General features: G+C 41.4%; 185 protein-coding genes, 4 tRNA genes, 1 other RNA gene and 1 riboswitch (1 of these 191 cut by a window edge). Of the genes, 78 read left to right on the top strand and 112 right to left on the bottom strand.

The annotated features are described in order from the left end of the window. Positions 1-9: 9 nt before the first annotated feature. Positions 10-291 carry a hypothetical protein gene (locus VUI23_RS04105; RefSeq protein ID WP_216046961.1) on the bottom strand — a complete coding sequence of 94 codons (282 nt, stop codon included), beginning with the start codon at positions 289-291 and terminating at the stop codon, positions 10-12. A 358-nt stretch (positions 292-649) separates the two neighbouring features. Here VUI23_RS04105 and VUI23_RS04100 point away from each other — a divergent pair, with 358 nt between their 5' ends. Together VUI23_RS04100 and VUI23_RS04095 are read left to right on the top strand one after the other, a co-directional pair. After that, positions 650-2,113: a sensor domain-containing diguanylate cyclase gene (locus VUI23_RS04100; RefSeq protein ID WP_342806954.1), complete on the top strand. Its 1,464-nt coding sequence runs from the start codon at positions 650-652 to the stop codon at positions 2,111-2,113. 117 nt (positions 2,114-2,230) lie between these two features. After that, entirely contained in the window at positions 2,231-2,884 is a 654-nt protein-coding gene (locus tag VUI23_RS04095) for a hypothetical protein (RefSeq protein ID WP_342806952.1), read from the top strand. Here VUI23_RS04095 and mutT read toward each other — a convergent pair. From mutT to mraZ, 19 genes are all read right to left on the bottom strand, one after another. Next, a complete protein-coding gene (gene mutT, locus VUI23_RS04090) occupies positions 2,856-3,245 on the bottom strand; it encodes an 8-oxo-dGTP diphosphatase MutT (RefSeq protein WP_216046929.1) in 390 nt (129 codons plus the stop codon). The genes VUI23_RS04095 and mutT overlap by 29 nt on opposite strands. 56 nt (positions 3,246-3,301) lie before the next feature. Further along, complete coding sequence (gene secA, locus VUI23_RS04085) at positions 3,302-6,022, bottom strand: preprotein translocase subunit SecA (RefSeq protein WP_216046930.1); 2,721 nt, start codon at positions 6,020-6,022, stop codon at positions 3,302-3,304. A gap of 87 nt (positions 6,023-6,109) precedes the next feature. Further along, complete coding sequence (locus tag VUI23_RS04080; protein WP_342806950.1) at positions 6,110-7,012, bottom strand: M23 family metallopeptidase; 903 nt, start codon at positions 7,010-7,012, stop codon at positions 6,110-6,112. A gap of 286 nt (positions 7,013-7,298) precedes the next feature. Then, positions 7,299-8,213, bottom strand: a complete 915-nt coding sequence (gene lpxC, locus VUI23_RS04075) for a UDP-3-O-acyl-N-acetylglucosamine deacetylase (RefSeq protein WP_216046932.1) — start codon at positions 8,211-8,213, stop codon at positions 7,299-7,301. A 267-nt stretch (positions 8,214-8,480) separates the two neighbouring features. Further along, complete coding sequence (gene ftsZ, locus VUI23_RS04070; protein WP_216046933.1) at positions 8,481-9,647, bottom strand: cell division protein FtsZ; 1,167 nt, start codon at positions 9,645-9,647, stop codon at positions 8,481-8,483. Positions 9,648-9,731: 84 nt separating this feature from the next. Beyond that, positions 9,732-10,961: a cell division protein FtsA gene (ftsA, locus tag VUI23_RS04065; protein ID WP_216046934.1), complete on the bottom strand. Its 1,230-nt coding sequence runs from the start codon at positions 10,959-10,961 to the stop codon at positions 9,732-9,734. 21 nt (positions 10,962-10,982) lie between these two features. Next, positions 10,983-11,729, bottom strand: coding sequence for a cell division protein FtsQ/DivIB (locus VUI23_RS04060; RefSeq protein WP_303500508.1), 747 nt, complete (start codon positions 11,727-11,729; stop codon positions 10,983-10,985). Beyond that, positions 11,729-12,676, bottom strand: a complete 948-nt coding sequence (locus VUI23_RS04055) for a D-alanine--D-alanine ligase (protein WP_216046935.1) — start codon at positions 12,674-12,676, stop codon at positions 11,729-11,731. Before VUI23_RS04055 ends, VUI23_RS04060 begins: the two co-directional genes overlap by 1 nt. Then, the gene (murC, locus tag VUI23_RS04050) at positions 12,673-14,127 is read right to left on the bottom strand and encodes a UDP-N-acetylmuramate--L-alanine ligase (protein ID WP_342806948.1); all 1,455 of its coding nucleotides are present in this window, start codon (positions 14,125-14,127) and stop codon (positions 12,673-12,675) included. Before murC ends, VUI23_RS04055 begins: the two co-directional genes overlap by 4 nt. Next, a complete protein-coding gene (murG, locus tag VUI23_RS04045; RefSeq protein ID WP_342806946.1) occupies positions 14,124-15,212 on the bottom strand; it encodes an undecaprenyldiphospho-muramoylpentapeptide beta-N-acetylglucosaminyltransferase in 1,089 nt (362 codons plus the stop codon). Before murG ends, murC begins: the two co-directional genes overlap by 4 nt. Then, positions 15,209-16,483 carry a cell division protein FtsW gene (ftsW, locus tag VUI23_RS04040; RefSeq protein WP_216046938.1) on the bottom strand — a complete coding sequence of 425 codons (1,275 nt, stop codon included), beginning with the start codon at positions 16,481-16,483 and terminating at the stop codon, positions 15,209-15,211. The genes murG and ftsW overlap by 4 nt, the downstream gene beginning before the upstream one ends. 20 nt (positions 16,484-16,503) lie before the next feature. Then, positions 16,504-17,808: a UDP-N-acetylmuramoyl-L-alanine--D-glutamate ligase gene (gene murD, locus VUI23_RS04035; protein WP_342806944.1), complete on the bottom strand. Its 1,305-nt coding sequence runs from the start codon at positions 17,806-17,808 to the stop codon at positions 16,504-16,506. A gap of 9 nt (positions 17,809-17,817) precedes the next feature. Then, positions 17,818-18,900: a phospho-N-acetylmuramoyl-pentapeptide-transferase gene (mraY, locus tag VUI23_RS04030; protein ID WP_216046940.1), complete on the bottom strand. Its 1,083-nt coding sequence runs from the start codon at positions 18,898-18,900 to the stop codon at positions 17,818-17,820. Then, complete coding sequence (murF, locus tag VUI23_RS04025; protein ID WP_342806942.1) at positions 18,894-20,285, bottom strand: UDP-N-acetylmuramoyl-tripeptide--D-alanyl-D-alanine ligase; 1,392 nt, start codon at positions 20,283-20,285, stop codon at positions 18,894-18,896. Before murF ends, mraY begins: the two co-directional genes overlap by 7 nt. Next, positions 20,285-21,808: a UDP-N-acetylmuramoyl-L-alanyl-D-glutamate--2,6-diaminopimelate ligase gene (gene murE, locus VUI23_RS04020; RefSeq protein WP_342806940.1), complete on the bottom strand. Its 1,524-nt coding sequence runs from the start codon at positions 21,806-21,808 to the stop codon at positions 20,285-20,287. The genes murF and murE overlap by 1 nt, the downstream gene beginning before the upstream one ends. After that, positions 21,808-23,547, bottom strand: coding sequence for a penicillin-binding transpeptidase domain-containing protein (locus VUI23_RS04015; RefSeq protein ID WP_216046943.1), 1,740 nt, complete (start codon positions 23,545-23,547; stop codon positions 21,808-21,810). The genes murE and VUI23_RS04015 overlap by 1 nt, the downstream gene beginning before the upstream one ends. Then, on the bottom strand, positions 23,544-23,864 hold the full coding sequence (gene ftsL, locus VUI23_RS04010; RefSeq protein WP_216046944.1) for a cell division protein FtsL: 321 nt from the start codon (positions 23,862-23,864) through the stop codon (positions 23,544-23,546). The genes VUI23_RS04015 and ftsL overlap by 4 nt, the downstream gene beginning before the upstream one ends. Then, a complete protein-coding gene (rsmH, locus tag VUI23_RS04005) occupies positions 23,861-24,811 on the bottom strand; it encodes a 16S rRNA (cytosine(1402)-N(4))-methyltransferase RsmH (protein WP_216046945.1) in 951 nt (316 codons plus the stop codon). The genes ftsL and rsmH overlap by 4 nt, the downstream gene beginning before the upstream one ends. Next, positions 24,808-25,266, bottom strand: coding sequence for a division/cell wall cluster transcriptional repressor MraZ (gene mraZ, locus VUI23_RS04000; RefSeq protein WP_216046946.1), 459 nt, complete (start codon positions 25,264-25,266; stop codon positions 24,808-24,810). The genes rsmH and mraZ overlap by 4 nt, the downstream gene beginning before the upstream one ends. Before the next feature lie 488 nt (positions 25,267-25,754). Between mraZ and VUI23_RS03995 the strand changes: the two genes are divergently transcribed. Then, the gene (locus VUI23_RS03995; protein ID WP_342806938.1) at positions 25,755-26,822 is read left to right on the top strand and encodes an aldose epimerase family protein; all 1,068 of its coding nucleotides are present in this window, start codon (positions 25,755-25,757) and stop codon (positions 26,820-26,822) included. Between the two features lie 47 nt (positions 26,823-26,869). Here VUI23_RS03995 and VUI23_RS03990 read toward each other — a convergent pair whose 3' ends face one another. Next, complete coding sequence (locus tag VUI23_RS03990) at positions 26,870-27,649, bottom strand: SapC family protein (protein ID WP_342806936.1); 780 nt, start codon at positions 27,647-27,649, stop codon at positions 26,870-26,872. Positions 27,650-27,871: 222 nt separating this feature from the next. Beyond that, positions 27,872-29,485, bottom strand: a complete 1,614-nt coding sequence (locus VUI23_RS03985) for a glycerol-3-phosphate dehydrogenase/oxidase (RefSeq protein WP_342806934.1) — start codon at positions 29,483-29,485, stop codon at positions 27,872-27,874. Between the two features lie 507 nt (positions 29,486-29,992). On the opposite strand from VUI23_RS03985, the gene VUI23_RS03980 reads away from it, so the two are divergent. Beyond that, a complete protein-coding gene (locus VUI23_RS03980) occupies positions 29,993-31,189 on the top strand; it encodes a dipeptidase (protein ID WP_216046950.1) in 1,197 nt (398 codons plus the stop codon). On the opposite strand, the gene VUI23_RS03975 is transcribed toward VUI23_RS03980, so the two are convergent. From VUI23_RS03975 to VUI23_RS03885, 19 genes are all read right to left on the bottom strand, one after another. Then, positions 31,186-31,638, bottom strand: coding sequence for a hypothetical protein (locus VUI23_RS03975; protein ID WP_303500500.1), 453 nt, complete (start codon positions 31,636-31,638; stop codon positions 31,186-31,188). The two genes, VUI23_RS03980 and VUI23_RS03975, sit on opposite strands and share 4 nt — an antisense overlap. A 307-nt stretch (positions 31,639-31,945) precedes the next feature. After that, positions 31,946-32,575, bottom strand: a complete 630-nt coding sequence (locus tag VUI23_RS03970; protein WP_342806932.1) for a hypothetical protein — start codon at positions 32,573-32,575, stop codon at positions 31,946-31,948. Between the two features lie 287 nt (positions 32,576-32,862). Beyond that, the gene (locus tag VUI23_RS03965) at positions 32,863-33,324 is read right to left on the bottom strand and encodes a DUF4190 domain-containing protein (protein WP_342806930.1); all 462 of its coding nucleotides are present in this window, start codon (positions 33,322-33,324) and stop codon (positions 32,863-32,865) included. A 143-nt stretch (positions 33,325-33,467) separates the two neighbouring features. Then, positions 33,468-33,842: RNase P RNA component class A (rnpB, locus tag VUI23_RS03960), an RNA gene on the bottom strand. A gap of 329 nt (positions 33,843-34,171) precedes the next feature. Continuing rightward, positions 34,172-35,176 carry an AgmX/PglI C-terminal domain-containing protein gene (locus tag VUI23_RS03955; RefSeq protein ID WP_216047533.1) on the bottom strand — a complete coding sequence of 335 codons (1,005 nt, stop codon included), beginning with the start codon at positions 35,174-35,176 and terminating at the stop codon, positions 34,172-34,174. Next, on the bottom strand, positions 35,173-35,703 hold the full coding sequence (locus tag VUI23_RS03950) for a biopolymer transporter ExbD (protein WP_342806928.1): 531 nt from the start codon (positions 35,701-35,703) through the stop codon (positions 35,173-35,175). The genes VUI23_RS03955 and VUI23_RS03950 overlap by 4 nt, the downstream gene beginning before the upstream one ends. Positions 35,704-35,716: 13 nt before the next feature. Beyond that, positions 35,717-36,256 carry a biopolymer transporter ExbD gene (locus VUI23_RS03945; protein WP_216047535.1) on the bottom strand — a complete coding sequence of 180 codons (540 nt, stop codon included), beginning with the start codon at positions 36,254-36,256 and terminating at the stop codon, positions 35,717-35,719. 6 nt (positions 36,257-36,262) lie between these two features. Then, the gene (locus tag VUI23_RS03940) at positions 36,263-36,916 is read right to left on the bottom strand and encodes a MotA/TolQ/ExbB proton channel family protein (protein WP_216047536.1); all 654 of its coding nucleotides are present in this window, start codon (positions 36,914-36,916) and stop codon (positions 36,263-36,265) included. Positions 36,917-37,039: 123 nt separating this feature from the next. Beyond that, complete coding sequence (locus VUI23_RS03935; protein ID WP_342806926.1) at positions 37,040-37,384, bottom strand: hypothetical protein; 345 nt, start codon at positions 37,382-37,384, stop codon at positions 37,040-37,042. Then, entirely contained in the window at positions 37,381-38,196 is an 816-nt protein-coding gene (locus VUI23_RS03930; RefSeq protein WP_216047538.1) for a tetratricopeptide repeat protein, read from the bottom strand. The genes VUI23_RS03935 and VUI23_RS03930 overlap by 4 nt, the downstream gene beginning before the upstream one ends. Then, the gene (locus VUI23_RS03925; RefSeq protein ID WP_342806924.1) at positions 38,183-41,128 is read right to left on the bottom strand and encodes a tetratricopeptide repeat protein; all 2,946 of its coding nucleotides are present in this window, start codon (positions 41,126-41,128) and stop codon (positions 38,183-38,185) included. The genes VUI23_RS03930 and VUI23_RS03925 overlap by 14 nt, the downstream gene beginning before the upstream one ends. Continuing rightward, positions 41,125-43,044 (bottom strand): hypothetical protein, encoded by a 1,920-nt coding sequence (locus VUI23_RS03920; protein WP_342806922.1) that lies wholly within the window; start codon positions 43,042-43,044, stop codon positions 41,125-41,127. The genes VUI23_RS03925 and VUI23_RS03920 overlap by 4 nt, the downstream gene beginning before the upstream one ends. Before the next feature lie 51 nt (positions 43,045-43,095). Then, positions 43,096-43,632 (bottom strand): hypothetical protein, encoded by a 537-nt coding sequence (locus tag VUI23_RS03915; protein ID WP_342806920.1) that lies wholly within the window; start codon positions 43,630-43,632, stop codon positions 43,096-43,098. 8 nt (positions 43,633-43,640) lie between these two features. Continuing rightward, a complete protein-coding gene (locus VUI23_RS03910; RefSeq protein WP_342806918.1) occupies positions 43,641-44,783 on the bottom strand; it encodes a DUF3570 domain-containing protein in 1,143 nt (380 codons plus the stop codon). Positions 44,784-44,796: 13 nt separating this feature from the next. Next, positions 44,797-45,015, bottom strand: a complete 219-nt coding sequence (locus tag VUI23_RS03905) for a DUF4266 domain-containing protein (RefSeq protein WP_252728931.1) — start codon at positions 45,013-45,015, stop codon at positions 44,797-44,799. An 83-nt stretch (positions 45,016-45,098) separates the two neighbouring features. Next, complete coding sequence (locus VUI23_RS03900) at positions 45,099-45,611, bottom strand: TlpA disulfide reductase family protein (RefSeq protein WP_342806916.1); 513 nt, start codon at positions 45,609-45,611, stop codon at positions 45,099-45,101. 37 nt (positions 45,612-45,648) lie between these two features. Beyond that, positions 45,649-46,293 carry an outer membrane beta-barrel domain-containing protein gene (locus tag VUI23_RS03895; RefSeq protein WP_216047544.1) on the bottom strand — a complete coding sequence of 215 codons (645 nt, stop codon included), beginning with the start codon at positions 46,291-46,293 and terminating at the stop codon, positions 45,649-45,651. Further along, entirely contained in the window at positions 46,263-47,003 is a 741-nt protein-coding gene (locus VUI23_RS03890; RefSeq protein WP_252728916.1) for an SH3 domain-containing protein, read from the bottom strand. The genes VUI23_RS03895 and VUI23_RS03890 overlap by 31 nt, the downstream gene beginning before the upstream one ends. Positions 47,004-47,015: 12 nt before the next feature. Then, entirely contained in the window at positions 47,016-49,748 is a 2,733-nt protein-coding gene (locus tag VUI23_RS03885) for a hypothetical protein (protein WP_342806914.1), read from the bottom strand. Positions 49,749-50,651: 903 nt separating this feature from the next. Between VUI23_RS03885 and VUI23_RS03880 the strand changes: the two genes are divergently transcribed. Genes VUI23_RS03880 through VUI23_RS03870 form a run of 3 tightly spaced genes read left to right on the top strand, consistent with a single transcriptional unit; the run spans position 50,652 to position 55,896 of the window. Then, positions 50,652-51,803 carry a hypothetical protein gene (locus tag VUI23_RS03880; protein ID WP_342806912.1) on the top strand — a complete coding sequence of 384 codons (1,152 nt, stop codon included), beginning with the start codon at positions 50,652-50,654 and terminating at the stop codon, positions 51,801-51,803. Between the two features lie 2 nt (positions 51,804-51,805). Then, positions 51,806-54,274 carry a LamG domain-containing protein gene (locus tag VUI23_RS03875; RefSeq protein WP_342806910.1) on the top strand — a complete coding sequence of 823 codons (2,469 nt, stop codon included), beginning with the start codon at positions 51,806-51,808 and terminating at the stop codon, positions 54,272-54,274. A 23-nt stretch (positions 54,275-54,297) separates the two neighbouring features. After that, positions 54,298-55,896, top strand: a complete 1,599-nt coding sequence (locus VUI23_RS03870) for a hypothetical protein (protein WP_342806908.1) — start codon at positions 54,298-54,300, stop codon at positions 55,894-55,896. A gap of 260 nt (positions 55,897-56,156) precedes the next feature. On the opposite strand, the gene VUI23_RS03865 is transcribed toward VUI23_RS03870, so the two are convergent. From VUI23_RS03865 to phoB, 6 genes are all read right to left on the bottom strand, one after another. Beyond that, positions 56,157-58,808 carry a TonB-dependent receptor gene (locus VUI23_RS03865; protein ID WP_216047549.1) on the bottom strand — a complete coding sequence of 884 codons (2,652 nt, stop codon included), beginning with the start codon at positions 58,806-58,808 and terminating at the stop codon, positions 56,157-56,159. 153 nt (positions 58,809-58,961) lie between these two features. Next, on the bottom strand, positions 58,962-61,757 hold the full coding sequence (locus VUI23_RS03860; RefSeq protein WP_342806906.1) for a hypothetical protein: 2,796 nt from the start codon (positions 61,755-61,757) through the stop codon (positions 58,962-58,964). 271 nt (positions 61,758-62,028) lie between these two features. Continuing rightward, positions 62,029-62,865, bottom strand: a complete 837-nt coding sequence (locus VUI23_RS03855) for a 2OG-Fe(II) oxygenase (RefSeq protein ID WP_342806904.1) — start codon at positions 62,863-62,865, stop codon at positions 62,029-62,031. 36 nt (positions 62,866-62,901) lie between these two features. After that, positions 62,902-63,846: a phosphate ABC transporter substrate-binding protein gene (locus tag VUI23_RS03850; RefSeq protein ID WP_216047615.1), complete on the bottom strand. Its 945-nt coding sequence runs from the start codon at positions 63,844-63,846 to the stop codon at positions 62,902-62,904. A gap of 14 nt (positions 63,847-63,860) precedes the next feature. Further along, positions 63,861-65,192 (bottom strand): phosphate regulon sensor histidine kinase PhoR, encoded by a 1,332-nt coding sequence (gene phoR, locus VUI23_RS03845; protein WP_303500915.1) that lies wholly within the window; start codon positions 65,190-65,192, stop codon positions 63,861-63,863. 54 nt (positions 65,193-65,246) lie between these two features. Then, positions 65,247-65,936, bottom strand: a complete 690-nt coding sequence (gene phoB, locus VUI23_RS03840) for a phosphate regulon transcriptional regulator PhoB (protein ID WP_216047553.1) — start codon at positions 65,934-65,936, stop codon at positions 65,247-65,249. A gap of 298 nt (positions 65,937-66,234) precedes the next feature. Between phoB and VUI23_RS03835 the strand changes: the two genes are divergently transcribed. Both VUI23_RS03835 and rdgC read left to right on the top strand, forming a co-directional pair. Further along, positions 66,235-67,962, top strand: a complete 1,728-nt coding sequence (locus VUI23_RS03835; RefSeq protein WP_342806902.1) for a HAMP domain-containing sensor histidine kinase — start codon at positions 66,235-66,237, stop codon at positions 67,960-67,962. 203 nt (positions 67,963-68,165) lie between these two features. Beyond that, positions 68,166-69,065 carry a recombination-associated protein RdgC gene (gene rdgC, locus VUI23_RS03830; RefSeq protein WP_216047555.1) on the top strand — a complete coding sequence of 300 codons (900 nt, stop codon included), beginning with the start codon at positions 68,166-68,168 and terminating at the stop codon, positions 69,063-69,065. Positions 69,066-69,159: 94 nt separating this feature from the next. Here rdgC and VUI23_RS03825 read toward each other — a convergent pair whose 3' ends face one another. Beyond that, positions 69,160-69,993: an HDOD domain-containing protein gene (locus VUI23_RS03825; RefSeq protein ID WP_216047556.1), complete on the bottom strand. Its 834-nt coding sequence runs from the start codon at positions 69,991-69,993 to the stop codon at positions 69,160-69,162. 272 nt (positions 69,994-70,265) lie between these two features. Here VUI23_RS03825 and VUI23_RS03820 point away from each other — a divergent pair, with 272 nt between their 5' ends. Together VUI23_RS03820 and VUI23_RS03815 are read left to right on the top strand one after the other, a co-directional pair. After that, a complete protein-coding gene (locus VUI23_RS03820) occupies positions 70,266-71,951 on the top strand; it encodes a Zn-dependent hydrolase (protein ID WP_303500911.1) in 1,686 nt (561 codons plus the stop codon). A gap of 229 nt (positions 71,952-72,180) precedes the next feature. Beyond that, positions 72,181-74,067 (top strand): EAL domain-containing protein, encoded by a 1,887-nt coding sequence (locus VUI23_RS03815; RefSeq protein WP_342806900.1) that lies wholly within the window; start codon positions 72,181-72,183, stop codon positions 74,065-74,067. Here the strand turns inward: VUI23_RS03815 and VUI23_RS03810 are convergent. Genes VUI23_RS03810 through folB form a run of 4 tightly spaced genes read right to left on the bottom strand, consistent with a single transcriptional unit; the run spans position 74,064 to position 76,151 of the window. Further along, positions 74,064-74,435, bottom strand: coding sequence for a histidine triad nucleotide-binding protein (locus tag VUI23_RS03810; protein WP_216047558.1), 372 nt, complete (start codon positions 74,433-74,435; stop codon positions 74,064-74,066). The two genes, VUI23_RS03815 and VUI23_RS03810, sit on opposite strands and share 4 nt — an antisense overlap. 58 nt (positions 74,436-74,493) lie before the next feature. Beyond that, on the bottom strand, positions 74,494-75,294 hold the full coding sequence (locus VUI23_RS03805; protein ID WP_216047559.1) for an undecaprenyl-diphosphate phosphatase: 801 nt from the start codon (positions 75,292-75,294) through the stop codon (positions 74,494-74,496). After that, complete coding sequence (folK, locus tag VUI23_RS03800; RefSeq protein ID WP_216047560.1) at positions 75,291-75,794, bottom strand: 2-amino-4-hydroxy-6-hydroxymethyldihydropteridine diphosphokinase; 504 nt, start codon at positions 75,792-75,794, stop codon at positions 75,291-75,293. The genes VUI23_RS03805 and folK overlap by 4 nt, the downstream gene beginning before the upstream one ends. Positions 75,795-75,797: 3 nt before the next feature. Further along, positions 75,798-76,151: a dihydroneopterin aldolase gene (gene folB, locus VUI23_RS03795; RefSeq protein ID WP_216047561.1), complete on the bottom strand. Its 354-nt coding sequence runs from the start codon at positions 76,149-76,151 to the stop codon at positions 75,798-75,800. A gap of 124 nt (positions 76,152-76,275) precedes the next feature. Here folB and plsY point away from each other — a divergent pair, with 124 nt between their 5' ends. Beyond that, positions 76,276-76,896 (top strand): glycerol-3-phosphate 1-O-acyltransferase PlsY, encoded by a 621-nt coding sequence (gene plsY, locus VUI23_RS03790; RefSeq protein ID WP_216047562.1) that lies wholly within the window; start codon positions 76,276-76,278, stop codon positions 76,894-76,896. Between the two features lie 155 nt (positions 76,897-77,051). Here plsY and tsaD read toward each other — a convergent pair whose 3' ends face one another. Next, a complete protein-coding gene (gene tsaD, locus VUI23_RS03785) occupies positions 77,052-78,065 on the bottom strand; it encodes a tRNA (adenosine(37)-N6)-threonylcarbamoyltransferase complex transferase subunit TsaD (protein ID WP_342806898.1) in 1,014 nt (337 codons plus the stop codon). Between the two features lie 234 nt (positions 78,066-78,299). On the opposite strand from tsaD, the gene rpsU reads away from it, so the two are divergent. From rpsU to rpoD, 4 genes are all read left to right on the top strand, one after another. Then, positions 78,300-78,515, top strand: coding sequence for a 30S ribosomal protein S21 (gene rpsU / locus VUI23_RS03780; RefSeq protein ID WP_008845199.1), 216 nt, complete (start codon positions 78,300-78,302; stop codon positions 78,513-78,515). 105 nt (positions 78,516-78,620) lie between these two features. Continuing rightward, entirely contained in the window at positions 78,621-79,064 is a 444-nt protein-coding gene (locus VUI23_RS03775) for a GatB/YqeY domain-containing protein (protein WP_216047563.1), read from the top strand. 126 nt (positions 79,065-79,190) lie between these two features. Then, the gene (dnaG, locus tag VUI23_RS03770; RefSeq protein WP_342806896.1) at positions 79,191-80,975 is read left to right on the top strand and encodes a DNA primase; all 1,785 of its coding nucleotides are present in this window, start codon (positions 79,191-79,193) and stop codon (positions 80,973-80,975) included. A 287-nt stretch (positions 80,976-81,262) separates the two neighbouring features. Continuing rightward, on the top strand, positions 81,263-83,092 hold the full coding sequence (gene rpoD, locus VUI23_RS03765; RefSeq protein WP_342806894.1) for an RNA polymerase sigma factor RpoD: 1,830 nt from the start codon (positions 81,263-81,265) through the stop codon (positions 83,090-83,092). A gap of 927 nt (positions 83,093-84,019) precedes the next feature. Here rpoD and VUI23_RS03760 read toward each other — a convergent pair. The 4 genes from VUI23_RS03760 to VUI23_RS03745 form a co-directional block, all read right to left on the bottom strand. Continuing rightward, complete coding sequence (locus VUI23_RS03760; RefSeq protein ID WP_342806892.1) at positions 84,020-84,658, bottom strand: alpha/beta hydrolase; 639 nt, start codon at positions 84,656-84,658, stop codon at positions 84,020-84,022. Positions 84,659-84,660: 2 nt separating this feature from the next. Beyond that, positions 84,661-85,782: a hypothetical protein gene (locus tag VUI23_RS03755; RefSeq protein ID WP_342806890.1), complete on the bottom strand. Its 1,122-nt coding sequence runs from the start codon at positions 85,780-85,782 to the stop codon at positions 84,661-84,663. A gap of 70 nt (positions 85,783-85,852) precedes the next feature. Then, complete coding sequence (locus tag VUI23_RS03750; protein ID WP_216047568.1) at positions 85,853-88,963, bottom strand: efflux RND transporter permease subunit; 3,111 nt, start codon at positions 88,961-88,963, stop codon at positions 85,853-85,855. A gap of 10 nt (positions 88,964-88,973) precedes the next feature. Beyond that, positions 88,974-90,041 (bottom strand): efflux RND transporter periplasmic adaptor subunit, encoded by a 1,068-nt coding sequence (locus VUI23_RS03745; protein ID WP_216047569.1) that lies wholly within the window; start codon positions 90,039-90,041, stop codon positions 88,974-88,976. Between the two features lie 194 nt (positions 90,042-90,235). Between VUI23_RS03745 and VUI23_RS03740 the strand changes: the two genes are divergently transcribed. Further along, the gene (locus VUI23_RS03740; RefSeq protein ID WP_216047570.1) at positions 90,236-90,922 is read left to right on the top strand and encodes an NUDIX hydrolase; all 687 of its coding nucleotides are present in this window, start codon (positions 90,236-90,238) and stop codon (positions 90,920-90,922) included. A 101-nt stretch (positions 90,923-91,023) separates the two neighbouring features. Further along, the gene (locus VUI23_RS03735; protein ID WP_342806888.1) at positions 91,024-92,787 is read left to right on the top strand and encodes an acyl-CoA dehydrogenase family protein; all 1,764 of its coding nucleotides are present in this window, start codon (positions 91,024-91,026) and stop codon (positions 92,785-92,787) included. Between the two features lie 93 nt (positions 92,788-92,880). On the opposite strand, the gene VUI23_RS03730 is transcribed toward VUI23_RS03735, so the two are convergent. The 3 genes from VUI23_RS03730 to VUI23_RS03720 all read right to left on the bottom strand — a co-directional run bounded on the left by VUI23_RS03730 (position 92,881) and on the right by VUI23_RS03720 (position 100,307). Continuing rightward, entirely contained in the window at positions 92,881-97,227 is a 4,347-nt protein-coding gene (locus VUI23_RS03730; RefSeq protein ID WP_342806886.1) for an ExeM/NucH family extracellular endonuclease, read from the bottom strand. Positions 97,228-97,552: 325 nt separating this feature from the next. Continuing rightward, on the bottom strand, positions 97,553-98,080 hold the full coding sequence (locus tag VUI23_RS03725) for a DUF3016 domain-containing protein (RefSeq protein WP_216047573.1): 528 nt from the start codon (positions 98,078-98,080) through the stop codon (positions 97,553-97,555). Between the two features lie 229 nt (positions 98,081-98,309). After that, on the bottom strand, positions 98,310-100,307 hold the full coding sequence (locus tag VUI23_RS03720; protein ID WP_342806884.1) for a beta-propeller domain-containing protein: 1,998 nt from the start codon (positions 100,305-100,307) through the stop codon (positions 98,310-98,312). A 207-nt stretch (positions 100,308-100,514) separates the two neighbouring features. Between VUI23_RS03720 and VUI23_RS03715 the strand changes: the two genes are divergently transcribed. From VUI23_RS03715 to VUI23_RS03700, 4 genes are read left to right on the top strand one after another with little or no spacing between them, the layout of a single operon-like run. Then, positions 100,515-101,393, top strand: a complete 879-nt coding sequence (locus tag VUI23_RS03715; RefSeq protein ID WP_342806882.1) for a MipA/OmpV family protein — start codon at positions 100,515-100,517, stop codon at positions 101,391-101,393. 50 nt (positions 101,394-101,443) lie between these two features. Then, positions 101,444-101,794 (top strand): DUF3019 domain-containing protein, encoded by a 351-nt coding sequence (locus VUI23_RS03710; RefSeq protein WP_342806880.1) that lies wholly within the window; start codon positions 101,444-101,446, stop codon positions 101,792-101,794. Beyond that, positions 101,791-102,495 carry a response regulator gene (locus tag VUI23_RS03705; protein WP_342806878.1) on the top strand — a complete coding sequence of 235 codons (705 nt, stop codon included), beginning with the start codon at positions 101,791-101,793 and terminating at the stop codon, positions 102,493-102,495. Before VUI23_RS03710 ends, VUI23_RS03705 begins: the two co-directional genes overlap by 4 nt. Before the next feature lie 30 nt (positions 102,496-102,525). Then, the gene (locus VUI23_RS03700) at positions 102,526-103,767 is read left to right on the top strand and encodes an ATP-binding protein (RefSeq protein ID WP_342806876.1); all 1,242 of its coding nucleotides are present in this window, start codon (positions 102,526-102,528) and stop codon (positions 103,765-103,767) included. Positions 103,768-103,801: 34 nt separating this feature from the next. Here the strand turns inward: VUI23_RS03700 and VUI23_RS03695 are convergent, their stop codons facing one another. From VUI23_RS03695 to VUI23_RS03685, 3 genes are all read right to left on the bottom strand, one after another. Continuing rightward, the gene (locus tag VUI23_RS03695) at positions 103,802-104,173 is read right to left on the bottom strand and encodes a hypothetical protein (RefSeq protein ID WP_216047578.1); all 372 of its coding nucleotides are present in this window, start codon (positions 104,171-104,173) and stop codon (positions 103,802-103,804) included. A 197-nt stretch (positions 104,174-104,370) separates the two neighbouring features. Beyond that, on the bottom strand, positions 104,371-104,898 hold the full coding sequence (locus VUI23_RS03690; RefSeq protein WP_342806874.1) for a flavin reductase: 528 nt from the start codon (positions 104,896-104,898) through the stop codon (positions 104,371-104,373). Positions 104,899-104,949: 51 nt separating this feature from the next. Further along, positions 104,950-105,540, bottom strand: a complete 591-nt coding sequence (locus VUI23_RS03685) for a malonic semialdehyde reductase (protein WP_342806872.1) — start codon at positions 105,538-105,540, stop codon at positions 104,950-104,952. Positions 105,541-105,875: 335 nt separating this feature from the next. Here VUI23_RS03685 and rutR point away from each other — a divergent pair, with 335 nt between their 5' ends. From rutR to VUI23_RS03650, 7 genes are all read left to right on the top strand, one after another. Next, entirely contained in the window at positions 105,876-106,553 is a 678-nt protein-coding gene (gene rutR / locus VUI23_RS03680; RefSeq protein WP_216047580.1) for an HTH-type transcriptional regulator RutR, read from the top strand. Between the two features lie 146 nt (positions 106,554-106,699). Then, on the top strand, positions 106,700-108,130 hold the full coding sequence (gene ccoG, locus VUI23_RS03675; RefSeq protein ID WP_216047581.1) for a cytochrome c oxidase accessory protein CcoG: 1,431 nt from the start codon (positions 106,700-106,702) through the stop codon (positions 108,128-108,130). Next, on the top strand, positions 108,127-109,110 hold the full coding sequence (locus VUI23_RS03670; RefSeq protein WP_216047582.1) for a serine/threonine protein kinase: 984 nt from the start codon (positions 108,127-108,129) through the stop codon (positions 109,108-109,110). The genes ccoG and VUI23_RS03670 overlap by 4 nt, the downstream gene beginning before the upstream one ends. A gap of 41 nt (positions 109,111-109,151) precedes the next feature. Continuing rightward, positions 109,152-109,381, top strand: a riboswitch (cobalamin riboswitch). A gap of 69 nt (positions 109,382-109,450) precedes the next feature. Further along, positions 109,451-111,316: a TonB-dependent receptor gene (locus tag VUI23_RS03665; RefSeq protein ID WP_342806870.1), complete on the top strand. Its 1,866-nt coding sequence runs from the start codon at positions 109,451-109,453 to the stop codon at positions 111,314-111,316. Positions 111,317-111,463: 147 nt separating this feature from the next. Beyond that, entirely contained in the window at positions 111,464-112,117 is a 654-nt protein-coding gene (locus tag VUI23_RS03660; protein ID WP_342806868.1) for a thiol:disulfide interchange protein DsbA/DsbL, read from the top strand. A gap of 30 nt (positions 112,118-112,147) precedes the next feature. Next, entirely contained in the window at positions 112,148-112,768 is a 621-nt protein-coding gene (locus VUI23_RS03655) for a thiol:disulfide interchange protein DsbA/DsbL (RefSeq protein ID WP_342806866.1), read from the top strand. 269 nt (positions 112,769-113,037) lie between these two features. After that, entirely contained in the window at positions 113,038-114,213 is a 1,176-nt protein-coding gene (locus tag VUI23_RS03650; protein WP_342806734.1) for an IS4 family transposase, read from the top strand. A gap of 75 nt (positions 114,214-114,288) precedes the next feature. On the opposite strand, the gene VUI23_RS03645 is transcribed toward VUI23_RS03650, so the two are convergent. Both VUI23_RS03645 and VUI23_RS03640 read right to left on the bottom strand, forming a co-directional pair. After that, on the bottom strand, positions 114,289-115,854 hold the full coding sequence (locus tag VUI23_RS03645) for a SulP family inorganic anion transporter (RefSeq protein ID WP_216047586.1): 1,566 nt from the start codon (positions 115,852-115,854) through the stop codon (positions 114,289-114,291). Between the two features lie 146 nt (positions 115,855-116,000). Next, positions 116,001-116,621, bottom strand: coding sequence for an FKBP-type peptidyl-prolyl cis-trans isomerase (locus tag VUI23_RS03640; protein WP_216047587.1), 621 nt, complete (start codon positions 116,619-116,621; stop codon positions 116,001-116,003). Positions 116,622-116,874: 253 nt separating this feature from the next. Between VUI23_RS03640 and ppc the strand changes: the two genes are divergently transcribed. After that, positions 116,875-119,499 (top strand): phosphoenolpyruvate carboxylase, encoded by a 2,625-nt coding sequence (ppc, locus tag VUI23_RS03635; RefSeq protein ID WP_342806864.1) that lies wholly within the window; start codon positions 116,875-116,877, stop codon positions 119,497-119,499. Between the two features lie 85 nt (positions 119,500-119,584). Here the strand turns inward: ppc and mdh are convergent, their stop codons facing one another. Beyond that, positions 119,585-120,520 (bottom strand): malate dehydrogenase, encoded by a 936-nt coding sequence (gene mdh, locus VUI23_RS03630; RefSeq protein WP_216047589.1) that lies wholly within the window; start codon positions 120,518-120,520, stop codon positions 119,585-119,587. A gap of 305 nt (positions 120,521-120,825) precedes the next feature. Between mdh and argR the strand changes: the two genes are divergently transcribed. Next, a complete protein-coding gene (gene argR, locus VUI23_RS03625) occupies positions 120,826-121,290 on the top strand; it encodes a transcriptional regulator ArgR (RefSeq protein ID WP_216047590.1) in 465 nt (154 codons plus the stop codon). 103 nt (positions 121,291-121,393) lie between these two features. Further along, positions 121,394-122,785 (top strand): ATP-binding cassette domain-containing protein, encoded by a 1,392-nt coding sequence (locus VUI23_RS03620; RefSeq protein ID WP_342806862.1) that lies wholly within the window; start codon positions 121,394-121,396, stop codon positions 122,783-122,785. A gap of 28 nt (positions 122,786-122,813) precedes the next feature. Here the strand turns inward: VUI23_RS03620 and VUI23_RS03615 are convergent, their stop codons facing one another. Both VUI23_RS03615 and VUI23_RS03610 read right to left on the bottom strand, forming a co-directional pair. Then, on the bottom strand, positions 122,814-123,965 hold the full coding sequence (locus tag VUI23_RS03615; protein WP_342806860.1) for an endonuclease/exonuclease/phosphatase family protein: 1,152 nt from the start codon (positions 123,963-123,965) through the stop codon (positions 122,814-122,816). A 148-nt stretch (positions 123,966-124,113) separates the two neighbouring features. Continuing rightward, positions 124,114-127,134: a TonB-dependent receptor gene (locus VUI23_RS03610; protein ID WP_342806858.1), complete on the bottom strand. Its 3,021-nt coding sequence runs from the start codon at positions 127,132-127,134 to the stop codon at positions 124,114-124,116. Between the two features lie 414 nt (positions 127,135-127,548). Between VUI23_RS03610 and udk the strand changes: the two genes are divergently transcribed. From udk to VUI23_RS03595, 3 genes are all read left to right on the top strand, one after another. Next, positions 127,549-128,178 (top strand): uridine kinase, encoded by a 630-nt coding sequence (gene udk / locus VUI23_RS03605; RefSeq protein ID WP_342806856.1) that lies wholly within the window; start codon positions 127,549-127,551, stop codon positions 128,176-128,178. Positions 128,179-128,215: 37 nt separating this feature from the next. Beyond that, a complete protein-coding gene (locus VUI23_RS03600; RefSeq protein ID WP_342806854.1) occupies positions 128,216-129,424 on the top strand; it encodes a NupC/NupG family nucleoside CNT transporter in 1,209 nt (402 codons plus the stop codon). 74 nt (positions 129,425-129,498) lie between these two features. Further along, positions 129,499-130,338 (top strand): 2OG-Fe(II) oxygenase family protein, encoded by an 840-nt coding sequence (locus tag VUI23_RS03595; protein WP_342806852.1) that lies wholly within the window; start codon positions 129,499-129,501, stop codon positions 130,336-130,338. A gap of 83 nt (positions 130,339-130,421) precedes the next feature. On the opposite strand, the gene VUI23_RS03590 is transcribed toward VUI23_RS03595, so the two are convergent. Together VUI23_RS03590 and VUI23_RS03585 are read right to left on the bottom strand one after the other, a co-directional pair. Next, a complete protein-coding gene (locus VUI23_RS03590; RefSeq protein ID WP_342808240.1) occupies positions 130,422-131,372 on the bottom strand; it encodes a M28 family peptidase in 951 nt (316 codons plus the stop codon). Continuing rightward, positions 131,353-132,519: a tetratricopeptide repeat protein gene (locus VUI23_RS03585; RefSeq protein ID WP_342806850.1), complete on the bottom strand. Its 1,167-nt coding sequence runs from the start codon at positions 132,517-132,519 to the stop codon at positions 131,353-131,355. Before VUI23_RS03585 ends, VUI23_RS03590 begins: the two co-directional genes overlap by 20 nt. Before the next feature lie 284 nt (positions 132,520-132,803). On the opposite strand from VUI23_RS03585, the gene VUI23_RS03580 reads away from it, so the two are divergent. Both VUI23_RS03580 and VUI23_RS03575 read left to right on the top strand, forming a co-directional pair. After that, complete coding sequence (locus VUI23_RS03580) at positions 132,804-133,784, top strand: putative sulfate exporter family transporter (protein ID WP_303500889.1); 981 nt, start codon at positions 132,804-132,806, stop codon at positions 133,782-133,784. Positions 133,785-133,973: 189 nt separating this feature from the next. After that, the gene (locus VUI23_RS03575) at positions 133,974-135,200 is read left to right on the top strand and encodes a threonine/serine exporter family protein (protein ID WP_216047600.1); all 1,227 of its coding nucleotides are present in this window, start codon (positions 133,974-133,976) and stop codon (positions 135,198-135,200) included. Between the two features lie 759 nt (positions 135,201-135,959). Here VUI23_RS03575 and VUI23_RS03570 read toward each other — a convergent pair. The 4 genes from VUI23_RS03570 to VUI23_RS03555 all read right to left on the bottom strand — a co-directional run bounded on the left by VUI23_RS03570 (position 135,960) and on the right by VUI23_RS03555 (position 140,653). Then, positions 135,960-136,646: a 3'-5' exonuclease gene (locus tag VUI23_RS03570; protein ID WP_216047602.1), complete on the bottom strand. Its 687-nt coding sequence runs from the start codon at positions 136,644-136,646 to the stop codon at positions 135,960-135,962. 95 nt (positions 136,647-136,741) lie between these two features. Beyond that, complete coding sequence (locus VUI23_RS03565) at positions 136,742-138,571, bottom strand: putative nucleotidyltransferase substrate binding domain-containing protein (protein ID WP_303500888.1); 1,830 nt, start codon at positions 138,569-138,571, stop codon at positions 136,742-136,744. A gap of 98 nt (positions 138,572-138,669) precedes the next feature. Beyond that, the gene (locus tag VUI23_RS03560) at positions 138,670-140,376 is read right to left on the bottom strand and encodes a sodium:solute symporter family protein (RefSeq protein WP_342806848.1); all 1,707 of its coding nucleotides are present in this window, start codon (positions 140,374-140,376) and stop codon (positions 138,670-138,672) included. Between the two features lie 10 nt (positions 140,377-140,386). After that, positions 140,387-140,653 carry a DUF4212 domain-containing protein gene (locus VUI23_RS03555; RefSeq protein WP_216047605.1) on the bottom strand — a complete coding sequence of 89 codons (267 nt, stop codon included), beginning with the start codon at positions 140,651-140,653 and terminating at the stop codon, positions 140,387-140,389. A 235-nt stretch (positions 140,654-140,888) separates the two neighbouring features. Here VUI23_RS03555 and VUI23_RS03550 point away from each other — a divergent pair, with 235 nt between their 5' ends. Further along, a complete protein-coding gene (locus tag VUI23_RS03550; RefSeq protein WP_342806845.1) occupies positions 140,889-144,311 on the top strand; it encodes a PAS domain-containing hybrid sensor histidine kinase/response regulator in 3,423 nt (1,140 codons plus the stop codon). Here VUI23_RS03550 and VUI23_RS03545 read toward each other — a convergent pair. The 3 genes from VUI23_RS03545 to acs all read right to left on the bottom strand — a co-directional run bounded on the left by VUI23_RS03545 (position 144,286) and on the right by acs (position 147,838). Further along, on the bottom strand, positions 144,286-144,999 hold the full coding sequence (locus tag VUI23_RS03545) for a heparan-alpha-glucosaminide N-acetyltransferase (RefSeq protein WP_342806843.1): 714 nt from the start codon (positions 144,997-144,999) through the stop codon (positions 144,286-144,288). The two genes, VUI23_RS03550 and VUI23_RS03545, sit on opposite strands and share 26 nt — an antisense overlap. 121 nt (positions 145,000-145,120) lie before the next feature. After that, positions 145,121-145,780: a response regulator transcription factor gene (locus VUI23_RS03540; RefSeq protein ID WP_216047607.1), complete on the bottom strand. Its 660-nt coding sequence runs from the start codon at positions 145,778-145,780 to the stop codon at positions 145,121-145,123. Between the two features lie 117 nt (positions 145,781-145,897). Then, a complete protein-coding gene (gene acs / locus VUI23_RS03535) occupies positions 145,898-147,838 on the bottom strand; it encodes an acetate--CoA ligase (protein WP_216047608.1) in 1,941 nt (646 codons plus the stop codon). A 242-nt stretch (positions 147,839-148,080) separates the two neighbouring features. Between acs and VUI23_RS03530 the strand changes: the two genes are divergently transcribed. After that, positions 148,081-149,244 carry a DcaP family trimeric outer membrane transporter gene (locus tag VUI23_RS03530; RefSeq protein ID WP_216047609.1) on the top strand — a complete coding sequence of 388 codons (1,164 nt, stop codon included), beginning with the start codon at positions 148,081-148,083 and terminating at the stop codon, positions 149,242-149,244. Positions 149,245-149,344: 100 nt separating this feature from the next. On the opposite strand, the gene VUI23_RS03525 is transcribed toward VUI23_RS03530, so the two are convergent. Beyond that, positions 149,345-149,824 carry an acyl-CoA thioesterase gene (locus VUI23_RS03525; protein WP_342806841.1) on the bottom strand — a complete coding sequence of 160 codons (480 nt, stop codon included), beginning with the start codon at positions 149,822-149,824 and terminating at the stop codon, positions 149,345-149,347. Positions 149,825-150,080: 256 nt separating this feature from the next. Here VUI23_RS03525 and VUI23_RS03520 point away from each other — a divergent pair, with 256 nt between their 5' ends. Both VUI23_RS03520 and def read left to right on the top strand, forming a co-directional pair. Next, positions 150,081-150,695 (top strand): DUF1456 family protein, encoded by a 615-nt coding sequence (locus tag VUI23_RS03520; RefSeq protein ID WP_342806839.1) that lies wholly within the window; start codon positions 150,081-150,083, stop codon positions 150,693-150,695. Further along, positions 150,692-151,210 carry a peptide deformylase gene (gene def, locus VUI23_RS03515; RefSeq protein ID WP_216047612.1) on the top strand — a complete coding sequence of 173 codons (519 nt, stop codon included), beginning with the start codon at positions 150,692-150,694 and terminating at the stop codon, positions 151,208-151,210. The genes VUI23_RS03520 and def overlap by 4 nt, the downstream gene beginning before the upstream one ends. A gap of 406 nt (positions 151,211-151,616) precedes the next feature. Here def and tuf read toward each other — a convergent pair whose 3' ends face one another. The 16 genes from tuf to VUI23_RS03435 form a co-directional block, all read right to left on the bottom strand. Beyond that, positions 151,617-152,801, bottom strand: a complete 1,185-nt coding sequence (gene tuf, locus VUI23_RS03510) for an elongation factor Tu (RefSeq protein WP_342806738.1) — start codon at positions 152,799-152,801, stop codon at positions 151,617-151,619. A gap of 59 nt (positions 152,802-152,860) precedes the next feature. Next, a tRNA-Thr gene (locus VUI23_RS03505) sits at positions 152,861-152,936 on the bottom strand. Between the two features lie 8 nt (positions 152,937-152,944). After that, a tRNA-Gly gene (locus VUI23_RS03500) sits at positions 152,945-153,019 on the bottom strand. A 92-nt stretch (positions 153,020-153,111) separates the two neighbouring features. Continuing rightward, positions 153,112-153,196: transfer RNA gene (locus VUI23_RS03495), tRNA-Tyr, on the bottom strand. An 8-nt stretch (positions 153,197-153,204) separates the two neighbouring features. After that, a tRNA-Thr gene (locus VUI23_RS03490) sits at positions 153,205-153,280 on the bottom strand. A gap of 190 nt (positions 153,281-153,470) precedes the next feature. Next, positions 153,471-154,199, bottom strand: a complete 729-nt coding sequence (locus VUI23_RS03485) for a type III pantothenate kinase (RefSeq protein WP_342806837.1) — start codon at positions 154,197-154,199, stop codon at positions 153,471-153,473. Beyond that, a complete protein-coding gene (birA, locus tag VUI23_RS03480) occupies positions 154,183-155,151 on the bottom strand; it encodes a bifunctional biotin--[acetyl-CoA-carboxylase] ligase/biotin operon repressor BirA (protein WP_216046398.1) in 969 nt (322 codons plus the stop codon). The genes VUI23_RS03485 and birA overlap by 17 nt, the downstream gene beginning before the upstream one ends. Continuing rightward, positions 155,148-156,134: a UDP-N-acetylmuramate dehydrogenase gene (murB, locus tag VUI23_RS03475; protein WP_342806835.1), complete on the bottom strand. Its 987-nt coding sequence runs from the start codon at positions 156,132-156,134 to the stop codon at positions 155,148-155,150. The genes birA and murB overlap by 4 nt, the downstream gene beginning before the upstream one ends. A 169-nt stretch (positions 156,135-156,303) precedes the next feature. Beyond that, the gene (locus tag VUI23_RS03470) at positions 156,304-158,463 is read right to left on the bottom strand and encodes a S9 family peptidase (protein WP_342806833.1); all 2,160 of its coding nucleotides are present in this window, start codon (positions 158,461-158,463) and stop codon (positions 156,304-156,306) included. A 96-nt stretch (positions 158,464-158,559) separates the two neighbouring features. Then, positions 158,560-159,132 carry a DUF4136 domain-containing protein gene (locus VUI23_RS03465; protein ID WP_303502293.1) on the bottom strand — a complete coding sequence of 191 codons (573 nt, stop codon included), beginning with the start codon at positions 159,130-159,132 and terminating at the stop codon, positions 158,560-158,562. A gap of 193 nt (positions 159,133-159,325) precedes the next feature. Beyond that, positions 159,326-160,639, bottom strand: coding sequence for a tetratricopeptide repeat protein (locus VUI23_RS03460; protein WP_303502290.1), 1,314 nt, complete (start codon positions 160,637-160,639; stop codon positions 159,326-159,328). 13 nt (positions 160,640-160,652) lie between these two features. Continuing rightward, on the bottom strand, positions 160,653-161,261 hold the full coding sequence (locus VUI23_RS03455) for an energy transducer TonB (protein WP_216046393.1): 609 nt from the start codon (positions 161,259-161,261) through the stop codon (positions 160,653-160,655). Between the two features lie 6 nt (positions 161,262-161,267). Beyond that, positions 161,268-161,669: a biopolymer transporter ExbD gene (locus VUI23_RS03450; protein WP_008845615.1), complete on the bottom strand. Its 402-nt coding sequence runs from the start codon at positions 161,667-161,669 to the stop codon at positions 161,268-161,270. 30 nt (positions 161,670-161,699) lie between these two features. Beyond that, on the bottom strand, positions 161,700-162,221 hold the full coding sequence (locus VUI23_RS03445; RefSeq protein WP_216046392.1) for a MotA/TolQ/ExbB proton channel family protein: 522 nt from the start codon (positions 162,219-162,221) through the stop codon (positions 161,700-161,702). Between the two features lie 4 nt (positions 162,222-162,225). Further along, positions 162,226-163,602, bottom strand: a complete 1,377-nt coding sequence (locus VUI23_RS03440; RefSeq protein WP_216046391.1) for a MotA/TolQ/ExbB proton channel family protein — start codon at positions 163,600-163,602, stop codon at positions 162,226-162,228. 13 nt (positions 163,603-163,615) lie between these two features. After that, a complete protein-coding gene (locus tag VUI23_RS03435) occupies positions 163,616-164,383 on the bottom strand; it encodes a DUF3450 domain-containing protein (protein WP_216046390.1) in 768 nt (255 codons plus the stop codon). Between the two features lie 659 nt (positions 164,384-165,042). Between VUI23_RS03435 and VUI23_RS03430 the strand changes: the two genes are divergently transcribed. Then, the gene (locus tag VUI23_RS03430; protein WP_342806831.1) at positions 165,043-166,923 is read left to right on the top strand and encodes a GGDEF domain-containing protein; all 1,881 of its coding nucleotides are present in this window, start codon (positions 165,043-165,045) and stop codon (positions 166,921-166,923) included. 202 nt (positions 166,924-167,125) lie between these two features. Here VUI23_RS03430 and VUI23_RS03425 read toward each other — a convergent pair whose 3' ends face one another. Both VUI23_RS03425 and VUI23_RS03420 read right to left on the bottom strand, forming a co-directional pair. After that, a complete protein-coding gene (locus VUI23_RS03425) occupies positions 167,126-167,824 on the bottom strand; it encodes a CpcT/CpeT family chromophore lyase (protein WP_342806829.1) in 699 nt (232 codons plus the stop codon). A 724-nt stretch (positions 167,825-168,548) separates the two neighbouring features. Beyond that, complete coding sequence (locus tag VUI23_RS03420; protein ID WP_342806827.1) at positions 168,549-169,169, bottom strand: MarC family protein; 621 nt, start codon at positions 169,167-169,169, stop codon at positions 168,549-168,551. A gap of 363 nt (positions 169,170-169,532) precedes the next feature. Here VUI23_RS03420 and VUI23_RS03415 point away from each other — a divergent pair, with 363 nt between their 5' ends. Then, positions 169,533-171,029: a CotH kinase family protein gene (locus VUI23_RS03415; RefSeq protein WP_216046386.1), complete on the top strand. Its 1,497-nt coding sequence runs from the start codon at positions 169,533-169,535 to the stop codon at positions 171,027-171,029. Between the two features lie 142 nt (positions 171,030-171,171). Here VUI23_RS03415 and VUI23_RS03410 read toward each other — a convergent pair whose 3' ends face one another. After that, on the bottom strand, positions 171,172-172,074 hold the full coding sequence (locus tag VUI23_RS03410; protein ID WP_342806825.1) for a LysR family transcriptional regulator: 903 nt from the start codon (positions 172,072-172,074) through the stop codon (positions 171,172-171,174). A gap of 113 nt (positions 172,075-172,187) precedes the next feature. Here VUI23_RS03410 and VUI23_RS03405 point away from each other — a divergent pair, with 113 nt between their 5' ends. Next, positions 172,188-172,547 carry a cupin domain-containing protein gene (locus tag VUI23_RS03405; protein WP_216046384.1) on the top strand — a complete coding sequence of 120 codons (360 nt, stop codon included), beginning with the start codon at positions 172,188-172,190 and terminating at the stop codon, positions 172,545-172,547. Between the two features lie 441 nt (positions 172,548-172,988). Here VUI23_RS03405 and VUI23_RS03400 read toward each other — a convergent pair whose 3' ends face one another. Next, positions 172,989-173,969: a transposase gene (locus VUI23_RS03400; protein ID WP_342806823.1), complete on the bottom strand. Its 981-nt coding sequence runs from the start codon at positions 173,967-173,969 to the stop codon at positions 172,989-172,991. Positions 173,970-174,429: 460 nt separating this feature from the next. On the opposite strand from VUI23_RS03400, the gene VUI23_RS03395 reads away from it, so the two are divergent. The 5 genes from VUI23_RS03395 to VUI23_RS03375 all read left to right on the top strand — a co-directional run bounded on the left by VUI23_RS03395 (position 174,430) and on the right by VUI23_RS03375 (position 184,843). Continuing rightward, on the top strand, positions 174,430-177,465 hold the full coding sequence (locus VUI23_RS03395) for a TonB-dependent receptor (RefSeq protein WP_342806821.1): 3,036 nt from the start codon (positions 174,430-174,432) through the stop codon (positions 177,463-177,465). Positions 177,466-177,560: 95 nt separating this feature from the next. Further along, positions 177,561-181,343 (top strand): VCBS domain-containing protein, encoded by a 3,783-nt coding sequence (locus tag VUI23_RS03390; RefSeq protein WP_342806819.1) that lies wholly within the window; start codon positions 177,561-177,563, stop codon positions 181,341-181,343. A 593-nt stretch (positions 181,344-181,936) separates the two neighbouring features. Further along, positions 181,937-182,896, top strand: a complete 960-nt coding sequence (locus VUI23_RS03385) for a hypothetical protein (RefSeq protein WP_342806817.1) — start codon at positions 181,937-181,939, stop codon at positions 182,894-182,896. A 5-nt stretch (positions 182,897-182,901) separates the two neighbouring features. Beyond that, positions 182,902-183,546 (top strand): S1 family peptidase, encoded by a 645-nt coding sequence (locus tag VUI23_RS03380; protein WP_342808238.1) that lies wholly within the window; start codon positions 182,902-182,904, stop codon positions 183,544-183,546. Positions 183,547-184,273: 727 nt separating this feature from the next. Continuing rightward, positions 184,274-184,843 (top strand): PEP-CTERM sorting domain-containing protein, encoded by a 570-nt coding sequence (locus VUI23_RS03375; protein ID WP_342806815.1) that lies wholly within the window; start codon positions 184,274-184,276, stop codon positions 184,841-184,843. Positions 184,844-185,048: 205 nt separating this feature from the next. Here VUI23_RS03375 and VUI23_RS03370 read toward each other — a convergent pair whose 3' ends face one another. Both VUI23_RS03370 and zapE read right to left on the bottom strand, forming a co-directional pair. After that, positions 185,049-185,774 carry a YebC/PmpR family DNA-binding transcriptional regulator gene (locus tag VUI23_RS03370; protein WP_342806813.1) on the bottom strand — a complete coding sequence of 242 codons (726 nt, stop codon included), beginning with the start codon at positions 185,772-185,774 and terminating at the stop codon, positions 185,049-185,051. Positions 185,775-185,840: 66 nt separating this feature from the next. Beyond that, positions 185,841-186,947 carry a cell division protein ZapE gene (gene zapE / locus VUI23_RS03365; protein ID WP_342806811.1) on the bottom strand — a complete coding sequence of 369 codons (1,107 nt, stop codon included), beginning with the start codon at positions 186,945-186,947 and terminating at the stop codon, positions 185,841-185,843. 110 nt (positions 186,948-187,057) lie between these two features. On the opposite strand from zapE, the gene VUI23_RS03360 reads away from it, so the two are divergent. The 4 genes from VUI23_RS03360 to VUI23_RS03345 all read left to right on the top strand — a co-directional run bounded on the left by VUI23_RS03360 (position 187,058) and on the right by VUI23_RS03345 (position 190,853). Further along, complete coding sequence (locus VUI23_RS03360; RefSeq protein ID WP_342806809.1) at positions 187,058-187,492, top strand: DUF1043 family protein; 435 nt, start codon at positions 187,058-187,060, stop codon at positions 187,490-187,492. Between the two features lie 316 nt (positions 187,493-187,808). Then, positions 187,809-189,173, top strand: coding sequence for a DegQ family serine endoprotease (locus VUI23_RS03355; protein WP_216049736.1), 1,365 nt, complete (start codon positions 187,809-187,811; stop codon positions 189,171-189,173). 136 nt (positions 189,174-189,309) lie between these two features. Next, complete coding sequence (locus VUI23_RS03350; RefSeq protein WP_303501252.1) at positions 189,310-190,356, top strand: trypsin-like peptidase domain-containing protein; 1,047 nt, start codon at positions 189,310-189,312, stop codon at positions 190,354-190,356. 41 nt (positions 190,357-190,397) lie between these two features. After that, the gene (locus VUI23_RS03345; RefSeq protein WP_342806808.1) at positions 190,398-190,853 is read left to right on the top strand and encodes a hypothetical protein; all 456 of its coding nucleotides are present in this window, start codon (positions 190,398-190,400) and stop codon (positions 190,851-190,853) included. Between the two features lie 5 nt (positions 190,854-190,858). On the opposite strand, the gene murA is transcribed toward VUI23_RS03345, so the two are convergent. From murA to VUI23_RS03310, 7 genes are read right to left on the bottom strand one after another with little or no spacing between them, the layout of a single operon-like run. Next, positions 190,859-192,118, bottom strand: a complete 1,260-nt coding sequence (gene murA / locus VUI23_RS03340) for a UDP-N-acetylglucosamine 1-carboxyvinyltransferase (protein WP_342806806.1) — start codon at positions 192,116-192,118, stop codon at positions 190,859-190,861. An 11-nt stretch (positions 192,119-192,129) separates the two neighbouring features. After that, positions 192,130-192,387 (bottom strand): BolA family protein, encoded by a 258-nt coding sequence (locus tag VUI23_RS03335; RefSeq protein WP_216049733.1) that lies wholly within the window; start codon positions 192,385-192,387, stop codon positions 192,130-192,132. Positions 192,388-192,415: 28 nt separating this feature from the next. After that, the gene (locus VUI23_RS03330) at positions 192,416-192,739 is read right to left on the bottom strand and encodes an STAS domain-containing protein (RefSeq protein ID WP_342806804.1); all 324 of its coding nucleotides are present in this window, start codon (positions 192,737-192,739) and stop codon (positions 192,416-192,418) included. Continuing rightward, positions 192,740-193,387 carry an ABC transporter substrate-binding protein gene (locus VUI23_RS03325; protein WP_216049731.1) on the bottom strand — a complete coding sequence of 216 codons (648 nt, stop codon included), beginning with the start codon at positions 193,385-193,387 and terminating at the stop codon, positions 192,740-192,742. Positions 193,388-193,412: 25 nt separating this feature from the next. After that, positions 193,413-193,880: an outer membrane lipid asymmetry maintenance protein MlaD gene (mlaD, locus tag VUI23_RS03320; protein ID WP_216049730.1), complete on the bottom strand. Its 468-nt coding sequence runs from the start codon at positions 193,878-193,880 to the stop codon at positions 193,413-193,415. 10 nt (positions 193,881-193,890) lie between these two features. Further along, positions 193,891-194,667, bottom strand: a complete 777-nt coding sequence (gene mlaE, locus VUI23_RS03315) for a lipid asymmetry maintenance ABC transporter permease subunit MlaE (RefSeq protein ID WP_216049729.1) — start codon at positions 194,665-194,667, stop codon at positions 193,891-193,893. Further along, the gene (locus VUI23_RS03310; protein ID WP_216049728.1) at positions 194,667-195,464 is read right to left on the bottom strand and encodes an ATP-binding cassette domain-containing protein; all 798 of its coding nucleotides are present in this window, start codon (positions 195,462-195,464) and stop codon (positions 194,667-194,669) included. Before VUI23_RS03310 ends, mlaE begins: the two co-directional genes overlap by 1 nt. Positions 195,465-195,917: 453 nt before the next feature. On the opposite strand from VUI23_RS03310, the gene VUI23_RS03305 reads away from it, so the two are divergent. The 13 genes from VUI23_RS03305 (at position 195,918) to VUI23_RS03245 (ending at position 205,998) form a co-directional block, all read left to right on the top strand. After that, the gene (locus tag VUI23_RS03305; protein WP_216049727.1) at positions 195,918-196,874 is read left to right on the top strand and encodes a calcium/sodium antiporter; all 957 of its coding nucleotides are present in this window, start codon (positions 195,918-195,920) and stop codon (positions 196,872-196,874) included. Between the two features lie 16 nt (positions 196,875-196,890). Next, the gene (locus VUI23_RS03300; RefSeq protein ID WP_342806802.1) at positions 196,891-197,859 is read left to right on the top strand and encodes a KpsF/GutQ family sugar-phosphate isomerase; all 969 of its coding nucleotides are present in this window, start codon (positions 196,891-196,893) and stop codon (positions 197,857-197,859) included. After that, positions 197,859-198,413 carry a 3-deoxy-manno-octulosonate-8-phosphatase KdsC gene (gene kdsC / locus VUI23_RS03295; RefSeq protein WP_216049725.1) on the top strand — a complete coding sequence of 185 codons (555 nt, stop codon included), beginning with the start codon at positions 197,859-197,861 and terminating at the stop codon, positions 198,411-198,413. The genes VUI23_RS03300 and kdsC overlap by 1 nt, the downstream gene beginning before the upstream one ends. Continuing rightward, on the top strand, positions 198,410-198,970 hold the full coding sequence (lptC, locus tag VUI23_RS03290; RefSeq protein ID WP_342806800.1) for an LPS export ABC transporter periplasmic protein LptC: 561 nt from the start codon (positions 198,410-198,412) through the stop codon (positions 198,968-198,970). Before kdsC ends, lptC begins: the two co-directional genes overlap by 4 nt. Beyond that, on the top strand, positions 198,957-199,514 hold the full coding sequence (gene lptA, locus VUI23_RS03285) for a lipopolysaccharide transport periplasmic protein LptA (RefSeq protein ID WP_216049748.1): 558 nt from the start codon (positions 198,957-198,959) through the stop codon (positions 199,512-199,514). Before lptC ends, lptA begins: the two co-directional genes overlap by 14 nt. Further along, a complete protein-coding gene (gene lptB / locus VUI23_RS03280; RefSeq protein WP_216049723.1) occupies positions 199,514-200,239 on the top strand; it encodes an LPS export ABC transporter ATP-binding protein in 726 nt (241 codons plus the stop codon). The genes lptA and lptB overlap by 1 nt, the downstream gene beginning before the upstream one ends. A 61-nt stretch (positions 200,240-200,300) precedes the next feature. Continuing rightward, complete coding sequence (locus VUI23_RS03275; protein WP_216049722.1) at positions 200,301-201,779, top strand: RNA polymerase factor sigma-54; 1,479 nt, start codon at positions 200,301-200,303, stop codon at positions 201,777-201,779. Between the two features lie 27 nt (positions 201,780-201,806). Further along, positions 201,807-202,094, top strand: coding sequence for a ribosome hibernation promoting factor (gene hpf, locus VUI23_RS03270; RefSeq protein ID WP_216049721.1), 288 nt, complete (start codon positions 201,807-201,809; stop codon positions 202,092-202,094). Positions 202,095-202,112: 18 nt separating this feature from the next. After that, complete coding sequence (gene ptsN, locus VUI23_RS03265; protein ID WP_216049720.1) at positions 202,113-202,559, top strand: PTS IIA-like nitrogen regulatory protein PtsN; 447 nt, start codon at positions 202,113-202,115, stop codon at positions 202,557-202,559. Beyond that, the gene (rapZ, locus tag VUI23_RS03260) at positions 202,556-203,401 is read left to right on the top strand and encodes an RNase adapter RapZ (RefSeq protein WP_216049719.1); all 846 of its coding nucleotides are present in this window, start codon (positions 202,556-202,558) and stop codon (positions 203,399-203,401) included. Before ptsN ends, rapZ begins: the two co-directional genes overlap by 4 nt. After that, a complete protein-coding gene (locus VUI23_RS03255; RefSeq protein ID WP_216049718.1) occupies positions 203,398-203,673 on the top strand; it encodes an HPr family phosphocarrier protein in 276 nt (91 codons plus the stop codon). The genes rapZ and VUI23_RS03255 overlap by 4 nt, the downstream gene beginning before the upstream one ends. An 88-nt stretch (positions 203,674-203,761) precedes the next feature. After that, positions 203,762-205,120, top strand: a complete 1,359-nt coding sequence (gene mgtE, locus VUI23_RS03250) for a magnesium transporter (protein ID WP_303501237.1) — start codon at positions 203,762-203,764, stop codon at positions 205,118-205,120. A 59-nt stretch (positions 205,121-205,179) separates the two neighbouring features. Next, complete coding sequence (locus tag VUI23_RS03245; RefSeq protein WP_342806798.1) at positions 205,180-205,998, top strand: DMT family transporter; 819 nt, start codon at positions 205,180-205,182, stop codon at positions 205,996-205,998. Positions 205,999-206,131: 133 nt separating this feature from the next. Here VUI23_RS03245 and arcB read toward each other — a convergent pair whose 3' ends face one another. After that, entirely contained in the window at positions 206,132-208,477 is a 2,346-nt protein-coding gene (gene arcB, locus VUI23_RS03240) for an aerobic respiration two-component sensor histidine kinase ArcB (protein ID WP_216049716.1), read from the bottom strand. Positions 208,478-209,252: 775 nt separating this feature from the next. On the opposite strand from arcB, the gene gltB reads away from it, so the two are divergent. Beyond that, positions 209,253-213,719: a glutamate synthase large subunit gene (gene gltB, locus VUI23_RS03235; protein ID WP_342806797.1), complete on the top strand. Its 4,467-nt coding sequence runs from the start codon at positions 209,253-209,255 to the stop codon at positions 213,717-213,719. A gap of 15 nt (positions 213,720-213,734) precedes the next feature. Further along, positions 213,735-215,150: an FAD-dependent oxidoreductase gene (locus VUI23_RS03230; RefSeq protein WP_216049714.1), complete on the top strand. Its 1,416-nt coding sequence runs from the start codon at positions 213,735-213,737 to the stop codon at positions 215,148-215,150. 79 nt (positions 215,151-215,229) lie between these two features. On the opposite strand, the gene VUI23_RS03225 is transcribed toward VUI23_RS03230, so the two are convergent. The 3 genes from VUI23_RS03225 to VUI23_RS03215 all read right to left on the bottom strand — a co-directional run bounded on the left by VUI23_RS03225 (position 215,230) and on the right by VUI23_RS03215 (position 220,227). Beyond that, on the bottom strand, positions 215,230-218,871 hold the full coding sequence (locus VUI23_RS03225) for a VCBS repeat-containing protein (RefSeq protein ID WP_342806796.1): 3,642 nt from the start codon (positions 218,869-218,871) through the stop codon (positions 215,230-215,232). A gap of 136 nt (positions 218,872-219,007) precedes the next feature. Next, on the bottom strand, positions 219,008-219,643 hold the full coding sequence (locus tag VUI23_RS03220) for a DsbA family oxidoreductase (protein ID WP_216049746.1): 636 nt from the start codon (positions 219,641-219,643) through the stop codon (positions 219,008-219,010). Between the two features lie 47 nt (positions 219,644-219,690). After that, positions 219,691-220,227 carry a DUF2937 family protein gene (locus tag VUI23_RS03215; protein WP_342806794.1) on the bottom strand — a complete coding sequence of 179 codons (537 nt, stop codon included), beginning with the start codon at positions 220,225-220,227 and terminating at the stop codon, positions 219,691-219,693. Positions 220,228-220,333: 106 nt separating this feature from the next. Here VUI23_RS03215 and VUI23_RS03210 point away from each other — a divergent pair, with 106 nt between their 5' ends. The 8 genes from VUI23_RS03210 to VUI23_RS03175 all read left to right on the top strand — a co-directional run bounded on the left by VUI23_RS03210 (position 220,334) and on the right by VUI23_RS03175 (position 227,525). After that, the gene (locus VUI23_RS03210; protein WP_342806792.1) at positions 220,334-220,720 is read left to right on the top strand and encodes a hypothetical protein; all 387 of its coding nucleotides are present in this window, start codon (positions 220,334-220,336) and stop codon (positions 220,718-220,720) included. Between the two features lie 186 nt (positions 220,721-220,906). Continuing rightward, a complete protein-coding gene (locus tag VUI23_RS03205) occupies positions 220,907-221,500 on the top strand; it encodes a DUF2726 domain-containing protein (protein WP_216049710.1) in 594 nt (197 codons plus the stop codon). 171 nt (positions 221,501-221,671) lie between these two features. Then, positions 221,672-222,379, top strand: a complete 708-nt coding sequence (locus tag VUI23_RS03200) for a 5'-methylthioadenosine/adenosylhomocysteine nucleosidase (RefSeq protein ID WP_216049709.1) — start codon at positions 221,672-221,674, stop codon at positions 222,377-222,379. Positions 222,380-222,385: 6 nt separating this feature from the next. Continuing rightward, a complete protein-coding gene (locus VUI23_RS03195) occupies positions 222,386-223,345 on the top strand; it encodes a cobalamin biosynthesis protein (RefSeq protein ID WP_342806790.1) in 960 nt (319 codons plus the stop codon). 151 nt (positions 223,346-223,496) lie between these two features. Continuing rightward, positions 223,497-224,888 (top strand): adenosylhomocysteinase, encoded by a 1,392-nt coding sequence (gene ahcY, locus VUI23_RS03190; protein ID WP_342806788.1) that lies wholly within the window; start codon positions 223,497-223,499, stop codon positions 224,886-224,888. A 174-nt stretch (positions 224,889-225,062) separates the two neighbouring features. Then, positions 225,063-225,503, top strand: coding sequence for a hypothetical protein (locus VUI23_RS03185; protein ID WP_216049706.1), 441 nt, complete (start codon positions 225,063-225,065; stop codon positions 225,501-225,503). Further along, complete coding sequence (locus VUI23_RS03180; protein WP_216049705.1) at positions 225,496-226,065, top strand: GNAT family N-acetyltransferase; 570 nt, start codon at positions 225,496-225,498, stop codon at positions 226,063-226,065. Before VUI23_RS03185 ends, VUI23_RS03180 begins: the two co-directional genes overlap by 8 nt. Positions 226,066-226,193: 128 nt before the next feature. Next, positions 226,194-227,525 (top strand): FAD-binding oxidoreductase, encoded by a 1,332-nt coding sequence (locus tag VUI23_RS03175; protein ID WP_342806786.1) that lies wholly within the window; start codon positions 226,194-226,196, stop codon positions 227,523-227,525. Between the two features lie 157 nt (positions 227,526-227,682). On the opposite strand, the gene tyrS is transcribed toward VUI23_RS03175, so the two are convergent. Continuing rightward, positions 227,683-228,882: a tyrosine--tRNA ligase gene (gene tyrS / locus VUI23_RS03170; protein ID WP_216049703.1), complete on the bottom strand. Its 1,200-nt coding sequence runs from the start codon at positions 228,880-228,882 to the stop codon at positions 227,683-227,685. A 212-nt stretch (positions 228,883-229,094) separates the two neighbouring features. Here tyrS and VUI23_RS03165 point away from each other — a divergent pair, with 212 nt between their 5' ends. Both VUI23_RS03165 and VUI23_RS03160 read left to right on the top strand, forming a co-directional pair. Next, positions 229,095-230,390 (top strand): peptidoglycan DD-metalloendopeptidase family protein, encoded by a 1,296-nt coding sequence (locus VUI23_RS03165; protein ID WP_216049702.1) that lies wholly within the window; start codon positions 229,095-229,097, stop codon positions 230,388-230,390. A 13-nt stretch (positions 230,391-230,403) separates the two neighbouring features. After that, a protein-coding gene (locus VUI23_RS03160; protein WP_303501221.1) for an anhydro-N-acetylmuramic acid kinase crosses the window boundary here: on the top strand, positions 230,404-230,686 show its 5' end (the start). 830 nt of this gene lie beyond the right edge of the window; only the first 283 of its 1,113 coding nucleotides appear in the window; it begins with the start codon at positions 230,404-230,406; its stop codon lies off the right edge, out of view.

The following is a 230,686-nucleotide window of genomic DNA, read 5'->3' as shown; positions in this document are numbered from 1 at the left end:
CCAAAATTCCTAAGCTATTTTGATTCTAACCACTTTCATCGCTTCAAATTCTATTCCCGCAACAGTTTCAACTATTGGGTAATAAGTAAGATTCACCTGACAACCATTGAGGTTTTTGTACTGTTTCTTACGACGAAATTTAAAAGGCACGTCTTGTCCTTCAACCATCACTGTATTCATGATCCAGTCTTCATCTTTGCGTTGTACATGAGAAACTACTTTCATCATCTCGGAATGAATCAAGTTGTCATGTTTATCCAGTAATTTGGAAATGTTGGATTTGGCCATAATCTTCTTAGTCTAAATGTTTAAGGTAAATTAAGGTAACCAAAGCTAAGTAAATATACTTAAAGACGAAATATTACCTCTTTATTCATCTCTTCTATGGTTGCAGCTTCTGTATAATAACATTTACCGTGTAAAAATGGACAATAAAGCACAATCCTCCCTCCTAGTTACGGATTAAGCCCCTGAGTCTAAATTATATTGGCCGATAACAAGCCCCTGATTTAGCACGACCTTTAGCCTCTAAACGTAACCGCAAAGAGATTTCTTAGTATTTTTTCCGCCTAATTTTTATACTAAAGTTGAATGGTGTTTATTGGCTGGTTTGTTAAAGTCCTACGCTCAGTAAATATAGGTTTAAGTAATGGTCCAAAAATGGCGAAGATACTTCAAGAATAAAGTTATAGTTGCCATAGTTGCATTCATTTTTGCAGTGGCCCTAAGCGCAATTATTTCACTTTTGAAGTCAGTAGAAACACAAAGTCTATTGGAGCAAGAGAGCCTTACCCCTGCCTTCAATTTAGTCTCAGAAGAAATCGTAAAACCTTTGTTTATCGCTGAAACAATAGCGCGGGCATCAAGCCTGAAAACGTTGATGAATGACACAGTTATCGATCAAATCGCAATTGAACAGAAGCTCAAAGATTTATCGGAAGAATTCAAAATGGAGTTTTTTGTTGCCAACGAAAGCAACCGAACTCAATATAATTCCGATGGTCCATCATTGGCTTTGGATGAAAATAAAGTTGAATGGTATTTTCGCGCCAAAAAAACCAAGCATAAAATCGTCGGCATATTAGGCAATCGCCAAGATATACGCATTTATTATGATGTAAAAGTACATAATGACGAAGGTGAGTTTCTTGGGTTCATAGGGCTAAACAAAAAATTAACTACTTTCATCAATGCCTTCGACGATTTTAAAAGGCAATATGGTTACGATTTTGTTTTTGTTGATCACAATGACAACATTGTACTGTCTTCTGACACAAACTTGGTAGCTGACGGCAAGCGCATCTTGCAGCTAAATCAACTGCCTTGGTATGCCCCATTTATTTCTAAACGAAATAATATCAACCACTACAACAATTATCTTGTTGAAGTAGCAGGAGATGACTTGCTCATTGCAGAGGCAGATTTCGAGTCATTAAATTGGAAAATGTTTTTAATTAACCCTTTAAAAGTTCGGCAGATTGCTGCAACTGAAGACTTTATAATTCAAACCGTTTACATCATTATCGCAATCTTTACTGCAATTTTGATTATTTGGTTAATTGGCAAGTCGTTACAAGGTGAATTTGCAAAACGCCATCAAAGAGATCCATTAACTCAGCTTCCCAATAGGGCACATTTAGCTTGGCACTATGAAAAAGTAGCCAGAATGAATAAATCCATTGCTGTGATAATGGTGGATTTAGATCACTTTAAGGATATAAACGATACTTACGGTCATAGCGCTGGTGATAAGGCATTGTGCGAAGTCGCCACTTTACTTCAGTCTTTTCTAAGGGATATTGATATTGTCGCTAGATGGGGCGGAGAAGAGTTCGTTATTCTGCTCCCTGCAGCGGATATTACGATTGCTAATCACATCGCAGACAGGGCGCGAACAGTTATCGCCAAACATATCTTTGTTGCAGATAAAAAAGTGATTCAAATTACCGCTAGTTTTGGGATAAGCGCAGATACGGGTAAATCTAATTTGACACAACTTATCGACAGTGCAGATGCAGCTTTGTATGAGGCCAAAAATAGCGGGCGTAACAAAGTATGCTCGGTGAAACAGCCCGTACGTAGTAATCCACAAAAGACCTATGCCCACGGATAACCTTTGACTTAGGCTGCCTGCAGTTCACCTGATCACTTCATTTGAGTTGTATTAGTTGCCTAGGCCCTTTGCTATACTCCCTTGCAATTAAAACTGTTCATTTTTTAAGGCTGTAGAGTGGTTAAAACGATCTGGTGTAATGTGGTTTTGCTGTGTTGTTTGCAAATATTAGTGGGCTGCCAGCAAGAGCCAGCCAAAACGGATGCAATGTTGTACCGAGAAGCAACTGTTACGCAAGCACAAATCCCCCTCGATAAAGCCTTGTTGTTATTAACCCCTGAAGTCAGAAATGCCCCTATGGCAAATCTAGATACCTTAATTATTGCCAACCAAGGGTTGCGCGATGCTCGCCAGGTTTATGCAAAAAATAATATTACCCATTATCAAGATGAAAAATTAACTGAGCTCGAAGGGGTAATTCAAGCGTTGGAACCAAACCTGGTAGAAAGAGCCAAATCTCTACTCAATCAAGTGGTTGATCGCACATCTGAATTACGTAAACAGATTGAAGAAGCCAAAAACCAACCGTTCAGCGCCAGAGGGAATGACACGGCGCAATTAGTCGAATTCCTTGGCAAACAATATAACGAGGATGTGAAAGACTGTTGCTTGAATCAACTTTCGCAAATTGATCAGTTGCTCAAAAGCAAATCCAAGGAACACAGAGAATTAATCATTTTAATTCGCTCAATCAACCAAGAATTAGCAACTGTTATAAAACAAAAAGACTATGCAGATAAGCTTAAAAGTCGGATTCAAGCTTCGCTATAATGGCTTGATTCGCTGCCGGAAAGGTCAAGCTAGCAAGGCTATCGATAGCCACCCACTGAGTTAGTTGACCTTCTTTTCCGCAGGGCTCATTGCTAAATTGTTCAACTAATTGAATATGTAAACGAACTTGTTTATCTCCGTAATCATGTTCAATTAACATAAATTCAGACTGCGAAACAACATCGATACCAACCTCTTCATGTAACTCGCGCGCTGTGGCTTGGGCAACGGTTTCGTTTGCTTCAATCTTGCCGCCAGGAAACTCCCATAACCCTCCTTGATGCAAATCGTCAGCTCGCTTACTAATAAAGATTAGATTATCCCGTTTAATGACGCCAACCGCCACGTCTACAATTTTCATTCGTTAATTTCCACAAAAAAAGGGCAAAAATGCCCTTTTTATATATTCAAATAAGGTTAACTTAGTTTACCGTGACACTGCTTGTATTTTTTACCTGAACCACAAGGACAGGGATCATTACGGCCAACTTTAGCGCCTTCACGCACTGTTGTTGTAGGTCCAGCGTTAGCACTTTGCTCTGGCTCATTTGGCGATTCATGTTCGTAACTCTTTTGAACTTCATCGGCTTGCCTACGTTGCTCTTCAACTGCTTCAACATCAGATTCGGCTTTAACCCGTACCTTGCTAAGAATGTTGATCACTTCGACTTTAAGATTCTCTAGCATCTCAGAAAACAGTTGGAAAGATTCACGTTTGTATTCTTGTTTTGGATTTTTCTGAGCATAACCTCGTAAATGAATACCTTGGCGTAAATGATCCATCGCAGCCAAATGTTCTTTCCACGAACTATCCAGATTTTGCAACATGACTGCTTTTTCAAATTGACGCATAACATCTGCACCAACCGCCTCTTCTTTTTCTTTGTAGGCGTCATTTACACCGGCATGGATACGTTCACGTAGCTTTTCTTCGAATAATTTGTCGTCTTCATCTAGCCACTTCTGGATGGGTAATTCCAATAAGAAGTCACCTTGAATACGCTCTTCTAAACCGGCAACATCCCACATCTCTTCAAGAGATTGAGGCGGTATGTAGTCGTCAATAACACTATTGACTACATCTTCTCTGATTGCCTGAATGGTTTCACTGATTTCACCTTCATCTAACAACTCATTACGTTGTTCATAAATTACTTTACGTTGATCATTGGCTACATCATCATATTCTAAAAGCTGTTTACGCATATCGAAGTTGCGTCCTTCAACTTTACGTTGCGCATTTTCGATGGCACGCGTCACCCAAGGGTGTTCAATAGCTTCACCGTGTTCCATGCCTAAGCGTTTCATCATATTGCCCATTTTTTCAGAAGCAAAAATACGCATTAGTGCATCTTCTAAAGATAGATAGAAACGTGAAGAACCTGGGTCACCTTGACGACCAGAACGACCACGTAATTGATTATCAATACGTCTTGATTCGTGACGCTCAGTACCAATGATATGTAGTCCACCAGCTTCAATAACTTTCTTGTGATCTTCTTCCCACTGCGCTTTGATTTTGGCTACTTTTTCAGGTTTAGGGTCATGTATTTTTGCAACTTCAGATTGCCAGTTACCACCCAACACTATATCTGTACCACGACCAGCCATGTTAGTCGCTATTGTCACCGCACCAGGACGACCTGCCTGTGCGACAATATCGGCTTCACGCAAATGTTGTTTGGCGTTCAATACTTCATGGGGAATCTTAGCTTTTTTCAAGACTCGCGAAAGCAACTCTGAATTTTCAATGGAAACTGTACCCACCAAAGTTGGTTGACCGCGTTTAACACATTCTTTTATGTCTTCAACTATCGCTTCGTATTTCTCTTCGGCAGTTAGGTAAATTAAGTCTGCTTTATCGTCACGAAGCATAGGTTTGTTGGTTGGAATAACCACAGTTTCCAAACCATAAATATGGTTAAACTCAAATGCTTCAGTATCAGCTGTCCCCGTCATACCTGCCAGTTTTTCATAAAGTCGGAAGTAGTTCTGGAACGTTATTGAGGCAAGTGTTTGGTTTTCGTTTTGAATTTTCACACCTTCTTTAGCTTCAACAGCCTGATGCAAACCTTCTGACCAACGGCGTCCTTCCATAGTACGGCCGGTATGTTCATCAACAATGACTATCTCGTCGCCATTGACTATGTAGTCAACGTCTTTATTAAATAATTTATGGGCTCTCAAAGCAGCATTAACGTGATGCAGTAAAGAAATATTTGAAGCTGCGAATAATGATTCATCCTGCGGCAAGATACCGTTTTCTTTGAGTATTTCTTCAACGTGAATCTGACCACGTTCAGTTAAGTGAATTTGCTTACCTTTTTCATCGATGGTGAAATCACCTTCACCTTCACGGCCCGCTTCATCGCCTTCTTTATCTTCGTCAGCTTGCTGCACTAAATGTGGAATAATTAAGTTAATTTGGCGATATAACTCTGAACTGTCTTCCGCCTGACCAGATATAATAAGCGGTGTTCTGGCTTCATCAATCAGAATGGAATCAACTTCATCTATTACTGCAAAATACAGTTTCTTTTGCACTCGGTCATTGGGACTAAACGCCATATTGTCGCGAAGATAATCGAAACCAAATTCGTTGTTGGTACCGTAAGTAATATCCGCTGCGTAGGCTTCTTTTTTCTCAGCATGAGACATACCAGGAACATTACAACCCACTGTCAAACCGAGGAATTCAAATAATGGACGACTCCAATCAGCATCACGTTTAGCCAAGTAATCGTTTACGGTAATAACATGCACGCCCTTACCAGATAAACCATTCAAATAAGCAGGCAACGTAGAAGTAAGGGTTTTACCCTCACCGGTACGCATCTCAGCAATTTTACCTTCATGCAGCACTTGGCCACCGACCATTTGCACATCAAAATGACGCATCGAGAAAACCCGTTTACTGGCTTCTCTTACAACAGCAAAAGCTTCAACCATGATGTCATCTAGACTAACGCCATCTTGAATGCGTTGCTTAAACTCAACCGTTTTAGCTTTAAGCTGCTCATCGTCCAAGGCTTCGAACTCAGGCTCTAAGGCGTTAATTTCGACAACACGTTTGTTAAGTTTTTTTAGCAGGCGGTCATTACGACTACCGAAAATTTTTCTGAATATACTCGAAAACATCGATTTACAGCTTCCAATCTAATAGAGAGATAAAACAATCGGCTCCCAATGGAGCCGATTTTCAAATTTACGTGGTTAAATCACTTATCACTTTCGATAAACAAACGGCAACGGATCTTGCTGCTTGCCGTTTTTAATCACTTCGTAATGCACATGAACGCCTGTTGACCGTCCGGTACTTCCCATAAGGGCTATTTCTTGGCCTTTGGTGACCACATCCCCAATCTTAACACTTATGCCTTGATTGTGACCATAACGTGTGACAAGACCATTGCCATGATCAATCTCAACTAATTGACCATAACCATATCGCTCCCCCGCCCATGTTACTAGGCCAGCTCCAGTAGACACAACAGCGTCACCTTGTTTGCCAGCAAAATCGAGACCTTTATGCATTGTCGGCAAGCCACTAAATGGGTCTTTCCGCACACCATAGTATGAAGATAACCACCCTGAGGTGATTGGACGCCCTTCTAAATGAGTCTGATCGTCTATATGGTGATTCATCATGATGGATTCAAGGGCTGCAAGTTGTTGAGTTTTACTATCTAAGCTTTCAAGCATCGAATCAATGCGCTCCAGCAACTCATTACTGCCTTGAATAGTAATAACTGAATCGGTGATTGGACCACCAACACTACTCAACTCGTGGAAGCCAAACTCATCTTGATTTAAACCAGCTTGTTCTACCAACCTTGCCCCTAACGCATTGACACGTTGAATCTGGCTTTGCACGTCTGCCAAATTAAGCATAATGCCAGCTAATTGTTGTTCTGTTGCTGATTTTAGCTCTGATACGTCTCGTTTTTGCTCAATAAAGCCGCTTTTTGCATACTCTATACGAGCATGAGACTCATCAATCTTATGATTAGTGCGACTTGAAAGCATAACCAGCCCGCATACCAAAACAAAGCCGACAACCAATCGCCGCTTTCCTATGTGATAGGAAAACTCCGTTGATTTGCCTTTATAATGTAGTGTTAAACTCATGTAAGGTATTCTCGTGATTATTTAGCTGGAATGGATACTAAACCTGTTAGCCCTAGGTTAATAGCTCTAATAGGTATCTGGAAACAATCCAACCGATTACTTTTCATACAGTTTCATTGGCTTTTTGTTCGTTATTTTTCGCCAAGCTGCATTTCGTTTTTTTCTAACCCCAAACAATACCTTGTAGAACATTAGGTTATCAAGGTATTTATATGAAGTGTTTTGTTCTTTTAGCCAGATGCTAAACTAAAAAATGCCGCAGATGCGGCATTTTGATGTTCAATAGCTAATTTGCTAAAACTGCAGATGCAAAATGAATGGGGACTTCATCTTGATTTTCGTACGTTACATATTCCCAGCAAGTCTGGTCATTTAACATCGCATTGAGTAGCTTGTTATTTAGACCATGACCTGATTTGTATGCTTTCAACTCACCAACAATACTGTGAGCTCCCAGGTATAAATCGCCTACCGCATCAAGAATTTTATGTTTCAAAAACTCATCTTGATAACGTAAACCTTCAGGATTCAACACTCGGTATTCATCCAGAGCAACTGCATTTTCCATGCTGCCGCCCAAGGCCAAATTATTGGCATTCATGTATTCGAAGTCGCGCATAAAACCAAAAGTTCTGGCTCGACTTACCTGATCAACGTAAGAGGATGCATCAAAATCCATCACAATGTGTTGACGAGTTTGACTAATAACAGGGTGTTCAAAATCAATTTTGAAATCCACTCTGAAGCCATCGTAAGGATGAAACTCCGCCCACTTATCGCCGTCTTCAACACGTATGTGTTTAATAATACGAATGAACTTTTTGGGTGCATTTAGCTCTTCAATACCCGCTGATTGCAGCAAGAAAATGAACGGACTCGCGCTGCCGTCCATAATCGGAAGTTCATTACTGTCTACTTCAACAATAATGTTATCGATGCCTAAACCAGCCAGGGCTGAGGATAAATGCTCAACAGTATAGATTGATACCCCGTTTTCATTACTCAAACAGGTACACAGCACTGTGTCGCCTACAGCATTCGCTTTGGCAGGAATATCCACATGGGGCTCAAGATCTATGCGGCGAAATACAATACCAGTATTCGCCGGCGCAGGCCGGAGAGTCATGGAGACCTTTTCACCTTTGTGCAGACCTATCCCTGTTTCTTGCACAGCATGTTTGATTGTGCGTTGCTTTATCATCTAACTGTTGCCTATCCCAAAAACATTATATCAGCTAAAAACCGGCGCGTATTATACTGACCAACTGGTCTAATGTCAAAAATCTGTCATATTTGTTAAACCGCACTTTCACATCTAGTCAGTAATATTGTCAATTTCACATTCGACATCTATCACCTTATGACCAAGCACAGTATAACCCTTCGCGTTTTTAAGCTTTCAAAAATTCGTAATTATCTATCTAGCTATGACCACTAATTCGCCCAAAAATTCAAAATCGGCGAAAAATCAGTCTGCCTGCTTGCGTAAAAATGCAGGAATATCCAAATACTCATAATCAGTATTGGCTTCCGTTTTTTCTTCGGTTGCGACAGCTTTATTCATATCAGTGGCTGTATTACCAATTCGATCACCGCCATCAGGCTGTAATTTGAATTGTTTTGCTTCCGCTGATACCCGTGAGCCTTGACTGCTAACCAATGAGATATCTGGTTTACGTTCTGCACCAATGCCTGTAGCCACAACGGTTACTCGCAATTCATCACTCATATCCATATCAATAACGGTACCTACAACGACGGTTGCATTTTCAGAGGCAAAGGCTTTAACCGCATTACCAACTGTTTCAAACTCATCAATCGCAAAGTCAGGACCAGCAGTGATATTAACCAAAATACCGCGGGCACCAGATAGATCGATATCTTCCAACAATGGACAAGCAATAGCCGCTTCAGACGCTTCTTCTGCACGGTCTTCACCTTTAGCAGAGCCACTTCCCATCATCGCTGTACCCATTTCAGACATCACAGTTTTCACGTCTGCAAAGTCAACGTTTATCAAACCTGGACGCGTGATTAGCTCGGCAATACCCTGAACCGCACCACGTAACACATCATTGGCTTCGCTAAAAGCTTTAAGCAATGGCGTACCACGCCCCATTACTTTCAATAACTTTTCGTTAGGAATAGTAATTAATGAATCAACGTATTTTGATAACTCTTCAATACCTTGATCAGCGAATTCTGTACGTTTTTTACCTTCAAACGGAAACGGTTTGGTCACAACAGCAACTGTCAAAATGCCTAATTCTTTAGCCACTTTAGCCACTTCTGGTGCAGCACCTGTACCTGTTCCACCGCCCATTCCAGCGGTAATAAATACCATGTCAGCACCTTCAAGGGCTTGACGAATATTTTCACGGTCTTCCTCTGCAGCTTGGCGACCTATATTTGGGTTAGCACCAGCTCCTAGCCCCTTAGTGACACCTGAGCCGATTTGTAAAGTGAGGTTAGCAGATGAACTACGCAAAACTTGGGCGTCAGTGTTTACCGCAATAAACTCTACACCTTCAATACTTTGCGAAACCATGTGCTCAATTGCATTGCCACCGCCGCCGCCGACGCCGATAACCTTGATGACAGCTTCTTCGCTGTGACTATCCATTAATTCAAACATTATTTTTCTCCGATTTTTGCGCGATAAAACATGAGTCGTTAACACCCACGTTCAATTTTTTAAGATCCCGAGATATTTCCATCCTCAGAATTCCCCCTTAAACCAACTTTGAACACGATGCCATAATCCTTCACTGGAGCCGGCTTTTTGCGCAGATTTCGATTGCATGGATTCTTTGCCATATTGCAATAATCCCACTGCAGTTGCGAAACTCGCATCTTCAACGTATTCAGATAATCCTTTCATGCCAATGGGTTCTCCAACTCGAACTGGCATTTGAAACAATTCTTCAGCAAATTCAACGGCACCTTCCATTTTGGCCGAGCCGCCAGTTAACACTATTCCAGCGGCAATTTGCTCTTCCAACCCACTGGCTTTGATCTCTTCATGGATCAATTCAAACAATTCTTGATAACGAGGCTCAATCACCTCAGCCAAAGTGTGTCTAGACATCATTCTTGATGGACGCCCACCGACACTTGGCACTTGTATTTGTTCTTCCATACTCACCATGTCGCGCAGCGCGCAGGCATAGTTAATTTTTATCTCTTCAGCATGATTGATCGGGGTTCTAAATATCTTAGCGATATCACTGGTGATTTGATTTCCTGCCACCGGTATAACCGCGGTATGACGAATAGCACCATCGGTGTACACCACCATGTCTATGGTTCCACCACCGATATCAACAACACAAACACCCAATTCTTTTTCATCATCAGTTAAAACTGCGTAACTTGAGGCCAATGCTGAAAATATCATTTGATCTGCATTGAGTTCACAGCGCTCAACACATTTCACTAAATTCTTCGCCATATCATCAGCGCAAGTAATAATGTGTGCTCTGGCTTCCATTCGAACACCAGACATACCAATAGGGTTTTTTATCCCTTCTTGCACATCGATGGTGTACTCCTGAGGGAGCACATGTAACAAACGACGCTCTAATGCAATAGGCACTGAACGAGCCGCATGTACGACGTTGTCAACATCATCTTGGGTCACTTCCTGATTATTAATCGGTACCATGCCGCTTTCGTTTTGACACTTCACATGACGACCAGATATCGACATAAACACAGAAGATACGCGACAATCAGCCATCAACTCCATTTCGCCTACAGCTCGTTGCACAGACTGTACAAGCAAGTTCAAGTCGTTGACGCCACCTTTATCCATACCTTTGGCTGAATGAGTGCCAACACCGACAATGCTGATATCACCGTCGTCAAGAATCTCTCCGACCACAGCTTTCACTTTACTTGTGCCCATGTCTAAGCCAACGATTAGATTTCTTTCTGCCACCTTAGACATATTATTTGCTACCCACTTTAACTAACTCTCTTGTTCATTTGTTGATGCGCTTTTCCATCCCACGGCTAACCCCGTGTCGTAGCGCAAGTCAATGTAATCTACTTGTTTATCTTGCTTTTTAAGCAGTGGATAAACGTCGACAAAACGTTGCAATCTATCTACATATTCTGAGCGTCCGAGGTTAAGTCGAATGCCATTTTTTAGACGTAAGTTCCATGCAAAACGCTCACTTAGATATAATTCATCAATACTCAAACTGGCTGAGTTAAGTAAAGTTTGCATATCACGATAACCATCCAATGCTGTTTGCTCACTGCCACCGGGACCGAACAAAGCAGGCAACATTGCATCTGGTAACTGCGCATCAAACATTTCACCGTATTGATTCAATAGCGAATCGCGATTCCATCTTGCACTGGCGATCTCTTCCACTACATGAATATTCAAGCTATTCGGCCAACGCTTGCGAACGGATGCGCGATGAACCCAAGGTAAAGCTTCAATTTCCCGATGAAGTCGATCCACATCTACTTCGAAAAAACTTTCAGGATGTTTTGAACGAATGGTATTTTCGATCAGCTCATCTTTAATATTTACTCTTTTTCCACTAACAATAACCTGGTTTATTGGTGCTCTTTGCGCATCTTCCAACCAATTGTCTAACCACCAAATGGCATAAACTAGACTGAGCAAAACAACTGCCAAAAAGACCATGCCAGCTAATTGATAGCGGCGATTAGTCTGGCTATTGTCGGCTAATTGTTGCACTAGTGCTGATCCGCCGTTTGCAATATTGCCAACACTAATTGCTCAAAGGTCATTCCTGCCTGTTTCGCTGCCATTGGCACTAAACTTTTTTCAGTCATGCCTGGTACAGTATTGGCCTCCAATAAATAAAACTGTCCACTTTGGTCACGCATAAAATCAATCCGTCCCCAACCGATACCTGACACAGCATCGAAGGCTTGGAGAGCTAGCTCACCAAGCCTATTTTCATCTTCAATAGATAACCCACTAGGACAAAAATATTCTGTAGAATCAGAATGATACTTTGCGTCATAATCATAAAAAGTATGTGGGGTAGACATACGAATTGATGGCAAAGCTTTACCATTTAAAATAGTAACTGTGTATTCTGGACCATGAATGAAGCGCTCTAGCAAGACGCTATTATCGTATTTAAATGCGTCTTGAATGGCAGCGTCTAATTGTGCAGCATTCGTCACTTTGGTCATACCTATGCTGGAACCTTCCTGCGCAGGCTTAACCATGACTGTGTCCCCCAACTCTTGCATTATAACCCTGCAAGATCCTGCATCAAAGCTACTTTTCTCAGCAATCTGATAATTTGCGGTTGGTAAGCCCAATGTTTGCCAAATTTGTTTAGTTTTAATTTTGTCCATTGCTAGGGCAGAACCTAACACCCCACTGCCAGTGTAAGGCAATTGCAGAACTTGTAACGCCCCTTGCATGCTGCCATCTTCGCCGCCACGACCGTGCAGCATAATTAACACACGCTTAAATCCTTGTTCCACAAGCTCTGTTATCAGATGTTCAGCAGGATCAAATTTATGGGCATCGACGCCAGCACTTTGCAGCGCTTTAAGAACAGCATTTCCGGAACGCAAAGAAACTTCGCGTTCGGCAGAATGACCACCAAATAAGACGGCCACTTTACCAAACTGTTTTACATCAATGTTTAATCCAAGCGTCATTCGGCAAACCCTGTATTCATTCGTTCTTTGCTTAATTCAATCGACTGCAAATATTTGGCTATCTGGCCAATATTTCCAGCTCCTTGTGTCATCAAAACATCTTGATCTCTTAACGCTTCTGAAAGTAATTTGGGCAACTCATCTTTGTTCGCCACATAAATTGGCTCGATTTGCCCACGTTGTCTTATAGAGCGACATAAAGCCTTGCTATCAGCACCTTCAATCGCCGCTTCTCCAGCAGAATACACTTCGAGTAATAACAAACAGTCAACTTGTGATAGCACCCGCACGAAGTCTTCATATAAGTCACGAGTACGAGTAAATCGATGGGGCTGATAGGCCATCACTAATCGCTTATCTGGCCAGTTATTGCGAGCAACTGCAATGGTCGCAGCCACTTCCGTAGGATGATGACCATAATCATCAACCAAAATCACTTCACCTTCTCCGGTGTCGAAACAACCTAGTTGTTCGAAACGACGACCAATTCCTTCAAAAGCACCTAACGCATCGACAATAGCCTGATCTTCAACGCCTTCATCTGTGGCGACAGCAATGGCCGATAACGCATTTAAAATATTATGTTTGCCGGCAATATTTAAGGTCACCTGCAAATCCGAACGTCCTGAGCGCTGCGCGGTAAAACGACTTTGATTAAAGCCCATCTCAATATTGACCGCGCGCACATCAGCTTGCTCGTCTATACCGTAGGTCATTACTTTACGTCCCACACGTGGCAATAGTGCTTGAACTACAGGATCATCTATACACATTACCGCCAAACCATAGAAGGGTAAGTTGTGCAAAAAATCCAAATAGGTGTCTTGCATCCGCTGGAAATCACCGTCATAAGTTTCCATATGATCAGGTTCAATATTGGTCACTATGGATACCATTGGCTGCAGATGCACAAAAGACGCGTCGCTTTCATCCGCTTCAGCAATCAAATACCGGCTGCTACCTAATTTGGCATTTGTGCCAGCACTGTTTAATAGACCACCTATCACAAATGTAGGATCTAATTCGGCTTGAGCAAAGATTGTCGCCAGTAAACTGGTAGTTGTGGTCTTCCCATGGGTTCCCGCAACCGCAATGCCATGTCTAAAGCGCATTAGTTCCGCTAACATTTCAGCTCGACGAATAACAGGTACTCTTGCTTCTTTAGCAGCGATAATTTCCGGATTGGTATGATCAATCGCACTGGACACTACCACCACATTGGCATTTTTAATGTTTTCTTCACGGTGACCAATAAAGACCTTGGCACCTTTGCTTTGCAAACGCTGGGTCATACCATTATTTTGTTGGTCCGAACCTGAAATTGCGTAACCTTCATTTAACAAAACTTCGGCTATACCGCCCATACCCGCTCCGCCAATTCCGATAAAATGAATTTGTTTAATGCGACGCATTTCCGGTACGTGGTAGTTAGCTTTATCAGGCTTAATCATGACGCCACTCCTGCCAACGATTCACAGATGTCACTAACCGTTTTGGTGGCTAGAGGTTTAGCTAAAGATTTGGCTTTTTGGCCCATATTAATTCGACTTTGTGCGTCGTTAACAAGTTGTTGAATAATAACTTTCAAACCACCTTCTTCTAATTGAGGTTGAGGTAATAAAACGGCTGCATGATGATCCACTAATGCCCTTGCATTCATTGTTTGATGGTCATCCACAGCATGTGGAAGAGGAACAAATATAGCTGCCACGCCAACCATTGCGACTTCAGCAACGGTTAAAGCCCCTGCTCGACAGATGACCACATCTGCCCATGCATAGGCCTGAGCCATATCATCGATAAACTCCATGACTTGCCAATTCGTGCTGTCAGGCCATAACTTTTGATAGGTATCAGCAACTATCTGTTGCTGTCCTTTGCCCGTTTGATGACGTACTTGTGCGTTGGCAATACCAGATAAAGCGGGCGGAACATAGCTATTAAGGGCACTGGCGCCCAACGAACCACCAACAATAAGAATATTGCATTTATCATCACTGAGCTGCTTAGCAGGTAGGTCGGCAAAATCACTTCTCACCGGATTACCCACCCAGCTATATTTGTTTTCAGACTGCTTTCCAAATGCCTGATTAAAGCCGGTCAATACGCGGGCAGCGAACTTAGCCAATACTTTATTGGTTAAACCTGGCAACGCATTTTGTTCATGGACAACCAAAGGCACTCCACGAATCCACGCCGCAATACCGCCAGGGCCGCTAGCAAAACCACCCATGCCCAATACCACATCAGGTTTAACTTGTTTGATCACAGCTAAAGCTTGCCACACCGAATGAATCACTTGAAACGGAGCTTTTAACAAACGTACGATTCCATTACCGCGAACACCCGCCACATCAATAAAACTGATGTCGAAACCAGCTTTAGGAACAATATCAGCTTCCATACGAGCAGCTGTGCCTAACCAATGGATTTGCCAATTACGTTGTTGTAATTCTTTTGCCACCGCTATGCCTGGGAAAACATGTCCTCCCGTGCCGCCAGCCATAATCAAAATAGTTCTGCTCATGTCATTCATTCTGCCACGGCCTCACTATTTTTCTGGGCTGCTTCAGCAAGCATTTTTTTCACTTTAGACTTACCCTTACTGGCTTTTTTCTTTGTCCCCTTGCTCATGGCTTGAACACCATCAACCCGGATTTCAAAATCAATTCGAATTAAAATGGCTACCGCGACAGCCATTACAATTAAGCTTGAACCGCCGTAACTGACCAGTGGTAGAGTCAAACCTTTGGTAGGAAGTATGCCAGCACTAGCACCAACATTGACCGCCGTTTGAAAACTAAACCAAATGCCGATGGCATAGGCTAAATAACCTTCAAATGGACGTTCTGCAAGCAACGCTAAATTACCTAATTTTAGGGCTTTGAAGACCAAAACAAATAACAAGCCTAAAACACATGCGACGCCCAAAAAGCCGAACTCCTCGGCGAGTATCGCCACAATAAAATCGGTATGAGCTTCCGGCAAAAATTCGAGCTTTTGAAGACTATTTCCTAATCCTTGACCAAACCAGTCACCTCTTCCGTAAGCCATTAATGACTGGGTTAATTGATAACCAGCACCAAAGGGATCATCCCAAGGTTTCAAGAACGAACTCATTCGCTCCATTCGATAATCTGCGGTCAAAATCAAGGCCGTAATCGCTGATAATCCAGTGAATACCAAGCCGAAAAACTGCCAAAGTTTTGCACCCGCTAAAAACAATAATCCAAGAGTGGTGGCAAACATCACCACAACGGTGCCTAAATCCGGTTGCAATAGAATTAATAAAGCCAACACAAAAAACACCGCTAGCGGCTTAATAAAGCCTTTGAGATTTTCGGTTACTTCTTCGTATCTGCGCACCATGTAGCCAGCCAAATAACAGAAGAAGAATAACTTTGCTAACTCAGCCACTTGAATAGTGATGGGGCCTATCGCCAACCAGCGACGACTGCCGTTTACTGTGCGGCCAACAAAGAGCACCGAAATCAACAACACTACGGCTAATAAAAGAAGCCAAGGATTGCTTACTCGCCACCATTGCATTGGAATTTGCATCACAATACATGCTGCAACACAGGCCAAGCACAAATAGATACCGTGACGAATCGCAAAATGAAATGGATTATCAAATAGTCGCGCAGCCACCGGCATAGAAGCAGAGGTAACAATCACTAAACCAATCGCCATTAACGCGATACTGATCAAAATAAAGTTAACATCAAACACACTGCCACTGACTTGCTTTCCATCATGGCGTTGAGAAAACATGCTGCGCAATAGCGAATCACTTTGCGTGCTCATAGTGGTTGTCCTGCTTTGAGTCATTGAGCGACCTCCAAAACAGCTTGTTTGAAAACATCACCGCGATGTTGATAGTTGTCAAACATATCCAAACTTGCACAAGCTGGGGACAATAAAACGATATCCCCACTTTCTACGATACCGTTTGCAAAGGTAACCGCTTCCATCAAATCGGCCACTTCAATACTGCCCGGTTTTAACGACGCTATTTCCCTACCGTCTTTACCTAAGGTTATTAATAAATCTACATCATCTAGCAACATTGGTTGTAGCTGTGTGAAATCGGCTTTTTTACCATCGCCACCAGCAATCAATATAAGTTTACTCGCGCCTCTATTTTTAAGGCTTTGTAAAGCAGCAATAGTGGCCCCAATATTGGTGGCTTTTGAATCATTTATCCAACGTACATTATGCTGTTCGCTGACCACTTCAAATCTGTGTGCTAAACCAGTAAATAAGCTTACCGCTTTAGTTATTGCAGGCTGTTCAACACCAAGTGGAATAACACAGGCGATAGCGGCTTGAATATTTAAAATATTATGCAGCCCCTGCAAAGCGCACTGTTGTGCAGAAATAAACCCTTCACCATCGACTAAAATCATTTCCGTTGTCGCGTCCCAGCTAATTCCTACAGGAGAGAGGCTCAAGCCGAAACTGGTTTTGGTCACATAATTTTTTGGCCAAGTTTTAACATCATCACGGTTGGCGATAGTATATTCAGCGTTGCGATAAACACGCTGTTTGGCGTCGGTATAAGCCAAAAATGTTTGATGACGATCAATGTGATCTTCACTCACATTCAAAATGGTTGCGCAAACTGGGGTTAATGATTGCAATAATTCAAGCTGAAAACTGGACAATTCGAGTACTAAATAATCGGCATCAGTATTGAGTAAGTCCAACACCGGAGTGCCTATATTTCCGCCCATTTGCGCTTTCATACCCGCACAGTTAAGCATTTCATTAACCAAACAAGTTACTGTCGATTTTCCATTAGAACCGGTAATAGCAATGACTGGAGTAGTATTAAAGCGAGCGAATAATTCCACATCACCTATCACCTCCACGCCCGCTTTTTGCACGTTTTGGAAGACACTACCATTTGGATTAACCCCTGGACTCAATACGACCAAATCGGCATTGAGTAAGACCTCTTGACTGAAATCACCGCTGAGTGTTTTTACCCCAACTGGCATTTCAACAGGATTACGATCCATGCCGATTACGTTCGCCCCGTGCTCCTGTAAAAATTTCACGCAAGACTTGCCGGTCAGTCCTAAACCAACCACAACAACCTGCATGTTTTTTAAATCAGGGGTTTGCATAACGTCTATTTATCTCAACTTCAATGTGGCTAAACCGATTAGCACTAAAATCAATGAAATAATCCAAAACCTAACGATGACTCTTGGTTCTGGCCAACCTTTAAGTTCAAAATGATGATGTATAGGTGCCATTCTAAATATGCGTTTGCCACGTAATTTAAAGGACCCCACTTGCAATATCACCGACAAGGTTTCAACGACAAATACACCACCCATAATAATCAACACTATTTCTTGGCGAACAAGTACCGCCATAATTCCCAAAGTACCGCCTAACGCCAATGAGCCTACATCTCCCATAAACACCTGGGCTGGGTAGGTGTTAAACCATAAAAACCCTAAACCTGCGCCAACAATCGCGGTACAAACAATCACTAATTCACTGGTTTCTGGAATATAGGGAATATTTAAGTACGCTGAAAAGTTAATATTGCCGGTGGTATAAGCAAAAATAGCGAGCGCGCCTGCAACCAAAATAGTGGGTACTATTGCTAATCCATCTAGGCCGTCGGTAAGATTTACCGCATTACTGGTGCCTACCACAGTGAAATACACCACTACCATAAAAAACATACCAAGCTGCGGCATGACTTCTTTGAAAAAAGGCACTAGCAGAGCTGTCTCGGCAGGATCTTGACTATTTGCGTATAAGTAAACCGCTACCGCGATGGCAATAATTGACTGCCAAAAGTACTTCCATTTGGCAATCAGACCTTTGGGATCTTTACGCACTACTTTGCGGTAGTCATCGACAAATCCAATTAGCCCGTAACCGACGACAATCGACAATACAACCCAAACATAGCGGTTGCTCAAGTCTGCCCATAACAACGCACTCGTTAGAATTGCAGCTAAAATTAACAAACCACCCATAGTAGGTGTGCCGGATTTAGACAAATGGCTTTGCGGCCCATCATCACGCACCGTTTGACCGATTTGCATCGTTTGCAACCAGCGAATCATGCTTGGTCCAATTAATACGGCCATCAATAACGCGGTAAGTGTGCTAAGGATTGCGCGCAACGTAAGGTATGAGAATACGTTGAACCCAGAATCATATTGCTGCAACCACTCAGCCAACCAAATTAGCATGCAATTCGCTCCCTAACTCTTTCAAACTTTCCCACAGGAGATTCCTCCAATGCTTTAACGACTCTTTCCATTCGGGCACTTCTGGAGCCTTTTACTAAAATGGTAATATCTCGCTGCTCAGACGCTAAAGAAGCACTAATATGTTCAACTAACAAATTAATATCACTGAAATGTTTACCGCCAAATACATCACTTGCAGCCTGACTCAAAACCCCTAAGGTAACTAAATTATCGATGCCTTTTTGATTAGCATATTCGCCAACAAGTTCGTGGTAATAACGAGCTTTTTCACCTAATTCTCCCATGTCACCCAAGATCAAAATACGGTAACCGCTGAAACTACTAAGTAAATCAATTGCTGCATTTACCGATGCCACATTTGCGTTGTAGGTATCATCTAGAATTTTAACTTGGTTAGTTAATTGTTTGACTTGCAGTCGACCACTGACTTGCTGCATATTTTGCAAACCAAATTTAATATCTTCTAAATTGGCGCCAACATTCATGGCCAATCCAGCTGCCACTAGCGCATTGCCAACATTGTGAATTCCGGGTAATGCTAAGGTAAGATGAATCTTGCCTTTAGGTGTACACAACATAAATTGCGCGCAACCATCGATGCCCAAAGTGACATCCTGTGCATAAAAGTCGGTTTCTTGGCTTACTGAAAAACCTTGAATATGGCACTCTTTCAACTTACCAGTCCAAAAATCGCTAAATTGGCTATCTCGATTAATGATTGCTGTACCTTTACTACTCAACCCTCTAAAAATTTCACTTTTAGCACGGGCAACGCCCAGTAAACTACCAAAACCCTCTAGGTGAGCCGCAGCTGCATTGACGATTGTCGCCACGTCGGGCTTCACTAAATTAGTGGTATAGGCAATCTCACCTAAGTGATTAGCACCCATTTCGATTACTGCAAAATCGTGATTCTGTTGCAATCTTAATAATGTCAGAGGCACGCCAATATCGTTGTTGAAGTTTCCGTTGGTGGCCAATACGTTTCCGATCCGAGACAAAATTCCGGCAACCATTTCTTTCACGGTTGTTTTGCCGCTACTACCGGTAATTCCCACAGTTTTGGGTGCAACTTTTTGTTTTACCGCAGCGCTCAATGCGCCTAAAGCAAGTTTGCTGTCTTCGACTAAAATATAGGGTAAATGGGTGTCGATATTTTGTGACACGATAAACGCTGCCGCACCATTTTTGGCTGCTTCATCAATAAATTTGTGACCATCAAAATTAGGGCCGACCAAAGCAATGAAAACATCCCCTTGCACTAAACTTCTTGTGTCTGTGCTTACGCCAGACACATTTGCGTTATCTCCAACCAGCTGTCCGCTTGTTTGTTGTGCTATCCAATCAAGAGATACTTCAATCATTACATTTCCCCCACACACAGAGTGTTAACGTAGTTTCGTTCATCGTATGGCAGACTCTGTTGGCCGATGACTTGTTCTGTTTCATGTCCTTTGCCAGCAACCACAATCAGATCGCCTTTCTGACTCTGCGCTATAGCTAATTGAATCGCTTTTTTACGATCCGTTTCTACTTTGACTTTGCTTTGGTCCGTTATTCCGGCAAGTATATCGGCAACAATTGAGGAAGAAGGTTCAGAGCGACTATTGTCTGAGGTGATAATAATTTGATCACTATATTGCTCGGCTGCCGCTGCCATTAATGGGCGTTTACCTTTATCTCTGTCGCCACCACATCCAAACACACAAATAAGTTGCTTTTGACTATGTACTCTCGCTGATTTCAAGGCCTGCTCTAACGCATCTGGAGTATGTGCGAAGTCGACGATGAGATTGCCAGCCTTAGGGTGTTCAAATAACTCCATCCGTCCAGCGACGGGTTTTAATTTTTTACACAACTTCGCTAATTTTGGCAGCGATAAGCCTAAGACTAGAAGGCTAGCGATTGCGGCCAGTAAATTGGCTACATTGAACTTACCTAATAGACCACAATGGATGTCCGCATTTCCCCATGATGAATTCAATTGAAAAGACAATCCGCGTTGATCGTATTGAATATTACTGGCGAAACAATATTGCTGTGTATCGGCCACATTTTCGGCACTCAATTGGGTCGAAAACAACGTGATTTTTTGTTGTTTTGAAGCAGCACTAATCCAATTAGCGGTTTCTGGATCATCTGCATTTAACACCAGATTTTTCAGTTCTGGCTGATTAAGTAATTGGCGTTTTGCCTTGGCATATTCGTTCATGTCCCCGTGATAGTCCAAGTGGTCACGAGTCAAATTAGTAAACACCGCCACGTCCATTTTAAGCCCTTGAATGCGATCTTGAACTAATGCATGAGAGGACGCTTCTAAGGCAACTTGTTTGGCACCCAAACCCACATACTTAGCCAATAATTTTTGTACCTGGCAGGCATCTGGCGTGGTGTTAAGGGTTTTTTCTAATTGATAGTTGTCTACGCTGTACAATCCCGCGCCCAAAGTACCAATCGAAGCTGATACGTCGCCACATAAGAAACGCAATTGACTGATTAATTGTACAACCGAAGTTTTACCGTTTGTGCCCGTTACGCCAATCACATCTAAGTATTGAGCCGGTGAACCATAAAATGCGGCGGCTAGCAAAGATAGCTTTTGACCTAACTGATAAAACGAAATCAAAACACTTTGCTCGCGCATTTCAATTTCGCCATGAAGTTGCGGTTGCTCAACTTCTTGCAGTATCAGTTTTGCACCAAGGCTAATTGCCTGCGGGATAAAATCTCGTCCGTCTAATTGATGTCCCTTTATTGCCACAAAAACACTGTGAACCGCCACTTCACGACTGTCTAATACTAGCTCGCTGACTTGTACATCGGGTGCATCAATCTGAAATTTAGCGAGTACCGCTTTAATATTATTAATTGCCTGAAACTGCTGCATTATTGCTCTCCTCGTTTAGCGATTGAGGAGACGTTTTTGGCATCGGGCGGCACATTCAACAATTGCAATGTATTTGCCATAATAGTGCTAAAAACAGGGGCAGCAGTGTCGCCGCCATAATACAAATCACCTTTCGGCTCGTTAATTAGCACAACCACGGCCAGTTGTGGATCCGATACAGGCGCTACACCAGCAAAAATATTCACATATTGCTCACCGTATCCGCCTTTAATGGCTTTGCGGCTTGTGCCTGTTTTACCTGCAACGCGATATCCAGGTACTCGAGCCTTGCGACCAGAGCCGCCGTCTTCAAGTACACTCTCCATCATGATTAATACACGATGGGCATTCTCTTCACTAATGACTCTTTCTGTCATTTTCTGTTCATCTGACATGACAATACTTAGTGGCTGCTTAATGCCGCCGTTACCTAAGATGGAGTACATCCGGGCTAATTGCATAGTGGTAACAGATAATCCATAACCGAACGACAACGTAGACAATTCAAATTTTGACCATCTCCGCTGTTCGTTGAAAAGACCCCCCTGTTCACCAATTAAATTAGTTCCCGTTTCACTCATCAATCCCATGTTGTAATAAGTATCTAGCAGGAACTCTTTAGGCACCGATAAAGCCAGCTTGGATGTACCGATATTGCTGGATTTTTGAATGATTTGCTGCAACGTCAATTTGCCATAATTACGGGAATCACGAACAATACTTCCGCCAAGACGTCGCCAGCCTGGAGAGGTATCTATAATCGTCTCAGTATCAGCAGAACCAAACTCTAAGGCGCTCACTACAGCCAAAGGTTTAACTGAGGAACCTGGCTCAAAGGTATCGGTAATGGCTCTGTTTCGAATTTTTCGAGGGGATACACCTTGGCGATTATTTGGATTGAAAGATGGACTATTTACCATCGCTAATATTTCACCGGTGTTTACATCCGCAACCACCACAGAGCCAGATGTAGCACGATAAAAATGCACTGCTGATTTTAATTCACGATATGCAAGCGCTTGAATCCGTTGATCAATAGTAAGTTGGATATCTTGGGGATCTTTTCCTTCTTCTTGTTCAAGAATTTCAACTTGACGGCCTTTAGCATCGCGACGGATCGTTCTGGAGTCTGGGGTTGCCGAAAGGTATTCATCATATAACTTCTCAATCCCCTCAATTCCCTGATCATCCACATTGGTGAAACCGACCACATGAGCAGAAGCTTCGCCCGCTGGATAATAACGGCGAGATTCGTTGACAAGGTATACGCCGGGAATATTTAGCTTCTTCACAAACGTTGCCATTGCCGGAGACACTTGGCGTTGCAAATAAACAAATTTGCTATTTTCGTTGCTGGCTTTTTTAATCAACTTATCCACATCCTGACCCAACACCTCTGCAAGTGCTTGCCATCTGCGAGTGTCAGCTAGTGCGCCTTTTTCTGGATCTGTGACTGTAGGTGGATGTGCCCATACCGCTTTTGCAGGCACACTTACCGCTAATTGCTCACCGTTTCTGTCAGTGATCAAGCCACGATAAACTTCATTATTCCGTACTCGAAGCGTACGGTTATCGCCTTCTTCAATTAGTTGATCAGGATTAATTACCTGAATATAAGCGGCTCTGACAGTTAACACTGCAAACACGGCTAATATGGCACCAACAACCACTATGAAACGCCATTGCACCATACTTGGAGCAATGTTTTTCTTAGCTTGTTTAGTCCTAGCCTTCGTCATTTCAAGCGCACCACAATTTCATTTTCTGGACTTGGTCTGTGCATATTAAGTTGCTTTTTCATCGCCACTTCAATGCGGTTATGATCCGTTAGTGCACCCTGTTCTAAAATAAGATGACGCCACTGGATATCTAATTGATCTTGTTCTTGCATCAACTGCTCTAAAGCAATCGACATCTGCCGATTATGGTGCGCACTCATGATCACTGCGAACGCACTTATCAATACCATTAAAAACAACAAAACCCGTATCGGATGACGGGCTAGCTCGGTGAAGATTAAGTTGACCAAATTGAAGTTGGTCCTAGTCTCTGTCACAGCTTCTGAGCCACCCTTAACACCGAACTTCGCGACCTCGCATTCACTTTAATTTCATACTCGCTGGGCTTAGTCGCCTTGCCTATTAATTTCATTGCCCGTGTTGCATCTATTTGTGCCTGCGTAATTGCCATACGGGCTGGAACCTGCATGCCGCGACTTTGTTCGCGCATAAAGCGTTTTACCAATCGATCTTCTAACGAATGAAAACTGATCACTGCCAGTCGTCCTCCAGAAGAAAGGCACGCTAATGCACCTTTAAGCCCGTCCCGAACTTCATCTAATTCGCTATTAATATAAATACGAATTGCCTGAAAAGTACGGGTCGCAGGATGTTTATATTTATCTTTAACCGGCACCGCTTCATCGACTAACTTTGCTAATTGCAATGTTGTCGTTAACGGAAATTCATCACGGCTATTGACAATTGCATGAGCAATTCGTTTACCAAATTTTTCTTCACCAAACTCTTTGATAACCTGAGTAATGTCATCTTCTTCGGCTTTTGCCAGCCATTGAGCTGCACTAATACCTTTGCTGGTGTCCATGCGCATATCTAATGGACCTTCGCGCATAAAACTAAAACCTCGTTGCGCGTCATCTAACTGCGGCGAAGACACCCCAAGATCCATCAATATACCGTCGACTTTGCCCAATACCTGATGTTTGAGTGCCACCTCTTCGATATTCGAAAATGCCACATGTTCAATACAAAAACGGCTGTCATCGGCAAAACGTTTTGCCGCTTCAATCGCGTAAGGGTCACGGTCAAGTGCAATCAAGCGTCCATTGGCCGACAACTTCTGCAACACTTTTTCAGTGTGACCACCACGTCCAAAAGTGGCATCCATATAAATGCCATCGGGCTTGATATCCAACCCCTCAATGGATTCATCCAGCAACACTGAGCGGTGCAAAGTTTGTGACGATTGGTTTTCAGTAATCAAAGTGAGAAGTCCTGTAAACGCTCAGTCAATTCAAATTCGCCACCTTTTTCAGTTTCAATATCCTGATGAACCTGTTGCTGCCATATTTGCGCATCCCAAATTTCGAAGCGATTAAGTTGTCCTACTAGCATAATTTCTTTGCCCAAGTTGGCGTGTTGACGAAGTGGAGCCGACAAGAGAAAGCGACCATTCTTGTCCATTTCGCCTTCCATCGCGTAACCCAAAAGAAGTCGCTGTAAGCGGCGTTCTTGAGGTATCATGCTAGAAAGTTTACTAAGTTTAAGCTCAATCTCTTCCCATTCAGGAAGTGGGTAAAGTAGCAGACAGCTTTGCTGTGTATCGATTGTGCAAACCAGTTGTCCCTGACAATCATCTAGCAACAACTGCCGATACCGTGTAGGTATCGCCACCCTGCCTTTTACGTCTAGATTGATTGCGTTAGCGCCGCGGAACATATCCCCTAGCCTTTGTTATTAGTTTGCTTTTATTATTTTTTTAGCATCAGTTTGCAACACATTAAGATCACTTTGATCCACTTTCTGCCACAATTACCCACAAATGAGAGTTTAGGTTTCCACTAACCCCATTGTCAAGGACAAAAAACGGGTTAAAGAGAAGCCGCGAATACCAATTAAACTAAGGGCTAGACGAAAGCGGCTGATATATATAAAGAAAGCCTTCAAAGCTGTTTTTATGTACAGTGAAAATCGAGGATCCATTAGATTTAAAATAAGCTAAAAAATCTTACTTGAAATTTCCTTCTTATTCTAAAAAACGCAAAATAATCATGAGGATAGTTTTTTTTATAATAAGCTAGGCGTCAACTTATATTAAGATACTCAGTATTACGCAGTTTATTGAGAATTTCGTGTCCCAATAGAATAGTGATTGGCTAACTGAGGCAAGCCGTTGATCAACCAACCTAAGCAGGGAGAGATGAAGTATGATCGATACAAATCAATTTGGAAAAATGCCCGATGGCCAAGTAGTAGATAGTTACATTTTGACCAACAAAAACGGTATGTCAGTTGAAATATTGACCTTAGGAGCAATTATTCGATCGTGGACATTAGCTACCGATCCCAACGTAGATATTGTTTTAGGCTTTGATAGTGTGGATGACTATTTATCTGATCAAAGTTATTTAGGCAGAACAGTAGGTCGCTATGCAAATCGAATCGAAAAAGGGCTATTTAAAATAGCTGAAAAGCAATACTCGGTCAGCACAAATTTACAAGGTAATTGCCTGCACGGTGGGGTTGACGGATTCCATAATCGAATTTGGTCAGTTAGTAATTTGCTTGAGCGTCCAGATCCAAGTATTACCTTGAGCTTAATAAGTGAAGATGGTGATCAAGGCTTTCCTGGAACCCTCACTGTAGATGTTATTTTCACACTCGATCAAGAAGACCGATTAACCATTGAATACCGTGGGCTTTGTAATCAAGATACTGTATTCAACCCCACTCAACATAGTTATTTTAATTTAGCTGGACATGACTCAGGGAGTATTTTTGATCAACAAATTACCCTATCTGCCAATTTTTACACGCCAGCAGATGAAAATGCGATTCCAACCGGAGAAATTAAATCAGTCGATAATACGGCTTTTGATTTACGTCAGCCAACTCCTTTTGGTAAAGCGATTAAACAGCAAGATGAAGAAATCAAAGCGGCCAGTGGTCTTGACCACAATTGGTGTGTGGATGGATTCTCACAAGATCAACAAAAACTGCAATTGGTCGCACAAGTGACTGAGCCAAAATCTGGCCGAACATTAGTGACGGAAACGACCATGCCGGGGGCACAAATTTATACTGGCAATTTTTTAGGTGAGAATACCCTAGGAAAAAATAACACTAAATACGCTGCCTATCATGGCTTTTGTATTGAATCCCAATTCTATCCGAACAGCCCCAATCAAGCGACTTTCCCAAGTGCGACTTTGCTAGCCAATACACCTTTCGTCTCGCGGACAAGTTACCAAGTTAAACAAAAAAGCCAACAGTAATTGTACTGTTGGCTTTTGTTTAGCTATATCAAAAACGTGATAACGTTTTACGCGCTTGGCGCTTCTTCTTTAACTGTCTCTTTTTTAGCATCGTCAACTAAACTTATTTGAATTGCGCGAATTGGCTTGTCGGTGTTCACTGACAATTGGGCTAAACGGTTTAGTTGAGTGAGTGATAACATTGCCGTGTAGATAGCTCCAAGAAAACCGCTGTTTTTCAATTCAATAATAATTTCGTCAGATAACTCATTCAGACGTTTTTCATTGATCGTGAAAATACCGGTAACAGCACGCTTTTCGCCACTAGCATATTGAACATTTAATTGCACAGCATCAAGCAAATCTAATTCAACGATCTTTTTAACAAAACGCTGAGTTGCCAATTCACTATTGGTAATTTCACCCAGAAGGTCTTGACGATTTTTCAAATAATCTGTTGGTTCGCCTTCTGCTGTGAACAAGCTTTCGCCTTCTTCTTCACCAACCAGAACACTGTTTTCGTCGATGTAAACGCCTAATTTGTCACCGTCAGGGCGCACATCAAAAGGATAGCGTTGAATATTCAAAGGCATAACATGACCTAACCATTTGTCATCTTTGAAATATAAATTAGTACCTTGCTCCAAACCTAACATAGCAATTGAATGGAAATTACCTGAAGGTTGATCCTTAATAAAGGCAATAGGCATACAACTGGCAATTTGAGCGAACTCACGTAAGGAAGCTGATGCTAAATGAGTCTCTTTGGCAAATTCAAAGTTATGCTGCGTCTTTACTTTTAGCGCGCTATGTTTATTTTTATCCAGTGGAATATAATTCGTTTTCATTACTTCTTGTTCTCTTTTAAATGATGCTCCGTGGGGAAAACACGACGGAGATTAAAATCACTTTCAAACACTTTACTTGCTCTTTGCACTGCCTGAGCGCTGTAAAATATAAGTCAGTTTGTGCCAGAAAGTGTGCAAGTATGTTTTATTTGGGCTGGGAAGTCACCACCCAAAAAGCTTAAATTAGAAATAGTTTGTTAAAAATTGTGCATACCAGCAAAATTATGCAGAATTAACGACTGTGGCAATATATTCTGCCAATTTAGCCTCAGCCTCATCGCCAAACAGAATTTCACATGCTTCTTTTAGCCCTGGGGCTTGCAAGATATCTTGCTGGGAGACAACTAAGGCTATTTTTGAGCGCCGCCGCAAAAAATCATCTAAGGTTGTTATCATCTCTCGATTAGCGGCATGTTCAACTTCAACCCGCAGATACTCGCTGTTTTCAATTAATAGCTTACCCATAGCAGGATTTTCACGAATGCTTTCCAGCATATTAATCGCGTTACGTCCGTACCTCCTCCAAAAACGTTGAGACAGAGGCTCGGAGGAACTTGCAGGTGTAAGCTCATCGAACCCCATCAGCTTAGCCCGATGGAAAAACTCGCGTTTTACGGCCTCTCCAGGTTCGCCGTACCATTTATAATCTTTGTAAGCTAATGGAATATTAAAGGACTCTATAAACTCACAGACTTCATCACCGACGTTAAGGCAATCTGTCAACTTACCACCAAATATAGATAAATAGTGATTGTCTTTATCAACATCAATTGCGTGTTTACGGGACAATTTAACCCAATCGGCTTTCCCTCCGCTTCCTTTGATAGCCAAAGGTCTTACTCCACATCGTTCTGCGATGATGTCATTTTTAGTCAGCGGTTTAGCTAGGGCCAATAGTTTATTAACGTTCGACAAGATAAATTCTCTATCTTGCTCAGAGACTTGCGTATTCGGACTGGGAACTTGTGTATCAGTGGTGCCAATACAGGTTTTGGGTCCCATGGGGATCACAAAAAACAATCGGCCATCATCAGCAAAAAACGTCAGCACTTTATGACTGTCAGTGATTTTGTCGACGATTAGGTGCACACCTTTGGAAAATACATGGTGGTGCTCCGTTGTTTGTTTATTCATTTGATTTATTTGGTCAACAAAAGGGCCTGTTGCGTTAATAATAGCCTTCGAGCGAATTTCTATCTTTTCGCCACTGATCTGATCGGTCACTTCACTTAACCATAATCCGTCGACTTTGCGGGAATGTTCTAGCCCTACATAGTTGGCGGCAATGCACCCATAACTCATGCTAGAGCGAACGAAATTGAACACAAACCTCGCATCATTATCATGTAAATAAGCATCTGAGTATTCAAATCCGCCTGATATATGCTCGGTATTGATAATACTTTCCATTTGTTTGATCTTTTCACAGGACAAATATTTAGGCATTTTTGTGAAAAAGCGCCCCATCAGCCAATATAAAAGGGTTCCCATATAAATGAATGCAGGTGAGAAACGAAATCCCCGTTGAATGCTGGTGAAAAAACGAATCTCTTGAACTGTGGATGGATAATGCCTCATTAAATGATTGCGGCTTTTACATAGTTTATTAACCAATCCAAATTCAAAGCTCTCAAGATACTTAATCCCCCCCCAAGCAAGATTGGATGAATTTGAACTCGTGGAACCAGCAAAGTCACCTTTATCGATTAACGCAACTTTGGCTCCTTTGGCCGACAACGCCGCTGCTGACACTGCGCCATTGATCCCGCCTCCCACAATAAGCACGTCGAAAGTATCTTGCGGAAGTTTTGCAATATTACTTTTACGTAAGTTCATGGTTTCGAGCCATATAAATAATATTCATTAATTCAATTTTCCCCCGCGGACAGGTTTATGAGTAAACCGTTGAGCATATTCAGTACAATGGTAGGCGATAAAAGACCAAAGTTGGAAACTATATTTAACAATCCTCAGGTCTTGCTTAGCCTATCACCTTGTTTTCAACTAAAAAATACGGGATAGTTTGTCGCAGCTTTAGATACCTCGGTGAGGCTTAAGTTAATCAGGCTTTAACACTCAACTTTTCCATCACTTTGTTAGTCACACTGATACATTGCGTACAGTTAACGTGATTTGCTGTATTGATAAGGTAAATCAAGCAATGAAGTTGCTTGGGGTTTAACTAGCCTTGGACGGAAACAACTAAAGCTGCAGACATTTAAGTAAATCCAAATAACCGTGCTACAGCGTTAAAAGAAGCACAAAAATTTATAACCACACGCTTTTGAAACAGCGCGTCTTTAGAACAATCGTCTAATCGTAAAATAATAAGGAACAGATAGTATGAAAAAGAGTTTATGGATTTGTATAGCGTTGGCATTGAGCGGTTGTGTCACTGCGTCTGATAGTGAATTTCATGCTTCAAAAAAAGCCACTGAACTGACTCAAAAATATATTTTAGTCGATGGTCACATTGATGTACCTTATCGTCTACAGCAAAAATGGGAAGATGTGACTGTCGCCACTGATTCTGGGGATTTCGATTACCCTAGAGCTAAAGCAGGCGGACTAAACGCTCCTTTTATGTCAATTTATATTCCAGCATCTTTAGATGACTCCCCAAAATCCACGGCCTTAGCTCACAAATTAATTGATTACGTTGAAGCCATCGTAGGTAGAGCCCCAGATAAGTTTGCCATAGCAAAATCACCAGCTGATGTTGAAAAACAATTTGCTCAAGGCTTAATCTCTTTGCCTATGGGTATGGAGAATGGTTCACCGCTGCAAGGAGACATGGAAAACCTGAAAACCTTCTATGACCGCGGTATCCGATATATCACCTTAGCCCATTCATTAGCCAATCACATTTCCGATTCTTCATACGATCTTCGCAAAAAATGGAAAGGCCTGAGCCCATTTGGTAAAGAACTGGTTGGCGAAATGAACAACATCGGAATTATGATAGATATTTCCCATGTCTCAGATGATGCCTTTTACCAAGTAATAGAGTTGAGTAAAGCGCCAGTTATTGCTTCCCATTCATCCTTGCGCCGCTTTACTCCGGGTTTTGAACGTAATATGACCGACGAAATGTTAGTGGCCTTGGCCGAAAACGGCGGTGTAGTCATGATCAATTTCGGTTCTACCTTTGTCGACCAAGTGTCCAGAGGTTGGCGCATCACTATGGGTGAAAAGCGTAAAGCCATTGAAGAGGAGTTTGGTGCAGACAGTGCTGAGTTAGAGAATTTTGAAGAACAGTATTTCAAAAACAATCCTTTCCCCTATGCCAATGTTGATACGGTCGTAGAGCACGTCGACCATGTTGTCAAATTGGTTGGCATTGATCATGTTGGTATTGGTTCAGATTACGATGGTGTTGGCGATTCATTGCCCATAGGTTTGAAAGATGTATCTGCTTATCCAAACTTAGTTCAAGGCCTATTGGATAAGGGTTATAGCGAATCTGATATTGCTAAAATACTCGGAACAAATTTACTTCGCGTTTGGCGTGAAGTAGAAGAGTACGCAGCTAAACATTAAAAATGAAATGAAGTAGAGTTAGTCAGTTCAGTATCGTGCTGAGTTTGCATATATACGTTCTGAACTAACTCTGCGTCACAACTGGCCCTGTGACGTCGACAATCCATGCTTTTAACTAAGTTCTCTTGGGTATCATGCCAAAGTTCCATTTGTTTTTCAGACAGAATATTTTCTAACGGACTAAATTTGAATTTCATGTGCTGTTTACCAGCACTAAAAAGTTTGATCAGCCAAGGGTAGTCCACCACCCAACCATCAGAATAAACGGTTTGACCTCTCAAAAGGTTATTCAAATCTTCGCATACTTGGGATGCAGCAGTACCTTTTTGCAGTAATACATCTCGAGAAATACCGTGTAGGTCCTCAGCTTCCTGTGTCCAATGATGCCAATCAGCTTCTGGTTGTATCAATCGACAATAGCGCTGAGACAAATAAGTCACAACGCCCACCTCAATTGGATAACTATGGCTCCCAAAACCACTGGCCTCTATATCGAGTATTGTCGGGATAATGGTCTTGTTGATATCAACCTCTGAATGAATTTTGGATAACCAATATGAATAAAGGTATATATTTTAACCAATCTACCCTACTTCTTTATTGATTAACAATTAGACTAAAGACTAAACAGCATTTTATTCGAATAAAATGTCGCAAACATTAATATAAATCAAAAATGCCCGCATCGACATAAATTCAATGACAAAGATAACGAAAAGCGGATTAATGAATATCAGTGCTGGTTTTTAAAAGTATTTAGTTTTCAGAGGTAGAATACTTTTTAGTTAGTATATCGGTATGACCGTGAGAGGCAAAATCCCCACCTGTTGCAGTCACAGTGAGTTCATTTACATTGTTGACTACGTCTCTAGCTTCTTTTAAATAATCAATAAGTGTCTCTTCTGGCATATTTTCTTGCTGATAAACTGCCGCTTGCTCTTTAGCTTTACCCCATTCAACAAATTGCGATAATTTTGAAGTTTGTTGTACTAAGTCGTTTAGTCGACTATCGCGATCAAGATAACGTTGTAATGATTCTGCCGATGGACCGTCCCCTATAACGGTTAATTTTTCATCCTCAACGCTAATTTTAAGGCTGTTTATGCCGTCATACTGGGCAGATAGCTGTTCAATTTCTTTGTTTAATCTGTTCTGATTAAACTCAAAATAATTTTCGACAGTATTCAAGTCTAAGTCGATTTCACCTTTTTCAAGTAACTTTAAGGTTTCTTCAAAATCTTGATTAGCTAAGCCAGTGTTTAAAACCGCTAAACCACCTTTAATATCTTGTTTATTAGCTTGGGCAATATTTTCAAGATCTTGATTCGATTGGGTTTGATTACCAATATAATCAAATAAAGAGAGTGGTTGGGAATATACTTGCATATCAATGGTCAATTCAAAACAGATGATTATGCGAATTAATTAGCAGAATGTGTGCCAACAGTGATAACCATCACAGGCACTACAAATATCTGTTCGGACGTATTGAGCACAATAAGAAACAACTAAACAATCTTTAATTTATCTAATAAATTCAGACAGTTAGCCAACAATCATAAAAACACAATCAGATTAAATAATAATAACTGTTTGACAGCTATTTGGATGGCTCAATTATGTATCCTGATAAAACGGCAACAATAGGGTCGTATGGCGAAATATTGCCTTTTTCAATATCCACTACCTGATTGTGCGGCAAGGATAATAAAGAAAATAATATTAATAATGATACCGATATATCCTAACCATAACCCCCACAGAGCCATTTTGTTACCTATCAATTTACCATGACTGTGACGTATTTTAGAGCGAGCTATGTGACCAAAGATCACCGCCAATAAAGAGCTAATGAAAATTAGACTAAGGATACCAAACAGTAAAGACGCCACTGCACATTTTGATCGTTTAACTGCATTTTCGGCGTCTGATGCTAGTACGATTGCATTTGGTGCTTTATAAAGTGCCTTGATTTCTTTCGCTTTTCCCAAGTGCGCACTAAATTCAACATGTTGTCCAGGACGAGCCGACTGACTGTATTTCCATTCATCCATACTAAAGGTAAAACGTTTATTTTCGGCGCAGATCACACCTTGTTTAGAGTCTGGCTGAAAATCGAGAATAGTTCCTTTCATTTACGTTCCTAATATAAAGCGAATTAATAATACAGGTGCCGACATAAACCCATTTAACTGAATTTACCCCATTCATTTTAATAACTCTATAATTTTTATGTACTTAGAAGGTTTATTTAAGGAAAAACAAATAAAGCGGGAAAAGTTAGAGCTGGTCATTAAGCCGGGTTCTGTATTTCTCAAAGAGATTAACAATCATTCATCTAGGCCAGCAATCGCTCACTGGCTCAAGCAACCTACCCGGTTCCGATGCGGGCCGCACCATAAGGAACCCTATTTGGTCTTGCTCCGGGTGGAGTTTACCTTGCAACCAACTGTTACCAGTGGCCCGGTGCGCTCTTACCGCACCCTTTCACCCTTACCGGCGCTTACGCGCTTAGGCGGTATCCTCTCTGCTGCACTTGTCGTCGGCTCACGCCGCCCAGACGTTATCTGGCACCCTGCCCGTTGGAGCCCGGACTTTCCTCCCCTTTGAAAACCTAAAAGGTAACAAAGCGGCGATTGTCTTGACCAGCTCTGGCGCGCAGTTTACGTTGATTGCTGATTAGATACAATATTTTGTCGCCGGTAAAAAAAGCGTTGTGGAATTTGATGTTCGCCACGGGCTAAGGCCCGTGCTACAGACATTAGTAGCGCGGCATTTATGCCGTGGATTGGTTGAATTGGTCACCACGGGCCAAAACCCGTGCTACAAACATTAGCAGCACGGCATTTATGCCGTGGATAGGTTGAATTGTTTACCGCGAGCTAAAGCCCGTGCTACAGACATTAGTAGCGCGGCATTTATGCCGTGGATTGGTTGAATTGGTCACCACGGGCCAAAGCCCGTGCTACAGGATATTGAGAATTAAAATGGGAAAAAGTCTAAGGAGTAATCCAAAATCGTAGCGGTTACTTGATCAGCACCAAAGTTCATCAATCGAATCCGATTAAGTAACTTTTCTTCCAACTCTGGAAAGTCCAATTCACTAGATACCAGTTTTACTTTGGTTACAGAACCATCAGGGGCGATTTCGAGGTTAACCGTAATTTTTCCCTGTAAACTGGGATCATCTCTTAAAGCTCGACGATAAATGGTGTACAAGGCACCTTTGTTGACATCAAAACCTTTACGAATCGATTCAATATCTCGACTGCCTAGCACAGTATCTTCGGTGACTAGCTCTTTAGCAGCAAGAGACGCTAAACCTTCATTGGGGGCATCAAATTCTGTGGTTTTACGGCCAGCTAATTGGCCTCTTGCTCCCACGTCAGTTGATAAATCGCTGGTGTTTAAACCGCCACTTTTATCTGCCACTTTTTTGCCCACAAAAGCACGTTGCTGTTCATTAGTTTTGCCTGCACCTTTGATCATTTCGGTATCCGCCAAATTATTTATATTGGCTTGCTCACGCATACTGTTCAAATCATCGGTAAATTGTAGCAAACCGCTTTGACTGGCTTTTTCCCTAGCTTGGTTGGCTAATTCTGCGTCAGTTGGTTTTTTCACCTCGACTTTAGGTTGCGGTTTTTCTTTCGGTTTTTCTGCCTTTTTTTCTGGCTTTGGTGGCTTGGGCGGTTCTTTTGGCTGCTCTTTTTTAACCTCAGGAATCTCTTCCGGAATGGGTTTAGGCGGCTCTATAGGTTTAGGTGGTTCAACTTTTTGAGCCTCGATAATTCTAGTCAACTGGGGCGGAACCCGCTCCTTTTCTTCTCGGGTTTGCTCTGGTAACTGCTGCAATTTAACGATTAGGGCCAGCATAAAGGTAATCGCTAAAACCCCAATGGTTAATTTGCTGAAAAATTTGTTTTCCTGCTCACTAGAAGACCAGGGCAACTGGCTTCTAAACTGATAATGACTTAGGGAACTCATTTATCCCCCTCAGCTGGTAGTTGTTGCTCTACCGCAAGAGATATATTGGTATAGCCCGCTTGCGCGCAAGTTTGCATTATTTTTTTAAGTAAACTGTAAGGAATGGCCTGATCACCCATTATGGTAATCGCTCGAGCAATCTCATTTGGATCTTGTTCTTCACTGCTGTCAACCGCAATAATTTTTGTGCGACTTTTTTGATAGGCTAGCTCTTTTTCGAGTGCAGGAATGATCTCATCAGATTGTGACATCACCTGAGCAACGTCAGCCATTTTTTGACCTTGCAGTAAAATATGCTTGGCATTTACCAGCAAAACTAAGGTTTCTTGGGCTGCCGTATCGGCTGTAGATTCTGGCAATTTAACACTTTTATCAGTTTGTAAAACCTGCACATCTGATGCATTAAACATTAAGAAAAATACCAGAATCGTAAAAATATCCATTAACGATACCAAACTTAGTTTGGACGTTTGTGCCATGCGCTTGTGATGTCTCTCCATGCGAGAGGCGCGTACTGATTTTTTCATCGCTAATCCTCTGCTATGGGGTTTGGTTCGATTGGTTAGAAACGTCTTCTAGTGGCGCATCACCCAATGAAATTTGTGGAAACAATTCAGCTTGAACCACAGATGCCACTACGACGTCTTCATATGAACGGGTGGTATCCATTAATGCCACTATGACCTGATAAGGTATGTCATGTTCTAGCAACAATGTGGCTTGGTTCTTTTCCAATTCTTGATTTTTGAGCGTTTGTTTAATTTGTTTTAACACATATTGCAGCGCTTCATAATCATACTCTTGATCCAAGTTTGGAATCGATTTAACTAAATACCCTTGGGGATAAAAAACTTCGAGACCTGAGTGACGCACGATAATTTCCAACTGTTTGTCTTCTTCATCCAAATCAGTTTGCTCTGAGGCTTCACCAAGTTCTGGTAACGTCAGTTCTAAAACGGTGATTCGAGAAAACACCATCATCATCAGTAACACAGGCACTAAAACTATCATCAAATTCATAAATGAAGTGATATCTAATTCCGCATCCTGCTTTTGCAGACGTTTTTTTCTGCCCAACATATGGAATTAATCCGTGTTACGTGAACGGGTAGAAATTGCCTGGCGTCCCATCAAGGTGTTTAAACACTTCACCCCAGCCATTTCCATACTATCAATAATCTCAGTGGTTTTAGTTTGCAATATAGAATGACAAGCCAACAGCGGAATAGCCGCTATCAAGCCAAATGCAGTTGTATTCATGGCCACAGAGATACTTTGTGAAAGTAAGCTAGCCTTTTCTGATGGATCGGCAGTTGCAACGGCTGAAAATGCAGCGATAAGACCAATAATAGTCCCTAACAAGCCTAACAAAGTAGATATATTTGCCAATGTAGCTAGGTAAGCTGTGCGCTTCTCTAAACGCGGCGTCGTCTCCATCAAGCCCTCTTCCATGGCGTATTCAATATCTTCACGGCGTTGGCTCAACGACATTCTGGCGATACCGGCGCCAATGATGCGACTGATGGGCGCTTTATTCGTTTTGCCAAAATTCAAAATGCCTTCATAGTTGGCAGATTCCAACATAGGTTCGATTAACTTGAATGCTTTTTGATTGGTTTTTTTTGCCTTGCTTAAAAACACGTAGCGCTCAATTGCGATAGCGACTCCTAATGCCAGAACCACAGCAATGGGAAACATAAAGGAACCACCTTCTTGAAAGAAGCGAACTATAATATCCATAAAATTACCTTAATTTTGCAATACCGACAGTCTACGCATTACTGTCTGTTTTTAGCGTATGTGATTATCCACACAGTTAATCATTTTAATAACTTACTACTCGGCTGTTAGCCAGTTATTGTTTTATTTTTTACCCGTAGCGCGTTCAAAGTGTTCCACTTTGCGGGTGAACTCTTCACGATCTAACGGCATAAAGTCTTGTTCTATTCGTTTTACAAAAGGGCTCGGTAGGGATGCCTTATCTCGCGGAGGTTGCCAAGGCACAATTGATAACACTCTTGGCTGTTCCCTATTACCTCGAATTGTATCTTGGATCAGTATTTTTCCGTTTACCTCAGTGACTATTTGATTGGATTTTGTCTCGTCTTGATTAGTATCTAAGGGTTGCTGCTCAGATTGCGCAAACACACTAACAGAACTGAACAAAGTAATGAATGAGAAGCTTAACATTTTGCGTCTAATTTTCATTTGTTAACTCCATTTTGAGATTTTGCAATCTGCCGCTGTAAATCAGCTATCCAGCCCCTAACTTGTCGTTTAGGCTTGTCCTGTAACCCTTGATAAAGCTCGTAGTTTTCAAGTGCTAGTTGCTTTTTACCCAGATACAAATCATACAATATTCCCAAGTTTAAATAGGCATTGTCATAAGCAGGATAACTGCTAATAGCATATTGATAATGCTGTTCAGCTAGCTCAAACTCGCCCATTTCTCGGAATACTTTGGCTAAACGATTATGCGCAAAATAATTATGTTGGTTCAAGCCAAGGGCCGTTTCATAATCCGCCTTAGCAGCAACTAAATAGGCTTTTTTTTGTTCTTCGTGGTTATTCTCGGTGTCTGCAAATTGTTGCATTTTCAGATCACCTAACTGTACCCAGGGACCGGATAATGTGGGTTCTTGGCTAATCAATTTTTGCAATAACTGGTTGGCCTGTTTGAGGTTTCCCGCCTGCTTCGCGGCAAGGGCTTGGTCAAATTGGTATTTAACTGACGCTTTTACCGCAGTAGAGCCTGACAAATATAAATTTGGTTGGGATTTTAATGCTAAAATCTTGACCTGCATGGGATCCAAAGGGGCAACTTCTGGGGTTATAGCATTGCTATTAGTTTGTTGCTCACTCAACGTTTCTTGAGACGCAGATTCAGAGGTCGATGGCGAGCTAAAAAGACTGTCCATACTGGCACAACCAGGTAACAACACAATCAAGCCCAATAGTGCATAAAAACAGCCAACAGAATGCCAAAATTTGTTCGTTACCTGCGCGTTAGAAAATCGCATTGGTGGCCTCCGATAACTGTTCTTGTTTGTTATAACGGCCAGGTAACAGTTTACGCAACGCATCGAAGCTTTCCTTCACCCAGCGATCGTATACCCCTTGCCAAGTGCGCTGAATATTCGCTTCATGGATACCAATAGCCTGCTCTTCAAACGGATAGGCTTGTTCTTCAAGAAGAATATTATATTGCTCCAATTCCAACTCAGACAAGCCTTTAGGTCGCTCAGAGTCCATTAGGTCCCGGGCTAACTGTCCATATATTTCACCAATTTTAAAATTAGCCACTGTACTAAATTCAGCGATTTTGTATTCCAGTGTTGCATTTAAAGAATCGAGCGCTTTATCTAATACTTGGCGTTTTTTAGTTAAACTCTTGTTCAAGGGCAAGGATAACTTGACGCGGTTGAACGCCTGTACGTCATCCTCAGCAAAGACCATAGAAGCCATTGCTGCAAGATAGCGTGAACGGTCTGTGCGGGCTTCACTCGCTTGCCCATCACCTTGAATTAGCTTTTTGAGCCAAAATCGTCGTTTCGCCTGTTCGTTGCTTTGCGCATAAAACTCACTCATTTGAAAACGTGCTTCAGTGACTTGGTTAAATGGCAGCGGATAACGATGAGCATAGGTGCGATAACTATCAAGTGCAGCATCCCGTTGCTCGGCCTTGAGATAATATTGGGCAGCAATATACAGAGCTTCGCGACCTTCTTCTGAATCTGGATTGGCTTGCCACAATTGTTTCAATTCGTTAGCGGCAGGCAACCAGTTTTGGTTTTGTTGATAGGCAAATATCAGTTTATCTTGTATGTTTTCAGCCAACGAATGGGCTGCAAAACGTACTCTGAAGTCTTCTAACAACCCTATTGCTTCTGGCCACTGCTTCAATTCCATCAAATAGGTTGCCGCATCATATTGTGCGTTGACACGAGCGCTACTGGTAGGAGCCTTGGCAATGACTCTCAAAAAGTCTTCGATTGCTAAGGCGACATATTGTTTTGCGAGATTCCCTTCCGCCTGTTTATAAATACTGGCGGCCAATCGTTCAAGCATGTCCTTATAAAGAGGGTCATCTTGGTTTAATTCAGCCAAAATTTGTTCGTAACTCAATTCAGCTCGTTGATATTGTTGCAGCGCAAACTCACTATGGGCAATCACTAATTGACCGGCCATTTTTCGTTCCTCACTGACCTCTGGCTGCCAAGACAAAACAACTTCTGCGCTTTTGATTGCTGGTAAATAACGTTGTAAATCAAATAGCTGCTGCATGGTGTCATACTGCACATCCACGGCTCTAGGATCATCACTAAATCGACTGACAAATTGTTGTTGGCTAGCAAGTTGTTCATCCTGCCAGTGTTGTTGCGCGGCAACATCAGTCAAGGTTTCTCGTAGAGCCTTAAATGATAAAATCGCCGCATAACCTGCTTCTGCAGCTCTGGGTTCATTAAGATATTCATAAGCATATCTTTCATAGGCGGTGATGGCTTGTTGATAATTTTGAGCTTCAAATAAGCTTTCTGCCAAATTGAAGGTAATTTGCGGAGTTAAGTCATCGTGAGGAAAGGTTTCAATAAACTCGCGGTACAAACTAGCCGCCTGAGCGTAAGCAATTTGTGCTTTTTGACGATTGTCATCTACCTTATCTAACTGCTCTTCCGTTGGTTGATTGGCGGCCTTGGTTAACAATTGCGCTTTACTATGTTCGTACTGCGCAAGTTCTTGAATATAAGCTTTCAAGAAAGGTTTTACTTCTTCTTGAATCAGTTGTCCCCAATCTTGCCAAAATGGTCCGTTAATACCGTATTGGTCAACAAAATCTTGTTTGGCCGGTAATACGAATGTTGGGAATTTACCAATAATGTATGCATCAATTTGTTTTACCGCAAACACCGGCGCTTGATTATGCTCTGGATGAACGTCAGTAAAACCTCGATACACTAAAGCACTATCTCTAAAGCGATCTTCGTTTAAAAATTGTTGGCCTAAACGGTCATAAACTAAATTTTCGTAATGGCGTTCGCCTACTTGCTGATAGAAAGCTTTAATACTTTGCTCAGCGCCTTGATATGAAAACAGCAGCGCCATGATACGAATACTATCGTTGACTAGCCGCTTTTCTCCAACCGGCAATTTTTCTAATTGCTGTTCAGCATTCAATTGTCTCAACATCTGAAAATCTATCACGCTATTGGGTAATTTTTGATCCAGTAGTTGAGTAAAGGCCAATAACGCGTCTTGATAAAGTTCGACTTTAAAATAGCTCCAGCCCAACATATAGGCAGCGGTCATGAAGTAGTCAGTATAAGGGCCTTGCTCGAGCACGGTCTGATAAGCCTGAATAGCCGCACTGTAATCTTTATTGTTGAATAGAATTTCACCGCGTCTGAACTGCAATTCAGCTAAATAAAGGGTGTGAGGGTATTTACTTAAAAGCCTATCTATTACTTGCAAACTCTGCTGCGACTCACCTTGCAAATCATGGGCCTTGGCTAATTGATAAAGAACCTCTGCATTTTCCTTTTGTTCAGGATGACGTTCCAAAATTGATTGATATTGGGCAATTGCAAGGTCATAAACCCCCCTATCCATGGGAGCGGAACCAACCTCTTGCTGTTGCTCAGCGAGCAATACTTCTAAATCCGCCAGACGATATTGTACGATTTTTATGGTTTCTTGATCCTCGACGATATCCAGTAAACTCACGTACGCATCGCGCAATGTCTTTAGTCCCTGATCGGGCAAGGGGTCATGATTCAAAGTCACAGGCTCAAAGTAGAATTCTCCCAGCGTTTTACGTTTTTCCACAGAATTGACCGCTGGTGGTTCGTCAAACATGCCTGCACACGCGAGCAAATAAAAAGTACTGATAAGCAAGACTAACGAACGAAGCGTACGGACTGAAAATAGTCGTGAAAAATAAACAGGTTGGCTCATTGTTTTGCCCCCTGTTTGTCAGCTTCGGCTTTTCTATAGGCTTTATCGTTAAGTCTTACTACGGCTAACTGGGCCTGTAACTCATAACTTTCCAATTGCGCAATTTGTTGGTTTATTTGTTCCACAAATAACAAATTTAAACTTGCCAACTGTTGGCTTTGTATAGATTGATTGCGTCGCTGCTGCACCTCAAGATTTTCTTGTAGTTGTGCGATCCGTTGTCGCTGCGCAGGGTATTCAGGTGTCTGATTTAGTCGAGCGATGAGTTGTGCTTGCTGTTGTGCGGTTTGCGCAATCAATTCATCCAATTCGTTTAACAATTTCTGTGCTTGCCAACGTCTTTTAGAGTAAGACTCAGAAGCATTCCAAATCATTATTCCTTCTAACCGTTTTAGACGGTCTGCATAGAGAGGTTTCAAAGGTTTTTTATTCAACGTTAACCAAGCATCACTAACATCTTTATGTCGTTGCTGAGCGCGTTCAAGTCGTGCTTGCCAATCCAACTCTTGCTGCTCGGCTAATATTTTGGGCTCAGTTGAAGATTGTACTAACTTCGCCTGCAGCGAATCTCGTAACATTTGGTATTGTTGCAATTTAGACAATAAATCGTTTTGTTTAAGGGCCTGCTGTCGTGACTGCGCTTCTTGTTGACGCTCATCCAACATTAGACTGAATGTATCAAGCTGCTGTTGCCAGCGTTCAAACCGCGCTTGCAGAGTTAAACTCTCTTCCAGCCAAGCTATTTTATTCCGAAATGCGCTACTGAGCATTATCGATGATAAATGGGCAGGTATTTGCAGTGACCAATCCTTGGTCTTCGCCAATTGAATAAAATATTGGTCGTCAATTTCCTGTTGATGGGCACGTAATAAATCTTTTTCTAGGGCAAAGCGTTTTAATCCTCGCTGTAAATTATCCAATGCTTGAGTCGGTGCAAATGCCTGTTCAAACGCATAGGCTGAAGCCAAATACGATTCCATTACATATTCGTTGCTGCGCGGTTGTTGTTGTAAACGTTGCCAAGCCGATAAAGCGATTTGATATTCTTCTCTTTGCGCGGCAGCCCAACCATAACCAAGTAATGCTGAGTCAGAATCTAAACTATCAAGTCGAACTCGATTAAAGGCGTCTAATGCATTTAATGCTTGCTGATTTTTAAGATGGGCATAGCCAATTGTTAGATTAGCTCGGTCTCGCAGTGCATCGGTTTCAGTTTGGTCGACTACGGTTAACGGTGACCACCATCCACCTAGCAAGTCGTCCAAAAAACTGCTATCGGATAAGCCAATTTGTTCTAAGGTTTCAATCCCTTGCACATACTGATTAGATTGTAGTTGATGCAAACCTTGATTATAAATCACGTATTGGCGAAAAACCGAATCATCAGATAATTCATTTAACCAATAGCTGTTGTCCCGAGCCACAGTAATAGATTGGCTGGTCTGCCAATTGAACAGCTGACTTTGCATATATAACCATTGGTCTTTGTCTTGTGTTTGTAGATATTGGTCAGCATTATCTATATTGATCTTATTCAAAATAGTCGATGCAGCTTGGTATTGCTGCTTTTCAAACAATGATTTACCTAACAAAAACCAAGCTTGAGTTTGTGTCTCCAAGGTTGCGGCTTTAGTCAATAACTGATTAAAAATCTCAGCCGCTTGGTCATCTAGGCCATAAGCTAAGCTAATGCCACCTTTGAGTAGCTGCGGATCGACTCCTGGCTGGGTAATTTTTGATAACGAGTCGGGACAGGCTTGTTGGAGTATCTCAAATTGGGTTAAGGCTTGATAAAAGTCGTGTTGGAAGTAGAAATACAAAATTTCTTGATATGCTTTATCGACTAAGACGGTGTCACATTTTTGTGCCGACAAAACCGGTCCACCGAGCATCAGCCAGGCGAACACTGACAACATTGAATTTCGTAGGATTAAAAACTTTTTAACCATTGAACAAAATTCCAATCACTAAAGTTCTACCACTGTGAACTCAGGTTGCTGCTTCCCAGTTTGGTCATTAATATTGAGCTCCAACGCTTTGGCATCGGAGTCTTTAGTGAAGGTTAAGCTAGTCGCTCTTTTAAATTCACGCCCTTGTGGACCCAAGCCAATAAAAAACGCACTAATCTGATGTTCCCCTTGTGCTAAATTGCCAATATGTAAGCGTTGCACACCACCACGGTAGAGCGCATCGACTTGACGGTCTGTGTAGAGGTATTCGGTTACGACTTTGTCGTCAATTTTCAACTCCACCGCATCTAACTTGAAGTAAGTACCTACATCCACGGAAAGGTACACCACAACTTGAGTGCTTGATGGGAAAAGCAAATCTTCCTCAAGTACAAACAAATCTCGATTAAGCGCAATCACCTCTTTTCTTAATTGTTGTAATTGCTTTGCAACCGTCTGTTGTTCAGTGACATCTGATTGCTGCGCATTGCCTTGAAATGCAATCGAGAACAACAAAATAGTCAGCATAAAAGTGCGTAAAGTCATCAGTTTCATCTCGTTCCCTAATACCAAAACGACACAAATAAGCGTGTCACATTGGCAGAAAATTCAAATAAAGGCTCTTCACCAACAGGTGCATCGGCCAAAACATTTCTAAAGTCATCATACTGGAAGCGCAGATGGTCTAATTCGTAATTTATCGTACCTTTTTTCACCCAAGAACTCTGAGAAAATCGGTATTCATAGGTGACACTCAAACCAACAGAGGTATTTTTAAATGAGCTCATTTCTTTGTCACGGGCACGAAAATTAAATTCAGCGCTGCGAGCAAATAGATCTTGATAAAAATCGGCATTACCTTGTTGATATTGCCTAACCCGTAAATCCAAAATCCAATTGTCACCAAAGGTATGGATATAACCAATTTTGTAACTATTGGCATCTATTCCCCAAGTATCTGAAAAGACTCTCGCTTCACCATAAATGCTGGCTCGATAAGGTAAATAGTAATTCAGATTGATTGCGGCGGCGTTACTGGTACGGGTATTTGGATAAACTTCCGTTTCGAAACGATATCCCCGATCGGCGGTCGGATCAACATAACGCACTGCACGATAGGGATTATTTAAGTAACCTTCGTCTGAAATGTTTTCGAAGTTGATACCAACAATCATATTTTTTGTGAGTACTTGGGTTATACCGAATTGAAATTGTTGACGTTCAGCTTCTTCAAGAAAATTGTCATCACCGCGTTTGCCCACTTCATCCCAACCTTTTGAATAACCCATGCTTAAGGTGGTTAAGTCGCCGAAAAAATCTTGAGAAATACCAAAATGCACCGACCGCGCTTCAAAATCGTTTTCGGAACTGCTGGTAAAGTTTAGATTCATTAAGGTTTTATTGTGAAGGAAATCAACCCCCACGCTATGTTCTGTACGCTCTTCTTCGTAAGGACTGGCAGTGGCTAATACATCGATGGATGCGCCGGAAATCATGTCTACATAGTAGTTTGCTGAAACCGACACTTTATTACCGATTTGTTTGCGCACCAACACCGATGGGCCATCAATGGACATACCATCGCCTTCATAGGAGTGATACATCACATCAGCACGTTCTTGCGGTAAAACTGCTGCGTAACTGGTACTAGAAACCATCAACAACAATGGCATTAGGATGTAAATAACCAGCATGGGGTTGTTCATATTAGTGTTCACCCTAGTTGCACCCACAACCACCGCCAGCACCGCCTTCCGCACCACGAGCACCTTCGCGCGCTTGGAACGCATGCATTGTATAACTAAAAGATACAGGATTGCGATTTGCACTCATAATTGGGTCAGCCAAATTGTCGCGTTCATAGGGCTTCACCCATGGCTCAATGGAAGTTGCACAGCCGCTGACAAACAGCACGCTGGTGAAAATCAAGCCACCCATACTGTATCGAAGCAGTTGTTTTTTCATCATCAATCCTTGTGTATTTTATTTTTTAAAATCTAGCCAATTATAAAAGTAAGTGCTTACTCTCGAAGTAGCGCTTTAACGACTTTCTCATACTTAGCTTCGTCACCGCTTTTATAACCGTAATGGGTTAAACGTTTATTACCATCACGGTCGATTATCACAGTCGTTGGCATTGCTCTTACATCATAAAGCTTGCTCACTTGATCCTGATTATCGAACAAGACCGGAAAGCTAACGGGAATGTCATTGAGCAAGTTATTCGCTTTTTCAGGGTACTCATCAACATTCACGGCTAAAATGGTAAAACCAAGATCTTCATATTCTTTTTGCATAGCATCAAAATGCGGTAACTCTTCACGGCAAGGAGCACACCAAGAAGCCCAAAAATTGACTATGACCACATTGCCCTGCTGCTCTTCAAGTCGCAAATTTTCACCGCTATTACTTTTCAAGGTGAAATCTGGCGCTGATTGCAACTCGGCAGCTCCTGCGGTAAAGGCTGTTAGTATGGTTAAAGACATCACAGCGATAAACAATAAAACAAAGTTAGATAAAGGTTTTGAATTCATGACAATACTCCGTCAAATATTCTGTTATTTATTAGGCTCAAAAGAAAAACGTGGCACCGAGTCCATACTCGATGTTGTGCGTTGTTTTTTCTTCGCCAATGATTTCACTATTAAAAATGTGGTCTTTTAGCCCCACATGTACTGCAAAATAGTCAGTTAATAACAACCGATACCCTGCTCCTACACTGACGGTGAAACGATTATCGCCGCCGAATTCTGTACTACCTGCGCCTAGCGTAAAATAAGTGGCAGAGTTGAACACCCAATCACGGCTTAAAAACACTTCGCCATTGAGGTTATAACCCAGTGACAGGTCGTAATAACTATATTCTCGTTCGTCTTCAGTTAAGAAAGGCGCGCCGCCACTTAATAACTCAAAACTCGTTTCGCCTGCTGTTGCTTGACCATAACTAGCCTCCACAAAAAAATCTTCATTAATGTGGTAAGTTAATCGTGCTCCAACTAATGAGCTAGATGAAAAGTCTTCGATGCTAATCACGCCAGCGAATAAGCCAATTTCGAAATCTTCAGTATCAATATTCGACTCATTTATATCTCTGCGTTTTAGATCAGGCTCAATCACGTTTTGTACCGCAGCTCGATCATCTGCCTGCGCATAAGCAAAATTGCCTGTACTAATTAAAATGACCCCTAGAAAAAAACTGCAAATCCGAGTTTCCACTCTTCAAGCTCCTCATTTTCATCACGCTCAGTCAGCGCAAGTAAGTTTTGATATTCGAATTTCACGACAAAATTCTGCGCTAGGTAATACCGCACCCCAATCCCACCAACCAATAAATCGTTGGTTCGAGTTTCTTCACCTGATTGCACTAAATTAGCTGTAGGCTTGGTTTTAATTTGTCCAAAACCAAGGCGAAAATACGGCGATAATCGCCACTCTGGAAACGTTGTGTGGGTCACACTTAGCAACCCAAATTGGTTTTCAGAAAAGTCCCCCAATGCTTGGCTATAACTCAGTTCTGCGGCAATATTCTCGGTGACGACCCAAGCACCAAAAATACTTAACGACGGCACACCTTCTAGTGAGCCACCGCTGGCGCCCAATTCAAAATCACGTTGTTGATAGCTACTAAAACTGCCATCTTCTATCTGTACAGGCTCACCCTGACTGCTCACAGTAAGCTTGAGTTCATCTAACGACACCCAACCTTCTTTGCCTTTTTGAGTGCGTACCTTAAACCAACTAGTGCGACGTTTAAGAATACTGATCCATTCGCCTTTTTCAGCTACGTGAAAAATTGGATAACCTACAGCGGGTCCTGTGCGCATATCGATATAAGGCTCAACAATTTGCACTTCAGGCAACTGTTCTTCGGCATGCGCCGTATTTATTATTAACATTAACCCGATAAGGGCGATCCACTTTGCCATACTTTCCATCAACTAATCTGCCGGAGCTGCAAAGGGATTATTATAGTATTGAGCGCCAATATCCAGCCATTCAGCGATTAGTTTCAGTTCAGATTTAGTTAACCATCCCTGATGACTGCCACCATCCTCGAAGAGCGTGAAGAAGGCTGCGCTGCTGCGAGCTCCATTAGTGCTTAGAGTATTGGCCACAGTTACCGTTCGATAGATTGGAATTGGGTTGCCCTCAGCATCAAGAATTAGTTCTCCATCTTCATCTAGTTCATAAACGGGGTCACCATTGGCATCAAACACCTGTACTAGGCGATCAATAATGGCGCCTTCATTTAATTCTTGCTCAACATCGGCAAACATCAGTTCACGATAGCTAGTGAGATAATCTGGGTTGTCGGTAGAAACCGAACCACTCAAATCTAATTGAGCAACAGGCACTCGAGGCATTTCAGCTTCATCTGTTGGCGAATGACAGCTCACACAGGTGTTATCTTCGACTACCGTGACACCATCATCAGCAAACACCTCACGTGTTACCTCAAAAATGGGATGGATAGATTCGGGATAATTGATTTGAATCCGACACAGGTTTGTCCAATTTGTCGCGCAGGCTGCAGTAATTGGCAACGGTGAGGATAAGTCGGCGTAGGAATAAGTAAATGATTCCGCTGGCGTGGTTATCGCAGGATCAGTCCAGATATCAACAAATTCTAAGTCAGGTTGTGGATAATCGGCTCCATTAATCCGGGCTGCAGTTTGCGCCATGGTTTCACCCAAGTCCGCAAATAACGCTGGATTAGTATTCGGGAAAGGAACGCCTGTGGAAGTCGCGCCAAAATTTATGGATTCGGCTTCAGCACTCAAACGACCGTGGGGCAGTGTGCTTTGTTGTGTATGGCAACCATTACAAGTTTTGACCTCACCTGGAGCAAACTGTAACCAGTTTTGGTGGCGCGCTCCCACCCGCTTACCATCAATATCGACCAAACTAAGCGCCAGTGGTAAATTTGCCGGTACTTCAAACATGGCTGAACCGTCAGGTTGAACAGGGACATAACCGATAATTTCACGCATCAATTGACTGCGACTGCGACCAAATGCGGAATTACTAAAATCTTTCACCTCGTCATCGGGAATCGAAACCGATTTGACTACCCTTAAAAACTGCACTGGACGCTGTAATACCGGTGTTTGAGTAGGATCGGCCATCGCCGCGATTCCCTGTGCAGAAGAATCCACACCGGCAAAATCGTAGACACTACGAATATGTACTTTTGCTAGATTTTCATCAGCCAAGGCTTGTTCATATTCATCCGCTATTTGTGCATTGCCAGGAAAAGCACGCTCTTCCATCGCCAGCGCTTCGGTATACATTTCACCTTCAACAGGCACACCAATAGGAAGCTGGGTATTTTCATTGCCGTCATACATCCAAAGACCGAACAACAGCGGCGCTTCTTGAATATCTGGGTTTTCAAGATGGCTATCGTCACAGGGTAAAATTTTACGTTCAACTACTTCACCCTCAGCAATTTCTTGCTCTGGATCATAAACGCGACATTGACTCCAGCTAAAAATAACTCGTCCACTGCCATCCCACAGCGGATAAACTGATGCAAATCGGCCACCCAACGAAAGGCTGCCATCAATAATAATATTATCAAAAAGGGCTGGGGTTTGTGCTGGTCCAGATAAACCTGTTTGCGAAGCGATGCTTTGGTTGTTGTCGATGTAATTCATGTAATCGATACTGACAAAATCACCACCAATAGTGTCACTATCAAACGGACGGATCGCACTTAATATGCTGCCATCTTGTAATTCTCTGACTTTTACAAACTGCAAACTTTGGGTTGTGCGCTCACTAGCATGACTATGACGGCCATACAGAATCTCGAGACCGGAGCCATCGCTGTTCATTTGATAAAGATTGATGCTGTTATTATTGCCAGCCTGATCCCAACGGCTAAACAAAATTTTACCATTCGTTAGTACAACCGGATCCAAATCATGACTTTGATTGAAAGATATTTGCTGAATGTTGGAGCCATCACTCTCCATCACATGAATCACTGACGCATATTCATCTAAGCCTTCGTCTAAACCAAGATACTGAGGTTTGCCTTCATCTAATAATATTGCCTGATTCCCTGCTTGACGGGTTGAGCTAAATACAATTCGACCATCGGGCAAATAGGTAGGCCCGGTATCTTGCCCTTCTTCGGCTTGAATATCAGAGCTGATCACGCGACGCAATTGGTCAGAAATACGGTTATATTCCCAAATATTCCAAGTTGGTTGTTGATCATCATCTAGCCCTTCAATTTCCGGCGCGCGCATAGCAAAAACTAATCGTTCAGAGTCATAAGACACATCCACATCTTTCACGTCGTAACCAGCTAAGGGATTTTGTTCTGTAGCTTGTTCGATTTGTTCTGCAGTGAAAAAAGCGCGGTCCGTTATGTTAGTTTCCACTGCACTGGCGGACGCACGGGGCTTAATATATAAAGCCGCTCCGGGCAAAAATTCAAAAGGTTGTCTTAAGTCGTCAGTGATTAACACGCCATCTTCATCTAAAGGTAACGGGCGTTTGACATAAGCTATAGGTACATCAATAACCACGGGATCGGGCTCTTGAGATGACGAAATTAACTGATTTTCCCCGCCACAACTCACTAATAAAACGCAGATAACTACACAAAGTGCAGTGTTGCGAATCAATTCTGTTGCTGTGCGGCTAAAAATACGTGACATAAATATCGCTGAACCTTCATTTGTTGGAAACTAACTGTTTCGCAACTGGATTAGAGTGTTAACTATTTACTCAAGCTCTGTGGAGCTCAAAAGTATTAATTATCCATCGTAAGCATAAAACTTTAAACTGTCTCTGCTTCACGACAACTCGCCGATACCAGTTAATACATCCTTCGTTCAATTTAATTTGAACCACAATTCAACGGTATTCTATGGGCTAAAGTGTTTCATTAAGTGATTAACAAAACAATTTAAGGATTGATGCATAGTGATAGTTTTTAATACCTTAATTGAATCCACTGGGCGAATAAAACAGCGATAAAAAACGAATAAAAACGCTATGCAGCGCTAACGCTATAATGAGTGTAGCGGATTCAACACGCCATCAAACTCGTCATCAATATGCAGTATCTTACTGTTTTTCTGTTATTTTTTCATAGCACTATGTTGATAAAGTAAATACTTTTAATATTTTGTGTAGTGCTATAAAGACTAATTTATTGCTTCTGCTGCCAGTGGAGTCTAAACAATAGTCTCAAATGCCGGTAATCACTGAGCTGGCCTAAAAACTGCTACTTAGCTTAAGATCAACAACTTAGGTTCAAGATGTGAAGTTGAGCAACTGAATTCGTAAGGTTATTTAGGAGTGGACCATCTGAAAAACAACCTCATAATTTGTTGAGCTTGTTTAATCCAAAAGTAATTTGGGTATTAAAATTAACACCCAATAGTAGACTGTCATATTTACCCTTGCTGGCAAATTCGACTATTTTTAGATGTATCGTATTGAGGAGCGCCAGCTTGGAAACAGCAATATCAGAAAAGGGAGAGTATAGATTCCTCCTGCAAAAACTAACTAGACACTTTTTTGGTTGGGCTTCATTATCCCTTATGTGCTTCAGCATGAGTGTTTTTGCTGGCCCCACCGAACAAGCTCAGCGCATGCACAATCGCCTAACGGGCGTGCCAGCGACCTCTAATACTCTCGAACAGATGAGCAGTTTGATTGAGCAAGGAAAAAATTCAGAGGCCGCCTATTTAGCCATGGATAATTCGGCTTTTTACAATGTTACCCTGAAAAACTGGGTGACTCCTTGGACGAATGAAGAAGCTGACGTTTTTGCACCTTTGAATGACTACACGGCAACCGTTATAGGCATGGCTAGGGATGATGTAGATTTTCGTTTGTTATTAAGCGGTAATATTCTTTACGTCGGCGACAATACACTCGATATTCCTGCATACGGCATAGATAACAACGCCCATTATCAGGCATTAGAGGATCAAGAGATTGACCTCAAAGACGGCCTAGTTGCTACGACACAAACCGCGGTCACAGGATTACCAGAAGGTGCTACCGCAGGGGTGTTAACCACCAGGGCTGCGGCAAAATCATTCTTCAAAGACGGGACGAATCGGGCCATGTTCCGATTTACCCTGATCAATCATTTATGCACAGATTTGGAAGGCGTGAAAGACACCAGCCGCGTGCCTGATCGCATTCGACAGGATGTGAGTCGAAGCCCCGGTGGTGATAGCCGAATATTTTTAAATTCCTGTATTGGCTGTCACTCTGGAATGGATCCCTTAGCGCAGGCATTTGCGTATTATGAATATAACTACGATAGCGAAACCGACCCTGACGGTTTAAACGGCAGCTTAAGTTACAACACAGAGGGTCAAGTAGATCCAGAAACCGGTTCAAGAGTCACCGCTAAACACCAAATCAATGGCAATAACTTCCCCTATGGATTTATGATTCAAGATGACAAATGGGACAACTATTGGCGAGCAGGTTTAAATAAAAACTTGGGTTGGGATGCGAGTCTTCCAGGTAGTGGATACGGTGCTAAAAGCATGGGCCAAGAACTTGCCCACAGCGCACAATTTTCTCAATGTCAGGTTAAAAAAGTCTTTCAAAATGTATGCTTGCGCGCACCACAAGACAGTGAAGATTGGGCACAAGTAGATGCAATGGTGGATAACTTCGAAGGAAGTGGATATCAGATTAAACGGGTATTTGCCGATGCCGCTAATTACTGTAAAGGGAGCTAAATATGAGGTTATTATTTCCCTCCCGAATACAACAACTTGGATTGACTGCGTTACTAACCCTAGTGCTCAATGCTTGTGGTGGCAGCGCAGCAAAAGTTGAACAAAACCCGACTCCACCGCTAGTTTCTCAACCCGGCGAGACTTATTCAGGGCCACCAGCAAATACTGACGATGTGCAGCGCTACAAACTTAATTTATGGGACAATATTAGTAGCGCAGAGCGCTGCGGTGCTTGTCACGTTGAAAGAGGTCAATCACCGGAATTTGTTAGAGCGGATGATATTAACCTTGCCTATTCCGCCACTAACCCGTTGGTTAATTTAGACGAGCCAGAAACCTCAACCTTGGTCACTAAAGTTGCCGGTGGTCACAATTGTTGGTTGGCAAGTCCATCTGCCTGTGCAGATATTATGACTACTTGGATAGCGAATTGGGCCGATAATGATGTCAGTGCGAATAAGATTCAACTAGAAGCACCCGCTCAGAAATCTCCAGGAGCAAATAAAAACTTTCCTGAAGACAGTGGCTTATTTGCAGCAACAGTGCACCCATTATTAGAAACCTACTGTGCCAGTTGTCACACCAATTCAGCAACGATTCCTATATCACCTTATTTTGCATCTAGCGATATAGACGAAGCTTACCAAGCCTCGAAAGCCAGAATCAGTTTAGATACTCCTGAGTCTTCGCGTTTTGTCGGCCGACTCAGAGATGAGTTCCATAACTGCTGGAGTAACTGTAGCAGTGATGCCAGTGAGTTAAGTGCGGCTATCCAAGCCATGGCTGATGGCATAGATATAACCGAACTAGCCCCCGAATTAGTAAACAGCCAAGCCCTAACGTTATTCGAAGGTACCTTAGCCACAGGTGGTGGACGATTCGAAAATGACCTAATTGCCAAGTGGGAATTTAAAACCGGCACAGGAACGACGGCTTTTGACACCAGTGGCGTGGAACCGGCGATTGATTTAACCCTCAGTGGCGATGTTTCATGGATTGGCGGATGGGGGCTACAAATGGTAAATGGCAAAGCCCAAGGAAGCACTGCTAGTAGCAAAAAGTTGCACACTCTGCTGACCGCCACAGGTGAAATGTCAATTGAAGCTTGGGTCGTTCCTGCGAACGTAACCCAAGAAGGTCCAGCCCGCATAATCAGTTATTCAGGTGGCTCTCAAACACGTAACTTCACTCTTGGTCAGACTCTATACAATTATGATTATTTACTTAGAACAAGTAATACTGACGCCAATGGTGAAACTGCATTATCCACAGCTGATGCTGACGAATTACTGCAATCTAGTTTGCAACATGTGGTGATTACATATGATCAAATAAATGGTCGCCAAATCTACGTAAATGGCATGCACTCCGGCGTGACAGATAATGTAGAAGTAGGTAATTTTAACGAATGGAACGACACCTATGCCTTTGTTTTAGGTAACGAAGTATCCAGTGATATTCCATGGGCGGGTTCAATACGCATGGTAGCTGTGCACAATCGAACCTTAACATCAGAACAAATAGCGCAAAATTTCGCAGCCGGTATCGGCCAAAAGTTTTTCCTCTTATTTAACGTTACTCAGCACACAGGCATAGCACAAAGTTATGTGGTACTCGAAGTTAGTCAATTTGATAGTTACAGTTATTTATTTGCAGAACCGTTTTTCATTAGCTTGGATGACAATGCGACTATTTCAACGGTTCCTATACAAGGTATGCGTATTGGTATTAACGGACGTGAAGCGACTACAGGTCAGGTTTTCCAGAATTTAGATGTGACAATCACCGATGGCGATTACATCACGGGTGAAGGTCAAGCCCTGTCTTCTCTAGGGACCACAGTGGCAATTGAAAAAAGCCCTGAAGCTGATGAGTTTTTCCTGACTTTCGAGCAACTTGGCAGTGCCACAAATGTAGTAATAGAAGCCGATCCGCCTGCAGCGGCATTACCTGCAGATTTAGAGCCTCAATCTGATATAGGCGTGCGTAACTTTGCTGAAATCAATGCCAGCATGTCAGTGGTAACGGGCGTGCCGACAAGTAACGCCGCAGTAAAAGCATCCTTTGAAAAGCTCAAACAGCAGCTTCCTAGCGTCACAAATATTGATAGCTACTTGGCATCAAACCAAATGGCAGTGACACAAATGGCAATTAAGTACTGTGATCAATTAGTCGAAAATAGCAGTTTACGGGCAAGCTATTTTAGCGGTTTTGATTTCACTCAACCTGCAAATACAGCCTTTATCGAGCAAGATCGCAACCTTATTCTAACGCCATTATTAGACAAAACAATTGGTAACAACATTGCTACCCAGCCGCAAAGAGATGAGGTGAGCAACGAATTAAATAATTTAATCGACACTCTTTCCGATTGTAGTGGCGATAAAGTATGTAACGCCACTTACACCCAAACTATTGTAAAAGCGACATGTGCCGCCACCATTGGTAGCGCAGCGATACTCATTCAATAAGCAGAGAGTTTTAGGTAAATAAAATGAAGAAAACTAAGTTTGACAATTTATCCACCGATGCTCCTCTGCTGCACGATGATCACGCTAAGCCGGTTACGCGTCGCGAGTTTATTTCTCAAGGTTTTACTGCAGGTTTAGGCTCGGTAATGGCAGGATCAGTATTTAGTATGTTTGCCAACCCTAAAAAAGCCAATGCCGCGTTATCCAGTGATTTAGAGGCATTAAAAGCCAGTTGTGGTATAGCAACCCAAGGAGCGGGAAAAATTCCGTTTATTTGTTTCGATCTAGCTGGCGGAGCAAATATCGCAGGCTCCAATGTGCTGGTTGGCGGTCGTGGCGGGCAAATGGATTTCCTTAGCACCGGTGGCTACAGTAAATTAGGTTTACCAGGTGATATGGTGCCTTCAATCATGAACCCAACCTCTGGTTTAAGTGATTTTATCAACAATGAACTGGGCTTAGCTTTTCACGCTGATAGTGCTTATTTGCGCGGTATCTTAGAAAAAGTAAATCCGGCAAATCGCGCCAATATTAACGGTGCAGTGATACCGGCACGTTCCGAAAACGATACCGGTAATAATCCACATAATCCTATGTACGGGATTAACCAAGTGGGCGCCGATGGTTCTCTATTGACCTTAATTGGCTCTCGTAATTCTGATTCAGGTGGCAATAGTATGTCACCGGCATCAATGATAGATACTGCAAAGCGTCCAACTAAAGTCGACCGTCCCTCTGATGTAACCGGGTTAGTGGATACTGGAGATTTAGTTGGACTATTGAGCCAGCAAGACTCAGTAGCAGTCATGGAGTCGATTCAACGTATCAGTGACATGAAGTTGGACAGAGTGAACACGCAAATTACCACCGATGATGTGATCAAAGATTTGGTGCGTTGTGGTTACGTGAAAAGTGCAGATATTACCGACCGCTTCGGCGATCCGTCGTCACTTGATCCTGAATTAGATGGCGACATCGTTGGTCCATCTGGGATTTTCACCCAGCAAGAGTTCGACAGTGATAGTGAATTCCGAAAAACTGCGGCCGTAATGAAACTAGTGATCAACGGCTTTGCCGGGGCTGGCACTATTACTATGGGTGGGTTTGATTATCACACTGGCAATCGCATGGTCGGTGAAACACGAGATTTACGAGCGGGACGCTGCATGGGAGCCTGCCTGGAGTACGCTGCGCGCGTAGGCGTGCCGCTAATGATGTACGTTTGTAGTGACGGCTCAGTTTCGAGTAACGGAATGATCGACGATTCAGTGGACGGCCGAGGCAAAGGGGTTTGGACTGGTGATAATTCATCAACTGCGGCATCTTTCTTTTTGGTGTACAACCCCAACGGCACGCCACAACTCATAGGCGCAACCACTGAACAACAAGCACAACATCAACAAATTGGTTATATGCGCAGCGATGCGTCTGTGGAAACCGCCGCGACCCCAGCGGCTAACAATGTTAATTTGTTGGTAGAAACCGTCATTTTGAATTACATGGCGTTACACGGTGAACAAGGTAATTTTAGTAGTTTGTTCCCATCTAATGGGTTGGGAAATAGCACACTGATGGATAGCCTGACCGCCTTTGAACCCATTGTTAGCGGTACCATGTCTTGATGTAACCAACCTGTAGCACGGCCTTTAGGCCATGGAAACCGTTCATCTGGCGGCAAAACCTCTCATCGGAATAAAGCCCGACCTACAAATTCTACCCAAATCCCCCTTGTAGCATGGCCTTTAGGCCATGGAGATCTATCATCGGGCGGTAGCATGGCCTCCAGGCCATGGAAAACACCCACCAAACTAAATCCAAACGACAAATAATAGCCAATAAAAAAGCCGCTAAAGAAGCGGCTTTGTTAGCTTTAAAGAACAACTTAAAATTCGTATTTAAGCGATAAATTAACGCTAGAGCCCTTAGTTTCTGAACGTAACAAGGTATTCTCGAATTCAATGTCTTTTTGTTGGTTTAGCATGTTTTGAACTTTAAACTTCACTGTTGTGTTGAAGTTTGGATAGTAAGTATAAACTAAATCCAAGGAGTGAAACGGCTGCTCATAGCTGTCGTCAAATCCATCTATACCAGGAATTAGAATACGCTCACCAAACACGTTGTAAACCAAAGACGCTGAATGCTCACCGTTATCAGAGTCAAAACCGATTTGGGTATTTACCACGTATTCAGAGTGACCGGTTAAACGACGAGTTAAGTTAGTTACTGAAGTAGAGACACCAGTTTGCTCAACCACATTTTGACCGTCTAATTGGATCTCAGAATCACTTAACGTGAGGTTTCCAGATACAAATAAATTATCCCAAACGCCATCTCCAATAAACCCTAGTCCTTTCAAGAATTCAAATTCGACACCATACAGCTCACCAGACTCTGCATTGGCGATACGCACTAATGGCGGACCATCCTGAGCAGGTGACTGAACCGATTCAATCGGGCTATCCATGTCTTTATAAAATAGCGCCACAGACAAGTTGTCACCCTGATCTAAGTACCACTCCCAACGGAAATCGTAGTTTTTAATTTGCGTTGTACGTAATCCAGGAGTACCACCGATTGGGAAATCAGTAAGCGGATCGATATAGGTTGATGACGCCAGTTCGCGCGTGTCAGGACGAACGACGGTTTCACCGTAACTTGCTCTGAATTGAACTTTCTCGCTCATAATATAAGTGACAGCCAATGCAGGGTAGAAATCACTTTCTTGGAATGCCAATTGAGAACGGTCGTCTTCATCAGACAAATCAATTTGATTGCTTTTGGGATCAAATGGAACCACTGCTTGACGATAGTCTTCCCATCTTACTCCACCACTGATACGCCACGTATTGTCGAAGAAAATGTCAGCTTCGAAATAGTAAGCATCAACCTTTTGCGCTGCCACATAATCATCACCAGCAATGGTGGTATCTGACAACAGCGGAATAGAAGAAAGTTCAGCAGCATCTAAGTTCTCATCGCTAAGAATCTCGTTGAATACGCCACCAGCTAGTACAGAGCTATCAGAAAACCCACGGGTGTTGATATCGAATCTGCGGTTTTCGGCTGTTCTTGCTTTACTGACAAAATCGCCACCCACTTTAAATTCCATATCAAAACGGTCTACGGTATATGGGTAGTTAAGATTCCAGCTCAAGTTTTCAACCCGATCATCAAGTCTTTGGAACTGATAACGTGCAGCTGTAGTTGCGTTTGTTAGTGAACTTTCAGTTTGCTTATCATACACACCGTCTTCATTATCATCGGTTAAGATGAATCGAGTATTGATCGTGCCTGGTGCATATCGACTTGAACGACTTTTAGTATATTGCCAATCAAAGCCTAAAAAATCCAAATTAGTAAAAGTATGTTTACCACGAATTTGGTTAGACCACATCTGACGCTCTTCGTATACAACTTCGAAATCTCGAACTCGTTGTCCATCACTCAATTGGATGTTGTTGGTATTACCTACTTTTTCACTAATTGCATCATTAGTGTCATTTAACGCGACTGAAGAAAAATCAATACGATGATTCCGGTTATAGTCAATTCCAAAGTTTGCCATACCTGAGAAGCGAACATTATGCTCGGTTACATCCACTTCATCAAAGTAACGAGGAAAGGAAATAATATCCCCACTTCGCTGGGCTTGCTCACCAATAAACTGTTCACTCACATTCCATGAGTTGTCGTAGCCTGCCGTAACCAAGAAACCCACACGCCAATCGTCATCTAAATCAAAGCTATTGCCCAAAGACAAATTGAATCCATAATCAGGGTCAACACTTTGTAAAACCGGATCATAGTCAGTATATAGTTCTTTCAACAGATCACGGGCTTCAGTGGTACTAATATTGTCTAAAAATTGTTTGCTATCCCATAGCGCCACAAAAGAATCCGGTGCAGCACGGGTACCGTCATCCTCGCCCATCCAATCATCACCACCACCGTTGTATTGATATGCATCATCAAAGTTATCGGTGTTAGTTCCTAATTTGCCTGTGATGTTAAACACAAAATCAGTAGGAATGGATTTTAAGCGAATATCAACATTCCCCCCACCAAAGGCAGCAGGCATTGAAGGTGAAAAGGACTTCTGTACCGATAAACTTTCAATAATATCTGCAGGGAATAAATCCAAAGGAATTACTGAACGAGTCGGATCAGGACTGGGAACTGATGCCCCATTCAACTGGGTACTTGAGTAACGTTCACCCAAACCTCGTACATAGATGAATTTTCCATCCACTAGCGTAAGGCCGGTTACACGACGAAGTGCTGCTGCAGCATCACTATCACCAGTACGGGATATTTGCTCAGCGCCGAGAATATCTGCTACGAAAGCTTGGTTTTTACGTTCCTGAAGTACAGCAGAAGCTGTTCCTTTCAAGCGCGTACCGGTAGCAACAACTTCCTCAATCACGTCTTCTTCGGAAGCATCCTGAGCAAATAACGGCGCACTTGGCAGTGTTACAGCAACTAAAATGGCTAAAGAAATTGGCTTGAGAGGAAACCTGTTAAAAGGCGTATTCATTATTAACCTCATTGTCGTACAAACTGGCAGCTAAATGCATTTTAAAAACGATGTTACTGCCTTATACATTGTGTCATTTATCTTAATCGTAAATGCGCTTTTTCGTTTCCAAAAAAGCGCATATCAAATCTAAAAACGAGTTAATAAAGAACCCTATTCTAGACCAACAGTCCAGCCTGACGTCCAATCAGCGTCTTCATCAACAGCACCGATGAAGTCAGCATTATCAAAGAATGTATCACCAGAGAAATCTTTAGGCGTTACTTCAGAGATAGTGAATATTCCGTCTAGAACCGCAGCTTGATTAGCAGCTACGCTGTTACCAGCCTGGTTGTTTAAGAACCAGTCTTCTAGGTCTACGATTGTGTGAGTAGCACCATCCGGTAGTGAACCATCTTTGAAGTTCTCGTCATTTTCACAAGCAATAACAGAGTTAGTGAAAGTGGTAGTTCCATCACCTAAGTTGGTTTGACTTTCCAATACACCTTCTACTTCGAAACATTCACCCATACCAGCGGAACCAGTAATGATGACGTTAGATAATTGTGCACCTGTACCTTCACGTAAGTAGATACCTTCAGCATCATCTTCGCCGTCAAAATCGTTACCGATAATCGTCATATTAGCGATAGTTGGGTTAGATTGAGGCTCACTATCTGGCACTGAACCGTCGTTGTCAGCTTCGATAGCGCGATTCGCATCAGAGTTATCTTGTGCTTGACGCACTAAGACATATTGCATACGACCAACAAAGCCGTTATCCCAATCAACACTGTCGTCTTGGATGTCTGTTAGCACTAAGTATTTAACGTCAACGCTTCCACCAAAGAACTCAACACCGTCATCCGCGTTTTTGTGAACTTGTAAATACTCAACAGTGGTACCTGAACCAACACCGCCGAACGTAACACCATTTAATTCGTTATCAGGTGCAACTTCAAAACCACCGTGCATTACGCGAACATAACGAAGCGTACCAGAGTTATCAGTAGAATCTGTTCCACCAAATACTGCACCTTCCTGAACACCTTCAACTTGAAGAGCACAATCCGCGTCACTTGGACATTTATTCGATGGCGCGTTGCCTAGAATAACCAAACCACCCCATTGACCCGCTTCACCAGCTTCAAGTCCACCAAGAACAGCGGCAGATGATGTAAGGGTAACGGGCTCAGAAGCCGTACCTTGCGCATCAATTTTAGAACCACGGCTGACCACTAGATAATCGTTACCTGAAGCACCGTAAACAGTTACACCAGCATCGATAGTTAGAGTTGCGCTATCTTCGTTGTCATCACCGACAAAAACTGCACCAGATAAGGCATACAAGTTACCTTCGGTAAGAGTTAAATCAGAAGTAATGCGGCCTGATAATTCACATGTGTTGGTTACACCATCAACAGCGGCGATAGTCGTAGTTCCAGCAGGACAACCTGAGGCTGTTTGGGTAACTTTAACGGTTCCACCGCCAAATCCAAATGCCCAACCTTGACGCCAATCATCATCAGAACTTACCGCTCCAACGAACGTAGTTGCATCAAAGAAACCGTCTATTTCTGAAACATCTGCAGCACCTTCAAGAAGCAAAGAGCCAGTCATTGGTGTGCCATCAGCATTTAGCATCACTGATTCAGATACACGGTTACCGCGAGATTCGTCTAAGAACCAAGCTTCAAGATCAACAATTGTGTGAGTTGCGCCATCTGGTAAGGCACCATCTTTGAAGTTTTCGCCGTTAGTACAAGCCAAAACAGAATTTTCAATAGTAATGGTTCCGTCAGACAAGTTGGTTTGGCTTTCTAATGTGCCTTCAACTTCCAAACATTCACCCATACCATCTGTACCAGTGATAACCATATTATAAATTTGCGCACCAGTACCTTCGCGAAGATACACACCTTCTGAGTCATCTTCACCGTCAAAATCGTTACCGATAATGGTAAGGTTAGCGATAGTAGGGTTTGACTGTGGATCATTGTCAGGAAGCGAACCGTCATTATCAGCTTCAATACCGCGGTTTGCGTCGCCGTTAGCGCTATCTTGTTCAATATAAACGTACTGCAACTTACCTTGATAACCGTTATCCCAATCAACACTGTCGTCTTGGTTAGAAGTCAAAACAAGGTGCTTGGCATTCACGTTACCACCGAAGAATTCAACACCATCATCGGCGTTAGCGTGGACTTGGATATAATCCACTTCAGTAGCAGAACCAACACCACCGAAAGTAATACCATTTAATTCGTTATCTGGAGAAATTTCGAATCCAGCATACTTAACTACCAAGTAATTCAAAATACCTGAGTTGTCGTCTTCAGCGTCACCACCAAAAACAGCACCTTCTTCTACCCCTTCAACTTGCAAGGCACAATCAGCATCGGTTGGACATTTGTTTGAAGGAGCGTTACCAAGAAGTACTAAACCACCCCATTGACCAGCGCCAATTTCATCACCGATAACATCATTATAAGAAGTCATGATGATAGGGTCAGATGAAGTACCCATGGCTTCAATTTGTGAACCACGGCTAATTACCAAGTAATCACTACCAGTGCTTCCGAAAATAATAGTACCTTCTTCAATTTCTAATACCGTGCTATCAGCGTTATCAGAACCAACAAAAACAGCACCGTCTAGTGCCCATACGATGTCGTTGGTTAAGGTGATTTTTCCGCTGCTATCTTCATCAGCATCAGTTAAACGGCCAGATAAGGTACGCACTTCGATGGTTTCACCTAGCGCCGTGGAAACAGCTGTACTTAGAGCAGAATCTAGCTCACCTGGAGCATCATCAGTTGGAGTAGGTGTTTCTGTCGTAGGCGCGTTATTATTTGTAGTAGTAGTACTATTATCAATATCGCCTTCACTAATATTAATGTCACCACCACAACCAGCAAGTACCAAAGCAGTTGCTATAGCGCTTACTTTAAAGATGTTTTTGATTTCCATCGAGCTCTCCAAATGCGAGTGTTAAATAGTTTCAAGTTTTTTCTATTAATGACTTGATAACGAAAGTTGTAAAATCGCGAGAAGGTTACCCAAGCTCAATGACAGTTTTGTTACATTACAGAACTGTCACAAAAGTTTCATAATTGAGGGTGCTGAAGTAAATGTCAGAATAATAAAGGAAATGCCGCAGTTAACTTCTAACTAGGTGGTAGATATAGAAGAGTTACGGCGTCAGGAAAACGCCGCGTTATGACGTTATTAACTTAAGAAGTTAGCTTTTTTTAGTTTTAGGGACAAAAACATCTTCTCTAAACCATTTAGTGATGACCACTTTTTCGCCACTAATAATTGGATGAGCGTGATGAATTGTATCTTCGTTAACTGAACCATCGGGACGCAAATTATTCCAGACTAAAGCCATTCCTTGTGTAGGTTTGAATTTGCGGCCAAGTTTAATAAACTCAGTCTCCCCTCCTTCACATTCATCATTAAGATAAATCATAAACGTCCAAGTACGCTGCCCACCGTCCTTGCTGTAATTTTTAAAGTCATCGGTGCCGGGCGCAAAATAATCGCAATGGGCTTTGAATTCCTGAGCTACAGCATAATGTTGAGCCTGAATCACTTCTTTTTCACCAAGCCCCAAGCCTAAAGCATCAATAATTTTTTGATCTATCTCTTTAGCCAAAGGATCTTTGGTAAAAGGTAAATCACATGTAGAAGAGGTTCTAAAGTTTTGATACAAATCCCCTTCCCTTTCAGGAATTTCCGATGGCCTCAATTTAGATTTAGTCAGCGCAATTAAGGCATTACACTCTTGGGCAGACAAAAAGTTGTTAATTTGTAGCATCTGCACTCGAGGATCATCAATTATCTTCGCATCATAATGGTCGAGGTTCTCTAGCAGTTTTGGCTGAGATATTTTTTTATAAAATGCTTCATCTTTATTACAGCTCGTTCCGGCAGGTAAATTATTGCCAAGAACCTTTTTAGCTGACTCAAACGTAAATCCGTTTTGCAGAAGAATCTTCAGAATTTCAATACTGTCGGTTCCTTGCAATAGATTTTGTAAAACCCAGGATTTCCAATTTTGAGGTAATGATGACATTTGAGTGGCCTTTATAAAATGAACTAAACCTGAAACTTAGTTTGAAGATAATACTTCAAGTTGCTGTTTTATGACGTTGGAGGGCATACTTACATACCCATCTTGCTGCACTGCCTGTTGACCTTTATTGGATAACACAAATCGCAAAAATTCTTCTTCCAACAATGGTAACCTTTCATTCGGTGGCTTGTTAACTACGAGATATAAAAACCGCGATAAAGGGTATTCACCACTGCTAATAGTTTGTGTAGTCGCAGGAATAAACTTACCAGTGTAATCAGCAATAGCGAGTGCTTTTACCGCAGCGGTCTTTTGGCCGTAGCCTGCGTAACCAATAGCGCCATTCGAATAAGCAACCGATTGAATAACCGATGCAGATCCAGGCAATTCGTTCACAGTGGCTTTAAAATCACCGTCACATAAAGCTAACTGTTTGAACAAACCATAAGTACCGGAAACCGAATTCCGCCCAAAAACCTGTATTTTTCTGTTGGCATAACTTCCCGTTACTCCCAATTCACTCCAATAGCGCGTTTCTTTGCGGGAGCCACAAAACCGTGTAGCCGCAAAAATGCTATCGATCTGCGGAATAGTCAAATTTGAAATAGGATTATTCACATCCACAAACAACGCGATTGCGTCAATAGCCACTTTAATTGCAAGCGGTTGATACCCATGTTGCCCACTAAAATAGCGTAATTCGCTGGATTGCATCTCGCGGCTCATTGGCCCAATATTTGACGTTCCCTCAGTAATTGCTGGTGGTGCCGTCGATGAACCTGATGCTTGAATTTGAAACTTCACTTGAGGATAAAGTTGCTTAAACTCAACCGCCCAGATTGTCATTAAATTCGCCATGGTATCTGAGCCGACAGAGGTAATAGAACCTGCCACTCCGGGTTTTTTTTGATAGGTTTCCGCCGCTTGCGCTGGCAATAATAACGCACAAATAGCGACGCTACTCCACACCCAAACGAGCATTTTCAGCCGCTTAATCAATTTGTTTTTTCCAACTTACCTGTAGACGGGTTTTGCACCGACAGTTCACTGGAAAAAGAAAAAGAAAATTCACTTCCGACACCTATTTCACTGGTTATTTCTAATTTCGAATTATGATGGGTTAGAACGTGTTTCACAATAGACAAACCCAATCCAGATCCCCCCGTTTTTCGAGAACGTGCTTTATCCACTCGATAAAAACGTTCGGTCAGCCGATTTAGATGTTTTTCCGGAATTCCTTCACCGTTATCTTTTACAGAAAAATGCGCGTGACCATCCTGTCTATTCCAAGTAACCACTATTTTACCTGGTGATGGAGTATAATTAATTGCATTAAAAATCAGATTGGAAAATGCACTGCGAAGTTCAGTTTCGATGCCATAAACTTTTAAACTTGCATCAATATCGAAATCGATTTGATGGCCTTTATCTTTGTTTAAGGTATTTGCCTCAACCTGAATCGCAGACAGCATTTGCGGCACATTAACTGGTTTTTCAAAGACCCGTTCTGAACTCGCCTCGATTCTCGATAAAACTAATAACTCTTCGACCAAATTCTGCATTCTTTCAGATTGTGAACGCATTTCACCGAAGGCTTTTTTTAGAAACGCAGGGGGCACATTCTCAGTATTGGGTAGCATTTCTAAATAACCGTTCAAAACGGTTAAAGGAGTACGTAACTCATGGGACACATTAGCAACAAAATCTTTGCGCATTTGTTCGAGCTGGGTTAATCGAGTCACATCTCGAGCAATCAGCAATAGGTGATCTTCACCATAAGGCATGATTCTATATTCAAATATTTTTTGAACATTAGACGGTGAAGGTACCTCCACAGGATAATCGTATTTACCGCTATGGAAGTATTCTATGAATTTTGGATGGCGGATTAAATTGTCTACCCGCCGACCAGAATCTTGCGGCCAACGTAGCCCTAATTCGATCCGTGCCAGCCGATTACACCAAACAATACACGCATTTGAATCTACCACCACAGTGGCATCAGGCAAGGCTTCAGATCCTTCACGAAATCGTTTGACCATACGGGTGAGTTCTTTACGTTTACGCCTATTTCGACGTTGAATGTAATAAACTCCCTCGTATACATGTTCCCAAAAGCCTGGCACTTTTGGCGGGGTCATTTTTTTACTATGCCATATCCATCGATTAAATCGGTACATATGCCAAGAATAAAAGCCTAATAACCAGGTTGAGCCAAATGCAATGGCAATTGCCAATGCATCAAAATATAGCCCAATTAAAATCACGATTACGTAAAACCCACCAATCCTGAGTAAATTTTTTAACCATGAAAATGGATAATACATGTATCAATGGATCCTTTGTTGAACGTCAAATCCAACCGTTTATCGTTAAGCTGATCACACTTTTGCTGAGAACCGATATCCAGCACCGCGCACGGTTTGAATCATGTCATCATGAGAATACTTAGAAATCGCTTTACGCAACCTACGTATGTGAACATCAACCGTTCGGTCTTCCACATAAACATTAGTTCCCCAAACGTTATCTAACAACTGTTCTCGACTATATACTCTTTCAACATGAGTCATGAAAAAGTGTAGTAGCTTGAATTCCGTTGGTCCCATGTCTAGAGGCTCCTCTTCGGCAGTAACACGATGAGAAACGGGATCTAAAACAAGACCGTTTATAGCAATTGGTTCCTCAGCCGACGTTGGTGTCACTCTGCGCATCACGGCTTTAATTCGGGCGACCAATTCTTTCGGTGAAAAAGGTTTAGTGATGTAATCATCCGCTCCGGAGTCAAGACCACGTACTTTATCTTCTTCTTCACCACGGGCGGTTAACATAATGATAGGGATATCCCGGGTAAACTCGTGTTGTTTTAATTTTTTAGCGAGCTGTACACCGCTGCCTCCAGGCAACATCCAATCGAGTAAGATTAAATCTGGATAAGGTTCTTTTACTAAATCCAATGCAACTTGATAATCTTCTGCTTGTTGGGTTTCAAAACCGGATTGTTCTAGAACAAACTCAAGCATCTCTCTGATCGGCGCTTCGTCCTCTACCAGCAAAATTCTTCTGGCCATTAGTTTTTTCCTGCTCATAATAAAGGCGCCATTATTAGTTTAGGTTGTGACACTTTTATTAAACTTATCATATAAATGTCAAATTTCAGTCATGTTAAGCAAAAGAAGCGGGTTTTATCTTAATTATCGGTCTAATTTAACTGCAAACATTCGGTGCACAAGTGTAAAACGAATTTTTAATTTAAAAACTGCTTAGAAAGGTAAACAATTACTCCGTGCTTCTTGTTAATTGAACGTTTTCCGCATATTCTTTATTTTCTTAAAACGTTCTAATTATTAGGTTTCTTAAGGTTCGTGAATGGCTAAAGTCAAAACTAGTTTGTCTAAAAAGTTGTTGACCCGTGTGTTGTCCGTTTACTTCATACTGACGTTAATCGTCACTGTTGGACAAATCCTTACTGAATATTTAAATGCCAAAAATCATATTCAAAGCGAGTTACAAACACTCAAAAACACCTTTAGCGTTAGCTTAACCCGCGCTATTTGGGAGCTTAACAATGAACAAGCTGTCGACATTTCAAACGGATTAATGGCATTACCTATTATTGAAGGGGTGCAAATTCGTGATGAAAACGGTGAATATATTGCCAACAAAGGACGCACCTCTTCGTTACCCGAAGAAATGATTACTTCAGGTATCATGCGAGACCATCCTGGTGGAACCTTTGGTTATTCGTTTCCACTTATCTTTGAATTTTCTGGACGAACCTCGCATGTAGGTGATGTCACATTGTATTCAAGTGCGAATATTATTTTTGGGCGTATTGAAGTTGGGGTATTTTTCTTAATTGGAAACGCCATCATTAAAACCGCATTTTTAGTCTTCCTATTTTTGAATGCCTTTCGGCAAATGCTTACCGATCCCCTTGAAGAGTTAACCCAACAAATAAGCGAGTTTGATGTAAACCGGCCAGAGTCTTCTAAGCTGCATTTGCACATAGAAGACGATAATGAGTTAAAGGTGTTACAAGTCTCCTATAACGAGTTAATAGACGATTTAATCGACTACAAACAAAAACTCAGAGCCACTCGAAACGAACTCACGGATGCGAACCGCAGATTAGACGACCAAAACATAATGCTTGAACAAGAAGTTGCTAAAAAAACGGCATCTTTAAGTAAAATTATGTTGGATTTGGAACAGCAAAAAGACGAACTAATTGTCAACCAACGAGAATTACGACAAGAAAACGAAAATCGTCAATACATTGAAGACGAATTGCGAAAGCGAAATACTGAATTAGCCGAATCAATGGAGACCGTTAAAATAGCCAAAGATCAGTTGATAGAATCTGAACGTATGGCTTCACTTGGCGGATTAGTCGCGGGGATTGCACATGATGTTAATACACCAATAGGTGTTGGTGTCACAGCTGCAAGCTTTCTGCAAGAACGCATTAACAATTTGCAAAATGCTTACGAAGACAAAACCTTAACCGGCAAGACAATGAGCAACTTTTTATCGGAGGCTAATCAAACCACTGAACTGCTATTGGGCAACCTAAATCGCGCCTCAGAACTCATCTCTAGTTTTAAGCAAGTGGCTGTAGACCAAACTAGTGAAGCGGTTCGTGACGTTGATCTTAAACTCTATATCCATGAAGTGATTCAGTCATTAGCACCAAACTTCAAAAAAACATCCCATTCAATCAGTGTTCATTGCCCTGAAAACTTAGTGGTTAAATGTGCCCCTGGGGCCATCGCGCAAATTTTTACCAATATGATAATGAATTCGTTAATTCATGGTTTGGATGAAAAAGAGAATGGCAAAATAACCATTAATGTTTATCAACAAGACGATGAAGTAGTAGTGGAATATGCGGACGATGGCAAAGGCTTGTCTGAAGCAAATTTAGATCGGCACTTTGATGCGTTCTTTACCACCAAGCGCGGTAAAGGTGGCAGTGGTTTAGGCACTCACATTATGTATAACTTAGTCACTCAAGCGTTAGATGGCAAAATTAGAGCTAGCAGCGTTGAAGGGGAAGGCTTGAAATATGAGATTAGATTCCCATTGCACGCATAATGTTGTCTATAAACGCCTGCAATTAAACTGAATAATGGGCTAAAAAGTGATTAAAACCCATTGAGATATTCCATTATTATACGAGACGCGTTAGCTATAAACATGATAGTCTTCGCGCCCTTCATTGTATTCAACTAATGGTCAGAGGCACACTTAGTGCTGGGCTTGAATACCAATTAAAAAATCCTGATTAAGTAGAGAATATGTGGTTTAAAAATCTAAAACTCTTTGCCATTACGCAAACATTAGACTGGCAAGAAGATGATATAGAACAAAAATTGGCGGAGTTTAAGTTTCGTCCGTGTAATAGCCAAGAATTATCCACCATGGGCTTCTCCTCTCCTTTCGAGTCTGGCAGTAGCTTACTTCACAGCGCCCAAGGGCGAATTTGGATCACCCTTAAAAAGCAAGAACGGATCTTACCTGCCGTTGTAGTGAATGCTGAACTTGCCGAAAAAGTTGCACAAATAGAAACTGAAACAGGCTCTGCCGTAGGTAAAAAAGCCAAACAAGATTTAAAAGAAGAAATAATTCGTCGGCTATTGCCACAAGCGTTTACCAAAAACAGTTTTACCCACGGCTTCATCTCAACCAAAGACAATTTGGTTGTAGTAGACGCCTCAGCCGATGGCAAAGCAGAAGTCTTTTTAGCAATGATCCGCAAAGCTATGACGACTTTGCCGGTAGTGCCTTTGTCCCGTAAAAGTATTCAAGGCGAGCTAACAAGCTGGATACAAGACTCTTCTGCACCTAGTGACGTGGTATTGCTCGAAGAAGCAGAATTCCGCGGGCAAGGGGAAGAAGACAGCATCGTACGGGTCAAAAATCAAGAATTGATGGATGATGAAATTCTGCACCATATCAAAGCCGGTAAATTTGTCCACAAACTGGCTATTGAGTGGGATGAGTGCCTAACAGCTATGCTTGAAGAAGATTTATCAGTTAAGCGTCTTAAATTTACCGATGTGGTAAAAGAACAAAACGATGATATTGCCAAAGAAGACAAATTAGCGCGGTTAGATGCCGACTTTACATTGATGTCTGGTGAAATAGTGCGTTTTTCACAATGGTTAGTTAAAACCTTCGCTTTGGATCAAGAGTAGTCTGTTCTGAATCTTTAGTCATTGATTTAAATAATGCTGTATTAAGGACTCCTTAATACAGCATTAAATTTATAACGTTTAAGTTATTTAATTATCAAGCAAAAACGGCTTTTGCGCTGGTACGGGCCTCGATAAACTCTGGACTTTCCAACAAGCTCACATCTTCAATAATTTTCTTGTCTAAACATATTTTTAAAACCGCATCTTTTTGGCTATCGAACACACCACTTAACGCAGCTCCAAGTCTAACAAAATCAATGAAACTGGCCTCTTCTTCTTGGTAGCTCATATCTCGCCACTTTTCTGCAATCTTGACAAACTGCTCATCAAAATCCCATTGACGCATGATTTTACCACCTATGTGTCCAGACAATTTGATAATCGCAGCATCTAAAAATTTAGGATTCGCAAACACTTCTTCATGACGTTCTGCTTCGGTCAAAATCGGCAATACACCAATATTGTGAATTAACGATGCCAATGTCAGTGTGTCTAAGCTTAAATGACGTTTTTTACTTTTTGAATAAAACTGTAAAGCAGCCACTGCATAAGACAGACTTTCGATAGTTTGGTCCCACATCTGCGCAATGTAGCTTTTCACCAATTCATTTTTAGAAACAAATAGTTGTTCCATTGCTAAAGCAGTTGAAATGTTTTTGATTTGACTAAGTCCAATGCGCGTTACGGCTTGAGAAACTGAAGTCACTTTAATTGTTCTGCCTAAATAAGCGCTATTGGAAATTTTGATAATTCGAGCACTTAACGAGGGATCCTGAGCAATAATATCCCCCATGGAATTAAGATTAATTTTCGGGTCATCTGCAGCGCGCCTAACTTTCAAGGCGATGGCGGGAAGTGTTGGCAGAACAATCGTATCATTTTTAATTTTTTCAACAAGAATGGTTAGCAACGCGTTCTCTGTGGACATATTTCTTCCTATATAATTGAGCGGAAACCTACTCGACATTTAAAATGACGGCAGTCGTATCAATAATTAGTCTGTTAAGTATCTTCATCTCTATTGTATTGGTAAAATTAAAGATACTATAAGGCTTATAACCTATATTGCTTTTAATAAGCAGCGAAAGCTAATTTATACTGCAATTGATTATGTACAGAGCTTATAAGCTACGCATACCAATTTAAATTTGCAATTCAATTATTTATGCATTCAATAAAAAATACAAATTAGGATGAGCAATGATTAGAAAAAAACTTCTCGTATTAACTATTTCCGCGGTTTTTATGGCCGCCTGTTCAGATTCATCAAATCAGCAAGAAATCACCAAATCTCAGCAACAAACGCCGGCTAAAACTGAAAAAGTTGAATTGCTTGCCGGAGCTGAGGAACGCTTAGATATTTATTACCCAGTGGCACTATCAGCAGATTTATCAGCTTACAGTGATAATCAGAAGCAAATGTTGTCGTTGTTAATCGATGCGTCCAAAATTATGGACGAGCTGTTTTGGATGCAGGCATTTGGTCAACCTAAGCAAGAGTTTTTGGATTCGTTGACTGACCCTAAAGTGCGGGCATTTGCTGACATCAACTATGGGCCTTGGGACAGATTAAACGGTGATAAACCATTTCTAACTCAAACCGAGGAGAAACCTTTAGGAGCTCAATTTTACCCTGAAGATATGAGTAAAGAAGAGTATTTAGCAAGTGATATAAAACAAAAAGACAATCTGTATTCTATGGTTTCCCGGGATCAAAATGGTAAATTGATAGAAATACCTTATGCAGATTATTTTGCTGATGAATTAGAAGCGGCCGCTGATCTATTAATTCAAGCATCAGAATTAGCTGACAATCAAACCTTTGCAAATTATTTAAAAATTCGTGCCGACGCTTTGGTCACCGACAATTATCAGCCATCTGATTTTGCATGGATGCAAATGAAAGATAATCCAATAGAACTAGTTATTGGACCAATCGAAACCTATGAAGATCAACTATTTGGCTACCGAGCTGCCTTTGAAGCCTATGTTTTATTAAAAGATCTCAGTTGGAGCGAACGTTTAGCTAAATATGCGGCGTATCTACCTGAGCTTCAAAAAGGCCTTCCGGTTGCAGATGAATACAAAGCGGAAATGCCTGGCAGCAATGCAGATCTCAATGCTTATGACGTGATCTACTATGCCGGACATTCAAATGCTGGCAGTAAAACCATAGCAATTAATTTGCCTAATGATGAAGAAGTGCAACTTAAAAATGGTACACGTAGGCTACAGCTCAAAAATGCCATGCGCGCAAAGTTTGATCACATACTAATGCCAATATCTGAACTATTGATTACACCAGAACAACGTAAGCACATTACCTTTAATGCGTTCTTTGCCAACACTATGTTCCACGAAGTTGCCCACGGACTCGGTATTAAAAACACCCTTGATGGTGAAGGAACCGTTCGCGGAGCGTTGAAAGAGCATGCTTCAGCTTTAGAAGAAGGCAAAGCCGATATTCTAGGTCTATATATGGTTGAGCAACTTCTTAAGAAAGGTGCAATAACCGAGGGCCAACTTGAAGATTATTACGTCACCTTTATGGCTGGTATTTTCCGTTCTGTGCGATTCGGTGCATCAAGTGCTCATGGAAAAGCGAACATGATTCGATTTAATTTTTTCCAAGAAAAAGGCGCCTTTAGCCGAGACGAAAATGGTCTCTATCAAGTCAATATGGAAAAGATGGGCGATGCTATAGCTGCGCTGTCGGAAGTTATCTTAACCTTGCAAGGTGATGGAGATTATCAAGGTGTTGGCCAATTGGTAGCTGAAAAAGGAATCATTAAAGAAGTCCTTGCCCAAGATTTGCAAAAATTGACCGATGCGAATATTCCAGTGGACGTCATTTTCAAACAAGGTAAAGAAGTTCTTAAACTTTAGTCTAAAATTGAGTCAACAACGCTTTGTAGGTGTTCACAATATCTACAAAGCGTGATTAAATGAGTTTCTTGCAGTTAAATTACGCGCTTAAGGTTAATTAGCGAATCGCATTTAATTAACTAATATTATAAATCACAACAATCTTTAACGTTATTGCAAATTGTGAGGCAAAACGATTAAATCTCACTTAGCACTTAAATCAAAACATCATCAGGATGCTGCTGAGATATTGTACAGCAATGGTTATGCGGGCATTGTTATTAGTCTTGTTGCATCTTCTCTTCTCGTCTTCGGTTTTACCAATGCAGAAATCCAAACCTTTAAAATCTATTGGTGGGTTTCGATGGTTGGATTGTTGCTAATTCGATTAGCTGACACATTCTTTTGGCTTAAAAAAAACAAAACCACAGAAATGGATGGCAAACGATCAATTCTTCGATTTTCGGTTGGTACTATAGCGACTGCAACCATGTGGTGTGTTTACTGCCTCATACTATTCCCCTATATAGATACTATTGAGCTTGCCTTTAATATAATTATTGTCTCAGCAATGGCTGGAGGAGCCAGTACTGTGCTAGCCGGTAGCAAAGCTACAGCGATGTTATACAGTGCTATTTTGTTAATTCCTTTTTCCATTGCATTGCTACTTGAACCGCAATTTCACGAATATATTTTGGGGATATTAGGCTTGTCGTTTGGTTTTATAATGCTGCTTACAGCGAATAAGTCTGCGGATTTCACAACCCTCGCAATACGATTGAAAAATGACAATGCAACCTTAGTTGAACATATGGAAGCCGAAGTCACAGCTCGGACACATCAGATTTACGAGCTGTCGAACATTGACCCACTAACTGGACTGTTTAACCGCAGTGCTTTTTTGAATCACTTGCGTGCAGATTTGAAAAGTAGCATCAAAGCTGAAAAGCCGATGGCATTATTGTTTATTGATTTGGATGGCTTCAAAAAAATCAACGATACTATTGGCCATGAAACTGGCGACATGGTACTTAAACAGACATCAGACCGTCTAAAAGAAAACTACAAAAACCATCAACTTATATGTCGTTGGGGAGGAGATGAGTTTTTAATTGCATTAGAAAATACCAATCAAAGTGAAGCTATCGTTATCGCGAATAACCTGATAAAACATATTTCGGCACCTTATATTTTCTCTAAAAATCGCTTATCAATTAGTGCCACTATCGGTATTGCCATGTATCCAGAGCATGCGACTAATGAACAAGTACTTATCCAGTTAGCCGATACTGCAATGTATTATCAGAAAAAAGCATTTCCCTCTACCGCGGGAGTATTTTCTGCGCACCTTGGTAAACAGCTGGCCCGCGAACAACGCCTCAAAGATGCATTGAGTGAAGCAATTGAGAACCAACAACTCAGACTGGTATTTCAACCCATTGTCGACAGCGAAACATTCCAACCTGTTGCGTTTGAGGCGCTGCTACGGTGGCAACTGGTAAACGAAAACATTCCGCCATATGAGTTTATATCCATTGCTGAACAATATGGTCAAATCAGAAAAATTGGCGCTTGGGTGTTATGTGAAGCCTGCAAAGAAGCTAAATCGTGGCAAACTCAAAAAGCCTTGTCGGTGGCTGTAAATGTCAGCGTGATTCAATTACAAGACAATGATTTTATTGAGATTGTAGATAACGCGTTATCTGAATCTGGCTTACCCGCCAAGTTTCTGCACATTGAAATTACTGAGTCTGTATTTGCTGCAGACAAAGAAACCTTACTAGACAAAATAGCTTGCCTTCAAAACCGAGGAATCAAAGTATCGATTGATGACTTCGGGACTGAATATTCTTCACTTTCTGTCATCCAAGAACTATCCGCTGATAAGGTTAAAATTGACCAAGCTTTTGTTGCCAGTTTAGACACCAATGGTATGCCAATTGTGAATGCAGTACTGCAAATTGCGAAAGCGTTTGGTTACGATGTAGTAGCTGAGGGGGTTGAGAGTTTGCAACAAGCAGAGATCCTCAGAAAAGCAGGTGTAAATCATCTCCAAGGGTTTTATTTCGCTAAACCCTTGGAAACATCAATGCTCAAGCAATATTTAAAAGGACGCGCTTTACCGCTAATCGATTAAGGTAATTGCTGCTTTAAGGTATCTTGATAAGGCGGCCACCCCATAGGTTTTCCAGCTAAAACGTGCAAGTGAATATGGTAAACTGTCTGCCCACCATCTGTATTACAATTCATCACAGCGCGATAACCACTTTCAGCAAAACCTTGCTCTTTAGCTATGTGAGCAGCAGCTAAGTAGAGTTGACCAACAATCTCTGCATCTTCAGCTTGAATGTCATTGATAGTGGCTATTGCCTTCTTAGGAATAACAAGAAAATGCACAGGAGCTTGTGGATTAATATCTTTGAAGGCAAGTACCTGATCATTTTCGAAAATAATCTCTGCAGGTATTTCACGGTTAATTATTTTTGTAAAAATAGTTTCAGACACAATCTAGCTCCTCATTAATTACGTTTTAACAATAAACGGATAAACCGAACAACTAGGTTTACCAAAAAACAAAGCCTAACAAAATTACGCCAAGCACTAATCGATATATGACAAACGGCAACATACCAATTTTTGATATCCAAGAAAGGAACAAAAAGATACAAGCATAAGCGCTAATGAAAGACAGACCAATACCGTAAAATAATGCTTCCCAGTCAACCGAAGTATCTGCTTGTAATAGGTCTAAAGTTGCTAACAACCCAGCCCCGAGGATAACCGGTATCGATAGTAAAAAAGAAAAACGCGCAGCGCTTTCTCGATTCATTCCCAACATTAACCCAGCGGTCATTGTAATACCTGAACGGGATGTACCAGGAATTAACGCAATCGCTTGCGCTAAACCGATAAAAAGTGCATTTTTCCATGTTAGTTGATAAATGTTTTTAGTTAGTTTGCCAGTGACGTCGGCATACCAAAGTACCAAACCAAAGACTATGGTTGTGCAGGCAATAACCAATGCTGAGCGGGCATATTCTTCAATAAAATCTTTAGCCAAGAAACCAATAACCACAGCTGGAATTGTCGCCAAAATAACCCACCATGCTAATTTACTATCATCGGTCTGCTGCTTACTAAAACCCGATTGCACCCAAGCTACCAACATCCGTGCAATGTCCGCTCGAAAATAAATCATAACGGCAAGTAAGCTGCCCACATGGACTGCCACGTCGAAGGCCAAGCCTTGATTTTGCCAACCGAGTAATTCAGATGGAAGAATTAAATGTGCAGAACTTGAGATAGGTAGGAATTCGGTAATGCCCTGAATGATGGCTAATATTATAATTTCGAACAAAGTCATAATGTCGCGGGGCTCCAGTTAAATTCAATCGTCCATAATTTTTGTTGGCTTTGGTCATAGTTAGCCAACATTGCGGCAATACTTATTTGGTGTACTGGATGAATGACATCTCCAGCTATTTCACTTAACGGTATTAGTACAAAGGCATTGTAATCAATTTCGTGGCGCGGCAATACAACGCCATCTTCGGTTACCACATCGTCAAACAACAGCAAATCCAGATCCAGTGTTCTAGGCGCGAATTTCTTTTCACCACGCACTCGACCATTATCATTTTCTATGGATTTAAGGATTTCGCATACTTGCTGTACTGATTTGCACGTTTTAGCGCCAACCACCATATTATAAAAGTGTGACCCACTAAAACCAACAGCTTCGCTCTCATACACATTAGATAGGGTTAGTTCACCAAACTCAGCAAATAAACCATTTAATCCGGCACGTGTATACTTATCCCGCTCAACATTGCTGCCAATGCTAATATAAATTTGATGTAACATTACTTATGCGTGTTCCCGATAAAGTTGTACTGTCACTGCTTTAGCATTTGGCAATATATTAGGTTTAGTCACCGACACTCTAGCACTTTCAACACCGCGATAACTCAAAGTATGATGAATCACATGCTCAGCTAACGCTTCTAACAACTGGAATTCACTGTTATTGGCGATTTCTTCAACAGCTAATGCTAAAGCGGCATAATCAATAGTGTTTTTAACATCATCCGACTTTGCAGCGGCACTAAGATCTAAACTCAGTTCGATATCAATCAACAGCGCTTGTTTTGCCTCTCTTTCCCAATCGTAAACACCGATTAGTGACTTGACTTCCAAGCCTTGTATAATAATTTTGTCCATGACAGATCCGCGCAGTTATAATATCTAAATGCAGTAAAGTGACAGCGCATATGAGAAGTTAACGCAAAATCACTTTATCCGGTTTACTGGTTCGAGAGTTTAACTTGTTAGGAAGACCAAGTATATGACAGCACTAACAATATTGATGATCACTTCAGCCTATTTAGCCGGATCTATATCCAGTGCAATGCTGGTAAGTAGCTTGTTTTATTTACCTAATCCTAGATTGCACGGCTCAGGCAACCCTGGCGCGACCAATATTTTACGTTTAGGCGGCAGACTACCCGCAATTTTGGTGCTGTTGTTTGATGTTTTAAAAGGAACAATTCCAGTTTGGTTTAGCTATTACCTCGGATTCTCACCTTTAATCCTTGGGTTTGTGGCTATAGCAGCATGCTTAGGGCACATTTTCCCATTATTTTTCAGCTTCAAAGGCGGAAAAGCAGTGGCTACTGCATTTGGCGCAATGTTACCCATTGGCGTAGAATTAGCCGGCGCTCTAATAGCGTGTTGGGGTTTGGTGGTATTCGCCACTGGATACTCTTCGTTAGCCGCCATATCAGCAGTGGCGTTATCGCCAATTATTACCTACTTCGTAAAACCTGAATATACCTTGCCCGTTAGCATGCTTGCAGTACTTATTATCTTGCGTCACAAAGATAACCTAATACGTTTATTTCGTGGCCAAGAAAGCAAGATATGGGAAAAGGGCAAAGCGCGGGGATTTAAAAAGCCATCTAAATAAAGATGGCTTTTGGAAATTTAACTACCTTATTTTTTTCTATAAACTCTTAGCAATCCAACCCTCATCTAAATGAGCATTTAGTCTTAGGTTAAGAACATCAGTAGAATTGTACAAAAACAAATTACAATATTTTCCCAAAAAAACTGAATATAAAGTTATATTGCAGGCAACGTATCTAAAGACCAGCGAGGTTTGGCTTTACTATTGAGCGATTCTACTTGACCGGCCTTAAGACGTTGTAAACCGGCGTAAGCAATCATAGCGCCATTATCTGTGCAAAATTCTAAGCGCGGGTAATACACCTTACCGTTAATCTTTTTCATCATCCCTTCGAGTTGTTCTCTGAGCATAGTGTTGGCACTAACTCCGCCGGCAATCACTAAGCGCTTTAATTTTGTTTGCTTGAGTGCTCGTCTACATTTAATTGCTAGGGTATCCACTACTGCTTCTTGGAATGCATAGGCGATATCGGCTTTAGTTTGCGCATCTAAGGTTTCTGAACGAATCGTGTTGGCGGCTGCAGTTTTTAAGCCGCTAAAGCTAAAATCCAACCCTGGTTTAGAGGTCATGGGTCGCGGGAATTGGAATCGTCCCGGTGTACCGCTTTCAGCCAACTTAGCCAACAAAGGACCTCCGGGGTAATCGAGCCCCATCATTTTTGCGGTTTTATCAAATGCTTCACCTGCAGCATCGTCCACTGATTCTCCCAAGACTTCGTATTGCCCAATACCCTCAACTTTGACCATCATTGTGTGTCCGCCAGACACCAACAAAGCAACAAACGGAAACTCCGGTTTGGGATCATCAAGCATAGGTGCCAACAAATGGCCTTCCATATGATGGACTCCAACAGCCGGTACGTCCCAAGCAAAGGCTAAACTTCTGCCAACAGATGCCCCAACTAGCAAAGCACCAATTAATCCAGGGCCTTGAGTATAAGCAATACCATCAATCTGCTGCGCTGTCGTATTTGCATCCAACAACGCCTTTTTAATTAATGGAACGATTTTCCTTATGTGGTCCCGAGATGCCAACTCTGGCACAACACCACCATAATCAGCGTGCAGCTTTACCTGGCTATATAATTCATGGGAAAGTAGCCCTAACTGATCATCCAATATGGCCACGCCAGTTTCATCACAGGAAGTTTCAATTCCTAAAATTCGCATATTCAATTATACTCTGCATCAAAATTGCTCGAAGTTTACCTTTGCACCACCGAAGACGCTATAGTTCTGCTAATTTAAACAATAAAAAGCAAAAAACTTACTGCAAAAGTAAAATAATATTCAATCTTCCCTTTACAAGCGCTCAGCGAATGATTAAAATTCCGCACCATTTTTGACCGCACCGGCTATTTTTTGGGCTGGTAACCAGATTTAATATTTTGAGGTGAGATTTTAATGCCAATCGTTAAAGTAAGAGAGAACGAACCATTTGACGTAGCACTGCGTCGTTTCAAGCGTTCATGTGAAAAAGCAGGTGTTCTTTCAGAAGTTCGTCGTCGCGAATTTTTTGAAAAGCCGACTTGGGAACGTAAGCGTAAGAAAGCAGCTGCTAAAAAGCGTCACTTGAAAAAGTTAGCTCGCGAAAACGCACGTCGCATCAAGTTATACTAATATCTCGCTTCTGTTGCTTGAAATTTAAAGGGTATTTGAATTTTTTTAAATACCTAGTTTCAAGCGCCAAGCTGTCTAAATAGTTTTACGTTTTAGAGTTTTCAGATGACCCTTCTTGAACAACTAAATCAAGCAATGAAAGATGCAATGCGCGCTAAAGACAAACTTCGTCTTGGCACAATACGTATGGCACTTGCAGCGGTTAAGCAGCGTGAAGTAGACGAGAGAATTGAGTTAACTGATACTGATGTTATTGTACTGCTAACCAAGATGGTAAAACAGCGTAAAGATGCTGCTAACCAATTTGAAGATGCGGGTCGTCAAGATTTGGCGGATACCGAAAAAGCAGAAATCGAAGTTATTCAATCATTTTTGCCTCAACCGTTAACGGAACAGGAATTAGATGATTTGATTCAACAAGCGATGCAAGACACTCAGGCTGCGGGGATGCAGGATATGGGTAAGGTTATGGGCTGGTTAAAACCAAAAGTCCAAGGCCGTGCTGATATGGGCAAATTAAGTGGTCAAATTAAAGCTAAGCTTGCCTGATTACCTTAAGCCACTCGCAAAACTATTCCCAAGCCGCAATTGCAAAATTGCGGCTTGTTTGTTTCTGCCCCTTACTGATAAAGTAATGATTGTTTAACCCCTTTTTTACAAGTTTGAATCCTATTCATGGCTGGACGAATTCCAAAAGATTTTATCGATGATCTGATTGCTCGTACTGATATAGTCGAATTAGTCGATAGTCGCGTTAAATTAAAAAAAGCAGGTAAAAATTACCAAGCATGCTGTCCTTTCCATAGTGAGAAAAGTCCTTCATTTACCGTTAGCCAAGACAAACAGTTTTATCACTGTTTTGGTTGTGGGGCTCATGGCAATGCGATTTCGTTTATCATTGAATACGACCGTCTAGAATTTCCAGAAGCAGTAGAAGAGCTAGCCAGATTTCATAGTTTAGAAGTTCCGCGAGAGCAAGGTGCCAAACCCGGGCCCACGCCACAGCAAAAAGCGCAAATTGCTGATGATTACCAATTGATGGAACAAGCCTCTCGATTTTTTGAACATCAACTCAAGCAGCACGAGCAAAAAAACAAGCCGATTGAGTATTTAAAGCAACGTGGACTTAGTGGTGAAATAGTCAAAGCATTTGGCATAGGCTATGCTCCGCCTGAATGGGATGGAATTTACAAACAGTTTGGCACTACGCCAGAAAAACAACAGCAACTGCTTGATTTAAAATTGATCACAGAAAATAATAATCGCCGTCGTTATGACTTTTTCAGAGATAGGATCATGTTCCCGATCCGCGACAAACGAGGCCGAGTAATTGGCTTTGGTGGTCGCGTACTTGAAGATGGCGGCCCCAAGTATTTAAACTCGCCAGAAACTCGCATTTTTCATAAAGGACATGAGTTATACGGCTTTTACCAAGCCAAGCAAGCTAACCGAAAACTTGAACGTTTAATGATTGTTGAAGGTTACATGGACGTAGTAGCGTTAGCGCAATTTGGTATCGACTACGCAGTAGCTTCATTGGGCACCTCCACGACCCCAGAGCATATACAAATGCTATTTCGCGCTGCGCCAGAGATAATTTGTTGCTACGACGGCGATCGTGCCGGTCGTGAAGCAGCATGGCGTGCTCTAGAAAATGCCCTGCCGCAGCTTAAAGATGGCGTGGAAATGAAGTTTTTGTTTCTACCCGATGGCGAAGATCCAGATACCCTAGTGCGACAAACCGGAAAAGAACAATTCGAAACGCTTTTAAGAGAGAAGTCAGTACCTTTGTCTCAATTCTTTTTTGAAAACCTCATTCAACAATTCAACGTCGGCAGTAGCGAAGGAAAAGCTGCGTTAACCAAAGCCGCGAATGAATATATTGAGCAAATCAATGCTGAAAATCTTGTGGTTCTATTGAAAGAAGAGTTACGTAAAAAGATCAAAGGTGACAGCTACAAAGCCGATATTTTAGAAGATATTAAACAAGCAAATCGAGTAGGCAAAGCGCAAAAGCTCGACTACCAATTACCCAATAAAAATAACATGTCGCCGGTTAGAAAATTATTGCGGCTGTTATTGTTGCACCCTAATTTAGCCAGACAACACCCAGATATCCAACCGGCTGCATTAAATCCTGACTTTATAAAAGGTTTGCATGTGTTGATAAAAATGCAGGCGTTTTGTGCGTCTCAATCAGCGATCAATACGGGCCATGTATTGGAACACTTCAGAGGTGATCCAGAAGCGAAGTTTTTGCAACAACTACTGCAAATTGACCATGACGCTGACGACAAACGCCCAGACAAGCTTTACATCGACAGTTTTAATCGATTGATTGAACAACAGCTTAAAGCTCGCTATCAACAACTTATGGCCAAAGGTTCAGCGATGACCAAAGAAGAAATGCAAGAAGTAAAATTGCTGACCCAAACAAAAGCGACTTATAGTGCCGAATGAAAATCGTACAACCTTGTCTTATGGTAAATATTTAACACGCTGTTTATGCGCATGTTTTATTCAAATGGCACTTGAATAAAAACTATTCACCCATACATAAGAGAAACTGTGAGGTTTAACGATAAAATACCGGAAAATGGCTTAATTAACTGGCCTGACTAACGGGTTTTCTGCTATACTGGCTAATTCGCAAACGCCTCGGTGCACGCAGATTTTATCTGGATTTGACAATTTAGATTGGGCAGTTCCAGGTACACTTTCAACTGATTTTGAGAAACGTAGGTTATATGGCGCAAAGCAAGCAGTCTCAGATAAAACTCCTTATTGTAAAAGGAAAAGAGCAAGGTTATTTAACTTTTGCTGAAGTAAACGATCACCTTCCCCAAGACATTGTCGACTCTGATCAAATCGAAGACATTATTCGAATGATCAATGATATGGGTATTCAGGTATTCGAATCAGCTCCCGATTCTGACGAATTGTTAATGCAAGAAACGACAGCCGATGAAGAAGTGGCTGAAGCAGCGGCTCAAGCGCTAGCTACGGTTGAGAGTGAAATTGGTCGCACAACTGACCCTGTCCGTATGTACATGCGTGAGATGGGTACGGTTGAACTTCTGACCCGTGAAGGCGAGATCGAAATTGCCAAGCGAATTGAAGATGGCATTAACCAAGTTCAATGCTCAGTTGCAGAATACCCAGAGGCAATTACTTATTTGCTTGACCAATGGGACCAATTCGAAGCTGAAGAAATTCGTCTTAGTGACATTATCATTGGTTTTGTCGATCCTAATGAAACCGATGTTGCTCCTACCGCAACCCACGTTGGTTCTGAGTTATCTGAAGAAGAACTGGATGACGAAGATGACGACGAAGATGATGAGGACGAGGAAGAAGAAGATACTGGTCCTGATCCTGAATTGGCTAGAGAAAAATTTGATGAGTTGCGTAAGCAGTACATTAAAGCCCGCGATGTAATCGCTCTCAAGGGCCGTTCACACAAAGACGCTAGAAAACAAATTAATGAACTAAGTGAAGTTTTTAAAGAGTTTAGATTAATACCAAAACAATTCGATCGCATGGTTAAAAACATGCGCGGCATGATGAATAGAGTGCGCGTGCAAGAACGAATTGTAATGAAACACTGCGTTGTAAACGCAAAAATGCCTAAGAAAGACTTTATTAAGGCATTTGCAGGCAATGAAACCACCACTGATTGGTTGGTAGCAGTGCTTGAAAGTGGTGCTAGTTACGTTCCTGCACTACTTGAAGTTAAAGAAGAATTAGAACGCGCTATCAGCAAGATGAACCAAGTTGAAGAAGAAACTGGGCTTATCATTGCTGATATCAAAGACATCAACCGTCGTATGTCGATTGGCGAAGCGAAAGCTCGCAGAGCTAAGAAAGAAATGGTTGAAGCTAACTTACGTTTGGTTATCTCCATTGCTAAAAAGTACACAAACCGTGGACTACAATTCTTGGATCTTATCCAAGAAGGTAATATTGGTTTGATGAAAGCGGTTGATAAGTTTGAATACCGTCGTGGTTATAAGTTCTCAACTTATGCGACATGGTGGATTCGACAAGCAATTACACGTTCAATTGCTGACCAAGCTAGAACTATTCGTATTCCGGTACATATGATTGAAACGATCAATAAATTGAATCGTATTTCTCGTCAAATGCTACAAGAAATGGGTAGAGAGCCAACACCTGAAGAGTTGTCAGAACGCATGATCATGCCTGAAGACAAAATTCGTAAGGTACTTAAAATTGCTAAAGAGCCAATCTCCATGGAAACGCCTATCGGTGATGATGAAGATTCGCACTTAGGTGACTTTATTGAAGATAGTACTATTGTACAGCCTCTCGACTCTGCCACTGGCGGCAGTCTTAAAGACGCGACTCAAGAAGTACTTGCAGGGCTAACCGCTAGAGAAGCAAAAGTATTACGTATGCGTTTTGGTATCGATATGAACACTGACCACACTTTGGAAGAAGTAGGTAAGCAGTTTGACGTTACCCGTGAACGTATTCGTCAGATCGAAGCTAAGGCATTACGTAAATTACGTCACCCAAGCCGCTCTGAACAATTACGCAGCTTCTTGGACGAGTAATTGGTTGCATAGATACAAACCTTTAAAAAGCCGCTTAATAGCGGCTTTTTTGTTTGTGTTCACTCTTGGTGTAGCAGGATGATTTAGCCCCGAAAAGCCAACCAATGCCATGGCCTGTAGGCGGATGCTTTAGCCCCGTGAAAAGCCAACCAATGCCATGGCCTAAAGACCATGCTACTTTGGATTCAGGATGCCCAGACCTGTAGGCGGGTGCTTTAGCGCCGCGAAAAGCAAACCAATGCCATGGCCTAAAGACCATGCTACTTTGGATTCAGGATACCCAGACCTGTAGGCGGGTGCTTTAGCGCCGCGAAAAGCAAACCAATGCCATGGCCTGAAGACCATGCTACATCTCCTTTTGGATTCGGGATGCCAACGCCTGTAGGCGGGTGCTTTAGCGCCGCGAAAAGCCAACAAATGCCATGGCCTAAAGACCATGCTACTTTGGATTCAGGATGCCATTACCTGTAGGCGGGTGCTTTAGCCCCGCGAAAAGCTCAACCAATGCCATGGCCTGAAGACCATGCTACTTTGGATTCAGGATACCCAGACCTGTAGGCGGGTGCTTTAGCCCCGCGAAAAGCCAACCAATGCCATGGCCTAAAGACCATGCTACTTTGGATTCAGGATACCATGGCCTGTAGGTGGATGCTTTAGCCCCGCGAAAAGCTCAACCAATGCCATGGCCTGAAGACCATGCTACTTTGGATTCAGGATACCCAGACCTGTAGGCGGGTGCTTTAGCCCCGCGAAAAGCTCAACCAATGCCATGGCCTGTAGGCGGGTGCTTTAGCCCCGCGAAAAGCCAACAAATGCCATGGCCTGAAGACCATGCTACATCTCCTTCTGGATTCGGGGTTCCATGACCTGTAGGTGGGTGCTTTAGCCCCGCGAAAAGCCAACCAATGCCATGGCCTAAAGACCATGCTACAAGGCTAATAAACTGGATTGAATCGAATTTATTTTATCCAAAATAATCCTGCTGACTTTTCGACTGCTGGGCAAAAAGGTATGCACTACAGCAACTTTAATGACTTCATGAATATCTTGGTGGGCACATTCACTTACCGATACTACGCCGTCATTTTCTTCGTCAAGAAAATACTTTTTGGTCAGTGGAAAACTGCGGGTACCAACAATGGCCGTTGTAGGCACATCAGGCATATTAATTTTTGACAACCTCGTTGGGCTAGCCAATAGTTGGCCACAATCCCCAGAGACTAATTGAAATCCCAGTTCATGCTGACTCTTTTGAGCTAATCGTGCTGGCGTCACCGGCGAGCCTAACAGAAATAAATGTTTAGGCAATTTGACGGTTAGCGGCATGTTTTGTAACGCTGCTCTTAGCATTAAACCACCCAGAGAATGCCCAATTAAGATATATTCTCCTTTCTCCGCCACTTCTTGAATTTTTAAACTGACCCTATTTACAATCTCAGTGAAAGTTTCAGTGCCAGTAAAATAGCCCACCACATCAACCGAGTGACCATGTCTACGCAATCGCCATAACATAGGAGTTGCCGATATTGGCGTGCGCCCCATGCCGTGAACAAACAAAACCACCATCTTTACCAAGTACCTTTAGTTCGCATTAATTCAATGCTAGTAATATTTTGCTTGCAAATTTCCGAATCCAGTGCAGACATTATGGAAAAAACAGCGTCAGAATGTTGTGTTGCTTTTAGTGCTTGTGAATACAGAGTATGGTTAAAAGCAATATTGCATTTAGCGAAAGGATCTTCAATTTTTTGAAGCAAATTTAGAGATTTATCAAAAAAATCTGCCCGTCCAATGATTTCAAATGATTCAATCAGTTCACCTTCATTTTCACTTGTTTGAGCTGATTTAATTATGTTTTTCGCGTGCTCTAGCAATGCAACATTGGGTTTATTATTATCCGTTAACTCATATAGATACTGTTTTAAAAGACTCTGACCTTTGCCACACATATTTGCAATATTAGCTTCGTCATTCTCTTCTAACTGTCGAATCAACTCGTCAATTTCAGGACTCCAATCCTGCCACTTTTTGTCGTCACTTACTTCTGGAAATAAAAATAATATCTCTCTGGCTATCCTTGCAGAATAAACACCTGCACAATGAAAGCGAGTCCCAGTTAGATAGGTTTGATTATGCCAATAGTATGACTTTTCTATGTCCTGCCGAATTCCGTAACCGCCGGAAAAGTAGTTAAAAGCAAGAATATTCATGCAGCCAGCATGGGCGTGTTTAGCACACAAATGCCAATACTGATAACCTAAACGGGGAGCTTCTAATAGAAATCGTGCAATGTGACCAGACTCAAACAGCAAATCTCCAAAATCCGAGATATTAGGATTGTGTTCAAGCAGTTCGTCCACTTTTTTCAGACCACGTTCTAACTGTTCAATATGAACATTTTGGTCCAATTCCATTCTTGCAAAGTTTAATATTGTGAGAGCTTTAATGAAAACCTGATGAACAAAAAGGTTTCGTTCCAGTGGCAAATCATAATACTCAATTGTTCTGCTGAGTATGTCGGCAGCGTCTTCTAATGCCTGTAAATCGAGCTCCTCATACGGTTGCTTCTGAACATCATCACCAACAACATAAAGAATTGCTTGTTCAGCACTATCTAACAGGTTTTGTTCGGCGGCCAAAACCGCAGAACAAAACCCGTAAAGCGTTAATAAACATATCCGTATAATCATTTGAGCTCTTAAACACTATCATCAATGTTTTACAGTCTAACCTCAAATGAATTAGTAGACTAATTTCAAACTAAATTGCGTCACCTTTTGTATAAGGTATTTTTTCATCTAGTTCTTCAAGTTCGTGAGCAATTTGCTCTGGAGAGCCTGTGTGTCTAGCTAACCAATAATAAGCAATTGGTACAACGTAAAGCGTCATCAAAGCTGATAACAAAACACCGTAAAAGATGACGATACCAATCACTGCCCTACTCTCAGAACCTGGGCCTGTCGCAACCACTAAAGGAAGTGAGCTGAAAACAGTGGTAAAACCGGTCATCACTATCGGTCGTAGCCGTTGAGTTGCGGCTCGTTTTAAGGCCGCTTCAAACTCGATTCCAGCATCACGTAATTGATTGGCAAATTCCACTATCAAAATACCATTTTTAGCCGCCAGCCCAATCAACATCACGAGCCCTATTTGGCTGTAGATATTTAAACTGGCACCTGAAACATAGAGCCCAATGAACGCACCCAACAAGGCCAATGGAACAGTTAACATAATAACCAACGGATGGATCCAACTTTCAAATTGAGCTGCCAATACTAAATAAGTAATTGCCAGTGCCAAAAGAAACACAAAAATAATCGAACTACCCGTTTCTTTATAAAGTTGAGACTCACCTTTATAGTCTATTGAAACTCCTGTGGGTAACTCAGTTTCAACAATGTTTTCCAAGTAGGCTAACGCTTCTCCTACAGTGTAATCACTGGCTAAATTTGCACTTATGGTCACACTGCGCATACGATTGTAGCGATTTAGTCGAGCCGAAGTGGCTCGTTCTTCGAAAGTCAGTAAGTTATCCATTGGAATAAGTTGATTGGTAGTAGCCGACCTTACGTACAAGTTTTCTATGCTCTGTGGACTCCGGTAATCTTCCTCTTGTCCTTCTAGGATCACGTCGTACTCCTGACCTCGATCCAAATAGGTGGACACACGTCTCTGTCCAAGCATGGTCTCTAAAGTACTACCGATATCTGATATTGAAACGCCAAGATCCGCGGCTCGTTGCCTATCAATGTTAATCAATATTTGCGGCAGAGTTTCTTTGTAATCAGAATCTAAGCGTAGCAATTTTGGATTCTCAGACGCTTTTTCTAATAGTGTATTTCGCCACTTAACTAAATCTTCATATGTATCGCCCTGCAATACAAACTGTACGGGACGACCTAAGCCTCGCCCACCAATACCTGGACGCATTATTGCGAAAGCACGAACATCGGGAATTTGCGATAATTTAACACTCAATTCATCCATTAACTCAAAAGTAGAACGCTCTCTTTCATCGAACGGAACCATACCTATTACAGCACGGCCTGCAGAGCCACCACCACCTGGTGTGCGGACAATAATTCGTTCTATTTCACCTTCACCAAGATATGGCAACAGTAAATCTTCAACCTTCTTTAAGTTGACTGAATTGCTTTCAAAGCTAGCACCTTCGGCACCTTGAAGTGAAAGGAAGAAGTTTCCTCGGTCTTCTTTAGGTACAAATTCGCTAGGGATTTTTTGGCTCATTTGCACTAAAGCGACTACGCTAGCGAGCAACATTATTACAATCAAAATTGGCTGATGTAGGGTTCGGTTTAAACTATTATAGTAAGCCCCTTCTACTTTCTTAAAAGAATCGTCCATCCATTTCCCGAAACCTGAATTGCGAGACCTTTGTTTCAACAATTTAGAAGATAACATGGGAGATAGCGTTAAGGCTGTAAAGCTAGAAAAAGCCACAGCAGCAGCGATTGCTAAAGCAAACTCGGTAAATAAACGACCTATATTTCCTTCTAAGAAAACAAGTGGTACAAAAACAGAAATCAAAACCAATGTGGTTGCTATGACCGCAAATCCAACCTCTTTTGCTCCTCGAAAAGCAGCAAGCAAAGGCGGTTCACCCATTTCTAAGCGACGATAAATATTTTCAATCACCACGATGGCGTCATCTACCACCAACCCGATGGCTAAGACCATAGCCAAAAGCGTCAGTAAGTTAATCGAAAAGCCCAACGCATACATCACGATAAATGCAGCGACTAGGGAAACAGGTACTGTGACCGCTGGAATTAAAGTCGCTCGAATACTGCCTAAAAAGATATAAATAACAAAGACCACTAAGGCCATTGCTACCCCTAAGGTATTGTAAACCTCGTTAATTGACTCATCGATAAATACTGAAGAATCATAGCTTGGAACAATAAAAATATTGTCAGGTAGGCTTTCCGAAATCTCATCAATTGCTTTTCGCGCTTCACGGGCAACTTCCAATGTATTGGCTTTGGATTGTTTGATAATCCCCATACCTATCATGTTGACGCCATCACCACGAAACTCGGATTCATCATCTTCAGCGGCTAGTTCAACAATCGCTATCTCTTTTAATTTGACTAAATAGCCACCAGCACCCACTTTTATGGTTAAATCAGCAAAGTCATCTGGGGTTAGGAAGCTTCTGGCAACACGAACTTCAAAGTCTCGATCATTTGACTCTATTTCACCAGCAGGCAACTCGACATTTTCAGAGCGAATCACTCTTTCTACGTCGGCAACTGTAATCTCTCGAGCAGCCATAGCGTTTCGATCTAACCAAACTTTCATCGCATAGGTGCGACCACCACCTAATTGAACCCGAGCAATCCCGTTGACCACCGACAAACGATCCACTAAGAATCGATCGGCGTAATCAGTTAACTCCATTACTGACATGTTATCGCTGCGTAAGTTATACCAAACCACAACATCTTCATCAGAATCTGATTTTGACACTTCCGGCGGATCAGCTTGATCAGGTAGATTATTTAGCGCCCGGCTAACTCGCTCACGCACATCATTGGAAGCGGCATCAATATCTCTAGAAAGATCAAACTCAATACTAATGTCTGAACGACCATTACGACTGGTTGAAGTAATATTTTTGATACCTTCAATTCCGGAAATACGGTCTTCCAGCAACTGCGTAATTCGAGTTTCGACAATGGATGCAGATGCGCCAGGATAATTTGTATTTATCGAAACTATGGGTGGATCAATATCCGGAAACTCGCGCAACGATAATAGGCTAATTGCAACTACGCCAAAAATAATTAATAGCAAATTAACAACTGACGCAAAGACCGGACGTTTAACAGAAATATCAGATAAAAGCATGGTAATTCCCCTACAAAGTCGCTTGTTCTAAAAGCGAAACAGAGGAGCCATTAACCAATCGTAATGCACCTTCAGTGACAACTTTCTGACCTTCCTCTAGACCTGATAGAATCTGCACAAGACCAGGACGTCTCATGCCTACTTTTACTTCTTTTAATATGGCTTTATCGCCTTCGATGACAAACACAAACTGTTTATCTTCGTTGGGAATAATCGCTTTTTCAGGCACCACGATAGATTTTAAAACTTGTTTTTGTAAATTTATTTGTAACAACATTCCAGGACGTAACTTTAAGTCTGGATTGTCAATTAGTGCTCTAACTTGAATTGAGCGCGTATTAGCATCAACTCGTGAATTCACACTCCTAATTTCACCAATAAAGACTTCATTTGGGTAAGCAACGGAAAGTGCCTTTACCTGTTGTCCTTCAGACAATGACGGTAAATGGCTTTCAGAGATATTAAAGTCTACTTTCACTTTACGTAGATCATCCAAGGTTGTAATAACATCACTGGGTGTAACGTAGGCACCGACACTCACCATACGAATACCTAACTTACCAGCAAAGGGTGCTTTTAAGGTCAATTCAGATAGCTGTGCATTGGCCACTTCAATTTGCGCAATTAGGGTGTTTACTTTGGCCTGCTGTTCATCTAATAATTGTTGCGAAGCCACACTACTTTTGGCCAGGTTCACTATTCGTTTCAACTGTCTTTGAGCTTCTTGTAAATTAATATTTAGCTCATTCAATCTAGCCTGCTCTTCTCTATCATTCATGCGCATTAACAACTGACCTTTTTTAACAACATCGCCATCATCAAAGTACAGTTCTTGGATAACATCTGACTCCAGCGGAGTAAGCGAAACCGCTTCATTTGCTCTGGCCGTACCCAATGCTTCAACGATGACAGGAAAATCTGTTCTTAAAACTTCAAAATAGGCCACGGGTGTTGCCGTTCTTCCTTTACTAGCAGTCTTTTCTTGCTCACTAAAACCTGGGTAGTTTAAGAAAACAAGCAGGCCAATAAGGGCAAGCGTGGCTATCAATACTGGTGATAGCATTGTTTTTATTGTCATGAATAGTTCCTGAATAATATAGTGTGTTTAATCTAAGCAGTTATTATTTGGCGTAATAAAGTAGTAAACTGCTGGTAGAGAAATTATTCAACTTAAACTCGGGATAAAAAGTGTTTATGCAAAATAAATTAAATAAACAATTCAATCCGTTATCCACAGTCGCTCGACTTCAAATGAGTGAATAACGATCGATTATGAAATTTTTGCGGATAGCACGGCGTTTTTTTGAAAGTAATAACTGGCTATTACTAAAAAACACAACGACGCTAGGCTCAAAAACAGCGTTATCAAAAAACGCTCCTTATCCTGAGTTCAGGTTAGCCAATATTGTACCCTCTATTGTGAAAAATAAATTAGTCATCTACCTAGCAATATCGTCATTCTGTCTTACATCTTGCAGCGAAACGCCCCCAAGCGATCCAGTTTGTCGAGTAGATGAATCCGAATACCCACAACAAACCGCAAACGCAGCCTGTCTGATAAGGTTAGGTGACAAGTTAGTAACCGTAACTCATCGGCTTAGTGGCAAACTAGATTTACCTGGTGGAACATCTGATAACCTTGAGTCAGCCAAATGCACTGCACATCGAGAAACATGGGAGGAAACCGGCTTTAATGTTGAGGTTCGCCAGTGGCTAGGTACAAGTGCCAATGGAATGCGTTTTTACGAATGTAATTTGGATGCAAATTTTGATGATAGTTTTGTCGAATTTCCAGTACCAGAATGGGCCAGTTTAGAGGTGGTTTCTATCCAATTAGTGGATCCCTATGCAACCGAGTTCAATCAATGGCGTTTCCCAGAGCAGTTGACTGCGGTCCGCGATATGTTTAATAAAGTAGAAGATTCTGCGGTACCACCCCAACCTGCGCACATTAAATAATAATCTATTACTATCTGTAATTTAAATTTTGGCCGCTGAACCTGTATACTTCACCCAACAACTGGTCTGAACAGTTAAATTAACCAAAAGGGTGAAAATATATGCCGCAATACACAGCTCCCATAACAGACATGCAATTTCTTTTGCACGACTGGTTGAAATTAGAAGATCATTATTCGTCTTTAGGTCTTCAAGACTTCGACAAGGACTTAGTAAATGAAATACTTAGCCAAGGCGCTAAATTTGCTGAGCAGGCTATCGCCCCTCTTAACCGTGAAGGTGATGAACAAAGCTGTAAGCTGGAAGACGGCAAAGTAACCACACCTGATGGTTTTGCGGCTGCATATCATGAATATATTGCTAATGGCTGGAATGCCATGCTCGGGAACCCTGAGTACGATGGTCAAGATCTTCCCCATACCATGGCAGTGCCAGTTCAGGAAATGCTTTGCTCAGCGAATATAAGCTGGCGTTTAATCAGCATGTTAACCGAAAGTGCCGTTTTAGCGATTAACAAACACGGTGATCAAGCATTAAAAGATACTTATCTTAGAAAACTTATTTCTGGCGAGTGGACGGGCACTATGTGTTTAACTGAACCACAAGCCGGTACCGATTTAAGTTTATTATCGACTAAAGCCGAACCTCAAGAAGACGGTAGTTATAAAATTACCGGTAATAAAATCTTTATCTCCGGTGGAGATCAAGAGTGGACCGACAATATTATTCACCTTGTATTGGCCAGATTGCCTGATGCTCCTGCGGGTGTAAAAGGTATCAGTTTATTTGCAGTTCCTAAAATCATGGTCTCTAATAACGGCGAACTGGGCGAAGAAAACTCACTTTCTGTGGGTAGTTTAGAAAAGAAAATGGGGATAAAAGGCTGCCCAACCTGTGTAATGAATTTTGACCAAGCAACAGGCTTTATTGTAGGTGCGCCTCATAAAGGGCTAGCATGCATGTTTACCATGATGAATGACGCTCGTTTTCAGGTTGGATTACAAGGTTTAGGTATTGCCGAAGGCTCTTATCAAGGTGCCCTCGCCTACGCCCGTGACCGTTTACAATCAAGAGCCCCTCAAGGAGTGCAGAATCCAGAAGGCAAAGCCGATCCAATCATGGCTCACCCTGATGTACGCAAAATGCTGCTAACCCAAAAATCGCTTACCGAAGGTTGTCGCGCTTTATCCTTCTTGTACGCCAGTCAAATGGATATCGAGAAAAATGCAAGGGATGAACAAAGTAAACGGGACGCCGACAATGTAGTGGCTTTTTTAACCCCAATAGCAAAAGGTTTTATGACTGATGTGGGCCAAGAAGTCAGTAACTTAGGGGTTCAAGTATACGGCGGTCACGGCTTTATCCGCGAATGGGGGATGGAACAATACGTACGAGATAGTCGTATTACCCAGCTATATGAAGGAACTAACGGTATTCAAGCTGCCGATTTAGTCGGTCGAAAATTGTCGCGGGATAACGGCGACATGTTAGCTGCCACTTATAGCGTTTTTGAAAAAATGGTGGGTGACATTGCCGATCCTAGTGATCAAGCAAAAGCAAAATCTATTTTGCAAGAATGGCATCAACTGTCATTGCAGGTTAAACAGCAATCGGCTGTAGATTTGGCTGGTGCAGCTTACGACTATATGAACTACAGTGCATATTGTTTGTTAGGCGTTCTTTGGTTAAGTATGGCCGACAGTGCTTCACACAGTCAAAACCAGTCTATTCAACAAGGGAAAAAAGCGACCTGTGATTTTTACTTGAAACGTATTTTACCCCGTAAAGAAGTGTTTAAAGTGAATTTACTTGAAGATGCGAAAGACTTAATCGACGTTGCAGATAATTTATTTGATTATCAATAAACGAGATAACTGTATTTATCTGCTGATTTAAGCAGCCCATAAAAAAACCGGTAAAACTGACGTTTTACCGGTTTTTATTTATGTAGGTTTTAATTAACGAGTTGAACAAGCTCTACGTGTACATAAGCTGCGAATGGCAGATACATCACGACTGTCAAGCAAACCGTCATTATTATAATCATGCTCAGCTAATGTAGCTTCGCCGCGTTGAATTAATATCATTAGCGCACGCATGTCATAATAGTCTACGTCCATGTCACCATCCAAGTCACCTTGTACCGCTGGAGACTCAAGCTCAAAGCTGATCATCACTGGATCGTGATCTGATACTCTAAATGCATCATCCGAGTAGAAATCGTTGATTTGAGCATCTGATTTGTATTCAACATTATAATCAAGAGCAAAAGGTTCATCAGCGTTGATATGCCATTCAATGGTATCGACTGCTTGGGCTAACAAACTTTCACTTGCTAAAGCGTGATCTAAATAACCAAATTCACCACTGAAAGTATATGAATAAGCTTCAGCACCTTGGAATGTTTCAACCAAGTTTACAAAACCTTGGCTTTCAAGAGCTGCAATAGGATCTTCTTTTGCGTAAGCATTCAAGTCGCCAATGATTAACACGTTTTCTTTGCTAGACAACGACTCTTCAGTGGCTAACCAGCTGGTTAAGGCTAAAGATTGTTGTGTACGTTTAGCATTGTAACAACCTTGGCCGTCACCTTGGTCTGTATCATCACCAGTTGCGCTGCCACATCCTTTAGACTTAAAGTGATTTACCACAACAGTGATATCCGCACCGTTTGCTGCAGTGAATGATTGCGCAACAGGAGGACGATTGAAAATACTATCGAAGTTGATTTTCACGTCACCATCTAAACTAAGGTTGGCAGGTTTGTACAACAATGCAACAGCAATAGCATCGGTACCAATTGGGCCAGAGTAGCTTACAAAGTCATAAGTCCCTTCACCCATTTCAGCATTCAAACGGTTGGTTAATTCAGCAATCATACTAAACTCGTCAAAGCCGTCATTTTCGATTTCCATTAAACCGACAATATCCGCATCCATAGTAGATATGGCTGCAACTGTTTTGGCAATTTGACGCTCATATTCGAACAACGAATCAGCACCGCGCTCCGTAGGGAAGCCGCCGCCTTGACCGTCACCATTAAACAAGTTCAATACGTTTAAGCTAGCCACAGTCACGTTTCCGCGAGTAATAGTGGGCTCAGATTCACGCTCATTTGAATTTACAATTGTAGGTGTTTCAACCGGATGAATTCGGAAGTTACTGAAACTGTAATCCAAAGCCCCCTTAATATTGACTACCGTATCACCAGTACGCAATGTATTTAGCGCCGAAAGGTTACCCTCAGGGTAAATAACAGTTTCTGGATTTTGTACATCCAAACCATCATCCATAACAATGTAGTTAAGTGCATTTTCTGCAGCTAACGCAATAGCTTCTGGTGAAAGTGGTGTATGAACATTAGTTGGGTTATATAGTCTGCCAAAGGACAAACCAACTTCGCCGAAACGGGCCAATGTGTAGGTATCTGTTACCGTCAGCGGAGATTCGTTAACCACCAACATATTTTCTAATGATTCAGCATCAAGAGAACTACTAAACGGCATAGTAAAGGCAGTTGGCGTTACACTACCTGTGCCACATGCCAAATAAGCAGAAGATACATTTAGTTGTGTACGACCAAAGTTTTCAGCTACGGTGCCGATTAGACGAACCACATTTCCCATCTCAGGTAATGCATCAGTATCGTAGTAACTAACGTAAATACCTTCAGATGTAGCTGAGTCAGCGTCTGCGTCAAAATCTTCCTCTTGTACGTAGAAACCACCAAAGTCAGCCGTTACCGAAGTGACTACAGCTTCAACTATATGCTCTTGTCCTTCTAGAGGCGATGCAAAATCATTACCTTGAATTTCGCTAATCAGAGTCGCTGGATCAGTACAAACACCAATTTCAGGTATTTCGTCAACAGGGTCATCTCCGCCACCGCCATAGGTTTTACCATCAGGACCAGAACCTGGTGTTCCATAGTCACCACTACCAAACGTCTCTGTTGATTCTGCAACCCAGTTTGCACCAACGTTATTATCTAGACTCGCTGAAATTAGCGTCATTGAAGCCCCATTTGGATCTGGGAATGCTGGTCCGCCATCGTATTCAACGATATCTTCGATATCACCATTAGGGCGCACTAATACGACTTCATCACCACCATTTGCTGCGGTAAAGCCACTATATTGATACAGAACATCCATGCCACCATTGGTCTCAGAATCACTATTGATAGCTAAAACCGCATAAGTACCAGCTGGCACATATACGTCGCCAACGATAGTGTGTGAATCAAAGTCATTATCACGTAACACCCAACCATTTAAGTTAGCTGCAATAACGCCAGTATTGAGTATTTCAACATATTCGCCATTTGCATCACTTACCGCACTTGGGTTTTGCATGATTTCAGTGATAACCAAACTAAAGCTCGCGTCACCGCTACCCGGTGTACCAGAGTTGTTGGTATCGTAGAAGTTAGTAGTATCTTCAGCCCATTTCGCACCAATATTGTTGTCCCCATAAAGGTCAACTAGATACATTGACGCGCCGTTTGGATCAGGGAATGTATCACCATTATCATAAGTGATTTCGTCGATGATATTGCCTTCAGGATCAACCAGAACTATCTCGTCATCACTGTTTGACAAAAACATAGAACTACCATAGGCATAAGCCAAAGTAATTCCGCCATTTACTGATGTGTCTGCATTATTACCTAGTACGGCATATTCGCCCACACCGATAAACACATCTTGGTCTACAACGAATGAATCTGAACCATCGTCACGAATTGTCCAACCATTCAAGTTAACCACTTGGGTACTGGTATTGAGTACTTCAAACCATTCACCGTCACTGTCACTTATTGTGTTAGGGTTTTGCATGATTTCGGTAATAACTAAGGCGTTAGCTTCTACTGTACCTGTATCAACAGGCTCTTCACCGTCACCACCATCATCGTCACCACAAACTTCTGCAACGTATAATGTTGCTACCCATTCAGGATGATCAATAAACGGATTACGGTTACCTTGGTATTCATAAATCGTTTCGTTACGTTGTTGTTCAACAGAATCAACTGGATCAGCATTATGCCATTCAATTAAACGACAAAGTCTGCCAAGCTGCGCTTCACCAGCGCTAGTCAAACCGTTACTTAACGCTAAATCAGGTGTTATGTCACTTAAGCCTTCGTAGCGAGTGTCCATGTAAAACATCATACGAGCAACATCACCTTTGACTGCATCGCGAGGTTCAAAAGAATCGCTATCAATCGAATTACTTGGTGCTTCAGCTAATGGGGAATCGCTGTTGTCGAAGTCGAGATTACCGCGAGAGCTGTTAACTGAAATATCTGAAGGACGTAAATGATGGATATCTGTGTAAGCTTCAAAATCACGATCAGGGAAACCATGGCTGTTGGGCCATACATGTTCACGATTCCAATTGTCTGGATCAGAACTTTGCTCAGCGCTACCGTTAGATAACTTAGGCAGTGAAATGCCTTTATAAATTAATAGCACATTATCAGCATTTTCTGGATCTTCATCTGACTCCGTTAAAGCGGTCCAGACTTGATCATAAGTAAGCACACGATGATCAGTTGAGATAACATCAGTCAATGCCGATTTAATCATTGTAGAAGTAGAACCATTCTCCACTTCAGTAATAACAGTTGCATAATAACTGGCGTCATTAAACTCTGCGGCATCGGCAACTTTATCTAAATCTGGGCAGTTAAAACAAACGCCCTCTAGGCTACCTGTATCATCACCGCCACCGTCATCGCCGCCGCCATCATCGCCACTGCCAAACGTTTGCCCAGTGTTAACTGCACCAAAGGTATTTGCCGCTGCACTTTGCCACGCAAAGTCACCGTAAACGGTGCCTGAACCAGACAACTGTAACGAATCACCAACAGCCGTACTGCCGCTTTCGGAAACGCCAATATCGGTAGGGGTCATTCCATCCGCTGCACCACCTACGGCATCAAATGTGCCTTCGTAGCTAATAAATTGAACAACAGTATTACTACTATCTACTAATGCAATTGCGTCAGGGCCGTTTTGAATACCGTTTGAAGGATAAGAAACAGCTACTGTACCAAAACCGTCTTGCTGATTGGGTATGCTGCCATTTAGAGAAGTGGTTTGGTAAACTGAACCATTACTTCCGTTATAAAATACTAAACTCCATCCGCTTAGGTCAGTGTCTGCCGGACCTGCAATTTCTATTGCTTCGCCGGAATCAGTACTGACATTATCGTAATGAAGTTCGTTGATGAATACGCTTTCTGCATGCGCGAAGGATGCACACACAAGCGCCAGCAACGCTGGATACTTAATTTTCATAGCCTCTCCTAACCTGAGTACTTCAAATGCCATTTAATGGCTTATAATTAGTTATTTTTTGGGGCGTAGCCCTTTTTATTAGTGGTCGGATGGTATTGCCATTGTGTGACATTCAAATGACAAACTGTACCTTTTTCCGGCATCGATATTGTCAGAAACAGGTTAGTAATTCAACGAATTAAAAAGGCATGGAGACGCTTGAAGGGTAAATATATTTCACCGCAAAAATAATGAAATCATTGTTTCATATTGATTTTAAAGGGTTATTCAAATAATAAACCTGAACAAATGGTCAGAAAAAAACCGCCAATTGGCGGTCTTTTTTTCATTTTTTGGCGATTAAATCCGGAAATTCATCGTTAAACCAATCTTCAATCATTTTTTTCTCATACTTTAAAGAATCGTTTTTAAAGCGAATCGTCGAGTGATCCATAAAACTCATATCTTTAAGGTTAACCTCATCAGCAGAATGCAGAACTTTACCCTTAGTATCTATTAATGAGTACGAAAACGTCATCCGCGGAATGTCGATTTGTTTTACGACTCTAACTTCGCCTCCGGCATTGCCCATTCCTACGAAAGATGAAGGCCATACTTCTCCCGCCAAATCCAAATTAGTAACAGTCATGGTTAATTTTTGGCCGTCCGGCAGATCTTCGGCTAATTCAGTAATAAATTCCTCAAGTTTGCTAAAAGTCTGCTCTCTGAATTTAGTGCGCGATTGCAGAGTGGGTTTAACATCGCGGAACTCTTTCGGGTTTTCCCATGTAATTTCCACATCGGCTTTTGCATAACTGAAACACGAGACCGTTGTTGCGACAGTCGCAATCAATGCTAATGACAGGTTTTTCATTGTTAATCCCCTTTGTTTAAATTAAAAGCCAGCTTAATTACAGTTTAGGCTGACTATTATGAACAGCCACTGAATAGCACTATTGTAACTAAGAAGCCCAGCATAATTCATCGTGTATATTGTAGACAGGTAAACTATCTAAAATGTTCCCGAATAAAAAAGAGCCGTCACAATAGAGACGGCCCCAAAGGCCTAGTGCCCTAATTCTTAGAGCTTTAAATGGACGGCCTTAAAAAGGTCCTGAAACTGCACTTGGATTTGCCCACAGTGCTTGCCAAACTTGATTTCCTCGGAAGTAATATACATATTCCCCTTGAATAACGCTGCGATCTTCACCTGAAAAGATATATTCCGCACTGTCATTATCAGCTTTGACATTCCCCAGCCATTCTAATTCTGGTGATACATCCTTCGTTTCAACCGCAAACAACATCAAACTATTCTGTGGCACATCAACCACATTGTCATTGCTGCTTACATCAGTTGAAGATTTAAGTTTTTCCACTGGGAAAGCGAACCGATAGAAACCATCCGCTTCCAATACGCTCAGCGCTTTGTAATTGAATTCCACAGGCGTAAATGCATCCGCAGCAATAATGGATGTCAGCTCAATTGGGTTAGCCGCATCACGAATATCAAATAAGCTCACTTTCATTCCATTTGGCTCCACAGGTGGTGGAGAAAGCATCACCTGCGCACTGTTTTCAACTAGCGTTGCATCACCGTTACTGGGCAAGTCATCAAGCTGGACTTGTTGGCCAACTCCCAGTAATAAACCATTTTTGAGGGGATGCAAATAACTTGAAAAACCAGGAATTTCTAGGCTACCAGCGATGAAAGGTGCGCTATTATCACTTAAATCAATAATATAAAGCGGATCGATTCGTTCAAAGGTAACTATATATGCTTGCTCATCGATAAATCTCACCGCGTATATATCTTCTCCGGGTTTGCCAATCGCTTGCGGTTGATTTTCATTAGGTAAACTTGCAATAGTCGTCAACTCATTGCCACTTTGAGCTAAGACCGTCAGTTGATGAACTGCAGGAGAAACCGAATTATCAGTGGTTACTACTCGTAAGTAGCCATCACTTTCATCAACCTTAAATAAGGGATCACTTCGCCAGCTCAACACACCATCAACAGCGCCCGATGCCTGATAGCTCATATTCTCTAAACTAATTTTATGAAACGCTGTTTGTTGCCCTTCAATACTGCTTGCTAAGTACATAGATTGCTCTGACATATAGAGCATATAAGCTTGTACGCTCATGCAGATAGATTGTTGATCAGTTGGGTCATCTATATTGATTCTAGTCACCGTTAATATCTGAGCAAAACCATCATCCTCTGTAGCGGCTTCAGGAACATAACACTCAGCCATAAGGTTCATTGCCATTGATTGACCATTGATATCAACACGGGGCATTACATCGTCACTGGAAACACCAATAACGTTCTGATAATTCGCTAGTTTCTCCTCATCTGTAGCTGCATACGGTTGAAGGCCGTCAATATACGGGACATAACTACTGGCCACATATAATTGGTTATCAATTCGACGGGTTGATAGTAACGAGCCATCAAATGTCAGGAGGTTTTCAGCCAGAGCGTTGTGCGGATCACTAACATTAAAAAATTGCACGCTGAATTTCTGTTCAACGGGCTCCCAAGGAGCAATGCTGATGAAATCGATGGGATAAACCGGCATAGTAGAACTTATCGCGACTAAACGTTTTTGATGTAGATATATGCCAATAATGTCGTCACTCTCTTGTGCTAACGGAATGTTTGGGAGACTCGTTAGCGTGTCGTCCTGATTTCGTTGGATAACTCGAATATCGGCTGGACTTTGATTTGCAGATGACCAAATAGGATAGTTTGCCAAATAGAAAGTTTCACCATCGTATTTAATTCTATCGGCCTCATCGACACCACTTTCTACGGTATTAGTTGTGGAATAAGGGCTACTGCCGATACTCGGGCTCGCCACATCCCCCCCAGCGGTGTAATCAGACTCACTTAATGATGCGGCATAAATGCCATTTTTTATATAGCGCTCGGTTTTCCCCGAGTCTTGAACTAAGGCACCGACAAAACCACTGGGTTGATTGACTTCAGGCGGTTTGTTTTCAGTCACTTTTGTGTCTGTCCCACTCCCTCCACCGCATGCCCCTAATAGTAAGGCGGCAAACAAAGAAGACATTGCAGCTTTATTTCCATACATAGCACACACCTTTCTTTCAAACTTTTAATATCTATACCATTACTGATTTAATCCTAGTAACTGGAGTTGTTATTTTCTATTAAGAATTGACAATAATTGTGAATATTTGTAACCCGACGATGTAGGTTTGCAAAAGGTCTGTTAACCTTTCAGTATTGAGCAAATATTTGCTCAACAATATTGTGCTAGCTGAAGGTCGAGAATGAGGTGTTAAAACACTATCTAATATGCGTTATCTTTTTCATTGCAACTGGCTATGCGAGCCCGTTATTAGGCTGTGAAACATCCAAAAATTGCATACAAGAAGAAGAATGGGATATAGGTGTCGCCTTTGGTATAGGCGTTCGTTCTAATCCATTAGTTGATGGCGATAACTTCCCTAACGTTATATTGTTCGATGTGGCTTGGTATGGCGAACAGTTTTACTTTGATAACGGAGAAATCGGTTATCAGTGGCAACAAACCGAAAAGACCGGCATTGAAACCTATCTAACCCTTGATCGAGAAAAAACTTTTTTCGAACTCTGGCATCCTGGCAATGTAACTGTGCCCGCCGCATTTCCTTCCTCGCCCTCCATTGAGCCTCCAAACAAAGACACAGATGGTGACCTAACCTCCGAGGACGCTAGACTCTCAGTTGACGAAATCAGCGGTCGAAGTTGGGCAATTAATTTCGGTACTCGATTCCATTTTTATAACGGTAATCACGAAATCAGTTTTTCTATCGAAACCGATGCGAGCAACGTGCATCAAGGTCAAAAGGCCAATCTTTCTTATCAATATTACTGGATTGGCGATAACTGGCAGTTTATGGTGCGCCCTAGCATAGTTTGGAAAAGTGCTAACTTAGCAAACTATTATTATGGAATTGATAAAAAAGACACTGCGAATCCGAACTATCACTATCAAGTATCTTCTGGGCTGCAACCCGGTATATCACTTTTGTATACTAAAAAACTCGATGAAAATTGGCACTGGATAGCCAATGCTGCCTATCGCAAACTACATACTTCAATGATTAATAGCCCTATTGTAGAAGAAAACAATGTGACCAATTTGTTTGTTGGTTTGGGGCGGCGTTTTTGATGAATCAGTGCTGCTGCAAATTCAAAATTGGCTATTTACTGGTGATGGTGTTGACAATAATTGTCGGCATACCAAAAGTATGGGGGGCGGCACCCAGTTGGAGTGTTCAGCCTAAAGTATGCATTGTGGAAAACTTAGGTGACACCTGCGAAATGGCATTAACACTTAATTTTCAGAATTTACAACCAGGAACCTACTGCTATTATCAAGATCAAACGAGGTTAAGTTGCTGGTCAGGAACGGCGCAACAAAACACCCTTGTAATTCGTTTCAACGAAGATACTGTATTATATCTCAAGTCTGAAAATGGTACTGTCATTCTGTCCCATGAAATGGATATTAAAGCCAGAGCTAGCAAAAAGCAGGTTAGACGGGTTAGGCAACCTTGGAGTCTATTTTGAACAAACGCATTTTATTGATTGAGGATGACAAACGCTTAAGCCAATTAATGGCTAATTTTCTGAACCAGCAGGATTTTGAAGTCCATTGTTTATACGACTCCTTAAAGTTGACTCAAAGCATGGCAACATTCGAACCTGACATTATTATTCTCGACATCATGTTGCCTGGCGAAGATGGTTTCGAGTTGTGCAAAAAATTACGCAAAACCTTTAGCGGACCTCTGTTGTTTGTGACCGCGAAGAGCTCCGACTTCGACCAAGTGTTGGGATTAGAACTCGGTGCAGACGATTACGTTATTAAACCAGTAGAACCCCGCGTGCTGTTAGCGCGCATAAATGCATTATTAAGGCGCAGTGACACACACAACAATGAAGCGATGCAACAAACTGACGAATTGCATTTTGGGCAGTTGAGAATCAACCGCAATTCTCGACAAGTATTTTTGTCAGACGAATCGATTCAACTGACCAGTCACGAATTCGATATGCTGTGGAAATTAGCTACCAACCCATCCAAACTCGTGGAACGAGAAACCTTATACAGCGAGTTAATTGGCAGAGAGTATGATGGTTTAGACAGATCCGCTGATGTGCGCATTTCCCGATTACGTAAAAAACTTCGGGATAACCCACAAAACCCCTACAAGATAAAAACAATTTGGGGGAAGGGATTTTTCTTTGTGCCTGATGCTTGGGAATAGTGCAATTTTGGAAAATCATCCAGCCATAATATGACCCGTTTATTTTTAAGTTTATATCTATTTATTGCGCTATCCCTTGTAGCACTGAGTGCTTTGCTCAATCATGTATTTTTTAATGACGACGCCTTTAATCAAGGAGACGCAGCCATTGTAGATGCATTGACGGCTTTGCATCAACGTGGTGGCATCTCCGCCAATGATTTAGACAAACAAATATTCTCAGTATCAACCTTGAACACCGCTGATATGGCTTGGAATTCTGAAGAACTTGCTAAATTGCAACAGAAATTACCCGTGGTCTTATTCGACCGCCAAAATGGCACTCAAATTTACTTCCTAACACCACCATCTAAACTGATCGAAATTAGCTTGCTACACAATCAAACAAGCACCAGTAAATACGTCTTATACAGCGGTTTATTTTTCTTTTTACTGGCAGGGTTAATTGCACTGTGGTTATGGCCATTATGGAAAGACCTGCTTCAATTGAAACAAACGGCGACTCGGATTGGACCCAGCGGTGAATTTCCACCGATAGATGTTGAACGAACCTCGGTTGTTTACCCAATCGCCATTGCATTAAACGATTTAGGCAATCGAGTGCGCGAACTGTTAAACACACAAAGAGAGTTAACAGGTGCAGTTGCTCACGAATTCAGAACACCATTGTCTCGCCTAAAATTTGCAATCGCGGCCCACGATTATGATCAATCTGGCCCTTGGAGCGAAATGAATAAAGATATTGATGAATTGGAAAAATTAGTGCAAGAAATGTTGAGTTACACCAGCATGGAAGTGCAAGAGCCAGAGTTGAATATATCCGAGATCCCACTTTTAACATTGTGCAAACAACGCATCGAATATTTACAAAAAAGTAGCCAGCCGCAAGTCAGTATTCAATTTATTGGCTCAGATCTTACCATTTTGGGAGACGAACACTTTATTGAACGAGTAATAGACAACCTATTTAATAATGCCAACAGATACGCTAACTCAATCATAAGAATAGTGGTTTGCAAACACCCACGGGGCGTATTGTTGCGCATGGAAGATGACGGATTAGGCGTACCTGAAATCTATCAAAAGCGTATCTTTGAGCCCTTTTTCCGTCCTGATAATAGCCGTGATAGGAAACGTGGAGGAGCCGGTTTAGGCTTAGCAATTATTAAACGGATAATGCATTGGCATGATGGTGAATGCTGGGTTGAAAATGCAGATTTAGGCGGTGCTGGTTTCTGTCTTCTATTTAAATCCGCACCGCAGATCAAATAGTTGAGCGATTAAATATCAAGTGTCGCTTAAAACACTAAGATGATTCGCTCACATCTAATAAAGTTGAATTACTAATGGTGTGACAAACCAGCTCTAAATTCGAACCATTAACGTAGGGATTTATTTCCCGTTGTAGACAATATTTAGCGTGGAAATTAACGAGGTTTTCAGAACTATCGGTAATTTGAAGTATGTAATCACGTTGAAAATCGCGCATCTGTTCCGTATAGGGCGCTAGCGCATAACGCACATCATTTAGTTGCGTTTTTTCCATTTTCATCGATATTTCAGTCATTAATTGGGATAAATCATTTTGGATATCAGCCAGCAAATACTGCGCGAACGACGAACGTAGCGTCATCACTAAAATCACAACTTCTGCTAAAACAATTAAATACCTAAACATACTTTCACATCTAAATAAGACAAAATTAAGCCTTAAGTCAAAACCAAGGGCTAACTTAGACTAATAGGTCTATTTAATGAAGCGCTGAGTATTATCTAAGTCTATACAAAAGTCTTGCAACTAATACCAATGCAAACAGTCAATTAGCAATCAGCGCTGACAACCCTGATAGAAAAAAGGAAAACTGACAGTTGCTATTAATCTTGTAAATGATGATACCCGCGTTGGTAATACACCAGCGCCCCAGCCGTTTCATCCCGTTTAACGGCTACCACTTCACAGAAGAAGACATCGTGTGTGGCAACACTTTGAATATGAGTCACTTTACAGTCAAAGCTCACTGCCGCATCAGCGAGCACAGGTGAGCCCGTTTTCAGTGTCTCCCATTTCCCGACTGCAAAACGGTCTGGCATTGTTGCCTTACCACCGAATATATTAGACAGTTGTTCATGGCCTTCGGAGAGTGTATTTATTGCTAAGTAAGGACTATCAACAAATGCACTATGTACTGATGTACTGCGATTTAAACATACTAATAATGTCGCCGGGCTATCACTTACACTGCATACAGCAGTTGCGGTAAACCCCACATCTCCACTGACAGTAGATGTCGTTACTACGTTCACAGCACCGGCTAAACTTGCCATACTATCTCTAAAACACTCGGGGCTAATGCAAGATATCCCTTCAGATTGTGAAGATAACTGATGTGTATCTGGTTCCACTGGACCACTCCTAAGTACATTTGCCTTTAGCTGGAGAGTAAAGCCAAAGGACTATAAAATTTTACAAGCTTCTTCAAACCCCAAACGCGGAAGTCGCTTATGCACTTTTGTGCCATCGCCGTATCCTAAGTTAATCAAGAAATTGACTTTCCACGTACTGTTTTCGAAGAAAATTTGATTCAGTAGTTCAGGATTAAACCCTGACATTGCCCCTGTGTCTAGCCCTAGCGCTCTGGCAGCACTAATTAAATAAGCGCCTTGTAGCGAACTATTGCGCATAGCGGTTTCATAGGCCGCATCAGGGCTGGATGTAAACCAACTGCGAGCATCAGCATAAGGAAACAACATAGGTAACTGTTCGTAAAACTCACTATCGTAAGCAACAATTACGGTACACGGAGCGCTCATGGTTTGTTCCACATTGCCCTTAGATAAAGCAGGTTTTAGTTTTTCTCTTGCCTCATCAGAGCGAATAAATACAAAACGAGCAGGACTACAATTTGCCGAGGTTGGGCCCAACTTAACTAGGTCATATAACTGCAACAATAATTCTTCAGGTATGTTTTGGTCTTGCCAAGCAGTGTGAGTATGGGCATGAGTAAATAATTGCGCTAACGCGGTGTCATCTAATTGGGTTGTCATGTTTTTAAATTCCAAAAATGGGTTGGGTTAAAGGCACTTCACATTAAGCTTCTATTTAACATCCATTCAAATGGTGATTGAGGGGTTAAAATAAACGCTGACTAAACTCGTCAGTTTTATACTCTACACCTATGTTAGCCATAAACAAAAAAACTGTCATTTGGCATCTATCATTCCACCAGCTTGCAGTTTAGAAGCTGCACAAAGAGCTAAACATAAGAACTCCAATTAGGCTAATTATTAAAAATTACAAACTCTTGGGATTGCTTAATTTCTCAATCTTGGTTAAAACATAAAGGACAGGGAATAAACTAAAATGGGATATAAGTAGACATATGAGTTCAACATTAGTGAAAAAAACACAAAAAAAGTCGAAACGTGTCTCAAGCCCCAAAACGCAAAGTAAGCGTACTGAAGCAAAACGCAATAAACGAAAAGTGATAATGCAAGCGGCCCTCGACTTGTTTTCGAGTAATGGTGTGCACGGCACAAGTGTTGAACAGATCGCAGACTTAGCCAAAGTATCGAAAACAAACTTACTCTACTATTTTGCTAGTAAAGAACAGCTTTATGTAGAGGTAATTCAGCAATTATTAGACGTTTGGTTAATGCCACTACAGGGGTTTAATTCAGAGCAAGATCCCATCGAAGCCATTTCGAATTATATCGAAGTAAAATTAGCTTTATCTCGCGACAACCCCAAGGAATCTCGTTTATTTTGTATGGAAGTAGTGCAAGGTGCTCCGCTTTTGTTCAATCAACTCGAATCACCACTGAGGGCAATTGTTGAAGCCAAAGTTCAAGTTATTTCAGGTTGGATTGAAGCCGGTAAACTGGCGCCAATCGATCCCTATCATTTAATTTTCAGTATTTGGGCAACAACCCAACACTATGCTGATTTCCGTGTGCAAGTGGAGGCTGTAACCGGTCAAAATTTAGATGACCCGGAATTTTTTGCGTCGACCTTAAATAACATTCAGTCTATTGTTCTTAACGGGGTGCGACCTAAATAGGGTTGAATCGATAAAAAAACCAGTTAATTCATTGATCCAGATTAACAACTAGCGAGCAGTCTGTGCGATAATAGGGGGATTAATTACTAACCTATAGAAATTTCGAATTCGCCGGAGTTTCTAGCAGTCCCGTAAAGGAAAGATGAATGAGTGAACGCATTCCAATCAAAGATATATCCGCTGTAAAAGTTCACCAACCAGAAGCCAGTCAACACGAAAACGCGTACACCCCACGAAGTCGAATATATGTCCGCGCTGTTGAAGGCACACTAGAAACCTTTCGACGTTTTTTTGGCTTAATATTTCTTGGCATTTTTGCGCTCATCCCGTGGATTCAATTTAACTCACATCAAGCGGTACTATTTGATATTGGAGCTCAGCGCTTTAATATATTTGGTCTGACTCTTTGGCCTCAAGATTTAACCTTATTGGCTTGGATCCTTATTATTGGTGCCTTCGCATTATTCTTTGTAACCACCTTTGCCGGACGAGTTTGGTGTGGCTTTATGTGTCCACAAACCACTTGGACTTTCATTTATATTTGGTTTGAAGAAAAAATAGAAGGTGCTAGAAACAAGCGGATTAAATTAGACCAGCGTGAAATGGATTTCGACAAATTCTGGCGAAAGGCGCTGAAACACTTCGCTTGGGTGTCGGTGGCCTTGTTAACAGCATTGACCTTTGTCGGTTATTTCACGCCGATTAACCAGTTATTTATTGATTTCTTTACCTTTGACGTTAGTTTTTGGGCGGGCTTTTCAGTCATTTTCTTTACGGTTTGCACATACGGTAATGCTGGCTGGATGCGTGAAATTATGTGTACTCACATATGCCCCTACGCCAGATTTCAATCAGCAATGTTTGATAAAGATACCTTTACCGTTGCGTATAATCCAACTCGAGGCGAAAAACGAGGACCTCGTTCCAGAAAAACCAGTCACGAAGAGATTAAACAAAAAGGCATTGGTGACTGTATCGATTGCAACTTGTGTGTTCAAGTGTGCCCAACAGGTATAGATATCCGCAATGGTTTGCAATACGAATGTATTAACTGCGGTGCCTGTGTAGACGCGTGTAATGGGGTAATGGAAAAAATGAATTATCCCAAAGGACTCATTAGCTTTACGTCAGAACATGAATTGGCCGGCGGTAAAACTAAGATATTCCGTCCCAAATTGATTGGTTATGCCATAGTACTGTTTATCATGACCTCTCTTTTGGCCTATGAAATTATTGCACGGGTACCACTAGAAGTAGACATTATCAGAGACCGAAATTCGTTATTCAGAGAAACAAATGATGGTCTAATTGAAAATGTTTATACCTTAAAAGTACTGAATAAATCCCAAGCTGAGCACACCTATAAAATTGATGTGGTTGGCTTAGAAGGCAATAAATATATCGGTCCAACTCAGGTGACTGTTGCTGGCGGGGAAGTGTTGAACTTACCTATTAGCATCGCAATCGATCCCTATGCGTTAAATGAAACCGTGACTGAATTTCAGTTTAAGGTGACCTCAACAGACAGTGACGATCCTGTTCAAATGAGTGAAACTAGTAAGTTCATATATCGATGAGTGACTCAATTGCGACTACCTTTGATTTTGCGCAACTTGGTCCTGATACAATACTGGATGCCATTGAATCCCGAGGATACCTAGTAGATTCGGGCTTGTTGGCACTGAACAGTTATGAAAACAGGGTTTATCAATTTATTTGCGATGATAAGCGTCGATATGTGGCTAAGTTTTACCGACCACAGCGCTGGAGTCGCGAGCAAATTCAGGAGGAACATGACTTCGCACAAGAACTGCATGATCATGAAATTCCTGTGGTTGCACCTTTACGCACCAATAATGAATCATTACATAGTTATCAGGGTTTTTACTTTGCCATCTTCCCATCGGTTGGTGGCAGACAATTTGAAGTCGATAATCTAGATCAGCTTGAATGGATGGGACGGTTTATCGGTCGCATCCATCAAGTATCTAAAGGCCAGCCGTTTAGTTTCCGCCCTACTTTTAGTATTCAAGAGCATTTGCTTGATGCAAACGCAACCTTGCATAAAACCGAACTTATCCCCAGCAGTTTGCATACGGCTTTTTTTACGATTTTAGAACAAGTTACTGAATTAGCGGCAAGCTTGTATAAACCGAATTCATCCATTCGTCTGCACGGCGACTGTCATCCTGGCAATATTCTATGGCGAGATGGCCCAACCTTTGTCGACTTAGATGATTGTAGAATGGGACCTGCAATTCAGGATCTTTGGATGATGTTGTCTGGTGATACCTACCAACAACGAATCCAAATGGACACATTGGTAGAAGCCTATGAAGAATTTTCACAATTTGACAGCAGCCAACTCAGTTTAATTGAACCATTGCGGGCAATGCGCATGGTCCATTATATGGCTTGGTTATCCCGCCGTTGGCAAGATCCTGCCTTCCCGCAAGCGTTCCCTTGGTTTGCCGACGCCAAATATTGGGAACAACAAATATTAGCGTTAAAAGAGCAATATTCCGCACTCCAAGAGCCAAGCTTGACCTTATTTTAATTACAAAATTATAAAATCCTATTTTTTTAAGAACAGATAGATATAATGCACACCTCTTAGGTGCCACCACTGGTGGTTAAACGGGAAGACAGTGCAATCAGATACCAATCTGATTAATGCTGACGCTGCCCCCGCAACGGTAAGCAAGTGATACTCAAGGGTATTTTTGATTAATAAGTTACCACTGTTTGAAAAAATGGGAAGGTTATTAATCGAGTCTTTATTAGGACACTTGTGAGCCCGGATACCGGCCTGAGAAGTATAGGTTTGTAGTCAAAACTCCAAACTGTAATTCATATGACATAGTACTCGGGCGGAGTACTTAACAAGGCTAAACAACATGCAAAATAAAACGACTCTTTTAGCGTTAAGCGTTAGCTTGGCACTGGCATCTCCCTCTCTCTATGCGCAAACACAAAAACAGCAAAATCAACAAGACATTGAAAAGATGACCGTTGTGTCTAGCCGTATTCAATTGCCAACCAATCGACTAGCCACCAGTGTTTCAGTATTAGATGAGAGCGATATTGAAATGCAAACAGCTCTCAATGTAACTGAAATTTTACGTCAAACGCCAAGTGTCGGCGTGTCTAATTCTGGCGGTTTGGGTAAAAGTACTGTGGTTAGAATTCGTGGTGAAGAAGGGTTCAGAACCAAACTATATATTGATGGCGTGGAACTCAGTGACACTTCATCTCCTCAAGTTGCGCCGATTTTTGATGATGTTCTGATTGATCAGTTGTCGCGAATAGAAATATTGCGAGGCACCCAAGGTCTTTCCTACGGCGCAGATGCCGGCGGCGTTATAAGTATGTACAGCAAGCAACTAACCAAAGGTTTTGAAGCCAGTGGTACACTTGCAGCAGGGTCTTTTGATACACAAGTATTAAACGCTAATGTTGCTGGCGGCAACAACAGCGGTTCATTTTCGTTGTCAGCATCGAAAGTTAAAAGTGACGGTTTTAACGCGCAAGTTAGCGATGAAAGCGGTGAAAAAGATGGTTACGATAACCAAACTGTTCACTTTAAAGGCCAACTGGAATTAACTGATAAAATTGCAGCTTCTTTGGTATTTCGTAATGTTGATGCAGAAAATCAATACGACGGCTGTTACGACAACACCACCTTTGCACAAATTAATCAGTGCACAACGGAAGCGGATCAGCAAACTTTCCGCGGCGCTTTGAGTTATCAAGACAGTCATAGTCAACACCAAGTGGCTTACAACAAAACGGATGTTGAAAGAGATTTTATCAATAATGGTGAGTATGGATTTACCAATTCAGGCACTATCGATAAGTTTGAATACATTGGAAGTGTAAACTGGAAACAGCACGATCTTGTATTTGGTCTTGAAAAAGAAACCCAAGAAATCGAAAGCAGTGATTTAGACAGAAGTCAGAAAAGTCTATTTGTTGAGTGGTTAGGTCAGTTTTCAAATCAATTGGCGTTTAATCTAGGCTACAGATACGACGACAATGACACCTTCGGTAAACACAATAGCGTCCGCTTAGGTGCAGTCAAAGTAGTTTCATTTGATTTTGCGGATGTAAAATTTAAAACGACATACGGAACCGGCTTCCGGGCGCCAAGTTTGTATGAGCAAAGTTATAACGATGGCCCTTATGCATACGGTGAAGCTGCAGGCTTGCAATTGGCCGAAGAAAATAGTGAAGGTTTGGATCTGGGTTTCGTCATCGATACTCATAATGGATTGAGCGCTGAAATGGTATTTTTCAAACAATCCATCGAAAACGAAATCGTATTTGATTTAGCTGCTTACCAAGGATATTTGCAGTCTTTCGGTGAAAGTGAATCTAAAGGGGTTGAAACAAGCGTTGAACAAGTATTCGCTAACGGATTAAAAGTCTGGGCTAATTATACCTACAATGATGCACAAGACAGTGACGGTGAAGTTCGTTTGAGAAGGCCTAAAAATAAATTCAACCTAGGTATTAGACAAGCTTGGTTAGATGACAAACTCAGTGCTGAATTGACCTATAGAAGTGTCAGAAATGCGGTAGATATTGGTGGCGTGGAAATAGATGACTATCAACTTACGAACCTAACTGCCCGTTGGCAAATAGTTGAATCAGTCAGCATCAAAGCGGGTGTAAACAACCTTTTTGATGAGAACTATCAAGAAGTAAATGGCTTCAATACCGCAGGCCAAAACTTTTTTGTCGCAACGACGATTAGCTTGTAGAAATAATGCAAGATACAAAAAACCGCTTCGAGAAGCGGTTTTTTTATGCATTTCATCCACAGATTGTATTCATCTGACTGATTAACTATACCTAATCTTTTACTAGCTATGATAACCTTTGATAAATTTTTGAAGGAATTGATTGATATGAAAAAACTATCAACTGTATTAGCGTTATTTTTACTATTATCTCTGCAAGCCTGCTCCAAAGAGAGCTCATCAGAACAAGCCGAAATTCCATCTAAATGGAAAGAAGGTAAACATTACCTAGTGATTAATGATGAGGTTTCTGAAAAGCCTGAAGTACTAGAGTTCTTTTCGTTCTGGTGTCCTCACTGTTATAACTTCGAACCTATTGTTGAACAGATAAAACTAAAGTTAGATAAAGATGTCACATTTAAAAAGGTGCATGTTAACTTTATGCGTTTTACCAGCACACAAATACAAGATGCCGCAACAAAAGCCTTGTTAATAGGCAGAACTATGGACAAAGAAGAAGAAATGAATAGTGCTATTTTTAGTTATATTCATTTACAGCGTCAACCTATTACAGGCACACCTGAGTTAAGAAATATTTTCCTAGCCAAAGGCGTTGATACTGCCGAGTTTGATAAAGTGGAATCTAGCTTCCAAATTAACAACCTACTCAAGCAGAATAATCAAATTATAGAGACCTATCGTGAACATTTGAGCGGTGTACCAAATTTCATTATTAACGGAAAGTATCAAGCCCAAATTGTAGAAGGTATGACAAGGGATGATATTGCGGATTTAGTTGTTTGGTTATCTAAACAACGTTAATAACCTTATTTTTTACAGGATTTTATTTATATGATTTTTAAATTAACGCGCAATCTTTTAGTAGCATTTGTATGCGCAGTTCCAACTCTTGCAATGGCCCAATCTAAGTGGGAAGAAGGTGAGCACTACACGGTATTAAAAGAGATACCAAGTGAAACCAAACAGGTGCGCGAAGTATTTTCATTTTGGTGTCCACACTGTTTCACATTCGAGAGCATTGCCAAAGATTTAAAAAGTAAACTGCCAAGTGACGTGACCTTTACCAAAGCCCACGTGAACTTTATGGGAGGTGCTGAAAAAGATACTCAGAATGCAGCGACCAAAGCTATGTTAGCAGCACGCCAATTAGGTAAAGCTGACGAATTTAACACCGCTTTATTTACAGCTATTCATAAAGATCGCAAAAATATTGCCTCCATGGAAGACATTTTAAAGGTGTATGCAGAAGCTGGCGGTGACAGTGATAAGTTGAAAAAACTGGCCAATAGTTATGGAATCCGCGGTGCCGTGCGCAAAAACGATAAATTGACTTTAGGTGTTCGTAGCGTACCCACCTTTATCGTAAATGATAAATATCAGGCAATTTTCGGTTCAAAAATGACGCCGAATGAATTTGTTGAGTTAATTACCTGGTTAACTACCCAAAAATAAATCAACCTTTGATAGAACCTCAAGTCCATTTGAAAAGCCGGATATCATCCGGCTTTTTTGTACCCTTCTAAATAAACAACCTGAATGATGTTTCAGTCCAGTTTCACTAGCTAGTAATTTAGTTAGATGAAATTCTTGCTCACAACCAAGGTTCCTAAATCTTTCACTGGACTAAAGCCTGAAGAATCCCCACAGTAAAAAGAAGTAAGTGCTTGAAATTTGGTATTATATATTTCACCACAAAACAAAAATAACCAAACTCAAGCACTATGAAGCTATTATCAGATTTATTTACCTTAGATTCAAACGTTTTAGATCCGCGTATTACCACCTCACTGTTTACCGCTGCTAAAAGCCTCATAAATGGCTCTGAATTAACCTTAACAGCGATGGGAAGAAATGCGGCTTGTGACACTGGTGGCATTGAAAAGCACAGTATTAAACGGATTGACCGACTGTTGGGAAATCCTCGACTACACCGGGTTATTCCTCGCTATTATCAAATCATACAAAACTTGTTTATCACGGAAAAACATCCGTTAATTCATATTGACTGGTCAACGGTGTACAACTACAACTTTGTGATGTTAAGAGCAGCTATCTCCATTAAAGGTCGGGCGATTACGTTGTATGAAGAGGTGCATCCTGAGGAGCAACATGCTCAGCCGATGATTCAGAAACGTTTTTTAGCTAGGTTAGCTAAACTCTTACCGAGTGACTGCCAACCGATTATTTGCACAGATGCCGGGTTTAAAATACCTTGGTTTAAGGAAGTGAGCCGACTCAACTGGTATTGGTTGGCAAGAACCCGCGGCAGTGTGAAATGTAAATTGGCGACGGAAAATCAATGGCGCTACGTAAGTGATTATCATACTCGAGCCTCTTCTAAGGCCATGGAGCTTCCCATTTGTACTTTATCGAAAAGAAGTCAGTATTCGTGTCGAGGCGTTTTATTCAAAGGGAAAAACAAACAACGACATAATGTAAATAGAAAAGGGGTGGTGACCAAAGACAATATTAATAAGCGTCATAGCAAGTCCGCCAAAGAGCCTTGGTTCTTAGTCTCCAACCTTCCGCAAAATCAATTCGGAGCGAATAAGCTTGTCCATTTATATTCACGTAGAATGGCCATTGAAGAATCGTTTAGAGATTGTAAAAATGAATACTATGGACTGGGATTATCCCGTAGTTTAAGTCGCTGTGAAAAACGTCTGCAAGTCATTTTACTCTTAGCCATGATGGTACAATTCTATCTATACTGTGTGGGTAAAGCGGCAGAAGCCCAGGGCTATCACCGCCATTTCCAAGCAAACACCATCACGAGCCGGCGCGTACTATCTTACGGGTATTTAGCTCTGAGACTGCTCAAGCATTCTCGGTTTTATCTAAATGAGAACATGCTCAAAGCATCCATCGAAGCCCTAGTGGAGGATGCAAAATGTTGATGCCGCTGTGGGGATCCCTCAGACTAAAGCCCAGCCTACAAAATCTGTAGATCGGGCTTCAGTCCGAGGATATATTTATCCCAATTTATCGGAGGCAATGCGATAACGAGGATCTTCATTTACATTCATTTCCACGTAGCCTTGAGCCTTGGTTAACAGGTTAGTACACTCAGGGCTAATATGCCGAATATGTAGCTTCTTGCCTTGAATTTTGTACTTATCAGCCAAACCATCAATTGCATCTAAGCCTGATGAATCCCAAATACGTGAATCTTTAAAATCAATGACCACGTCCTGTGGGTCATTTTGCGGATCGAATAAATCTCTGAAGTGTAAAACTGAACCAAAAAACAAGGGGCCGTCAAGTTCGTAAACTTTCCAACCGTCTTCATCTGTATGGGTTTTCGCACTAATATGGGTGGCGTGTTTCCATGCGAAAACCAGCGCAGATACAATGACCCCTACTACCACTGCTATCGCTAAATCGGCTGCAACGGTAATCCCCGTGACCAAGAACAACACAAATGCATCTTCTTTGTTTACACCACGCACAATGCGAAACGAAGCCCATTCAAAGGTACCTATGACTACGATAAACATCACCCCCACCAATGCGGCCAATGGAATCATTTCAATCAGCGGTGCAGCGAATAAAATGAATCCTAACAATACCAGTGCAGCGGTAATACCAGAAAGACGACCACGTCCACCGGAGTTGATGTTAATCATGCTCTGACCAATCATGGCACAACCACCCATGCCACCAAAGAAACCATTGACGGTATTAGCAACACCTTGACCTACACATTCTTTGTTACCACGACCGCGAGTGTCAGTCATTTCATCGATTAAAGACAAGGTTAACAATGATTCAATCAAACCAACTAAACAGAGAATGACTGAAGTAGGTAAAATGATATACAAGGTTTCCATGTTCAACGGCACCATAGGTACACTGAAGCTAGGTAATTCACCGGCTAAAGTTGCTGTGGCCTTTTGATCTTCAGGTAACATGCCGCGTACAAAATCAATCACGGTGCGAGCTTCTAGATCTAAGCCATGCACTAACAGCGTTACGGTTACAATAGCCACAAGGGAAGCGGGTACAGCGGTAGTTAGCTTAGGTAAAAAATAGATAATTGCCATAGTCAATGCAACCAGACCAAGCATCCAATAAAGCATGCTGCCTTGCATCCATTCTTGAACACCAAACTCATTGACTATTTTGAATTGCCCTAATTGGGCAAGGAAAATGACGATAGCCAAACCATTTACGAAGCCTAACATTACCGGATAGGGAACAAGCCTGATGAACTTTCCTAGTCGGAATATGCCCGCTAAAATCTGTAATATTCCAGCTAAAATAACCGCGGCAAATAAGTATTGGATGCCATGCTGAGCGACCAAGGCAACCATGACCACCGCCATCGCGCCCGTTGCGCCAGAAATCATTCCCGGTCTGCCACCAATTGCAGATGTTATTAGGCCCATCATAAATGCAGCGTATAACCCCACCATAGGTTCAACGCCAGCAACAAAGGCAAATGCAACCGCTTCAGGAACCAATGCCAATGCAACGGTTATTCCTGATAGCACGTCATTTTTGACGTTACTGTCACGGTTGGTTATCAGGTCAATCATTTACTACCCCAAATTTTTATTTTATTAATTAAATTATTCAATCGTTCATTTTAGCAGCTAAGCAGGTTTAGATCTTTTAACGGTTTGTTAAAAGACACAAAAAAAGGCCGGATAAATCCGACCTTTAAATACGATATTTGCAAATACTAAGCAACGATATCTAATAGTTCCACATCGAATACTAGAGTACTGAAAGGACCAATTGCGCCGCCAGCGCCTTGTTCACCGTATGCTAAATCATGTGGAACGTGCAAACGCCATTTAGATCCAACAGGCATCATTTGTAATGCTTCTGTCCATCCTTTGATCACGCCATTTACTGGAAACTCTGCAGGTTCGCCACGCTCATAAGAGCTATCAAATACATTACCGTTAATTAAAGTACCGTGGTAATGTGTACGTACTTTAGAAGTAGCAGTAGGTTTTTCGCCTTCACCAGCAGTCAATACTTCATACTGCAAGCCAGAAGGTGTCACTGTAATTTCAGAACGTTTAGCATTTTCTGCTAAGTAAGCTGCGCCTTCTTCGATTGCACCTTTATGCTGATCTGCTTTTGCAGCTTGCATACGTTGGTGAATTTCGTTAAATGCAGCTCCCAAAGTTTGATTATCAACTTGTGGGGTTTGCTTAGCAAAAGCGTCTGCTAGACCAGCTTTTACTGCTTCAATATCAAGACCTTCAAATGGGTTAGATACTAATTGTTCGCCCATTTGGTAACCAATACCATAGCTTGCTTGAAGCTCAACACTGTTATATTTTTCTGACACGTTATATCCTGTTTTGATTGGGAAAGATAAAAAGTGAATGGTATCATAGTTAACGTGTTGCCTTGTACCCCAAAAGCTAATTGGTTAGATACAAAATTAGTAAAATAATAAAAGTCATAGAATAAGCTGCAAAATAATAATAAAAGCTCATCTAAATGACCTTAAGATTAAGTATGATTTAACTTTGTACCCGAACTAAAACATATTTTATTAACTCAAAAATTCTAATTTGTATATTCAGTTTGGAGGATGTGTGAAAGAGCAACTAGCAGTTCAATTGAAGGAATCTGTACGATTTCTAGGAGCGACTCTCGGAGACACAATTCGTGCTCAGCTTGGTGAAGAGTGGCTTGAACGAATAGAATCAGTGCGTATCGGCGGACGGAAATCCCATTTAGGCGATAAAGACTCAACTCAGCAATTAAAAGATCTATTTGCTGAACTCAATAATGAAGATCTTCTGACCGTTGGCAGAGCGTTTTCACAATTCCTTAATTTAGCCAATATAGCCGAACAGGAATTCAATAGTATTTCGATAACAGATGATCCTGTTGAAAAGTTATTCGAACATTTAGATGAAGCAAAAATCGATCAAAGTGACTTTGCTGATGCATTTGAGCAACTTAAGATCGATTTGGTACTTACCGCACACCCAACAGAAGTTACCCGTCGTACATTAATTCACAAACACGGTGAGCTGGCTCGCTGTTTACGTGAAATGCACCAAAGCATGCTTTCAGACGAAGAACGTAGCGAAATAGAAACGCGCATTGCCGACTTGATTAGTCAAGCTTGGCATACCGAAGAAATACGCTCTGTTCGCCCGACTCCAGTAGATGAAGCGCGTTGGGGATTCTCAGTTATTGAGAACTCATTATGGGATGCGGTTCCTGCGTTTATCCGCTCATTGGATAAAAAGGTTAACAGCAAGTTTGGTATTTCATTACCAATAGACGCTTCACCAGTGCAATTTAGTTCTTGGATGGGTGGTGATCGTGACGGCAACCCAAATGTAACCTCTAAAATTACCCAAGAGGTGTTGTTGCTTGCCAGAAAACGTGCAGCGAAACTGTTTGCCAAAGATATTGATGCTCTGCAAGTAGAACTCTCTATGGGTGACTGCGATCAAGCGCTTAAAGATATAGTCGGTGAAGACCAACTAGAACCCTACCGTGCATTGTTACGCCCCCTTTATCATAGACTTGCAAAGACGCAAGAAGGTATCGACAATTATTTAGCTGGTCATCAAGTTGATGATAGTAATTGGGTGACTTGTCAAGATGACATACTGGCACCTTTGTTAACCTGCTATCAGTCATTGCATGCTTGTGGAATGCAAGTTATCGCCGACGGCAAACTATTAGACACCATTAGACGTGTACATTGTTTTGGTGTGCACTTACTTAAATTAGATATTCGACAAGATTCAGAACGCCATGCTCAAGTATTTGGCGAGTTAACACGCTACTTTGGCATGGGTGATTACATGCATTGGAGCGAAGAAGACAAACAAGCGTTCTTGTTAAAAGAATTGGGATCTAAACGTCCACTTATTCCGGAAAACTGGGAACCTTCGGCAGAAGTCCAAGAGGTTTTAGATACCTGCCGCATTATTGCTAAAAACAGCCAACAAGGTTTTGGGATTTATATTATTTCAATGGCAAGTCTGCCCTCAGATGTGCTTGCTGTGCAGTTACTGCTTAAAGACACAGGTGTTAAATGGCCAATGCCAGTAGCACCACTGTTCGAAACCTTGGATGATTTGAATAACGCTGCAATTGTGATGAAACAATTGCTCAGTATCGATTGGTATCGAGGTTATATTCAAGGTAAACAGTACGTAATGATTGGTTATTCTGACTCAGCAAAAGACGCCGGTGCGTTGGCCGCTGGGTGGGCCCAATACGAGTCTCAAGAAGCATTGGTTAAATTAGCCGATGAATTTGAAACCAAGTTGACCTTGTTTCATGGTCGCGGAGGTACAATCGGACGTGGAGGTCTACCTGCACATGCTGCTATCCATTCACAACCTCCAGGTTCTCTCACCGGTGGTTTTAGGGTTACTGAGCAAGGTGAAACCATACGTTATAAATTTGGTATGCCGGAACTTGCGAAAGGAAGCCTAGGCTTATACGCCAGTGCGATTCTAGAAGCGATATTGTTTCCACCACCTAAGCCAAAACAAAAGTGGCGAGAAGCGATTACCTCTATGGCCAACGAAGGTCGTGATAACTATCGTAAAATAGTACGTCATGATGAAAACTTTGTGCCCTACTTTAGAGTGGCAACTCCCGAACAAGAGCTCGGCAAATTACCCTTAGGTAGTCGTCCAGCAAAACGCAAACCAACAGGTGGTATTGAGAGTCTCAGAGCAATCCCATGGATTTTCGCATGGGCGCAAACGCGGTTGGTTTTACCGTCTTGGTTAGGTTCAATGAAAGCAGTGACCGATTACTACCAATCAGGTCAGCAGCAGATCATTGATGATATGTTGGAAAATTGGCCATTCTTCCATTCCCGCTTATCGATGCTTGATATGGTGTTTAATAAAGCAGACACCAGAATAAGCAAAGAATATGATGATCGTCTTGTACCGGCTGAATTGCAGTATTTTGGTGAAGCATTGAGAACCGAGCTAGATGAAAGCATTGAATCTTTGCTCAAATTATTAGGCCAAGAGACTGTAATGGAAACGGATCCGCGAGGAAAAGAATCCATGAGTATTAGAGCGGGTTACTTGCAACCTTTGCACTTCTTGCAAATTGAATTGTTATCTAGAATAAGAAAATTAGATGACAGTCAACACGATGCGTTATTGGAAAGAGCAATGATGGTAACCATCGCAGGTATTGCTGTGGGCATGCGTAATACAGGTTAATTCTGGCTGAACTAGCCTGCATAAAAAAGCCCCTTGTAGTTAACTACAAGGGGCTTTTTGTTAGGTTCGGTAATAGGTTAAATGCTTAACCTTTTACGAATTTAACACCTAACTCAATATCGCCACGCAAACCGTCAAGCATTGAATCTTTTGCGTTTTGTTCAAATTCACTCAACTCACCGTAGGGTAGAATTTCTTCTACACCGTTAGGACCTAGTCTTACAGGGTGAGAGAAGAATACTGCGTCGTCTGAGTTGGTTTCAACATAAGTATATTCAACCACGTTGTCGCCTTTCATAGCAGCTACTAGAGACAAACAGAATCTTGCCGCAGCTTGACCCATTGACAAAGTAGCAGATCCGCCACCGGCTTTTGCTTCAACAACTTCAGTACCAGCGTTTTGAATGCGAGTAGTTAAACTTGCTATTTCATCATCGCTAAATGTCACACCTTCAACTTGTGAAAGTAGAGGTAAAATAGTTGTACCAGAGTGACCACCAATAACAGGAACGTGCACACTAGTAGAGCTCAAACCTTTCAATTCAGCTACAAAAGTTTCAGAACGGATAACATCAAGAGTAGTTACACCGAACAATTTGTTTTTGTTGTAAACACCCTTAGCTTTTAACGTTTCTGCTGCAATCGCAACAGTAGTGTTAACTGGGTTGGTAATAATACATGTACATGCATCAGGACAGTTATCCGCAATACCTTCAACTAGGTTCTTAACGATACCCGCATTGATATTGAACAAATCAGAACGATCCATACCTGGTTTACGAGGTACCCCTGCTGGGATCAAAACAATATCACAACCTTGTAACGCAGTTGCTAAATCATCTTTACCAAAACCTTCAACTTTTACGTCTGTAGGGATGTGGCTCAAATCAACTGCCACTCCTGGCACAACAGGTGCAACATCATATAAAGCTAACTCGGAACCAGCTGGTAACTGGGTTTTCAATAAAAGAGAAAGGGCCTGACCGATACCGCCTGCAGCACCTAATACCGCTACTTTCATAGTTGTCTCCTGTGGGACTATTAAATTGACGGCAAACCATAGAGTAAGCCGCATGAAAAAACAATTTATTGTGGTGAATGTTCACTATCTGTTTTGCAATATAACTCTTTTAGCCTAACATTCAGTTAGTTTTTAAGGCTTAACAGAATATATGGGTTAGATGCTACGAATTCAATACTTAGTAGTAACTCAAAACAGACACTTTAACTATATGATATTAATGCAAAGTATTTTGCTGCTTGTAAACAAGGCTACCTACCCTGTTTAGATTGTGTCAAACTATAGCAGTTAATAGCGAGGGTGGCATGTCTAATACAAAACAAGAAGAATTGGTCAAAGCATTTAAAGATATTTTAAAAACGGAAAGCTTTGGCTCTCAAGGTGAAATTGTTGATGCACTAACGGAACAAGGCTTTGGCAGTATTAGTCAATCCAAGGTTTCCCGTATGCTAAGTAAATTTGGCGCGGTACGCACCCGCAATGCGCGCGGTGACATGGTTTACTGTTTGCCACCAGAGATGGGAATGCCCACGGCAAAAAGCCCATTGCGTCAATTAGTATTAGATATTGTGCACAACAATGTCATGGTAATCATTCGTACCAGTCCAGGTGCAGCTCAACTCATCGCGCGCTTATTGGACTCCCTTAGTCAAAAGGATGGTGTATTAGGCACTATTGCTGGAGACGATACGATTTTTATCGCACCTGCTGACATCAGCAATATTGAAGAAACCCGTAAAAAAGTTGAAGCCCTATTTGAGAATGTTTAACGATTTTCACTCTAACAAATAGGCAGCTACCCGTTTCAACTATAAATTAAAACGTGACATTACCCTTTAGAGATCCTTTCGTATAATTGTGAGTTGTTTAGCAATGATAACTATCGAGCATTTTCATCATCCTAAATTAGCCGTAAAATCTTGGCGAATTTGTAAACATAGCGCCGTAGCGGTGTTAGGCAAAAATGGTTCAGGGAAACAATTTGTCGACCAACTTCTGTTAGGAAAATTAAATAATGCCGAATACAGCAGCTTAAATTTACCCGCAAGGGATTTAGTTGCACTGGTGTCTTTTGAAACCTTGCAGGCCGTATATGAAAACGAATTAAAGATTGATGAAACCGATATCACCGATGAAATTGATTTTGGCACTCCGGCAAAAGACTTTTTACCCCAAGACAAACTTGACCACCCATTTATTGCCAGCTTCCACTTAGAACATCGCCTTGATACCGGTTTTCGACAGCTCAGTACTGGCGAGTCGCGCAAGCTGTTAATCTTAAAAGCGATATTATCTGGCGCTACCTATATTATTTTGGATAACCCATTTGATGATTTAGATCCATCATCAAGGGCGCAATTAAGTCAGGTGTTAAGTCAGCTAAAACACCAAGATATCACCTTGATTATATTACTCAGTAATCGTCAAGACATCCCAGACTGGATCACAACATTCGCGCTGGTAGAAAATAATAGTTTGCATGATTTGAGTGGATTATCAGTAAGTGATGCGCAAGCCACTATCGACACCATATTTGCTTTTGATGCACTAGATAAATCATTACTTGAGCGGATGATATCCGATAAACATAGCCACAATAAAAAACCGCTAGTGCGCATCAATAACGCAAATGTTATTTATACCGAAAATCATGCACTCAAAGCCGCCAATTTAAGTATTGATACGTTCCAGCACACAATCATTACCGGACCCAATGGATCCGGCAAATCAACATTACTGCAATTGGTTACCGGTGACTGTCCACAATGTTTCAGCAATGATGTCACTGTTATGGGCTATAGGCGCGGTACCGGTGAAACCATCTGGGATATCAAAAAACACCTAGGGATAGTTTCCCCTGATATCCACCGTTCGTATCGAGTAAGCTGCAATGCATTAACCGTGGTCCTGTCAGGATTCATGGACTCCATTGGTTTGTATAAAGACGTCACTTCTAGCCAGAAACAACAAGCATTAGCATGGCTAGATTTGATTGGTCTTAGGCCACTGGCCAACAGTAGCTTCAAACAGCTTAGTTTTGGTGAACAGCGTTTGTTATTGATCGCGCGAGCCTTAGTTAAGTTCCCATCACTTTTAGTGTTAGACGAGCCCACACAAGGTTTAGATGAAATTAATCGGCGCTTGGTACTAGATGTGATTACGACTATTGCTAAAAAACAGTTGGCAACCATTCTCATGGTTAGCCATCGTGAAGATGAACGCTTGCCAATCTTTGCCCAGCACAAAGAATTGCAGGCTGGATAGTCGCAAGGGTTAACCTACAATATGTAGGTTATTTCAACTCAACTTCGCGCCACACTAGGCGATGATCAGATGATGCTTGTCGTTCTTCAACTAATTCACTACCTGGCTCACTTTTACTGGGCCAGAATACCCCTGAGTCGAGTATTGAAAGGCCAGCTTTAGATGGCAGCACATAGTCAACAGTTAAGCCCCACTTTGCGGTATGATATTTGGCATTAGGGTTATTCAAGTTTGACTCTTTCGCACCAGCACTTTTGGGTAATTCGTGTTGAGCAACACGGGGATGAGCAAGTAAATCAGCCATCATAGTGCGTTCTCCATCGCCTTCATTTGCAGATGCATTCAAATCCCCTAATATAACAAAACGCTCGCCACTGAAGCCGCCTCTGTTGCCCTTATCATCATAGATATAGTCAGCTTTTGAACCGGCGTCTAAATAATCATTCCAAAATTGAATTTCATCATGATTTCGCAAACCATTACGATTTTCCGGCCCATCAAATACCGGAGGAGTTGGATGACTCGCAAGAACATGTACCGTCTTACCTTCTATGTTAATCGGAATATCCCAATGGGATTTAGACGATAAGCGTAAGATTTGAATCGCCTCAGGTGAATACCAAGCACTACCATCGGTGTTCTTAATTTTCCCTAAAGTGTTGTGAGGCATGTCTTTCCACAAGAACTTTTGGAAAGTTCGAGCGCCCTGCAAATCAATGGGATAGCGGCTCAATAGCAACATCCCATACTGTCCAGGATAACGACCAAAACCAAAAGCATCACTACCTGAGTTTTCTATTTTATCGTCGTTATTTAAGTCAACACCGCTAGCAACCCCTGTGTTGACCGGTGCATAGTAAAAATATGGGTAATCAATAGCCCGCTGCCCTTGCTGTGAAACCTGCAAATAATTGTTGATAAAAGCGTCAGGACCCAACGACGGATCGCTGCTGTAATCAAACTCATTTAGCAGAATAATATCAGGCCGAATTCGTTGAATAATCTGTGCAATATTTTTTATCTGTTGGTTATCGCCTGTGGCTAAATGCTTAAACAACAAAGTCGGATCATGCTGGTTTTGCTGCGCTTCTGTCCCTCGATAATTGTCCGCTTCCATACTCACATTAAAGGTCGCCACTCGAATTGTTGGTTGAGAATTAGCACAGCTAACTAATTGCATTGCGATTAGCACTCCTAAGATTATCGAAAAGAACTTCATTTTTTATCAACCCGCATATTAAATACCTCGAATCTATTAGTATATCTTACCTTCAAACACAAAAAAGCCGGTCATAAAGACCGGCTTTTACATTGGTTTAACTTACAAATTAGAATTTGTAGCTAATACCTAAGCGCATTTCCCATAAAGAAGCATCACCTTGACGACTTTCTGGTGAAGTATCACCTAGTCGAGCAGTGTTATAGTTAACTTCTTCTAAGATACCCCAATCATCATTTAACATATTGGTAAAGTTATCGATAGTGATACTTACTGAAGCACTGTGATCTTCAGAGAAAGCAGGTATTTCTTGTCTTACAGCAATATCAACTTTAGTCCACCAGCTACTTTCTTCGCTATTACGCTCAACACCAATTGGCAACACACTGTCGCTATCTAGGTATGGAGTGTATCCAAATACGCTATTACCATCAGTACGGGCAAAGCTATAAGGACGACCAGATTGAGTTAACGCATAAACGTTAAAGCGTGTATCTAGTCCAGGGATTAGTTCAACAACATAACTAAAGTCTGCAGTAAGACGGTGCTCAATGTTCCAATCTGATAATGAAGAAACGTCTTCATTAGGATTAGTGAACGCTCTATATTGATAGTTAGAGAAAGCAACCGAACTAGTCATTGGTTGTACATCTTCGGCATGGTTATAAGAATAACCAGCTACCAAACGCATACCATTATCCCACGACTTTTGTAGTGTAGTGGTTAGTGAGTAAGAAGTTGATACTTCGCCAGAATTAGTTAATTCAAGTGAACCATATCCATTGCGGTCATAATCAACATAACCTTCGTCAGTAAAACCTACTTCTTCAATACCTACGTATTTGATCATCGCTTGGTCTTGAGTAAACGACACTAATAAATCTGCATTTAGAATATAGTCAGATTCAGTCACGTGTGTTACACCAGCAGATAATTTCCACTCACTTGGCATGTCAAAATCTGGGTCTAGGTTGTTAGACTCGAAGTTAGAAGCAACACCACTATCCACCAACGCATCTAGTTCAGACGGAACGCCGTAACCAGGGCCTACAGGAGCGCCATCTTCAACATTAACCCAAACAACGTCATCGTCGAACAAGCTACGAGAACCATCGTCGTAACCGAAGTCACCGCCGTCAACTTCACCACCAGCTACGTTAGTACCTGAGTAGTTATTTGACATCCAAACGTTCGGGTTACCACCAGAGAACAAGCCAACACCACCACGTATTTCAGTGCTGTCATTTAGCGTGTAGTTAAGGCCAATACGAGGTTGTAAAAGACTTACGCCATCTAGGTTAGCAGAGTTACTGTAACCATTTTGAGCAAGAAAGTCAGCATTCTCTTCAGGGTGATCAGAAGAAGTGATCCAGTCATAACGTAAACCAGCAATTACTTTCAAATCATCTGTTAAGTAAAACTCGTCTTGAATGTAAGTACTGTGGGCAGTGTATCCCCAGCTTGCAGCGCGGTCGTCAAAATTACCAGAGAAAGCACCACCATATTCAACATCACTTGCGTAACCATTTTCAAAGTCTTCAATGCTATCGAAGGAAAGTGAAGTTTCTGCGTGTTGAACGAAGATGTTAAATACATCTAACTTGTCGCTTTCATAACCGAAAGTTAGCGTGTGACCATTATCGAAGTAGTAATTACCACGGAACATAAGGCTCAACGCATCCCAATCCAAATCATTGGCTTGGCGACTATCATCAGAACCTAGGTAAACAGTAACGTCATCTAAGAAAAGTTTAACTTCACCAAAATCGTTTCCGTACAAAGTACCGTCACCGGTAAGTGAGTTTTGACGATTATCTAAATCTGTATAAGAAACACGTACTTCAGTTGTGAAGTTATCTGTCCAATCTGAATAAAGCACACCTGAGTAAGATGTCATTTCAGCGCCACGCTCATACAAGTGACTTGTTAGTTCGAACTCATCAGAATCGCCATCAGATTCAGAGAAGTTATTACCATCATTGTAATTATAAGTGAATGAAGCACGGTGTTGTTCGTTAATATTCCAGTCTAATTTAATTAGGATTTTTTCATCTTCATTAGCAAGACTTGAAGGAACAGCGCCTGGATCAAACTGATATAAATCATTGGAAATGCGAATGATTTCATCTAGTTGAGTTTGTGTTAGATTAACTTCGTTGATAGCACCTGAATCGATAACACCACGGTCGAATAAGTTAGCACCTTCTAGTTTCTCATATGCAGCAAAGATGAATAAGGTATCTTTGATTAGTGGAGCACCGATGCTAAATCCGTAACGTTTTTCTGAGTAATCACCGATATTAACGTCTTCACCTTCTAAAGAGTCGCCTCTTAGGTCGTTGCTTCCATAATCGTAGAAAGCCGTACCGTGAACTTCGTTAGTACCTGTTTTACTTACAGCACTAATATTACACGCTGAGAAACCACCATAGATTACATCAAAAGGAGCAATTTCTACTGCAACACCTTCAATGGCATCGTAAGAGAAAGGCATTCTTTCAGTTGGGTAACCGTTGGAGTTAAGACCAAACAAGTCATTCATGCGAACACCGTCAACAGTCAAACTGTTAAAGCGAGGGCTTTTACCCACACACTGAATTCCACCGTTACCGCCTTCGTCTACATAAACTCGAGGGTCAATACGAACGATATCAGTGATGTCACGGTTTATAGCTGGTGCATTTTCTAAAGTAGAAAGGTCGAAATTAGCGCCGGGGCCAATTTTACCAAAAGATAGACTGCTAACTTGCGAAGCGGTTACTGCAATACGCTCTACGCTTCCTGCAGAAGCTAACTCGCGATAGATTGATGCAGTTTCACCCAAGTTCAAGTAAACATCATTGATGGTTTGATCAGAGTAAGTATCTGAATCAACTTCAATCGTGTATGGACCACCAACTCTAAGGCCGTCTAGGTTGAAAGTACCTGCAGCGTTAACAGTTGTTGTTTTAACTGCACCTGTAGGTACGTGAGTAACCTTAATTACCGTCCCTTCAGCAGGATTGCCATTTGGCCCTACAATTTGCCCATTCATACCTGAAGAGGTAACTTGAGCCATTGCTGCTGTTGACATGCCAACAGACATAGCCACTGCAATCGCAATACGATTCAGTTTGGTTTTTTTAAACATTGTGTTTTCCTAAGTAGTGTGTGTTCTTTTCTGCCCATCCAGTTTTCATTCACAGTCTTGTTGCGCTGCGTCATGAAACTTTAGATGCTTAAGTTTCAAATCGGGCGTATTGTATCAGGTCAATTATTACACTTTTATGACTAAGGTGTCAGCAATAAAATTTAATTCTAAAATTAACCCCAAAGCCACACCGTTATAACCTTTCATTTACTTTCTTGACCACTTGGTCAATTCAATTTTTAGTAAAAAACAATAAAATCTAGACTAAACAGTCACATACAAATCAGACCGTTTAGTCTAGGACTAATTTATACTTAATTTTTGAACAAATTAGTATAATTTTTTTTATTCAGACTGACTTTTTTTGCGATGACTGGTATCTTTTGCCAAGTTTTTTATTGATTCAGGGTCGAAATGGCTTCTCCACTTATTATCGCGATTGCTGGTGCTTCAGGTTCTGGTAAATCTTTGTTTACAGAAAATCTACTAAATGAATTTGCTCAACAGGGCCGACCTGTGCAAATTTTGCGCGAAGATCACTATTATCGTGCCCAAGATCATTTGCCTATGCATGAACGTGAAAAAAACAATTACGATCATCCAAAAGCATTCGAGCATGAATTGTTGGTTAAGCACTTAAAGGACTTGAAAGAAGGCAAACCCATTGAATACCCAACTTACTGCTACAAAACCCATACTCGACTTAAACAGCGAGAAGTTTTGGAGTCTGCGCCGGTAATTATTGTTGAAGGCATCATGTTATTGGCAAGCCCTGACTTAGAACCTTTATACAATGTGAAGATCTTTGTTGATACGCCACTGGATATTTGCCTTTTACGCAGAATAAAACGCGACATTGCAGAACGGGGCAGAACTTTAGAATCAGTAGCTCACCAGTACGAAAGTACCGTGAAGCCAATGTATCATCAGTTTATTGCACCAAGTAGATTTACCGCTGATGTGATTGTCACCCAAGGTGGTGAAAACTATATTGCGTTGGATGTGATTAAATCACATATTCAACAAGCTTTACTTAATGAATAAAAATCAACTAAAAAAATAATAATAAAAAGGAAATCCCATGATCGGTTTACTTGGAATTGTGGTGCTAATAGCCATAGCGTATGGCTTGTCAGCCCACCGTAAAAGCATCAACTGGCGAACAGTTGGCGGAGCTTTTTTTATACAAGCAACTGTAGGGGCTTTGATTCTTTACGTTCCTGCGGGCAAAGACGCGCTGCTCAAAATGTCTGCCGGCGTGCAGTGGGTTTTGGATATGGGTCAAGCAGGTATTGATTTTATATTTGGTCCTTTGGGTAATAAGTCACTAGGATTTATTTTTGCCTTTAACGTATTACCTGCAATTGTGTTCTTTTCTTCGTTGATCGCGGTTCTGTATTACATCGGTGTAATGCAATGGGTTATTCGGTTAATAGGTGGATTTTTACAGTTCTTCTTAAAAACCAGTCGCCCAGAATCTATGTCCGCAGCGGCTAATATTTTTGTCGGTCAGACAGAAGCCCCTCTTGTGGTAAAACCTTTTATTCCACAAATGACCAGTTCAGAACTGTTCGCAATTATGGTTGGTGGTTTGGCGTCCATTGCCGGTGCGGTAATGGTAGGTTATGCCCAGTTAGGTGTAGATATTAAGTTTTTGTTAGCGGCAAGCTTTATGGCCGCGCCCGGTGGTTTACTGATGGCGAAAATTATTTTGCCAGAAACAGAAACCTACAAAAATGAATTAGATGAATTGCAAAAAGATGACGACAGCTACGCCAATGTTTTTGATGCAGCCGCAACGGGGGCCGCTTCAGGTCTGCAGTTGGCCTTAAACGTTGGGGCGATGTTGTTGGCCTTCATTGCCTTGATTGCCATCTTAAATGGTTTAATTGGTGGCATCGGCGGCTGGTTTGGACAAGGTGAGCTAAGCTTACAAGTGATATTAGGATATTTATTCCAACCCTTAGCATGGGTATTAGGTGTGCCATGGGATGAAGCCAATTTGGCAGGCAGTTTTATTGGTCAAAAAATGGTAGTAAATGAATTCATTGCCTATTTGGACTTCATTAAATATCAAGCAGAGTTATCAGTGAAATCTCAAGCGATTATTACCTTTGCGCTTTGTGGATTCGCCAATTTTTCTTCCATTGCTATATTAATGGGTGGCATAGGAGCACTTGCTCCTACACGACGTAAAGAAATTGCGCGTTTAGGATTAAAAGCAGTGATAGCGGCAACCTTATCTAACTTAATGAGTGCCGCGTTAGCAGGTCTGTTTGTTACTTTATAGGTAAATTGCTCGCCAGTACAATATACAAAATTTGCAGCAATACATTGATTTTGCTGTAATTCACAGGAAATATTATGAAATTAGAAGCAGTAGATTATACAACGCCAGGGGCAGATAAATTATTTGTCGAGTCGTTACATAAAACGGGATTCGGAGTCTTAAAAAATCATCCAATATCGAAATCATCGGTGTCGTCGATTTACAAAAATTGGCAAGCATGGTTTGATTCCGAAGATAAACAGAGCTTTTTGTTCGATAAAGAAACTCAAGATGGTTTTTTCCCTACCAGCGTATCTGAAACAGCTAAAGGGTTTAAGAAAAAAGATATTAAAGAGTATTTCCATTATTACCCTTGGGGAAAATGCCCTGCGGAATTAAAACAAGAAGCAGCGGCCTATTATCAGGCAGCCATGAATTTAGCAGCTGAATTACTCACTTGGGTTGAAAAATACTCTCCTGCTGATGTAGCAAAACTATACAGTCAACCACTTAGCAATATGATAAAAGACAGTGAGCAAACCTTACTTAGAATTTTACATTATCCGCCACTTACAGGTGACGAAGAAGCCGATGCTATCCGCGCAGCTGCCCATGAAGACATTAATCTATTGACCATTTTGCCTGCTGCGAATGAGCCGGGTTTACAAGTGAAAGGCACTGGCGATGAATGGATTGATGTGCCCAGTGATTTTGGCAACCTGATCATCAACATTGGCGATATGTTGCAAGAAGCCTCTGGTGGTTATTTTCCTTCTACTACCCACAGAGTAGTTAACCCTGCGGGCGCAGATATGACTAAATCTCGTATCTCTTTGCCACTATTTTTACACCCTCGTCCCGATGTGGTTTTATCAGAACGTCACACCGCGGATAGCTATTTGAAAGAACGTTTACGTGAGCTTGGCGTAGCCTAAAATAAATTTCATAGTCTGTCGCGAAGCAGCTAAATATCGGCACTTTTTCTTTTCAGGTTAAGTGCCTTTTTTTGCGCCGTTTTCTATTCTGGTAATTTATCCATTAACCTCAAGATGTTAAAACTCGTCTCTACAGCAGCTTGAAAAAATTCAGGATCAACGGTTTCTACCGTGTCTTTTTCAGTATGATAAAAAGCGTGCTCGCTCACACCTACGAACAAATAGGGAATGTCTACTTTACCAAACGAAGCATGGTCGCTGGCTTTGCGCCAATCTGAACCCATTGCCATTGAATAGCCTCGTTGGTTTCTTCTGTGTTGATTAACTAAGCACAACCCTGCCTCATCAATTGCTTGGGCTACAACCTTCTTAAATGGTGAATGATATCGTGCACCAGAAACGTACAATCGATTTTTGCCTTGATTCTGCGAGAGCATATCTAAATTAAGGTTGTACTTAATTTGGCGCAGTTCAACGGGCGGATTTTGTACGAATGCTTTAGAGCCATATAGGCCTTTTTCTTCGGCATCGGTGGCCAGAAAAATGATCGAATATTCAGATCCTTGCTTAGCAATTTTGTCTGCTATCGCCAACATTGCCGAAACGCCAGAAGCGTTGTCATCAGCACCATTAAAAACTTTTGTGCCGCGCGTTCCAATGTGATCATAATGCGCACTTATGACAATGAATTGTTGCGGATGAGTTCTGCCCATAAGGTAGCCGCCGATATTCACACCATCAATGTGTGAGAAAGTTGTTTCATAGCGAAAAGGCAGTCGATATTTTTGATCCTCTGAAAAAGATTTCAATCCTATTTCAGAGAATCGATTGACTAAAAACTGTTGAGCGAGTTTAGAACCAGAGGACTGATTTTTACGTCCTTGCATTTCATCTGATGCTAAGTAGCTAAAGTCCTTCCATAAACGCTCGCCATCGATATTATGGGTTAACTCAAATTGGTTGCAATCTGCGTAACTAATCAATGGCCATAGCAAGCTCAAGCTTGCAATTAACTTAGTGTTTTTTACTATCATCACGGCTGAGTAAATCCAATTTCCCTTGGTAACGTTCTTGGTCTTGATGACTACGTGCGCGGTCTTTAGCTTTTTTAAAATACAATTGACTGCGACGTACATCCCCTAGTTCATAATAGGCTTTTGCCAATCCGAAATAAATTTCGTGTTTACTTCTATCTAATCTCAAGGCATCTCTATAATGTTTTAAAGCCAACTCAAATTCACCATTTTCAAATGATTGTTCACCTTGAATAAAATGATGAAAAGGATTATCACTTCTCACTCTTTCGATGCGATTCACAATTGCAGACGCTTTTTCCGAGCGGCCGGTAACTTCATATAAAAAGGCTAAATTTTCCCAACCAGTTAGGTTGTCTTCATCTAATTGAAGAGCATACAGATAAACGCTCTCGGCAGATTCATAATCGCCCACTAGACGATAGAGAATACCAAGGTTTATCCATGTAGATATAAAGTTGGGAGATAAAATGGCGGCTTTTTTGAAATACGCATATGCTTTTGTATAAGATTCGGAAAGCAACGCATCTGCGCCTTTATTGTTGTAAAACATCGAAGTCACAGATTGTTTAGTGACTACCTGTTTCGGAAAACTTTTTTGTGGATTTTGCGGGTCAAAATCCACTTGTAGGCCGGTATTAATTAGATGAATTACGCCAGGTTCACGAGGCATGATCATTAAGTTAATGTGGCCATTTAGTAAGCTATACCCAGCTCTTCTGGTCCAATATTCTGGAATTTGAACATCTTGAAAACGTACCGAGAACCCAGCTTCTTTTGCTAATGCATAAGTCATAATAGACATCGAAAGACAATTAGCAGCGCGGCGCTGGAAGGTTTCTTTGGCCACGGTATTGGCACTTCCCATATACAACAAATTAAACTCTGAGCGGTCAAATATCAGGCGCACCAAGGTTTCCATTCTATCAACAGGATCTTTAACAATTGCAACCTGCTTTTGAATAAAATCTTTGGCCTCTTTGTCTAGTGCAAAAATCTCCTCTTCACTTTCAATTTTTATTTCTTGATAATCTGGAAACGCATTATCATTCAATAAATGGCGAGACTCGATAACCATCTGATTGGTGGTAGTTTGACAACCAGTCATAACAATTAATGTGGTACATAATATTAAAAAAAGTTTCATAAATAACTCCAAAAACTTACTTTAACCATAGTACAAAAATCGATTTTAGCCACATTTTTCATCCCCAATAAATGGCCATTCACCCCACCCTAACATGCCCAAAAAACAACTTTTCATAGATATTCTTAACATCCAAAATGTGAACCTATCGATACGCTATTACTACAATTCGATGGCTTTAAACGTCCAAAAAATGCTATCTTATGGTGCTAATCGTTAGTCGCAACTCTCACTAATTAGAAGTAGTTTATTTTGATCTCAAATAACCAACTAACCCCCTTCTTATGTACAAACTAAAAGCCTTGATACCAGGTGTGATGCTGGCCACAATAGTTGGTTTAGCCGCACTATTTTTAAGCGAACATTATGGTGCCCCCTCAATGTTATTTGCGTTGCTGTTAGGGATTGCATTGTCATTCCTATATGAGGAATCTCAATGCAAAGCAGGCATTGAGTTTACTGCCACCCATATATTGCGATTTGGCGTCGCTATGCTTGGGTTTCGCATCGCTTTTGGCGATCTAGTGGCATTAGGCTGGAAAACTGCGTTATTGTTAATTGTCGCGATTGTAACGACCATTTTAATCGGCACGGTTTTAGCCCGATTATTGGGTATGCAAAAACGTTTTGGAGTGTTAACAGGCGGTGCCGTAGGTATTTGTGGTGCGTCAGCAGCCATGGCCATCGCCGCTGTACTACCAGACAGCAAACACAAAGATCGTGATACTTTATTGACCATAATTGGTGTCACTGCGCTGTCTACACTTTCGATGATTCTCTACCCTATTATTGCCTCGCAATTTAATTTAGATCAGATACAAACCGGTATTTTTTTAGGCGCTACCATTCATGATGTGGCCCAGGTAGTTGGAGCGGGATATTCGGTGTCTGAACAAAGCGGTGACCTGGCCACGCTAACAAAACTAGTACGAGTCGCATTTTTGATGCCTGTGGTAATTGCTATTCTGCTGGTTTTAAAATTAAGACTTAAACGTGTTGGTACCAATAAAGCACCTGGAATTCCCGGTTTTCTGATTATTTTTGTTGTACTGATGATCATCAATAGCGTGTTTTCAATCCCCTCTGCTGTCACAGAATCGGCGTCTCATATTTCACGCTTTGCATTAGTCGTTTCTATCGCTGCAATTGGAATGAAATCCAATTTAAAACAATTAGTTGAAGTAGGAACTAAACCTATCTTATTACTCATAATGGAAACCATTTGGATTGCCAGCTTGATCTTAATTTGCCTACCTATCCTGTAAGCTAAGTTGACTAGTTATGCATTAGTTTTTTTTATCCGAAGAGTACAATAAATGTCCATTGCGTTGGAACTTTGTAGGCTCTACAATTTGCGAATTAGTTAAGCATAGCCTAACAAAAGTTAGTTATGATATTGATTCAATTGAGTATTTTTAGAATACTCGTAACCTAAAGGTTTAAGTGGCAAAGCAGTGGACAAGTCGGAATTTATCCAGATACGCAGATTTATACTCAAATTAGGCAAAATGTTGCATAAATATGGCTCGCCTTCGTTTCGACTTGAAGCGTATTTGAGTGAAGTTGCTGCGCACTTAGGTGTAAACGCTTCGTTTATATCTACCCCGACTTCATTGTCAATAGTGTTGTGGAGCGACCGACACGAAGAAGAATATAACCACGCCGCGCGAATTGATCCCGGTGAATTGGATATGAATTCGTTATCACTGACAGATGAACTAGCTTATCAATTATTAAAAGGTGAAATTAACCTGCAAGATGCGGACAAACGTTTGGATCAAATTGATACTATGCAAAGCCCCTACAACAAAACGCTTACAGGGGTAGCTTTTGGTACTTCAACCAGTGCCTTTGCTATGCTAATGGGGGCTGGTTGGCCGGAAATTTTATGGTCTGGTGTATTGGGTGTGATTGTCTATTTCTGGACACTTTGGGCACTACGCTCAAAACGCGTCAACCTAATGTTAGAGTCAGTGGCGTCTTTTACGGTTGGTTTTTCCGCCTGTGCAATTAATTATTATTTTGAGTCAGGGTTCAATATATGGCTGATAATTTTGTCGTCGCTGATTATTTTAGTTCCAGGACTGTCCTTAACTATTGGACTTGCAGAATTATCCTCGCGTAACTTAGTTTCTGGGACCGCAAGAGTGATGGATGCGATTATGCAATTATTCAAATTGTATTTCGGCGCATTTATCGGTATCACCCTTGGTTACCAGCTCTTTGGTCAACAAGAATTGCAAGTTGCCGATACCTTACCCTTTTGGGTTAACTGGTTAGGGGTGCTGCTGCTAAGCATAGGTCTGGTAGCGATATTTCGCACCCGCTTGAAGCATGTACCTTGGGCTATTGTATCGACGTTTATCGCATACGGCGCTTCCACATGGAGCTCTGCCTATTTAGAGAATGGATTAGGTGCATTCGTCGGCGCATTTGCTTTAGGGGTCTTTTCAAACTTATTTTCCAGAGTCATGAATGCGCCTTCGACTATTGTTGCTATGCATGGTTTGATTGTGTTGGTACCTGGTTCAAAAACGTATATAGGTTTGAACTCCTTTATTTCCGGACAGGACTTTATTAAGGCAGATCATATCGGTCAGGAAACATTTTTAATTTTAATGTCGTTAGTGGCAGGATTAATTTTTGCCAACGTCGTCATGCCCACCAAAAAAGCCCTGTAGGCGGCTGCTTTAGCCTCGCAATGTGCTTGAGATATTCCATGGCCTAAAGGCAATGCTACGTTATTGGATTTGTAGGCGGCTGTTTTAGCCTCGTAATGTGTTTGAGATATTCCATGGCCTAAAGGCCATGCTACGTTGTTGGATTTGTAGGCGGGTGCTTTAGCCCCGCAATGTGCTTGAGATATTCCATGGCCTAAAGGCCATGCTACGTTATTGGATTTGTAGGCGGGTGCTTTAGCCCCGCAATGTGTTTGAGATATTCCATGGCCTAAAGGCAATGCTACGTTGTTGGATTTGTAGGCGGCTGCTTTAGCCCCGCAATGTGTTTGAGATATTCCATGGCCTAAAGGCCATGCTACGTTGTTGGATTTGTAGGCGGGTGCTTTAGCCATGCAATGTGCTTGAGATATTCCATGGCCTAAAGGCAATGCTACGTTATTGGATTTGTAGGCGGCTGTTTTAGCCTCGTAATGTGCTTGAGATATTCCATGGCCTAAAGGCCATGCTACGTTATTGGATTTGTAGGTGGCTGCTTTAGCCCTGCAATGTGTATGAGATATTCCATGGCCTAAAGGCCATGCTACGTTATTGGATTTGTAGGCGGGTGCTTTAGCCCCGCAATGTGTTTGAGATATTCCATGGCCTAAAGGCCATGCTACGTTGTTGGATTTGTAGGCGGCTGCTTTAGCCCTGCAATGTGTATGAGATATTTCATGGCCTAAAGGCCATGCTACGTTGTTGGATTTGTAGGCGGGTGCTTTAGCCCCGCGCTGTGGATGAGGTCGCTTTAAACACTTTCAAAGCACCTGTTCCGGTTAGGGCTGATAAGGGTTCTTTGCCTTTACGATCTAGCTGACTTAACTGTGCAAACAACAATTCCATGGTCGCCACTGCATCATCTAACGCATTATGCGCCGGAGCTAAAGGTAAATTATGCCGCTGTCGACATGATGTCAGTGTCGCAGCATTAGGCGCTGGCACGTGATTGGATTTACGTATTTGATAGAGGGCTATTTGCAATGTATCCAAGGTAACGATTGCCGGTAACGGGATTCCTAGTTTTGCAAAAACCTTGTTCAGCACTGACATATCTAAATTAGTATTATGAAACACCCACACATGGGATTGGGCATAATGTTTTAGTTTCTCAAGTACAACTTTTACTGGCTCACCTTGGGCAATATGTTCATCCAACAAACCATGAATAACAGGACTTTGATTCAAAGAAGCTTTTGTGGCAATCACTTTGTAATAACAACTGCGTAATGCAATGCTACTTTTTTTCCCTTCCACCCAGCCAACCGACAATATATTGGACTCTTTTGCGTCAAGTGAGGTGAGCTCTAAATCAATCGACAAAAATGGAATTTGTTGCCAAGGCACATGTCGAAAATGTTCTGGAATAGTTGATTTGGGTACGAACCAATTTTTCAGTGTTTGCCACATTGATTACTAATCCTATTTTGTCGACTGTTTAGCCATGCTCAACAGTATTTTTTATTATTCAACGCTTTTCTTTAACCTAAACCGCAGCGTGTCCATTAACCACCAGCAAATTTCATTGAAACACCTTGCTGACTTCTCTTAATGGTTTTAAACGCGGCTTTTAATTGGTGACGTTGAATAGATGATAAGTCACTTATGGAGACATAATTATTCGTCACGCTATTTTGTAACTGGTGACGCCATCGCAACCGATTCAGAAACAACCAAATATCTCGTAAGTCATTGCCATCACTTTCAGTGAGTTGCGAACCTTCTTTTAGGTTATCTAGCCTTCCTAAAGTGGATGGCATTTCTAATCCTTTTGCTAACGCATAGATTCGCACTAGGTTATTAATGATAGCAATGGCATGCACTTTTAAGTCTATGCAATCTTCAGGTTGATGACCTTTTTGGAACACAAATTTTTGAAACACGGATAAGGGCACAGCAACTTCTGCTGCATGTCGCGCCAAAGCAGACAGAAATAATGGCTGTTTTAACAAGGGTTTTCGGGCCGCTTGAAGCGCTGCAAACAAGTCTTTATTGCCCGCAACAGCGCGCACATCTAAAAAGATATTAAAATGTAAAATGGCCTCTAAAGTAGGTTGATTCACCCACTTTTCAGATTCTATCACGGCATCTTCGACACTCATCCGCAACTCTGAATTAGATGCCATAATGTTACCATCGCAGAGTTTAATGCCACATTTGCCTAAACCTTCACACACATATTGTGACATCTGCGCAAAGTACTCATCTTCCTGAGGATTAGGTCGTCGCTCCAACAATAACCCATTGTCTTGATCTGACCCCATATTTTGGTCTTCACGAGCTTGAGAGCCATAAACCAGCCAGCAAAAATCAAATGGCGGGTTACCATTTTGTTGTTGGTAAAAGGTCAGTAACTTTCGAGTCATAATATCAGTGGCTTGAGACAGCACTTTGCCAGCCACATCAAAATCACCTAAGCGTTTAGCATGTTTGGCAAAATAATGCGGCAATTGCCAACTAAGACGAGTGAGTTCGTAGAGATTTTTGGCCTTTGCCAATTCATCAATTAAAAATAAGATGTTGCCTCGTTGATGACGAATCATATCGCTGGAAGTTAACATTCCTAACGGAATGTGAGTTATCCTATCAACAACCGGAAGATGATGAATATTGTGCTCAGTCATCATGCATAAAGCATCAAAAAGAGTTCTGTTTTCAGTGATCTTGAAAGGCTCTTTAGTCATAACCTCAGACACTGGTAAGTGAACACTTACCTCCTTTGAAACAACCCTATTCCTAATGTCTCTATCAGTTAAAATGCCAACTAACTTGTCACCCTCGGTGATCAATAATGAAGAAATACTGGCTTCAGACATTTGTTGCGTCGCAATTAAAATAGAGGTATCTGTATCACTACTGATTACGCGCTCAGAGATGACTTCGCTAATAGGTTTATACAACCACATAGATTTAGAATCTGACACGGCATCATTATAAAGTTGGTCTGAATGATAAGTTTCAAAGAACTTAGCCACCGCCGGATTTTCATTACATAAAATATCAAACTGTTCGGCCGGAAAGCAGTAAAGTAAACCCGCACTATCAACTTTGATATCAATAGCATGGTGCAACTTATTAAGTAAATTCCCAACCCCAAAAAAGTCACCTTCACTTAAATTTTGCTCAACCTCGTTGGAGTCTTTAACGGTAAATTGGCCGCTACTAATTAAAAACAGATTATTATCTCTGTCCGTCAATATTTGCTTGGCATTTTCCTGGGTCAAATAAGCAACGGTAATATGCTTTGCCAATGCAGTGATCTTCTCAGCGGGTAGCTGGTCAAAAGGAGCAGAAGCTTTTAAGAAGTCCAGCGATTGTTGAGGAATGCTAGTCACTTTACTCTCCAATTTTAGGTTTAATTTACTGTTAAATTTAAAATAAAAAAGCCCGATTTCAATCGGGCTTAATTCATCTTGAGTTTTACCCGTCTCACTTAGTGAGCAGAAGCTTCTCCTGATCCTTTCGGATAACGAATATCTTCTACTAGTTGCTGAATCTCTTCTGGCGAATCGCCAGTGAATTTCAATACAACTAATGCCACAGCGAAGTTAACTAACATACCTATAGTACCGATTCCTTCTGGTGAGATTTTAAATAACCAATTCTCAGGTACATTTGCCGCTGGGTTTACAAATTTAAAGTAGATAATGTAAGCAGTAGTGAATGTGATACCTGCCAACATACCTGCAATTGCGCCCTTGTCGTTCATTCGCTTCATGAATATTCCCATAATAATAGCAGGGAAGAAGGACGAAGCTGCAAGACCGAACGCGAAGGCGACCACCTGTGCTACGAATCCGGGTGGGTTAATCCCGAAGTATCCAGCAATACATATGGCTACACCTGCTGCTAAGCGTGCATAAAACAGTTCTTTTCTATCGGTAATATCCGGCATCAAGTTTCGTTTCAATAAATCATGGGAAACTGAGGTCGAGATTACCAAAAGCAGACCTGCTGAAGTCGAAAGTGCTGCGGCTACACCACCTGCGGCAACCAAAGCAATTACCCATGCAGGAAGGTTTGCAATTTCTGGATTAGCCATAACCATGATGTCACGGTCCACGTCCATTTCATTGCGTTCATCACCTGAGTAAAACATTTTACCGTCGTTGTTTTTATCATCCCAAACTATCAAACCCGTTTTTTCCCAGTTAGTAATCCAACTAGGGGCTTCACTATAGTTAGTGCCCATTTGATCAGTACCGTTAATGGTTTCGATCATATTGACTCGACCAAAGGATGCTAAAGAAGGAGCGGTAGTATAAAGAATTGCGATAAAAGCCAATGCCCAACCAGCACTGTAACGAGCATCACGAACTTTAGGAACGGTAAAGAAACGAACAATAACGTGCGGTAATCCAGCTGTACCGACCATTAACGCGGCAGTGATACAGAATACATCAATCATACTTTTGGTACCCGATGTATACTCGTTGAACCCTAACTCTAGGGAGAGTCCATCGAGTTTGTCTAGCATATACACCCCCGAACCATCAGCGAGTGTCGCTCCAAATCCTGTTTGCGGTAAAATGTGACCTGTTACTATCATTGAAATAAAGATGGTAGGTACAAGATATGCAAAGATGAGTACACAATACTGTGCGACTTGAGTATAGGTAATGCCTTTCATACCACCTAATACGGTATAGAAGAATACGATTGCCATTCCAATAATTACACCAGAAACAATATCCACTTCAAGGAAGCGACTGAATACCACCCCAACACCACGCATCTGTCCAGCTACGTAAGTGAAACAAACAAAGATGGCACAGATTACCGCTACCGTTCTAGCCGTTTGAGAGTAGTATCTGTCTCCGATAAAATCTGGCACCGTAAATTTGCCGAACTTACGCAAATAGGGTGCAAGACAAAGGGCAAGTAGTACGTAACCACCAGTCCACCCGAGTAAGTAAACTGCACCGTCATATCCCATAAATGAGATCAAACCGGCCATTGATATAAACGAAGCGGCTGACATCCAATCGGCGGCTGTAGCCATACCGTTAGCAATGGGATGTACCCCGCCTCCAGCAACATAAAATTCATTGGTTGAGCCAGCTCTAGCCCATACTGCGATGCCGATATAAAGTAAAAATGAAGCACCGACTATGATAAAAGTTAAAATTTGTACGTCCATCTGAGCTCTCCTACTCTTCGTCTACGCCGTAGCGTTTATCTAAAATATTCATTTGACGAACGTAGACAAAAATCAACGCCACAAATACGTAAATAGCACCTTGCTGTGCGAACCAGAAACCAAGTTTGAAGCCGAAAAATCTCACTTCATTTAGTACATCAACTAGCAGAATGCCGAATCCAAACGATACAACAAACCATACAATCAGCAGTTTTAACATTAACGAGAGGTTATCTCGCCAATAGGCTTTTTTATCTTCTTCTGTTTTAAACGCCATGCTCGTTTCCTCATGCTTTTAGTCTGGCAATTAACCTTGGAATGGCACATACGCAAAAACTGGTGCCGACCAAAGCCTTGAATTTTTTAAATCAGAATGACTGCCATTCCGAACGTTTTCTAATCTATCCATGTATTACTAGTAGTGAAATGAGACTATGGTCGTAGTACAACAATTAATTTTTCAAAAGTGTGCTAAATTACTAATATCGATAGTGTTTTAGGTACAGAATTAAATGACATTGGGTTGGGTTTTATTAGCCTTAATTTATCTAACTGGGTTATTTTGGATAGCTCGTTGGGGAGATAGAAACACACCTTTGGCCCGAGCGATCACTTCGCATCCAATAGTGTATTCTTTGGCTTTGGCAATTTATTGTTCAGCTTGGACATTCTTTGGCATGGTGGGAGAAGCATCTCGTAATCAATGGCAATATATTGCGATTTTGCTAGGACCAATACTGGTTTATCTTTTTGGTTATCGCTTTATTTATAAGTTAATTTTGGTTAGTAAAAGACAAAATATTACGACCATTGCTGACTTTATTTCCTCCCGTTACGGCAAGCGTCAAACTGTCGCCTTGTTAGTCACCTTTATCGCGCTTTTAGCAACCATTCCCTATATGGCTTTACAACTCAAAGCCATTGGCTCTGCGTTTCAATTAATTACCGAACAAGAACACAGTGAAGTGATTGTGTTAATTGCCTCTGTTTTCATTGCATTTTTTGCAATTTATTTTGGAACTCAACACTCTGATGTGACTGAGTATCGACGGGGCTTAATGCTAGCGATTGCTTTCGAATCCAGTGTTAAACTCATCGCATTAATCGTGGTGGCTTCTTTGGCTTATTTCTGGGCGGTCGCCGACAAACCCCAAGAATTTGGTGACGCACTGTCAAAATTTAACTCCACCGCGCAGTTCTATACCCTGCCATTTTTTGCTCAAACACTCATGTCTGCCGCCGCCATTATTTGTTTACCCAGACAATTTCATGTGGCAGTAGTGGACAATTTAAAGTTATCGCACCTTAAAACCGCACGAGTTTTATTCCCACTGTACTTAGCCTTAACCGCGGCTGTTATCCCTATCATTGCAGCAGCAGGACAAACCCTCATAGGAGCACAAGAACCCGATACTTATGTATTAAGTTTAGCCATATTGTCGGACTCTTTATTGGTTAAAATTCTGGTCTTCACAGGTGGATTATCCGCCGCAATGGCAATGATCATTATTGCCACTTTGACGTTAAGTACTATGGTGACCAATGACGTAATTTTGCCTAAAATGCTGTCTCGCCAAAACCACAACGCGCCACAGTTTAATTACGCTAAGACCATCTTATTAGTCAGACGGTTAGTGATCGCAACCTTGATCGGCCTTGCCTACTTTTACCATCAACAAATGACCGGGAGCCGTTCACTCCTCTCAATTGGCTTAGTGGCGTTCTCATTAGTCGTGCAACTATTACCCGCTATTTTAGGTGGACTGTACTGGAAAAAAGGTCACGCCCATGGCGTTTACGCCGGTTTGCTGGCCGGTTTTATAACTTGGGTAATGTGGCTTATGTTCCCCATGTTAAACGAAGTCAACACCACCCAACTGCAATCAGAAGTGATTAGTGTGGCAGCGATGGTCAGTTTGTTAGCCAACACAAGTTGTTATTTGCTGTTTTCTCACTTCGCTCAAGATAGATTGGTCGATCGAATTCAATCGCAAGCCTTTGTTTCCCCCAGAGAAGAAATCATTGAAGAGACCAAAAAACAGCGCAAAACCGCCACTATTGGTGACCTGTCCACTTTATTGTCGACTTTTCTTGGTGAGTCCAGAGTAGAAATCTTAATGGAGGATTTTGAGAATCGTTCCAAAATAAAGCTACAAGACCACCAATCTCCAGATCATGAATTTCTAGAATATTGTGAACGAGCACTTGGTGGTGCCTTAGGTGCATCAAGTGCCAAAGCCCTCATCGATAGTGCCCTGGGCGGTAAAAAGTTAGATTTTGAAGAAGTGGTTAATTTTTTCGATGACACAACCCAAGCAATTCAATTCAACACCACCGCTTTATTCACCTCAATTGAAAGTTTGGATCAAGGTATAAGTGTTATCGATAAAAATCTCAATATGGTTGCTTGGAATCGGCGCTATCTTGAACTATTTAATTACCCCGCGGACCTTGTCAATGTTGGCACCCCCATCGAAGATTTAGTGCGTTATAACGCGCAGCGAGGTGAATGCGGAGTAGGTGAAGTTGATGCACTAGTGCAAAAGCGAGTAGCTCACTTAAAAGCTGGTCATCCTCATAAATTTATTCGTCAACGCAGCGACGGTAGAATGATTGAAATGGTGGGAAACCCTCTTCCTGGCGGCGGATTTGTTACCAGTTTCAACGATATTACCGCCCATATTGAGATTCAAAAAGCGTTGGAAGAATCAAAAATAAACTTAGAGCGTCGAATTGAGAAAAGAGGCGAAGAAGTCCAAGCAATTAATGCCGAACTGCGCAGTGAAATAGAACGAAGAGCGCAATTAGAAGAGGATTTAGTACAAGCGCGAAAAGCAGCAGAAGATGCCAATGCTAGTAAAACCCGTTTTCTCGCCTTGGCTAGCCATGATGTATTGCAACCCTTAAACGCCGCGAAGTTATATTTGTCAGCCTTGGGTGAAATTGATGTGGACATTGAAGCCAAAGAAATTTTGCAAAAACTTAGTGATAGTGTGAACTCCAGCGAAACCCTAATTGCTACTTTGTTAGATATAGCTAGGCTCGATCAAGGTGAAATGAAATTAACCCTAGAAGATGTACTACTGCCTAAGTTATTGAGTTCATTGATAGACGAGTTCGCCATGAAGGCCGAGCAAAAAGGGTTGCAACTGCGCACTCAAATTCCACCCTATTGGGTCAATACTGATAAAACTCACCTGTATCGAATTGTACAAAACTTGCTTTCAAATGCAGTGAAATATACTAAAAAAGGCAAAGTACTGTTAAGTGCCAGAAAACGAAATGGACGTATTTTAATTCAAGTTTGGGATACCGGAATTGGCATTTCTGCGTCAGAACAAAATAGAATTTTTAACGACTTTTATCGGGTCGATGGAAGCCCTCAGCACGGCGTTGGCTTAGGTTTAGGGGTGGTATCCAGAATGTCCAGTAAATTGGCCATTGATGTAAGTGTTCGTTCTACACCGAATAAGGGAAGTTGTTTTAGCTTTGATATTCCGCAAGGTCAATCACATTCACAACAACCGGAAAACACGTCGACCAACAATACGGGTTTGAAGGATATGCAAGTCTTGTGCATTGATGATAAAGACGAAAACCTAGATGCCATGCAAACCGTATTGAACAAATGGCAAGTAAATGTCATCACGGCATTAGATCTTACACAAGCGATAACCCACTTAAACTCGCGTATACCAGATGTCATACTGGTTGATTATCACTTAGCAAATAATGCAAATGGTATCGATGTTATTGCCGCACTTCGTAGCCAATACGGAGAGAATTTGCATGCTGTACTAGTGACCGCAAATCAACAGACGGAAATAATAGATTTATGTAAAAAACAAAATATTAGTTATTTAAGTAAACCCGTTAAACCTGCGAAATTACGGGCTTTATTGAATAGCTTTAGGCTTGCCAGAACACCCCAATAAGGCCAAATATTGCAAACATAATTGGCTGATGAATAAGGTAGATAATGAGGCTGTGTTTACTGGCAAATAAGACGATTTTACTGCGCGCAAATCTGTGCGCAGGATCGTTTAAGAACCACTGTTGATAACATAACCAAATACCAATAAACACCACGCCCGTCCAAGGGAACAATCCTACGTAGTCGTTCGTGTAGCCCGGCAGTAAGTGACGTATCGGCTGAAATGGCCAAATACTGCTTACCCAACCTAAGTTGAATGCCGCTATTATGATGACTCCAGCGAAAAGAGCGGCGTAGGGAAACCGAGCAAGAGGTACGCAGATTACACTGGCTATGGCGATGAAATGTAACACACCAAAAAAGATCCAATTATTTGGTGCCATTATTAACGATGAGATAGTAACTGCAGCAGAAGCTAGAAGTAGCTGGATAAATCGCTTAATAAAGTGCTTCTGTTTAAAACCAGAACCATGCACAGCCGCTAAAGAAAAGCCCACACATAAGAAAAACAAGGTCAATATGACATAACGAAATTCACGCCAGCCGTGGCCATCAGGGATAGTTGAAGGTACCCAACCAAAGAATTTAAGATCATAGATAAAGTGGAAGATAACCATCAAGACAATGGCAAAAAAGCGCATTAAATCAACAGTATAAATGCGTTTTGAAACAGGTTTAGCAGACATCATTACACTCAAAAACAGTAAGTCGGTCTATTGTAGTAGCATTTAGCTAAAATTTCGCGATTAATCCTTTTCCATAAAAAGTGTGACGCAATTTTGAATCACTCCGGCACTGAAAAAGAATACTTTATTTATGACACAGATCAGGAGCCGGAGGCGTAAGCTCAAGTTGCGATGCAATTAATACTGCTTGAGTACGATTGTTGATGCCAAGTTTTTTGAATAAAGCGGTCACGTGGGCCTTCACCGTGGCCTCGGCAATATCCAATTCAAAGCCAATTTGTTTATTTAATAAACCGTCTCGCATAAAACACAGTACCTTGTATTGGGCATTGGTTAAACTGGATACCTTGTCGGCTAAAGCGGCAAATTCGCTATCAATTTCATCAATTTCGTTGACCAGTGATTTAGGAATCCAAGTATCACCATCAAGTATGGTTTCAACAGCATTGGCAATATCTTCTGAACCCGTTGTTTTGGGAATGAAGCCCATCGCACCAGTATTAATCACTTTGGATACTATGTTTTTATCTTCAAGTCCGGATACCACAGCAACAGGCAGGTCAGGATATAGTTTGCGAATGTGAATCAAACCAAATAGATCATTACTACCGGGCATATGCAAATCCAATAGCAACAAATCGACATCATTATTTTGGATGATATCAAGGGTCTGAGTTAAGTCACTGGCTTCTAAAATAGTTAATTGATGTTCAGATAGATTTAACGCAATACGCAATGCATCGCGATAGAGAGGATGATCGTCAGCAATCAGCAATGTGAACATAGTGTTATCAGCGTGTCTAAAAAGTGATCCAATTGAATCAGGACAATACGCTTAAATCAACAAAAAATCTCGAACTAACGTAATAAAGGGGCAAATATTGCCCCTTTATTGACTAGTTTAACGATTTAACCTTAGTTCAATTAGGCTATCAACCACACTGGGATCAGCTAATGTTGATGTATCCCCAAGTTGCTCATACTCATTAGCGGCTATTTTACGTAGTATTCTGCGCATAATTTTACCTGAGCGGGTCTTAGGTAATCCATTGGTCCACTGAACCAAATCGGGAACCGCGATAGGACTCAATTCTGTGCGTACCCACTTACGTATTTCAGCCGTTAATTCATCCGTTACTTCTACACCCGCTACCGGTGTAACATACACATAAATTGCCTGACCTTTAATATCGTGAGGATAACCTACTACTGCAGCTTCAGCGATGGCATCGTGAGATACAAGGGCACTTTCAATCTCTGCCGTACCAAGACGGTGTCCTGATACATTTAGTACATCGTCAACACGACCGGTAATCCAATAATAACCATCTTCATCACGGCGACAGCCGTCACCGGTAAAGTACGCATTGTCATAAGTACTAAAATAAGTTTGCACGAAGCGTTGATGATCGCCATAAACCGTTCTTGCTTGGGCAGGCCAACTGTCTTTAATGATCAGATTGCCTTCAGTGGCGCCGCTAAGTTCATTTCCTTCACCATCAACTAAGGCCGGTTGAACGCCAAAGAATGGAATAGAAGCTGCACCAGGCTTAAGGGCAGTAATACTGGGTAAAGGAGTCATCATGATGCCTCCCGTCTCAGTTTGCCACCAAGTGTCGACGATCTGGCAACGACTGCGGCCAATGGTTTCGTAATACCATGTCCAAGCTTCTGGATTAATTGGCTCACCTACTGAGCCTAATAATCGTAAAGAGTCACCGGTAGTGCCTTCAGCAGCAAATTGCCCCTGGGCCATGAGCGCACGTATCGCTGTGGGCGCAGTATACAGAATGTTAACGTCATGCTTATCAACAATTTGACAAATTCGACGCACATCTGGGTAAGTTGGTACGCCTTCAAAAATTAACGTTGTAGCACCATTAGCAAGGGGTCCATAGACAATATAAGTATGTCCAGTAATCCAACCCACATCAGCCGCACACCAATAGACCTCTCCATCTTGGTAGTCAAATACGTATTTGTGGGTCATTGCTGCATACACTAAATAACCACCTGTAGTGTGCACAACGCCTTTAGGAGTGCCAGTAGAGCCTGAGGTATAAAGAATGAATAAAGGGTCCTCTGCATTCATTGCAGTAGGTTCACACTGAGCGTCACATTTAGCGGTTAACTCGTGCCACCAAATGTCTTTCTCGCCTATAGCAACATCGTTACCAGTATTTTTAAATACAATAACGTTCTCGATGCTCGGACAACGATTATCTTTAAGGGCATCGTCTACATTCACTTTAAGTGGTACACAGTTACCACCTCGGCGACCTTCATCAGCGGTAATAACTAATTTGGCATCTGAATCATTAATTCGATCGGCGATTGCGTTAGGTGAGAAACCACCGAATATAATTGAATGGATAGCACCAATGCGGGTACATGCCAGCATGGCAACAGCGGCTTCAGGTACCATTGGCATATAAAGCGCAACACGGTCACCTTTTTGAATGCCTAGCTTTTTCATACCATTGGCAAGACGACACACTTGGTCATGTAATTCTTGATAAGTAACTTTGCTGTCGGTATCTGGCGAATCGCCTTCCCAAACAATAGCAATATCATTAGCCTTTGCTGGTAAATGTCGGTCTATGCAGTTATAGCTGACGTTAAGCTCGCCGTCTTCAAACCACTTAATGCTAACGTCATCTTTGGCAAAAGAAGTATTTTTTATTTTAGTTGGAAAAGTAAACCAATCTAAGTTTGCCGCTTGCTCCTTCCAAAATTGATCCGGAGATTCTATTGATTGCTGATACATCTGCGCATGCAATTCAGGGGTTAAATGGGTATTAAGCTTGGCGGTCTCAGGGACCGGATAAAGTGTATCTGTCATAGGGTTCTCCAACACAATTTTTAGCAACTGCACATACTGTAACGTTAATATTAAAGAGTGGAATGCGACTTTGGTCTTACCGAAGCTGACTTTGGTCTTACTTAATTAAAAACTACCACTTTATTCATTCAAAATTCAGTTTCTAGACTATACGACTATGGTCTGATAGACCATCCGCTTATATGTAAAAAGTGAATCTTAGTGCAAAGTTTACTGAGCATTAAACTGCACTAGGAAAAGTCATGAAAACTAAAATTACAGCAGCAATTACGCTAGCACTTGGCACTTTGTATGGTACTGCAACCAATGCCAACCTATTAGACAAAACAAATGTTCAATTTAGCGGCTATTTAAAAGCCGATGCCATGTTCAGTAGCTATAGTGATGGCACTCTAGCTTCTGGTAGTATTGGTAGAGACTTCTATCTTCCGAGCCTTACACCTGTAGGCGGCGAAGAAGAGTCGACTCAATTTGATGCCCATATTAAACAGTCGCGTTTTAGGTTCACCACTAATACCGATCTGGATAGTGGCGACAAAGTTGTCGGCGTTCTAGAGTTTGACTTCCAAGTAACACCAGATGGAAATGAACGTGTAAGTAATTCTTATGAACCAAGAATACGACACGCTTTTATTAAATATAACGATTGGTTAATTGGGCAGACATGGACCACCTTTATGGATGTCAAAGCACTTCCTGAAACCCTCGATTTCATCGGTTCTACGGACGGTACAATATTTGTTCGACAAGTCATGGTTAAATACTCAACGGGAAACTTTGAAGTTTCGTTGGAAAACCCTGAAACCACAGTTTCACCTTTAGGTGGTGGTACTCGTATTGTCACTGACGATAACCCTGTACCAGATTTGGCAGCACGATATACTTTTAAAGGAGATTGGGGGCACTTTGCAATTGCAGGGCTATTACGCCAGTTATCCTACGTCAACAAACAAGGCGAAAATGATATTGATACCTCAACAACCAGTGCAGGTATTAGTTTGACCGCCAAGTTCAATCTTGGCCAAGACGACATTCGAATCGCAGCCAATTATGGTCAAGGTTTGGGGCGTTATTTAGCACTAAATGCTGTTAATGGTGCAGTTTTGAATGCTGATAATGAATTAGAAGCAATTGATTCAAGCGGTTTTAGTATTGCCTACAGACATATTTGGGATCCGCAGTGGAGAAGTAACTTTACCTATTCCATTTTTAGCGCAGACAATGATACCGCGTTAACAGGGACATCCACCACCAAGCAGACTTATAGCGCTCGTGCAAATATACTCTACTCTCCAAGCAAAGAGCTTACCTTTGGAGCAGAGTACGCCTATGCAAAACGTGAACTTGAAACTGGCGCTGACGGCGATATGAGCCGCCTACAGTTTTCAGCGAAATACGCGTTCTAACGTCTCAAAAAGGGGAGCATGGGTGTGACTTCACCAGTAGTTGTTTAACGCTATCCCCTAAGTGTCAGTCTAAAATAGTGGCTTTTTTAAGCCACTATTACTATTTCCAGCCCAGCATTTCTTCAAAATGCTTGTCTAACTTTTTAGCGAAATCTTTACCACTAATAGCGACTTGCTCAAGCAAGATTTCTTCTTCACTTTGCGGCGTGAAATGCGGCACTTCCACTGGGGAACCAGACTCATCGATGGCCATAAAGGTAATGAAACAACGATTAGTAACTGTGACTTCTTCCTCTTTTGGATCCGAGGCACGAACCACCACATAAAGGTGCATACTGGTTTTTCCCGTGTGAACAATGCGCACACTGACCGTTACCATTTGACCAACCAAAATTGGCTTAATAAAGCGAATAGCATTGGCAGATACTGTCACACAATAATGTTTACTCCATTGCGCCGCACAAGCATAAGAAGCTTGGTCGATCCATTTCATCACCATTCCACCGTGTACTTTCCCACCAAAATTAACGTCTGTCGGTTCTGCTAAAAACCGAAACTCAGTTTGGCTATTCTCACTCATAATCAAAGCCTTATAATTCAGATAGTTAATTTACTATACTTTAGCTGACAAAAAATGTGCAATTTAATTTTTGTCGCCCCAACCCAGCTCGGATTAGGGCTTTTTGTATTGCTCCCTCGAATAACTCCACATATTCCATTAAAGTTATTGGTCGACGCACCTTCATCCATCAGCATTAATCGAATTACAGTCGATAGGATGTTTATTTTTCGGTTTCAGGTAGAATAACCTTAATCAACAAAATTTGGCCTTATTTATGATTCACAACGATATTTTACGCCGTCTTCGCTATGCGCTCAGACTAGATGACACCGCGACTATCGCTATTTTTAGTTTAGCTAACTATGAAATGGAAAAAGACTACTTATCAATGCTCATGAAAAAAGAAGACGAGCCGGGGTTTATGCTCTGTCGAGATAAGATACTCAGTCTGTTTCTAGACGGTTTGATTATTCAAAGACGTGGCAAACAAGAAGGTGTTGAACCTGTTGTTCTAAAAGGCAGTGAACGACTATCAAACAACGACATTTTACGTAAAATCCGTATTGCCATGAGCTATAGAGACGAAGATATGTTAGCTATATTGAAGTTAGCCAATTTTCGTTTAAGTAAAGGCGAACTTAACGCTATGTTCAGAAAGGCAGATCATCGAAATTATAAAGAAAGTGGTGATCAGGTAGTGCGCAACTTACTTAAAGGAATGGTAGTTAAATACCGTCCAGATGCAGTAAAAACCGCCACAACCCCCGTTGTTAAAACTCATAAACCGCAAAAACCAAATAAACCTCGACAGGCAACTAGTCAAAAAGACAAAGCCAAACCTGCGCCTGAAGAAACCAATTCGGTTTGGGGTAAGGTTGATCCTAAATGAAAATAGCCCAAGTTGGAGAGACAATTTTAAAAACACCAGCTGTTGCAGTTTCGCCGGCTGATTTGTTAACCAATGAATTGACTCAGTTTTTACTAGCTTTGAAACAAACCATGTTGGATGCCAACGGTATTGGTATTGCGGCTCCTCAAGTATTCGATCCCCGAGCGATAATGATCATAGCTTCAAGACCCAATGCTCGATATCCCGATGCCCCGCACATGGAACCTTTAATTCTGATAAATCCAAAAGTATTGGCAAGTAGTGAGACACAAAATAAAGATTGGGAAGGATGCTTGTCAGTTCCTGGACTACGGGGCAACGTAAAACGTTTTACATGGATTGAAATTGAGTACTTAGCGGAAAATGGTGACATCGAGAAGCGACTGTTTGAAGGCTTTCTGGCACGTATATTCCAACACGAATACGATCACCTGATTGGAAAGACTTGGTTAGACCACATCGAATCAGCAGATGATGTCATGGCAAACGAAGTTTGGCAGAATAAATACGCTTAATCTGTAGGCGGGTACTTTAGCCCCGCAGCGTTTTTCATGGATTCCATGGCCTAAAGACCATGCAACAAAGATAATCTCCCCTACCCTGTAGGCGGGTGCTTTAGCCCCGTAGCGTTTTGCAAGGATTCCATGGTCTGAAGACCATCCTACAAAGATAATCCCCCCTACCCTGTAGGCGGGTGCTTTAGCCCCGCAGCATTTTGCAAGGATTCCATGGCCTGAAGGCCATGCTACAAACCGCGCCTTGTTGAACCTTTCCATGGCTTGTAGGCGGGTGTTTTAACCCCGCGATATGTTGCCCCACGCCATGGCGTGAAGGCCATGCTACAAATATTGTAAATACAAATCGCAGGCACAAAAAAAACCGCTCTAAGAGCGGCTTTTTAATTCGTATCTTATCTCGCTATTAAGCGATGATTTTTGCTACAACACCAGCACCAACAGTACGGCCACCTTCACGGATTGCGAAGCGTAAACCTTCGTCCATCGCGATTGGGTTGATTAGCTCAACTTTGAATTTCAAGTTGTCGCCAGGCATTACCATTTCTACACCTTCTGGTAATTCTACTGCACCAGTGATGTCCGTTGTACGGAAGTAAAACTGTGGACGATAGCCTTTGAAGAATGGAGTATGACGACCACCTTCATCTTTAGACAATACATACACTTCAGCTTCAAACTGGGTGTGTGGAGTGATTGAACCAGGCTTAGCCAATACTTGACCACGCTCTACGTCATCACGTTTAGTACCACGTAGTAGTACACCAACGTTTTCACCTGCACGACCTTCGTCAAGCAACTTACGGAACATCTCTACACCAGTACAAGTTGTTTTCGTCGTATCTTTGATACCAACAATCTCAACTTCTTCACCTACTTTGATGATACCTTGCTCTACACGACCGGTTACTACTGTTCCACGACCTGAGATTGAGAATACATCTTCAATTGGCAAAATGAACGGCTTATCAATTGCACGCTCTGGCTCTGGGATATAGCTATCTAGTGCTTCTGCAAGCTCTATGATTTTTGCTTCCCATGCTGCATCACCTTCCAACGCTTTAAGCGCTGAACCTTGAATTACTGGCAAGTCGTCGCCTGGGAATTCGTATTCTGTTAGAAGTTCACGTACTTCCATTTCTACTAGTTCCAACAACTCTTCGTCGTCAACCATGTCACATTTGTTCATGAATACGATCATGTAAGGGATACCAACTTGGCGACCCAACAAGATGTGCTCACGTGTTTGAGGCATAGGACCGTCAGTTGCCGCAACAACCAAGATTCCGCCGTCCATTTGCGCAGCACCAGTGATCATGTTCTTAACATAATCCGCGTGCCCTGGGCAATCTACGTGTGCATAGTGACGCTTAGGCGTGTCATACTCAACGTGTGAAGTTGAGATTGTGATACCACGCTCACGCTCTTCTGGAGCGTTATCGATTTGATCAAACGCTGATGCAGCACCACCATAGGTCTTTGCTAGAACTGTAGTGATTGCCGCTGTTAGCGTCGTTTTACCATGGTCAACGTGGCCAATTGTACCGACGTTTACGTGGGGTTTCGTACGTTCAAACTTTTCTTTTGCCATCTTAAATTTTTCCTAGCAAAGTAATTAAAAAAAACCTAATCAAAGAGTTGGGGGAGAACTGGTGCTGATAGGCAGATTCGAACTGCCGACCTCACCCTTACCAAGGGTGCGCTCTACCAACTGAGCCATATCAGCACTAAATATGGAGCGAGCAGTGGGAATCGAACCCACATCATCAGCTTGGAAGGCTGAGGTAATAGCCATTATACGATGCTCGCAAACCTATTCTCTATCCACCTCGTTGAAAGTGGTGGCGTGACACATTGCGTCACACCATACACCTGATTAAACTGCAGGTGCACAGTAAAAATGGTGGAGGGGGCAGGATTCGAACCTGCGAAGGCTGAGCCGGCAGATTTACAGTCTGCTCCCGTTGACCGCTTGGGTACCCCTCCAGGATTGATGGTGCCGACTGCCGGAGTCGAACTGGCGACCTACTGATTACAAGTCAGTTGCTCTACCAACTGAGCTAAGTCGGCACTGCATCAAGTGGGTGCGCATTCTAGAGTAATGATCCTAAGGGTGCAAGAGTATATTCTCAAAAAAACATGAAAAAATGCGGATTTATTTAAATTAATCGTTTAGTTGCCTAAAAAACCTACGGAACCAACAAATTGACAAAAATAATTGTGCGTTTTTACAGCAATTTATTAAAAATGATTTTTAAATTTATTTGCTAGGAATAAAACGACTTAAGCCTTGTAATACTAAATCTGGTTTAAATTGTACTTTTTCATCAATAATATTTTTGAGTAATCCACTATCGCCACCACACAAAAATATTCTGTAGTCATCAGAATAACCACTAATGCGCTTTCTAGCGCTGTATAAAAAACCTTCTAACATTGCCAAGCCGCCCATATTGACACAATCAGGTGTACTTTTTCCGAGTGACAATGCATCTGGGGTTTGTTGATCTGCAAACACTTTTGAGGTTTGGCTAGTGACTGCCTTGCGCATTAATTGAAAGCCTGGGGCTATCCATCCACCTAAGTGTTGTTCCCCGACAAGAACGTCACAGGTAGCTGCTGTGCCCAAATCTAAGATTGCTACCGGCAATTGGGTATGCAGTCGTGCGCCTAATACTGCAAGCCAACGGTCAACGCCTAAGGTCTGGAATTGCTGATAAGCACAACTAATACCAAATGCTGTAGCCTGAGTCACGACTTGTTGAAACGGGATATTGTGCAAGTGACATAGCTGTTTAATTTTGAGTGTTACCTGATCATTTTGTACGCTGGCGGCTATGACACATTGGGCGCTGCTAATTTGATGCTGTAAATCTTCGATAGAATCACAGACTTGAGTCACGACTTTTGAATCTGCGCTGGCAATTTGTGCGTACTTAATACGGCTATTGCCAACATCTATCAGTAAAATGTCATGCAGGCCTGACACTGATTTCACCTCCATGAAATGTTTCGATTTTGCCGTCTTTTTCTAATAAAAGAGCCCCATCGTTATCAATCCCTTTCACTTTGCCATATACACACTGATTACCAATCATTAGTTTTACGGGTTTGTCGTAAAAGTAATCTAATTCAGCCCACTGGCTAATGAAAGGCCTTAAGCCTTGGGTTTCAAAAATCGTAAGGGCTTTAGTTAGCTCGTCAATTAAGGTGGCCGCAAGCACATTTCTATCAATAGTTAGGCCAGTAGCTTGCACTAAATCCGTCCAAGGTTGGTCAATGTTTAGCGCCTTTTTAGGTAAATCGATATTCAAACCTATGCCTAAAATACAATCACAAGCAGCGCCCATTTGCCCTTCAACTTCAACCAAGATACCCGCAAGCTTTTTATCTTGCAGGTAAACATCATTTGGCCATTTAAGCATTGCTCCTTTCACTGAAAGTGTCTGCAATGCCTTTACCACCGCAATACCTATTACCAAACTCAAACCATTAATAGCTTGATATCCACCAGCAAACGACCAGAACATCGACATATAAATACTCGAACCATAAGGAGATACCCAAGTCCGTCCTCTGCGTCCTCGTCCAGCAGTTTGCGCCTCAGCTAAACACACGTAACCATTACTTGGTTTCACATTCATGTCTCTGATGAACTGATTTGTTGAATCTATTACGTTTTGCACGTTTATCTGCGATTGCATCACCTGGGGCAATAACTGGGCAATTTTGCGGTGTTCTAATAAAGTTAAGGATTTCGCTAAACGATAGCCCTTTCCCGTTACTCTAAAGATATCTAAACCTAACTCACACAAGCCTTTAATGTGTTTCGACACGGCTGCGCGACTGAGTCCAAGCTCTTGGCCTAACACTTCACCTGAATGGAACTGTCCATCGGCCAAGCGTTGCAGAATAAGAGTACGAGAAAAATTAAAACTCACAGTGATACCAGCCCCTTGTTACCAATTAAACGTACTTCATTTTCTAAATGGATAGAAAAAGTATTCTCCACTTTGGTTTGAATTTCCCGCGCCAATTCTAATAACTCAGCCCCATTTCCATGACCGTTGTTTGTCAGTACCAAAGGCTGGTTAGGATGGCATTGAATCCCGCCTAATTGTTTGCCTTTAAAACCAAGATGGTCAATTAACCAAGCTGCAGGAACTTTGACGCTGTTGTGATCCACCGAATAACAGGGTAAATCAGGCCAGTCACACTGCAAACTTGCGAAATGCTTATTGCTTACCAACGGATTTTTGAAAAAGCTACCAGCGTTACCAATTTCGTTAGGATCAGGCAGCTTCTCTTGGCGGATAGCAATGACTTTATTAAAAATTTGCTCTGCATTGGGTTGTTTTAGATTGGCTAGTTCACCGTAGTGATTGCACGCTTGCCAACGTTTAGGAATGTGAAGAACAACTTGCGTGATGATCACCTTACCGGCTAGATGTCGCTTAAAAATACTGTCTCGATAACCAAACTGACACTCTTCATTTGTCAAGCTATGTTGTTTTGCTGTGGCAATTTCCGTGAACATCACCTGTTTTACAAATTGATTTAACTCAACCCCATATGCACCTATATTTTGTATGGGCGCAGCTCCCACTGAGCCAGGAATCAACGCGAGATTTTCTAATCCAAAAATATTATTTTGCATGCAAAAGCAGACGAGTTGATGCCAGTTTTCTCCCGCACTAACCGTCAGTTGATAATAGTCATCAAACTCTTTAACGGTCTTACCTTTAGATTCTAATTTGATAACCGTGCCATCAAAATCTTCCAAAAAAACACAATTGCTACCTTCGCCGAGAACCCACAAAGGCGTTTCAACATCCTTTAGGGCTGCGAAGTCATTGTCGATGGATATCAATTTTTTACTGTGTGTAGAAAATCCAAAGGTGTGCAGAGATTTAAGTGAATGCAAGGTTGCTTCCAAGATATTTTTGCACAGTTTAACGAAAAGATATGCGGTGTAACAAGTGTTGCTTTGTGATAGGTCAAGTTTTCTGCAGAACAGAGGGAGTGGTTATCCGCGATCAGCCAGCCATAAAAAAGCCCGAAATTCATCGGGCTTTATTCTTCAGCATGGCTATTTATTTATCAATTCCGTGACTTTTGAGCATAAATACAAGCTCTTCAGCATAATCACGTAGTCTGCCATAGCGGCCACTATTGGCAAAATGCCCTGCCCCCATATTAATTCGCATGATTAGTAGATTGTCATCGGTCTTCATTTCACGCATTTTAGCGGTCCACTTAGCGGGCTCCCAATAGGTTACGCGGGGATCATTTATTCCACCACTGACCAACATAGGAGGATATTCCTTAGCTTCAATGTTGTCGTATGGAGAATAACTTGCGATGAGATCGTAAGCTGCCGAATCTTCTAGTGGATTGCCCCACTCTGTCCACTCAGGTGGCGTCAGTGGAAGCGTAGCGTCAAGCATAGTATTGAGTACATCGACAAACGGCACTCCAAGGGTCACTGAGCGCCATAATTGTGGAGCCTGAATGGTAACCGCTCCCATTAATTCACCGCCAGCGCTGCGACCCGAAATTGAAATATTGCCTTCAGACACATAATTTTCTTTAATTAGATACTGTGCTGCATCAACAAAATCATTAAAGGCATTGGTTCGTTTTTCAAGTTTACCATCCAAATACCATTGATACCCCAGCATGTCACTGCCACGAACATGTGCGATAGCGAAAGCAAAACCTCTATCTAATAAACTGAGTCTGAGTTCTGAAAATCCAGGGGGAACGGTTATCCCATAAGCCCCATAGCCGTACAAATGCATAGGCTGTTTGCCGTTCTTTTTGAAACCTTTTTTATATACCACTGAAATCGGAACCTCTACACCATCTCTTGAAGGTGCCATTAGACGCTCAGTAACATATTGAGATTTATCGTAACCAGATGGAATTGTAGTGACCTTTCTGGTTTCCAGCTTTTTATCGTTAACTTGATAATCAAATACAGTGTCAGGGGTAACCATCGATTCATAGTCAACCCGAACAAAGTCTTGATCAAACTCTGAACTATTGCCTAAAGAAGCAGAATAAACCGGTTCAGGAAAGGCAACGTCATGGGAGTTTCCTTGATAGTCGCGAATTCGAATTTTATCAATTCCCTTTTCTCGAGCCTGTAAGGCAATGAAACCTTTGAATGTCTGCATTCCCAATAAATAAAGATCGTCAGAGCCTTCAATCAGTGTTTGCCAATTGTCGTAACTTGGTTGGCTGTCATCAACACTAACAAATCTTGAATTTTTGTGGGTATCGTTGGCTAAAATATAGAATTTACCATTAGCGTGATCTATTGAAGCAGAAAATTTCATCTCCCTTGATATCAATAACTTAGGTTCAGAAAACAAATCGTCGCCTGGAATAACACTAAGTTCAGATACTTCTCTTTGCCCACTGCTTACTACCAAGTACTTATCGTCACTGGTGAAATGGAAGCCTAAGAAAAAGCCATCGTCTGCTTCACTCAGAATAATTTTATCGTCAGACTGCTGACTACCAATTTTATGCACATTAACGCTAGCTGTACGCCATTTATCTTTTTCCAACTGACCATAAATAACCGTTTTGCTGTCTGCGCCAAAGGCGATTTCGCCATTTACCTCGGTTATTTCATCTTCTAAGTATTCACCACTTTGCAAGTCAACAATTCGAACTGTATAACGTTCAGCGCCATCGGTGTTGAAGGAATACACCAGCAAGCGGTTATCAGGACTTATATCCCAGCCGCCTAAAGTAAAATAATCGAAATCTTTGGCTAGCTTAGTTTCATCAAGAAAAACCTCTTCTTCACCAGTAGTCAGATTTTTGCGGCTACGTGTTCGATACTCTTCGCCTTCGCGGTAATACCAACGATATTCGTAACCATTGTCAATCCAAGGAACCGATTCTTCTTGTTCGTTTGTACGCCCTTTAACTTCTTCGAAAACCGTGTCGATAAGGGACTTATTAGGTGCTAAAAACTGGTCGAAGTAAGCATTTTCTGCAGTTAAATAGTCAATAATGGGCTTGTCATTCACTTCCGGATATCCAGAATCTCTAAGCCAGTGGTAAGGATCATTTAACTCTTTACCGTGGTATTTAGCTGTGTAATCTTGCTTTGCGGCAACTGGGGCGGCAACGCTGAGTTGTTTTAATCTGGGGTAAGTTTGCATTTCGGGTTCTTTGTCTTTTGAACAAGCAGATAAAATTAATACGGGTACTAGTAATGAGAGTGCTAAACGCATTGGATAAATGTCCCTATTTTTTTTGGTTAACAACAGATAATACGACTAGTTACAAAATTTACCAGTGAAATTAAATGGTGAATTGCTAAAACGAGTCTAAGAACCCGTGCGAGTTAATGGAAAACGTTCAAGCAATTCCTTTACAACCACACGCTGTGCTTTTGCTAAACTTGCACTGTTGTCTGTTTTGAAATCATGGCTATTGGTAGCTGACCACACTAGCCTATCGTTGACTAGTACTTTCATGCTCACTACTGCGACTGGGATTTGATCTGAACCTATGGGTAAACTAACCCCGCCACCCACACTCACACCGCCTGAGCGTCCGTAAGAACCAGTACCTAGGCCAATTGAAAAACTACTGTCGTTATCGCGATAATCAATGTAGTGATCGAGCTCTACAACGGCATCAGTGTAACCAAGGTCACCAATAAGTTTATTATTAGCCTCTAAAAACTGTGAAACTTGAGTAATAATACGATTAGCACTCAAGCTATCTTCGACGTTTCTAGAGATCACCGAATAACTTTTAAACGCGCCAAAATTGGTATTTTGATCGGTGTCCATCACAATATTGTTAGAACTACATGCACTAAGGAAAGTAAGTCCAATACACATAGCCATGATCTGGCTAAACTTGGCTGAAAAATGACTAAATTGGTAAAACATAGGAATTCCTTTACGTAGTCAACTTTAAGATCATTACACAATTAACCCTTTAATACCCTGCGGTGGTAAAAATTGATCACTTTGTATGACACTAAGATCGATAACAAGTTTAGTTGAGTTTCGCCAAGGAAGACAATCCGCACGCCGATAAAACTGCGATACGGATTGTTAATGCATAATATTGAGGTAGCGTTTAAGAAGCGCTTAATTCGGCTTGTAGTTGCTCTGTGGTAGATTTTTCAGACTGTACAAACTTACGCCATTGTTGTGCCATACCACGACTAGTAGGATGTTTTTCAGCTTCAGCCAATTGATTTAGTGCATCAACATAGCGTTTTTGATTGAAATACGACATTCCCAAGACTAAATGTGTGGTTCCTTCATTTCGTAAACCACCTTTGTCCAGCGCTTTGAGCGCACTTTCAATGGCTTCGTCAAACTTATCCATGTTCAGCAAAATTTGCGCTAACTGTGCATCTAATTCACCGTCTTCAGACAAGGCAGCTGCAGAACGCATAACAGGTACGGCTTTTTCGTGTTCTTTGGCAAGGGACCAAGTTTGCGCTAAAAACTTTAAGTTCCTGAGGTTTTTTTCAAGTACGCCATCTTGCATTGCTTGCTCCATCAACCTGGCGCCTTTATATGGTACTTGATGGTAATAATACAGCTGAGCTAAGTTGAAAATATCCGAGGCTTTTGTAATGTAATCACTTTGGTAAGCCGCTTCGAGAATCGCTAACTGTTTCTTTTCTTCACCCAACTCGCCATACATACCTGCAAGCTGCACCCAATACTCAGGACGGTCAAATAATTTAACCATTTTTTCAAGCACTTTGGTCACTTGCTCAGTTTGTTTCAACTCGTAGTATATAGCTCGTTGAAGCACGTACCAATTCTCATCGACTTTGTAGCCTTCTTCACTATTTTCTTGCTGTAAAATAGCTTCATTGATGTATTCAGAAGCAGCCTGATAATCTTTCTTCTGATACATAGCTTGGGCCTTGAGCACTAAATTTTTAACCGGTAACTTACCTGGCTGCAATGCTTCCCAACGTTCCAAGTACTCGATAGTCTTATCGTAATTACCGCGCATCATTTGCAATTGTGCCAAACTAAACAAAGTACTTTGTTCAAATGACTCAGGAATGGGTTGCTGTTCTACTACGCTCTCAAATGATTCGATAGCTTTATCATAATCTTCGACGTTGTAATAAATAAAACCGTAGAAGTTATGCAACATCGCCAGCTCGTAGCTATTCATAGAGCTTTCTTTGGATTTAACGACATCCAATATTGCTAATGCTTCAGCAGTATTACCTTCGTCGGCAACTTTCTGAGCGCGAGCCAATTGGTCGTATACTCGCGTACGCAGAGCCGGTGTTCTGCGGGTCTTTCTTTCACTGGCACTATTATCTTGTGCACTAGCTGTAGGTGCCGTTACTACAGACGATATAAGTGTGAATGAGCTTGCCAATAAGATGGCTAAAATGCACTGTGTTATTTTCATGCTTGCCTCTTAGTTAACCATCGATCTGGAAAGTAATGCGGTTTTGCACACCAGACACTTCTGCAGGTTCACCGTTCACAACTCTGGGTTTATATTTAAATTTCAGTGCAGCATCCATCGCAGCCTGATTAAATATATCCGGTGGAGTTGCTTGTACTACGCGAATATCTTTTACTGCGCCTAATTTAGATACAGTAAATTCAACGATTACAAAGCCTTCTATTCCGCGAGATAAAGCTCGTCGTGGATAAACCGGAGCAACCTTAACGATTGGCAAATATTCGCCATCACCTGATTCTAGGGCCAATCCACCACCAAGGGCGATATCACCACCGACATCGGCTTCAAACGCCATACCACTGCCATCAGCATCAGGCGTAGGTGAATCCATTTGCGGCTGTTCCATTTGCGGTGGCGGCTCTTTAGGTGGTGGTGGCTTTCTCGGCTTACGATCTTTTTGTTCAACCGTTTCTTCTTTCTTCAAGCGTACGAAATCGAGCACCGCACCGGGCTTGGGATCATCTAACGTTTGATCACCACTAGCGATAAGAGCTTGCATCAAAAAGAACAAACTAATCGTGATGAAAAACGCTAATACAACTGCCAGAAGGAGTCTTGCCATTATATTTTACTCTTGTGCTGCGATAGAAACATCGTAGACACCCGCTGCTCGCGATGCATCCATGACTTTAATAAGCGTTTCAGTAGTCGCTTTACGGTCTGCTTGAATAACAACCGTACCCTGTGGGTTTTCGGCTTTTAAACGTTCAATGTTGGCTTGAACTGCACGTACGTCTACTCTGCGTTTATTAATCCAAATTTCACCTTTGTCGCTTATGGCAACTAAGATATTTGCACGATCTTTCTTCACTGCTGTGGCAGCTTCAGGTCGGTTTACGTCGATCCCCGATTCTTTTACAAATGAAGCGGTAACGATAAAGAAAATCAACATGATAAATACAACGTCCAACATCGGCGTCATATCGATTGTTGCTTCTTCTTCTTCGACTAAATTCTGAATTTTTCTCATAATTACTCTTTATTCACGCAGGCCTAGGCTCTAACGTTGAATCTCCAATGCATCTTCTAGATGTAAACGTTCGGTTTTTGCTGTGCGCGTTAACCATGTAGACGCGAATACGCCGGATAACGCACCCACCATGCCAGCCATTGTGGGTATAGTAGCTTGTGAAACCCCTGCGGCCATTGACCGGGCGTTACCGCCACCAGACATGGCCATTACATCAAATACCACAATCATACCTGTTACCGTTCCCATCAAACCCAATAGAGGGCATAGCGCGACTAACGCCTGAATAATGGGAAGACTGAAGCGTAATTTAAGACTGACTCTAGAAATCATTGCTTGTCTAATCTGATGCGCATTCCATGAATTTCGATCGCTACGTGCTTGCCAAGTGGAAATGGTCTGTTTCTTAAATTGCTTATGACCATAAGTCACATAGAAAATACGTTCGAGTATCAAAATCCACATCACGAATATCAAGGCACCTATTATCAGCAGGATAATCCCACCGGTTTCGGTGAAGTCTCGGATTGATTCAAAGATCTCTACAAACATCGTCTTATGCCTTAGTGCCAGACTGAGTTTCAGCTCGTTCAGCAATGACACCCGCTGCTTGTTCTTGCAATATCGCTACAATATTTTTGCTTTGCGTACTGAGCAATGCATAAAGCAGAGTAGTAGGAATGGCCACAACCAAACCAAGAACAGTGGTAATCAATGCCGATGAGATACCGCCAGCCATAATTTTCGGGTCACCTGTACCAAACAAGGTAATTTGTTGGAAGGTCACAATCATACCGGTAACGGTACCAAGTAACCCACCAAGGGGAGCAACCACTGAAATCATTTTTACTAGTGTTAAGAAACGTCCTAATTTAGGCACTTCAGCTAAAATGGCTTCGGTTAAATGCAATTCCAAGGATTCGGTGTCAGCATTTGGATGAGCATCTTTCACTTTAAGCACGCGACCCAAAGGATTCCCCTCAGATATTTTACTCGACTTAAGTTGTGCATTTACTTTGGCGCCAACAAGCGTAAGTACCACAAAACGCCAGAACGCGACCAAAATACCAACTGCACCAACCGCAATAATGATATATCCCACAAGGTCACCTTGGTGAATACGCTCTTCAAGACTTGGCGCTTGAACTAACAATCCAAGAATAGTTCCGCCCGTTGGGTCTAATCCAAATGAAACCAATTCACCATCAGAGCTCTGTAAATTTGCGGCGCTGTCTGTGTAACGATCTGCAGGTTGACGAATCAATTCAGCAACAGTATCGGTTTCGCCTTCGTACTTAAGGTATTTGCCATCAGACACGAGTGCAAAAGGTCCTACACGAACGACTTCTTTATTGACTTTAGCGCCACCAGCTTCTACAACATCAGTTGTAAATTTAGTGACTTTGCCTGACTCAGTCATTTCGCGTTGAATTTCAAACCACACCCGCTCTATTTCTTCAATTGAAGCTAATTTAGAACTCGTCCCCATAGACTGGGCCATTTCATCTAAAAATTCAGAACGACCAGAGATTTGCGCTGAAACAGTTGAGTTGTAAAATTTGTTTTTGGTGTCACCTGCAACCTGTTGTAACACACCGAATAGTTCTTTTAACGAACCTAGGCGTTTATCCAAAGCATCATTCAAATCTGCTAATTTGAATTCATTCTCTTCAAATTGCGTTTCCAGCTTTTCAGATGTGTTCAACTGAGCATTACGTTGTGAGGTCACATCACGCAGCATTTGATCTTGTTCAGCACGTTTTTGTACAAACTCTTTTTCACGCTGAGTATTTTGTTGATTTTGTTGGTATTGGCCTTGCTCTAATTGCTTAAGCAGTGCATCCAAATCTAGTGGTTTACTTTCCTGAGCAAAAGCTGCTCCAGCAAAAGTAGCAACCAAAAGAACAGCAGTATTTCTAATTAATTTTCTCATGGTTTCTACTCTCTTAATCCGTGATCGCAACTGGCAGCATCAACAAATCAGGTGCCATTTGTTTCTTGGCCATTCTAAGACCTTTGGTAATTTGCGTGCGGTAGTCAGAAGAAAGTGATTCCCACTGACGAGTTTGTTTATTCCAAATTCCTTGCATACCTGCATCACGAGTTTGGTATATAAGTGCGGTTCTACCGATGCGTAAGAAATCGACATTTCGTTCCTGACCATCAATAGTGTGCAATCCAGGGTAAGCCTCTAAGGTTCGCCCGTAATCCATCTCGACTTGGTAAGCTTCCATTACACGTCTGAATTTCTCAGAAGGAGCAACATCTGCGCGATCCATCATATTACGTAAATCAATAATGCGATTGGCACGTTCTTCTTCTAAAAATGGAACATCAAGTTCCACAAACTGTGCTAACCCATCAATCATTCGAATCATTAATGGTGTTATTTGACGTTCGATAACACTTACTTCGTCAATTGCGCTATTCAAATCCAACATTTCTTGTTGCTGATTAGCAATTTGTTTTCTTAACTGCTCGTTGTAAACCAACAAACCATCAATTTCTTTATTGATAGTTTTGAATTGTTGCAATTTACTGCCGATTTGGTCAGTTATATTGTTAATCTTTGATTGGGAATCCGCTGCAGACTCGTTAATTTTAGTTGCAGCATCAACCACAGGTTGCAATTCTTTGTCTTGCTGCGCAAAAGCAGCTTGACCTGCCAACAGACTAACGAATAGTGCTGCAGACAACGTTTTTGTAAGTTTCATACAATCAAACCCTAGAGTGGAATCGAGTTGGTTTACCACCAACAATAAAATCTGAGGGCAAGGATAGGGGCATAGTGTGACAGTATTATTACAAAACCAAACAGAATGTAGATATCTGTGATTGAATCAAATAACTAGTAAAACAATACTCATAACCAACTGTTTTAATTGAATTAAAAATACATTATGTGAGCAACGAATTAACTTAGACAGGATGACGTAACAGAATAAAGCGGACTAAAATCGGTTGGATTTTTGACATTTTTATGACACAAATATAGATAAGAATACGACGTGAACCAGATGTGGCAAGTCCGCAAAACGGTTTATTTAACCTTTAGCCCTACGCTAATTATAAGCGCTAGAGATTATAAAAATCGTTGCAAAATTCCGAAATCAATACACTTTTAAATAATGTTTGCACCTAAAGTTGCCTTTAAAGAATACTGTTTTCATTCAACGATGTAGCAAACTTGTTTTAATTGGTTTTTCGCAGCTACTTTTTAACCAAAGCGGTTGTTGATTTGCTAGTATCTTAATTACATTAAGCACAAATCTAACTCATTCTATTAATTTGGCATCGGATAACGACAAGAATATTGGATTCCTAATTTTTCGCAGTATAAGCGCTTTCTAGCAACCATTGATTAGGATAATTAATGCAACAAACAACCATCATTTTAGTACTTCGCGGAGTATGGCGAACCCCAGTGATATGCGTGTTTTGGTTATTTTGGGGATGTGGGCTTAATGCGCAAACAATGGAAAATTTAGAAACCACCCTTTCTTCTTTAACTCCAGCCCAACAAATCAGTCTTTTGAACGATCAAAAACAGCTTGTGGAAAAAGCCTCCTATGAAGAGCAAGCTCGCTACTGGTATTTATTAGGCTTAGCTTTCGATTACGATAATCAGCCACAACCAGCCATTGATGCTTACAGCACCGCCATCAATATCAGCGAGCTGCAAAACTTAAGGCTAACTGACACTTTACCTAGAAGTTATGTCGAACGTTCGTACATGAAATATATTCAAACATATGATCCCAATATTTATTGCGAAGACCGATTTAAAGCCCTGCAATTGTCTCGTCAATTAGCGGACCCCGAATTGCTAGTAAAGGTACTGGTTCAAGCGGCATTTTGTTTTGGTGGTAAACCGGAAAAACTGCAACAAGGGCTCGCATTATTAGTTGAAGCAATTGACGTCGCTGATAAAAATAATTTTGATAATAGTTCCTATGGCATGATTTATAACGCCTCTGGCAACTTATATCAGGAAAACCAATTGTTTGACAAAGCCTATGAATATATTCAGAAGGCATATGATGCTTGGGCAAAAGTCGATGATTTTTCTGACATGTTTAATATGCAACACACACTAGTGGCGTTAGCCATTGATATGCAGAATTTTACTGCGGCTCGTCAACATGTTGATAGACTATTTGAGATTGCCAAACAACAGCCCCAATTCAGCGACTTTACATTTTTTAGCCATTATAACGCAGGTATATTAGCGTTTTTTGAACAGCAATACCCGCTGGCGGTTAGCGAATTTGAAAAGGCATTGGCCCTTCGTGATACTACCGAAGAACATCATTTCATCGTGCAATCTTTATATCCACTGGTCATTGCTTATTTTAACCAAGGGATAGATTCCAAAGCGCGCTCTACCTTGGATCAACTTCTAATCGACTCTCCAGATAAAAACACATGGCCGATGACTATCAGGGCTATCGATTTGTATTACGCGGGCAACAACAGTGAAGCTATGCATTTGATGGTTGCTGCAAACAGCTCAGAAGTCGACAAACGACGAACCTTTATTGCTCAATATCAACACGCAGCCAATACATTAGTTGAAGACAGTCTGACCAAGTTAGACAACAAGGTGCTACAACAAACCTTGGAAATTAATCGTTTACAACTGGCAGAGGAACAAAGTCAAAAACGTCTCGCGCAAATTTTAATTGCTGTGAGCGTTGTCATATTTGCGGCGTTATTTGGGTTTGTTATGCATTTGATTAAAACCCGACGTCTTTTTAAACATCGTGCACAAATCGATTACTTAACGCAAATTGCTAATCGCAGAACTATTTTTGAACTTGGCTATAAGTTGCTAAATGAAGCGAAAATGCACAACAAGTTACTTTCGATATTGATTATTGATATCGATCATTTTAAACGAGTGAATGATACCCTCGGTCATGAAGTTGGTGATCATGCTCTTACATTAGTCAGCCAAAGGGCACTTGGCTGTTTACGACAACTCGATAAAATTGGCCGAATTGGCGGTGAAGAGTTTATGGTATTGCTGCCCGACACTGATTCCAAACAAGCATTAGATATTGCCGAGCGTATCCGTAAGGAAATCGAAAAGTCACCTTTGCGAAAAAACGATGAAGACTACTCACTAACCATCAGTATAGGGCTAGCGGTAGCATCAGCAGATGAAACCTTAGAAAGCGCGATGGCACGTGCCGACACAGCCCTTTACAATGCAAAACAAAAAGGCCGAAACCAAGTTGTTGTAACGAGTTAGCTATCAATAAGTTGTGATCAGTCAGTAACAATACATATGCTGAAATCAGGTTTTTCAAATCACTGTAAACTGAGTCCGGTAGTGATAGTCAACATTGGATTAGCAGGGCACAAAATGCGTTAAAAATTAACGCATTTAGGGAAAAGCAGTCTTTTATATTTCAGACTGCTTTGAGTAAAGAAGTTATTTTTACTGGGTACGATTAGTTAAGGTCATATGTTTCTGTGTACACATGCGTGGTAGGTCCTTGATCGCCTCTTTTAAACTTAGCGCCACGCTTAGCCACACCATTTTCGTCATAAAATGAATGCCAATCGTTGCGCACTAAGGTTCCGTCTGCTGTTTTAGAAATTTCCACATGTTGGAGTAAATATGACTTACCGATAGTGAAGCATTCTCCGTGAGTATTGACGCCAGAAAAACGTTCAAACTCTGGAATCCAATGATAGGTAGCGTTGCAGCCAGGTACTGTTGATAAACCGCTCATTTTAATATTTTCAAAAGCCTTTGGATTGTCGCCTTTTCCCCACAAAGTTAATCCTTCATCTATGTTTTTGAAAGAGTATAAATCGACTTTAAGGTTACCAAAGTCATTGCGATACAGTCGCCAGATTTGATTTCTATCCGGTCTTACGTCAGGTTGGCTAGTTTCATAATAAATCCAATAGCCGTCCGTACGTTCATGCCAAATACGTTGAAAGCGCAATTCACTTAATCCCCAACGAGGTTCGACCTTAGCGGCTAGATCTTTGTCCCTTTGCGCGATATTAGTTGTAAATCCTAAATGCCATTCGACAAATTTCTTTAGCATTGCGTCATTTTCAAAGCCAGCGGCCTGAACAGAGAAAGACATTCCAGCCGCAACCACTAAAGTCATGAGCAAGCTTTTTACTATTTTCATTATTTTGTACCTTTTATAATTTTTGTTTGTATTTTTAAAGATGCTAGCTAAATGCATTTCAGACACAGCCAATTATTAGAATATGGCAATCATCATTGCTCGATAATCAAATTCATACTACACAACCAAAAACCTAAAGCAATATCATTATATCAATAATCCAGAGTGCTCTACGTCTTATATTTAAAAAGCGGGATAGTTAGTAGAGGCCGCTATACAAAAGCTATTTGCACGGAGTATGAAGAGAAAAATTTCGAACAAGTGCTTTAAATGGTTCATTAATAGGAAGTTACTTCTAGCGCCCATTGATTCGTATTGCAGGATAGAAATATTCACCGAAAATTCATTCAATTAAAGCTCTTTTTGATACTCCAAAATTTTGTTTGGCCCAATAAATCTAAAACGTTGAAGGACCAACTTGGTAATTAAATTAGCAAATCGAAAAGTGACAAAAAACCCGGATTTCGCAGTTCTATATAAATGGTGAAATGTTAAAAAAATAGCAATAAAGCAGCTAAAACAAAGTGAAAATTGAATATAGATCAGTGTCTAATCAGTACAATTAGTGGGAAGAAAAATCGTTAATTTCAGCTTCTTTTTGACAACCAAATATCGCTAAATTTGTAGCCCACAAGATTGTTATAAATTATTAACAATTGAATACTTGCTAGTTGAGGCTCGGAAATTGATAGTCATTATCAAAATTAGACAATAAATGTTGCTCTTAGCCGATTGGAATATTGAAAGCCCCTGTTACCCCCGCAATTATCATTTGTACACCGATAACGGCTAAAATCAGTCCCATTAATCGGGTGACAATACCAAGAGCGCCTTGACCTATAATAGCCAGAATCCTAGAACTAAAAACAAAGCATAGGAATGTTATAAGACACATAACTGCAAATACAGAAACCGTAATCACGATTCCCATTGTCCCACCAGAGGCAGAATAATTCATTGCGGTCGCAATGGTTCCTGGGCCAGCGAGGAGAGGAACAGCTAAGGGTGAGACAGCAATATCAGAGGTATCATTATTTTCAGCAGAATGCAGATTAGAACCAGATCCATTGAGCATATGATAACCAATCACGAACACCAGAGTACCGCCCGTTATCCGCAATGCAGGAAGGGTAATGCCGAACAAATGAAAAATCATCTTGCCGAGCAACGAAAATAATAGAATTACAACAAAGGTAATAATAAGTGCTCTGGCCGCAATGCGAAATTGTTCCGAATTACTTTTATTGCCCGCCAACCCAGCGAAGGCAGCTGTGTTAGCTATCGGATTCATGATGGCGAAAAAGCCCATAAATACAGTTAGCAGTTGTGTGTACAAGTCATTCATAGGTTTTCTCTGACTAATAGTGGACGTATTATCCGGCTTTGCGACCCCGTTTTATTTGCATGCTAGAGTACCTTGTAGGGTCTGAAAGTCCAACGACTACCTCCCCTATTGTCATTCAAGCCGCTTTTTTAGCTGTCATCATTGGCGGGATTGAGCAGAGCCAGAGGGTTTAATATTTTTATGCAGCGTCAAGCAGTATTAATTATCAACATCCTTAAGCCCGCACAGCTTCCTTATTGTTTTCACTTATATTGCACAGTTTCTGCACTTTTGTTTTGTACCTTTACTATCTGAATAAAGAAAGCATCTTAATTCAATCTTAAAGTATTTGAAGATGATGCTTAGACAGCTAAAGGACTATCAATGTTGAAACAATCTCATTTAAGCTTTGCTAACTCATTGAAATATATTGTAAGACTAAATCTTATTATCATCATCTTCGGATCAGTGCTTTGGTTAGTTGCCTGTGGAGGCAGCAATACAGCTACAGATGATCAGGTAACTGATGAAGTGGTTGAAGAAGTCGTTGAAGATGATACCGAAGAAACATCAACTGACATTACGGATACAGATTTTGAAGTCACTGACTGGACAGAAGAAACACATAGTAAGAATGTTGATCCTAATTTCGACGAAGTTTTTGAAGATAACCAAGTTAAACGTTTTGATTTTGTAGTCACTGAAGAGCGTTGGCAAAGCATGCTTGATGATATGACGGCAACCTATGGCGAATTTGGTCAACGCTCATCAAGCAACGGTCTAATTGATACAGATGAGAACCCAATATTTGTTCCCGCTGACGTTTATTACCAAGGGACTCAATGGTATCGAGTAGGTATTCGATTCAAAGGCAACTCTTCGCTACAAAGCAGCTGGCAGGCGGGTATTCTAAAACTATCTTTCAAATTAGATTTCGATGAATTTGAAGACGATTATCCGCAAATTGATAATCAACGTTTTTACGGCTTCAAAAAGCTCAGCTTGAAAAACAACTATAACGACGAATCACTTTTACGTGAAAAAGTGGCATCTGACGTATTCAAAAAAGCTGGCTTAGCGGTGTCTAATACTGCGTTTTATACACTCTATGTCGATCATGGCAATGGTCCAGAATATTTTGGTCTTTACACCTTAGTAGAAGAGGTTGACGATACACTTATCGATACACAATTTGCTAGCGATGATGGCAATTTATATAAACCAGAAGACGACGGGGCAAGCTTTGTTGAGGGTTCTTTTAGTGAAGAGAACTTTGAGAAAAAGACCAACGAAGATGATGAAGATTGGTCTGATATACTCGCCTTGTTTGCGGCACTGCATGATGATACAGCAACCACTGCTCCGGCAACATGGAGAGAAAATCTTGAGGCTGTTTTCGACGTTGATGGATTCTTAAAGTACTTAGCCGTCAATGGTATTATCCAAAATTGGGATACGTATGGCAGAATGCCCCATAATTACTATCTGTATAACGACCCCGAAACATCGAAGCTAACATGGATTCCTTGGGATAATAACGAAGCACTGCAAGAAGGAAATCAAGGCGGAGCATTGAACCTCGATTTCTCAGACCTTGATTCTAATAGCTGGCCGTTAATTGCTAAACTATATGCAGACGATGTTTACAGGACTCGCTATAACGATTACCTATTGGAAGCAATAGGCGACGCGTTTGATACCAGCAGCATCCAAGCCACTTACGACAGTTATTCAGCGCTTATTGAACCTTATGCAACAACTGAATTATCGGGCTACTCCTATCTAGAAAGTAGCAATGACTTTTACAATGCGATTCAACAACTGAATCAACACGCAGAAAATCGAGCTGAAGCGGTTGAAACATATTTGGATGCACAATAAACACTAACCTATTGTTTTATCAACATAACCCCAGCGATGCTATCGTCTGGGGTTGTAGTTTATATCCAATCGAATATTGCTCTTCCTCTTCGGTATTTACGCCACATTCCCCCTGACTTTAACCTGTTGTTAATAGCCTTATTTAGGCAAATTCAGGGATCTCATTTTTCAGACAATCGATAAATGCACTGAGTTTTAATGGCATGTAATCTCTGCTTGGATAAACTAGCCATGCAGAGGTATCAAAATCTGCGGCGGCACATTCATAATCGGGGAATAAGTTCACCAAACTACCATTTGCCAATTCGTCTCGACATAACCAATCAGGAAGTAACGCCACTCCAAGGCCTGCAACTGCACTTGCAGTCATAGTCATGCCATGAGAGATCAGCAAATGCCCAGCGACTGGAACGACTAACTCTTTTTGATTAGGTTGACGAAATTTCCAAGCTTCTCGATATCCAGGAATTGAAAACCTTAGACATTCTAATTCACTTAAACAAAAAGGATTTTCGGTAATCGTGTTAGATTTAATAAAAGCTGGACTAGCACAAACAAAAAACTTTCTGGGTGCTAATACTTTACAAATAAAATCATCAGTAGGTTTTTTTCCAAAGCGAATCGCGGCATCAATTTGTTGTTCAACAATATCTATTTGGTTGTCTGACAACACTAGCTCAATTACCAGTTTGGGATATTTTTTCCTCATTATAGGTAGTAAGGGAACCAACTTTTTTTGTCCAAAAGAAGTACAAGCCGCCACTCTGAGCTTGCCGATGGGCTCATTCGAAAGTTCTAAAGCCCGCTCTCCTGCCTGTATTAATGTACCAACCAAACCTTCGACTTGAGTAAAGTATGATTTACCAGCTTCTGTTGCCGATAACTTACGAGTGGTCCTTTGGAACAGTCGGAAACCTAATGTAGCCTCTAATTTTCGAATAGCTCGCGATACTGAAGAGGGATCAATATTTTGGACTCTTGCTACTTCAGCAAAACTCTTTCGTTTCATTACTTCAACAAATAGTTGGATATTGTTCAAATCCATTCGTGCACCTCATACATGAATGTAATGATTATATACCTGTTTACTGCGCAAGTAACTAACTGTAACCTTTGTAATTGAAAGTAAATCAAAACTAAGAAAATGGAGTATTTCAAATGGGATTAAAGTTTCATAAGCAATTTTTCGCATCAAAGACTGAAGTTTTAGCAGACATAGAAAAAAATAATACCTGGCCGACCACCTTTGTATCGGGTGCCACCGATGGTCCACCAGTACATTGGCATAAAGATGAAGTACATGCTTATATAATGGAAGGGGAAACAGATTTTTTCGATGCCGAAACCAACAAAAGAACTATTGTCAGCGCAGGTGACAAAATTATTGTGCCTAAGGGTGCACTTCATGCGGAAGGCGCAATTAAAGATCGCGTAGTTTATATTCTAGCATTACCAAAGCCAAGATTACCGGAAGATTTCCTCGCCATATTTACACCTGAGCAGCAAGCAGCGAAATGAAACCGGGTAAACTTCTGATAAGCAACTAATTACCTCGCTGTTCCTATTTCCAAGACAAGCATTCTCATAGTCATTAAATAGACATCCATTTTAAAAATCATTAAATAGACATCCATTTTAAAAACAAGCATTCTCAAACCAATTCAGAGCGAAAAAGTGATGTGAATATGGCACTTTTGGGCTTTGATAAGAAAGTGGGGGGAAGTTTGGAATTGTTGTAGTCATTAAATAGACATCCATTTTAAAAACAAGCATTCTCAAACCAATTCAGAGCGAAAAAGTGATGTGAATATGGCGCTTTTGGGCTTTGATAAGAAAGTGGGGGGAAGTTTGGAATTGTTGTGGCTTTATGTAGCTATATCTCTGATTTAATTCATATTACAGACAGCAAGAATCGTCCATCGAGTAGGAGGATTAAAACAAATTTGGCTGCTAAATTGTTTAGGCTTGTTGTAATAATGCTTTGGCCTTTGTTATCCCTCGTATTCGTTGATGGCCGGTATGTTGTTTAAATTGTTGCATCATATGCTCACTGCCTACCGCTGTATGAAAGTGCTGTTCAAACTCTGTGGTAAGCGTTATCCATTGCTCTGAATTAAGGCCAAGGCGTTCTAAAATAGGGCTATGCTGGTGTTCGATGTAACCGGCCTTATCTTCTCGAATACTTCTGCCTGTGCAATCGACTAATTTACAGTAATCTATGAGAGAGAAGGCAATGCCTCTAGGCATACCTTGTCTATGGTTACCCACAAACCCCATCAAGTTTTTGGGTTGCTCTCCTTTAATACAGGCCTGGATACGCTTTTGGATACTGGTGTGTTTTGAGGTTTCTGGCGTTTTTTCGATTTTGGCTCGAATTGGATTTAAATCCACGTAGGCCATGCAAGCTAGCACGGCCGACTCATCTAATAATGCTTGAGATTTAAACCGTCCCTCCCAAAATCGACCTGTGCAGTCATCTTCTTTATTCGCCTCGCGGGCTATGTATTCATTCAGACTGCGCATGAACCAACTAATGTCGTACAAACGTTGACGATAAATATTAATCGTTTCATTCAATGTGATTTGCTCACTTTGACTCAGTGATTCGTCACGCAAAAATCGTTGGGTAAGTAATGTGCCTTTATGTAATTGATGCCAACGATAAGCCACTTCTTTTAACGACCAGTTATCGGCTGCTTCTTTATCAACACAGACTACAATATGTGTGTGATTACTCATGACAGCATAAGCACACACATCAATAGCAAAAACAGCACTCAAATTGAGTAAACGTTGCTCGACCCAGCCTCGCCTATGTTCATAACTTTGCCCCGTAAATTCATCTTCACCGCACAAAAACGAGCGACGAACACAACGGGAGACGCAATGGTAATAGGGCGTATCAATAAGACTAATTTGAGATTTTCGTGACTGAGGCATAACTAACCATCCATGGTTGCTGAGTGACTGTAAGCCTAGAACATCTAGAAAAAATTACCAAATAATCATGGATGTCCATTTTATATCTATAAGGTGTATCAATAAGACTAATTTGAGATTTTCGTGACTGAGGCATAACTAACCATCCATGGTTGCTGAGTAACTGTAAGCTTAGAACATCTAGAAAAAATTACCAAATAATCATGGATGTCCATTTTATATTATGGATGTCCATTTTATATTCGTTATGGATGTCCATTTTATATTCTTTATAACATCTCCGATAAATTGGTAATTGAATTGGTAATACAATCAATTGCGCGTTTGGTAATATAATTGTTAACAATTGGTTGATATATTGGTTTTCATTGAGTATATTGCTTTGTAACAATAAGGCAACATCATTATAACAAGCGATCCGCAACCATATGACCTCACAAAAACCATCGGAGAACTCGATATGTCGTTGATATCAGGGCACAACACAAAATTAATTTATCAAAAAGAGCTTTTTACACTTACACCTATTGCAAAATGGGTAAAAGCTGCAGTTTTTGCTTCTGTAGCTGGCTCATTTGCGTTTTCAGCAACAGCACAAAATGCACCTACTGAAAATGAAAACAATGCAGACGACGTCGAAGTTATTAATGTCGTTGGTACTCGAAAAACAATTCAAGACCAAATCGCCATCAAACGTGAGGCAACGACTGTTGTTGACGGTTTATCTGCTGAAGATATAGGTGACTTACCTGCACTTTCAATTGGTGAGGCATTGGAATCAATTACCGGTGCTGCATCTCACCGTGAAAACGGCGGTGCGACTGAAATCACGATTCGCGGATTAGGCCCCTTCTTAAGTGCGACCCATATTAATGGTCGTGAAGCAACAAACGGTAGTGGTGACCGTTCAGTTAACTTCTCTCAGTTCCCGTCAGAATTAATGAAGAAAGTAGCGATATATAAAACCCAAGACGCCTCTATGATTGAAGGTGGTGTTGCTGGTGTCATTACATTAGAAACTCTGAAACCGCTAGATTACGGAAAACAAAGTTTTCAGGCAGAAGCTAAACTTAACTACAACCCTGACGAAGCAGACATCGAAAATTCTCTACAAGGCGACTTAGGCTACCGTGGAACAATCAGTTATGTTGACCAGTTTGATTTTGATAACGGCGCAGCCGTAGGTATATCAGTGGGTTGGCAACGTCAAGACATCAGTCAGCCAGAAGCTGAATACCGTAGTTCCAGCCCTTCAGGTACCTCTTTGTGGGCGTGTTTAAATGATCCAACGAACATGAACGAAGGTTTTTTCCGTGGTACCGCTGGTGATTGTGAAGACCAAGTTAGCGGCAGCAGTAACCAAGGTTATAACACAGAAATTGATCCAGAAACTGGCCGAGCAATCGATGCCGATACGCCTTATGCTTGGACTGGGTCCAGCCGTAGCTTCCGTCAAAATGAAACCTCAGATGAAAGAGATGCGTTATTTTTTGCAGTACAATTTCAACCAACAGAAGCGTGGGACATCAACTTTGACGCGCAAATTTCAGATCGTAACCAAGCCGAAGCGCGTCACGATCTAATCTTCCTACAAAAACGTGTTACCCCTGGAGTAACCGGTGAAAACCTAATTACTAACAGTGTAGGTAGTATTTTACATTGGGAAGGTGAAGATCGTATTGAATCTGCTGGTGAGCAATTCTCTCGTGAAGAAAACTATCGTGGCTACGGTTTAAACGTTGAACATTATGTGAATGATCAATTAACCATTCGTGGCGATATTTCTTACTCGCAAACAAAACGTGAAGAATTACAAATATCTAACCGAGGTAGAACCGCTGCATACCAGTCTTTTTCTTGGGACATGGGTGAGCAAATTCCTAACTTTACTCTCTCCGATTTTGACGTGACCGATATTTCAAACTTTACTGACAGTCTACGTACTCGTCTTGACCGTGAAAACGTGCGCGAAAATGAAATCACCTCTGCCCGTGTTGATTTCGATTATGCATTAAATGATGGTGCCTTCACTAGCATACAAGGTGGTTTGCGTGTTTCTGAACTGTCTTTTATCCAATACGGTGGTAGCAATGGAAACGGTTCAAGAACTGAGGTTGAATTAGATGAAACCGCTGCTAACGCAATCGACGTCCTCGAAAGCTGCCAAATTAACTTTCCAGAGTCCGGCTTCTTATCGGGAGTTTCTGACGGTGATATTGTTACCAATGTAGATAGTGACGGTAATGTTATTAGCAGTGGCACGGGCAATTCATGGGCAACATATGACAACGTATGTTTCTCACAAGCACTCACCTCCGCTGGCGGTGTAGAATTTGGATACCCTGATGTAGAGTACGAAAATCAGGGCACTATCGATGTAACTGAAAAAACCACTGCGGCCTACATGATGGCTAACTACGACACTGAAATGATGGGTAAATTCATTCGTGGTAACTTCGGTGTGCGTGTAGTCAAAACAGAAGTCAGTTCCGTTGGTTTTAGACAAGGTTACGTCTTCACACAAGACCCATTAACAGATTTATGGAGCTCTTCAGAAGCGGGAGATATTACCCGTACTGTTGCAGAAAGTGATTACACCGAAGTATTACCTAGCTTCAACTTAGTGATTGATTACAGTGAAGACATTCTATTCAGAGCCGGCGTATATCGTGGTATGTCTCGCGTAGACCCAGCAGATCTGAGTTATGATCGCACGATTGAAACCGATGATGAAGCTGAAGCAGCAACACGAGAAGAATTGCTAACGGGCGTGGATGGCTCTGGTAACCCAAGCACTAAACCTCTAATGTCATGGAACTATGATGTGGCGGTAGAGTGGTATCCTAACGACGATTCAATTTTCGCGTTCGGTTTCTATTACAAACAATTTAACGGTGGTTTCCAACAACAAACCGTATTAGAAAACTTCGTAATTGACGGTGTAGAAGTTGGATTACCGATCACTAACTCTGTCACAACAGATGAAAGTAGTGACCTGTTTGGTATAGAGATGTCGTTAGCTTACCGTTGGGATAACGGCTTTGGTGTGAAGATTGGCTATAACTACGCAGACTCAGATTATGAGTTTGAAGATGGTCTATATGGAGACACCTTCGTCACAGATCTAGATGGAGTAACGACTCAGCTTACAGAAGGTATCGTTGAGCCAGGAAACGTACCTGGATTCTCTGAGCATGTATTCAGTGGTCAAGTGTATTACCAAATCGGAGACTTCGATACCGCGCTAATCTACAAGTATCGTAGCGAGTACTTCCAGCCGTACACAAGTAACGGCACTAGACTTCGTTTCGTTGATGAAGCTGGAGTTTGGGAAGCCCGCGCGTCATACAAAATCAATAAACATTTCCGTGTAAAAGTTTCTGCAATTAACTTGTTCAGTGAACCTAAGTCTCAGGACTTCTTCACGATAGGCAACACAGGTGAAGTGAACGACTACGGTCCGCGCTTATTCGCAGGTATTAGCTTTAAATATTAATCACGCACAATGCATAGTTAGGACATACCTAACAATTAATCAATTTTGTTACCTAACTATGCAATATAAAAGAATAATTTTCAGGAGTAGAAAGCATGTTTAAGAAAAAACTTATACCCCTTGTTGTCGCCACAGCCTTGGTTGGTTGTACCGGTGATGATAAGGCTGAGTTGGATGGCAATACTCGCGGAAGTGTCGCAATCTCCGGTAGTGATTTTTTTGCCGGTGCCACACTATCAGCAACGGTGACTGATGCAGATGGAATTGATGGCGAGATCACTTATGCCTGGTCTACAGGCGTAACTGGCGATACTTATACTATTACCGAAGCAGACGAAGGTACGGTTGTCTCTGTGTCTGCTAATTATACCGACAACGCAGGTTTCACTGAAGGCGTGGGTGCATCCACTCCGATGATAAACCCGACTTTAAATGTCACTGCTAACGTAGTGAAGGGCCCTGTAAGTGGCGCAAGCTGCGACATATTTGCAATAGATGATGATGGTGCGGCAGTCTCCCCTGCACAAGCCACCGCAACGACAGCAGATACAGGTGAAGTAACCTTTAGCGACGTTCATTTTGAAGGCTACGGTCTTGTTTCCTGTACTGGTGGTACTTATACCGACGAATCAACAGGTGAAATTTTAGATGCACCAATGCTAAGAGCTGTGGTGGATGTTGTTGAAAATATAATTGATGAGAATGGCGTGGTACAGCCACCACCTACCTATGTTGTCTCTCCTTTGACTGAAATGGCGGTGCAATCAGCAGGCGCTGATTTAAATAGTTTTGCTACTGTGATTGATGCGATTAATGCCCGTTTTGGCATTCGTTTTGATGTAACAGAAGTTGCGCCTACAACAGTGGGGGTCGATGCCCTTGGTGCAGATGGAGCAGATAATGCCGACAGATATGGTTCAGTATTAGCCCTTTTGTCACAGTTAGATGCTGACGATGCCGATAAAGATTTGGCTGCGATTTTAGCTGACCTTGTTGCTGACATCGCTGACGGTACCTATTCCGAAGCTACCTTAGATGCATTTGAAATGGCGCAAACCAACCTGCAAACTACCTCCGAAGTTGCGAGTGATGTTGACGTAAGTCTACTAGACGCAATCGGTGCAGCAGTTGGTTACAATAACGATCCTGTTGTAGCAATCATCGGTGGTGTATTGAGTGCTACTGTACAAAATACTGAAACTGACACTTATACAGCTTCGGCAACAGTCACAGATCCCAATTTTGAAGAAGACGCTTTCATTGCGCAAACAGACGTCGTACTTGATTATGGAACTTTCAGTATTACCGAAGATGGTGAATGGTCTTATACAGTTGATACCACAAATGACACAGTGGCTAGCCTTGAAGTAGGCAGCTCAGTCAACGATATCATCACTATATCAACCATTGATGGTACCACTGCCGATATCGACGTTCGTATTGCAGCGCTTACTCAAGTGGTTAAAATTTCCGATACCGGTGATGACACAGGTGAGATTAGATTTGGCGTGAATAATTTACGTCAAGGTAAGCTTAGCGCTTCGTTCTCTAAAGAAGCGGCACTTGGTAGCGATGGCAATAATAAAGATGCGTATATCTCACTTTATGGCTCATCTGGAAGTTCTAGTGAGTCGCTCATTGATTTACGTATTCAAGGAAGCCAAACTGACGCTGACGGCAATCCTATCGACCCACGCTTCTTAGTGCGTAACACCGATAGTGACGATTACCCCGGCATCATGATTACTGCCCCATTCGTGGAAGAGCAGTTTTATAATGTTGAAATTGCTTGGGATTTGGACGCTGCTGAACAATTAACAGTCACTATCGACGGTGAAGTTATCGGTGGTGGTTCTTTCTCAACAGCGGCCGTTGTTGATTCAGATTTCACAGATTTAGACCAATGGTTTGCAGATGGTGTGCAAGTTATCCAATTCAGATTTGGTGATAACAGCAGAACGATTCCTTTTGGTTCTTTCTATGTTGATAACATTGAAGTGTATTCCGACACAGATGGCACTGTAAGTGTATTTGAAGATGATTTTGAAAATTATGATGAAGGCGATACATTAAATGGTGACAGCAGCCTTTACGGTTTAGCTATCTACTCTGAAGTTGTAGTATTTGATGTAGGCGATGGCTCTGCAGAGCCTACTCCTGCAGCTTTCTTCGATTTGACAGCTACTGTTGCAAGCGATACCACTGTGCCCTTAACAGGTACTGTGAGCGTGATCGATCCAGATGCAGGTGAAGCCTTTATCATTGAATCCACGATTACAGGCACTTACGGCGTGCTGACAATACTAGAAGATGGTTCATGGACTTATACCCTTGATACTGCCGATCCAACAATCGCAGCCCTTGAAGTAGGCCAACGTGAAACCGATACCATTACCATTGAATCTGTCGATGGCACTACCGCGGAACTAGTCATCACTATAAACGGTACCATAGTGGTCGACACCGGCTCAGACAAGGCTGTTAGAATCACCGACTCTTCAACTGAAGATGCGGGCGAACTACGCTATAAGCCTGATGAAGCTATTTTGAAAGGTAGAATGACCGCAACGATACAAAGAGAAGCGGGCGCTAAGGCTGAAGACCCATCTGAAGATGCACAAATAGCGATATTTGGCTCTAGTACCAGTACTAGTAACGCAATGGCATATATCTCACTAGATATTAGTGGTGATGATTACGACCTACGCGCTGATGGTTCTTCTAGTGGTGGCGGTTCTACTGCTGGTTTCCAAGAAGGTCAAGATATTGATTTCGAAATCTCTTGGGATGCAACATCGGCAAGTGACACTGTTGCGCCACTGGTTACTGTTACCATTGACGGTCAAGTCGCCTTTGAAGGTGAGTTCTCTTCACCCAGCGCAGATCTAGGTAGCGTGCAAGGCGGAGTTGAAACTATCTTCTTTAGAATCGGCGGCACCAGTGATGTAACCGCTTTTGGTTTGCTTGTTGATGACTTTACGGTTTACTCATCAGACTCAGGTTCAGAAGTTGAAGTATTTACTGACGATTTTGAAAGCTATACAGTTGGTAACTCGTTAGATCCTAATGCAGATACTGCTGACACTGCACCAATCGCAGATGCAATCGTTGAAGCCAGTACGCCATACGATAGCAACTCATTTGAAGCTTTTGTGGTGGAAACGGGTAGTACAGAGGAAAATAGTCAGTTTGCAATTATTACTGACTCCTCGTCTGAAGATGCAGGTGAGTTAAGATTTAAGCCTGATGATGCCATTGTAAAAGGCAGATTCACCGCGACGGTACAAAGAGAAGCCGGCGCAAAGGCTGAAGACCCTTCTGAAGATGCACAAATAGCGATATTTGGCTCTAGTACCAGTACTAGTAACGCAATGGCATATATCTCACTAGATATTAGTGGTGATGATTACGACCTACGCGCAGATGGTTCTTCTAGTGGTGGCGGTTCTACTGCTGGTTTCCAAGAAGGTCAAGATATTGATTTCGAAATCTCATGGGATGCTTCAGCTGCAAACGATACAGTTGCCCCATTGGTTACCGTAACCATTGACGGTCAAGTCGCCTTTGAAGGTGAGTTCTCTTCACCCAGCGCTGATCTAGGTAGCGTGCAAGGCGGGGTTGAAACTATCTTCTTTAGAATCGGCGGCACCAGTGATGTAACCGCTTTTGGTTTGATGGTTGATGATTTCAAAGTGTATTCATCAGACTCAGGTTCGGAAGTTGAAGTGTTTAGCGATAGTTTTGAAACCTATACAGTAGGCAATTCATTGGATCCTAATGCAGATACTGCTGACACTGCACCAATCGCAGGTGCAATCGTTGAAGCTAATACACCCTATGATAGCAACTCATTTGAAGTGGTAGTGGGAGAAAGATAAGTTATAAGGGTGGATAACCTCCACCCAAACGTTAATCATTTAAGAGACCGACGGCCCAACCGTCGGTCTTTTTTATTTAGCTACGAAAATCGTTGTGTCGCTGTCTTATATTCGCAAGTTATCACTAGCCTATTCTAAATAAGTCGCCTGATAGCACTCTGCTAAGTAATATATTTTAGAACCGCAAAATTACAAACACGACCTATATTGCGCCCTCGATTCTCTTCTGGGTGCAATTTTCTGACCCTACTTTGCTGTCCTCCTTGCACTTTCACTCATTGAACTACTTTTGGATGGAAGTAGACTGGAAAATTCATTCAATGTAGCAGTCTCTTAAATTTAACTTTATATAGTAAATATATTCATCTTTGAAAAAATAAGGTAATCATCCTAATTTTATTATCAATTAAATTGGGAGTTAGTTGAAAGACTTATCAAAACCTTCAGCAATCTCCTTGGATTATTAATTTACCTTATCCTATATTTAAATGGATGCTAGCAAGCTGATATTGTGAATCAACAAAGCCTTGATGGAAGCGGCATTAAACGGAAGTACTTTAAATTATCTCAAAAAAAATGGAAGGAGATACGAGATGAAAACTCTCACCTATGGATGTTGTCTTATAGTTACAACCTTTTTATTCAGTAACAGTACATTTGCCCACGCTAAAACTGGGCGCACTGAATTTGCAGTCGATAAAATTATTGCTGAAAGCAGTTTTAACGAACCCACCTATATAGATACGGTAAAAACGGAAAACCTGACCCTCATCACCCCAGTTTTTAACAAGGGCATGAATTTCACCCTTTATATTGACTCAAAAGGAGATAAGGTATTTTTTCCTTTTGAACAAGAATCAAGAGTTTTTACGGATGAAGATGCTCTGATGGATTTTATGAAAAGGCATTTTAGTTACGATCCTGAAAACAAGGAGAAGGGACTATCTGGTACGTATTTGTGGGAAGGGTCCAGCTATTTCTATGATCCTAAAATAGCTATGAATTACTTGATTAAAGATCCTATTTTGGCATTTGTGGGAGGACCGAAAGGCACGATTTTAGTAGCGGGAAAAGAAATGTGCATCGATCCTGATGGTAAATGTGACGAAGGGTACGCAAGTTATCTGGAACCTGTTGGAAAATTAACGGCACCAACCCAATTAGACCATTGTGGTAGTGAATTTGCTGGTACACCTGTATGTGTTCAACATCACACATTTTGGAATAAGACCTGGTGGTTTGTTGATTACGTCAGGCATGGCGTCAATGCAAGATTCACCACGTGGGGAGCACTACCATCCAGTGTGCTAGATTTGTCGGGGAGATTAATGACAGCAATACACGACCCATTCGGTACCATTGTTGTGGCGCCAGCCACAGTGGGTGAAGATTTTGCCGAGATTGCTATTTTTTGTTATGGAAGTTGTACTGCCCCCATTTTAGATGCTTACGCAATGTGTGGTCAGGGAAGAGTGTCCGACCCTGATGTGTCAGGAACCAGAGAAACAGGCAATGGCCCTGGAAACAACGTCTCAAGAACGACTTGCCCTTGAATCATGTGATAGCTCTCATGCTGGCACTCGTTATTGTCAGCATGAGGTCAGTTTCAGCTACTGATAGCAAGCCGCACTGGTGGTATCGCTTGCATGTGTCTAACCAGCCCACTTGTGTCGCTGTGGCAGTGGAAGAACACTGGCTTATTACGCCCTGGCATTGTGTACAATTACCAGGACAATTCCAAACATTCGAAAAAAAAACATTGTTTGTTAAAGGGGTGGACGGAAAGAGTATCAAGATAAAAAAAGTAATTACTCCACATAATCGATATCGCCACTTAGGTGACATACAAGGCAGGGACATTGCACTTTTACAATTAAATACAAAGTTAGAGAAATGGCTCCCTTTAAGCCAACATGTAAAACGTCTAAAAGCTCCCTTAACGGTAGCTTTAATCGATAGCCAAAGGGTTCACTTTCTTAAAATCACTCCGCTTCAAATAGAAAATAAGCTGATACTTACATCAAACATTACTTGCAAGGGGGACTCTGGTGTACCTTTAATAGACGAACACCACACTCTAGTAGCAATTGCCTCTTGGCATTCTGGACGGCGTTGCAACGAAACAGGCAATATATCTTTTTTTAATCGGGTAGATATTTTCTCAAGTTGGATACACAACCAAATCGGAAATCCGGTAAATTAAGTCTGACTGTTTACATTGCCAACACATATAAGTTTCCGATGCACATATGATTACTTAAATTTAGCAATCTCTATTCACAGTAAATTAGATGTTTAATACCACCCATTAAAATATTTGCTAAATTATCATCCAATGGAAGTATACGTATTGCCCTTGCGCATTCCCTTGGTACTAGCATGCTATTGGAAACTGTAAATACTTATAAATAAACCTTTGCCAACTATGGTAGCAATACACGCACAATTTTCTGCGCTAAGAGAGTTTGGTGTAGAAAAAACGTATTTACAGATAGCTAAAAAACAAACTATTCCGATGTTTGGAATGGCTATGAAAATGTAAAAAATATAAATCGCCACTTTATATAATTCACAATAAAGCAAACAAAACAATACCCATATGGATGAGTGAAAAATTGGCAACATATGGTGGTGAGAATACTAAATTCCTTAAACTTGAAAATGGCGGTCTCAACATTGTGTGCTAAGTTCCAATTGACGAAACTTAACTTAATCTACTCGATTTAATCAATGACAAACAATAGTAAAATTTGTCAGACATATACTTACACCAATGACATGCTGAAACCTCTGTTTACTCAATTTCATGTCAAGAAACTTTACTATCGCTTAAAAATCTAAATTTAACTATCTAATTTCATTAGAAAATAATTATGGCGTGAATTGTGCTGGTGACTATTTACCTAATTTACTAAATTGGAATAATTAAAATGAAATTTAAAAATTTTAGTGTTGCTGTTTTGATGTATATTTTTTATTCACAATCTTCTTTCGCAGGGTTAATAGAAGGTCCTGAGTTGACCCAAAATAATACTGGTTGGACTAATAATGGTATATCATTTACTGCTTTACAGGACTCTACGCTTACTAGCTTTGTATATAACAACCAAGGGTTGGCGGATACAGTTTTATTAGTCGATGAGCTAGGTGGAATCTTACAGTCAATTGATATAGCTGCCGGGAATACAGAACAACTAATAAATGTTTCATGGGCTTTGATGGCCGGTGATATTTACGGGCTATTGGCAACGCAAGAGTATGGCGATAATGGGCGTTGGGTTAATACATCATACCCAGTTGCAAATACAGACATTTCTGTTAATGGATACGCTAAAAATGGCCTAGGTTCAGTTGTTGGTACAGATCATTGGTTCCATTTCACTGACATTGCTACTAACGAAGGGTCTGAGATTCCTGAACCAACGAGTATTGCGATATTAGGATTAGGGCTCAGTTTCTTTGCCTTCAGACGCAATAGAAAAGATTTAAACTTTAAATAAAGCGGACTTTAACTTCTGTCTGTCGATAAAAGCCTCAAATATGAGGCTTTTTTAGTGACAATTGTTTGAGATTACCAATCTATAATAGATTGTGCTAACAGATCAAAAAGCCCACTTCAAAGTGGGCTTTATCAATCTTGTAAACGTTTTATTTACTGTAAAACGACTTATTTAATCACCGTAAACGTTTTATTTACTATGAACATCATTCACGTTCAACAACCGCATTGTGATAAACATGTTGAACATCGTCGCAGTCCTCTAGCATATCCATAAATTTATCAAACACAGCAACATCCTCCCCACTGACGGTTGATTCTGTTTGTGGGATAAAGGTAATTTCTTCAGCCTCGAATTGAATTTCAGGATTGTCTTCGGTCAATGCTGTGCGAGTACTGTTGAATTCAGTATGGGGAGCGTAAACAGTAACAATGCCATCTTCACACTCAACTTCTGTTACATCCACATCTGCTTCCATTAACACTTCTAAAACGGCATCTTCATCGTCGCCTGGAAACGCAAACACAGCTTGATGATCAAACATGTGGCCGACTGTTCCTTCAACTCCCAATTTTGAACCTGTTTTAGTAAAACAATTACGTACATCAGTGATCGTGCGATTATGATTATCGGTTAGACAATCAACTATCACCATGCAGCCACCAGGCCCAAAACCTTCATATCTTGCAGGCACGTAATCTTCACCTGCACCACCGGCGGCTTTATCAATTGCTTTATCAATTACATGACTAGGAACTTGGTCTTTTTTAGCTTTATCAATTAATCTACGTAGCGATAAATTGGCCTGTGGATCGGTCCCACCGTTTTTAGCTACCACATAAATTTCTTTACCGTATTTAGAATAAACTTTAGTTTTTGCTCCGGCTGTTTTCGCCATAGCGACTTTACGAACTTCGAACTTTCTTCCCATTGTAATTCAGCTCTTCTTGTATCGATTTAATTTCTATTTAAACGAATTCTACCTAAAATCGAGGGTCTAGGGCAAATGTTGTGTCGCTAAATAGTCATGAGACTGCATTTCTTTAAGCCGACTTAAACAGCGTTTAAACTCAAAATTTAATTGTCCCTGACTGTATAATTGCTCCATTGGAACAGCTGCAGAAATAATCAACTTAACATTTCGTTCGTAAAATTCATCAACCATTGCAATGAATCGTCGTGCAACGTCATCAATTTCCTTGCCCATTTGTTCAACATTAGCCAACAGCACTGTGTGGTAACATTGACTTAATTCCATGTAATCATTTTGGCTTCGGGGACCGTCACATAGGGCGCGAAATTCAAACATCACTATTCCATCCGCGTCTTTAATCGAAGGGATTTTGCGTCCTTCAATTTCAATATCCCGTTTAATACCCCCTATTTCAGGCGCTAATTGGGCGAAGTACTTTTCTAAGTTTTGATTGGCTGCTTTATCTAATGGATAGTGAAATATCTCGGCCTGTTCCAAGGTGCGCATTCGATAATCCACACCGGAGTCTACATTCACAATTCGACAATTTTGGTTTATCAATTCAATCGCAGGTAAGAATCTAGCCCGTTGTAAGCCATTACGATAAAGCTCATCAGGAATGATATTGGAAGTGGCCACTAAACAAATTCCGCGAGCAAAGAGTTCTTGCATCAAAGTACCTAAAATCATCGCATCAGTGATATCTGACACAAAAAATTCATCAAAACAGATGACTTTGGTTTCTTTTGCAAAAATATTCGCAACAATCTTTAACGGGTCGCTTTCTCCACCAAGGGATTTTAGTTCTTCGTGTACACGATGCATAAATCGATGAAAGTGAATACGCATTTTATTTTTGAACGGTAAACAATCGTAAAACGTGTCCACTAAGTATGTTTTGCCGCGCCCTACACCACCCCAGAAATATAGCCCTTGGATACTCGGCTTATGCATCCCTTTACCAAATTTACTGGCAAGCTTTACTCTCCAAGTGCGTTTCTTTTGGGGCTGTGTTAGCTCATCAAATAGTCGCTGTAATTCTTTTACCGCGTTCTCTTGAGCGGCATCGAAATGAAATTCAGGCTCTTTAAGGTCCTGTTGGTATTTTTCCCAAGGCGTTTTCATATACATCCGCTAATATTAAAAATTGTTACTAAATCATCTTGAACAAAAAAAAATTGTCCGCATAGTTTGCTAAGCGAGTATGATTAAGTAAAGCATTTATACAATTTGGAGACATTATGGACTGGATAGTAGGGTTATTGCTATTGGTTGTAGGCATGATTTTAGGATTTTTTATCTCAAAATTCTTTGCTGATCGAAAATTAGCGGATCAAAATTCGAAACAAAACGAAAATACAGTTAGGGAAGTGATGGCGCAAAACGCCACTGATCACATTGGTCAAACTCGCAATATCGTAACGGCTTTACAAAATCAGTGTGAGAGTTTATCAGAACAACTTGATGCATTTGAAAGTGCGATTGAGAGAACACAGGCAGATGATGGTGAAAAGTTAACTTACTTTGGTGAACAGGCATCGGTATATATCGGTCATCAACAATCGAAGCATAAACGCAAATCTGAAAATACTGAATTTCAACCCAAAGACTTTTCAGGTGAAAGGACTGGACTGTTTACTGACGCAAAAAATAAGCAAGTCGTCGACGAGAAGTAATTAAATCTGAACTTTGCGCACCATTGTACGGTCATTTGATTCAAGAACCTGAACTAGGGATAAGCAGGGTAACTCGATAATGGTATTTTGTGTCTAGCGTCGTTGTGTCTTCCAGTAATAGTTCACTATTAACTAAGAAAACTGACTTCGCTTTATACATCAAATTCATCATCGAGCGCATATCCACTTTTTGAGTTATTAAGCGATAGCGCAGATTGTTAAGCACAATGTGTGATTGATTGACGCTTCTTATCCCGAGTTTAGGTTAACTACATTAATTTGATTTTTAGTAGAATACTTTGGAGACAAATCTACGATGAAAAAAGTTGTTAATCGTTTCATACTTACCACCGCTATTGTTGTTGGAGCAGCGTCCATCGCTATGTCGGCCAACGCCGCTTTGCCATTTTTTTCTTCCGACAAAAATGAAGTGCCGACCTTGGCTCCGATGCTAGAGGAAACTACTCCAGCTATCGTCAGTATCGCAGTAGAAGGCACGCAAGTTTCAAGGCAACGTGTGCCTGAAATGTTTCGTCATTTTTTTGGTGGTTCAGATGAACAAGTTCAAGAACGACCTTTTAAAGGATTAGGCTCTGGGGTCATCATTGATGCCAAAAAAGGCTACGTAGTGACTAATAATCATGTAGTCGACAACGCCAACGAAATTACTGTCAAACTAACAGATGGTAGAGAGTTAAAGGCCAAAAAACTCGGTGCTGATGAGCAAAGTGATATCGCCTTGCTTCAAATTGAAGCTGAAGATTTACAAGCCGTTCCATTGGCAAACTCTGATAAATTGCGAGTTGGCGATTTTGTTGTAGCCATTGGTAACCCTTTTGGTCTAAATCAAACAGTGACCTCAGGTATCGTCAGTGCATTAGGGCGTTCTGGTTTAAATATTGGTGGTTACGAGGACTTCATTCAAACTGATGCGGCCATTAACCGAGGTAATTCTGGTGGTGCATTAGTTAACCTTCGTGGTGAGTTAATTGGTATCAATACCGCTATTTTCGGACCAAATGGTGGCAACGTAGGTATCGGTTTTGCGATTCCCAGCAACATGATGAAAAGCCTAGTAGATCAAATTATTGAGTTTGGTGAGGTTCGTCGTGGCTTACTGGGTGTGATTGGTCAAGATGTAGATGCTGGATTGGCAGATGCGATGAACCTTGACGTCAATAAAGGTGCCTTCGTGAGTGAAGTTAGCCCAGATTCAGCAGCCGAAAAAGGTGGCATAGAATCAGGCGATATTATCACTCATATCAACGGTTTGGCGGTTAGCAGCTTCCAGGAATTACGCGCCAAAATAGGCACTATGGGTGCTGGTTCTGAAGTTGAATTAACGATTATGCGTAAAGGCAAATCTCGTAACATTGACGTCACTCTTGGTGATGCTACTGGCGCAGTGGTTGCTGCCCGAGAAATCCACCCGGCTTTGGAAGGAGCAACCTTAACTAATGGTAAAACCGTACGCGGTAACGATGGTGTGGTTATCTCCGAAATACAAAACCGCTCACCTGCAGCCAGTATTGGTTTGCAAGATGGCGACGTGATAGTCGGTGTTAATAGAGCCAGAGTAACTACAGTGGCTGACTTACGCAGACAAATGGACGAAGCACAGGGTGTAATAGCATTAAATGTTCAACGTGGTAAGACCTCGTTGTATTTAGTAATTCGATAGTTTATTAACCGTTTTAAGCATAACAGCCAACAAATCTGCGGCTGTTATGCTTTTATCCACCTTAGATACCTACCATCAATGATTATTCAGTGTTACTCTTAATAATCAGTCGTTTAACTTGATCTACCACGTGAAAATACCAGTCTGGCTCCAGTTTTTAACAAAATCCGTCGCTTTGGGATTAATTATCTCAGCGCTTATATTAGCATTAGTGCCAGAACTAAGACGTGGCAGTGGCTTGAGCTTTGATGTATTTAATCGCAGCGAAGCAGAGCCTGAAAAACAAAGTTATTACGACGCAATAAGTCGCTCGGCCCCCGCAGTGGTTAATATATACAGCAGTAGTATTGATATTGTTCGACGTCGGCAAGTAAATCGCACTAGTCTAGGCTCAGGTGTGATAATGACCCAAAGCGGCTACATCCTCACCTGCTGGCATGTTATCCAAAATGCTGAAAGCACTATTGTAGGACTTCCAGACGGACGCCGTGTTACTGCTGAACTTGCGGGATATGATGAACTTACCGACCTAGCAGTGTTAAAAATTACAGCCGATAATTTACAAGTTATTCCGCAAATTGAAGATCCGCAAATTCGCGTCGGTGATGTGGTTTTAGCCATAGGTAACCCATTGAATATTGGCCAGACCATTACCCAAGGCATCATTAGTCGTTCGGGCCACACCATTACCCAAAATTTCAGAGAGTTTATTCAAACCGATGCGGTAATGCATGAAGGTAACTCTGGCGGCGCTTTGGTCGATAGCAACGGCGTTTTAATTGGTATTAATAACGCCAACTTCAAAACTTTGGATAGTCAACGCAGAGTGATTGATGTGAACGGCATCTTTTTCGCGGTACCTTACACATTGGCTCGTCGAGTCATGGATGAAATCATCGAAAATGGTAAGGCAACTCATGGACAACTTGGTTTTACTGGTGGTATCGATCCTAATCTAGCCGGCATAGTTGTTACCAACGTTGCCCCTGGAGGCCCTGCTGAATTGGCAGGTTTACAACAATACGATATCATTTTATCGATGAATCAAGTTGAGTTAGAAACATTGGATCAAACTTTCGACATGATTGCGAAAAGCCGCCCTGGTGAACAATTAGATTTGTCGATATCTCGCAATGGTAAAGTTATCAATATTAAAGTGACGGTTGGCGAAGCTAGCACTTAACAGAAATTCAGTTATTGAAGTTAGTAAGGAAGTTTTAAATTATGGAAAATCCCTATAGCGCACCGAAAAGCGACATGGGCCAATCGTTATCCACTGACAGCACCTCAATCTTTTCACCGAATCAGATAACCTTAGGCGCTTTTATCGGTGGTCCTCTGGCCGCAGTATACTTTTTATATCAGAATTTTTCTGCTTTGAATCAGTTCGATAAAGCTCAACAAACCCTACGATGGGGGTTATCTTTGTGCTTGGTTTTTATCTGCTTATTGCCGATTATTCCTGAGAACTTCCCAAATACAGTTATTCCTATTGTCTATTGTATTGTTGCCCGTCAGATAGCTGAAAAACACCAGTGCAGTAAACAACAAATAATCGAAAGTGATTTGTTTAGATTTCAATCCAATTGGCGAGTTTTTGTTATTACTGTTACTGCACTAATACTGTTAATGGTATTGGTCATACCGGTGATTTTCGCGTTTGAAATGTTCAGCGCCTAACGTGGTTAACTGATACGTTGTATGTTGGCGCCCAATTTGGTCAATTTAGTCTCGATATGCTCGTAACCACGATCTAAATGATAAATTCGATCGACTATGGTTTCGCCTTTAGCGACTAAGCCGGCAATAATCAAGCTGGCAGAAGCCCGCAAATCAGTTGCCATTACTTGTGCCCCAGTAAGCTGCTCTACTCCTTCACAAACCGCGTTATTGGTTTCTAGGGATATTTTAGCGCCCATCCGCTGTAACTCTGGTACATGCATGAATCGGTTTTCAAATATAGTTTCAGTCACTACACCAGTACCGTCGGCCACACAATTTAACGCCATAAATTGCGCTTGCATATCCGTTGGAAATCCAGGATGAGGAGCGGTTTTAATATTGACACTTTTAGGGCGTTTACCATGCATATTCAATGACACCCAGTCTTCACCAGTTTCAATATCAGCTCCGGCCTGAGTTAATTTAGTCAGCACAGCGTCTAGGGTATGTGGTGCAGCATTGGTACAGCGGATATTTCCCCCTGTTACTGCCGCAGCAACTAAAAAGGTCCCAGTCTCTATTCGGTCTGGTAAAACCCGATAGTGACAGCCTTGAAGACGTTTAACGCCGACAATTTTAATACTGTCGGTACCCGCTCCTGTGATTTTCGCTCCCATGCGATTTAAACAATTGGCTAAATCTACAATCTCAGGTTCTCGTGCGGCATTTTCCAACACGGTTTGACCATCAGCCAATGTCGCCGCCATCATCAAATTTTCAGTCGCGCCAACGCTGACAATATCCATGAAGATATGCGCTCCTTTGAGACGCCCATCGACTTCAGCACGCACATATCCCGCATCGACGCTGATCTTAGCGCCCATCTGTTTTAAGCCTTCAAGATGCAAATTCACAGGACGAGCACCTATGGCGCAACCACCAGGTAAAGACACGTTGGCTTTACCATGCTTGGCTAACAAAGGGCCAAGCACAAGAATTGATGCGCGCATGGTTTTTACCAACTCATAAGAGGCGGTCATATTGTTAATCTTACTCGGGTCCAATTCTAACTCTTGGTTATCATGACGTTGCGCTTTTACGCCCAAACCACCCAGCAATTTGATGCTAGTGTTGATGTCCCTAAGGTGCGGAACATTGTCAAAAAAACAAGAAGAGTCCGCCAAAATACACGACATTAATATTGGTAGTGCGGCGTTTTTCGCACCGGATATCACCACATCCCCATGCAACGCAGGGCTGGTATTTATACTAAGTTTATCCATGATACGCGAAGTTATTGGGGCACATTGAACATACGTTCACGTTGCCATTGCTTTTCAGAAAAGGTTTTTATGGAAATAGCGTGCATAGTGCCATCGGCAATTTGCTCTTTTAACGGGCCATAAATAAATTGCTGCTTTTTAACTCGACTCATGCTTTCAAATTTATCGCTTACAGCAATAATTTGAAAATGGGAGCCTTCACTAGTTACATGAACTTCGGCTAATTCCAACTGCTCTTTTAGCAGATCTGCTATTTGTTGATTATCCATTTGTACTCTTTCGATTGATAAATTTCGGCTATTGTATCGACAAAATAGTGCTAACGTTGCTTAAATTGGCAAGTTTTATTAATCCTTCAGGCAAGTTAAGCAATTCTAGAGGCACATTTTCCGATTTACAGTTTTTCGATAACCGCATAACCCAGGCCAATCCAGCTGTATCAACCTGATTCACTCCGGCAAAATCGACCTGTAGTATTGATGCGTTTGTCTTACAGGTTTGAATGTCACTTTGTTGTTGCGGCCAACACTTCATTACCGTATCGCGATTTAAATCACCTTTTAAATAAAAGGCGCCGCTATTACTTGTTGTAACTTCAATCGCGTTTGATTGCTCAGCCACTTAAGCCTCTTTCTTTTCAAGCGAAATAGGTTGTTCTATTTTCTCACGCATTAACTCAATGACTTTGTCGATGCCTTGTTGACGTAAAATGCTTTCGAATTCACTTTGTTTCGAAGACAACATACTGATTCCCTCAGCAACCATATCGTAAGCTTTCCATTCGTTGGTTTTTCTGTCTTTTCTAACTTTAAACGCAATCTTAATGTCTGGACGTTTTCCGTCTTTTACTATGGCTCGAACTGTCACGCTGCGCTCATCTTCAAAATCAGACTCAGGCTCGAACTCTACAGTTTGGTCGTCGTAATAGCCCATAGCCACTGCATAAGTGGTGACCAGGTATTCTCTAAAAACAGCAACGAATTCTTGTAGTTGCGCCTTTTCAGCTTTAGTAACGTATTTACCTAATACCTTGAACGCAGAAAACTTATAGTCAACATGGGGTAACAATTCTTCTTTCATGATCACCCGCAATACTTCCGGATCTTCAGAAATTTTTTGCTTTTCACGTTTGATGCGGTCAAAAGTCTGAGACGCAACATCTTTTACCATGCTGTATGGGTTAGTCTCATCAATGGTTTGCCCGTGAGCATTTAAACCAATCGTCAACAATGCGATTGACGCTATCTTTATTAAAAACCTGTTTCTCATAATTTTTCCCAACGAGATTGGCAGCTTAGTCACTGCCTTTACTAAATAAAAATTGACCTATTAGATCTTCTAAAACGAGCGCTGATTTGGTGTCGGCAATATAGTCACCATCAGCTAGATTTTCGATATCATCGATAGTGAAACCCGGTTGAAATCCCACATACTGCTCGCCCAATAAACCAGAAGTTAAAATCGATGCTGAACTGGTTTCTGGAAATTGGTTATAGGTAGTAGAAATACTCAAGGTAACTACGGGTGTAAAGTCTTTTGGATCCAATTTAATTTTCTCGACTCGACCAATCACAACGCCGCCCACTTTTACCGAAGAACGCTCTTTTAAACCACCAATGTTGTCAAACTTGGCATACAGGGTATAAGTATCTCCCTGCCCCACAGAACCTCGACTGGCTACGTTTAGTGCTAACATTAGTGAGGCTGCAATCGCCATTGCAACAAACAATCCAACTAATACTTCAACTTTCCTTGATGTCATGCTCAATTCCTCACTCTATTCCAAACATAATTGCGGTTAAAACGAAATCTAATCCAAGTACAGCCAATGATGAATACACCACGGTTTGTGTTGTCGCTGCACTTATTCCTTCCGAAGTAGGCACTGAGTCGTATCCTTTGAAGATAGCGATCCAGGTGATCACAAACGCAAAGAAAACACTTTTAATGACACCATTCATCACGTCTTCGTTCCATTCAACGGTAGACTGCATGATTGACCAGTAACTTCCCACGTCAACACCAAGCCATTCAACACCAACTAAGTGTCCACCTAAAATACCTACCGCACTAAAAATCATAGTCAACATCGGCATTGATATTAAACCAGCCCAGAGCCTAGGAGCGACTACTCGACGTAGCGGATCAACGGCCATCATTTCTAAACTACTCAGTTGTTCTGTGGCTTTCATCAAACCGATTTCAGCGGTTAACGCCGAACCAGCGCGGCCAGCAAACAGCAATGCTGTAACAACAGGTCCTAGCTCTCGTAAAATAGACAAGGCAACCATAGGACCTAAGCTACCTTCAGCACCATAATCAACTAAAATAGTATAGCCTTGCAGCGCCATAACCATGCCAATAAACAAACCAGAAACGATAATAATGGAAAGTGACTGCACACCAACCACGTAAACTTGTTTTATCGTCAATGAGATATTTTTAATTTGAGGGGCAGCTAACACTGCTCCCATAAGCATACCGGTCGCTCGCCCAATGGCTGCAAATCGATCAAGTGTTGATTGTCCAAGTTTTGCTAACCAATCCACTAACTCACTCCTAAAAATTCTTGCTCCAGCGATTTCGCTGGGTAGTGGAATGGCACAGGTCCATCTGCTTCACCACGTAAAAATTGTTGCACTAACGCTGAGTCGCTTTGCTTAATTTCCTCAGGAGTCCCTGAGCCAATAATTTTCTTTTCAGCCAGAATGTAAACATGATCGGCGATACTCATCACTTCTTTTACATCGTGGGTTACCACCACACTGGTCAAATTCAACGCGTTATTTAATTCTTTAATCAGTTTAACCAGTACACCCATAGATATCGGATCTTGTCCGGCAAAGGGTTCATCGTACAAAATCAACTCAGGATCTAATGCAATAGCCCGAGCAAGCGCTGCTCGACGCGCCATTCCGCCAGATAATTCACTGGGCATTAAATTGACTGCACCGCGCAGCCCTACCGCTTGAAGTTTTAATAAAACAATGGTTTTAATTAAATCCTCAGACAAGTTACTGTGTTCACGCAAAGGATATGCAATGTTGTCGAAAACACTGATATCTGTAAATAAAGCACCACTTTGGAACAACATACTCATCTGACGGCGAACATGAAATAATCGTTTACGGCTCATTCCTGGAATGGATTCACCACGAAATTGAATATCACCACTGTTGGGGCGCAACTGCCCACCAATCAGTTTTAAAAGCGTTGTTTTACCGATCCCACTAGGACCCATTATTGCCGTGGTTTTCCCTTCTGGTATGTGTAACGAAATATTGTCGTAAATTACACGGTTACCACGTTTAAAGGTCAAACTATCTATTTCTATTAAATTTTTCACCGAAACTCCGAGTGGCCTGGATGAGTAGACACGACAAACACCTAAAATGTTTCAACCGATGCGACGATTTGAGGCCATTTTATCGTTTTTCAAGGTTAATAAACAATTATTCCACTCAAAATGACCAAAATTAATCACGCTATTTAAATGAATGATAACAGTATAGATTATGGGGCGTTATTGACTAACTGCTTCGATTTGTAACAAAGCGTAACGCAAAACGAATTGTATCTGTTGTTGTGGCTATAATATTTTAGATAACACCTATTCAGCCTTGATATAAATTGATAGGTCACAATATCTTGATCAAAGATTGTAAATACAAAGTAAAGGTCCGTTTAGATAAGTAAAATTATGGCTTATCTGAGACGATAAATTATTATTGTAAAGTCATTAGGAATTACATATGTATTTTGCGATAATCATATCATTGTTTTTTAAAGAAATAGTCAAGTGATATTAGAAATCCTTATTTTTATAGCCGGTCTAGCTGTTCTTAGCTGGAGCGCCGACAAATTTGTTTATGGAGCCTCAGCACTCGCCACCAACATTGGCGTTTCGCCCATGGTTATTGGGTTAACAATAGTTGCCATGGGCTCATCGGCGCCTGAAATAGTTGTCTCAGCGACAGCATCTTTAAATAATAACCCTGATACCGCGGTCGGAAATGCCATAGGCTCTAATATTACTAATATTGCCTTGGTACTGGGTATAACCGCGATATTAAAGCCATTGATGGTTTCAAGTAGTACGATTAAGCGCGAACTTCCTGTTCTGTTATCTGTGACTTTGTTGGCCGTTTACTTTTTAGCAGATGGTCATTTAAGCTTTATTGAAGGTTTAGTGTTAATCGCTTTATTTGTGTTTACGATTGGGGGGTTAACCTGGATATCTCTAAGTGCTGAAAAAAATGATCCATTGCACACAGAAACCGCCGATGAAATTCCCCGCGATGTACCGCCATCAAAAGCTATTTTTTGGGTTGTTTTAGGGCTTATCTTCCTCCCCTTGAGCGCGCACTTCATGGTTGACTCTGCTGTTCATATCGCAAGATACTTGGGAATGAGTGAATTACTTATTGGTTTAACCATTATAGCGCTCGGTACTAGTTTACCGGAATTGGCAGCCTGTATAGCCGGAGTATTGAAAGGCGAAGACGATCTCGTATTAGGCAATATCATTGGTTCAAACATTTTCAATATTCTTGCCGTATTGGCTATGCCAGGACTTATATCCCCAGGAATAATAGACGAAAATGTCGCCAATCGAGATATGTACGCCATGTTATTCGTGACCGTCTTACTTATTTTATTTAGTTTTAATATCCGAGGCACAAGGCAAATAAACCGTTGGGAAGGTGTAGCCTTCGTCGTTTGTTATCTAGCCTATTGCGCATTCTTGTTTATTTAAATAAAGCGAATTAACTATGTCTTCAGATTATATCGCATCGGCACTTAAGGTATTAGAAATAGAGTCTAAAGCGATTCTACAGTTGCAAGAATATATTGATGAAAGTTTTGAAAGAAGTTGTCAAATCATTCAAAACTGTAAAGGAAAAGTGGTTGTTTGTGGCATGGGAAAATCAGGTCATATCGGCCATAAAATTGCCGCCACGCTAGCCAGCACTGGCACCCCCGCCTTTTTCATGCATCCTGGGGAAGCTAACCATGGTGATTTAGGGATGATAACCAACCAGGATGTATTGTTGGCTATTTCTAACTCTGGTGAAACGGCGGAGTTACTGAATTTAATCCCCGTGGTTAAACGAATGGAAGTCCCCATCATTTCAATGACAAACAGTACTACCAGCTCGTTAGGTAAACACTCTGATGAAGTACTGTGTATTAAGGTAGAACAAGAAGCCTGTTCGTTAGGGTTAGCACCAACCGCCAGTACGACTGCAACTTTGGCAATGGGTGATGCATTAGCTGTAGCATTATTAAACGCCAGTGGGTTTACCTCCGCCGATTTTGCGCTATCTCATCCAGGTGGAAGCTTAGGTCGTAGGCTGTTATTAACAATTGCAGATATCATGCATACAGGTGATGAGTTACCCTTAGTGAAATTAGATCAAACCGTGCGCAATGCTTTGTTCGAAATTTCTCGAAAAGGGCTAGGAATGACAGGAATAATAGACGAGACTGGCAAGTTGGTTGGGATTTTTACAGATGGTGACTTGCGCCGCATCCTTGATGATAGGATTGATATACACTCAACCCCAGTTTCTGAGGTAATGACAGCTAACAGCAAAACGGGTCGACCGGAAATGTTAGCAGTTGAAGGACTTAATTTGATGGAGAAATACAGTATCAATTCAATGTTTGCAGTAGATCATGAAAATAAGCCAGTTGGCGCATTAAATATGCATATGTTACTAAAAGCCGGAGTTGTTTAGTGTCAATTATTGAAACCCTTTATGGTCCAGTTAATAACCATTTCATTAATAAGCTTAGTAAAATTAAATTACTGGTGTGTGACGTAGATGGCATCTTCTCTGATGGCAGCATTTTTATGGGAAACAATGGTGAAGAACTTAAAGCGTTTCATACACTTGATGGCTATGGCGTAAAGTCAATGTTGGAAATTGGCATTGATGTGGCAATAGTCACTGGTCGCCAGTCCGCCATTGTGGAAAATAGAATGTCAGCCCTAGGCGTGTCTCTGATCATTCAAGGTGTCGAAGACAAAAAGACCGCAGTACATAAACTCAAAACGGGATTAAACCTAAAAAAAGAGAATATCGCTTCAATGGGTGATGATATGCCTGATGTAGGTATGTTTGAACAAAGCAGTGTGTCTATCAGTGTTCCTAATGGCCACCCATATGTGAAATCAGTGGCAGAATATGTCACTAAAACAACTGGTGGTGCTGGCGCAGTGAGAGAAATCTGTGATCTAATTTTGTTTGCCAACAACAAATTAAATCGTATTTACGGTAGTAGTGTATGAATCGTATCACCCTAAGCATTGGCATCTTGTTTGTGCTAGTCTTGATGGTATATGTGCCAGGGTGGATGGGTTCAGATCCAGAACAGACAGATTCTAGTAATGAAGATTCCTGGCAGCCTAATTATCAGGCGAGGAATATGCGCAGCACTCTTTACAATGAAAACGGCGAAGTGAATCATCAGGTATTCGCGCTTAAAATGGAACATTATCAAATCCTAGGCTTCACTTTATTCAGCCAACCTAAATACACCATCTATGTTTCCGATGAGCAAACGCCTTGGCATGTAGAAGCTGAGGAAGGCACGCTGTATGAGGATAATCGAATTCAATTAGAAACTGATGTAGAGATTAGAAGCCTCGATGAATCGGGATTTGTGCAAACAATCAGAACCCAGTTTTTAGAAATTAATTTAGTCGATAAAACAATGATGTCTGACGAACCGGTTGAGATAAACGGGAAAGATTTCACTGTTAAAAGTAACGGTTTTGTAGCAAATTTAACTACACAGGAATATGAACTTAAAAATCATGTGCAAACTCAATATGCGCCGCGTTAGCGCTTTATTTATTAGCTTAATGTTCAGCGCCGCTATTATTGCCGGTGAGAACGATTTTAGCTTGCCAATCAAAGTTGACTCAAAGTCGAATTTTTTTGATGGCAAAACCAAAACGTCGATATTTAGAAAAGACGTCAAAATCACCCAAGGTAGCCTTGAAATTTTGGCTGACGAAGTCGAGGTTATTGCGGGTTTAGGGGAAGGTAAAGAAGTTTTTATTGCCCGAGGTAAACCAGCAAAATACAGCCAAACCCTCGATGATGGCAGTAATATTAGTGCCGCGGCCAATGAAATTAAATATGAAGTATCGAATCGTACTCTGACACTCAATGGTGCAGCCGAATTAAATCAGGATAGTAGCCTTGTTAAAGGTGAATCGATTCAATTTAATATGGAATTAGAGCAATTGATAGCAGAAAGTGACGGCAACGCAGAAGGCGGGGTCACTGCCATTTTCCAACCCGAAAGCATTCGCAATCGGCAAACTGACGACACTAAAAAAACTGAAGAAGAGCAAGACAAGTTGCAGGATGAAAAACCTTAATGGCAACGTTAAAAGCGACCAATTTAGCGAAGTCTTATAAATCTCGGCAAGTGGTGCGAGATGTAAGCATTGAAGTTTCTACTGGACAGATTGTTGGCCTGTTAGGTCCCAATGGTGCAGGTAAAACGACCACCTTCTATATGATTGTTGGGTTAGTGCCACTCGATAAAGGCGAGATTTATATTGATCAGACCGAGTTAACCTTACAACCCATGCACATCCGTGCACGAAAAGGAATTGGTTATCTTCCTCAAGAATCATCTATATTTCGTAAGTTAACCGTTTACCAAAATATCATGGCAATTTTGCAAACCCGAAAAGAATTAAGTTCTGATCAGCGAGAAGAGCAAGCGGATGCATTATTGGATGAATTCAATATTAACCATATTCGTAACAGCCTTGGCATGAGTTTATCAGGCGGGGAGCGCAGAAGAGTCGAGATCGCTCGTGCATTAGCGGCCGCCCCTGAGTTTATTCTATTGGATGAACCCTTTGCTGGTGTTGACCCGATTTCAGTAAACGATATAAAAAAAATAATTCAACACCTACGCGATAGAGGTATTGGTGTATTAATAACTGATCATAATGTGCGTGAAACGCTAGACGTGTGTGAAAAAGCGTATATTGTGAGTCATGGTGAATTGATAGCTTCTGGAACCGCAGAAGAAGTTTTAAATAATCAACAAGTCAGAGATGTATACCTTGGCGAGCAATTCAAGCTATAGTAGAGGTATGTTGTTTTTAACCAAAGCTTTGTGGCTAAACAAGTAAGAATAAAAAAACTAAATGAAACCCTCGTTACAATTAAAATTCAGCCAGCAACTAACAATGACGCCTCAATTGCAACAGGCTATACGTCTATTGCAATTATCAACGCTGGATTTACAACAGGAAATACAGGAAGCGTTAGAATCGAATCCACTTTTAGAAGTAGAAGACGGTTCAGATATCCCTACTGGGGATTCCGCTTTAGCAGACAGTAATGACAAGTTCTCAGAGGAGACGGTATCCGCAAGTTCTGATTCCATGGATACAAACGAGGCATTAGAAAAAGCAGATATCCCAGACGAATTACCCATAGATAGCACATGGGACGAATATATCAGTGCCTCCTCAGCCCCCGCCTCAATAAGCGGTGGTAGTGGCGGCGATGACGACCAAATTTTCCAAGGTGAAACAACCGAAAATATTCAAGATCACCTATTGTGGCAGATGCGCTTAACGCCTTTTTCTGAAGTTGATACTGCCATAGCAATCGCAATTATCGACTCTATTGATGAGTCTGGTTACCTCACTATCAGCACCGAAGATGTTCTTGCTAGTCTCGACCATGAAGAGGTTGAACTTGATGAGGTGGAATGCGTTTTAAAACGTATTCAAATGTTCGACCCTATTGGTTCAGGCTCAAGAAATCCGCAAGAATGTTTAATGGTACAAATGAATCAATTTGCACCTGACACCCCTTGGTTAAATGAAGCTAAGTTATTAATCAGCGAATATGCTGACTTATTAGGCAGTAAAGATTACCGAACTTTAATGCGTAAAACTCGTCTAAAAGAAGACGAATTACGAGAAGCTATGCGGTTATTGCAAACACTCAATCCACGCCCTGGTAGTTCATTGTTAATCGGTGAATCTGAATACGTCATTCCAGATGTTTCAGTGATGAAGAAAAATGGTCGTTGGCAAGTTGAGCTAAATCCCGATAGTTTGCCTAAGCTGAATGTAAATCAGCAATATGCGGCAATGAGCCGGAACGCTAAAAACACCAGTGATAGTCAATTTATTCGGTCGCATATGCAAGAAGCCAAGTGGTTTATAAAAAGTCTAGAGAGTCGTAATGACACTTTACTCAAAGTCGCAAACTGCATTGTTCAGCAGCAGGTTGGTTTTTTTGAGCATGGACCTGAAATGATGAAACCAATGGTGTTAAATGATGTCGCAGAAATGGTAGATATGCATGAATCAACTATTTCCCGTGTTACCACACAGAAATATATGCATACGCCTAGAGGAATTTATGAACTTAAATACTTTTTCTCCAGCCATGTAGCAACTGATTCTGGAGGAGAGTGTTCCTCAACGGCAATTCGCGCATTAATTAAAAAACTCGTCGCAGCAGAGCTTCCTACCAAGCCTCTTAGCGACAGTAAGATTGCTGATCTACTGGCAGACCAAGGTATTCAGGTCGCCCGTAGGACAATAGCAAAATACCGGGAGTCTTTATCGATCCCACCGTCTAACCAACGCAAGAGCCTGCTGTAGGCTCAACAACAGAAGGAATACGCTAATATGCAAATTAACCTTACTGGCCATCATGTAGAAATTACAGATTCTTTGCGAGATTATGTAGACAATAAATTTACAAAGCTAGAAAGGCATTTTGATCATATCAACAATGTCCATGTCATTCTTAATGTCGAGAAGCTTAATCAAAAAGCTGAAGCGACAGTTCATCTTAGCGGAGGCGAAGTATTTGCAACCTCAGAGCACAACGATATGTACGCAGCAATTGACGGATTGATAGATAAGCTTGATCGACAGGTAATCAAGCACAAGGAAAAAATTAAGCGTCATTAACATATATTAGATTAATTAATGGAAATTAAAGACATCCTTTCCCCTGACTGCACAAGTTGTGCAGTCCAGGGGACAAGTAAAAAACGAATTCTTGAAACTATCAGCCTAATAGCGGCAGAAAAAATCGATGACATTGATCAGACAACGATTTTAAATAGTCTGGTTAGCCGCGAAAAGATGGGCAGCACAGGAATCGGGAATGGTATTGCATTGCCACACGGTAGACTGTCGGGTTTAAAGGATGTGGTCGCAGTGCTAATCACCAGTGATCCTTCTATCAACTTTGACGCTGTGGATAATTGTCCTGTGGACATATTTTTCGCAATTTTAGTACCTGAAGATAAAGCCGCCGGACACCTGCAAACCTTAGCAACCATCGCGACAAAATTAAGTGATAAGGAAATTCTGAAACGTATTCGTCGTGCAGAAGATAATGCTCAGTTATACGAGGCAATCGTTGCATGAAACTGATAATTATTAGTGGCCGCTCTGGTTCAGGAAAATCTATTGCACTAAGGTCTTTAGAAGACTTAGGTTACTATTGCGTCGACAATATTCCAGTTAACCTATTACCGACTCTAACCCATACGGTTATGGATGAATATGACCAAGTGGCCGTGAGTATCGATGTTAGAAACCTTCCCAAGGTACCTGGTGAATTAGTCGAAATTCTTGATTATTTGCCTGCCACTTGGGACATGACCATAGTCTATTTAGATGCCAGTGATGACATGCTGATAAAACGCTTCAGCGAAACTCGTCGACTGCATCCGTTATCTCGTCAAAACAAATCTCTTTCGGATGCGATTCAGGCAGAGGGTCAACTGTTAGCCCCTATTGCGGAACGCGCCGACTTATATCTAGATACAGACAAACTTTCGGTGCATCAATTAGCTGAATTGGTTCGAGAGCGAATTCTAGGCAAGAAAAGCTCTAGGCTAGTTTTGGTATTTGAATCCTTCGGTTTTAAATACGGCATTCCTAAAGACGCCGATTATGTATTCGATGCGCGATTTTTACCTAACCCACATTGGGAGCCAGACTTAAAGCACCTCAGTGGATTAGACTCTCCGGTCGAGATATTTTTAGGCTCACAGCCAATAGTGACGAAATTTATCTGGCAAATTCAAAATCTCATTTCAACTTGGCTTCCTCATCTAGAAAGAAACAATCGTAGTTACGTGACAGTAGCAATCGGTTGTACTGGAGGCCAACATCGCTCAGTTTATGTGGCTGAGTCACTCGCTAAAACATTTTCAGCGTCTCACCCAGATGTTCAAATAAGGCACCGAGAGTTAAATCGATGAATCGATTTGAAAAGCAAATAGTCATCGTTAACAAACTTGGATTACACGCAAGAGCGGCTACTGAATTAGTCAAAGTAGCCAATCAATTTGATGCCGTTGTTACCCTAGTTCAAGGGGAGAAATCGGCTTCCGCAAATAGTGTATTGGGCTTGATGATGTTAGAAAGCTCCCAAGGCAAAGAAGTTAACGTCATTAGCGAAGGAGTCGATGCTGAACACGCCCTTGCCGCGATTGAAAAACTCATAGTTGAGAAATTTCACGAAAACGAATAGTTAAGCAATGTGCAAATAATTGCTGACCTGCTGCCCTTAGTCCTCTAAACTATTAGTATTAGTAGTTTTTTCATTGAGCTGCATATTCATGGCAGAAGCATTAGAGGTTAAACACGCCCAACGACAACTGAAGGCTATCAATCAAGCCTTGGCCAGTGGTCGCTTTATGCATGTCCGCAAAACAATTCACGACATGCCAGCTTGCGACATCGCCCTTCTTCTAGAGTCTTCCCCAAGCAAATCAAGAACTGAACTGTGGGAAATGTTGGACTCCGATTTTTATGGCGATGTATTAGAAGAACTGTCCGAAGATGTACGTAATGGCATCATCGGACAAATGCTTCCAGACAAAGTTGTTGATGCCCTAGAAGACATGGAGATTGATAACTTAGCGGAAACGTTAAGCAGTTTACCGCAATCGGTCTCAAAAGACGTGCTGAAATCGATGGATGAGCAAGACCGTCAGCGCGCAGAAAAAGCCCTTTCTTATGGTGAGGATACCGCCGGGTTCATTATGAATACCGACACCATAACCCTACGCAGCGATGTAAACATTGATGTGATTCTGCGTTACTTGCGACTCAAAGGTGAAATTCCAGAAAGCACTGACACATTTTATGTTGTGAGTCGAAATGACACCTTAATTGGAACTGTACCAGTCACTAAGCTTCTAACGGCTCTGCCAGACTCCAGTATTGAAGATATTATGGATGAGGAAGCTGAAGCCATCCCCGTTGATATGCCAGAAACAGAAGTGGCAAAATTATTCGAACGCTATAACTGGCTGTCAGCACCGGTAGTCGATTCTAGCCGACAACTATTGGGTCGTATCACCATAGATGATGTAGTGGATATTATTCGCGAAGACGCCGAACACTCTATGATGAGTATGGCCGGTTTGGATGATGAAGAAGATACCTTCGCCCCGGTATTGCAAAGTACGCAGCGGCGTTCAGTATGGTTGGCCGTAAATCTAGTAACGGCACTTCTTGCCGCAGCCGTAAGTGATCTTTTTGAAGCAACACTAAGCCAAATGGCAGTGTTAGCTATTCTCAATACAATTGTCCCAAGTATGGGCGGAGTAGCAGGCAATCAAACACTAACCTTGGTTATTCGTGGTATGGCGCTAGGCCACGTAAGTGCTGATAACTCAAGATGGTTGGTGAGCAAAGAATTAGCCATTGGATTTTTTAATGGTGCGATTTGGGCGGTGTTAATTGCATCGGTCATTGCCATTTGGAAACAAGATTGGATGTTAGGAGGAGTCATTGCCTTTGCCATGATGATCAATATGGTTGCCGCTGGTTTAGCCGGAGCAACCTTACCATTGGTAATGAAAAAGTTGAAAATAGATCCTGCCCTAGCAGGAAGTGTAATTTTAACCACCATTACTGACGTCGTAGGTATTTTTGCCTTTTTAGGTACAGCCACTTTGTTGCTTGTTTAGTTTTAGGAAATAAAACGATTAAATCGATTGCACAGCTCGTCGTATACATTGGCATAGCCTTGCTTGCTTTTGCGGGGAATTCAATTCTATGTCGTTTGGCGTTAGCAGACTCAAGTATAGATGCCACTTCTTTTACCTTAATCCGCTTAATATCTGGCGCAATTATGCTTATCTTAATTTTGCTGATAAAAGGAAACGTCAATCAAATTAACAACAAAGGCAGTTGGCCGGCTAGCTTAGCGCTTTTTATATATGCTGCAGGGTTTTCCTACGCATACATTGAGCTTGATACGGGGGTAGGGGCGTTAATTTTATTCGCTTGTGTACAAATAACCATGTTAGTCATCAGTTGGTATTATGGTGCGCGATTAACCTTAGTTGAATCCTTGGGTGTGTTAGTCGCATTTGCCGGTTTTATTTATCTTGTTTCGCCTGGAGTAAACTCTCCTTCGATTTTTGGCGTTACACTAATGGCATTGGCAGGCATAGCTTGGGGATGTTATTCAATTATTGGTAGTCGCTCTGCAACGCCATTAATAGACACAAGCTCTAACTTTATAAGAGCATCGGTTATTAGTTTAGTGCTAACTCCAGTGTTATTTATTGAATCAAATCAATTACAAACAATGGGCGTGGTTTACGCCTTAGCATCAGGCATGATCACATCAGGAGTTGGTTATGCCATCTGGTACAAAGTGCTCCCACACATTCGCTCCAGTGTGGCTGCGGTGTTACAACTCAGCGTACCCGCAATAGCAGCCCTAGGTGGATTGTTGTTATTAGAAGAGCTACTCACGATGAAAATGTTAATTTCAAGTGGCGCTATACTCGGTGGTATAGCGCTGGTGATTTACGGCAAACAACAGCAAACAAGCTAATTAGTCATTCAAACAAGGCTCAATTAATCTAATCTTTTATGTTTTCGCAATATAATCCTGCGCTTTATGCCTAACAAAGCGCAGCTTAGTATGTTAACAGCCGCAATTGACTATAGATGATTTACCCAATAAGTTAATCATCTATATTTTGTGAGCTTAGCCAATCGTTTAACTTCGCAGTGTCCTGCTTTTCTGCCATTTCGAGCTCTTCTACCCAATCATGCACGTTTTCCCACCAGGTTGGATGATCACCTTGCTGAATACGATTTGCAATTTTTTGCACTCGAGCAAGGCCAACAGAACCGGCTGCACCTTTAATTTTGTGAGCTTGAGAACACACTTCTTCTTTGTCATTTGCACTCAAGTTTATATTGAGTATTTCCATGTAGTCAGGCATGTTTTCTTGGAACACTCCAACACTTGTGCGGACCATTTCATGACCGATAGTATCCACCAGCATTTGTAACAAATCTAAATCTAGAATAGATTCTAATTCACTGGGTTTTGCTTCTTCTACGGAGAACTGCGGGATATCTTTTTGATCAACAAACAAGTTGTTAAAAACTTCAATTACCCGACTCTTTTTAATCGGTTTGGCAATAACATCATCCATGCCGTTATTTAAATATTCTTGACGGGTTTTAATCACATTTGCGGTCAATGCCACTATTGGAGTTTGTTCCACTAAACCTTCTTCATGTAATATTGATGCAACATTAAATCCCGTCATATCAGGTAGTTGAATATCTAACAATATTAAATCGTATTGCTTTTCACGGGCCATTTTTAATGCGTCTTGGCCGTTCATAGCAACTTCCACAGTTTGCCCTAGCTTCTCTAATAAAGCTTTAGCCACCATAACATTGAGTTCGATATCTTCTACCAACAGAATCTGCAAGCCATGAACCAAAAGCTCTTGTAACTGCAAAGGTTTATTATTAATAGTAAGGGGCAACTCGACTGTAAAGCAGGTACCCTCCCCTACTACACTATTCACTTTAATTTGGCCTTTCATCAGACTGACCATTTCTTTACAGATGGCCAAACCAATACCGGTTCCCGTTGCCGATTGATGATCAGGATGATTAACCTGATAATACATAGCGAAAATCTTATCTAATTCTGTTTTTGGAATACCAACACCAGTATCTTTAATCGTAAATTTGACCGAACTGATACCCGGTTTTTCTTCTGTCGCTTCAACCGTTAAGTTGACCTTACCTTTTTGCGTAAACTTAACCGCGTTAAATAGTAAATTCCACAAAACCTGACGTAAGCGCGTGCCGTCTGCTTCCACTTGGAAAGGCAGAGGCTCAATAATTTGCGTTTCAAAACGCAAACCTTTATCAGCCGCTAGCAATTGAATGATGCTACCTAATTCGTTGGTAAACTCTTTCAATGAAACCGTTTTAAGGGATAGCTCTAACCTATCGCGATCAAGTTTGTCTAGATCAACTATATCATTGAAGATATTCCCTAAGGTGATACCGCTAGCATAAATAGTACTTACCCAAGCAAACTGCTCATCCGATAAGTTTGTGTCACGCAGCATTCGGCTAAGACCGACAATACCATTTAAGGGAGTACGCAATTCATGGCTAATAGTGGCAATGAAGGCCGTTTTATCTTTGTTCGCTTTAGTAACAACGTTTTCGGCTTGTTTACGTTCCGTAATATCGCGGCCGAAAGCAAGTAAACCCAGACGCTTACCTTCTTTATCGTAAAAAGGAACCTTACGCATTTCATAATAACGACGACGACCATCTGCAAATCTTAACCACACTTCTTCGGTAATACTGGCATTGGTTTCTAAAACTTCATGGTCACTAGCCACTACTTGACGAGCAAGATCTTCGTCATACACTTGATGGGGAGTTAGACCAATTAGCTCTTCTTCGGTCTTTCCGGTCATTTGTTCTGCGACCCGGTTACAGCCAGCAAATCGACCTTCTTCATTACGATAATAAATTAAATCGGGAGAGGCATCGATTATAGAACGAAGTAATGTAGACAGACGTTTAGCCTGGTCTTCTTGCTCAGATTTTTTATTAATTTCTCTTTCTAAATCGTGAAATACAATCTCTCGTTCCAATTGCGCATTTTTACGTTGTTCAATTTCGTAATTAAGTTTTTGTACCGATAACTGCAATTCATGATTTCGCAGCACATCTTCTTCGCGCATTAATTCAAGTTGTTGCACGGCTTCTGACAAACTATCTCTTGATTGCTCCAATTGTTTTACCAACTCAGTAAAAACAATTAGTACCCAAGGCGCACTTAACATGGTCAAGATGATCGCACTAATGAAATCCTTTATTTCCACTTCACCACTCATAATTATGCGTATTACATATGAACCGCAAATGGTGAAAGCCAATGTTAGTAAAACAAAAAATATGCTTATTTTGAGTGTACCGAAACGGATAACGAATCGCGCTACGCCGATGGCCCAAGATTCAATTGGAGCTTTTGAATGCATTTCTAAAATCTCTGTGTGAGTAGAAGACCAATGCTATCAAGAAACACTACCGTAGGTGAATGTTTCAATTAAATTAATGTTAAATAAACTGAATTTGTAACCCGCGCAGATGTCAAAAGACTTATTAACTGGGTTTTAAGCAAACTAATCTGTACCCAAGCAAACGAGTAAGTTTGACATTCCTAGGCCCTTGAATTGGTTTACACAGCCATGATTGAGTGAATTCTAAATTATCCAGAAACATCAATGTGTTTAATATTTATACTGCAACTGAATTACCAATCGAAACAATATGATATAAATTATTCTTAGCTAGTTCTTTACAGTTATGCAGTTTAATTAAATAATTATGCGGTTAGAAAGGACCAATAAAGTGGGTTGTTACAAAAACCACCAAATAATAAACGTATTGTTAACAAATGCTCATCTATTTTCAGCCTTTTTGAAGTGATTTACTTGATCAAAATGAATTTTGTAAGCATTTGATTTGGATTGATTTTATTATCATGAATTGTTAAACAATGGAAAAATTGAATGATTCGCTCGTTGCGCGGATTGATTTCTCCCTTTAATGTCGGTATTTTGTCAGGCCGCTTGGCTAAAAATTCATAAAAATTCGATAACCGGCTGGTACCCTCAAACAAACGACAAGAAAACAACATAAACCAGCAACGAGCAAAACTGACCACAGAAGTCAGGCTCAGTGCAGCTAAATACCAACATTCTAGTTGGCATGTACAACCTTTCTCAGCCAAAGGTTGAAGGAGTTACGTTAATGAGTTTGTATAACCCAAATGATTCAAAAGACAACTGTGGTTTTGGATTAATCGCCCACACTGAAGGTGAAGCTAGTCATAGACTGGTTACTACCGCAATTGAAGGCCTCGATCGCATGCAGCATCGTGGTGGTATTGCTGCGGATGGTAAAACCGGAGATGGTTGTGGATTGTTGTTGCAAAAACCAGATGAATTTTTCAATCTGATTGCAGCAGAAAATGGTTGGAAATTAGGCAAAAAGTATGGCGTAGGAATGATCTTCCTAAACCAAGATACAGAAAAAGCACAGATTGCTCGCCAAACAATAGAAGAAGAATTGTCCAAAGAAACCTTAGCAGTGGTAGGTTGGCGAGAAGTGCCAGTTGACCATTCGGTTTTAGGTGACCTTGCAGCCCAAGGTGTACCAAAAATGGAGCAAGTATTCGTCAATGCTCCTCCAGGATGGCGTAAAAGAGATTTAGAACGCCGCTTATTCATGGTTCGAAGACGGGTTGAAAAAAGATTAGTCGAAGACAGCGATTTTTACATTGCCTGTTTATCTGCACTAGTAACTATATATAAAGGCTTGGTAATGCCGAAAGATTTGCCAAACTTTTATTTGGATCTTGCCGATGAACGCTTAAAGTCCGCCATTTGTGTATTCCATCAACGTTTTTCTACGAATACATTACCTAAATGGCCGTTAGCGCAACCTTTCAGATTTTTAGCACATAACGGTGAAATCAATACCATTCGTGGTAATAGAGACTGGGCACAAGCTCGTTCGAAAAAGTTTGTAACACCGCTATTGCCTGATCTCCAAGATGCAGCTCCTTTTGTAAACACTGAAGGGTCAGACTCATCTTCGTTAGACAATATGCTGGAATTGTTTTTAGCCGGTGGTATGGATTTGTTTAGAGCCATGCGTTTGCTTGTTCCACCAGCATATCAAAATAACAGCACCATGGACGACGATCTTCGTGCGTTCTATGAGTTTAACTCAATGCACATGGAACCATGGGACGGCCCTGCTGGTATCGTTATGACCAATGGTCGCCATGTGGCCTGTAACCTCGATAGAAATGGTTTACGTCCTGCCCGTTATGTATTAACCAAAGACGGCTTTATTACCCTTGCCTCAGAAATTGGTATTTGGGATTACAAGCCTGAAGATGTGGTTGAAAAAGGTCGTGTTGGACCGGGCGAAATGCTTGCTGTTGACACATACACAGGTAAGATTTGGCGCTCCAACGAAATTGATGAAGAATTAAAAACTCGCCATCCTTATAAAGAGTGGATTGATCAACACATCAAACACCTCAAGCCGATTGAAGAGTGTGACGCCAGCCAAATTGGTAAACGTGCCTTTGATGACGACATGATGAGCACCTATCACAAGCTGTTCAATTACAGCTACGAAGAAAATCAGCAAATCATTAAAGTGCTTGCCAATGATGGACAAGAAGCGGTTGGCTCTATGGGTGACGATACGCCTATGGCTGTTATGTCATCGAAACAGCGCACTGTATATGACTACTTCCGTCAGCAATTTGCTCAAGTAACTAATCCACCAATTGATTCATTACGGGAAAATCACGTAATGTCGTTGGCGACCTGTGTCGGTCGTGAACAGAACGTCTTTAGTGAAACATCGGGATATGCGAATCGAGTATTATTTAACTCACCGGTATTAATGTATACCGATCTGAAACAGCTGCGCGAATACGATTCTGAATATTATTATTCCGAGATTATCGATTTGAATTACCTTCCTGAAGAAGGACTCAAAAAGGCAATTGAGCGCATTTGTAATGAAGTCGAATACCTAGTTAAACAGAAACGTGCTGCGTTTGTAATATTATCAGACCGTAATATTAAGCAAAACAGATTGCCTATCCCAGCAGCTATGGCTGTTGGTGCAGTGCAGCGCCGTTTGATTGAAAAATCACTTCGTTGTGATGCCAACATAATAGTAGAAACCGCTTCAGCTCGTGACCCTCACCATTTCGCAGTGTTGATTGGTCTTGGCGCAACGGCTGTTTACCCATTCTTAGCCTATGAAACCATTGAACAAATGGTAGAAGAAGGTGAAATTGAACTGACCGCAATGCAAGCCACATTGAATTACCGTAAGGGTATCAATAAAGGTCTGTATAAAATCATGTCTAAAATGGGTATCAGTACTATCGCTAGTTACCGTAGCTCAAAATTATTTGAAGCTATCGGTATTAACAAAGAAGTCACTGAGCTATGTTTCAAAGGAATCCCAAGCCGAATACAGGGCACTGGATTTGAAGACTTTGAACAAGATCAAATTAATTTGAATCGAATTGCTTGGTTGAAGCGCAAGCCAATGTCTCACGGTGGGCTATTAAAATACGTACACGGTGGCGAATACCATGCCTATAACCCAGATGTAGTTACCACTTTGCAGGTAGCGGTTAAGTCAGGCCGTTATGAAGATTACCAAGCTTATTCTACGTTAGTAAATGGACGTTCACCGTCACATTTTCGTGACTTACTTGAACTGAATCCAGATACGGATCCTATTGACATCAGTGAAGTGGAGTCGGAGGATAAGTTATTCCCGCGTTTCGATACGGCAGCGATGTCGATTGGTGCACTTAGCCCTGAAGCACATGAAGCACTGGCTATCGCCATGAACCGTCTAGGCGGACAGTCCAACTCTGGTGAGGGTGGCGAAGATCCGGCGCGTTTTAACACCGAGAAAAATTCGAAAATCAAACAAGTGGCTTCAGGTCGCTTTGGTGTAACACCACATTATTTGGTCAACGCTAATGTTATCCAAATCAAAGTTGCACAAGGTGCTAAGCCCGGTGAAGGTGGTCAGCTTCCTGGTGATAAAGTAAATAATTACATTGCAGAGCTGAGATTCTCAGTACCAGGTGTAACACTAATATCACCACCTCCGCACCACGATATCTATTCAATTGAAGATTTAGCGCAGCTTATATTTGACTTAAAACAAGTTAATCCTAAAGCGCTTATCTCTGTGAAATTAGTTTCCGAGCCAGGGGTTGGAACTATTGCAACGGGTGTTGCTAAAGCTTATGCCGATTTAATTACAGTATCAGGTTACGACGGCGGTACAGGTGCGAGTCCGTTAACCTCAGTAAAATATGCAGGTAGCCCATTTGAACTTGGTCTTGCAGAAACTCAGCAAGCATTAGTAGAAAATGGTTTGCGTCATAAAGTTCGAGTGCAAACTGATGGCGGTCTTAAAACCGGATTAGATGTGGTTAAAGCGGGTATTTTAGGTGCCGAAAGTTTCGGTTTCGGAACGGGTCCTATGGTTGCTTTAGGCTGTAAATATTTACGTATTTGTCATCTGAATAATTGTGCAACAGGTGTTGCAACTCAAGATGAAAAACTGCGGGATAACTACTTTATTGGTTTGCCTGAAATGGTGATGAACTACTTCAAGTTTATTGCGCAAGAAGTACGTGAAATCATGGCCTCTATGGGAGTGGCTAAGTTCGAAGACTTAGTTGGCCGCACAGAGCTATTAAAAGTGATTGATGGTATTACGGCACGGCAGAGAAAACTCGATTTGAGTCCATTATTAGTGAAACCCAAAGAAGGCTCACATACTAAGCTGTTTTGTTCAGAGGACGCTAATGCACCCTTGGATGAAGGTTTATTAAACAAACAAATTTTAGCCGCATCACAAACTGCGATTAGCAAGATGTCTGGCGCGAACTTGTCGTTTTCAATTCGCAACACAGATCGTTCAGTGGGCGCACTTATCTCTGGTGAGATTGCTAAACAGCATGGAAACCAGGGGATGCATGATGACCCAATCAAAGTGCACCTCACAGGTACCGCTGGCCAAAGTTTCGGTGTGTGGAACGCAGGCGGCTTAGAAATGACTCTTTGCGGCGATGCTAACGATTATGTGGGTAAAGGCATGACGGGTGGTAAATTGGTTATTTTCCCACCTCGCAACATTACTTTTGACCCTCATGTCAGCACTATCATGGGCAACACCTGTCTATACGGCGCTACAGGCGGCAAGTTGTTTGCAGCAGGTAAAGCCGGTGAGCGTTTTGGTGTGCGTAATTCGGGAGCCATAGCAGTAATAGAAGGCGCGGGTGACAATGGTTGTGAATATATGACCGGCGGCATAGTAGCGGTTCTAGGAAGTGTAGGCGTGAACTTTGGCGCAGGTATGACCGGTGGTTTTGCGTATTTATACGATGAATTCAACGACATCGAACACCGCGTTAATGGTGAACTTGTAGATATAATGTCAATTGAAGAAAAGGGCATATTATCTGAGCATTTACGTGGTTTGATTAACCAACACTACGAAGAAACGGGTAGCGAGCATGCGCTTATGTTATTAACTAATTTTGCCGAGCAATTGCAGAAATTTAGATTAGTAAAACCTAAGACTAGCGACGTGAAAAATCTGCTAGGCCACATAAGTCGGTCAACAGCAGAATTACGTATTCAGGCTCAGTAGAGGTAGGGTTAAAAAATGGCTAAAAATGTATACCAATTTGTAGATGTAGAAAGAATTGATCCTCCGAAGAAGCCCATTATTATGCGCAAAGAGGACTTCGGTGAAATCTATCAACCACTTTCTCAATCTCAAACTGAAGGACAAGCAGATAGATGCTTGGACTGCGGTAACCCTTATTGTGAATGGAAATGTCCAGTTCATAACTATATCCCTCAATGGCTAAAACTAGCCAACGAAGGAAAAATTTTAGAAGCAGCAGAGCTTTCTCATCAGACTAACAGTTTACCGGAAGTCTGTGGTCGAGTTTGTCCACAAGACAGACTTTGTGAGGGTGCATGTACGTTAAACGACGATTTTGGCGCGGTAACTATCGGAAGTATTGAAAAATATATCACCGACACTGCGTTTAAAATGGGTTGGCGACCAGATATGTCAGGTGTGATTAAAACTGACAAAAAAGTTGCCATAGTCGGTGCCGGCCCCGCCGGACTTGCCTGTGCAGACGTACTTGTTCGTAACGGTGTAACACCGGTTGTTTATGACAAATATGAAGAAATCGGTGGACTATTAACCTTCGGAATTCCTTCATTCAAGCTGGAAAAAGACGTGATTAAATTACGTCGTGAAATATTTACCAATATGGGTGTTGAATTCATTTTAAACACTGAAATTGGCAAAGATATTGAATTTCAACAGTTAATGGACGACTACGACGCGGTATTCCTAGGAATGGGAACTTATAACTCCATGAAAGGTGGATTTGAGAACGAAGGTGTTGCGGGTGTGTACGAAGCTCTTCCGTTCCTAATTGCCAATATTAATCGAGTGATGGGGATTGAAAAACAAGCATCAGACTTCATCGACATGAAAGGTAAGAAGGTTGTAGTGTTAGGGGGTGGAGACACCACCATGGACTGCGTACGCACATCTATTCGTCAAGGCGCTAGCTCTGTTACTTGTGCATATCGCCGTGATGAAGAAAGTATGCCAGGCTCTCGCCGTGAAGTGGTTAACGCCAAAGAAGAAGGCGTGCAGTTCCAGTTTAATCTACAACCTTTGGATATCGCAGTAGACGAATCAGGCAAAGCCTGTGGTGTGAAGCTGGTGAAAACAGAAATGGGTGAACCCGATGCACAAGGGCGTAGACGTCCTGTTGTGGTTGAAGGTTCTGAACACGTATTAGAAGCCGATGCGGTTATTATTGCCTTTGGTTTCCAACCTAGTCCTGCCAATTGGTTTGCCGATTATGGCATTATATTGGATGAAAAAGGCCGTGTTCGTGCGCCCGCTAAAGGTCGCTACCCGTTCCAAACATCAAATCCAAAGATATTCTCTGGTGGTGATATGGTACGTGGTTCTGATTTGGTGGTTACCGCCATTGATGAAGGCCGTAAAGCAGCCGATGGCATCATGGATTATCTAGGTGTGTAATTTGTTTTAATTAACATCTAAATGAAGCAAAACAAAAAAGGGCCAAAAGGCCCTTTTTTATTGATTTTAGAAATAGCGTTTATTTTATCCAATACATCATTTGCGAAGTGGACAGCATAAACTCTAGTTTCTGATCTGTGCCTAAGCGCACCTTTAAACCATGTGAACTAGGTTGTCCGATTAACCCAGGACTACTCCACCGAATTTTTCCTTGTGACGATAGCTTTTTAATCTGATACAGATATTCCTCTGGAAAAATATTATTATTTATTCGTTTAGATGTTGTGACAAATATATCCTGGTTTGTCTCTGAGGTTGGGTCTATCGCAAGATCATAAACTTCACTATCGACTTTATTACGGGCAACTTCTGTAAACCTATTATCGTTTAACTCATACACCACTAAAGTTTGAGAATAGGATGAATATTGTTCTGCTTGCAAACATGCCAGTTCCAATTCTTCATCACTATCAAAATTGAACAATTCTATTCTCATACAAGATTCGTCAATGAAAGACTGCTCTGAAAAGAAGCTACCATTGGTTGTTAGAAACGACATCTTGTCACCAAATGAAACTAGGACTACCCCTGTATCATTAATGCTAGTAGCAACGAAGTCCCGAATAGAATGATCAAATGTATAATTCGCTATTATCGATTGATTTTGCACATCTACCGCTTTCAAAGCTTGCCCATCGACGTACACAGCATCGTCAAACCCATCGTCATTTAGATCTTTAGCGCGAATGATACCAATATCAGAATTGTAATCACCGGCTATCTGCCAGATAGTGCTGTAATCAGAAAGTTGAATAACAGAGAGTGCGCCATCGTATAACTCGGTGCTTGGTAAAAATATGTCACCAAAACCATCGTTATTAAAGTCAGTAGTAACCGCATAACGATTATTACTCCAATTAGAAGAAATCTCGTCACTCAACAAAAACTCGCCGCTTTCATGCAAAGACAAAACACGTCCTCCACCATAACCATTCGACGTTGATGGTACGAAAAACACCGCTTTTTCATCATTATCTTCAATATTCGACCAGCCAGCACTGCTAAAGTAATCCAACTGCACTGCACCGGAAGTGTCTTTAACGGTAAGGCTCTCTCCATCAATATCCGCTACTACAAAGATGTTCTGTCCTGAGTGGGTAATACCTGTTCCCCAGTGCAGTTCTAGCTGTCCATCGTTGTCAGAATCACCACTGACAAGAGAGCTAGAGCCATGATCTTGGGAATCAACTTCCCACAATTTAGAGAGGTCATTATCGATCAAATTGTAAACCGTAATATTGCCCCATTGGCAATCACCAACAACAAGCTCATCTATCCCATCATTGTTTAAATCTTCACTTAATAAAGTGCAGGTATTAAAGTTGTCAAAGCTATACAACTGAGTTTTATCTACCGCCGAATACAGACTTATATTCCCCCAGTTATCCGCGCCAGCAATTTCAGCAATACCATCGCCGTCAAAATCACCGGTGGTAAGATGACTATCTCCGAATTTAGTGCTGTTTAGCCACTGATTTTGCCAAGTAATTGCATCATAAACACGGCCGTTATTTGTCACTAACTCCAAATTACTGTCAGCGTCGACGTTGGCAAATTCAATTTGTTTTGCAGAGTCCAAATTAGTAGTGAAAAGTGTGACATCAGGATTATTTAACGACACCACATGCAATTGAACTGTATCTGAATAAGTACTTTGTGCACTAAGAAATGCGATTTCTAGCGTTCCGTCACCATCGATATCAATTACCGACGCAAAATGCAGGTAGTCAGTTGTTTCAAACAAAATGCTAGCCTGCTGATCGAGCCCATTAATTACGCTCACCCCTTGTTCAGTAATAACAACAATTTCTTGTTGGGCATCATCATCCAAATTTGCTTTAAGCACCTGGACAATTCGTCCATCAGTAGGCAACTTATAGGGGTATACCCATTTTTGTTGATATTTTTGTTCATTAAATTCAAGCAAGAAAAGGCTATAAAGATTATCAGTTGATAGAATTTCATTTTTGGTGTCGCCATCAAAGTCGGCTATTTGTATGGATTTACTATTAGTGGGGACGGTTATGCCTGAACGAGCTAACGGCATATCTACCTCGGCCGACACTTCAATTGGCACAACTATCCCTTCGGGCGTTGTCTCGTCATCATTCGGCAGTGAGAAAGTAAAATCATAAAATTGTTGTGAGAATGAGAAATCGCTAGGGACATGCCAAGTGACCTGTCCAGCGGTATCAATAACCGCACCTTCAGGACCAACAAGTAGGTTAGCCGCAGCTTCATCAACACCTAGATCAGGGTCATATGCGGTAACGTTAAATTTCACCACATCACCTGCTCGAATATTTTCCGGCACGTCACTTACGCGCAATTCAGCTGGAGCATCTTGAATGTAAATTTCTATTCCCACGCCTTCGATGCTATTGACTCCGTCCGAGACAACCATCGCAGCTTTAACGATATCACCATAAACAGCTAGATATGGAGGGAAGGTGTCAGCGGTTTGCTCACTGACGAGAATGTTATTGATGTACCAACGGTAACTAAGCGTTAAATCCTCGCTGCTATTGTCTGGATCATTGTAAAATCCCGGAGAAAGGTTAATTGCAGTAGTCGTGGTTATTTCGTCGTAATTATTCAGATAAGGTCTATCTACAGTGGGAGGAATTGACATCATCTCCACTGAGACTAATGTTTTAGCAGTGACTGACCCGTACAACAATTCGCTGACATTACTAAAATAAGTACCAATATCGTAAGTACCGTCAGAATCAGTATCTTCCAAATAACGAATAAAATTGCTGCTCAGGTCTGAACCAAAGTCGAAGGCAACCAACTTGTCGGCTTCTAGCAATACGCTGCCAGAACTAAGAAAAGGTGGGGTGCCGACAGCGTCTTCCAAACTAAATGCTATTTTACCTTCTTCACCTATGAATAGTTCCCCGGTTAAATCAAATGAATCTTGGTAGTCGACAGTGACAACTTCTAATTGAGCATCCAGTAATAATTGCTGGTCATCGATAATAAACAGGACATGTTGATGATTTTCTAGGCTGTAATTTTGGTCATTATCATATTGCGAAGAGTAAAAATCTGAATACCCGGTTAACTTGATAGATTGCTCATCAAAAGTCCAACCTAAATTATCGAAGTAATAGGTTATATCGACCTCTGTTTCGGTCAATGTTTGAATACTTAAAGCAATACTACCGGTAATTGGAAAACCATTATCAACGTCATTACAATTAGTATAGGTAATGGCCAAGTTCCCTTGATAAGCACTATTCAATTTTCCTTTATACTTAGCTGTACCTTGGTAATCACAGGCAAATGTAATATCAATATTGCCGTTGCCATCCATTTGATCCGTGAAATTATCATCAGCAATGAACGGAGTTTCAGTGGCATCATCATCAAATAAGTACTTAAAAGCCCGTTGGGCAACGTCAAGGTTGATACTTGCAACGTTTTTTTGGCCGATATATCGAGAGCCCATTAACTCGGTAGCAGCACTTTTTAATTCAGTTGCTGAATAATCTGTCGCATTAGCAATAACTTGGGTAGGTGTGGGCGTATTATTAGTGGGTCCACCTCCTCCTCCAGAGTTGGAAGAATTGCCCCCATCTCCACCTCCGCCACCACCACAGGCGGACAGAGCTAAAAAGCTAATCAACAAAAAAGACGAGCGACACGATAGCAGCATAATTTTTCCTTAAAAACACTTCACACAGCATTAAACGGTGAAGATGCAGCACGCATTCCCTTACATTTACGCTGATTAAAATCCATCAAAATAGTAAATCAATAATAATATTAACACTAGTGATTATTAGTTAAGCCTATTCTTCCTTAGCAATTTGTCTCAGTGCTTGTTCAAACACATCCACTGGTTGGCCGCCACTAATAAGGTGTTTATTATTAACGATGACGGCGGGCACCGAATGTATACCGGCTTGCTGGTAGTGGGCTTGAGCCGTTCTAACATCTTGTTCGAACTTATCGCTATTTAAAATTGCCGATGCTTTTTCACGATCTAAACCAACTTGTTCAGCCACCTCTAACAATTGTTGATGGTCACTTGGATTACCTGATTGTTTGAAGTACAGATCGAACAGCGCTAGTTTTAATTCTGTTTGTTTTCCGTACTCTTGCGCCCAATGGAGTAAACGATGAGCGTCAAAGGTATTGAAGATACGTCCCCCTCCCCGATTGCCGAACTCATAACCCACATCGAGACCTCGTTGTTTAATGGCTTCTCGATTTTGCTCTGCCTGCTCCATACTGATGCCATATTTTTGGGTGATATGCTCACCAATTTCCTGACCTTCTGGCGGCATTTGCGGATTAAGTTCAAATGGCTGCCAATCAATATTAACGGTTATCTCTGTTGCTAGATTTTCAATCGCTTGGGAAAGTGCTTTATAACCTATAATGCACCAAGGGCATGATACGTCTGAGACTATGTCTATCTGCATATTTTTCAAATTTTTGATCCTTAATAAAATAAATTGCTGGGTGAGATTTAGGAATGACTATGATGGTGACCACGAAGTTTGGCTGCACATTTGCGGCAGGTGAAGGCCGTCGTGTCAATGCTTAACAACAAAATCACCGCAAAGCCTAATCCCCAAATAATCGCTAATGGGCTTAGCGGTACTGTAAAATTAAAGCTTTGGAAAGCTTCTAACCTGAGTTGTTCGTCTGCATCTTGCACTAGATGCCATGCCTGTTTAAGGGGATGTTGAGACATAGCGGTATACTCGGCCTCTAACAGTTCAACGCGCTGGTAAATAGAGCTGATACTAATAGCATCCTGCTTAAATACAGGATCGTTACTTTCATTATAATAGGCGATGAGTTTTTTTATATTGCCACTAAAATACCTATCAGCAGTGAATTGAAAGCCCGCAAGGTTTTGTTTAGCTTCGAGTAAATGGGCTTCAACGCGCTGTTGATATTGCTGCATAAAACCGGGAGCTTGAACACCGAGCAGCACACCACTAGCGAACAGAAAGAGCCGTAGGTAATCTGCAAATTGTCGTACTAACCATCTGATCATACTGACTTACTCAATTGTATACGTTAAAAAAAGTCAATCGTCTTGCTCCCACCCCCGCCAACTTCTATAGTGTGACAAGATGTTTGTATATGACAGGTAAAAAGCAGTGAAGTTTAGTTTAACCTTAAAAAGGCTCCCAATGATTGCAGTTTTCTCTGCTCTGGCGTTATTTTCAATAGAGAGTCAAGCTCAGGACAATGCAACGGCAGAAATGACATCACAATCTTGTCCGCAAGAATTTTACTCATTGCCCTTATTTCCAAACCCAAAAATGTGTCAAGTGTTCGCACCTGAACTCCCCGCTAGTCTGACCTATCATGCCGCAACGGATCAACAAAGTGCACAAAACTTTTATATTCAAAAATTGGGAAAAGCTGAACAAATTAAAACACTCAAAGGCCGCATTCTAATGCAGTATGATAGCGCCAAAAAAATCATAATCCTTTCCAAAGATGGAGCCGGAACACAAGTCGATGTGCTAGTGAAATCCTAGTACCCGGCACTTATCCACAACCACAATTCGTCCACTTGCACGTCAACATATTGGTTTTCTAGATAATTTATACACCCGCACGCTACCTTGTGGCACTGTCTTTGCTATTTCCAATTGAAATCTACAGGTTTGATGATAATTCGACGAAAGCGTCAAATTTTTGTCTCTTTTTTGAGGAAAGGTCTTATGGAACTAGCCATTATTTTAATGATGATGTTGATCATTGTAGCAATAGCTGCGCTTAAATTGAGTGACGGTGGTTTATCATTTCCGTTTAAACGAAAAACATCTTTACTCACGCAAACTGAACTCAGTTTTTTAGATTTAATTGAAAGTGCCATGGGTCAGCGATATCGGGTGCTGTGCAGAACAAGGTTGTCTGAAATTGTTTCGTTGCGTCAAAATACTGACAAACGAGCAGCCAAAAACGCACTGCTCAAAGCATCCAGTCGTCAATTAGATTTTGTACTTTGTAACAAATCCGACATGAGTCCCGTCATGGCAATTGACTTAGTGCGTGACGGTGGCAAAGATGGCTACAAAACCCAGCGAGATTGGTATGTCACTAGTGCTTTGGATGCCGCCCGAATTCCTCACTTACGCATTAAAGTAAAAGCAGGTTACAGCAAGGCAGAAATAAAAGAATGTATCGATGCAAAACTTGCCCCACTGCAACGGAAAACACCAAAGCCTGTAATGCCTGGAACTAACAATCCAGATAATCCCCGTGCAGATAAACCGAAAAGACCAATGCGTTCCACTCGTCCAGTGGCGGCCTAGTGAATATCAACGCGCTGAACAGTTAATTTAAACGCCCTTTGTTTGAAAAATCGACAAAGGGCTTTTTTCTAAGCAAAAAATCATCATCTTTTCACATAATGTTGCCGCAAACCTCGCAATTTGAGCCCGTAAATATTAAAATCCGCGCAAATTCATCCAACTAAAAATATCATGAAAATAGCAATCTTAGGCGCTATGGATCAAGAAGTAGCGTTACTAAAAGAGACGCTTGAAAACGTAGAAGTATCTGAATACGCTCACCTTAATTTTTATGCTGGTAAGTTACACGGCGTCGATGTAGTAGTCGTAAAATGCGGAATTGGTAAAGTCGCTGCATCCGTAGCCACGACAATATTAATTGATAGGTTCGCTCCTGATTTTGTGGTAAATACCGGTTCTGCAGGCGGTTTTGACACAGATCTTAGTATTGGTGATCTGGTAATAGGTACTAGTGTTCAGCATCACGATGTAGATCTCACTCACTTTGGTTATGAACGTGGGCAAGTATACGGTATGCCAGCCATCTTCCCCTGTGACCAACGTTTAATCGAAGCAGCAGAACATGCGGCTAAAGACGTGGTGCATGTTAAAAGTAAGCGCGGGTTAATTTGTACCGGTGACTCCTTCATTGGTTGTGATGACGCAGCGACGCGACTTCGAGGTTTATTTCCTGACATGCGTGCAGTTGAAATGGAAGGAGCTGCGATAGGCCAGACGTGCTATATGCTAGATACGCCTTTTGTAGTGATACGCTCGCTATCAGACATCGCAGGACAGACGTCCTCCGTTTCGTTTAAATCATATATTGACCAAGCAGCTAAGAATTCTGCAGAACTGGTAATGAGTATGATTGCAGAAATGGCTCAACAGCAGATATAACCCATTATGATGGCTATTTATGAAGCCCTACAGCAATCCGGTTTTTTACCTTTATTGGTAATAATAACCGCATTGATACTGGAGTGGCTCATACCCTGGCCCGAAAAAGCTCATCCTTTGACACTATTGCGGCTAATGGCACTAAACCTGGCCGCAAGAGTGAACCCCAATGCCCCAAGAAGTGCTGCCCAGCAACGTATTTCTGGGAGTCTGGCGATCATAGTGCTGTTAGCTCCGATATTAGTGATCATTTCTATCCCGTTATTTCTTGCCGAATACCCATTATTTTTCGATACCCTAATGTTAATTGTGGCGATTCAATTTCAACCTGTACGACGCCATTTTAAAGGCGTGCAAAAAGCGTTGAAATCGGAAAAGAAAAATCTCGCAAGGCACCATTTAAATGGGCTTGTGCTTCGAGAAACCAACACACTAACACCAATGGGTATTGCTAAAGCGGCAATTGAATCCCTAAATCAACGATTCATCTACCAACAATTCGCTATTATCTTTTGGTATTTATTGGCAGGAGGATTAGCAGCGTTGGTCATTCGCATGTTGTATGAGTTAAACCAAATTTGGAACATGAAACTTGTTAAAAACCGCCAGTTTGGTTTGCCCATCGCTTTGTTAACCCAATTATTGTTGTTTGTACCACAAGTTATTTTTGCTTTGGTTTTTTCGATTGGCACTGGCTTTGTAGGCGCTTACAAAGGGTTTAAGGGTGTGTCGCAAAAACAATTTTTTAATAGTTATATTAAAGCCATCATTGGTGGTGGTTTGGGGGTTCAACTAGGGGGCCCTGCAATTTATCAAAATATCAAAATACGTTCACAACGCGTAGGCGCCAGCCGAGAAGTTCGCTATGCCGATTTGCAACGAAGTTGGCAATCCATGTATCAGACGTTATTTATATTTTTAACATTAATAGCGTTAGTCTTGGCAGTCACTTATAAATTATTTTAAGTGATCTTTTCTATACTTCCTTTTCTATAATGTTAACTAGCACAAATTAATAAGTTGTAGTTTAATTGAACAGTTAACAAAAAAGCATACACTGTAGTTATCGTATTCTAGAAACGATATATCTTTCACCTTTGTAAAATCGGAAGTTTATATGAATCAAGAAAATCATGTCATGGTCACCGGCGATTATAAAGTCGCCGACAACAATCTAGCTGATTGGGGACGTAAAGAACTCACTATTGCAGAAAGTGAAATGCCTGCACTGATGAAGATTCGTGAAAAGTATCGTGCTTCACAACCGTTGAAAGGAGCCAATATTCTAGGTTGTATTCACATGACGATTCAAACCGGTGTATTAATCGAAACCTTAGTAGATTTAGGCGCGAATGTCCGTTGGTCTTCATGCAATATATTTTCTACTCAAGATCAAGCTGCCGCAGCAATTGTAGCTGCTGGAGTGCCAGTTTATGCTTGGAAAGGTGAAACCGAAGAAGAATACGAATGGTGTCTTGAGCAAACCATATTAAAAGATGGTCAGCCATGGGATGCTAATATGGTTTTAGATGACGGCGGCGATCTCACACAAATGCTGCATGACAAATACCCTCAGGTGCTAAACAATGTGCACGGCATCACTGAAGAAACCACTACAGGTGTGCACCGTCTATTAGAAATGTTAGAAGCTGGCACGCTCAAAGTGCCTGCTATAAACGTAAATGATTCAGTAACCAAATCCAAAAATGATAATAAATACGGCTGTCGTCATAGTCTCAATGATGCCATAAAACGTGCAATCGACCATTTGATGGCCGGTAAAAAAGCACTGGTAATCGGCTATGGTGACGTTGGAAAAGGCTCTGCCCAGTCACTCCGTCAAGAGGGTATGATAGTGCGCGTTGCGGAAATTGACCCGATTTGTGCAATGCAAGCCTGCATGGACGGTTTTGAGTTAGTCTCACCCTATATTGATGGCAACAATAGTGGCAAGATCGAAGACATCAACACAGCCTTATTGAGTAATGTAGATTTAGTGGTAACTACCACTGGCAACGTCAACGTATGTGATTCAAATATTCTTAAATCTTTAAAATCCGGCGCTGTGGTATGTAATATTGGTCATTTTGACAATGAAATCGATACCGCTTTTATGCGTAAAAATTGGCGCTGGGACGAAATTAAACCTCAGGTTCATAAAGTCTTTAGAAGTGATGATGAACAAGATCATTTGTTATTACTATCCGAAGGCAGATTAGTCAATTTAGGTAATGCGACTGGGCATCCATCACGTATTATGGACGGCTCTTTTGCGAACCAAGTTTTAGCCCAAATCCTGTTGTTCGAGCAAGGTTATGCCAATCTTGATGATGTGAAAAAGGCCGAATTGCTGCGAGTAGAAGTGCTGCCAAAACATCTTGATGAAGAAGTTGCTCGTTATATGGTGGAAGGTTTCGGTGGCGTGATCACCAAATTAACCCGGCAACAAGCAGATTATATCAATGTACCTCTGCATGGTCCTTTCAAAACCGATGCCTATCGCTATTAAACCTTATTAAATACGATTTTTATCGGTTCCTAGATAACTGACTGTCATTTGCGACACCAAATAATGGTCGGTTATTAACCTACTTTAGTCTAATTGCATAGATACTCTGTTTGAAAATTCGCGCTAAGTGCTATTATTAACCTAGTATAATCTGAACTTAGAACCAGAAGTGAAATGATGACTGAATACTCAGGAAGAGATAGGTTTGCCAGTTACACATTGTCTTATAGTGACAAAATTCTTACGGGTGTAGTTACCGGACCAATAGGATTCCAATTGGCCACTCAGTACGATCGAGATTTGACTAAAATATTACAAACTATCCCAGATAAATACTTTGGATATGTCGGTGATTTCTCGGCTTGTCAAGCATATACCGACGATGCAACGAGCGTCGTTCATATAACTCATCAAAAGACTGAACAAGCAGGCTGCGTGGTTGACGCCTACTGCGTAGGCACAGCATTATCTACCGAGCAGCTTCGTCGCATTCGCAGCGCGGCGAAAAATCCAGCATCATTAGATGAAAGGGTTTATGAAAATTACCAACAATGCGTCAGTTTTGTTCACTCAGTTTTACAACAAATAGAGTCCTCCATTGAACCTAATGCATAATCAACAAATTCAATTTTGTCCTTTAGACCCTTCACATTTCGAGCGCGTTCTAAATTTGGCCAATCATGTTCATGGAGCTAATTATCTTAATCAAAACGCGATAGAAACTTTATACAAGCAGTCTTTCGCAAATAATATAAATGCGAGCTTTGTGTCACTAATTGGAGACGAATTAATCGGTTTTAGACTGACAATAGCGGCCAACAACTGGATTCCAGATAAATGGTGTACGCCAGAGCGATGGGGAGTGCCTGTAGAGCAAGTTTGTTATTTTAAGTGTAATACCGTTAACGACAAGTACCGCGGAGCAGGTATCGGCTCTAAATTACTTTCATTGTCGATTAAAAAAGCACAACAACAAGGTGCATTGGCTGGTCTGGCACATATCTGGCTAGCAAGCCCTGGGAATAGCGCATTTCGGTATTTTTCCAAATGCGGAGGAAAGTTGGTAAAGCAGCATCCAGGGAAATGGCAATCTTCCAGTATTGAAGACGACTATGTTTGTCCGGTTTGCAAAGACCTCTGTGAATGCGTCGCCGCTGAAATGCTTTTGAAGTTCTAATATTTATCCCTTGAAGTTTCTAACGCATAAAGGCAATTAAATTTATCGGTCTTAGAATGCACGAGCTCCCTAATTAAAATGAAACTCAATCTTTATAAACGACATATACAATAGGCACTTAATAGAATATGTATGATCCTATCGTTGAGCCATATCCAAAATCTCATCAACAATATCCCGATTCATATTGGGCTAAAAGTATCGAAAAATTTCCAGAAACAACGTCATTAGTTAATGATATACAAGCTGATATCGCCATCATAGGCGCCGGATATACAGGCCTTTCCTCTGCTTACCATCTAGCTAAAAAGTATGGCAAGTCTGTGGTCGTAATTGAAGCCAACGATCCTGGTTGGGGTTGCAGCGGGCGTAATGCCGGTTTCGTGCTGCCAGGAACTGGCCGATTATCACTGCTTGATATGGAACAAAAATGGGGCAGAGAGACAGCTCAAAGTGTTTTCCAAGAATATATGGAGTCGATTGACACTGTTAACGACTTTATCGAGCAAGGTAATATTGATTGTGATAAAACTCCTGGCGGTTACCTTAAACTTGCCCATAAACGCGCAAAAGTAGAAGGGTTAAGAAAGCAAGCTGAAAAATTAAGTGAGCGCTACGGTGAATCAGTCAAGTTCGTTTGCAGTCAGGAAGTAAATAACGCGTTTTTAAAAAGTGCCAATATGTTCGGTGGTATCTATTTTGATAAGAGTTTTGCAGTCAATCCAATGAAATTGGTGCTCGGCTATTATCAAATGGCAACAGAAGCTGGAGTTAAGGTTTTTTCTAATTCACCGGTGATTAATTGGCAGCAAAAAACCAATCATCATTGCCTATATACTCAAAACGGCCGAGTAACCGCGGAAAAAGTTATTATTGCCACTAATGGTTATACGGGCTCAAAGATGCATCCGTTAATCGCAAACCGTCACTTCCCAGTGCTCTCTAGCATCATTGTGACACGGCCTCTTAAAATTTCCGAATTGGCGACCATCCAGCTCAAGGCAGGTTTAATGGCAATGGATACACGCCGTATGAAATACTATTATCGATTGCTACCGGATAATCGAATCTTATTCGGCGGTAGAGGCGCGATAAATGGCAAAAAAGCCAACAACCCAATCAATAAAAAGCGGCTCGCCCAAGGCCTTAAAAATACTTTCCCAGTGTTAGATAAAATAGATATCGATCATTTTTGGAGTGGTTGGGTCAGTGCGAGTTGCGACAATTACCCAAGAATTAATCATAGTGAGGATAAGAGCATCCATTACTCGATGGGATACTGCGGTTCGGGATTGGCTTTTTCGACGCTGGCAGGCAAACGTCTTGCGCAAAACATCTGTGAGCCTGAAAGCTTACCAAACTTACCATTTTGGCAGTCGCAATTACCCAAGTTTCCATTTTCTCAATTTCGGCGTGTTGGGCTTAGCGCTTATTACGCGTTAGCTTCACTACGAGATTAACCCCCTAGTGATAAGGCGTTCGCCTTGTCACATCGCCAATTTATTGCAAGGCAACCCTCGCCTTTCAAATATGCTGTTGTCTCTAAAAAAATAATGCGCAAACATTGCTGTATGCGCATTATTCGAAACCTAGCATAGTTGTTAAACTTGACAAGGATTAGCCTAGTTTTATCTTTGCAAATTTACGTTTACCAACTTGATAAACCGCTTCGCTACTATTGGCGATTAACAAACGTGTATCCTCGACCTTTTCACCGTCTATTTTTACCGCGCCTTGTTTTATCATGCGCATAGCTTCTGAAGTTGAGCCAACCAAGTTTGCTTCTTTTAATAGATTAGCAATAGGCATTCCTTCACCTTCTGGAACCACTTCAATTTCAGGAATATCATCGGGAATCGCATTTTTTTGGAAACGCTGGATGAAATCCTGATGAGCTCCTTCAGCAGCTTGCTCTGAATGAAAACGCGCAATAATTTCTTTTGCTAATTCAATTTTAATATCTCGAGGATTTGCGCCACTTTCCACTGTTTGTTTAAGTTGCGTTATTTCCTCGATCGGTCTGAAGCTAAGTAAATCAAAATAGCGCCACATCAGTTCATCAGAAATAGACATTATCTTACCGAACATTTCATTCGGTGCATCGGTTATACCAATGTAATTCCCCAAAGACTTAGACATTTTCTGAACACCATCGAGACCTTCTAAAAGCGGCATCATCAGCACAGTTTGTTGTGACTGACCTTCGGCTTTTTGTAGTTCCCGCCCCATCAACAAATTAAATCGTTGATCTGTACCACCTAGTTCCACATCCGCTTCCAACGCCACTGAGTCCCAACCTTGAACCAATGGATATAGAAATTCATGGATTGCGATAGCTTGGCCATTATTATAACGCTTTTTAAAATCGTCTCTTTCCAACATACGAGCTACGGTTTGTCTAGCGGCTAGTTTGATCAAACCTGCTGCGCCAAGATTATCCATCCACTCTGAATTAAAGCGAACCTTAGTCTTTTCAGGATCAAGAATTTTAAAGACTTGCTCTTTATAGGTTTCGGCGTTCGCAATAATATCTTCACGGCTCAACGGTTTTCTGGTTACATTTTTTCCCGTAGGGTCTCCAATCATGCCTGTAAAGTCACCAATCAAAAATATGATTTCGTGTCCAAGAGACTGAAAAGTGCGCAGTTTGTTAAGTAATACTGTGTGCCCTAGGTGCAAATCCGGTGCTGTGGGATCAAAGCCAGCTTTGATTTTTAAAGGTTTACCCTCTTTTAACTTGGCAATGAGTTCTTCTTCGATCAAAATTTCGTCCGCGCCGCGCTTAATCTCACGAATTGCGTCCTGCCAATTTGTCATTTTGCTACCTCAATTTTCACACATTAGTTTTTTATCAGCCGCGCATTTTACCCATGCAGAGTCGATTGTGAAAGGAATTCTGTATATTTTTATATAATCATGTATCCTGTAACATGCTCACTTAACTGGTTATTATTTAACCTGAAACTAGAAAATTAACTTAAATCGTTATATTCTCAACTTAGCTAACTAATTCAGAGATTTTCGTTACAGTGGTACAAAGAACTTTAAAACGCTTACCAACCAAACACAAAGCCTTATTATCTGGCTTTGCGTTATTTTTCTTACTCTTGTTGTTCATCCCGACTGAATCCGCTAAAGCATCCAAAAACAGTCAAATATTAGAAGTTGGCAAAAGGTACGAAGTACCGCTTACTATCAACTCTCAACAACAGTTAACAGAAGCTTTGGATGAAGAACCTTTGCAGTGGCAATCTTTCACTGTTGCTAAAGGTGATAACTTAGCCAAGATATTTAAGCGCGCCAAGCTTACTCCGCAGGAAACCTACTATGTTAGTAATGCCGGCGATGACGCAAAAAAATTACTCAAAATTCGACCTGGTCAAAGCTTACAATTACTAATTGATGAGCAAGGAAAACTTGAATCGTTAAGTTATGAGCTATCTTCAACTCAAACCTTATATATCAAACGTCAAGAACAGAATAGTTTTGCAAGTAATATCGAAACTAAACAGTTGGATACTCGTTTCAACTACGCCCAAGGCGAAATAGAAAATAATTTCTGGAATGCTGCCGTAAAAGCTAATTTATCAGAAAAGCACATTATGAGCTTAGCTGGCATTTTTGGTTGGGATATCGATTTCGCGTTGGGATTGCGTGAAGGTGATAGTTTTAATGTGGTATTTGAAGAACACTTTATCGACGGTGAATTTGTTGAAAGTGGTAAAATAGTTGCAGCTGAGTTTATTAATCAAGGTCAATCATTTACCGCAATACTATATGATGACGGCAATTATTACACACCGGAAGGACGCAGCATGCGCAAGAGCTTTTTGCGTGCTCCAGTGAACTTCAAATACATCAGTTCAAGCTTTAAGAAAAGACGTTTTCATCCAGTTCAAAAACGCTGGAAGGCCCATAGAGGCGTTGATTACGCAGCAAACACGGGAACGCCAGTCATTGCAGCGGGTGATGGTAAAGTTATTCGATCAACCTATGATAAATACAACGGCAACCATGTGTTTATCCAGCACGGCGAAAAATATGTGACTAAATACTTACATTTTTCTAAACGAGCTGTGAAAAATGGCCAAACTGTTAAACAAGGACAGGTTATTGGTTATGTAGGTTCAACAGGATTAGCCTCAGGTCCGCATTTGCATTATGAATTTTTAGTCGACGGAGTTCATAGAAACCCACGTACAGTGACTTTGCCTAAAGCTCAGCCGATAGCAAAATCTGAAGCACCTCTATTTGCAAAAATTGCAGAACAACGAGTGAATCAACTTAACAATACAAAACGAATTATGCTTGCAATGAACCGTTAGCATTAGGAGCATTATGTCAAACCTTTATGTAGGCTTGATGTCTGGCACCAGTATGGATGGTGTTGATGTAGCGATTGTAGATTTTTCGAAAATTAAACCCTCTATCATAGATTGTAAAACCTATGACTATCCTCCTGCATTAGTGCGCACTTTGAATTCATTGTGCGCTTCCTCGGGCAATGAGTTAGTGGCTATGGGACATGCTGATCGCGAAGTTGCTGAGGTCTTCGCCCATGCTGTTAATGACATTCTATTGAAGAATGAAATATCAGCATCCAAAATCGCCGCAATTGGTT

The organism is Alteromonas sp. M12 (assembly GCF_037478005.1).
Lineage (GTDB): Bacteria > Pseudomonadota > Gammaproteobacteria > Enterobacterales > Alteromonadaceae > Aliiglaciecola > Aliiglaciecola lipolytica_A.
This window is presented reverse-complemented; position numbering and strand designations above follow the sequence as displayed.

Excerpts from the sequence above, each read along its gene's own strand:
- VUI23_RS03425 (WP_342806829.1), bottom strand. The coding sequence starts at position 167,824 with ATGAAAATAGTAAAAAGCTTGCTCATGACTTTAGTGGTTGCGGCTGGA.
- VUI23_RS03955 (WP_216047533.1), bottom strand. The coding sequence starts at position 35,176 with ATGAGTTCCCTAAGTCATTATCAGTTTAGAAGCCAGTTGCCCTGGTCT.
- rpsU (WP_008845199.1), top strand. The coding sequence starts at position 78,300 with ATGCCAATCGTTAAAGTAAGAGAGAACGAACCATTTGACGTAGCACTG.
- VUI23_RS03395 (WP_342806821.1), top strand. The coding sequence starts at position 174,430 with ATGTCGTTGATATCAGGGCACAACACAAAATTAATTTATCAAAAAGAG.
- VUI23_RS03945 (WP_216047535.1), bottom strand. The coding sequence starts at position 36,256 with ATGTTGGGCAGAAAAAAACGTCTGCAAAAGCAGGATGCGGAATTAGAT.
- VUI23_RS03195 (WP_342806790.1), top strand. The coding sequence starts at position 222,386 with ATGATGGCTATTTATGAAGCCCTACAGCAATCCGGTTTTTTACCTTTA.
- murF (WP_342806942.1), bottom strand. The coding sequence starts at position 20,285 with ATGATTGAAGTATCTCTTGATTGGATAGCACAACAAACAAGCGGACAG.
- murC (WP_342806948.1), bottom strand. The coding sequence starts at position 14,127 with ATGATTAAGCCTGATAAAGCTAACTACCACGTACCGGAAATGCGTCGC.
- VUI23_RS03520 (WP_342806839.1), top strand. The coding sequence starts at position 150,081 with ATGATTCACAACGATATTTTACGCCGTCTTCGCTATGCGCTCAGACTA.
- VUI23_RS03185 (WP_216049706.1), top strand. The coding sequence starts at position 225,063 with ATGATGACTGAATACTCAGGAAGAGATAGGTTTGCCAGTTACACATTG.
- VUI23_RS03545 (WP_342806843.1), bottom strand. The coding sequence starts at position 144,999 with ATGATGTCTGCTAAACCTGTTTCAAAACGCATTTATACTGTTGATTTA.
- VUI23_RS03970 (WP_342806932.1), bottom strand. The coding sequence starts at position 32,575 with ATGCAAGTATATTCCCAACCACTCTCTTTATTTGATTATATTGGTAAT.
- VUI23_RS03345 (WP_342806808.1), top strand. The coding sequence starts at position 190,398 with ATGGAAAATCCCTATAGCGCACCGAAAAGCGACATGGGCCAATCGTTA.
- VUI23_RS03390 (WP_342806819.1), top strand. The coding sequence starts at position 177,561 with ATGTTTAAGAAAAAACTTATACCCCTTGTTGTCGCCACAGCCTTGGTT.
- ahcY (WP_342806788.1), top strand. The coding sequence starts at position 223,497 with ATGAATCAAGAAAATCATGTCATGGTCACCGGCGATTATAAAGTCGCC.
- VUI23_RS03760 (WP_342806892.1), bottom strand. The coding sequence starts at position 84,658 with ATGGTGGTTTTGTTTGTTCACGGCATGGGGCGCACGCCAATATCGGCA.
- VUI23_RS04100 (WP_342806954.1), top strand. The coding sequence starts at position 650 with ATGGTCCAAAAATGGCGAAGATACTTCAAGAATAAAGTTATAGTTGCC.
- VUI23_RS03905 (WP_252728931.1), bottom strand. The coding sequence starts at position 45,015 with ATGGGTGGCTTGATTTTCACCAGCGTGCTGTTTGTCAGCGGCTGTGCA.
- mgtE (WP_303501237.1), top strand. The coding sequence starts at position 203,762 with ATGGCAGAAGCATTAGAGGTTAAACACGCCCAACGACAACTGAAGGCT.
- VUI23_RS04055 (WP_216046935.1), bottom strand. The coding sequence starts at position 12,676 with ATGACGCTTGGATTAAACATTGATGTAAAACAGTTTGGTAAAGTGGCC.
- VUI23_RS03275 (WP_216049722.1), top strand. The coding sequence starts at position 200,301 with ATGAAACCCTCGTTACAATTAAAATTCAGCCAGCAACTAACAATGACG.
- VUI23_RS03915 (WP_342806920.1), bottom strand. The coding sequence starts at position 43,632 with ATGAAACTGATGACTTTACGCACTTTTATGCTGACTATTTTGTTGTTC.
- VUI23_RS03935 (WP_342806926.1), bottom strand. The coding sequence starts at position 37,384 with ATGAAAATTAGACGCAAAATGTTAAGCTTCTCATTCATTACTTTGTTC.
- VUI23_RS03465 (WP_303502293.1), bottom strand. The coding sequence starts at position 159,132 with ATGTTTTACCAATTTAGTCATTTTTCAGCCAAGTTTAGCCAGATCATG.
- murG (WP_342806946.1), bottom strand. The coding sequence starts at position 15,212 with ATGAATGACATGAGCAGAACTATTTTGATTATGGCTGGCGGCACGGGA.
- murA (WP_342806806.1), bottom strand. The coding sequence starts at position 192,118 with ATGGATAAACTTAGTATAAATACCAGCCCTGCGTTGCATGGGGATGTG.
- VUI23_RS03725 (WP_216047573.1), bottom strand. The coding sequence starts at position 98,080 with ATGAAAAACCTGTCATTAGCATTGATTGCGACTGTCGCAACAACGGTC.
- VUI23_RS03890 (WP_252728916.1), bottom strand. The coding sequence starts at position 47,003 with ATGGCAAAGTGGATCGCCCTTATCGGGTTAATGTTAATAATAAATACG.
- VUI23_RS03180 (WP_216049705.1), top strand. The coding sequence starts at position 225,496 with ATGCATAATCAACAAATTCAATTTTGTCCTTTAGACCCTTCACATTTC.
- VUI23_RS03885 (WP_342806914.1), bottom strand. The coding sequence starts at position 49,748 with ATGTCACGTATTTTTAGCCGCACAGCAACAGAATTGATTCGCAACACT.
- VUI23_RS03455 (WP_216046393.1), bottom strand. The coding sequence starts at position 161,261 with ATGGCAAGACTCCTTCTGGCAGTTGTATTAGCGTTTTTCATCACGATT.
- VUI23_RS03835 (WP_342806902.1), top strand. The coding sequence starts at position 66,235 with ATGGCTAAAGTCAAAACTAGTTTGTCTAAAAAGTTGTTGACCCGTGTG.
- VUI23_RS03335 (WP_216049733.1), bottom strand. The coding sequence starts at position 192,387 with ATGGATAATCAACAAATAGCAGATCTGCTAAAAGAGCAGTTGGAATTA.
- VUI23_RS03930 (WP_216047538.1), bottom strand. The coding sequence starts at position 38,196 with ATGCGATTTTCTAACGCGCAGGTAACGAACAAATTTTGGCATTCTGTT.
- VUI23_RS03865 (WP_216047549.1), bottom strand. The coding sequence starts at position 58,808 with ATGAATACGCCTTTTAACAGGTTTCCTCTCAAGCCAATTTCTTTAGCC.
- VUI23_RS03740 (WP_216047570.1), top strand. The coding sequence starts at position 90,236 with ATGAAATTTTTGCGGATAGCACGGCGTTTTTTTGAAAGTAATAACTGG.
- VUI23_RS03980 (WP_216046950.1), top strand. The coding sequence starts at position 29,993 with ATGAAAAAGAGTTTATGGATTTGTATAGCGTTGGCATTGAGCGGTTGT.
- VUI23_RS03200 (WP_216049709.1), top strand. The coding sequence starts at position 221,672 with ATGAAAATAGCAATCTTAGGCGCTATGGATCAAGAAGTAGCGTTACTA.
- gltB (WP_342806797.1), top strand. The coding sequence starts at position 209,253 with ATGAGTTTGTATAACCCAAATGATTCAAAAGACAACTGTGGTTTTGGA.
- VUI23_RS03990 (WP_342806936.1), bottom strand. The coding sequence starts at position 27,649 with ATGAAAACGAATTATATTCCACTGGATAAAAATAAACATAGCGCGCTA.
- VUI23_RS03525 (WP_342806841.1), bottom strand. The coding sequence starts at position 149,824 with ATGAGTGAGAATAGCCAAACTGAGTTTCGGTTTTTAGCAGAACCGACA.
- VUI23_RS03825 (WP_216047556.1), bottom strand. The coding sequence starts at position 69,993 with ATGTCCACAGAGAACGCGTTGCTAACCATTCTTGTTGAAAAAATTAAA.
- VUI23_RS03590 (WP_342808240.1), bottom strand. The coding sequence starts at position 131,372 with ATGATAGTAAAAAACACTAAGTTAATTGCAAGCTTGAGCTTGCTATGG.
- mlaD (WP_216049730.1), bottom strand. The coding sequence starts at position 193,880 with ATGACATCAAGGAAAGTTGAAGTATTAGTTGGATTGTTTGTTGCAATG.
- VUI23_RS03530 (WP_216047609.1), top strand. The coding sequence starts at position 148,081 with ATGAAAACTAAAATTACAGCAGCAATTACGCTAGCACTTGGCACTTTG.
- lptC (WP_342806800.1), top strand. The coding sequence starts at position 198,410 with ATGAATCGTATCACCCTAAGCATTGGCATCTTGTTTGTGCTAGTCTTG.
- VUI23_RS03215 (WP_342806794.1), bottom strand. The coding sequence starts at position 220,227 with ATGATCAGATGGTTAGTACGACAATTTGCAGATTACCTACGGCTCTTT.
- VUI23_RS03805 (WP_216047559.1), bottom strand. The coding sequence starts at position 75,294 with ATGACTTTGTTCGAAATTATAATATTAGCCATCATTCAGGGCATTACC.
- rapZ (WP_216049719.1), top strand. The coding sequence starts at position 202,556 with ATGAAACTGATAATTATTAGTGGCCGCTCTGGTTCAGGAAAATCTATT.
- VUI23_RS03850 (WP_216047615.1), bottom strand. The coding sequence starts at position 63,846 with ATGCTCGTTTGGGTGTGGAGTAGCGTCGCTATTTGTGCGTTATTATTG.
- VUI23_RS03650 (WP_342806734.1), top strand. The coding sequence starts at position 113,038 with ATGAAGCTATTATCAGATTTATTTACCTTAGATTCAAACGTTTTAGAT.
- VUI23_RS03205 (WP_216049710.1), top strand. The coding sequence starts at position 220,907 with ATGGAACTAGCCATTATTTTAATGATGATGTTGATCATTGTAGCAATA.
- VUI23_RS03360 (WP_342806809.1), top strand. The coding sequence starts at position 187,058 with ATGGACTGGATAGTAGGGTTATTGCTATTGGTTGTAGGCATGATTTTA.
- VUI23_RS03645 (WP_216047586.1), bottom strand. The coding sequence starts at position 115,854 with ATGATTGACCTGATAACCAACCGTGACAGTAACGTCAAAAATGACGTG.
- acs (WP_216047608.1), bottom strand. The coding sequence starts at position 147,838 with ATGACAGATACACTTTATCCGGTCCCTGAGACCGCCAAGCTTAATACC.
- phoR (WP_303500915.1), bottom strand. The coding sequence starts at position 65,192 with ATGTATTATCCATTTTCATGGTTAAAAAATTTACTCAGGATTGGTGGG.
- zapE (WP_342806811.1), bottom strand. The coding sequence starts at position 186,947 with ATGTATATGAAAACGCCTTGGGAAAAATACCAACAGGACCTTAAAGAG.
- phoB (WP_216047553.1), bottom strand. The coding sequence starts at position 65,936 with ATGGCCAGAAGAATTTTGCTGGTAGAGGACGAAGCGCCGATCAGAGAG.
- VUI23_RS03325 (WP_216049731.1), bottom strand. The coding sequence starts at position 193,387 with ATGAGAAACAGGTTTTTAATAAAGATAGCGTCAATCGCATTGTTGACG.
- VUI23_RS03750 (WP_216047568.1), bottom strand. The coding sequence starts at position 88,963 with ATGCTTTTATCTGATATTTCTGTTAAACGTCCGGTCTTTGCGTCAGTT.
- VUI23_RS03555 (WP_216047605.1), bottom strand. The coding sequence starts at position 140,653 with ATGGCGTTTAAAACAGAAGAAGATAAAAAAGCCTATTGGCGAGATAAC.
- folK (WP_216047560.1), bottom strand. The coding sequence starts at position 75,794 with ATGTTACATCAAATTTATATTAGCATTGGCAGCAATGTTGAGCGGGAT.
- VUI23_RS03775 (WP_216047563.1), top strand. The coding sequence starts at position 78,621 with ATGACCCTTCTTGAACAACTAAATCAAGCAATGAAAGATGCAATGCGC.
- tuf (WP_342806738.1), bottom strand. The coding sequence starts at position 152,801 with ATGGCAAAAGAAAAGTTTGAACGTACGAAACCCCACGTAAACGTCGGT.
- VUI23_RS03175 (WP_342806786.1), top strand. The coding sequence starts at position 226,194 with ATGTATGATCCTATCGTTGAGCCATATCCAAAATCTCATCAACAATAT.
- VUI23_RS03860 (WP_342806906.1), bottom strand. The coding sequence starts at position 61,757 with ATGGAAATCAAAAACATCTTTAAAGTAAGCGCTATAGCAACTGCTTTG.
- VUI23_RS03950 (WP_342806928.1), bottom strand. The coding sequence starts at position 35,703 with ATGAAAAAATCAGTACGCGCCTCTCGCATGGAGAGACATCACAAGCGC.
- VUI23_RS03610 (WP_342806858.1), bottom strand. The coding sequence starts at position 127,134 with ATGTTTAAAAAAACCAAACTGAATCGTATTGCGATTGCAGTGGCTATG.
- argR (WP_216047590.1), top strand. The coding sequence starts at position 120,826 with ATGTCTAATACAAAACAAGAAGAATTGGTCAAAGCATTTAAAGATATT.
- VUI23_RS03570 (WP_216047602.1), bottom strand. The coding sequence starts at position 136,646 with ATGTGGCAAACACTGAAAAATTGGTTCGTACCCAAATCAACTATTCCA.
- VUI23_RS03355 (WP_216049736.1), top strand. The coding sequence starts at position 187,809 with ATGAAAAAAGTTGTTAATCGTTTCATACTTACCACCGCTATTGTTGTT.
- VUI23_RS03600 (WP_342806854.1), top strand. The coding sequence starts at position 128,216 with ATGATCGGTTTACTTGGAATTGTGGTGCTAATAGCCATAGCGTATGGC.
- VUI23_RS03870 (WP_342806908.1), top strand. The coding sequence starts at position 54,298 with ATGAAGAAAACTAAGTTTGACAATTTATCCACCGATGCTCCTCTGCTG.
- VUI23_RS03615 (WP_342806860.1), bottom strand. The coding sequence starts at position 123,965 with ATGCAATTAGTTAGCTGTGCTAATTCTCAACCAACAATTCGAGTGGCG.
- VUI23_RS03255 (WP_216049718.1), top strand. The coding sequence starts at position 203,398 with ATGAATCGATTTGAAAAGCAAATAGTCATCGTTAACAAACTTGGATTA.
- VUI23_RS03410 (WP_342806825.1), bottom strand. The coding sequence starts at position 172,074 with ATGGATTTGAACAATATCCAACTATTTGTTGAAGTAATGAAACGAAAG.
- lpxC (WP_216046932.1), bottom strand. The coding sequence starts at position 8,213 with ATGATAAAGCAACGCACAATCAAACATGCTGTGCAAGAAACAGGGATA.
- VUI23_RS03445 (WP_216046392.1), bottom strand. The coding sequence starts at position 162,221 with ATGTTTGTAGAGATCTTTGAATCAATCCGAGACTTCACCGAAACCGGT.
- VUI23_RS03585 (WP_342806850.1), bottom strand. The coding sequence starts at position 132,519 with ATGAAACTTTTTTTAATATTATGTACCACATTAATTGTTATGACTGGT.
- VUI23_RS03685 (WP_342806872.1), bottom strand. The coding sequence starts at position 105,540 with ATGACAACCCAATTAGATGACACCGCGTTAGCGCAATTATTTACTCAT.
- VUI23_RS03225 (WP_342806796.1), bottom strand. The coding sequence starts at position 218,871 with ATGCTGCTATCGTGTCGCTCGTCTTTTTTGTTGATTAGCTTTTTAGCT.
- ftsZ (WP_216046933.1), bottom strand. The coding sequence starts at position 9,647 with ATGTTTGAATTAATGGATAGTCACAGCGAAGAAGCTGTCATCAAGGTT.
- VUI23_RS04015 (WP_216046943.1), bottom strand. The coding sequence starts at position 23,547 with ATGACGAAGGCTAGGACTAAACAAGCTAAGAAAAACATTGCTCCAAGT.
- VUI23_RS03450 (WP_008845615.1), bottom strand. The coding sequence starts at position 161,669 with ATGAGAAAAATTCAGAATTTAGTCGAAGAAGAAGAAGCAACAATCGAT.
- VUI23_RS03580 (WP_303500889.1), top strand. The coding sequence starts at position 132,804 with ATGTACAAACTAAAAGCCTTGATACCAGGTGTGATGCTGGCCACAATA.
- VUI23_RS03660 (WP_342806868.1), top strand. The coding sequence starts at position 111,464 with ATGAAAAAACTATCAACTGTATTAGCGTTATTTTTACTATTATCTCTG.
- VUI23_RS03925 (WP_342806924.1), bottom strand. The coding sequence starts at position 41,128 with ATGAGCCAACCTGTTTATTTTTCACGACTATTTTCAGTCCGTACGCTT.
- VUI23_RS03620 (WP_342806862.1), top strand. The coding sequence starts at position 121,394 with ATGATAACTATCGAGCATTTTCATCATCCTAAATTAGCCGTAAAATCT.
- VUI23_RS03665 (WP_342806870.1), top strand. The coding sequence starts at position 109,451 with ATGCAAAATAAAACGACTCTTTTAGCGTTAAGCGTTAGCTTGGCACTG.
- VUI23_RS03880 (WP_342806912.1), top strand. The coding sequence starts at position 50,652 with ATGAGTGTTTTTGCTGGCCCCACCGAACAAGCTCAGCGCATGCACAAT.
- VUI23_RS03420 (WP_342806827.1), bottom strand. The coding sequence starts at position 169,169 with ATGAATGACTTGTACACACAACTGCTAACTGTATTTATGGGCTTTTTC.
- tyrS (WP_216049703.1), bottom strand. The coding sequence starts at position 228,882 with ATGACAAATTGGCAGGACGCAATTCGTGAGATTAAGCGCGGCGCGGAC.
- VUI23_RS03720 (WP_342806884.1), bottom strand. The coding sequence starts at position 100,307 with ATGTATGGAAATAAAGCTGCAATGTCTTCTTTGTTTGCCGCCTTACTA.
- VUI23_RS03940 (WP_216047536.1), bottom strand. The coding sequence starts at position 36,916 with ATGGATATTATAGTTCGCTTCTTTCAAGAAGGTGGTTCCTTTATGTTT.
- lptB (WP_216049723.1), top strand. The coding sequence starts at position 199,514 with ATGGCAACGTTAAAAGCGACCAATTTAGCGAAGTCTTATAAATCTCGG.
- VUI23_RS03470 (WP_342806833.1), bottom strand. The coding sequence starts at position 158,463 with ATGCGTTTAGCACTCTCATTACTAGTACCCGTATTAATTTTATCTGCT.
- lptA (WP_216049748.1), top strand. The coding sequence starts at position 198,957 with ATGCGCCGCGTTAGCGCTTTATTTATTAGCTTAATGTTCAGCGCCGCT.
- VUI23_RS03405 (WP_216046384.1), top strand. The coding sequence starts at position 172,188 with ATGGGATTAAAGTTTCATAAGCAATTTTTCGCATCAAAGACTGAAGTT.
- dnaG (WP_342806896.1), top strand. The coding sequence starts at position 79,191 with ATGGCTGGACGAATTCCAAAAGATTTTATCGATGATCTGATTGCTCGT.
- hpf (WP_216049721.1), top strand. The coding sequence starts at position 201,807 with ATGCAAATTAACCTTACTGGCCATCATGTAGAAATTACAGATTCTTTG.
- VUI23_RS03855 (WP_342806904.1), bottom strand. The coding sequence starts at position 62,865 with ATGTCATCATTACCTCAAAATTGGAAATCCTGGGTTTTACAAAATCTA.
- VUI23_RS03995 (WP_342806938.1), top strand. The coding sequence starts at position 25,755 with ATGATCGATACAAATCAATTTGGAAAAATGCCCGATGGCCAAGTAGTA.
- plsY (WP_216047562.1), top strand. The coding sequence starts at position 76,276 with ATGACAGCACTAACAATATTGATGATCACTTCAGCCTATTTAGCCGGA.
- VUI23_RS03965 (WP_342806930.1), bottom strand. The coding sequence starts at position 33,324 with ATGAAAGGAACTATTCTCGATTTTCAGCCAGACTCTAAACAAGGTGTG.
- ftsW (WP_216046938.1), bottom strand. The coding sequence starts at position 16,483 with ATGAGCACGCAAAGTGATTCGCTATTGCGCAGCATGTTTTCTCAACGC.
- murD (WP_342806944.1), bottom strand. The coding sequence starts at position 17,808 with ATGCAAACCCCTGATTTAAAAAACATGCAGGTTGTTGTGGTTGGTTTA.
- murE (WP_342806940.1), bottom strand. The coding sequence starts at position 21,808 with ATGCAGCAGTTTCAGGCAATTAATAATATTAAAGCGGTACTCGCTAAA.
- udk (WP_342806856.1), top strand. The coding sequence starts at position 127,549 with ATGGCTTCTCCACTTATTATCGCGATTGCTGGTGCTTCAGGTTCTGGT.
- folB (WP_216047561.1), bottom strand. The coding sequence starts at position 76,151 with ATGGACAAAATTATTATACAAGGCTTGGAAGTCAAGTCACTAATCGGT.
- VUI23_RS03435 (WP_216046390.1), bottom strand. The coding sequence starts at position 164,383 with ATGAAACTTACAAAAACGTTGTCTGCAGCACTATTCGTTAGTCTGTTG.
- ccoG (WP_216047581.1), top strand. The coding sequence starts at position 106,700 with ATGAGTGAACGCATTCCAATCAAAGATATATCCGCTGTAAAAGTTCAC.
- mdh (WP_216047589.1), bottom strand. The coding sequence starts at position 120,520 with ATGAAAGTAGCGGTATTAGGTGCTGCAGGCGGTATCGGTCAGGCCCTT.
- VUI23_RS03560 (WP_342806848.1), bottom strand. The coding sequence starts at position 140,376 with ATGGACGTACAAATTTTAACTTTTATCATAGTCGGTGCTTCATTTTTA.
- secA (WP_216046930.1), bottom strand. The coding sequence starts at position 6,022 with ATGTTTTCGAGTATATTCAGAAAAATTTTCGGTAGTCGTAATGACCGC.
- VUI23_RS03400 (WP_342806823.1), bottom strand. The coding sequence starts at position 173,969 with ATGCCTCAGTCACGAAAATCTCAAATTAGTCTTATTGATACGCCCTAT.
- VUI23_RS03550 (WP_342806845.1), top strand. The coding sequence starts at position 140,889 with ATGACATTGGGTTGGGTTTTATTAGCCTTAATTTATCTAACTGGGTTA.
- def (WP_216047612.1), top strand. The coding sequence starts at position 150,692 with ATGAAAATAGCCCAAGTTGGAGAGACAATTTTAAAAACACCAGCTGTT.
- VUI23_RS03900 (WP_342806916.1), bottom strand. The coding sequence starts at position 45,611 with ATGAATTCAAAACCTTTATCTAACTTTGTTTTATTGTTTATCGCTGTG.
- VUI23_RS03745 (WP_216047569.1), bottom strand. The coding sequence starts at position 90,041 with ATGACAATAAAAACAATGCTATCACCAGTATTGATAGCCACGCTTGCC.
- VUI23_RS03300 (WP_342806802.1), top strand. The coding sequence starts at position 196,891 with ATGTCTTCAGATTATATCGCATCGGCACTTAAGGTATTAGAAATAGAG.
- VUI23_RS03415 (WP_216046386.1), top strand. The coding sequence starts at position 169,533 with ATGTTGAAACAATCTCATTTAAGCTTTGCTAACTCATTGAAATATATT.
- VUI23_RS03730 (WP_342806886.1), bottom strand. The coding sequence starts at position 97,227 with ATGAAAATTAAGTATCCAGCGTTGCTGGCGCTTGTGTGTGCATCCTTC.
- VUI23_RS03875 (WP_342806910.1), top strand. The coding sequence starts at position 51,806 with ATGAGGTTATTATTTCCCTCCCGAATACAACAACTTGGATTGACTGCG.
- tsaD (WP_342806898.1), bottom strand. The coding sequence starts at position 78,065 with ATGCGAATTTTAGGAATTGAAACTTCCTGTGATGAAACTGGCGTGGCC.
- VUI23_RS03985 (WP_342806934.1), bottom strand. The coding sequence starts at position 29,485 with ATGAACTTACGTAAAAGTAATATTGCAAAACTTCCGCAAGATACTTTC.
- VUI23_RS03370 (WP_342806813.1), bottom strand. The coding sequence starts at position 185,774 with ATGGGAAGAAAGTTCGAAGTTCGTAAAGTCGCTATGGCGAAAACAGCC.
- VUI23_RS03220 (WP_216049746.1), bottom strand. The coding sequence starts at position 219,643 with ATGCAGATAGACATAGTCTCAGACGTATCATGCCCTTGGTGCATTATA.
- rdgC (WP_216047555.1), top strand. The coding sequence starts at position 68,166 with ATGTGGTTTAAAAATCTAAAACTCTTTGCCATTACGCAAACATTAGAC.
- VUI23_RS03430 (WP_342806831.1), top strand. The coding sequence starts at position 165,043 with ATGCAACAAACAACCATCATTTTAGTACTTCGCGGAGTATGGCGAACC.
- rpoD (WP_342806894.1), top strand. The coding sequence starts at position 81,263 with ATGGCGCAAAGCAAGCAGTCTCAGATAAAACTCCTTATTGTAAAAGGA.
- VUI23_RS04080 (WP_342806950.1), bottom strand. The coding sequence starts at position 7,012 with ATGAGTTTAACACTACATTATAAAGGCAAATCAACGGAGTTTTCCTAT.
- VUI23_RS03695 (WP_216047578.1), bottom strand. The coding sequence starts at position 104,173 with ATGTTTAGGTATTTAATTGTTTTAGCAGAAGTTGTGATTTTAGTGATG.
- VUI23_RS03655 (WP_342806866.1), top strand. The coding sequence starts at position 112,148 with ATGATTTTTAAATTAACGCGCAATCTTTTAGTAGCATTTGTATGCGCA.
- VUI23_RS03540 (WP_216047607.1), bottom strand. The coding sequence starts at position 145,780 with ATGTTCACATTGCTGATTGCTGACGATCATCCTCTCTATCGCGATGCA.
- mraY (WP_216046940.1), bottom strand. The coding sequence starts at position 18,900 with ATGCTAATTTGGTTGGCTGAGTGGTTGCAGCAATATGATTCTGGGTTC.
- VUI23_RS03920 (WP_342806922.1), bottom strand. The coding sequence starts at position 43,044 with ATGTTGTCAGTGTTCGCCTGGCTGATGCTCGGTGGACCGGTTTTGTCG.
- ptsN (WP_216049720.1), top strand. The coding sequence starts at position 202,113 with ATGGAAATTAAAGACATCCTTTCCCCTGACTGCACAAGTTGTGCAGTC.
- VUI23_RS03375 (WP_342806815.1), top strand. The coding sequence starts at position 184,274 with ATGAAATTTAAAAATTTTAGTGTTGCTGTTTTGATGTATATTTTTTAT.
- VUI23_RS03735 (WP_342806888.1), top strand. The coding sequence starts at position 91,024 with ATGCCGCAATACACAGCTCCCATAACAGACATGCAATTTCTTTTGCAC.
- VUI23_RS03755 (WP_342806890.1), bottom strand. The coding sequence starts at position 85,782 with ATGATTATACGGATATGTTTATTAACGCTTTACGGGTTTTGTTCTGCG.
- arcB (WP_216049716.1), bottom strand. The coding sequence starts at position 208,477 with ATGCATTCAAAAGCTCCAATTGAATCTTGGGCCATCGGCGTAGCGCGA.
- ftsA (WP_216046934.1), bottom strand. The coding sequence starts at position 10,961 with ATGTCTAAGGTGGCAGAAAGAAATCTAATCGTTGGCTTAGACATGGGC.
- VUI23_RS03440 (WP_216046391.1), bottom strand. The coding sequence starts at position 163,602 with ATGAGAAAATTAATTAGAAATACTGCTGTTCTTTTGGTTGCTACTTTT.
- VUI23_RS03910 (WP_342806918.1), bottom strand. The coding sequence starts at position 44,783 with ATGAACAACCCCATGCTGGTTATTTACATCCTAATGCCATTGTTGTTG.
- VUI23_RS03460 (WP_303502290.1), bottom strand. The coding sequence starts at position 160,639 with ATGAAAATAACACAGTGCATTTTAGCCATCTTATTGGCAAGCTCATTC.
- VUI23_RS03670 (WP_216047582.1), top strand. The coding sequence starts at position 108,127 with ATGAGTGACTCAATTGCGACTACCTTTGATTTTGCGCAACTTGGTCCT.
- VUI23_RS03230 (WP_216049714.1), top strand. The coding sequence starts at position 213,735 with ATGGCTAAAAATGTATACCAATTTGTAGATGTAGAAAGAATTGATCCT.
- VUI23_RS03820 (WP_303500911.1), top strand. The coding sequence starts at position 70,266 with ATGATTAGAAAAAAACTTCTCGTATTAACTATTTCCGCGGTTTTTATG.
- VUI23_RS03595 (WP_342806852.1), top strand. The coding sequence starts at position 129,499 with ATGAAATTAGAAGCAGTAGATTATACAACGCCAGGGGCAGATAAATTA.
- mutT (WP_216046929.1), bottom strand. The coding sequence starts at position 3,245 with ATGAAAATTGTAGACGTGGCGGTTGGCGTCATTAAACGGGATAATCTA.
- rutR (WP_216047580.1), top strand. The coding sequence starts at position 105,876 with ATGAGTTCAACATTAGTGAAAAAAACACAAAAAAAGTCGAAACGTGTC.
- VUI23_RS03700 (WP_342806876.1), top strand. The coding sequence starts at position 102,526 with ATGACCCGTTTATTTTTAAGTTTATATCTATTTATTGCGCTATCCCTT.
- VUI23_RS03385 (WP_342806817.1), top strand. The coding sequence starts at position 181,937 with ATGAAAACTCTCACCTATGGATGTTGTCTTATAGTTACAACCTTTTTA.
- mraZ (WP_216046946.1), bottom strand. The coding sequence starts at position 25,266 with ATGTTCCGCGGCGCTAACGCAATCAATCTAGACGTAAAAGGCAGGGTG.